Source organism: Nocardiopsis sp. NPDC006938 (assembly GCF_042869555.1).
Taxonomy (GTDB): domain Bacteria; phylum Actinomycetota; class Actinomycetes; order Streptosporangiales; family Streptosporangiaceae; genus Nocardiopsis.
The window spans coordinates 228,309-440,020 of record NZ_JBIAGA010000003.1 but is presented as its reverse complement, the minus strand read 5'-3'; the positions used below and the strand labels follow the sequence as shown (position 1 = coordinate 440,020).

Here is a 211,712-nt window from a genome sequence, read left to right as displayed (position 1 = left end):
CCTCGACCGTGCACCGGATCCTGACCCGCTACAAGTGTGCCCGCCTGACCCACACCGACCGGGCCACAAGGCGCGCGGTGCGCCGCTACGAACGTTGCCGCCCTGGTGAGCTGGTGCACGTGGACATCAAAAAGCTCGGCAACGTCCCCGACGGCGGTGGCCACAAGACCCTGGGACGTTCCCAGGGCCGCAAGAACCGCTCCAGGGCCGGGTACGCCTACCTGCACAACGCCGTGGACGATCACTCACGCCTGGCCTACACCGAGATCCTCGCCGACGAGAGGAAAGACACCGCGACCGGGTTCTGGCAGCGTGCCCAGGCGTTCTTCGCCTCGGCGGGGATCATCGTGGAGCGGGTGATGACTGACAACGGGTCCTGCTACAAGTCCCACCTGTGGCGTGATCTGCTCGCTGCGCAGGGCATCAAGCACAAGCGCATCCGCCCTTACCGGCCCCAGACCAACGGCAAGGTGGAGCGGTTCAACCGGACACTGACCGAGGAGTGGGCCTACGCCCGCCCCTACCGGTCAGAGGCTGACAAGCGGGAGGCGTTCACCGGATGGTTGCACCACTACAATCACCACCGGTTCCACACCGCCATTGGCGGCCCTCCCGCCTCCCGCGTACCTAACCTCTCAGGTCAGTACACCTAGGCCCCGCCGCCGCTCCGCCGGCCTCAGCCGACCAGCATCAGGAAGAACGCGCCCAGGGCGAGCAACACCACCGAGCCGACGATGATCGCGGTCGAGCCCACGGCGACGATCAGCACCTCCACGGTCACCGCGCCGCCCAGCGCCGCCGCGATCCACGGCCACCGGGCCCTGGGGGCCCAGTCGTGTCGGCGCTCACGTGCCGTCGCGACCAGGAACGCCAGCCCGATCAGGAGCCAGAAGCCCAGGTGGGCGGCGATGCGCACTCCCGGTTCGACGTGGTCGGCGATGCCGCCGACGATCATGACGTAGAAGACGGTGCCGACGGCCAGGTGCCAGAACCCCCGACCGCGTTCGACGGGGATGACCTTGCTCCTGGCCGGTGTGGTGCGCCGGAAGCGTTCCGCCGCGACCGGGGGTTCGCCGCTCCCCGGTGCGGGGTCCGGTCGGGGTCCGGCGCGCGGCGCCCGTCCGGGTTCGGTGGGGCGGACGTACCCGCCCTCCGGTGGTGGTTCCTCTGGCTGGTGGTATCCGCCGGGGTACTGGGGGGAGTCGGACACGGAGGTTCCGCCCCTTCACGGTCGATCCGGACCTGACTGTCCTGTTGTCGTACCGTGGTCCTACCCGCCACGGCCCGTGGTCAAATCCCGGCCTCCGGGGCGGTACGCCCCGCCGCGGGCCGTCCGTTCCGCACGGCCGCGCGCCCCGGGCACGGCGAAGGGGCCCGCCGACGAGGTCGGACGGGCCCCCGACACGTGAGTTCCCTAAAGAACGTTCAGCGTGTGCTGGTTACCACCAGCTCCAGCCGTTGCCCTTGCGAGAGGTCTTCGCGTGCATGGTCATAGCATCCACCTTTCCATCGATGTCTCCGGCCCATCCCGCAACCAAGATGTCCCATACGGGCGGGCTTCACAAGACCCGGGTTCGAATATTCGTCATTCCGTGGTCGACCCTCGACCGTGTATTGCAGCGGCGGTGCGCGAAAGCCCACCGAAGCCGCCGTTCTCGCAGTTCAGGCAAGTGCCCATTGCCCCACGTCAAACCTGCCCTCCCCGGTGACCTGCCAAGACAACACCGGCGCGGGGCAAAATCCCCGAACAAGAACATTACAGAGTGTGATGGTATCGCTATTGTGGTGGGCGCGCTGGGAAACGGCCCAATCGCCCCGGAACGATCCGCTCCGTGGTCGCGGTCGACGTGACGGCACGTACCAGCAAGTGGACGGACCAGAAGATACCCACACAGAACATCGCTTCTCGGGCTTTTCGCTACAACGGCGTGGTCACCCTTCGTAGTGGCGAAGGAACCTGCTCCCTCGCGGAAGTCGGTCCCCGATCGGGCCTCAAAGGCGGGTTTCGGGCCACACTTAAGGCGGGTTATCTTTCTCGCCAAAAACGCGGGCGGCCCTGGACCCGTTCCGGGTCCAGGGCCGCCCGCGGACAGCGTGAGGGTCGGGAGGGGGGACGGGGTCAGGGCATCGCCAGACCGCCCACGATCAGGGCGGCCCCGGCGGAGACCAGGCCGACGACCAGACTGACCGCTCCGCACTGGATCAGGACCCGGAACCGGTTCGGGCTCCGGGGTTCGCGGCCGATGACCGAGAGGAAGAACCCGGCGGGCATGAGGATCGCGGACAGGAGCACCAGGTCGCCCAGGAGTCGGCCCCAGTCCGGGACGGTGGGCTGGTCCAACAGCAGGCGCACGACCAGTCCGAGAATCACCAGGACCCCGGCGTGCGCGTGTCCCGCGCGAAAGTGGGTCCGCTGGAGTTCGTTGGCGGGGACGACGCCGTTGACCACGCGGAGGAGGAACGTGCCCCCGTAGGCGATGCCGACCACGGTGAGGAGGACGGCACCGGAGGTGATGAGCGTCGCGGCTGACATGGGTCTACTCCCGATCTGGTGTGGGGGGTGGTTCCGGCGCCGCGAAGAGCAGACCGGCGCTGCGCCGGGTGACGGTGGACAGGTCGGCGTCCCCGAGCAGGGCCCGCACCCCGGAGCTGTCGAGGTTCCCGGAGAGCGCCAGGGTGGCGATGCCGTGCACGATCGCCCAACCCGCCACGACCCCGGCCGCGGGGTCCTCGACCCGGCGACCCGCCTCGGAGACCGAGGCGACCCCGGAGCGCAGTTCGCCGAAGGCCTCGCCGCGAGCGGCGGCGAGCTCGGGGTCGTCCTCGTCGAGCAGGGTCGGCGCGAACATCACCTGGAAGTGCGCGGGGCGCTCCGTGGCGAAGCGCACGTACTCCACCCCGGACTCCAGGAAGCCGCCGTCGGCCTCGCGGTTGGCCCGCAGCCGGGCGGCCAGCTCGGTGAAACCCTCGGTGGCCAGGGCGTTGAGGACGCCCTCCCTACTGCCGAAGTGGTACCTGGGGGCCGTGTGGCTCACCCCGAGGTCGGCCGCGAGCGAGCGCAGGCTGAAGGTGTAGGGACCGTCCCGTTCGATGACCTCCGCGGCCCGGGCCAGGACGGCGGTCCGTAGGTTTCCGTGGTGGTATCCGTCTGCCATGCGCTGAACTATACACCGAAAAGTTTCCACCGTATAGATTCGGGCGTGGAAATACGGAGCCCCTGGGGCATAGGCGGTTCGGGTCCGCCAGGGTAGTGTGGGAGGACACCGGCCACCCGCCTCAGGGGATAGACGCTTCGCCGGTGACACTCGCGGCTCCGGCCCGGACGCACTCCCGCCACAGGGATCAGCGGCATCCGTCCAGCAGGGCCCGGCACACGTCGAGGGGCCCGGTTCATTGAACCGGGCCCCTCGACGTGTGTCCTGTGCGAAAACCGGCGCGGAACACCTCCCACGCCTGCCCCACGACAAAGGCCCCGCCGTTGAGGCGAGGCCCTGTGTGTCTTGATCTGTGGTGGAGCTATGGGGATTTGAACCCCAGACCCCCTCGATGCGAACGAGGTGCGCTACCGGACTGCGCCATAGCCCCTGAAGACATGTGAAACTCTATCAGGAGATACGGGGTGGTCCGAACCCGCGCCGCGACTCAGTCCCCTGCGGCCCGCAACCGGGCGTCGGCGTACTGGTCGTACACCTGGCTGCGGCGTTCGATGAAGGCGATGATCTGCGCCTCGCGCTCGGCCTCGCGGGCCTGCTCCGCCTCGGCACGACGCGCCCGCACCGCGGCCTGGCGGCGCGCTCGGGCCACGGCCACACGGCGCTCGGCGTCGGCCTTGGCGGCCTCGCGCAGCAGTGCCATGTGCCCGACCAACAGCAGGACCGGCGGGGCGACGACCCACCACGGCCCCAGACCGAAGGCGACCGCCACGACGGTGCCGACGTTCAGCAGGATCAGCACGGTGGTGCGACGGCGCCGACGGGCGATGACGCGGGCGCGCGGCTCGTGGCCCGGACGGACCCGCCCCTGGACCTCGGGGCGCTCCGCCTCCGTCGGCCGCTCGTCGGCGCCGTCGTCGACGCTGACGGCGGGACGGGGGATCACCTGGGTCTCGGTGAGGTCCGGGCTCCCCTCGTCGCCTGAGGCGTCCTCGGCGGAGTCGTCGGCCTCGGCCGTCTCGACGTCGTCGTCCTCACGGCGGGCGTCCTCCGGGACGGTGTCCACGGAGTCCTTCCGCAGCAGCATCGGAACCAGGACGATGAGCCAGACCACCACGATGGCCAGGTACAGAGGAGAGCTGCTCATCACCCCTCCTCACGATGACGGCCACTGAACGTTGGTCGACACTTCGTCGACACCGCTCCGCGTGTGGCTGGACGTACTCCCGGAAGTAGAGACGTCCTCCGGCTGGACATCGTTCCTGGCCCTCGTCGGACCGGGGTCGATTCCCGTACGGCAAATCCACGCGTAGCCCGCATCGTCAATGCGTCTATGTTCCGCACGGTACGACCCCGTGTCCATAAATGCGCCACATTCCGACCGGAGTGTCGCAAGATTGTGGACCCTCAGTTTCGGTCGTCACACCCTCCAGAACGAAAGACCAGGTCAGACGGCGACTGCGGAGAGCAGCGCCAATTCAACGCAAAGTAATGAATCATTGTGCTTAAAGAGGGGTTTAAGATCCCGACGCATCCGTGATGGTGCCATGTTCACGGTGATCCGGGGCGCGGACTCGCCGGGTCCCACGGATCACCGCCGCCGTTCGGGCCTTGTGGCCCCAATGCGGAACCAGAGCCGGAACCCCCTTCCTCCGGTGGACCGGAAGGGCCTCCGTCGTACCAGCGGCGCAGCACGCCCCGGGGCACCTCCTCCGCCGTGAGGGCGTAGCAGATGTGGTCCCGCCACGCGCCGTCGATGTGCAACTGGCGTCTGCGAACCCCCTCGTCCCGGAAGCCCAGTTTGGTGGCCACCCGTCTGCTGGCGCGGTTCTCGGGGCGGATGTTGGCCTCGATCCGGTGGAGTCCGACGGTGAAGAACGAGTGGTCGACGGCGAGGGCGACGGCGGTCGGGGTGATGCCGCGCCCCGCGTGGCCGCTGTCCACCCAGTAGCCGACCTGCGCCGACCTGGCCGACCCCCACACGATGGCTCCCACGGTGAGCTGGCCCACGAAGGCGCCCTCGTAGGTGATCGCCCACGGCATCGACAAGCCCGCCCTGGCCTCGCGCCGGATCGCCTGGAGCATGGCCACGTAGGGCGCGAGCCCGGTGGTGCGCAGCGGCATCTCCGGGTAGGTGGGCTCCCAGGGCCGCAACCACTCGGCGTTGCGCGCCCGGGTGTCCCGGAGCACGGGGGCGTCGCGAAGCCGCAGAGGGCGAAGAGCGATCGGCCCCTCCTGAAGGGTGACGGGCCACCCCTGTCTGCGGTTCACGTCCGTCCTTCCGAGCCCTCCGGACCGCCCTGCGCGGTCGCGCCTTCCAGCCCTCGGCGCTCGTGCGCGCCCGGAGCCGGTGACGCCCTCCAGTATTCCACTCCGTGGGCGTGAGGTGGCGGGCGTCACCCCCACCGCACGAGAATCGGCCGTTTCCAAACTCCATTCACTCCAGCACCGAAAACCGGCACCGGGTCAAGGAATTGCCTCGCCCCGGAATGCCCCCGATGTGATTCCGGTCATTGTCCGGTGTCATTCGGACGAAGGGTGGTCCCCGCCACACAGCTGGTCGATCGCGTGGCCCAGAACCGGCTCCAGCACGTCCATCCCGTCGCGGACTCCCCCCCTGGACCCGGGCAGGTTCACCACGATCGCGCGGTGACCGGAACGTTCGGCGACACCCGCCAGCCCCCGCGAGAGCACGGCGGCGGGCACGCCCCGGTCCCGCCCCGCAGCGCGCAAGGCCTCGGCGATCCCGGGGATCTCCAGGGTCAGGAGCGGGCGCGTCACCTCGGGAGTGAGGTCCTGCGGGGTGAGGCCGGTGCCCCCGGTGGTCAGCACGGCGTCCACGCCCTCGTCGAGCGCGCGCTCGATCGCCTCGGCGACCGCGGAGCCGTCCGGTACCACCCAGGGCCCCACGACCGCGCAGCCCATGGACCGCAGCCGCTCCGCGATCACCGGCCCGGAACGGTCCGGATACACGCCGCTGGCGGCCCGGTTGGACGCCGTCACCACCGCGACCCGGCGCACGGGATCACTCACCGCGCCTCCAGTGCCCCTTCTTGCCGCCGGTCTTCTCCTCGACCCGTACCCGGGTCACCTCGGCCTCGGGGTCGATCGCCTTCACCATGTCGACCAGACCGAGCGCGGCGGTCATCACACAGGTGAGCGCCTCCATCTCGACCCCGGTGCGGTCGGCGGTGCGCACCGTGGCGCTGACGTTCACCCCGTCGTCCACCACCGTGAGGTCCACGTCCACGCCGTGCACGGCGATGGGGTGGCACAGCGGGACGAGGTCGGGGGTGCGCTTGGCGCCCTGGATGCCCGCGATCCGCGCGACCGCGAGGGCGTCGCCCTTGGGCACGGCGCCGTCACGCAGGGCGGCGACGGTCTCCGGACTGAGCAGGACGCGCCCGGTGGCCGTGGCGGAACGGGCGCTGACATCCTTGGCGGAGACGTCCACCATGCGCGCGGAACCGGACTCGTCGAGGTGCGTGAGGCCTGAGGGGTGCGCCTCCGGCCGTGGGGTGTCGGTCATCGCTGTGGAGCCACTCATCGTCTCGTGCGGGCACGCTGCCGCCCGGATCGGTCGACCGCGGGGACACGGGGTGCCGAGTCCCACGATGACCGTACTCCCCCGCGAGGACACACGGACCGCGTCCGTCGAGTGTGGTCCGTGGTCGCCCGCACCGGCCCGGACGCCCGCCCCTGGCACGCGCCCGGCGAACCAGAGGAAGGCGGACGTACCGCCTTCCCGGCCGGACCCCCGCCCTGCGGACCGGGCCCGCCGACCTCAGTACCGGGGCAGGACGAGGACCTCCGCCAGGTCTCCGGCGGCCAGCGCGACGGCCTCCTCCGGCACCACGAGGAGCGCGTTGGCGTCGGCCAGCGCGGACAGCTGGTGCGAACCCTGCCGCACCGCCGGGGCGACGGTCGGCACCGGGTCCTGGGCGGTGGGCTCGGACAGTACGGCACGCAGGTAGGAGCGCCGTCCCTCGGGCGAATCCACCTCGGTGGCCAACCGTGCCCGCACGCTCGGCAGCGGAGTCGGGGGCAGGCCGCGCAGCCTGCGCAGCACGGGCCGGACGAACAGGTGGAACGAGACGAAGGCGCTCACCGGGTTGCCGGGCAGCGTGAGGATCGGGGTGGCGTCCGGGCCGATGGTGCCGAACCCCTGGGGCTTGCCCGGCTGCATCGCCACCTGGGTGAACTCCACGGTTCCCTTCGTGGAGAGCACCTCCTTGACCACGTCGTAGGCCCCCATGCTCACTCCGCCGGTGGTCACCACGACGTCGGCGCGCACCAGGAGGCCCTCCAGCGTGTCCCAGACGGCGGCCGGGTCGTCGCCGACGAAGCCGTGGCGGTAGACCTCGCAGCCCTCGTCCCTGGCGGCGGCGGCCAGCATGTGACTGTTGGACTCGTAGATCTGCCCGGGCCCGAGAGGGCGTCCGGGCTCCACCAGCTCCTCGCCCGTGGAGAGCACCACCACGCGCGGCCGGGGCCGCACCGGAACCGAGCGGCGCCCGACCGCGGCCAGCACCCCCATCTCCCCCGCGCCGACCCGGACCCCCGCCCCCAGTACGGTCGCGCCCTCGTGGACGTCCTCGCCCCGGCGCCGCACGAAGGAGCCCGGTCGCGCGGGGCGGTCGACGGACACCTCCACGGTGCCGCCGTCGGTCCACTCCACCGGGACCACGGCGTCGGCGCCCTCGGGCATGGGGGCCCCGGTCATGATCCGGGCGCACAGCCCGGGCCGGATCGCCGTTGGGCTCGCGTCGCCCGCCGGGATGTCGGCCACCACGGGGAGCCGGACCGGGTGCGCGGCCGAGGCGTCGGCCAGGTCGGCGGCGTGTACCGCGTAGCCGTCCATCGACGAGTTGTCGAAGCCCGGCAGGGACACCGGGGAGACGACCGGCTCGGCGAGCACCGTCCCGTGGGCCCGCAGCAGGTCGAGCTCGGTCGGTTCGGGCACGGCGACCAGGCCCAGGAGGTCGGAGATGTGCTGTTCGACGCTCTTCATGAGGTCCTTCCGGGTCGCGGACGCGCTGGAGGTGCCGCCCCGTCGCCGAGGGGCACCGGACCCATTGTGGCCACCTCCGCCCCCGGACGCCGGACCCCGCGACGGGACGGGTGCGGGCCCGCCCCGCAACGATCAGCCCCGGAGCCGCTCCTGGCGGTCCAGGAACTCCCTCAGCCAGGGCAGGAGCTCGTCCGCGAGGTCCGGGCGCCCGCAGGCGAACTCGACCACGGTGCGGATGTACTCGGCCTTGTTCCCGGTGTCGTAGCGGTTGCCGCGCAGCAGCACACCGTGCACGCCGCCGCCCCGCTCGGCCGGGATACGCGCCAGGTCCTTGAGGGCGTCGGTCAGCTGGATCTCCCCGCCCCGGCCGGGAGGGGTGTCGTGCAGGACCGGGAAGACCGCCGGGTCGCACACGTAGCGGCCGATGATCGCCCACCGGCTGGGCGCCTGGTCCGGGGAGGGCTTCTCGACCAGGTCGGTGACGGTGACGACGTCGTCTTCGTCGGTGGTCTCCACCGCCGCGCAGCCGTAGAGCGAGACCTGCTCGGGCTCCACCTCCATGAGCGCGACGACGCTGCCGCCCCTGGCCTGGCGCACCTCGATCATGCGGCGGAGCAGGTCGGCGGACTCGATGAGGTCGTCGCCGAGGAGCACCGCGAAGGGGTTGTCGCCGACGTGGGCCTCCGCGCACAGCACGGCGTGTCCCAGCCCCCGGGGCTCGCCCTGGCGGACGTAGTGCACCTGGGCGAGGTCGCTGGACTCGCGGACCGACCTGAGCTTGTCGTCCTCGCCCTTGGCCGCGAGCGCCTCCTCCAGCTCGTAGGCGCGGTCGAAGTGGTCCTCGATGGAGCGTTTGCTGCGCCCGGTGATCATGAGCACGTCGCTGAGCCCGGCTTCGACGGCCTCCTCCACGACGTACTGGATCGCGGGCTTGTCCACGATCGGCAGCATCTCCTTGGGGGTGGCCTTGGTGGCGGGAAGGAAGCGGGTGCCCAGCCCGGCCGCCGGTACGACCGCCTTGGTCACGGCGGCGTCGGTACGGGGTCGCTTCTGATCGGTGTCGGCGCTCATGAACGGCACTTTAGGACAGACAACCCCGGTTACGTGGCCTGATACCGCCCCGTGGCCGAGAAGTCCCCGCTGTTTCGGGCGAACGCGTGGAAACCGCAACCGGGTGTTCACCCCCTCGGGGAACCCGGCTCCGGGTGCCACACTGGACCCCATGGCTGCCACGAACGACCCCGAACGCACCGCCAAGCGCGCGCTGCGCACCCGTCTGCTCGCCGAGCGGCGGGAGCGGAGCCAGCGTGAGCGCGACCGCGCGGGTTCGGCGATCCGCGACGCCCTCCTGGGGCTGCCGCGGCTGGCCGCGGCCGGGACCGTCGCCTGCTACTACTCCGTGGGAGGCGAGCCCGGCACCCGGGAGCTGGTGGACGCCCTGCGCGGGCGGGGCACGCGGGTGCTCCTCCCGGTCTTCCTTCCCGACGGGTCGCTGGACTGGGCGGACTACGACGGCCCGGCCGGTCTCGCCCCCGCCGGGCACGGACTGCTGGAGCCGACCGGTCGGCGGTACGGGGTCGGGGCGCTGGACCGCGCCGAAGCGGTGGTGTGCCCGGCCGTGGCCGTGGACCGGCGCGGGACGCGGATGGGGCGCGGCGCGGGCTGCTACGACCGCGCGCTGCCGCTCCGGGGTCCGCGCACTCCGGCGATCGCCGTGGTGCACGACGAGGAGTTCGTGGACCTGCTGCCCTCGGAGGCGCACGACCGCCCGGTGGACGCGGTGGTGACCCCCGGCGGCGGGCTGCGGGTGTTCGATCCTGAATCGGCCGTCTGGACCGGCGACCACCCGGGGTGACCCGGCCCGCACGGGGATTAAGGCACCCGGGCGCGGCGTTATGGCTGGCGGTCGTGTCCCGGACGGGCCCCCGGTACGCGCGTCCCCTCCCCACCGGCCCGGAGCCGCCCCGCTCACGCGGGGGCGCCCGGGACACGGACGGCGAGGGGCTGTCGCGGCGGCGGTCGGCGAACGCGTACTATTTAGCAGTCGACGGGTGTGAGTGCCAGCAAGGAGGACCCGGAACAGTGCCTACGTACCAGTACGCGTGCACCGCGTGTGACGCCCAGATGGAGGTCGTGCAGAGCTTCAGCGACGACTCGCTGACGGTCTGCCCCGAGTGCGAGGGACGCCTGCGCAAGGTGTACTCCGCGGTCGGCATCGTCTTCAAGGGTTCGGGCTTCTACCGCACCGACAGCGGCAAGTCCACCACGAACAGCTCCGCCCTGACCGGCTCCAACTCCGCCGACGGCGGCACCGAGGCCAAGAGCGACAAGGCCGCCGAGCCCGCCAAGGCCTCCTCCGACTCCGGCGCGGCCGCCCCCGCCGCCTCGACCGCGGGTGCCGGCACCGGCGGCGACTCGTCGAGCGGCAAGAGCACCAGCGGCAGCACCGCCGCCGCCAGCAGCTGAGCCACCCACCGTTGACCGTGGCAGCGCCGCCGAGACCCCTCGGCGGCGCTTTCGTCCTTCCTGGGGGGCTTCGAGCCCTGTGAGCGCGGCGGCGGCCCGGGGGCCGAGGCTCCGACGCGTGTCGGCACGGCCCGCTGACCGCGCGGGGGAGCCACCCGCACCGGAGCGTGAACGCGCCGCAATCCCCCCTGTGGACAACCCCTCGGACCGCCCCCGGCCCGCCTAGCGTTGGAGGCATGACCCCCTCCCCGCCCCCGTACCGGCACCGGAGCGGCCCGCTCCGCCTGCTCGACCGCCACCGGCGCCTCGTCGCCTCGCTGCTGACCGCCCTGGCCGTGCTCTGCGCCGTCCTGGTGCTGCGGCCCCCTCCCGAGCCCGTCACCCGGGTCCTGGCCGCGGCCCGGGACCTCGACGCAAGCGCGCCGCTGTCCGAGGACGACCTCGTCCCCCTGGCGCTGGCCGGGCGCGCCGCGCCCGACGGGGCCCTGTCCCCCGGCGACCGGGCCGCCGGGATGTCGCTGAACGCCCCGGTACGCCGGGGCGAGGTGCTCACCGACGCGCGCCTGAGCGACCCCCCGGCGCTCCCCTACGGCGCCGACATGGTCGCGGTGCCGGTGCGTGTGGCCGACCCCGGGATGGTGGGACTGCTCTCCCCCGGCAGACGGGTGGACGTCCTGGCCGCCGCCGGAGCCGCCGGGGCCGATCCGTTCGGCGGGCCGACCGCCCGGTCCGGGCCCGCCGTCGAGGTGGTCGGCGACCGCCCGGTCCTGGCCGTTCCCGACGAGGAGGGCGGCGGCGGGGAGGGCGGCGCACTGGTCGTCATCGCCGCGACCAGGGAGGAGGCCCGGGCCCTGGCCGGGCACGCGCCCTCCTCGCGCCTGTCTGTCACCATTCGCGGTTGACCGATGACCAGGGGTGGTGAAAGCTGTCCGGGCGCCGTTCGGCGCGTTCACCACTCACGAACACGTAGGGCAGTTCCATGGAAGGCTTCAAGAAGTTCCTGCTCCAGGGAAACCTGGTGCAGCTGGCGGTCGCGGTCGTCATCGGCTCCGTCTTCGCCGGGCTCATCTCGGCCCTGACCGAAGGGTTCATCACCCCGCTCCTGGGGATCTTCGGCGGCGTCCCCACCTTCGGGGACCTCTACTTCGAGATCAACGGCAGTCGGTTCCTGTACGGGGCGTTCGTCGACGCCCTGGTGTCGTTCCTGATCACCGCAGCGGTGCTCTACTTCCTCGTGGTGCTGCCCATGGGCAAGCTGATGGAGAAGTTCATCAAGGCGGAGGAGGCCACCACCCGCGAGTGCCCGCACTGCGTCACGGAGATCAGCAAGAAGGCCAGCAAGTGCCCCCACTGCACCAGTGAGGTCACCCCGGAGACCGTCGCCTAGGGTTCCGGGACGCCCCGGCGGGCCCCGACCAGCCCCCGGACACGCGGGAGGGCGGCCCCCACGGGACCGCCCTCCGGGTCGTGCGTCGTACCGGCCAAACAAGCCCTAACCCTTGTACTCCCAGTGCCAGGGCTCGAAGGGGCTCGACTTGGCCCAGGCCGGGTGAATCCAGTTGTACTTGGCGCCGTTGGTCTCCATCCAGTTCCACCGCTCGGAACGGAAGTTCTGGATGCCGCACCCGAGGTCGATCGCCTCGCCCAGACCGTGGTTACTGGTGCCCGGGATCGCCGCGAAGCCGGGCGGCTGCTCGGCGTACACGCGGTGCTGGTTGGGCAGGTCGCGGTAGGCGCTGGTGATGCAGATGTTCTCGCCGAACTCCTCGACGTACTCCACGTTCAGCTGGAGGAACTCGACGGCCGCGTCGGCGCGCAGGAACTTGTCGTCGTAGAGCGAGCAGAGCGCCTCCTGCGGGAGCAGGCCGTTGGGGTAGCCGCCCGCGTTCGATGCCTTGCTCGGGTCGCAGTCGGCCGCCGCCATGTACGCCTCCGGGTCCAGCCCCCGGGACTCCAGTTCGTCGGTGAGCTCGTTCATGCTCGTCTCGGACTGCTCCCGCAACGAGTCCACCTCTGCCGCGAGCTCCGCCTGCTCCAGCTGCGTGAACGTCTGGAGCTCCTGCGCCTCGCCGGCGAGTTCCACCTGGTCCTCGCGCAGGTTGGTGGCGTCCTGGATGAGCGCCTGGTTGTCCTCGGACAGCTTGGCCGCGTAGGACTGCGTCTGGAGGTCCTCGTCGAGGTCTCCCGCGGCGAGGATGCCGATGACACCCGCGTCGGGCTGCTGGTACATGGTGCTGGCCAGCCGCGCGAGCGGTTCCCGCATCTCGTTGAGGTCGCCCTCGATCTGCTGGAGCTCGTGGAGCGTGGAGATCAGGTCCTCCTGCGCCGCCTCCAGCTCGTCCTGGCGCTTGACGTACTCGTCGGTGGCCTTCTCCAGGGCTTCGGCGGCGTTCTCGGCGCGCTCACGGAGGTCCTCCAGGCTCGCCTCGGCTGGCGGGGCGACGGTCACCGACCCGGGAACGACGAACAGGGACGTGACCAGCATGAGTGTCAGCGCCTGCGCGATCCGGACCCGGTGGTGTGCCCCCAGGGCGGTCAGCACCCCGCTACCCGGTACGCGGGACCTACGCCGCGCCGACTCGGAAGTGAACGGCACGAATGATCCTCCGGCTGCATTTTCCTCGAACACCTACTCGTGGCCGCAAGGCAACGTACTACATGTCCACATGCGGTCACACTGGACCGTACGGCCCCGCGGCCGTACCAGCGGACGGTCGGCCACCGTCCTCCCGGCCGTCTCACCGGGCCTTTGGAAGAAGACCTGGTCGTCGGGGTGCGGTGCTCCCTCGCACCCGCCCGCCCAGAGTGACCGAAGCACGCGGGCGACTCTGATCACGACACGCGAAATGAACAACATCACACCGCGACCAGGACAACCGATCGTAGGTCAGCGTACTGTGCCGCGCACGTAGAGTGCCTCGCCCGCACCGCCCCAACGCCAATCGGGACCCCAGGCACCCCCATCCTGGGTTAGGCTTGGCCCCGTGGTCGGGTAACGTCCGGGCCAGGCATCACCCATGGCTCCATAGCTCAGGGGATAGAGCACCGCTCTCCTAAAGCGGGTGTCGCAGGTTCGAATCCTGCTGGGGCCGCATCACGTGACCTGCGAGAACGTCGCGGAGTCACCGACTGGGGAAGCCCCGTGGTTCGCAATCCAGGTTGCGGCCCGCGGGGCTTTTCCCGTCTCCGGGGTCCGTCAAATCACCACAAGTCCCCGTACGTCTCTCCTGCTCAGTGAGAAAGTCGGCTCCCCGCCCGTGTCGGGCGGCGGGGAGCGCTCCCTCCCACGCCATCATGAAGCAGGGAAAGACCAGGTCGAGGGCGTGCGCGCGCACGGACGGGGGTGGCCGTATGGGGGACGCGAACGACGCGACCGGACCCGACGAAGGCGCCGGAGGGCGTCAGCGCGGCGGGTCTCCCTCAGCGATCTCCGGGGCCCTGAAGAAGGCGCCCCACCCCGGCCCGCAGCACTGGGGAGGCCCCCGACCGCGCAGGTCGGAGCCGGAACGGCTCTTCCCTCGAAGCTTCGCCCGGCTGTCACCCAAGGACCTGTGAGGCGGCCCCTCTGCGGAACGGCGCCTACGGGTGACCGGACTCACAGGAACCCGCGCCAGGGGGCGAGCACGATCTCGCTGAACTTGGCCGCGAACGGGCGCCCCCGCCACTCCTCCTCGGTGAGCTCGCGGGCGTTGGTGAGGTCGGTCTCGAAGACCTTCTCCAGGTGTCGGGCCACGCTCTCGTCGAAGATCTCGACGTTGATCTCGTAGTTGCCGGTGAGGCTGAGACGGTCGACGTTGGCCGTGCCGATCGTGCTCCACCTGCCGTCCACGGTGGCGGTCTTGGCGTGCACCATGGCGTCCTGGTAGAGCCACAGCCGCACCCCGCCCCGGAGCAGTTCGGAGTACCGGCCGCGCGCCATCCAGTCGGCGACGACGTGGTTGGAGTTCTCGGGCACGAGCACGTTGACGTCCACACCCCGCCCCGCCGCCTCGACGAGGACGTTGGCGAGTTCGCGGTCCGGGATGAAGTAGGCCTGGGTGAAGATCACTCTCTCCTTGGCCCGGTCGACCGCCTCCAGGAACATGGCGCGGATGGGGTAGATGATGAGTTCGGGGACGTTGCGGTGGACCCGGATGCGCGAGTCCCACTCCGCTTCTCCGAGCCCGTCCAGCGCGGGCTGGTCCGCCCGCCGGTTGGTGTTCCAGAAGTCCACGAAGGCGTTCTCCAGCTCCCACACCGCCGGGCCGACCAACCTGAGGTGGGTGTCGCGCCACTCGATGGCGTAGGTGGAGCCGACGTTGAACCCGCCGACGAACCCCGTTTCACCGTCCACCGTGAGGATCTTGCGGTGATCCCGGCCGGACTTGCGCACGTTGAGCAGGAGCACTCCCGGGCGGAACGCCGGGTAGCGCATGACGTGGACCGAGGGAGGGAAGCGGAAGAAGGAGCGCGGCACGACGAGGTTGGCGAAGCCGTCGTAGATGACGTACACCTCGACGCCGCGTTCGGCCGCCTCGATCAGCGCGGCCTTGAACTCCTGCCCCACCACGTCGGACTTGACGATGTAGGACTCGAAGAGGACCCGGTGGCGTGCGCCCCGGATGGCGGAGAGCATGTCCTCGAAGAGGTCCGCCCCGTAGGTGTAGACCGTGGCGGTGGTCTCCCCCACCGGTACCGAGGCGGGGTCGGTACGCGGGAAGTCGACGCGGTGCGGGCGCACCCTCTTGCGCCACTGGTCGATCCCGACGAGGGTCGCGACCACCGCGACCTGGGTGGCCAACAGTCCCAGCAGTCCCCGCCTGACCCAGGTCGTGATGGTCGAGCGTCTCAGCATGCGGTCGCCTCCCGAACGGCCGTCCGCCGTGCCCCCGCGACGGCGGCCACCCCGGAACCAAGGTGGAGCACCACCGTAACCCGGTGCCCGTGCGGGAACCGGGCACGAACCGCGTACCGGGAGCAACTCGGCGCCGACCCCCTCCCCGGCCTGGTCCGCGCGTACCGTGCCGGGGGCCGGGCCTCTCACCGCCCCGGTCAGGCCTCCTCGCGCCGCCGCAGCACCAGGAGTTCGGTGGTGGGGCTCTCCCTGCGACCGCGCACGAGCCTGCGGTCCAGCCGGTAGAGCAGGGCTCCGGCGAGCCACCCCGTCGCAGCGGTCACGGTGGCGGCGCGGAGGACCCCGCCCCAGACCTTGCGCCACGGCAGGGAGGCGTCGACCTGCGCGTTCATCAGCATGAGCATGGGCACGCGGCGCACGATGTCGAATCCGGCCTTGTCGGCCAGAGCCGCGATCGTCTCCAGGGTGCGATTGACCTGGTGTTCGCCGCGCTGCTCGGGGCGCTGGAGACAGTTCTCGGAGATCACGAGGGTGCCTCCGGGGCGCACGACCCGGCCGAGGGCGCCGAAGGCGGCCGCGTAGCGGTCGTCGTCGGTGATGTGGAAGAGCACGTCCATGCAGGAGGCGGCGTCGAAGCTGGCGTCCTCGAAGGCGTCCAGCTCCGAGACGTCCTGGCGGAGGAACCGGTGCTGGGGGAACCGGCCGCGGAGGCGGTCGACGGCGGCGTCGGTCATGTCGCAGCCGGTGACGTCCCCGGCCCCCAGGCGCTCCCACTGGCTCACGTAGAAGCCCGTGCCGCTGCCCGCGTCGAGAACGCTGGCGCCCCGGAGTCCCAGTTGGCCGACCTCGCGGAGGAAGACCTCCTCGCGGACCCGGTACATCCAGGTGTTGAAGGGTCGGCCGAGGGCCCGGTAGCCGACGCCGCTCTCGGTCCAGTCACCTTCGAGGCGGTGTTCCCAGAAGTCACGGAGTTCACTGTGCGTAGCCATGACGCCACTCTCACACTGGCGACCCCCGTTGTCCTGCCGCAGCGCCGACCCGGACCCGATCCCCGTGGGCCGCCCCGCCCCGTACGGCTCCGGACGGGGTCGCGGACGCGGGGACACGCCCACATCGCCCGTGTGAGCCGCCATGAAAGAGGAATGATCCCCTTCCGTGGCATGTGCGGACTTCGTCCGGCCCGAGCGCCCGCCGTCCACGGCATCTGACGGGCCGGTGTGAGATGCGCCGAAACGCCTACGAATCCGTCGGACTTCGACGGCATAATGCGCCCATGGCCCTTCCTCGCGTGATCGCCACCGACCTTGACGGAACCCTCCTCGGCCGCACCGGCCAGGTCTCCCCCCGCAACCACCGCGCCCTGACCGCCGCCGTGGAGGCGGGCGTGCGGGTCGTCCTCGTCACCGCCCGCCCGCCGCGCGCCACCGAAGCCTTCGCCGCCCTGTTCGACTGCGCCGCCGTGGTCTGCGGCAACGGCGCCCACGCCCAGCTCCCCGGGGGCGCCGAACCGATGGTCCGGGCGATCGACCGGGAGACCTCCGGCACGATCGTGGAGAAGCTGCGGGCCTCCCTACCGGGGCTGGGGTTCGGGGTGGAGACCGGCCTGGACTTCTACCACGACGCCGACTACCAGCTGGAGCCGTGGATCGAACCGGGCTCGGTGACGGTGCTCGACGACACCGACGCGCTGCTGGACGCCGCGACCCCCGTCACCAAGCTCGTCGCCCGGTCCCAGGACTACCCCGTGCACGTGATGTACGAGGCGGCGGTGGCCTCCGTGGGCACGCTCGCCGAACCCACCTACTCGGGCGGGGCGGGGCTGGTGGAGATCAGCGCGACCGGCGTCAACAAGGGCAGCACCCTCGCGATGCTGTGCGAGGGCTGGGGCGTGACCCGCGAGGAGGTCGTGTTCTTCGGGGACATGCCCAACGACCGTTCGGCGCTGACCTGGGCGGGGGCCGGGTACGCGATGAGCAGTGGCCACCCGGACCTGCTCGACCCCGCGCTCGGCCTCCGGGTGGCGCCCTCCAGCTTCGAGGACGGGGTGGGCCGCGTGGTGGAGGAGATCCTGGAACGGGCCTGACCGCCGCCGGGGCCCGCGCCCCGATATTCGGTGGCCGGGAACGCGGCGCGGCTCCTACGGTGACGGGGACCTTGGCCCCGACTCCGTAGAGAAACCCCCGTGCCGCACCCCACCCAGCTCGTGTCGTCGCTCGCCTCCCCCGATCGGCTGTCGCTGTTCGCCCGGATCGTCTCCGCGGGCCCCGAGGGGTGGGAGCCGAGCGGTCCGGGCGGTGCGGCGGGCAAGCACCTGGACCGGCTACTCAAGGACGGTCTGGTTTGCGAGGAGGACGGGCGGATCGTCGCCGTGCCCGAGGTCTTCGCCGAGGCCATGCGCGAGCACAAGGCGCAGACCCGGGTGACCGACCCCGTGGACGCGCTGTTCCACGAGGGTCGGCTCACCTCGATGCCCGCCAGGCGGGATCTGCGCCTGGCGGTGCTGGAACGCCTCTGCGGGCGGTTGTTCGCCCCGGAACTGGAGTACACGGAGAAGCAGGTGAACACGGCGCTGCTGACCTGTTTCGACGACCCCTCCGCGCTGCGCCGCTACCTGGTCGAAGAGGGGTTCCTGGAGCGGGAGGACGACGGCAGCCGGTACCGCCGCTCCCGGAGCTAGGGGTACTCAACCTCCATGGTCAGTACACCCAGCCGCCCCGGGCCCCCTGACCACGGCTCCGTGAGCGCGCCCGGCGCTCCGGGCAGGGCCGGTGATGCGCGAACGGTCGCGCCCCCGGCCCGGGCCGGGCCACGGGTTCCCGGGCGGCTTCGCCGCCGCGTCCGTGCCCGGGCCCGGACGCGGCTCAGACCGGGGCCGGAGCGCCCTCGGCCGTGCGTCTGAGGGCGCTCGCGTGTGCGTCGAAGGCCTCCCGACCAGAGGCGGTGAGGGCCACGTGGGGCCCGGACCGGGTTCCGCGCTCCCGCGTGACGACGGTGAGGTACCCCTCCTCCCGGAGGGCGCGGATCGGCTCGGACAGTGCGGACGCGTCCGTCCCCAGCGTGTTGGCCAGCGCGCCGGTGCCCGCGCGGTCCACCCCGGACAGGGCGGCGGCGAGGGCGAACCGGTCGGTGGGGAGCAGCGCCTCGTCCAGCGCGCCGCCGGGGTGGGCGGTGTGCCGGAGCGCCCGGCCGCGCACCCCGATCCGGTTGAGCGCCACCGACGCGAGCAGGGGCAGAGCGCTCAGGAGCGCCCCGCCGACCCACCACGGTGTGGACGCGGGGAAGAGGGCGAGCCCGAACACGACGGTGCCGGTGAGCATCGCCACGCCGGTGCCGGTGAGCGCGTAGTGCGCCGCCAGGCGCCCCGGGAGCCGCACCGGCTGGTGGTACGCGTAGAGGTTGAGGACGATCGGGACGGTCGTGACGAGCACGAGGAACGGCAGGGGGATACGGCCGCCGCCCGCCGCGATGGCCACGGCCGGGAGGACGACGGCGAGGACGAGCCCCGCGACGCCGCTCGCGGGCCATCGGGCGTGCGCCCGCATGTCCCTCCTGAGGGGTTCGGCGTCGTTCAGGGTCTGGAGTGCTGCTTCGCGGTTCACTGGACCACCCTGGGTCGGACTGGACATCCGTTCCAGGGTGACACTCACTTTCCTTATTGGCAAGTATGTGCACAGGGGCACAGTCGGCCGCGGCCCCCCTGTGTCGTCAGTGCGCGGGCTTGACCACGCAGAACGCGTTGCCCTCGGGATCGCGCAGCACCTGGAACGCCCCGTGTTCGTCGGTGACGGGCTCCCCCACGGCGACGGCCCCGAGCGCCACGGCCGCGCGGGAGGCGTCCGCCAGGTCGCCGACGAGCAGGTCCGGGTGGACGCGGTCGCGCCCGCCCCCTGGTTCGGAGGTCGGCTGGAACGAGATCCGGGGCTGCCCCGAGGCGCCGTGGAGAACGGCCCAACCGTCCGGCCGCACCTCGACCTCCCCTCCGAGCAGCGAGGACCAGAAACGGGCGAGGGCAGGCGGGTCGACGGCGTTGACCACCCACTGGACAAGGCTTCCCACAGTCATGCGGACACACTAACGGCCGCCGGGGCATCCCCCCGGCGGCCGCGCGGACGACGAGTCAGTGGAGGACCTTCAGCCCCACCACACCGGCGACGATGGCGATCAGACACAGGGCCTTGGGCACACTGAAGCCCTCACCGAGGACGAACATGCCGATCAGCGCCGTGCCGACCACACCGATGGAGACCCAGACGGCGTACCCGGTACCGAGGGGGATCGTGCGCAGGGCGTAGGCCAGGCCGGCCATGCTCAGGGCCAGGGTGACGCCGAAGGTCACCGTGGGCCACAGGCGGGTGAAGCCCTGCGACGCGTTGAGCGCGGCGGCCCACGCGGTTTCGAGAAGACCGGAGATCACCAGAACGATCCAGGCCATGACCTTTACCTCCAAGACGTGCGAACTGTGGTTCGCGCCGTCTTGTCTTGACCGGGTACGGCGCACCTCGTCCGGAGTCTTCAGGTACTCGCACAGTACAACGGCCCCGGCGGTGCCGCCCTTCCGGGGTGACCGGAGAGTCCGGTCACCCCGGCGGACCGGTCCGGCGGGGCTGAGACCCTGGTCGGGGACCGCGCGCCGCCCACGGCGTGGCGCTCCGCGCGACCGCCCCTCGACACCCGGTGCCGGGAGGCGTAGACACAGTAGACGAACGAGAGCCCGGAAGGCGGTGACGAGGCATGGGACGGGTGACCGCCCGCGAGAGAATCCTCCGAATCAGGGAGGGGGTCGCGAGCGAACGCGTCGACACCCTCGTGGTGGAGGAACCCCTGGAGATCAGGCTGGACGGCTCCCCGCTGAGCATCACCATGCGCACCCCGGGGAGCGACTTCGACCTGGCCGCCGGGTTCCTGGTGAGCGAGGGGGTGGTGTCCGAGGGCCCGCACGTCGCGGCCATCCGCTACTGCGCCGGGGCCACCGAGGACGGCTCCAACACCTACAACGTGCTGGACGTGTCCCTGGCGCCCGAGGTACCGCGCCCCGACACCTCCCTGGAGCGCAACTTCTACACCTCCTCCTCGTGCGGACTGTGCGGGAAGGCCAGCCTGGACGCCGTGCGCACCAAGGCGCGGTGGCCGGTGGACGACGACCCCCTGCGCGTCGACGTGCCCACCGTGACCGTGCTGCCCGATCGTCTGCGCGAGGCCCAGCGGGTGTTCGACCGCACCGGCGGCCTGCACGCCGCCGGACTGTTCACCGCCACGGGCGAGCTGCTCGCCCTGCGCGAGGACGTGGGACGGCACAACGCGGTGGACAAGCTGGTCGGCTGGGCGCTGCGCTCCGGTCGGCTCCCCCTGCGCGAGACCGTGCTCATGGTGTCGGGACGCGCCTCGTTCGAGCTGGTCCAGAAGGCGTGGATGGCGGGCATCCCCATGATGACGGCCGTCTCCGCTCCCTCGTCGCTCGCCGTCGACCTCGCGACGGAGGCGGGCATCACCCTCGTCGGCTTCCTGCGCGGCGACTCCATGAACGTCTACAGCGGCACGCACCGCGTCCTGGTGTAGGGCGCGACCTCCGGGCTCCAGGACTCCCGGGCTCCGAGCGGGCAAGCGGCCCCGGAACGGCAGGTGAGCGCGGACGGGGGCCGTGCGCCGGGGCGCGTGCGCCCGGGCCCGCACCGCCCGCCGACCGTTCGGCGCGCCAGTCGACCGTTCGTCGCACGGTGGGCGACCGCTCGACGCTCCTCGTCCGCGTTCGGCGCGCGCCCCGGCACGCCCCCCTGCTCAGACGTGGTGTCGCTCCTTACAGTGCCGGGTAACCCACGTCACACGAACTGGTCATACCAGGCGTCACCGCACCAACAGCGCGAACGCGACCAGACGCGGCACCGTCCCCGCCATCCCCCCGGAGGTAACGAACAGCATGACAAGCCAACCCTCGGCCAAGGACCCCACGTCCCAGCCGGCCACGGACGAGGCCCACGAGTCGGAACCCATCCCGACCGAGACCTTCGTCGCCATGCACGGCGACCCCAGGTTCCTCCAGCTCAGGCGGACCCTGTACGTCTTCGTCTTCCCGATGACGGTGCTGTTCCTCATCTGGTACGCCATCTACGTCGCCATGTCCGGGTTCGCCCGCGACATCATGGCGATCGAGGTCGCCGCCGGGTTCAACGTGGCGCTGCTCCTGGGGCTGCTCCAGTTCGTCTCGACCTTCGGGATCGCGATCCTCTACTCCTGGTACGCCCGCAAGAAGTTCGACCCGCTCTCGTACGAACTGCGTGACGAGCTCCTGGGCGCCAACGGCTCCAAGGAGGAGGCCAAGTGATCCTCTCGACCGGACTCCTCCTCGCGCAGGAGGGCACCGTCAGCGGTGCCAGCCGGACCATCACCATGGTCCTGTTCCTGCTCACCATCGCGGGCACGCTGGCCATCACCGCGTGGGCCAACAAACGCACGCACACGGCCACCGACTTCCACTCCGGCGGACGCGGCTTCACCGCCACCCAGAACGGGTTCGCCATCGCGGGCGACTACATGTCGGCCGCGTCCTTCCTCGGCATCGCGGGCATGATCGCGCTGTCCGGCTATGACGGCTTCCTGTACTCCATCGGGTTCCTCGTCGCCTGGCTGATCGCGCTCCTACTGGTCGCCGAGATGCTGCGCAACTCCGGCCGCTTCACCATGGGCGACGTGCTGTCGTACCGGATGCAGCAGCGCCCGGTCCGCACGGCCGCGGCCGTGTCCACCCTGACCGTGTCGATCTTCTACCTGATCGCGCAGATGGTCGGCGCGGGCGCCCTCATCGCCCTGCTGCTGGGCATCCAGGGCGACCAGACCTACCTCGGCATGTCCGGTGACGTCGCCAAGATCCTCGGCATCGTCGTGGTCGGCCTGCTGATGGTCATCTACGTGACCTTCGGCGGGATGAAGGGCACCACCTGGGTCCAGATCGTCCAGGCCGCCTTCCTCATGATCAGCGTCGCCTTCCTGGTGCTGCTGACCCTGTCCATCTACGGTTTCAGCCTGCCCGAGCTGATGACCCAGGCGGCCAACTCCAGCCGGGTCGGCGACGAGACCTTCCTCCAGCCCGGCCTGCTGTACGGCCAGGAGGTCGACAGCGCCGTCCAGACCATGTGGAACAAGCTCGACCTGATCAGCCTCGGCATGGCCCTGGTGCTCGGCACCGCCGGGCTGCCCCACGTCCTGATCCGCTTCTACACGGTCCCGGACTCCACCACCGCCCGCAAGTCCGTCAACTGGGGCATCGGCCTCATCGGCGTCTTCTACCTGATGACCCTGGTGCTGGGCTTCGGCGCCGCCGCTCTGGTCGGCTACGAGACCATCCAGGACCAGAACCCGGCGGGCAACACCGCCGCGCCGATGCTCGCGGAGGCGGTCGGCGCCCACATCGGCGGGCCGGTCTTCGCGTCGATCATGCTGGCGGTCATCGCCTCGGTGGCCTTCGCGACCATCCTCACCACGGTCGCCGGCCTCACCATCGCCTCGTCCTCGTCCCTGGCCCACGACTTCTACAACTCCGTGATCCGCAAGGGGAAGGCGACCGGTGCCGAGGAGGTGAAGGTCGCCCGGGTCGTCACCTGGTTCGTCGGCTTGGTCGCCATCGTCCTCGCGGTGTTCGCGCAGAACCTCAACGTGGCCTTCCTGGTCTCGTTGGCGTTCGCCATCGCGGCCTCCGCGAACCTGCCGACGCTCCTGCTCAGCCTGTTCTGGAAGCGCTTCAACACCGCCGGCGCCCTCGCGGGCATCTACGGCGGTCTGATCAGCGCGGTCGGCCTGGTGTTCTTCTCGCCGGTGGTCTCGGGTTCGGAGACCGCGCTCATCCCCGGCGCGGACTTCGCGTGGTTCCCGATGCCCAACCCGGCGCTGGTCTCGGTTCCGCTGGGCCTGCTCTGCGCGGTCGTCGGAACGCTGATGTCCAAGGAGAGCGACTACGAGAAGTTCGCGATGCTCCAGGTCCGCGCCCTGACCGGCGCGGGCGCGGAGAAGGCCAGCAGCCACTAGCCCGCCGGTCTCCCTGACGGGCCCGCCGCCCCACCGGGCGGCGGGCCCGTCCCGTGTGCCGACTCTGAGGACCCGCGTCACCACCCGCCCCACCAGCGGCCCGGCCGTATCGCACCGGCGACGACGGGGAGAACGGGACATCACGACACGAACAGGAAAGCGGAGGCCAACACGTGAGCGCCGACACATTTCGCGGGGATAGGATCGGTCTGTGTCCTCTCGGTGGCTGTCGCGGCTTTCCCCCTCCCGGCGCCCCACGTCCTCGGAACGCCAGGCGAGTGTCGAGTTGATGCGCCAGATCCACGCCCTGGGGGCCGACCTCCGGGACGGCCTGCACGGGCGCGGCGCGCACTCCGCGGCCCGTCGCCTGCGCCAGGTCCTGGCCGTGGACGGGGTGCTCCTCGCCGATCTCGACGGAACGGTCGCCTCCCACGGGAGCCAACCGGCCCCCGCCGAGGTCGAAGCCGTGCTGTGCCAGGTGTTCGAGTACGGCGGCACCGTCCGCGCCCGGCTGCCCGACGCCACCTCGGTGTGCGCCGTCCCACTGACCGTCGCCGACGAGCTCTCGGGCGCCCTCGTGGCCTCGGGGCACCCGGTGGAGGCCGACGTGGAGGCCGCCGCCGCACTGGTCTCCGACTCCCTGGACCACGCCGCCCTGCGGCGTGCCCGTGCCCGGATCGCCGCCGCCGACCTGCGGACCCTGCGCGCACAGATCTCCCCGCACTTCGTGCACAACGCGCTCGCGGTGATCGCCGCCCTGGTGCGCACCGACCCCGACCGCGCCCGCCACCTGCTGTCGGACTTCGCCGACTACCTCCGGTACGGGTTCTCGGAGAAGGGCGACTACGCCACGGTCTCCGACGAGCTGGAGGCCACCCAGACCTACCTCGAACTCCAGCGGGCCCGTTTCCACGACCGCCTCGACATCACCGTGCGGATGGCCCCCGAGGTGCTTCCCGTGGCCATCCCCTTCCTGGTGGTGCAGCCGATCGTGGAGAACGCGATCCGGCACGGCCTGGAGCGCAAGGAGGGGACGGGGCACATCAGCGTCTCCGGGTTCGGCGAGGGGCCCCTGTGCGTGATCGAGATCGAGGACGACGGCGTGGGCATGCACCCCGAACTGGCCCGAGCACTGCTCGCCGGGACCGGCCCCGAGTCCCGGGGCGTCGGCCTGGCCAACGTCGACCAGAGGCTGCGCGCGGTCTACGGGCCCGAGTACGGTCTGGTGATCGAGACCGCGCTGGGAGAAGGGACGAAGGTGACCGTGCGCGTACCCAGGTTCGCCCCCGGGGTGGTGGTCCTGTGAAGCCCGAACTCCGTGTGCTGGTGGTGGAGGACGAGTCGTCCACCCGGCAGGAGATGGCCGCGCTGCTGGGCGACATGCCCGAGGTGGCGGAGGTCCTGGTGGCCTCCAACGGCGCCACCGCCGTGCGTCTGCTGGGCACGACCAGTATCGACGCCGCCTTCCTCGACATCCTCATGCCGGGACTGGACGGCATGGACGTGGCCCGGGTGCTGAGCGTGATGTCCGAACCGCCGTCCATCGTGTTCGTGACCGCCTCCGAGGCGCACGCCGTGGAGGCCTTCGGGATCGGCGCCGTCGACTACCTGCTCAAACCCATCCGCCCGGAGCGGCTGGCCGAGGCCGTGGGGCGGATCGCCCAGCTGCGCGGCTCCGGTGGCGGCACCTCACCGGCCGAGGACCTGCACGTGGTGCAGATCGACACCGGCCGCCGCACCGTCTTCGTCAAACGCGACGACGTGCAGTTCGTGGAGGCCCAGGGCGACTACGTGCGGCTGCACACGGCCGAGGGCACGCACCTGATCCGGCTGTCGCTGTCGTACCTGGAGGAGGTGTGGGCGCCGGCGGGGTTCGTGCGCGTGCACCGGGGGTTCCTCATCGCCATTCCGTGGGTGCGGGACCTGCGGGTGACCTCCTCCTCCGGGCTGGTGGCCGGGACACCCGCCGGGGACGTCCCGGTGAGCCGACGCCACAGCCGCCACCTGCGCGCCCAGCTCATGGAGGCGGCCCGGCGCGACCAGTTGGGCCGTTCGGCCCGCCCGCCGGGAACGGTCAAGGAGCAGCAGTGACCTCCGGTCGGGGGCGGGGATGAGCCCGCGCCGGGAGAAGCTCACCAGCCCGCAGACCCGTATCGCGCTGACGCGCGGCAACCGGCCCGCGCACCATCTCATCCCGGTGCCGGAGCCCGTGGACGCCGAGGCCGCGCGGCGGCTCTTCCGGGCGCAGCGGCGCACCGCGGTGCGCACCGTGGTGCTGCTGGCGGTGGTGCTCTTCGGGTTGAGCGGGGCCTTCGCCCTGTTCCCCGAACTGGGCCGGGTGCGTCTGGCCGAGGTGCCCGTCTCGTGGCTGCTGCTGACGGTGGCGGTGTACCCGCTGCTGTTCGGGCTGGCCCTGTGGCACGTGCGCGGGGCGGAGCGCCTGGAGGAGCGGGCCGAGGCGCGCGCGGCCGACCGGGCCCGGGGCACCGGCCGGGGCGGGGAGGACGTCGCGGGCGGGACCGGAACCGGCGGGGCGGGCGGGTTCGTGGGAGCGGGCGGGTCGGTCCAGGCCGGAGGGAGCGGCCGGGCGGGCGGGGAGCGCCCGCCCGACACCGCCGCGGACCACGGGAGGACACCGTGACCACGGCGGTGCTGGCGATCGGTCTGGTCCTGGTCACCAGCCTGGTCATCGGGGTGTACGGGGTGCGGGCGGCCCGGTCGACCTCGGACTTCCTGGTGGCCTCGCGACGGGTGTCACCGAACTGGAACGCCCTCGCCATCGCGGGCGAGTACCTGTCGGCCGCGTCGGTGCTGGGCCTGGCCGGGCTCCTACTCAAGAACGGGCTGGGCACCATGTGGTACGCGGTGGGGTTCACCGCGGGCTACGTGGCGGTGGTGGCGCTGGTCGCCGGTCCCATGCGCCGCTCGGGGGCGTTCACCGTGCCCGACTTCGCCGAGTACCGGCTGGGCGCGCCCCGGCTGCGCAAGCTCTGCGGGTGCGTGGTGCTGGTGATCATGCTGCTGTACCTGGTGCCGCAGTTCAAGGGCGCCGGGGTGGTGCTGAGCCTGGTCAGCGGCACGCCGTACTGGGTGGGTGTGCTGCTCGCGGGACTGGTGGTGAGCGGTTCCATCGCGGCGGGCGGGATGCGCTCGGCCACCTACGTGCAGGCCTTCCACTACGTCGTGAAACTGGCGTTCCTCGCCGTGCCCGCGATCTTCCTCGTCGTGCACGCGGGCGCCGACACCCGTGCCGAGGCTCTGCACCCCGAGTGGGGCACCCACTTCCCCCGGGACACTCCGGTGGAGTTCACCGTGGCCACCGAGTTCGCTCTGGACCGGGCCGTCACCGTCACCACCCCCGACGGCGGGGAGCGGGTGCTGGCCGCGGGTACGCACGCGGTCGACGCGGGCACGGAGTTCGTGTTCCCGGAGGGGGCCGTCATCCCGCACCCGGAGGGTCTGCCGGAGCTGGGGAGCGAGCGGTGGAGCGCCCCGTTGCTGGACGTGGGCGGGTACCCGCTCTTCGAGACGTGGTCGACCCTGCTCGCGATCACCCTCGGATGCATGGGTCTGCCGCACGTCATCATGCGCTTCCACACCAGCCCGACCGCACGGACGGCCCGCCGGGTGGCGGTCGGCGTGATCGCCCTGCTCGGACTCTTCTACCTGTTCCCCACGGTCTACGGCCTGCTGGGGCGCGTGCTCACGCCGCAGCTGGTGCTGCTCCAGGGAACGGACACGGTGGCGGTGGTGCTGCCCGCGGAGGCGGTCCCCGGCTCGGCGGGCACGATGCTCACGGCGCTGGTGGCGGCGGGGGCGTTCGGCGCGTTCCTGTCGACCTCGTCCGGGCTGTTGCTGGCGCTGGCCGGGGGGCTGTCCCACGACCTGTTCCGGGGAAGCGTGCCCCGGTTGCGGTTGGCGGTGGCGGTGGGCGCGTGCGTGGCGGTGCTGTTGGCGCTGCCCGCGCAGGCGATCGACATCAACGTGTTGGTGGTGTGGGCGTTCACGGTGGCGGCGTCGACGTTCTGTCCCTTGCTGGTGCTGGGGATCTGGTGGCGTCGGCTCACGCTGCCGGGGGCGGTGGCCGGGCTGGTCGTGGGCGGGGTCACCGCGACCGGCGCCGTCGGCTGGTCCATCCTGTTCGCCACCCCCGGGGGCTGGGTCACCGTTCTCCTGGCCCAACCGGCGGCCTGGACGATCCCGCTGGCGTTCCTCACGATGGTGGTGGTCTCCCTGCGCACCCGCCCTCCGGAGTGGGCCGAGCACGCGGTACTGCGCCTGCACTCCCCGTAGGCGGTTTCCGGGCGTGGGCGCCGGTGTGGAAGGGGCGGGGTCGTGCCTGGCGCGGGTGGGAGCGGGTCGACGGGACGAAGGGCCTTGGTTCGCCGGAAGGACGGTTGGTAGGTTCACAGCACCCCCGCGCGAACCCACCACCGGAGGACGAAGTGCCCTTATCTTCCCCCCACCCGAAGCTCCCGGCCCGCCTCACGGCGCTGACCGCCCTGGTCACGGCCACTGTCCTCCTGGTTCCCGGTACCGCCAGCGCCGAGATGGGCGAGGTCCGGACCGAGAGCCAGGAGATCATCGTCACCGACGAGGGCGTCTACGAGGTCGGCGAGGACGTGGAGAGCCTGGAGGCGTTCCTGGAGGAGAACCCCGAGTACGCTCCGGCCGACGAGGACTCCGACCCGATCGGCGCCCGCGCCACCACCGGCCTCCCCATCACCCACGGCACCTTGACCACGAGCACCACCGGGTGCAAGAGCGCGACGGTCACCTACCGCAAGACCACCGGAACCCCGGTGACCATCAGGTTCTCCGTCGCCCAACTGGGCAGCCTCACCCGCAACGGGCCCACGCACACCATCAGGGCGGGCCAGACCCGCAGTTTCACGTCCAACCTCTCCCCCATCGGCAACGTCCAGGGCCGTATGCGGGTGGACGAGCAGAACAAGACGTTCGTCAACGGGTTCATCAGCTGCCGGTGACCCCGGTGCGCGGGCAGGTCGGGACCCGGGCCCGGTGACGCGGAGGGGCGGGCGCCGTGGCGACCGCCCCTCCACCGGGACACCGATTCCGACCTGTGGCGGGACCCCCACCCCGTAGCATCACGGTGTGAACAGACCTCAGTACGCGGGGTCACGAACCCGCTCCTCTCCCACACCCCGACTCCCGTCCGGGGCCCACCTCGCGCGCAGGCGCGCCCCCGTGGGCCGCGAACGGACCGCCGCCCTCCTCGCCCTGGCGGCGGCGGGGGCGCTCGCGTTCGCATGGGGGTCCGCCCCGGCCCTCGCACGAGCGGCCTCCGTCCCCGAATCCCCGGCGGCGGCCGGGCAGGCACGGACCGGAGACGGCTCCTCCCAGGTGGACGCGGGACCCGGCGGCGCCCACACGCAGAGCACCGAGGGGTACGTCAACGTCGTCCCCGGATCGCACGTCCTGGTGTGCACCAACGGCGCCCACGTGGTCATCCACGCGGGGCAGGCGCCCACGTGCCCCCAGCCCCCGCCGCTCCCGGAGCCGGAGGAACCCCCCGCATCCCAGCCGCCCGCGCCGGAACAACCCGTTCCACCCGAACGGCAGGAGCCCCAGGCTCCCCCCGGCCCACCCGAGCCCGGCACGCCCGGAGACGACGCACCCGAGCCGGAAGCCTCCCCGACACCCTCCGAGTCGGCCCCCGCCTCGGACCCGGCTCCGCCCGACCCCGTACCGGCACCGGAGGCGGACCCGGCCGTCGAGCCGCCGAACGCCCCGCCCCCGGCGGCCGTGCGGGCGGAGATCCTGGCCGACCCCGGGGTGGCGTCCCCGGAACAGGCGGCGTCGGCGTTCACCCCGATGCGCACGATGATGGTCATCGCGATCGTCGCCGCCGGAGCCGCCGTCGGCGCGGGCCGCGCGGTGGCGGCCTCGTCCGCCGACTGACGCCGGGGCCCGTCCCGCCGGGCACGGCGGGACGGGCCCCGGGGAGCGGTGGCGCCGGACGCCGCTACTACGGCCGGTCCAGGGTGAGGTCGGCGCGGTCGAACGCGGCCACGGCGTCCTCCATCGCGCCCGCGTCGTTGGCCAGAATCCCGTTGTAGGGGTTGCCCATGAACAACAGCAGCACGATCGTGCCGAAGACGAACACCAGGTTCACCGCGGCCCAGAAGTAGGCGGGCCCGGACCCCTTCCGGATCATCGCGAACGGCAGCACCGCGATCACCACGGCCGTCAGCGCCGAGATGGCCAACAGGGCGCTCGGGATCTGGTCCTCGGCCGCGTCGGCGCGCTGACTCCGCGCGTCGCTGAGCTTGGTGACCTCCTGCCGGGCGGTCAGCCGGTCCAGGCCGTCGCCGGTGTCCGACACCGACAGGCCCCGCACCGACCCGGCGAGCAGTGCCAGGTCGTCGTCGCCGCCGGGGCTGAGTTCGCCCTGCGACTCCATCAGGGGCCAGTCGTCCTCGATCACCGTCTCCATGTAGGTGCGCAGCTGGACGCGCACCTGTTCGCCCTCGGCCCCCGGGATCGCGGTGCTGCTCCAGTACAGGGCCTGGGCCGCGCCGGCCTCGGCGATCATGTCGTCCTCGGCCGACTTGTAGTCCTCCCACCCGATGACCACCGCCATTGCCGCGGCGACCAGGTACAGCGACAGCACGCACGGCGCGATGACGACGCCCACCGCGCCACCGGCCGTGTCACCGGTGAGTTGGTAGCGCCGGGCGGCCAGGACGGCGCCGCCGACCATGACGGCCAGAACGGCCACGAGGGAGAGGATGACGGACAACGTGAGCATGTGGTTTTCCCGGATTCTCGGCAGAGGACGGACCATCCTTAGCACGCGGCACCGCGCCCCTTTCGGGGAAATCCGAAAGCGTCACCGGGCCGTGGCCGCCTCCACCGGAGACCTTTCGCCCATGTCCTGACCTGCCCGGACACATCCCCCGCACCGAACCCGCCGTGCCGGGTCGGGCGGCGGGACACGCGAAGAGGGTGCGGACACCGCGGTGTCCGCACCCTCTCGGGAGGTGACCGGCCGAGTGGAGGGGTCGGCCGGTCGGGGGGAGCGCTACTTCTCCAGGCGGTTCAGCAGCGCGTGGTACTCGTCCCAGAGCTCGCTGGGCAGCTGGTCACCGAAGGTCGCGAAGAACTCGGGGACCAGGGCGGCCTCCTTCTTCCAGACCTCCGTGTCGACGTCGAGGACGAACTCCATGTCCTCGGCGGAGACGTCCAGGCCCTCGGTGTCGATGCCGTCCGCCGTCGGCAGGTAGCCGATGGGGGTCTCGACCGCGGCGGCCTCGCCCTCCAGGCGGTCGACGATCCACTTGATGACCCGGCTGTTCTCGCCGAAGCCCGGCCACACGATCTTGCCGTCGGCGTTCTTCTTGAACCAGTTGACGTAGAAGATCTTCGGCAGCTTGGAGGCGTCGGCCTGCTTGCCGACCCGCACCCAGTGGGCGAAGTAGTCGCCCATGTTGTAACCGCAGAAGGGCAGCATCGCGAACGGGTCGCGGCGCAGCTCGCCGACCGAGCCCTCCTGGGCGGCGGTCTTCTCCGAGGAGACGTTGGCGCCCAGGTACACGCCGTGCTGCCAGCTGAAGGACTCGGACACCAGCGGCACCGCGGTGGCGCGACGGCCGCCGAAGAGGATCGCGGAGATCGGGACGCCGGCCGGGTCCTCCCACTCGTCGGCGATGGTCGGGGCCTGCCCCGCCGGGGTCGTGAAACGGGAGTTCGGGTGGGCGGCGGGCTCCGGGGACTCGGGGGTCCACGGCCGGCCCTTCCAGTCGGTGAGGCGCGCCGGGGGCTCCTCGGTCAGGCCCTCCCACCACACGTCGCCGTCCTCGGTGAGCGCGACGTTGGTGAAGATGCTGTTGCCGTGGAGGGTCTCCACCGCGTTGGCGTTGGTCTTGGCGCCGGTGCCGGGCGCGACGCCGAAGAAGCCCGCCTCGGGGTTGATGGCGCGCAGCTGTCCGTCGGCGCCGAAGCGCATCCAGGCGATGTCGTCGCCGACGGTCTCGACCTTCCAGCCGGGGATGGTCGGCTGGAGCATGGCCAGGTTGGTCTTGCCGCAGGCGCTCGGGAACGCGGCGGCGACGTAGTGGGACTTCCCCGCGGGGGAGGTCACCTTGAGGATGAGCATGTGCTCGGCGAGCCAGCCCTCGTCGCGGGCCATCACCGAGGCGATGCGCAGCGCGTAGCACTTCTTGCCGAGCAGGGCGTTGCCGCCGTAGCCGGAGCCGTAGGACCAGATCTCACGGGTCTCGGGGAAGTGCGAGATGTACTTGGTGGAGTTGCAGGGCCAGGCGACGTCCTGCTGGCCGGGCTCCAGAGGGGCGCCGACGGAGTGGACGGCCTTGACGAACTCGCCGCGCTCCTCGATGAGGCGCAGGGCGGCGGCGCCCATGCGGGCCATGATGCGCATGGAGACGACGACGTACGCGGAGTCGGTGATCTCGACACCGAGCTGGGAGATGTCGCCGCCGAGCGGGCCCATGCAGAAGGGCACGACGTACATGGTGCGGCCGCGCATGGAGCCCTTGAAGACCTCGCCGAAGGTGGCGCGCATCTCGTCGGGGGCGATCCAGTTGTTGGTGGGACCGGCGTCCTCCTCGCGCTCGGAGCAGATGAAGGTGCGGTCCTCGACGCGGGCGACGTCGGTCGGGTCCGACGTGCAGTAGAAGCTGTTGGGGCGCTTCTCGGAGTTGAGGCGGGTGAAGGTGCCCTGCTCGACCAGCTGGTCGGTCAGGCGGGTCCACTCCTCCTCGGAGCCGTCGCACCAGACGACCTCGTCCGGCTGGGTGAGCTCAGCGACCTCACGGACCCAGGAGACGAGTTCCTCGTTCTTGGTCGGGGCGGCGCCCACATCGGTACCCACGTCAGCAGTCACAACGGCTCCTCATCGAATTACGAGATCCCTCGCATCATGAACGACGACCGCCGAAGCTGACCAATTGGACTAGGCCAATGGTCTATACGGCCCCCATGGAGGGAACCGATTCCGCTGCACAGCAAGGGATTCGAGGAGTTCGGGTACGTGCCGGAACACCTCCGCGTGGACCGCGCTCCGGCACTGTTCGAAGCCGGTTTCGCCCGTACCGGGGGCGGAATCGGCGCCCGCACCGACACACGGTGCTGTTCGTCACACAACGGACGGGATGCGCCGAACCCCAGGAATAGACCTCTGTCGCGCGGCGGGGCGCTCAGCGGAGGATGGCGACCGGCCCCCGGGCCCCGTGCAGGACCGAGTGGCTGACCGAACCGAGCAGCAGCCCCCGGAAGCCTCCTCGCCCCCGCGATCCCACCACGATGAGGTCGGCGGGGGTGGCCTCCTCCAGTAGGGCGACGACCGGGTGCGCGCGCACCACGCGGGTGTGGACGCGCACCTCGGGGTGGAGCAGCCGCAGGTCGGCGAGTTCCTCCTCCAGCGCGTGCCGGGCCGCCTCGGCCGCGGTGGCGTCGTCGAACAGTTCCGGCGGGATCGGGCCGGTGGCCGCCGCGAAGGCGACCAGGGGCTGCCAGGCGCTCACCGCGACCAGGTCGGCGTCGGCGAATGCCGCCTGGGAGAAGGCGAACTCCATGGCGTGGCGGCTGGGCCCGGAACCGTCCACCCCCACGATGACGCGGCTGCGGACCCCGTGCGCGGAGGCGTGGTCGCGCGGCAGCACGACCACCGGAACCGGGGAACGGGCGGCCAGCTCGATGCCAACCGACCCCACGAACGCGGCGGCGATCCCGCTCAGCCCGCGCGAGCCCACCACCACGGCCACCGCGTCGGGGGCGGAGGCTTCGGCGACCAGGGCGTCGGCCGGGCGGGCGTGGGAGAGGCGGGTCTGGACGGACAGTTCGGGGAACAGCCGGGACGTCCAGTCGCCCGCGCGGTCGAGCAGGAGTCGGGCGCCCGCCCCGGCGCCGCCCCCGGTGTGTTCCCCAGCGCCGTCCCAGACTCCGAAGTCGTCGGCGGAGACCGGGCCCGCCGCGGCGACGATCCGTACCCCGAGACCACGGAGCGCGGCCTGGTGAGCGGACCACTCCAGGGCGTGCCTGCTGGAGTCGGTGCCGTCCACCCCCACGATCACCCATCGCGCCGTGGCTGCGCCGTTCATCACGTGCGCCCTTCCGTAGGTCGTCGATACCCGTGCGGTTGCCGGACCTACCGGCCGGTGTCCCGCGGTGTTCCACGATGATGCCGCTCGAACACACACCCGTGGATAACAGTGCCGCCGCGAGTTGACCGACACGGGGTGCCGGAACGAACCGTGTTCCGTCGGCGACGGAACGTATGGGCGCGTCGGCGCGTCATAGGAAACGACACGAGTTCCGCCGTGGAGACTGGGGGCGCGATGCCTGACTCGAACAGCGCGACACTGCACTGGGACCACCGGGACGGCCGGGTCGCCGCCGTGGCCGCCGCCGTCGTCTACAGCCTGTGGACCGTGGAGGTCCTGCTCCCCGCCGGTTCCGGGGTGCCCTCAGGGGCCCTCGCCGACCCCCACTCCGCCCTCGGTCAGTTCCTCGACAGCGCGTACCGGACCGCCGCGATCCTGGTGGCCCTCGCCGCCGGGCTGGGCCTGGCGCTGGGGGCCCGGCGTCCGCGCCGCTGGCTCACGCTGTCCTGGTGGTCGATGGCCGTCTTCGGCGCCGCGTCGTTGGCCGCCTCCCTGCTGCCCGGCCGGTGCGTGGTGTCCACCGACGCCGCCTGCACCGTGGAGTCCCTGGTGGAGGGGGTGGAGGGGGCGACGGCGGCGCAGCCGGTGCTGGCCGTGGTCGCCACCCTGGCCGCCTTGGTGGCCTCCGCCGCGCTGACGCTGGACCGCAGGGACGCCGGGGACCGCGCCTGGGCGGTCCTGGCGGTGATCACCGTCGCGCAGGCTGCGGCCGCCGCGGCGGTCCTGGTGCTGGCCGCGCTGGTGTTCGCGGCCTCCGGGGACGGTGCGCCCGGGGTCGCCCTCGGCCTGGCCGAACGCGCCCATCTGGTGACGGTGGCGCTGTGGCTGCTGGCCGCGGGGGTCGTACCGGGGCAGTGGAAGCGCGATCGCCGTCTCCGGACCACGGGCCACCCGACCCGCTGACCGGTGCTCCTTCCGGCGCTCGGCCGGGCGCGGGCCCTGGGCGGGACCGCCCCGCAGCGCTGCGCGGGCGCGGGGCCCACGAGGCTGGGGCACCCCCGGCCCGGGCCGACCCGGCCCGGGGGGACGGGGTTCGGGCCCGCGCGGGTCCCGGGGCCGCGGTACCCGCCATCTCGTGACTCTCACGCGGACCGCTCCGCCTCCCCGAGCACGTGGCCCCGCCACTCCGTGTAGGCCTCCAGCGCGGCCCGGGTCCCGGCGGCCTCCGGCCCCAGGACGGTGGCACACCCCCGGTAGAGGTCGCCGAGCTCGGCCAGGGCGGTGGCCGCGTCCGAGCGCAGGGTGATCACGAACGCCCGGAACATCACGGTCAGCCCGTGGTCGGGCCCCATCACCAGGCCGAACTCGTCGAACAGCTCGGTGAGCCGCCGCTGTCCCTCCTCCCCCGTGAGATCGCCCTGGGCGGCCAGGCGCAGACGGACCAGCAGCACGTTGGGGTGCGACGGCCCCAGTTCCGGCTCCCAGAGCTCGCGCAGACGCTCGTGGACGGCACCCACCCGGCAGTCGCCCCGGGCCTCCATGACCTGCGCGCGGGCGAACAGGGTCGCGGGGTGGTCGTCCCCGTGCAACCGCCTCAGATCGGGCAGCAGCGCCCCCGCCTCGGCGAGCGCCCCGTCCGGGTCCCCCGCGGTCACACGGGCCACAGTGGTCAGGAACCGGGCCTCCACGGTGGACTCGTGACCGGTTCCCAGCACGCGCGCGAGGGCTCCGGTCGCCCCCGCGACCACCGCCCCCGCCGCCTCCGGGTCGCCCAACAGGAACAGCAGGCGCGCCCGACCGACCCGCGCCAGCAGGGTCAGGCGGTGGTCAGGAGCCAGGTGGCGCTCCAGGTCGGGCAGGAGGTCCGCGTAGTCGCGGTCGGCGCCGAGCAGGTCACCGGCGTCCGTACGGTGCTCGGCGAGCAGGCGGCGGGTGTTGAGGACCTCCCGGTGGTGCTCGGGCTGGACCGCCCGCCGGGCCGCGAGCAGGTCCTCCCCGGCCCGGACCGCCCCGACGTGGTCCCCCGCCCGGGACCGCCAGCGCACCAGGAGTACCCGGGCCGCCAGGGTGTCGGGGTGTCCCGGCCCGTGGACGCGTTCGCGGGCGGCGACCTGGTCCGCGCAGGCCCGGGCCGCGCTGGTGGCGTCGCCCGCCCGGGCGTGCCAGCGGATCAGCTCCGCTCGGGCCTCCAGGACGTCCTCGTGGTTGGGACCGAGCGCCCGGCGCTGGCGGACGAGGAGGCGCGCGTAGGCCGCCACGGTCGCGTCGACCCGGTCGGTCTTCCCCGTCCACCAGGCGAACCGCTCGAAGGCGGCCAGCGCCCCCGGGTCGTCGGCGCCCCGGGCCAGCTCGACCGCCTCCGCCAACCGCCGGTAGCTGTCGGCGGCCAGGTCGGTGAGGTCGGACTCGCCCCACAGGCGGGCGATCTCCGCTTGGAGCGCCAGCATGCGCGGGTGTAGCGGTCCGGCGGTGTCCGACAGCCGTCCCGCCGCGCCGCTCAGCGCGATGGCCGCCCCGGCCGGGTCCCCCTGTCCCTCCCGGCACAGGGCCAGGTGCACCCGCAGGCTGAGGGTGTCGGGGTGGTCGGCGCCGAACCGCTCCTCCGCCTCCGCGCACAGCGCCTCCAGTTCGTCGGCCGCGCCGCGTCCGACCGCCCCCCGCACCCGCCGGTCGAAACCCGGGTCGCCGGTGCCGACCGGTTCCCGCAGGTCGTCCAGGACCACACCCCTCATGCCGTTCCCCCTTCCGCGCGTGTGTCCGCACCAGGTCCGACGGCGGGGGCGGGCGCGGGGTTGCACCCGTCTTCGCGTTCCGCCCGTCCCGGGGCGGGACGGCGGGACGGGTCAGCCGAGCGCGTCGGGCAGGGGGCGGGCGTGCACGACGTACAAGGAGCTCACCGCGCGGGTGAGGACCACGTACAGCCGGTTCACGCCGCGCTCCTCGGCCTCCGCGATCGCGGCGGGCTCGGCGACCACCACCGCGTCGAACTCCAGTCCCTTGGCCAGGCTGGCGGGGACCGCCACCAGCCGGGCACCGTCCATGCCGGCCTCTCCCAGGAGCGGGGCGTCCACCCCCGCCGCTTCCAGGGCCTCGCGCAGTCCGGTCAGCTGGTGGTCGGCGGCGATCAGCCCCACCGAGCCCTCTCCCGTGAGCGCGTCCCGGCAGGCCTCGGCGACACCCGCGACGACGTCCCCCTCGGCCGGGAGCAGCCGGAGGGCGCCCGGCGAACGCCGCACCGCCACCGGAGCCCCCAGACCGGGGGCGATGGACGGCAGGAGGCGTGCGGCGAAGTCGATGATCTGCGCCGGAACCCGGTAGCCCCGGTTCAGGGCGTGCAGGTGGCCGGTGGGCTTTCCCAGGTGTTCCAACAGCGTGCTCCAGCTCCGGGCCGCCGAGGGGCTGGTGCCCTGGGCCACGTCGCCCAGCACGGTGAGCGAACCGGAACCGGCGCGGCGGCCGATCGCACGGCACTGCATGGGGCTCAGGTCCTGGGCCTCGTCCACGACCACGTGGCCCAGCCCCGGGACCCGTTCGATCAGCGCCGCCGCCTCGTCCACCAGGGCCAGGTCCTCTTCGGACCACCGCGCCGACTTGGGGCCGCGCGGGTTCCCGGGCAGCAGCAGGGTCCGCTGTTCCTCGGGGCTGAGCAGGCCGTCGGCGGCGCGGGCCAGGCGTTCGGGGTCGGTGAGCAGGCCCAGGACCAGCCGGAGCGGGTCCGCCTTGGGCCACAGGGCCGTGACGGCCGCCCGCACCGCCGGGTCGCGGCGCACCCGCGTGTGGGTGCGGTCGTCACAGACCTGCCCCTCGGCCTCCATGAGGCTCAGGACGGCGTGCGCCATGCGGTGGGACAGCAGCTCGCGCCCCGAGCCGTAGGCCACACCGCGCTCGGACAGCTCGTCGAGGAGGGGGCGCAGGTCCTCCGGATAGAGCCGATAGCGGCGTGCGCCCTGGCGCACCACCACGGCCTCCTGCGGGGTGCGCAGGTGCCACCACAGGTCACGGCGGAGCACCTCGGCCATGACGGCCGATCCCTTGGTGCGGGCCGCCTCGGGGGTCTCCGTACGGCGCACCCACCCCTGGGCGGGACGCGACCGCTCCGGCAGGTCCCGGGTGAGGAGCTCGTTGACGGTGGTCTGGTGCACGTCCACCTCTCCGAGCGCGGGGAGCACGTCCTGGATGTAGGAGAGGAACGACCGGTTGGGGCCGACGATCGCCACACCGTAGCGGGAGAGGCGTTCGCGCTCGCTGTACAGCAGGAAGGCGATGCGGTGCAGGCCCACGGCGGTCTTGCCGGTGCCGGGCGCGCCCTGCACGCACAGGGTGGTCTCCAGGGGAGCGCGGACCAGCACGTCCTGTTCGGGCTGGATCGTGGCGACGATGTCCCGCATGGGGCCGGTGCGCGGGCGCTCGATCTCGGAGTCGAGGAGCTGGCTGCCCGAAGAGGCCTCGGGGGCCCGGGCCCCGGCCATGAGGTCCTCGTCCTCGAAGGCGGTGAGGACCGACTCCGGCTCGCCGTCCTCGCCGACGACGGTGCCGAACCCGTAGCGGCGGCGGACCCGCACGGCCATGCGATCGGCGGGGGAGGCCTGGTAGTAGGCGACGCTGATCGGGGCCCGCCAGTCGAGGACGACGGGGCGGCCGTGGCCGTCGTGCACATGGCGGCGGCCGATGTGGATGCGGTCGGGTTCGTCGGCGGGGCCGTGCGGGGACCGGTCGTCGGGGACGTCGTCGAGGAAGACCGTTCCGGGCTCGAAGTCCATGCGCCCGAAGTACAGCGGGGCACCGGGGATGTCGGCCAGCGCGGCCAGCCGCCGTTCGCGGCCGCGGCGCAGGGCGGCGTCGGTGACCTTGTCCTTGGCGGCGTCGCCGAAGAGGAGCTCGGTGGTGTCGACCGTCTCGCGCATGCGGCGCAGTGCGGTGCGGGCGTCGGCGAGCGCGCGCCTCTCGGCGGCGATCTCCGGGTCCGCGGGTACGGCTGAGGAATCGATGATGGTCATGGCGGACCTCGTGGTTCGGTGGGACGGGACGCGGCCTCACGCGTGCGCGCGGTCCCGCCCCGGTCGCCGCGAGGGCCCGGTTCGTTCCGATCCATGAGCGCGCACCACGCCCGGACGGGGCGGTGATGCCGAACCCGTGAGCCTACCCGAGGAGAGCACTCCGGGGGCCCGGTTCCCCGGCCCGGGGGAACCGGGCTCACGGCTACCAGACGTCGGCGCGGTCCGGCACGAGCATCGCCTCCCGGACCGAGTCCCAGCGGACCCGGCCCAGTCCCCCGCCGGTCTCGACGTCCTCGACGACGGCGTCGATGGTGCGGCGGTCGTACTCGTCGGTGAGTTCGACGCCGCCGTCCCGGTAGTCGGAGACCAGCCCGACGACGTACTGGCGCAGGTCGGAGACGCCCCTGCGGGCGGCGGCGCGGGCCTGCTTGTCCCATCGGGCGTCATGCGGAATCCATGACGCGACGACCTCGGTGGGGGTGGGGACGTACTCGTTAGGAGTGGCCATAGGGTCACGGTAACCATGAGGCGGGGAGCACGGGGCCGTTCACCGGATTGTCGGGCCCCCGCCCCGGCCGACGGGGCGGGGGTGCCGGGTCAGGTCTTGCGCAGCCGCACCCGGCTGACCCGGTGGTCGTCGCCCTTGAACAGGACGAGGGTGGCCCGGCCGCGCGTGGGGCGGATGTTCTCCACGAGGTTGACCTCGTTGATGGTCTGCCACGTGTTGGCCGCGAACCCCATCGCCTCGTTCTCGTCGATGGTCGTGGCCATGTGGTGGAAGTAGGAGCGCGGGTCGGAGAAGGCGGTGCGTCGCAGCTCCCGGAACCGGTCCAGGTACCAGCTGCGGACGCTCTCCACCTTGGCGTCCACGTAGATGGAGTAGTCGAAGAAGTCGGCGACGGCCAGGCGTCCGGCGGTCGCGGGCTGGAGCACGTTGATGCCCTCGACGATGAGGATGTCGGGGCGGTGCACGGTCTGCCGCTCACCGGGCACGACGTCGTAGTGCAGATGGGAGTAGACGGGGATGTCGAGGCGGTCCGCGCCGGCCTTCATCTCCGACACGAACCGCACCAGGGCGCGCCGGTCGTAGCTCTCCGGAAATCCCTTGCGGCGCATGAGCCCGCGCGACTGGAGGACCGCGTTCGGGTGGAGGAAGTTGTCCGTACTGACGAGCTCGACGTCCGGGTGGTTGGGCCACTGGGCGAGCAGGGAGCGCAGCAGGCGGGCGGTGGTGGACTTGCCCACGGCGACGCTGCCCGCCACGCCGATGATGAACGGCGACGGCCGGTCGGACTCCCCGAGGAAGGCGCGCACCGCCGCGTGCCGCTGCTGGGTGGCGCCCACGTAGAGGTTCAGCAGCCGCGACAGGGGCAGGTAGATGTCGCGGACCTCGTCGAGGGAGGTGGGGTCGTTGGTACCCCGTAGGTCGCTGAGGTCGGCCTCGGTCAGGGACAGGGGTGTGGAGGCCCGGAGGGCGGCCCAGGCCGCGCGGTCCAGTTCCACGTACGGCGAGGAGATGCCGTTCTTCGTCGCGTGAGACACGGTTGACCACCTTAGACGAGGCGCTCCCCCACTCCGGGCAGCCGGTCCCCCGATTGTCCGGTGGCGGAGGGCGCGGGTGCCCGACACCACACGTTCACGCGGACGACACGCAAGGTTTTTCGCACGGGTTCGCGGCGGTCCGTCCCGACCCCACTCGACGCTCTCCCCCACCCTCCCACCTGCGTGGTATACCCCGCATACACCAAATGGTCTATACCGCCACCTGGGAAAACAATCAGTGGTATGAACCACTGGTTGGTCGATTCCGGACATCTTTTGGCCTACGCTGGCGGCCATGTGCGGAATCGTTGGCTACGTCGGGCCGCAACCGGCGCTAGAGGTCGTCGTGGACGGCCTCGCGAGGTTGGAGTACCGCGGATATGACTCCGCGGGTGTCGCTGTGCTGGGCGAGGGGGCCCTGCGCTCCGAGAAACGGGCGGGCAAACTCGCCAACCTGCGCCAGGCCCTGGAGGACCACCCGGTCTCCGGCGACGGCGCCGGGATCGGTCACACCCGTTGGGCCACGCACGGCGCGCCCAACGACGTGAACGCCCACCCCCACGTCGACAACGGCCAAAGGGTGGCGGTCGTCCACAACGGCATCATCGAGAACTTCGCCGCGCTCCGCGTGGAGCTGGAGGAGCAGGGCTGCAAGTTCCTGTCCGAGACCGACACCGAGGTCTCCTCCCACCTGCTCAGCAAGGAGCTGGAGCGGCGCGGCGACGGCGACCTGGCCGGGGCCATGCGCTCCGTGTGCCGGCGCCTGGAGGGCGCCTTCACCCTGGTGGCCGTCTCCACCGACGACCCGGGCCTGGTCGTCGCGGCCCGCCGCAACTCGCCGCTGGTCGTCGGCCGGGGCGAGGGGGAGAACTTCCTCGCCAGCGACGTGGCGGCGTTCATCGCCCACACGCGTGAGGCGGTCGAGCTCGGTCAGGACCAGGTCGTGGAGCTGCGCGCCGACTCCGTGGTCGTCACCGACTACGACGGCAACCCGGTGGACGTGCGCGAGTACCACGTGGACTGGGACGCGTCGGCCGCCGAGAAGGACGGCTTCGACTACTTCATGCTCAAGGAGATCGTCGAGCAGCCCAAGGCGGTCGCCGACACCCTCCTGGGCCGGGTCTCCGTCGACGGACAGCTCACCCTGGACGAGATGCGGCTGACCCCCGCCGAGCTGCGGTCGGTCGAGAAGATCGTCATCATCGCGTGCGGCACGTCGTACCACGCGGGCCTGATCGCCAAGTACGCGATCGAGCACTGGTGCCGGGTCCCCTGCGAGGTGGAGGTCGCGAGCGAGTTCCGCTACCGCGACCCGATCCTGGACCAGCAGACCCTGGTCATCGCCATCTCGCAGTCCGGCGAGAGCATGGACACCCTGATGGCGGTCCGCTACGCCCGCGAGCAGCGCGCCCGTGTGCTGGCGATCTGCAACGTCAACGGCTCCACGATCCCGCGCGAGTCCGACGGCGTGCTGTACACGCACGCCGGGCCGGAGGTCGGGGTGGCCGCCACCAAGACGTTCCTCACCCAGCTGGCCGCCTGCTACCTGGTCGGGCTCTACCTGGCCCAGGTGCGCGGGATGAAGTTCGGCGACGAGATCAACGCCGTGATCGCGCAGCTGGCCACCATGCCGGAGCAGATCGAACGGGTCCTGGAGACGGTGGAGCCCGTCCGCGAGCTGGCCCGTTCGCTGGCCGACGCCGACACCGTGCTGTTCCTCGGCCGCCACGTGGGCTTCCCGGTGGCGATGGAGGGCGCGCTCAAGCTCAAGGAGCTGGCGTACATGCACGCCGAGGCGTTCGCCGCCGGTGAGCTCAAGCACGGCCCGATCGCGCTGATCGAGGACGACCTGCCCGTGGTCGTCGTGGTGCCCTCGCCCAAGGGGCGCAGCGTGCTGCACGACAAGATCGTCTCGAACATCCAGGAGGTGCGCGCCCGCGGCGCCCGCACCATCGTGATCGCCGAGGAGGGCGACGAGTCGGTGCGTCCGTACTCGGACGTGCTCATCGAGATCCCGGCGGTGCCGACCCTGCTCCAGCCGATCGTCTCGACGATCCCGATGCAGGTGTTCGCGTGCGAGCTCGCCCTGGCCAAGGGCAATGACGTGGACCAGCCCCGCAACCTCGCCAAGAGCGTGACCGTGGAGTAGGCCGGGACGTCTCCGGGTTCGGGGGCGCGTCGCACGGGCAACCCCCGGCGGCGCGCCCCGTTCGCGTACGGGCCCGGGCGGTCAGCGCAGGGCGTGCGCCTCGTGGCTGGCCAGGGCCAGCTCCGCGTTGGCGTGGGTGGGCAGGGTGCCGTACAGGTCCAGGACGTCCAGGATGCGCCTCAGCTGCCGTGGCGGGCTCGCCACCAGCAGGTGGCGCTGGGCGCCGGAGGCGACCCGTACGGCGCCGACCAGCGCGTTCACTCCGGAGGCGTCGATGAACCCCACCCCGGACAGATCGACGACCGTGCAGTGCTCGACCACCGAGGAGGCCAACCGGGCGAACACGCCCTCGGCCGTGGCGATGTCGATCTCGCCCTTCAGGTGGACGACGACCACGCCGTCGCAGCGGAAGCGCTCCTGGTCCGGGTCGGTAACGGCCACGCCTTACTCCCGTGTTCGGGGTCGGTGGGGTCTGCCTGGGGCTGCCGGACAAATACCGACATGCACTGACAGCCTACTTGGCGCGCCCGCTCCCGGAGTCGTGCCGGGCGAGGGCGCCGTCCGTTCGACGCGGTCATCGCGCGGGCTCAGAACGGATCGGAACCGCAGATCGCCCACACGACCTTGCCGTGGTCGTCGAGGGGGCTCCATCCCCATTCGCGGCTGAAGGCCGCGACCAGGCCCAGGCCGCGCCCCGACTCGGCGAAGTGGTGGGCCTCGGAGTTGACCGGACCGTGCGGGCTGGGGTCGGCCACCATGCACACCACCGCGTTCTCCCAGGGCAGCGGCCGCAGTTGGAGCGTGACCCGCGTGCGCTCGGGGCGACCGCCGGCCACAGCGTGCCTACAGGCGTTGCCGACCAGCTCGGAGATGATGAGCCGGACGTCCTCGGAGAGCCAGGGAACACCCCAGGTGGTCAGGTTCGCGGCCCCGAACTCGCGCGCGGAGCGGACCGACTCGGGCACCGCTCCGTAGGCGGCGGCCGCACCACCGGGGACGCATCTGCTCTCCCCGATACCGAGCCCGCCGAGCGAGGGGTCCCACCATCCGGGCCGCGCCGCCTCGGGCGGGCGTGTCCGGGAGGGGCGGCTCCGGGGTATCCGGGAGAGCGGTTCCGAGGGCACCAGCTCTGTGTTCATCACGGTCCTCACGGGTGATGTCGGGTCGCGCGTTCGGGCCTGTGCCACACTCTGCCCCGGCGTGCGAGTTCCTTACAGACGCAAACCACGGATGCACGTGCAGCTCATCGCCCGGCAAGACTATAGGAACACTTGACCCTTTCGGTAGACCCGTTCGCGAAGAATTCGTCCGCGACCCTTCCGGGATTCTCGCCGGTACCCTTCACTGGGGCCCGAAACGGCACACGATCCCCCCTGTTCCGGAAGAACGTCGTCGGTATACTGAGCGGTCGCTCCCGCCAATACCACTCCATAGGGAGGCGAAGTGGTAGCAGACCCAACACCGAACCACCAGGTCACACAGGATTTCCTGGCCAATTCCAGTGGCGGCCCCACGGTGCTGCGCATTCTGCTCGGCACCCAGCTGCGGCGCCTGCGCCAGGAGAAGGGAATTTCCCGGGAGGACGCCGGATACGCCATCCGGGCGTCGCACGCCAAGATCAGCCGAATGGAGCTCGGTCAGGTCAGTTTCAAACACCGGGACGTCGACGACCTGCTGAAACTCTACGGAGTGAAGGAGCCCGAGCAGCGCGAGGCGCTCGTCGGGATGATCTCCAGCGCCAACGCGCAGGGCTGGTGGCACAAGTACGGCGACGTGCTGCCGCAGTGGTTCGGCGTCTACGTCGGCCTGGAGGAGGCCGCGTCGGTCATCCGCACCTTCGAGGTCCAGTTCGTGCCCGGCCTGCTCCAGACGGAGGGGTACGCCCGCTCGGTCATCCAGCTCTCCCGCACGGCCACCTCCGAGGAGGACGTGACCAGTCGCGTGAACATGCGCATGCACCGGCAACGGCGCTTCACCTCCGGTGAGGGTGATCCGCCGCGCCTGTGGGCGGTCATCGACGAGGCGGTCCTGCACCGACCCTTCGGTGGACCCGAGGTCATGCGCGAGCAGGTCGAGCACCTGCTGGAGATGGCCAGCCGGCCCAACATCACCATCCAGATCGCGACGTTCGCCATGGGCGGCCACCCGGCGGCCGGCGGCCCGTTCAGCATCCTGCGGTTCCCCACGCCCCAGCTGCCCGACGTGGTCTACCTGGAGCAGTTGAGCAGCGCCCTGTACTTCGACAAGTTCGACGACACCAGCCGCTACGCCCAGACCATGGACCACCTGGCCACCCAGGCTCCCCTCCCGGGCCAGACCCCGGAGATCCTCCAGGACTTCCTCAAGCGCTACGGGGGCTGATACCGGCCACCCGCCCGGCAGCCACCCGAGGCGCTTCGTCCGGTGCCTGACGCTGCGTGACCCGCCTCCCGCGCGCACCCCGGTACCGCCGTCCGGACCCCCACCGCCCGCGACCCCGTGAACGCCCTGCGTACGCACGGGGTCGCGGGCGTGTCCGCCTTCGGCCACGACTGGGAAACAATCCCGGAACACCGAACCATCGGCGGCTCCGGAGCGTTAGGTCTGACATGCGGTTCCATCGGCGTGCCCACCGCGCGCCACCGGGGGGTTGATTACCGATGCAATCACTGATGCACGTGCATGCACTACGCTGTGGCCTCACAAGGGGACAAAGGGATCACCCGCCAACAAACCGTCTGTCCCTGGACAAGACGGATGGGAGCCGCGTGGGCGGGTCCGGCGTGGACGGCGTTCCGGAGCCGTTCGCGGACACCCCGCCAATCCCCGAACTTCCAGGAGGATGAGGATGCAACCGATCTACAACGGTGTCCCCGCGGACCGGTTGGAGGTCGCATGGACCAAGAGCAGCTGGAGCAACCCGGACGGCAACTGCGTGGAGGTCGCGACCCTGCCCGACGGCGACATCGCCGTCCGTAACTCCCGCGACCCGCGCGGCCCGGCGCTCGTCTACACGCCCGCCGAGATCCGGGCCTTCGTCCGGGGCGCCAAGACCGGCGACTTCGACGCCCTCCTCGACTGAACCGCGCGGCGCCCGGCCGCCGCGCGTCCCGCACCACCGACCCCGGACCCACTCCTCCGCGGACAGACCATTCCGGGACCCGTGTCCGCGCCGTCGGCCCCGTGGTCGACCCCCGTCCCACGGCGGCCTGTTACCGTCCACGACGCGGACACGGACGGAGCCCGGCACCCACCAGGGTGCCGGGCTCCGCTGTTCCCCGCCCTCTCGGAGACGGGCGGGACCACCGTCACAGACGGGTGGGGTCGACCAGACCGTTGGCGCCGACCGGAGCCGACTCCCACGGGAAGTGGGTGGCGCCGAGCGCGGGCTTGAGGTCGAACAGCCAGGCCGCCTTCTCGTCGTACTTGGCGAAGAACGGCTTGCCGACCAGCTCCGGGTCACGGGCCTGGATGAAGTGCAGGACGAAGACCTTCTCTCCCAAGATCTCCGTCACGCCGTCCACACAGACCTTGCCCGGGGTGGCCGACATCGAGGGGCCCCGCACGGTCCGGGCCAGGCCCGAGACCTTCTGGTAGGCGTCCCTGAAGATGTCGTGGGCCTCGGCCAGCGGCACCGCGAAGTAGTCCTGCGGGCCGGTGTCGCGCTCGACGAACATGTAGTAGGGCACCATGCCGTGGCGCAGGTGCGTCCGCCACATGTCCTCCCACGTGGCCGCGTCGTCGTTGATCGTGCGGATCAGCGGCGCCTGGGTACGGATGACCGCCCCGGTCGCGCGGATGCGGCGCACGGCCTCCTGCACGAGCTCGGGCTTCATCTCGTTCGGGTGCGAGAAGTGGGCCATGAACGCGAGGTTCTTGCCCGAGGCCACGACCTTCTCGAACAGGCGGAGCGTGTCGTCCGCGTCCGGGTCGGTGGTGAAGCGCTGCGGCCAGTAGGCCAGCGCCTTCGTCCCGATGCGGATGGCCTCCAGGTGCTCGATCTCCAGCAGCGGCTCGATGTAGCGGGAGATGACCCCCTCGCCCATGATCATCGGGTCGCCGCCGGTGAACAGCACGCTGGTCACCTCGGGGTGCGAGCGCACGTACTCGACCATCTGGTCGATCTCGCCCGACGCGAACTTGAGGTCGGCGTCCCCGACGAACTGCGCCCAGCGGAAGCAGTAGGTGCAGTACGCGTGACAGGTCTGGCCCTGCTTCGGGAAGAAGAGGACCGTCTCCCGGTACTTGTGCTGGATGCCCGGGATGGGCTCCTCGTTGCCCGTGGTGGGCACGTTGAGGTCCATCTGGCCCGCCGGGTGCGGGTTCAGCTTGGCGCGGACCCGGTTGGCGGCCTCGTTGAGCTCCTTGCGACCGGCCCCGGAGCTGATGAGGTCGGCGATCCTGGAGACGTCGTCCGCGGGAAGCATGTCGGCCTGCGGGAAGACCAGGCGGTAGATCGGATCGTCGGGAGCGGCGTCCCAGTCGATCAGCTCGTCGACGACGTAGCTGTTGACTCGGAACGGCAGCACGTTGGCGACCGCCTTGACCGCGAGCTGCTCGTCAGCCGCGAGACCGGCTCGCGCCGTGAGCTCGTCAAGATGTTTCGTCGTGTAGGCACGAAACCGACGTCCAGCGGACGGGGACTGTGCCACGTCTGGCGTTACGCTCACGCCTCTCCTCTCCTGCTGTTGGACAGGGGCCCTCCCCGGAAGGAGGGCAGCCCTGAACGGTGGCTCCGGCTTACGGGTACCGGGCGACCACCTGGGGATGAAAAACCAGTTATCGGCTGTGACCAGAGTGTTGTCTGCGACCCAGCCAGCGAGCGGATATACCCCGTCTAGGGGATTTGTACCCACTCCGCGTCATGTCCAGCCCTGACCTGGACATACAGGAAGTATCCTCGCATGAGTACACGAACCCGCCGTCCGCAGGCAGTGCGGGACCGACCCGATAGCGTGTCACCACACCACCCAGTGCCGCCCCGTGAGGGCTCCCCCGACCCTGCCGTGCGCCCGCGCCGAACCGGGCGAACGGCGGGCCGTCCCGCGCCCCGGCACCAACCGACCGTGTGAGGAAGCTGTGACTGGGACATCCGACGCGGAGGCACCGGCACCGCGTACGTCACCGCCGATCATCGCGGTGGACGCCATGGGCGGCGACAACGCCCCCAGGGAGGTCGTGCGCGGCGCCGTCATGGCCGTCCGCGAACTGGGACTGCGGGTCCTGCTCGTGGGCCGCCGGACCGAGATCGCCGCCCAGCTCGCCGAGGAGGGCGCCCTGCGCGACATCCCGGTGGTGCACGCCGAGGACAACATCGCCATGCACGAGGGGGCCCTGGCCAGCTGGCGCAGGCCCCGCTCCAGCGCGGCGGTGGCCTGTCGGCTCATCCGCCGGGGCGACGCGGACGCCCTGGTCTCGGCGGGGTCGACCGGCGGCATCGTGGCCACGTCCACGGTGCGGCTGCGCACCCAGCCGGGCGTGCTCCGCCCGGCCCTCGCGGTGACGCTGCCGACCGGCCCGGTGCCGACGATCATGCTGGACGCCGGTGCCAACGCGGACGCCAAACCCGAGATGCTGGTGCAGTTCGCGCACCTGGGGTGCGCCTACGCGCAGACCGCGTTCGGAGTGGAACGGCCCCGCGTGGGCGTCCTGACCATCGGCTCCGAGCCGGGCAAGGGCAACAAGCTGATCCGCCGGGCCAGCGAGCTGCTCGCCACCGCCGCCGAGGGGTCGCAGACCCTGGACTTCCGCGGCAACGTCGAGGGCCACGACCTCCTCCTCGGAAAGGTGGACGTGGTGGTCACCGACGGACACAGCGGGAACGTGGCCCTCAAGACCATCGAGGGCACCGCCGCCTTCACGATGAACGCGCTCAAGGAGGCGCTCACGTCGTCCACGATGGCCAGGGCCGGGGCCGTGCTCCAACGCGGCGCCCTGCGCAGGCTCCGTGAGCGCTTCGACAGCGAGACCTACGGCGGTGCCGCCCTGCTCGGTCTCAACGGCACGGTCGTCGTGGCGCACGGGGACAGCGGCCCCGAGGGGATCGCGCACGCCTGCCGGCTCGCCCACGATCTGGCGGGTGGCCGGATAGGAGACCAGATCCGCCGCCGGGTGCCCCACCGCTCGCCGCACTGGCTGCACCGGCGCGCCGAGGAGCGCTGAGCGCCGGGCCTCCTCCGCCACCGGTGTCTCCGGGGCGACCGTCCGGTGGTCCGGACGCCCCTGGCGTCGGCGGCTCGGAGCCCGTGAGCCCGCCGCTCGGAGGTCCGAACCCGGGCCGCCCGGGCGCCCCCGGGTCGGGCAGGCTCGCCCGGGCTCAGACCGGGTCCGGGCCGAAGGCCCGCACGTAGGCCTCCTGCTCCGGGGTCTCCACCGCGTGCGGCGAGTAGTGCGCCCGCACGTAGGCCACCGCCCCCGACGCGGGCACACCGTCCAGCACCGCCATACAGGACAGCGCCGTCCCCGTCCGGCCGCGACCGCCCAGACACGCCACCTCCACCCGCTCCCGGTCCGCGCGCTCCAGGGCCTCCCGGAACCCGGCCAGGGCGTCCGCGTCGTCCCCGGGCAGCCCGAAGTCGGGCCAGCGGACCCACCGCCGGGGCCACGCGATGTCCGAGGGCTCCCGGTCCAGGACGTACAACCCGAAACCGGGCAGCGGCCCCTCCGGCATCGGGTGGCCCACGCCGCGGCCCCGCACCAGACGTCCGGACGGCAGCCTCAGCACACCGGGGTCTCCGGGATTCCACAGCTCGCTCATGCGGGCGAGGCTACCGGCCGGGCCCACCCTCCGTCCCCCGCCGGAAGGACCGTTTGAAACCTGGCGGGAGGGGGATAGGCGGTCGGTAGTCTTAGGGGTATGGCCGACCCGCAGGAAGTACTCTCGCGACGGGTCCAGTCCGCTCTCGGCGCCGCCTTCGGCCCCGAGTTCGCCGACACCGACCCCGTCATCCGCCCGTCCCAGTTCGCTGACTACCAGGCGAACGCCGCACTCGCGCTCGCCAAGCGCCTGGGCCGCAAGCCCCGCGAGGTCTCCGCGGCGATCATGGAGCACCTGGACGTCGCCGACGTCTGCAGAGACGTCGAGGTCAGCGGGCCGGGCTTCATCAACCTCACGCTCCGAGAGGACTGGATCGCCGACCAGACGCGCCAGCTCCTCGACGACCCGCGCGTGGGCGTCCCCGTCCAGGAGCGCCTGAACATCCCCATCGACTACTCCGCGCCCAACGTGGCGAAGGAGATGCACGTGGGGCACCTGCGCACGACGGTGGTCGGCGACTCCCTCGCCCGCACCCTGGAGTTCCTGGGCCACCACGTCATCCGGCAGAACCACATCGGTGACTGGGGCACGCCCTTCGGCATGCTCATCGAGCACCTGTTGGAGGCGGGGGAGGACTCCGACGAGGCCGGGCTCCTCACCACGGACCCCAACGCCTTCTACCAGGCCGCGCGGAACAAGTTCGACGCCTCGGGCGAGGGGCCGGACGACTTCGCCGCCCGCGCCCGCCGCCGGGTGGTCGCCCTCCAGAGCGGCGACGAGGAGACGCTGCGCCTGTGGCGCGAGCTGGTGGGCCTGTCCCGGGTCTACTTCAACAAGGTCTACGCCAAGCTGGGCGTCACCCTCACCGACGAGCACCTCGCCGGTGAGAGCAGCTACAACGCCATGCTCGCCGACGTGTGCGACGAGCTGGAGGCCAAGGGCATCGCGGAGGTCAGCGACGGCGCCCTGTGCGTGTTCCTCGACGGCTTCACCGGCCGCGAGGACAAGCCGGTCCCGCTGATCGTGCGCAAGAGCGACGGCGGCTACGGCTACGCCACCACGGACCTGGCGACCGTCCGGTACCGGGTCGACGACCTCAAGGCCGACCGCATCCTGTACGTGGTGGGCGCCCCGCAGGCCATGCACTTCAAGATGGTGTGGGCCACCGCGCGCGAGGCGGGCTGGCTGCCGGAGAGCGTGGAGACCACGCACGTACAGATCGGCAACGTGCTGGGCCCGGACGGCAAGATCCTGCGGACCCGCAGCGGCGCCCCGGTGCGGCTCGTGCAGCTCCTGGACGAGGCGGTGGAGCGCGCCGCGGCCGTGGTCGCGCAGAACCGCCCCGACCTGGACCCCGAGAGCCAGGCGGAGATCGCCCGCAAGGTCGGCATCGGCGCGGTGAAGTACGCGGACCTGTCGGTCTCGCACGACACCGAGTACGTGTTCGACTTCGACCGCATGCTGGCGCTGACCGGCAACACCGGCCCGTACCTCCAGTACGCGCAGGCCCGTATCCGCTCCATCTTCCGCAAGGGCGGGGTGGACCCCCGGGCGGTCGACGGCACGATCACGGTCTCCGAGGGCGCCGAGCGCGACCTCGCGCTCAAACTGCTGGGCTTCGGCGCGGTGGTGGAGCAGGTCGGCGAGCACCTCCAGCCGCACCGCCTGTCCACGTACCTGTTCGAGCTGGCGCAGTCGCTCACGGCCTTCTACGAGCACTGCCCGGTGCTGACGGCCCCGACCGACGCCGAGCGCGAGTCGCGGCTGGCGCTGGTCTCGGTGGCGCTGCGGGTGCTGGTCCAGGGTCTGGAACTGCTCGGCGTGGAGTCGCCCGAGTACATGTAGCGCGAGCGCGTCTTCGCCGGGAGGGTCGGGGCCGTGGGCCCCGGCCCTCCCTTGTGTGCGCGGGTCCCGGGGCGGGCGAGTCGAAAGTCTCTCCGCAGGTCAGGCGGGAACAAAGGGTTCTGGTCGAGCGTCGGACCTACAGTAAACGGACCAATGACTTATACCGGACACAAAGGGAGATAACGCCCATGACATCCACCCCTGTCGAGTTCGGTCCGGGCCCCGGTACCTGGCACCTCGACCCGCTGCACTCCAGCCTGATCTTCGTCGCCCACTACCTGCGCTTCGGCCGGGTCCAGGGCACCTTCGGCAGCGCCGACGGGCGGATCAACGTGGCGGACGACCCCGCGCGGTCCTCGGTGGAGGTCGTCATCGACTCGGACAGCGTCAACACCGGCGTCAACGCCCGCGACGCCCACCTGCGCTCCGCCGACTTCCTGGACGTCGAACGACACCCGCGTATCCGGTTCACCTCCACCGGCCTGGAACCCGGGCGGAAGCAGAACACCTTCCGCCTCCACGGCGACCTGGAGATCCACGGCACCGCGCTGCCCGTCGCCCTCAACGCCGAGTGGGTGGGCGAGGCCCCCGACTACGCCTCCCCCGACGACACCTACGGACACTTCTTCTCCGCCACGACCCAGATCAGCCTGTCCGACTTCGGCGTCGGCGACGGCGGAGCCACCCCCTGGGGAGGCCGCCTCGTGGGCGACACCGTGGACATCGTGCTGGAGGTCCGCCTCCAGAACCAGGACCCGGCGCCGTTCCTCAAGCAGATCGGGCACACCCCCTGACCCACGGGCCGGGGAGCGTGCCCGATCCGGGCGGTCAGCCCCCGAGCAGGGCCTCGACCTCGACCCGCGAGGCCATCGACGAGCTGGCTCCGTGCCGTCCCACGGAGATCGCGGCGGCGGCAGCGGCGAACTCCATCGCCTCACGCGGTGACCGGCCCTCGGCCCTGGCCACCGCGAACGAGCCGCAGAACGTGTCACCGGCCGCCGTGGTGTCGACGGCCTCCACCCGCCGCGCCGGAACGTGCACCGGCTCCGCGCCCCGGCGACCGTACAGCGAGCCGCCCTCGCCCAGCGTCAGCAGCACCTCGGGCACCCTCTCCAGCAGCGCCGCCAGCGCGGCGCGCGGTTCGGTGTGCCCAGTGATGGCGGCGGCCTCGTGCTGGTTGGGCACGAGCACGTCGACGTCGGCCAGGAGCCCGTCCGGGAGCTCCCGCGCGGGCGCGGGGGTCAGGTAGACCGGCACCCCCACGCTCCGGCCGAGCCGGGCACCGGCCTCCACCGCCTCCATGGGCAGTTCCAGCTGGAGCAGCAGGGCCGCGGCACCGGCCACCCGTTCACGGTCCCCCTCCACCGCTCCGGCTTCGGCGTTGGCGCCCGGCACGACGACGATCCGGTTGCCGCCCCGACCGTCCACGACGATGTGCGCCACCCCGGACACCCCCGGCACCGTGCGCAGACCGGACACGTCGATCCCGGCCGCCACCAGGTTGGCGCGCAGCTCCTCCCCGAAGGAGTCGTCCCCGACCGCCCCGAGAAAGGCCACCTCCGCCCCGGCCCTCGCGGCGGCGACCGCCTGGTTGGCGCCCTTGCCCCCGGGCACCTGACGGAAGTCCGTGCCGGTGACGGTCTCGCCGCCGTTGGGCACGGTGTCCACGTAGGCCACCAGGTCCATGTTGACGCTGCCGAGGACGGCCACGCGCGGCACGGCGCTCACTTCGCTACCCACTTCACTGTCGGTTGTCCGTTCACTTCTTGGGCCGGTCCACCGGCTGGCTGTCCGCGCCGTCGAGGGCGACGATGACGGGCGCGTGGTCCGAGGCGCCCTTGCCCTTGCGCTCCTCGCGGTCGATGCTCGCCCCGGTCACCCGCGCCCTGAGGGCGGGCGAGGCCAGCACGAAGTCGATCCGCATGCCCCGGCGCTTGGGGAAGGCCAAACCCTTGTAGTCCCAGTAGGTGTAGACACCGGGGCCGGGCGTGTACCCGCGCACGACCTCGGCGAACCCGGCGTCGACCAGACCGGTGAAGGCCGAGCGCTCGGGCTCGGTGACGTGGGTGAGGCCCTCGAAGGCGGCCATGTCCCACACGTCGTCGTCCTGCGGGGCGATGTTGAAGTCGCCGACGTAGGCGATCTGCGCTTCGGGGTCCTCGGCCAGACGCGCGGCGCCCGCCCGGCGCAGCGCCTCCAGCCAGCGCAGCTTGTACGCGTAGTGGGGGTGGTCGATCTCGCGACCGTTGGGCACGTACAGGCTCCACACCTGGACGCCGCCGCAGGTGGCGCCGATGGCGCGGGCCTCGGGCTCCTCCGGGTCCCCGTATCCGGGCTGGCCGGGGAAGCCCACCTGGACGTCGGCCAGGCCCACGCGCGAGGCGATCGCGACCCCGTTCCACTGGGAGAGCCCGTGGTGGGCCACCTCGTACCCGCGGTCGGTGAGGACCGACGCGGGGAACTGGTCGTCGCGGGCCTTGGTCTCCTGGATGGCGAGGACGTCGACGTCGCTCCGGTCCAGCCAGTCGCCGATCCGTTCGGCCCTGGCGCGGGCACTGTTCACATTCCATGTCGCGATACGCACAGCCAAAGGCTAGAGGATCGCGCCGACGGCCCGCTCCGACCTGGCCGGACACGTGCGTCTGGCGGGGTACCGACATGATGAACCCCGGTGCGGCCGTCCTCCGCACCGGGGTTCGGCGACTACCGGCACAGGCTCGGTTGGTTTCCGTCGCGCTTCGTTGGACGGCCCGACCCCCCGAACGGTTCGCATTGTGCGCGAGGTTTTTGTGATGGAGCGGGGGCTCCGTCCACTCGGCGCGCTCCGGGACTGTCACCGGCGACGGATACGGTGATCGGATGGCCATGCCCCACCCTCGCCGCGACGCCGAGATCTCCCTGCCCCAGGCCCGTCGGATCGCCCTGGCCGCCCAGGGCTTCCACGATCCCCGACCGGGTTCCGCCCCCACGCTCGCCCACCTGGCGCGCGTGGTCCGCCGCGTGGGCCTGCTCCAGATCGACAGCGTGAACGTGCTCGCCCGCAGCCAGTACCTGCCGGTGTTCGCGCGGCTCGGCGCCTACCCGCCCGAGCTCCTGGACCGCGCCACCACCACGAGCGTGGGCGACAGCCCGGCCCGGCTGGTCGAGTGCTGGGCGCACGAGGCCAGCCTGGTACCGCCCTCCACCCACCGCCTCATGCGGTACCGGATGGAGCACAACCGCGCCCAGGCGAACGTGGGGTGGATGAACGGCGTCCGCGACGAACGGCCCGAACTGCTGAGGGCCGTGCGCGAGGAGGTCGCGCGGATCGGTCCGGCCACCGCCCGCGAGGTCGAGGCGGCCCTGGCCCACGACGCCCCCCGCGCCAAGGACCACTGGGGGTGGAACTGGTCCGAGGTCAAGAAGTGCCTGGAGTACCTGTTCTGGATCGGCGACCTCACCTCCAACGGTCGCAACTCCCAGTTCGAGCGCCGCTACGACCTGCCCGAACGCGTGCTCCCCGCCCAGGTGTACGCGCTCCCGCACCCCACCCCGGACGAGGCGCACCGCGCGCTGGTCTCCATCGCCGCCCGGGCGCACGGGATCGCCACCGAGCCCGACCTGCGCGACTACTTCCGGCTCAAGGCGGCCGGGTCGCGGGCGGCCGTCGCCGACCTCGTGGACGCGGGCGAGCTGGTGCCGGTGAGCGTGCGCGGCTGGGACCGCCCGGCCTACCTGCACCGTGACGCGCGGGTGCCCCGGCGGGTGGACGCCCGCGCGCTGCTCAGCCCCTTCGACTCCCTGGTGTGGACCCGCGACCGCGCCGAGGAGCTGTTCGGCTTCCGCTACCGCCTGGAGATCTACGTGCCCGCCGCCAAGCGGGTGCACGGCTACTACGTGCTGCCGTTCCTGCTCGGCGACGACCTGGTGGCCCGCGTGGACCTCAAGGCGGACCGCGCCTCGGGCACCCTGCTGGCCCGGCGGGTCACCCTGGAGGCGGACGCTCCGGCCGACACCATGCCCGAGCTGGTCGAGCAGTTGGAGGAGATGGCCGCCTGGCTCGGGCTGGAGAACGGCGTCGGCGGCGAGGGCCTGACCCACCCCGTCCGCTGACGACGGGCCGCGCGCTCCTCGTGAACGCGCGGCCCGTGCGGAAGCGACACGCGACGAGGACGCGTCAGCTTTCGGGCAGCGGCGAGAACCCCTCCATCGCGGCGGCCGCGCGCAGGCCCTTGTCGAACACCGCACACGACGTGCATCCCGGGTCGGCCGACCGGACCGCCTTGGCGGTCGCGAGCTGCATCGCGTCATAGGCCCTGAGCCCGTGTACGGCTGTTAGCCGGACCGCCTCCTCCAGGATCTCGGCGGTGACCCTGACCGCCGCGAAACGCCGCTCCTCCCCCGGGGCCCCGAAGTAGTCGGCTTCGAACTCCGCCACCAGAATCCGGGTGTCCTCGGCTCCCAGCTCTCCCACGCGATGCTTGCGCCACAGCGCCGCCGGAACCTCGACTCTGGTCAGCTGGGACACCACCAGAGGTGCCTCGATGGCGCGGATCTCGTCGCTTCCGTGCTCGTCCGCGTAGAGCTTGACCACGGCGGACGTGTCGGCGAAGACGCTCACTCACGTCCTTCTTCCACGAAGTCCTCCAACGGGGTCCCCCCGCCGGCCGCGCGGCGGGCCCTCTCGACCGCGGCACGGCTGGGCCGGGTGCGCGGCGCCCCGGACACGTCCAGGAATCCAGCCTGCGCGAGCTTGGCCCGCACCGCCTTGGCCTCGTCACTCTCCAGATCCGGATCGGTGACCGCGCGCATCACGCGGGTGACGTACTCGTTCAGGCTGACACCTCGCCGCTCAGCGGAGCACTTGACTCTGCGCATCAGCTCTTCATCGGCTCTCCACGTCATCTGACTCATGACGCCATCATAGATGCATGCATGCCTGCATCCAAGGTCGGCGAGGATGACGACGGGCCGCGCGCTCCTCGTGAACGCGCGGCCCGTGCGGAAGCTCCCGGACTCAGACCCGTTCGACGATGGTGACGTTGGCCTGGCCGCCGCCTTCACACATGGTCTGGAGGCCGTAGCGGCCGCCCGTGCGGTGCAGCTCGTTGACCAGCTTGGTCATCAGGATCGCTCCGGTGGCGCCCAGCGGGTGGCCCAGGGCGATGGCGCCACCGTTGGGGTTGACCTTCGCCGGGTCCGCGCCCAGCTCCTCGATCCACGACATCGGCACCGGGGCGAACGCCTCGTTGATCTCCGTGACGTCGATGTCGTCGATGCCCAGCCCGGCCTTCTCCAGGGCGATCCGGGTCGCCGGAATCGGCGCGGTGAGCATGTAGACCGGGTCGTCGCCGACCAGCGACAGCTGCACCACGCGGGCGAGCGGGGTGAGCCCGTGGCGCTCCACGGCGCGCTCGGAGGCGATGAGCAGTGCGCCCGCGCCCACGGAGATCTGGCTGGCGATCGCGGCGGTGAGCTCCCAGCCCTCACGCAGCGGCTTGAGCCCGGCCATCTTCTCCAGGGTGGTGTCCGGGCGCACGCCCTCGTCCCTGGCCACCCCGGCCAGGGGGGCGATCTGCGCGTCGAAGTACCCGGCCTCCTGCGCGGCGGCGGCCCGGCGGTGGCTCTCCAGCGCGAACTCCTCAAGCTGCTCGCGCTTGTAGCCCCACTTCTCGCACATCAGCTGGGCGCCGCGGAACTGGGAGATCTCCTGGAACCCGTACCGCTCGATCCAGCCCTGCCCGTAGAGCGGAAGGTCGTTGTCGAGGGCGAACTGGACGTTGGCTCCCATGGGGACCATGCCCATGTTCTCCACGCCCGCCGCCACGACGAGGTCCTGGGTGCCGGACATGACGCCCTGGGCGGCGAAGTGGAGGGACTGCTGCGAGGAACCGCACTGGCGGTCGATGGTGACGGCGGGGACCGACTCGGGCAGCCCGGCCGACAGCCACGCGGTGCGGGCCAGGTCCAGGGCCTGGGGGCCCGCCTGGCTGACCACGCCCATGATCACGTCCTCGACCGCGGCGGGGTCGACCCCGGTGCGCTCGACGAGCTCCTTGAGGACGTGCGCGCCCAGGTCCGCCGGGTGCACGGCGGCCAGGGCACCCTTCTTCGTGCCGACGGGGGTGCGCACCGCACCGACGATGTAGGCCTCAGCCACTGGGTCCTCCAAGGGGCGTGGGATGTGACGTCCTATAGAACCGAACTGTATTCGGTTATGGCCTCCTGGCAACCCCCCGGCCCCGCCTTGCGCCGCGCCCGCCCGGATCGCGGCCGGTCAGTCCGTACCGTGCTCGCGACCGCCCCCGCGCCCCGCGCCTCCCTGGTCCCCGAGCGTGGTCCCGGTGACCCGCTCCAGGACGTCGAACACGTCCGGGTGCTCGTCCGGGCCGAAGTCGGAGAGCAGCGACCGCAGCGCCGTCCGCTGCGCCTCGTACAGGTGCCGCACGGCGTCCTCGCCGCGCCAGTTGAGTTCCCACGGCTCGGTGTCGTCGGCGAGGTAGCCCGCCTCCAGCAGTTCCCGGTGGGTGTCGGCCCACCGGGAGGCGTCCAGCCCCGACATCCGGACCAGCTCGTCCACGGTGAGGGCGCCCCGCACCCCGATGTGGCTCAGCGCCCAGCAGGCCTCGGTCGAGACCTCCAGACCGGCCGCTTCGCGGAGCCGTGCGTACATGGTCTCCGTGCCCTCGGCCCCGCAGGCCGCGTAGATCTCCCGCTCCACCTGGTCCATCGCGCTGCGGCCGGGGGCGGCCACCGGGGCCACGGTCTCGTCGAGGTCCGGGGTCCTGATGGTCGTCCGCAGCACGTCCTGCCGCAGGAAGAGGGCGAGCACGAGGCCGACCAGGGCCACCGGCACCGCGCACAGGAACACGGTGTCGATGGCGTCGGCGTAGACCTCCAGGAAGCCCGCCTGCGCCTGGGGCGGCAGGCGGTCGATGGCCCCGGGGTCGCTCTCCAACGAGGCCGCGTCCACGCCCGGCGGGAGGTCGAGACCGCCCGCCCGCGCGGCCAGGTCCGAGGCGAGCTGCCCGGCGAAGACCGCCCCGAACACCGCCGTGCCGAAGGAGCCTCCCACGGACCGGAAGAAGGTCGCCGAGGAGGTCGAGACGCCCAGGTCGTCGTAGGAGGAGGCGTTCTGCACCACCAGCACGACCACCTGCATCACCAGGCCCAGCCCCGAGCCGAGGACGAAGAAGTAGACGCCCATCTCCCACAGCGAGCTGTGCGGTCCCATACCGGACATCAGGTACAGCCCGAGCGCGGTCAGCGCCATCCCCGCGATGGGGAAGACCTTGTAGCGGCCGGTCCGGGTGACCAGACGGCCGCTGGAGATCGACGTGATGAGCATCCCGGTGACCATCGGAAGCAGGTGCAGTCCCGACGCGGTGGGCGAGAGTCCGTGCACGACCTGGAGGAAGAGCGGGAGGAACGCCATCGAGCCCATCATCGCGAAGCCCACGCAGAAGCCGATCGCCATGGCGACCACGATGGTCGGGTTGCGGAACAGGCTGAGCGGCATCACCGGGTCCTGGGCCCTGCGGGCGGTGGACCACCAGCCCACGCCGAGGACCACGGAGGCGGCTGACAGGGACAGGATCTGCCAGGACGTCCAGCCGTAGACGCCACCGCCCCAGGAGGCCACCAGCGTGAGGCAGACGGCCGTGGCGGCCAGCAGCACGATGCCCGCGTAGTCGATGTCGCGGCGGCCGACCGGGCTCTGTCTCGGCAGCACGGCCAGCACCGTCAGGAAGGCGACCAGCCCCAGCGGAAGGTTCACGTAGAACACCCACCGCCAGGAGAGGTGGTCCACGAACACCCCGCCCAGCAGGGGCCCGGCCACGCTGGAGACCCCGAAGACCGCCCCGAACAGGCCCTGGTACTTGCCGCGTTCCCGGGGTGAGACGACGTCGCCGATGATCGCGGAGGCCAGCACCATGAGCCCGCCACCGCCCACGCCCTGGAGCCCGCGTGCCAGCACCAGCTGGAGCATGTCCTGGGCCAGCCCGCACAGCGCGGAGCCCACCAGGAAGATCGCGATGCACAGGAGGAAGAGGTGCTTGCGCCCGAACTGGTCGCCGAGCTTGCCCCAGAGGGGGGTGCTGGCGGTGACGGCGAGGAGGTAGGCGGTGATCACCCATGACAGGTGGTTGAGGCCGCCCAGGTCGGAGACGATCGTGGGCAGCGCCGTGGACACGATGGTCTGGTCCAGCGCCGAGAGCAGGACGGCCAGCATGAGGGCGGTCATGATCAGCGCGATCCGCCCCCCGGGTGACGCGCTCTGGTCGGCGGGGCTGTGGGTCATCGGATCGCCTCCCGGGGTCGGCCGCCCGACTCCTCGCGGCCCGGCTGCTGGTCCACCCTAGGAACCCCGGCCCGCGCCTTTCCGGGGGAACCGCCCGAGGGCCCCGGAACTTTGCCCCGGCTTGCCCCCGTACTTCAAAACCGAACGCGGTTCGGTTACCGTGTGGGAACACAGTGATCCCCGACACCTCCGGAGCTGAGCATGAAGCGGGAACTCTTCGACGCCGACCACGACCTCTTCCGCGCATCGGTGGCCGAGTTCCTCAGGCGGGACGTGGTCCCCTTCCACGACCAGTGGGAGAAGGACGGCATCGTGCCGCGCGAGGTGTGGGTGCGGGCGGGCGCCGTGGGCCTGCTCGGCCACGGGGTCCCCGAGGAGTACGGCGGCACCGGCCTCGACGACTACCGCTACAACCAGATCGTCAACGAGGAGATCTGCCGCGCACACGCCAGCGGTCTCGGGATCACCCTCCAGAACGACGTCATGGCCCCCTACATGGTCGGCCTGACCACCGACGAGCAGAAGCGGCGCTGGCTCCCCGGCTTCGCCAGCGGCGAGCTGATCACCGCCATCGCCATGACCGAGCCCGGCACCGGCAGCGACCTCCAGGGCATCCGCACCTCCGCCGTGCGCGACGGCGACCACTTCGTCGTCAACGGCAGCAAGACCTTCATCACCAACGGCGTCAACGCCGACCTCGTCATCGTGGTCTGCCAGACCGATCCCGACGCCGGGGCGCAGGGATTCTCGCTCATCGCCGTGGAACGCGGTGCCGCCGGGTTCGAGCGCGGCCGCAACCTCGACAAGGTCGGCATGAAGGCCCAGGACACCGCGGAGCTCTTCTTCGACGACGTCCGTGTCCCTGCGGCCAACCTCATCGGCACCGAGGGGCAGGGGTTCATCCACCTGCTCCAGAACCTGCCGCAGGAGCGGCTGTCCATCGCCACCTGCGCGGCCGCCTCGGCCGACCACGTCCTCCAGCACACGATCGAGTACTGCCGTGAGCGGACCGCCTTCGGACGACCGATCGGACGGTTCCAGAACACCCGTTTCGTCCTGGCCGAGTTGGCCACCGAGGTGGACCTGGCCCGCACCTACGTGGACCGCGGGGTCGAGCTGCTCAACAAGGGCGAACTCACCGTCGAGGACGCCGCCAAGGCCAAGTGGTGGACCACCGAGATGTGCAACCGGGTCATGGACCGTTGCCTCCAGCTTCACGGCGGGTACGGGTACATGATGGAATACCCCGTGGCACGGGCCTGGCAGGACTCCCGAGTCCAGACGATCTACGGTGGCACCACCGAGATCATGAAGGAGATCGTGGGCAGGGGCCTGGGCCTGTAGCACCCCCGAACCCCGAAGGGACCCCGTCGTGAGCGGATCGTGGGACGGCCTCATCGTGATGGGCCTGCTGGTGGTGCTGTTGGTCATCGCCGTGCGCAAGCTCCGGCCCAGAATCCACATCCCCTGGGCGACCAGCGGCATCGTCGTGTTCTTCGTCTTCGTGTGCCTGCTGCTGTGGGCCAACTCCTACCGCTGAACGCGGTCGCGCGGAACGCACCGAGGGCCCGCCTCCCCGTGTCGCCGGGGAGGCGGGCCCTCCGGCGTCCGGGGGGATGGACGGGCCCGGCGCACGGTCCAAAGGCGGGTGAGGACCGTGCGGGTGGACCCGACCGTGATGGTCTCGGGGCGGGTGCGGCTCAGGGGGCGTACGGGTCGAAGTCGATCCCGTCGGGCAGGGCCCGGGCCAGCGCGTCGGAGAACCGCTCGTCCTTGAGGTCGAGCTGCGCGGCCCCGTAGTCGGCGGCCACGAAGATCTCCCGGATGCCCTCCGGGTAGCCGTCCCAGCCGACCAGGTCCGGGTACTGCCACTCGCCGTAGTGGTTCTCGGGCGGGTCGTCGTGGCCCGCCGCGAACCGGAACGCGTGGGTCGAGGGGCCGTCCTTGTGGTAGACGATCTTGGGGTGCGTGCCCTCCCACAGCACGTCCTCGGCGGGGCGGGTGTCGTAGCCGCCGTGGGCGGAGGCGGACACGTACCGGGCCTCGTCCTCCAGCACCCACACGACGACGTGTTCCAGGTCGTGTCGGTGCCCGCAGCAGCCGTGCATGATCTGGTCCTTCTCGAAGTAGAGCGCGTACATGTACGCGCACCACCCGCCGTCGCAGCTGGCCCGTGAATACGAATTGGTGTTGTCGAGGTCCGACTGGTCCCGGCAGTTTCCGTTCAGGGCACCGGTGGTCTTGAGACCTTCGGCGACGGTTCCGTCCGGCCCGATGGCGGGCGTGGAATAGCAACCGTCCGTGTCGTAGTCGAAGGCGGGCTGCCATTTCGCCTCGGCCTCGGTGGAATGGGCCGGAAGGGCGGGTGGAGGTGCCGCGAAGGCGGGCGCCGCCGCCGCGACCACCAGGGCAAGGGCACCGAGGAGGGCGGCTCCACCGCGCAGACCGGAACGCACCGGCGGGCGAGGCGACCCCGGGAACCTCCTGGGACTTTGTCCCACATTTCCCCACGGGGAACCCGGAACCACTTCCACACCGCGTTCACGCAATGCGCGCACCACCATTCCCCGAACCGGTCATATCCTTTACCACTGGATAAAGTAACCAACCGACTACAGACAAACAAGGTGGGTTCGCGGCCTTTTTTTGCCGGCCGGAAACAGGTTTGCCGCGACACTGTCCCCGACCAGCGAAAAAGGGCTCCGAACGTGTTCAGAGGCGACCGGCGTCGATGATGCGTTGGAGGAACCGGCGCGTGCGCGGCTCCGTCGGGTCGCCCAGGACCCGTTCCGGCGGCCCCTGTTCGAGGACGCGCCCGCCGTCGAGGAAGCACACGGTGTCGGCCACCTGACGGGCGAAGCCCATCTCGTGCGTGGCCAGGAGCATGGTCATGCCGTCCTCCCTCAGCCCACGCACCAGGTCCAGCACCTCGCCGACCAGCTCCGGGTCCAGCGCGCTGGTCACCTCGTCCAGCAGGAGCAGGCGCGGGGAGTTGACCAGGGCCCGCACGATCGCCACGCGCTGCTGCTGCCCGCCGGAGAGCCGGTCGGGGTACTCCCCCGCCTTGTCCAGCAGACCGACCCGGTCCAGCAGGGAGCGCGCCCGCTCCTCGGCCTCCGCGCGCGCCCTGCGGTGGACGCGGCGCGGGGCGAGGGTAACGTTGTCCAGCACGGACATGTGCGGGAACAGGTTGAACGCCTGGAACACCATGCCGATCCGGCGGCGCACGCGGTCGGGGTCCACACGCGGATCGGTGACGTGCTCGCCGTCCAGGTGGATGGCGCCGTCACTGATCGGCTCCAACAGGTTGGCGCAGCGCAGCAGGGTCGACTTGCCGGAGCCCGAGGCGCCGATCAGCACCACCACACCGTGTTCGGGCACGTCGAGGTCGAGCCCGTCGAGCACCACGTTGCCCCGGAACTCCTTGCGGACCCCGCGCACCCGCAGCACCGGGGTGTCGCCCTCCAGCCGGGCGATCCGTTCGAGCTCTCTCACCTCGCCCCCTCCGATGACTGTCTGCGGGCGGCCCGGACGGTCACCCAGTCGGTCACGGCCACCAAGGGGATCGCCATGAGCACGAACAGCACCCCGGCCACCACGTAGGGCGTGAAGTTGTAGGTCTGTGCGGTGGCGATCTGCGCCGCCCTGATGGCGTCGATCGGCCCGGCCAGGGAGATCAGCCCCACATCCTTCTGGAGCGCCACCATGTCGTTGAGCAGCGGGGGCGAGACCCGGCGCACCGCCTGCGGGAGCACCACCCAGCGCATGGCCTGCGTGTAGGTGAGGCCGAGCGAGCGGGCGGCCGCGATCTGGCTGGGGTGGATCGACTCGATCCCCGCCCGGAACACCTCGGCGATGTAGGCGCCGTAGGTGATGACCAGGGCGATACCGCCGAGCACCAGCACGCTCGGAGTGCCCTCCAGCCGCAGCCCGGGCACGCCGAAGGTCATCAGGTACAGCACGATGATCAGCGGCGCGCCCCGGAACCCGTAGGTGTACGAGGCGGCCAGGGCGCGCAGCGGGAAGAACACGGGCCCGCGCAGGGTGCGCATGATCGCCACGAGGAGGCCCAGGGCCAGGGCGCCCAACGCGCAGAACAGCAGGACGCGCAGGTTGAGCCAGAGCCCGGTGAGCACCGCGGGCAGGGCCTCACGGGCGACGCCGAGGTCGAAGAAGGTCTCCCGGACCCGCTCCCACCCCGGCGAGCCGACCACCACGGTCACCAGGACGGCCCCCAGCAGCGCTGTGGAGAGCGCGCCCACCAGGACCGAGCGCACGCCCTGGCGGCGGCGGAACGTGGCGCGCTCGGTCTCCAGGAGGCTGGGGACCCGCGTTCCCTCCGTCCCGGTCACGACAGTTCGGGGGCGTCGGCGGCCTCGGCGAGCCACTCCCGTTCGAGCTCGGCGAGGGTGCCGTTCTCCCGTAGGGTGTCCACGGCCTCGGTGACGCAGTCCGTCAGGGGCGAGCCGAGGTCGAGGACCAGCCCGAACGACTCCTCCTCGGACTCCGACGCGGCCTTCGGCAGCTGCCCGACGATCTCGGCGCCCTCCAGCTCGGCGGAGGTGACGTAGAAGGCGGTGGGCAGGTCGAACACCACCGCGTCCACCTGCCCGTTCTCCAGGGCCTGCTTGGCGTCGTCGTTGTTGTTGAAGACCAGCGGCTCGGGCTCGGGGTCGATACTCGTGACCAGCGCGTCGTAGCTGGTCGTGCCGACCTGGGCGCCGATCACCAGCCCCCGCAGGTCGTCCAGGCCCTCGGCTCCGGCGGCCTCCCCGTCGGAGAGCGCCACGACCGCCTGGCGGACGTCGTAGTACGGGGAGGAGAAGTCGACGGCGGCGCGCCGCTCGTCGGTGACGGAGAACTGGTTGACGTCGAAGTCGTAGGCCTTGGGACCGGGGGCGATGGCGTTGTTGAACGTCACCACCGTCCACTCGACGCGGTCGGCGGGGTAGCCCAGCTCCTCGGCGACGGCGTAGGCCACGGCGGACTCGAACCCCTCGCCGTTGGACGGATCGTCGCCGACGAACCACGGCGGGTAGGCCGGGCTGTCCGTACCGACGGTGAGCGTGCCCTCGGTCAGCGTGGGCAGGGCTCCGGGCTCGCAGGCGGCGCCGGGCCCGGACGCGGCCGACTCCTCCTCGGGGGAGCAGGCGGTGGCCAGCAGGACGGCGGCGGCCGCGACGGCACCCAGGCGGACGAGGGGCGGGGCGAGGGGGCCACGGGCACGGGATCGCAGGGGCACGGGTTACTCCGGAAGGCTCAGGCGGGGGACGATGATTTCCCCACATTAGCGACCAAAGCAGTTGACAACCAGGTCGTCTCCGTCACGCTCACCCGTCGGGCCGCTCGCACGAATCACGGAACGGGCGGCGGACCGGTGCCACGGCGCGGACCACCTCTGACCCGTGTGCCCGGGCCGCCTACTCCCCGTCGTCCTTCTCGGCCTCGCGGACCTCCGCGTGCATCGGCATCTCGAACCACACCGCCTTGCCGTCCGGTGTGGGACGCGAACCCCACCGGCTGGCGAGCTGTTCCACCAGGTAGAGGCCGCGCCCGCCCTCGTCGTCGGCGGCCGCGCTGCGGATGCGCGGCAGCCGGAGGTCGTGGTCGAAGACCTCCACCCAGACCGCGTTCGCGCCACGGCGCAACCGGAGCAGAAACTCCTTCTCCTCCGGGTCGTCGGTGGACTCGTCCTCCTCCGCCACCGCCTCCAGCAGGTCGCTCCAGTCCTCGTCGAACTCGTCCGCTGCGCCCCCGGCGCCGAGCGGGGTCTCGGAGTCCAGCACCCCGTTGCCGGTGAACTCGCGGTGCACCGGGTGCGGGGTGGCGTGGATGACCACGTTGGTGACGATCTCGGAGACCAGCAGGCAGGCCAGTTCGGCCTGGTCGCGGTCGACCCCCCACTCCTTGAAGGTGTCGGCCGCCAGGTGCCGGGCCGCGCCCACCGTGGAGGCCTCCGAGGGGAACCAGCCCTCGCGCAGCGCCAGCTCCTCGGAGTGGGTGCGCACCACCATCAGGGCGGTGTCGTCGTCCAGGACGCCGGGCACGCTGTGCACGGCCGCCTCGGCGATCTGGTCCACGTCCTTGTCGGCCACCTCGGCGACCCGCTCGGTCATCCTGGCCAGGGCGCGCTCGGGGTCGGCGCGGCCGCCGACCGGCCGCCGGTCCACCAGGCCGTCGGTGTACATGACCAGCGTCGCCCCCAGGGGCAGCCGCAGGTCGGCCTGGTGGTAGACGATGTCCTCGCCCGAACCGCCCCGGGCACGTACCCCCAGCATGCGGTCGTTGACCTCCAGGTCGAGCGTCTCGACCGACTCGGAGGTGATGAGCAGGGGCGGGGCGTGCCCGGCGTTGGCGTAGGACAGCTCGCGGGACCAGGCGTCGTAGACCATGTACAGGCAGCTGACGCTGGGAATCCACACGTCGCCGCCGCTGTCGGGGATACCGAGCTGGCGGACCCACTCGTCGAGCTCGCGCAGGATGTCGGCGGGCTCCCGGTCGGCCTGCGCGAAGGCGCGCAGCGCGGCGCGCAGCTGCCCCATGACGGCGGCGGCGTGCGGTCCCCGGCCCTCGACGTCGCCGATGACCAGGCCGACCCGCCCGGCCGAAAGCGGGATGGCATCGTAGAAGTCGCCGCCGACCTGGGTCTGGATACCGTGTCCGTGGCCCTGGAGGGGGCCAGCCGGGAGGTAGCGGTGCGCGACCGTCAACCCGTCCAGGGGCGGGAAGTCGCTGGGCAGCAGGCTGCGTTGGAAGGCCACCGCCGTGCTGCGCTGCTCCTCGAAGAGCCGGGCGTTGTCGATGGCCAGCGCCACCCGGGAGGCGATCGCGCCGACCAGGTCGCGGTCGAAACCGCCGTAACTGCTCTTCTGCCGGGGGGAGAGCCCGGACAGGGCCATGGTGAGCACGCCCAGCACCTCGCCCCGGGCCCGGAGCGGGGCGGCGATCGCGGAGGTGACCCCGACCTGCCGGGAGACCCGGTCGGACCGGTCGTTGGGAGAGTTCTCGTAGAGGTGGTCGCTGGTCACCACCGTCTCCAGGCGGCGCATCGCCTGGGTGACGAAGTGTCGTTCGGGGTAACGGACCTCGTCGCCCACCGCGAACCACGTGTCGGGCGGGGGCGTCCAGCCCTCGGCGTGTACGGACACCTGTCTGACCAGGCGGTCGCGGTCGAAGAGGTCGATGAAGCAGTGGTCGGCGAACTGCGGCACCAGGATGCCGGCCACGCCCCTGACCGTGGAGTCGAACTCCAGGGAGCTGGCCAGTCGGCTGCCGATGCGTTCGAGCAGGCCGTACTGCTCCTCGACCCGGCCGCTGCGCAGCGCCTCGTGGGCGATGAGGGTGATCCCGTCGATCTCCCCCGAGTCGTCGCGCATGGGCACCGCCTGGGCCCGCACGTGAATCCACGTGGAGTCGCCCTTGAGCACCGCGAAAGTGCCCTCCCACGGCTCGCCGCGCAGCACGCGCCGCGCCAACTGGGAGGCGTGTTCGCGGTCGGACTCGTGGATGCCGATGTCCAGCAGGGACAGGCCCACGTAGTCGCGCCCGCCGACGAACCCGAACAGCTCGCGGGCGTACGGGTTCCAGTAGCGAAGAAGGCTGAACCGGTCGATGACGACGATGGCGATCTGGGCCTGGTCGACGACCTCGGCCGTGGCGAGCGCGTCGCTCTCCCGGAAGGGCTCACCCCACCGTGTCATCTAGCCGCCACCTCGCCGTCATGAGCTGCACACATGCCTGCTCCGGGTACCCCGAACGACCACACCTTGGGGCGAGCGTAGCAACACCGTCAACGTTCCCGCAGCGCAATGAGACAATCCCGATGAGCAACCAATCAACGTGGACGAACGCTTCACGGCTTGGCGACGAAGATGTGCCCGGCGACATCCGCCGGGAGCTCGGTGTTCTCGCTCGCGCCGATGACGCGCACGCCGTCGTCCGTTGCCTGAAGCACGACTTCCTGTCCGGGTTGTACCCCGGATTCGCGCAAGGTCAGCATGATGTCCGCGTCGGGCTGGAGCTGTTCGCTGATACGGCGCACCGTGACGGTGGTCTCGGTGTGGGAGACCGCGTCGATCATCGGCACGATGGAGTCGTCGGTGAACGGCTCGGGGGCGTACCCCTCCAGCCCCAGCTCCTCCAGGCCCGGGATCGGGTTGCCGTGCGGACACACCGAGGGCGCGTTGAGCAGCGTGACCAGGCGCTCCTCCACGGCTTCGGAGATGACGTGCTCCCAGCGGCAGGCCTCGATGTGGACGTCCTCCCACGGCAGCCCGATGACGTCGACGAGCAGGCGCTCGGCGAGACGGTGCTTGCGCATGACGTGGGTGGCGAGCCTGCGTCCCTCGGCGGTCATCACCAGGTGGCGGTCGTTCTCGACCCTCAGCAGGCCGTCGCGCTCCATACGGGCGACGGTCTGACTCACCGTGGGGCCGCTCTGGTGCAGGCGCTCGGCGATCCGGGCCCGAAGCGGGACGATGCCCTCCTCTTCGAGCTCGAAGACCGTACGGAGGTACATCTCCGTGGTGTCGATCAGCCCGTGTGCGGTCAAGACTCCCCTCCCAAGGCTCTGCGCCCGACGCGCGGTCACGTGCGGGCACGGCAGGTCTCTCACAACACAGGCCGGGACCACGTGATTCCCTGGGGCCAGGTGGGGACCGGGGCGTCCGCACGACCGCGGGAGCGACCTCCGATGCGTCCAGCATATCGTGGCGCGGCGTGCGTGGATTTCGACACCGTCTCACGATCCGGACACTCCTCCACCGCGACCCTCCGTCGGCGCAAGGGTCCAAGGTCACAGGCCTGCAGGTGATCCCGTCGGTGTGTGAAGTATCCGAAGGTCCCCCGCACAGGGGCCGGTCGGCCCCTGTCGACTCGAACCCCCGTTCGACGCGACCAACGTCACTCCGGGGAACGCGGCGTGGGAACCGGCGTCGGCGGCGCCCCCGCCCGGGAGGAGCCGGGGCTCACAGGGGGCTCACGGCGCGAGGCGCTCGACCACCCAACCCCCGTCGGTCCACAGGTAGCGGAACCGGTCGTGCATGCGGTCCTCGCCGCCCTGCCAGAACTCCACCTCGCTGGGCACCAGGCGGAAGCCGCCCCAGTAGGATGGCCTCGGGACGGGCTCGTCCGCCCGCCACACGGTGTCGAACCCCCGGTAGAGGCGGTCCAGCTCGGCGCGGTCGGCCACCGGCCGCGACTGGCGCTCGCTCGCCCACGCGCCCAGCTGCGACCCCCGGGGACGGGACGCGAAGTAGAGGTCGTTCTCCTCGTCCCCGAGCCGCTCCACGCGCCCGGCGACCAGGACCTGGCGCCGGATCGCGTGCCAGGGGAACACGACGCTGGCGCGGGGGTCGGCCGCCAGGGCGCGCCCCTTGCGCGAGGTGTAGTTGGTGAAGAAGCGCAGGCCGGTCGCGTCGTAGCCCTTCATCAGGACGGTCCTCGACCGGGGCATCCCGGAGGGCTCGACCGACGACAACACCATCGCGTTGGGCTCGGCGAGACCCGACTCGTGCGCCTCGCCGAACCACACGTGGAACTGGGCCATCGGACGGTCGGCGAGGTCGCGGCGGCGCAGCGGTGCACCCAGGTACGGTTTCCGCAGTTCCGCGGGGTTCTGGTGGTCCACACGACGCATACTCTCACGGCGCGCCAGCCCCGTTCCCGGTGCCCAGGGGCAGACACCGGGCGCCGAGTTCGACCGTGTTCGCGTTGCGCATGCCACACCTTTGGACCACGTGCTGGCGTTGGCGTTCACCGGTTTCGGGATTGACCACCTCCGGCCCCACCAGCACCAACTGCACCATGCGGCCGTCGAACCAGTTCCCCTCGTTGCCGGTGTCGAACTCGATGTAGCCCGAGACCCCGGTGAGGTTGCGGGTCCGCTTCACCGCGCCGTGCAGCTCCTCCCGCTGCTCCTCGTACTGCTCCTGGGTGCGCAGGTAGGGGTGCCGGTCCAGGCCGATCCACCGCAGCGGACCGCGGGCCCGGAGCTCCTCCGGGGTGAGGCCGACGGTGGGCAGCGCCTCGGAGACCACCAGGAGGGCGTCGCTGGCCACCGCCGCGTGCGCGACGGACGGCAGCTCTGCCTTCCCCGGCGGCCGGTCCCGCCGCCGCTCCGCCGCCCCGTCCTCGTCACCCCCGCCGTCGCCGTCGCCGTACAGCTCCCCGAGCAGCTTGCCGATGTCGTCGTAGAAGCCCTGGTCACTGCCGCCGGGACTCCCGCCCGGCCCGCCCCAGGGGCCGCTGGGCGCCAACGGCGTGTAGAACACCGAGTGGTGGTCGGCGTTGTTGCCGATCAACTCCTCCTCGTCGGAGACGAACTTGGAGACGTCGTCGCCGCCGAGGATCGTCATGCGGCCGTCGACGCAGTCCTCCCCGCCGGTGCGGATGAACCGGCGGTAGAACTCGGTGAAGTCGTCGGACCGGCCCGCGTAGTAGAGCAGGTCGGGCGGATCGTCGTCGGTGCACAGGCGCTCCAGCTGCCGCTCGTAGGTGGTGTCGGCGTCCTCGTCGCCGTCCCGGTAGAGCAGCACGCCCCGGCCGTCGTACTCCTCCGGTCCCAGGTCGCGGGCGCCCTCCCACACCCGGCCGCCGCGGTCCTCGAAGGCGGCCATGAACTCCCGCGCCAGGTGCGGGCCGTACTGCTCGTGCCGCCCGCCGTCGGCGTCCGTCTCGGCACCGGCGATGGCCACGGCGGTGTCGTGCCGCTTCAACCCGCGTTCCACCCCGTCGGCCCCCCGCCAGGACACGCCCTCCCGCGCCCAGTGCGCGGACTGCTCGGCGATCCGCGAGTTGGCCGGGGAGACCGGGAAGTAGAACTCACTGTGCTCGCGCTGGCCGTACTGGGCGACGTCGTCGAAGGTCGCGGTGGTCCCCACCATCGTGAGCGACGCGTCCCCGACCTCCTTGATCGCGTTGCTGTTGGGCACGACGCTGTGTCCGAATCCGACCGCCGCGATGGGGCGGTCCATCCCGAGGCGCTCGTCCTCCGCGCGGTCGACGATCTCCTTCGCGGCCACCAGTGAGTGCTCCCACCCCCGGCCCGCGTTGGCGATCAGCAGTCGGACGCGCGGGTACCGGGAGTCCTTGATCCGGTTGTGCTCGCGCTGCTGGTAGGCCAGGCCCAGAAGCTCCCCCTGGCTACCGGAGAGCGACGGGTCCTCGGGATCGGCCACGTCGAACTCGGCGAGGTGGGCGATGGTCACGTAGGGGTGGCCGCTCGCCTCCACCTCCTGGTTCTGCTCGTGGATGAGCTCGGTGACCTCGGTCAGCCGCTCGTGGAAGACGAACGCGCCGTCGGTGACCCCGACGCACTGGTCCCCCTTGCGGACGATGCCGCGCGGCTGCCACACGCCCTGCTGGACGCACGGGTTGCCGGCCTGCACCAGCGAGGGCACGAACACCATGCCGAGCAGGGTCAGGACGGCGGTGGCGCCCGCGACACCGGAGGTCCACATCCCCGCCAGGTACGGCCCGGACAGGACCCACTCGGGCGTGCCGCGTCGGCCGAGGACCTCCGAGGCCCCGGTCAGGGCGGGAACCCTCGCGGTGATGACGCGCTCCGTGCCGAGCACACCGGCCAGGTACCGGCGCCGCCGCCACGAGCGGACCTCCTCGGGGTCGCTCCGCACCTCGCCCTCACCCACCCTGTACTCGGGCAGGTCACCGTACAGGGCGGCGTCGACCGCACCGCCGAGCAGCGGGGCGAGCCCGGCGTCACGGACCTGCACCAACAACAGAGGGTCGGGAAAGGCCCGGCGCAACCGCTCCTGCTCGACCAACCAGACGAGGTAACGGCCGACCCGGTCCAGGCGGTGCTGGTCGTAGACGAGCACCGGCCGGGCGCCCGTTCCCCTCCTCCGGCGGCCCCGGCCCGCGCCGTAGACGCGTTGGAGGTCGTCCAGGAACGCGTTGACCGCGATCCGGTGGGTCACCGGGGGCGGGACCGACCCGATCCGACCCGCGTTCATCCTGGGGTTGTTCAGCTTGTTGAGCAGGCGCACCCCGTGGGCCCGGTGGCGACCCCGGCCCTGGTCGCCGGTCCGCGCGCCCTCGTCGTCCGCCTCCTCGTCGGCCTCCTGCCCGGCCGCCCGGTCCGCTCCCTGCGGGGAGGACCGCCTCGGGTGCGGGTCCATCACGTAGCGGTGGTGTCGCAGCCACCGGTAGGGGCGCCACGGCAGCAGGAAGAAGAACACGGTCAGCACGTAGACGGACGCCAGGAGCGCACCGACCAGCAGGGACACGAGTTCGTTGGCCTGCTGCGCGGCCAGCCCCACGTACGCGAACGTGAAGGGCGCGGCCGCCACGAAGAGGGAGAGGACGAAGGAGACCGGGGTGAGCACCTTCTCGTCCGCGTTGCCGAAGGTGATCCACTTCGACGCCACGGTGACCATGCGGGAGAAGCGGGCGGCGCCGCTCGCGAGCGAGCGCACACAGACGGTCCAGCGACCGCGCAGGAGCTCCCACCGGGTGGGGGCGGTCTCGTCGGAGCCGTCCTCGGCGGCGCGTTCCGCGCGCTCCAGCAGCTCCCTCCTCCGGTCGCGGGCGCTGTCCAGGCGCACCCCGGCGCAGGGCCTTGATCACCTCCGCCTGGGTGGCGCTGGTGTTGGGCAGGACGTCGCGGGCCCTGGGGCTCTCACCCTCGGCGTCGGAGGCACGGAAGGCCCCGGGGTGGCAGCGCTGGAGCCACAGGAGGGAGCGGACCTGCGAGAAGCGGGGCGGAGGCGGTGGTTTGCGTCCGCGCGGGGCCTCGGGCTGATCGTCCCTCCAGGCGAAACCGCCGTCGACCAGCCGCTCCAGGAGGGCGTAGAGCTCCTGGGTGGTGACGTCGGGTTCCGGTCCCGTGTCGGAGGGCGGCCCGGGTTCCGGTTCGGGGGACGGTGCGCCGTGGTCCCCGGAGACGCTCCGCCACAGCCGGGCGCGGGTCAGGCCGCCACGACGGGGTTCCCGGTGCGGCCTCGTGGCGTCGGGGCGGGTGCCGGGCGCGTGGAGGTCCGGTGCGGCGGCGTCGGCCCCGGCGGCGCCCGGTTCTCGGGCGTCAGCCGTACCCCGCCCCGCGGCTTCCCCGGGCTCCCGGTCCCGGGGCTCCCCCTCCGGTTCCTCACCGCGCGGAACACCCTCGGGCAGCAGCCACACCGGGCCGACCGCACCGGCCCGCACCAGCTCCCGGAGGACGACGGCGCGGTCGTCGCGGCGGTCGGTCACCACGTCCAGCACGGGAGGGGGCTCGGCGGCGTCGCCGCGCTGGAGGCGTCCCCTGCGGGCGGGACGGCGCCGGGCCACCGCGAGCGCCATGCCTCGGAGCGTCAGGTACTCGGAGCGCGTCGGGCGGCGGCGCAGGCTGTCGAAGACCCCGACGAAGGCGGTCCGGTCCGTCCGTTCTTCTTCGCCAGGTGTCTGATCGGACACTCGAAGCTTCCCTCCGCGATCGTGTTGTCTGGTCCGCCCCCCGGCAAGTGCCTCATTAGACAGCAAAGGGCACCGGGCCGACATCCCCTTTGTCGCGATTGGGGCTGGCCCATACCGGCCAGCACCCGCCCACCTGTGATGATTCGATGTGACGGTCACGTGATTTCACGCCACCAATCGCCGACCTGACCGGCGCTCCGGCGACCTCCACCACTACGCTGGTCCGCGTGACCGAGATTCAGATTCCCGCGAACCTGCTGCCCGCCGACGGTCGTTTCGGGAGCGGCCCCTCCAAAGTCCGTGCCGCCCAGCTCGACGCCCTCGCCTCCTCCGGCTCCCGCTACCTGGGGACCTCCCACCGGCAGAAGCCGGTCAAGTCCCTGGTCGGCCGGGTCCGTGAAGGCGTGCGCGACCTCCTCTCCCTCCCCGAGGGCTACGAGGTGGTCCTCGGCAACGGCGGCACCACCGCCTTCTGGGACATCGCCGCCCACGGCCTGGTGCGCTCCAAGTCGCAGCACCTGGCGTTCGGCGAGTTCTCCAGCAAGTTCGCGAAGGTCGTCAAGGGCGCCCCCTGGCTGGACGACCCGACGGTCATCACCACCGACCCGGGCACCCACGGCGAGAGCGTCGCCGAGGCCGGGGTGGACGTGTACGCGCTCACCCACAACGAGACCTCCACCGGTGTGGCCGCGCCGATCCGCCGCGTCGCCGGCGCGGACGAGGACGCCCTCGTCCTGGTCGACGCCACCAGCGGCGCGGGCGGCCTGCACGTCGACATCACCGAGACCGACGTCTACTACTTCGCCCCGCAGAAGAGCTTCGCCGCCGACGGCGGCCTGTGGATCGCGGTCATGTCGCCCAGGGCCCTGGCCCGGGTGGACGAGATCGCGGCCAGCGGACGCTACGTCCCCGAGTTCTTCTCGCTGCCGACGGCGGTCGCCAACTCCGCCAAGGACCAGACGTACAACACCCCGGCCGTGGCCACCCTCCTGCTCCTCGCCGAGCAGTTGGAGTGGATGAACGGCCAGGGCGGGCTGAAGTGGGCCGTGGCCCGCACCCACGAGTCCAGCTCGATCCTCTACAACTGGGCGGACCGCTCCCCCGTCGCGTCGCCGTTCGTCGCCGACCCGGCCCAGCGCTCCCAGGTGGTCGGCACCATCGACTTCTCCGATGAGGTCGACGCCGCCCGGATCGCCCAGGTGCTGCGCGCCCACGGCGTCGTGGACACCGAGCCCTACCGCAAGCTGGGCCGCAACCAGCTGCGCGTGGCGATGTTCCCCGCCGTGGAGCCCAGCGACGTGAACGCGCTCACCGAGTGCGTCGACCACGTCCTCGCCCAGCTCTCCTGACGCGGATCACCCGGAGACCGTCCTGAATCGGTCCACCGACGCTGGAGAATGGAGGCCGACCCGCCGCGCGTGGGTCGGCCTCCTCCTCCTTCTTCCGATCATCGTTTCCCAGGACGGTCCCACTGTGCGCAGGAACAAGAAGACTGAACTCCCCATCAAGATCATCAGCCACCGCGGGGCCTCCGGTCACCGGCCCGAGCACACGCTGGCCTCGTACGAACTGGGCGCCCGGCACGGCGGCGACTTCATCGAGATGGACCTGGTCTCCACCAAGGACGGGCACCTGATCTGCCGCCACGAGCAGGAGATCGGCGAGACCACCGACGTGGCCGACCGCCCCGAGTTCGCCGACCGGCGCACGGAGCGGACCATCGACGGGCGCACCGTCGAGGGGTTCTACGCGCAGGACTTCACCCTCGCCGAGATCAAGACGCTGCGCGCCCGCGAGCGCATGGCCGGGGTCCGACCGGACAACGCGGTGATGGACGGCACCTACGAGATCCCGACCCTCCAGGAGGTCGTCGAGCTGGCCCTGTCCCTGACCAAGGAGCTGGGCCGCCCCATCGGGATCTACCCGGAGACCAAGCACCCGGCCCACCACGTGGAGCAGGGCCTGGACCTCGAACCGCCGCTCATCGCCGCGCTGCGCGGGGCCGAGCTGGTCGGCGAGGAGCCCCGGGTGCCCGTGTTCCTCCAGTCCTTCGAGGCCGAGAGCCTGCGCAAGCTCGCCGAGACGGGGCTGCCGCTCGTCTACCTGATGGGGACCGAGGAGCACTGGCTGCACCACACGACCCCGGGCGGCCTGGCCGAGGTGGCGTCGTTCGCGCACGGCATCGGCCCGCACAAGAGCCTGGTCATCCCCACCAACGAGGACGGCTCGCTGGGAGAGCCCACCGACCTGGTCCGGGACGCCCACGAGGCGGGTCTGGTCGTGCACCCCTACACGTTCCGCAGCGAGAACCACTTCCTCCCCGAGGACCTGCGCTCGGACGGAGAGCCCAAGGACTACGGAGGTTTCGCCGCCGAGTACGAGGCCTTCTTCGACGCGGGGGTGGACGGCGTGTTCACCGACTTCTCACGGCACGCGTTCCTGTGCCGCGAGCACTACCTGGACCCCCAGCCCGCCAAGTAGGCCCCCGTCCCTGGGCCCTTCGGCGCGGGCTCAGGGACCGGTCCCGGCGAGGAGTGCGCGACAGGTCCCGGGGAACGCGGACTCAGCGCCCCGACCACATGGCGGCGTTGACGATCGCGCTCATCTTGTCGGACAGCTCCGCGAGGGCTTCGGCCTCCCCGTCGAGGTCTCCCTCCCGCACCTGGAGGCGGATGCGGGCCGAGAACTCGTCCAGGAGGAAAACAATGGTCAGGGCCTCGGAGGACAGGAGCTCCGCCGTCCCGCCGCGCTCCTCCACCCTGGTCGCCAGCTCCCGCTCCAGGGCCGCGCGCAGGCTGTTCACCTCTTCGGCGAAGGTGAGCGGCCGCGAGATGGACTCACCTTCCACCCCGGTATCCGCGTGATCCTGCCTTGAGAGGACATGCGTGCGCTGGTCAGGATTAGCGCCATCACCCATCAGGGACCTCCACGTAGGTTGCCGGACAGTGTAGCCCCGGGGGTCGGGACCGGCGGCCCTGAGGGCCGGACCGGCGGAGCGGGCTCAGGTACGGCGCACCAGCAGGACGATGGCGCCGATCAGGACCACCGCCACCGCCGCCCCGCCGAGGATGAGCGGCAGCGCGCCGCCCGCGTCGGCCTCCTCCGGTTCCTCGGCGGCCGACTCGTCGACGACCGGGGAGGCCTCGGCCGCTTCCTCCGCCTCCTCCGTGTCCGCGGCCATCTCCGGGAGCTGCTCGCCCGACAGCGGTACCCGCCAGACCGGGGAGTTCGCCCCCTCGGTCCCGGCCATCAGCGCGGACCCGTCCGGGGTGAAGGCCACCGACTCGCCCTGGTCCATCTCCGGCAGGTCGAAGGAACCCACCGGGCGGCCCGGCACCCCGTTCGTCCCGTCGTACACGCTCACACCCCAGTAGGTGCGGATGGCGTAGCGGGTGCCGTCCGGGCTGAACGCGGCGTCGGTGGCGAAGAGCGGCGCGGAGTCCACCCTGGTCAGGACGTTCTCACCGACCGGGTCCAGGTTCTCCGGCGCGACGTACACGCTGCCCGCGAACTCCTTGGACACCACGTACAGCCGACCGTCGCGGGGGTCGATCATCATCCCCTCCGCGTCGCGCCCACCGTCCTCGTACGTGAAGGTGAACACCGACGGGTCCAGCGCGGAGTCGCCGAGGACCTCGGGTTCGGTGAAGTGGTAGACGCGGACGCTCGGCCACCCGCCGCCGAAGTTGTCGCCGATGTCGCCCACGAAGACGGCCGGAACCCCGTCCGGACCCTGGGCGACGCTGATCGCCTCCCAGTCGCGCCGCTCCACGTTGAGGGTGACGGTGGCGACGGTCTCGCCGTCCTCGTTCACCGCGTACACCTCGGAGGGGTGGTCGCCGCTGTCGTTGTGCGTCCACCACACCCCCTCGTGCAGGAGGGAGGGTGCCAGGCCGCTGGACTCGGAGATGCGGTCGTCCTGGAACTCGAAGGCGATCTCCGAACCCTCGGGGCCCTCGCTGCCGCGCGGGTAGTCGAAGCCGCCGGTGCCGTCCTCGGGGTCCGCGGTGGCCGCCACGGCGGGAACCGCCGGAGCCAGCGCGAGGAGGGCGGCGGCGACGAGGGTCAGAGAGCTTCTCATGCCCGCCATCCTGCCAGGGCCGCCCGCCGGGGGCTTGCACCCGGGTGTGAACGGGCACATTCGGCAGTGAGAGCGCCGCAAGGAGAGACCTCATGAGGATCGTCGCCTGTCTCAACGGTGACCGCCGTCCGGGTGCGCACCCGGCGCTGCCCGTCTCCGTCGACCAACTCGTCACCGACGCGCACGCCGTGGTGGCGGCGGGCGCCACCGGCCTCCACGTCCACCCGCGCGACGCGCGCGGGGCGGAGTCCCTGGAGCCCGGGGTGGTGGCCGAGCTGATGGAGCGCCTGCGCGCGGACGGGCCCGACGTCCCGGTGTCCCTGACCACCGCCCTGTCCGCTGAGCCCGACCCCTGGCGGCGCTACGACCTGGTGAGCCGGTGGGCGTCGCCGTCGTTGCCCGACTCGGTGTCGGTGAACCTGCACGAGGCGGGTTCGGTGGACCTGGTCAACCTGTTGGGCGACCGCCGGGTGGCGGTGGAGGCGGGGGTGTGGTCGGTGGACGCCGCGCGCATCCTGGTCGCCACCCGGGTGGAGGTGGCGGCGGTGCTGGTGGAGCCGACCCAGGTGGCGGTGGAGGACGCCCGGCGCAACACGGAGGCCATCACCCGGGTGCTGGACCGGGGCCGGGTGCGGGTCCCCCGGATGCTGCACGGGGTGGACGCGACCGCGTGGCCGATGCTCGAACAGGCGCTGGAGGAGGGGCTGGACCTCCGGATCGGCCTGGAGGACACGATGCGGCTGCCCGAGGGGGTGGAGGCGCACGACAACGCCGCCCTGGTGGAGCGTGCGGTCTCCCTCGCCGGGGCGGCCGCTTAGGGGCCGGTGCCCTCGGCGAGCTGGCGTTCGATCCGGTGCTGGGTGGCGGTGAGCGCCTCGATCCGCTCCCGGACCGCCCGGAGCCTGTGCTCATAGAGCGCCACGGCCTCGGCGCAGGCGGGCTCGCGGACCAGGTCGAGTTCGAGGCAGTCCTGGAGTTCCTGCACGTCCTCCGAGGTCAGCCCGGATTCGAGGAGCAGGCGGATGTTGCGCACGCGGTCCACGGCCTCGGGTCCGTACTCGCGGTACCCGTTGGCCGTCCGCTCCGAGGCGAGCAGTCCCCTCTGTTCGTAGTACCTCAGGGAGCGCGGGCTGGCGCCCGTCCGTTCGGCGAGTTCCCCGATGCGCATGTTCGGTCTCCGACCTCGTGGGGCGGACGCGCCGGTGCGCGGCCGCCCCGCCAGCCTACGAAACGCTCTCACGCCGTGGCGGGCGCGCTCTCCGAGGGAGACCGTGCGGGGAAGCGCCGGACGGACCACGCCATGAGGGCCAGGGCGGCGAGCCCCACGGCGGTGGCGGCGACGGGCACGCCCGTTCCCCCGTACCCGGCGACGACGGCGCCGCCGAGGGCTCCGGCCACCGCCGTCCCCACGTACAGTCCGCCGGTGTTGAGGGCCAGGGCCTCGGTGCCAGCGTCCCCCGCGAGGTGGAGCAGCCGGGCGCTCATCGGTGCCGCGAACCCCCAGGCGGCGAACCCCCACAGGGCGAACACACAGCCCAGGAGCCACACCGGGACGGTGTCGGGGAGGGCGAGCGCGGCCAGGAGCGCGCTGGCCCCGACCATCCCCGCGAAGGTGGTGAGCAGGACCCGGTCGGCGCCCCAGAGGTCGGTGGCCCGACCGCACAGGAAGGTGCCGACCGCCCCGGCCGCGCCGACCACGGCGATGAGCGGGGCCAGGGCCACCGGCCCCGCCCCGGTGAGGTCGCGGGTGAGCGGGGCGACGTAGGTGTAGGTCATGAAGCCGCAGGAGGCCCCGGCGACGGTCCCGGCGACGCTGGTCAGGAGGGCGGGTCGGCCGAGGTGGCTCAGCTGTTCGCGGAGCCCGGCCTCGGGCGCCCCCGGGAGCGGCGGCAGGAACCGGAGGGAGGCGAGCAGGACCGCCCCGGTGAGCAGGGCCACGGCGGCGAAGGCCGAGCGCCAGCCGAACGCGGAGCCCAGGAGCGCGCCGATGGGCACCCCGAGGAAGAGGGCGACGGTCAGCCCGGCGGCGACCGCGCCGACCGCACGCCCGGTGTGCCCGGCCGGTGCGAGCCGGGCCGCCATGGAGAAGGCGGCGGGGGTGAGGGCGGCCGCGATCAGCGCCGCCAGCACCCGCAGGCCCATGAGGACGGCGTACGCGGACGCGAGGGCGGTGGCCAGGTTGACGAGGGCGAACAACGCGAGCCCCGCGACGAGCAGGGTGCGGCGGGGCAGCCTCGCTGTGGCGACGGCCAGGGGCGGCGCGGCCACGGCGTAAGTGAGGGAGAAGACGGTGACGAGCTGTCCGGCGGCGGCGACGCTGACGTCGAGGTCCTCGGCGATGACCGGGAGGAGCCCCGCGATGACGAGGTCGTCGGTGCCGACCGCGAAGGCCGTGAGGGCCAGGCAGGCCAGCCAGCCGGATCTGGGCGTGTGCGTGGACATGGCCGCACGTTAGGACCCTGCCACCGGTGTCAGGGTCAAGCCGGGGCTCAGCCGAAGATCGCTCCCAGCACCACGATGAGCATGATGGAACCCAGCACCACGGGCAGCAGCCAGCGCTGCTTCCTGTTGTTGGTGAGCATGCTCATGACGTGCCCCGCTCCGGTGCTCGTTGGGATTCGCTACCCCAGGGTAGTCCCCAGCTCCGAACGGTCCGGTAGCGGTCCGGCCCCGACGGGCGGCTCTCGACGAGGTCGACCCGGTCCGCCCGCCAGCCGGTGGGGATCGCCGGGCCCAGGGCACGCAGGGTCCGGGTGACGTCGTGTGGGCGCCGGGAGCGGGCGAGGGTGACGTGCGGCACGAAGGGGCGTGACGAGACGGGCACGCCCGCGCGCCGCGCGGAGTCGGCCAGGTCGGTGGCCAGCCCGGTCAGCCCGTCGCCCCGTACTCCGGCCCACACCACGGAGGCGCCCCGTCCGGCGTCCGGTTCGTCGGGGCGGGGGAAGACGCCCCAGCCGTCGAGGGTCAGGTCCAGGGGCGGGCGGCCCTCCAGGGCGCGTTCCAGGGCCTCGGCCACCCGGGGCGTGCGATCGCCGGGGTCCCCCAGGAAGACCAGGGTGAGGTGCCACCCTTGCGGCGGGCTCCAGCGCAGGTCCGGTGCCGTGGGCCGGGCCTCGCGCACCGCGCGGCGCAGGTGGTCGCGGACCCGGCCGGGCGGCCACAGCGCGACGAACAGGGGCATGGGATCATCATCCCTTCGACCCGGTCCGCCCGCCACCCTCCGACGCGGTGCGTCCCGCACGTCCGCCCCGCCCGCCACCGTCCTGTGAGCCGCCCGTGTACGTCCTCGCCTGTGTGTTCGTGGTCCTGACCGTCGCGGCCCTGGTCCGCATCACCGCCGGGTTCGGGTTCTCCCTGGCCGCCGTCCCGCCGCTGGCCCTGCTGCTGGACCCGGTGACGGCGGTGGTGGTCGCCGCGACCCTGGCCGTTCCGCTGAACCTGTGGGTCGCCCTGCGGGACCGTACGCACGTGGACCGGCGGGCGGCCTCGCTGCTGCTCGTGTGCGCGCTGGCGGGGGTGCCGTTCGGGCTGTGGGCGATCAACGTGCTCTCGGAGAGGGTGCTGCTCGTGCTGATCGCGACCACCGTGGTGCTCGGCACGGTCCTCGTGTGGCGGCGGGTGCGCGTGCCCGGCGGTCTGGGGGCGGTCGCCGGGATGAGCGCGCTCTCGGGGGCGGCGTTCGCCTCCACCGCGATCGACGGCCCGTTGATGGTGGCGGGGCTCCAGGGGTCGCGGCTGTCCGAGCTGGAACCCCGCGTCCAGCGGGCCACGCTCGCCGTCACGTTCTCCGCGACGAGCGTGGCGACACTGGTGGGTTTCGGGTTCGGCGGGCAGCTAACCTCGCAGGTCGGCGGCCTTCTGGTGGTCGGGGCCCCGGCCCTGGTGCTCGGCACCCTCGTGGGTGAGCGGCTCTTCCGCAGGCTGGACGCCGAGCTGTTCCGCCGCACCGTGCTGGTGTTGCTCGCGGTCAGTTCGGTCTCCATGGTCACCCGGGTGGTCACCGCCTGATCCCCCGGCTGGTGCCGGGGTGGCCGGAGCGCTCTCGGTCCCGCCGGGGCCTCGGACCGTCTCGGCACCGGCGGCCGCCCGGCCCCGGCGACGGCGCAGCAGGGCACCGGCGGACAGCCCGCGCGCACGCATCAGCAGCACGGTGAGGACACCGACCACCACGACCGTCACCGCGCCGCCCGTGAGGAGGCTGGCCTGCGGCCCGAAGGCGTCGGCGATCAGGCCCACCACGGGTGCGCCGATGGGGGCCACACCCATGAACACGAGCAGGAACATGCTCATGACCCGGCCGCGCATCTGGGGGTCGACGCTCAGCTGGAAGGTGGCGTTGAGCGTGGTCACGAAGGTCATGAAGAGCACGCCCATGGGCACCAGGACCACGACGAACGAGACGTAGCCGGGCATGAGGCCCGCCAGGAGCTGGGTCGCTCCGAAGCCCATCGCACCGACCAGTACCAGCTTCAGCCTCGGGTGGTCGCGGCGCGCCGCCAACAGCGCTCCGGCCAGCGCGCCCACCGCGAGCGAGGCGGCGGCCACCCCGAAGGCGGTGGCACCGGCCTCGTACACGTTGTTGACCATGAGGGCGATCTGGTTCTGCGCGTTGGCGCCGAAGAACTGCACGGAACCGGCCAGGACCAGCAGCAGGACCAGGTCGCGTCTACCGCCGATGTAGCGCAGGCCCTCACGGATCTGCCCCTTGCCGCGCGGCACGGGTTCGGTGGGGTTGAGTTCGGCGGTGCGGATCAGCAGGAGCGCCACGATGGTGAAGGCGAACGAGAGGCCGTTGACCATGAACACCGGGCCGCTGCCGACCAGACCGATGAGCACACCGGCGACGGCGGGTCCGGTGACGCGGCCGAGCTGGAAGCTGGCGCTGTTCAGGGCGATCGCGTTGGGCAGCATCTCGCGGTCGACCATCTCGGGGACGAACGCCTGGCGCCCCGGGTTGTCGAGCACGGTGATCATGCCGAGGCCGAGGGCGAACAGGTAGACGTGCCAGACCTGGGCGGCGCCGAGGGTGGCCAGGACGCCCAGGCCGACGGCGAGGACGCCCATGGTGGCCTGGGTGCCGATCAGGAGCTTGCGCTTGTCGAAGCGGTCGACCATGGCGCCGCCCCAGAGCCCGAGGAAGAGCATGGGCAGGAACTGGAGCGCGGTGGTCAGGCCGAGCGCGATTCCGCTGCCTCCGCTGAGCTGGAGGACCAGCCAGTCCTGGGCGATGCGCTGCATCCAGGTGCCGGGGTTGGAGACCAGCTGGCCGAGGGCGTAGACGCGGTAGTTGCGGACGGCCAGGGACCGGAACATCGCGGCACGGCGCATCAGTCCCTCCCCGTCCGACGGTGGAACGGGGCGGGGGCGTCCACCCGGGCGTGGTTTCGGGGGCAGAGAAGTAAACGGCGTTGACTCATCACCTGTCGCAACGCGGACCACCCCCGCCCGCATTCCCGTCGGGTCCCGCGTGGACCCCTCCCCCGCGCCCCGCGCCCGGGTTCGGCCCCTTCCTCCCGGTTGCGCCGTGCCGGGCGCGACCACCGGGGCGCTCCACGACGAGGGCCGACACCCCGATCGGGGTGTCGGCCCTCGTCCGACGCGGCTCACCGGGCCGCGAGGCACCGGTGAGGGGAGCGCGAGTCAGCCGATCAGGGCGTAGATCGGCGCCTCCGCGAAGTGGATCAGGAAGACCACCGAGATCAGCCACAGCAGCGGGTGCACCCGGCGGCCGCGGCCCGTGACCAGCATGACGAAGGCGTAGGCGAGCAGACCGAACCCGATGCCGTTCGCGATCGAGTAGGTGAACGGCATCATGATGATCGCCAGGAAGGAGCCGATGCCGATGGCCGGGTCCTTGAAGTCGATGTTGGTCACCTGGGTCATCATCATGAAGCCCACGATCACCAGGACCGGGGTGGCCGCCTCGAACGGCACCAGGGTGACCAGCGGCGTGAAGAGGGTCGCGACCAGGAACATCGCGCCGGTGACGATCGGGGCGATACCCGTGCGGGCGCCCTCGCCGACGCCCGCCGCGGACTCCGCGTAGAGCGTGGCGACCGAGGCGGAGCCGATGCCGCCGAGGACGGTGCCGAGGGAGTCGGCCACCAGCACCTCGCGGGTGCCCTCGATGTTGCCGTCCTCGTCGGCCATGCCGCCCTGGTGGGCGACGCCGACCATGGTGCCCATGGTGTCGAAGAAGTCGGCGAGCAGCAGGGTGAAGACCAGCATGACGACCGTGGCGACGCCGATGTCGGAGAAGCGTCCGGCCAGCCCGCCGTCGAGGAACAGGCCCAGCAGGGAGATGTCGGGGAGGGCGATCAGCGCACCGGGATCGCTGGGCAGGCTCGGGACGGTCAGACCCCATCCGAGGCCGTCGCCCCCGTCACCGAGGAGCGTCTCCACCGCGATGGCGAGGAACGTGGTGGCGACGATGCCGATGAGCAGGGCGCCGCGCACCTTGCGCACGTAGAGGCCGACGCTCAGGAGCAGGCCGACGACGAAGACGAGGATCGGCCAGCCGTTGAGGCCGCCGTCGCCGAGCTGGACCGGGGTTCCCTCACCGGCCTGCACGAACCCGGCGTTGACCAGGCCGATGAGGGCTAGGAACAGGCCCACGCCCACGGCGATCGCGACCTTGAGGCCGGGCGGGATCGCGGCGAAGACGGCGGTGCGGAAGCCGGTCAGCACGAGGACGAGCAGGACGACGCCCTCGATGATGATCAGCAGGAAGACGTCCGCCCACGGCATGAGCGGGGCGATGCCGTAGGCGACCACCGCGTTCAGGCCCATGCCCGCCGCGATAGCGAAGGGGTAGCGGCTGACCACGCCCATGAGCACGCAGGAGAGCGCGGCGACCAGGGCGGTCATGGCGGCGACGCCGGGGATGCCCAGGGTGTCGCCGTTGACGTCCTCGGCGGTGCCGATGATCAGCGGGTTGAGGACGACGATGTAGGCCATGGCGAAGAAGGTCGCCATCCCGCCGCGGATCTCGGTCCCGAGGCTGGAACCGCGCTCGGAGACGCGGAAGTAGTGGTCGAGGAAGCCCTTGGGCCTCCTCTGTTCGTCGGTGGGGGATGGTGTCGGTGCGTTCACGTCGTCAGCCTGACCTCGTCGGATTACCGGACAACAAGGATTCTGCGCCAGATTAGTTGCATCTTCGTACAACAGCCGACACCTGTTTCACATCATTTTCAGAGAAACCGCCATATCACCGGAGGATCGGATCATCGGGTGTGACCAAGGCATCTCTCCGCCGACCTCGACCTCCGGCGCCTCTCCCCCTCCCTCCGCACCCAGCGGATAGCCTGGGACCGTGCCCAAACCTCGCCAGCCCGACCCCGAAGTCCACGAGAGCGACTACCGCGTCCCGGCCGCCATCGGCACGGCCGCGTGGGCGATCGCGCTCGTGGTCCTCGTGGCCATGGGAGACGGCCTTCCGGCCTCCGAGACGTGGTGGATCGGCGTGTGTGTGACCGGGATCGCCCTCGGCGTCTTCGGGTTCCTCTACATCCCCCGCCTGTTCCGCAAACGCGACGAGGCGGCGGATCGGGCGGCCGAGCGGAGCACCGGAGGGGACACCCCCGCGCCCGGTGCCTCCTGAACCGCGACCGCCCCACCGGGGCACATCGTCACCTGACCGATAATGGGCGGGTGTCTGAGACAGAATTCCCGCGAGGACTCGCCGACCGCCTCCGCGGCATCCTGATCGACGCCGACTACACGGTGTCCGGGGTCCGCGATCGCCTCGGCGACGCCGCCGCCAAGGCCCTGGCCCGCGAGCAGCTCGTGCCCGCACTCCGCGCCACGGGCGGGGAGGAACGCCTCGGACTGCTCCTGCGCCTGTGGTGGCTCCAGTCCCCCATCCCGGCGCGCGCGGCCCGTTCCATCCTGCCCGTCGACGAACTGGCCGACGCCGGACTGGTCTCCGTCGAGGAGGGACCGGGCGGCACGGTCGTGCGCGCCCTGGTCCACCTCGGCCCCTGGGAACTGGAGGACGGCCGCCCCGGCTTCGTGGTGTCCGACCCCAAGGTCCGCCCGGGCAGCGGGGACGTCCCGCGCGCCGACCACGTCGTCGGCGCGGGCGGCGCCTCGGCCAACCTCTCCCGGCTGATGGTCGACGGCCCCTACGAGCGCGCCCTGGACCTGGGCACCGGCTGCGGCGTGCAGGCCCTGCACCTGGCCTCCCGGGCCCGCGAGGTGGTCGCCACCGACCTCAACCCGCGCGCGGTGCGCCTGGCCGGGATCAGCCTGGCGCTGTCGGGGATCTCCGGCGCGCGGCTGGCCCAGGGGTCGCTGTTCGAGCCGGTCCGGGACGAGCGCTTCGACCTCATCGTCTCCAACCCGCCGTTCGTGATCACCCCCGAGGCGGCCCGCTACACCTACCGCGAGTCGGACCTTCCCGGCGACACCGTCTGCGCCGAGCTGGTCCGGCAGGCCCCGGCCCACCTCACCGAGGGCGGGTGGGCGCAGTTCCTCGCGAACTGGACGCACACCGACTCCGATGACTGGCAGGACCGCGTGGGCGGCTGGATCACCGGCACGGGCTGTTCCGGGTGGGTGGTGCAGCGCGACGTACAGGACCCCGCCGAGTACGTGGAGCTGTGGCTGCGCGACTCCTGCGAGCACGGCACCCCCGAGTACACGCGCCGGTACGACGCCTGGCTGGACTACTTCGACCGCGAGGGCATCAAGGGCATCGGGTTCGGCTGGATCAGCCTGCGCAACGACGTCGCCCAGGACGCCACCGTGCGGGTGGAGGAGCTGCGGCACGACGTGCAGCAGCCGGTCGGCCCCTACCTGCCGGACGTGGTGGACGGGGCGATGACCGCCCACCGCCTCACCGACGCGGCCCTGCTGGCCGCGCACGTGGCCCTGGCGCCGAACGTGGTCGAGGAGCGCGTGGCCGTGCCGGGGGCGCCCGACCCGGAGAAGATCCTGCTGCGCCAGCGCGACGGGCTGCGCCGCGTGGCCCGCATCGGCACCGTGGAGGCGGCCCTGGCGAGCGTCTGCGACGGCACGATGCCGGTCGGTCCGCTACTGGACGCCATCGCCGACCTCATGGGCGAGGACCCGGTGCTGATCCGCGAACGCACCCCGGAGGCACTGCGCACGCTGATCTCCGAGGGGTTCTTCCGCGTCGCCCGCTGACGAACCGTCGGAGGGTGCCCCGGCGATAGTCAGGGGGAACGGCCCCGGAGGTTGACCCCGGGGCCGAGTCCCGGCAGTCGTACCCCGAGGAGCACCACCACCGTGACCACGAACAGCGGCGACCGGCCGTCCGCGTCCCCGACCGCACCGCCGGTGGAGGACACCGTCCGACCCGCACCGGAGACCTCTCCCTGGCCCCGTCTGGTCCTGGCCGTGGCGGCGGGGTTCCTGGTGGGCGTCCTCACCTCGTTCGGGCAGGGCCTCCTCCCCGAGGTGCTGTCGCCCCTGGCCAACTCGTCGGGTTCCTGGAGCCTGGCCGCCCTCCTCCTCGCGTCCCTGTCACCCCGGCGCGGGTTCGCCGTCGCGGTCGGAGTGCTCGCGCTGTTCGCCATGGTGGGCGGATACGACGTGGCCTCGCTCCTGAGGGGGTTCTCCCCGTCTCCGAGCGGATCGCTCTTCTGGTGCACGGCCGCGGTCGTGGTCGGACCGTTCCTGGGGTGGGGAGGGCACGCCCTCAGGAACGGCGACCGGGTCGCCCCGCTCGCGGCGGGCGCGATGAGCGGCGTCCTGGTCGGTGAGGGCGTGTACGGACTCACCGTCATCGCCGACACCACGCCAGCCCCCTACTGGTGGGGGTCGATCACCTTCGGCGCGGCACTCCTCGTGTGGGCCGTGGTCCGACGGTTCCCCCGACCGTCGTCCGCACTACTCGCGGCGGCAGTCTGCGCCGTGGTCGCCACGGCCTTCCTCGCGGTCTACTCGCAGAACCTCATCTCGTTGTTCACCTGGCCCTCCTGACCCAGGGCGGCGGCCGGCGCCCCGTCCCGCCGACCGCGCCCGTGGAGGAGGGCGAACACGGCCGAGACGAGCAGGACACCCGCGGCGATGACCAGGGTGGCCAGGTAACCGTTGTCGAACGCGCGGGCGGCGGCGTCCAGTAGCTCGGCGGAGCCCCCGGAGTCCAGCTCCCCGGCGGCCGCGCGGGCCTCGTCCATGCCCTCGGCCGCCCAGGGGGGCGCACCGGCGGGCAGGACGACCGTCCGGGTGTAGACGGCGGCCATCAGGCTGCCCAGCACCGCGACCCCGGACAGGCTGCCCAGCTCGTAGGAGACCTCCTCCACCGAGGCGGCCATCCCGGCCCGGTGCGCGGGGGCGTTGCCCACGATCGCAGCGGAGGCGGCCGTCATCGCCGCCGCGGTGCCCGCTCCGATCACCAGGAGCCCCGCGACGGTCCACGTCAGCGGCGCGGCCGAGGCCACGGCCACCACCACGGTGCCGAGGGCGGAGGTCGCCAATCCGGCGACGATCATCGGCCGGGTGCCCACCCGGTGCAGCAGCGCCCCGACGACCACCCCCACCGGCAGGGAGCCCAGGGCCATGGCGGCCACGGTGGTCCCCGCCTGCAAGGGGGTGAAGCCGAGGACGAGTTGCAGGCGCTGGGTGAGGACCAGCTGCACACCCGCCAGGGCGAACATCGCCATCCCGGCGGCGAGCACGCCCACGAGGATGCGGGGGTCGCGGAAGAGCGAGAAGTCGATCAGCGGGTGCGCCTGACCGCGTTGGCGCCGCACGAAGCTCCAGAGGCCCCCGACCGCGGCGAACACGGCGACCACGACCGCGACGGCCGAGGGCTCCGGGCCGGTCAGCTCCTTGATCGCGTAGACCACACCCACCAGGCCGACCATCACCTGCGCGGAGGCGACGACGTCCCAGGGGCGGTCGGAGCCGCCCGAGCCGCCGGGGGCCACCACGGCGGCCAGGAGCAGCGCCGCCAGCACGATCGGCACGTTCACCAGGAAGACCGAGCCCCACCAGAAGAACTCCAACAGGGCGCCGCCGACGATGGGGCCGATCGCCGCTCCGACCATCGCCATGGTGCCCCAGACACCGATCGCGATCCCTCGTTCGCGCTCGTCCTCGAAGGTGACGCGGATCAGCGACAGCGTGGCGGGCATCATCGCGGCGGCGCCCACCGCGAGGAAGGCGCGCGCGGCGACGAGCACGGCCGGGCTGGCGGCGTAGGCGGCGGCCAGCGAGGCGGCGCCGAACAGCACGAGCCCCACCAGGTACATGCGCTTGTGGCCGACCCGGTCGCCGAGGGTCCCGGCACCGAGCAGCAGGCCCGCCATCACCAGCGGGTAGGCGTTGATGATCCAGAGCCGTTCCGAGGCGCTGGCCCCGAGGTCGGAGCTGAGGGTGGGCAGGGCCGTGTACAGCACGGTCATGTCCACCGAGATGAGGAGCAGCCCGGCGGAGACGGCGGCCAACACCAGCCAGCGCCTGGCTCCGGAGACCGGGCTGGCACCGGGCTCGGGGGCTCCGGGGTCGCGGACGTCGCTCACGGCCGCTCCCCCCGCTCCCCCGGGTTGGCCGGTTCGCCGGCGACCAGGTCGGCGACGCGGGCCCGCAGCGCCCGTGCCACCTCGTCGGGGAGGGCGTTGCCGGGGGTGGCGTTGAACAGCAGCAGCCCGTCCGCGGCCAGACGCGCCAGGAAGAGGTCCAGCCCGCGGGGGTCGAGCGTGTGCGGGGTGGGGACCCACCGCTCCATGAGTTCGTCCCAGATCCGGGCCAGTTCGGGGTTGGACTCGGCCTCGACCATGAAGGCGAGGTCGGCGTGGCGGACCTCGTCCCGCATCATGACGCGCACGTAGGCGGCGCCGCGTTCCAGGCTGGTGGCCTGGGACCAGGGCTTGCCGAGTTCGGCGACGAGCCGTTCCTCCCAGTGCCGGGTGAGGTGGTGCTGGATCGCCAGGACCAAATCGTCCCTGGTCCGGAAGTGGTAGAGGAGCCCGCCCTTGGTGAGCCCGGCCTCCTCGGCGGTGGCCTCCAGGGTCAGCGCGGTGATGCCCCGCCGATCCGTCAGCCGGACGGCGGCATCGAGGATGAGTGTTCTCGAACTGGGTCGCATGGCAGTAACTGTACCTTCCGGAAGGTACAGTTACGCGGTGTGGCGTACGCCACACCTCCAGCGCCACAGGGTTCCCGTCAGGGGCCGTCCACCGCTCACGAGCCGGGCCGGTAGCGTCGTCGGCATGAGCCCCACTCCGACCGCCCGCGTGGCAGCCCTCGCCGTCCACCCCGTCAAGGGGTGCGCCGGGCAGTCCCTCACCACCGCCGAGTTCACCCCCGCCGGGATCACCCACGACCGTTCGTTCATGGTGGTCGACGACGACGGCGACTTCCGCAGCCAGCGCAGGGACCCGCACATGGCGCGGATCGTCCCGGACCTGGCCGCGGACGGCTCCCGGCTGGTGCTGACCGTGGAGGGCCGCTCCCCCCTGAAGGTGGACGTGGACCCCGAGGGCCCCCGCCTGGACGTGACCGTGCACCACAACCCGCTGGTGGGCGTGGACCAGGGGGACGAGGCCGCCGGGTGGCTCACCGACCTGTTCGGCCGCCCCAGCCGCCTGGTGCGGGTCCCCGACGACAACCGGCGCGTGACCACGGGGGTCACCCCGGGCACCGCCGGGTTCGCGGACGGCCACGCCGTCGTCATCGGGTCGGTGACCTCGTTGGACCTGCTCAACGAGCGCATCGTGGCCAACGGCGCCGACCCCGTGCCCATGGAGCGCTTCCGACCCAACATCGTCGTCACGGGCTGGGCCGAGCCGCACACCGAGGACCTGGTCCGCCGCGTGCGCGTGGGCACCACCGAACTGGGCTACGCGAAGATGTGCACCCGCTGCGCGGTCACCACCGTCGACCAGGAGACCGGGGTCAGGCGCGGCCCCGAACCGCTGCGCGCCCTGGCCGCCTACCGCCGGGTGGCCGACGGAGGCGTGGCCTTCTGCACGAAGTTCGCGGTGACCGCACCCGGCACCGTGTCCGTGGGTGACGCCCTCGACGTCACCGAGTGGGCCGACGCTCCCGAAGCCTAGGAAAAACGCCCCAGACAGAACGACCGCGGACCCGCCTACTCCAGGTCGGCCTCGTCCCGCATGCGGGCGGCGGACGACGGGTCCCGCAGCACGGCGGCGAGCAGGTGGCGGCGAGACCACTGGCCGGTCCGCCAGCACAGGGCCCGCGCCAGCCCCTCCGTCCCGGAAGCGTGCACCGCGCCGTCGCCGGTGTACCAGTCCACCTCCACACCGTCCACGGTGAGGGTCTGGTGGTGCAGGTAGGTGCGATCCGGTTCCCGGTCGCCCGAGAGGAACAGCGCCGCCTCGTCGGGGACCGCGCGGACGCGCCCGGCCGAGTTCACCTTGCCCGTGACGCTCTCCGAAGCCAGGTCCAGGTCGAGGACGTCGGCCAACCGTTCGGCCGCCTCCGCCTCGGCCAGCACCAGCGGCCGGTCGGCCACCAGGGGCAACAGGTCCGGGGAGTCCACCACCACGGCGTCCTCGGCGTCGGCGACGACGATCGCGCCCTCACTGACGGCGCGCACCAGAGAGGGCGGCGTGACGAGGTCGGCGTCCACCCCGGCCAGCGCCGTCCACAGACGGCGCAGGTCGGCGCGGCTCACGTGCCGGGACGGGTCGGCCAGCCGTCGGAGCAGGTCGTCCGGGCCGTCCGGGTCGGCGAGCAGGTCGGCGACCGTGCTCCGCACGCCGAGCGCGCGGGCGAACTCCGGGTCCACGTCGGCGGGCACCTCGTCGTAGAGCCCCGCCAGCGCGGGCTCGGCGTCGACGGTACGCAGACCCACCGGGGCACGGCCGTCCAGCAGGGCCCGGGTGCGCAACCACCAGGCTGTGTAGGAGGGGACGTCGACCACCCGTCCGTCCGGCATGAGCAGACGGGCGGGTTCGACCACCGCCGAGCGCAGCGGTTCCCGGGAGAGCATCTCCAGCGCCCCGGGCCAGGCGTCGTCGGCCACGTAGTCGAGGTCGGCGACGCACACCAGTTCGGGGACCACGGGCGGGAGTTCGGGGTCGCCCACGCGTTCCAGGACGTCGTCCGCCCAGTCGTCCAGACCGTCCGGGCCCTCGTCGCCGTCGTCGTCGAAGAGCGGCGACTCCTCCCCCAGTGCCGCGTCCTCGGCGCGCAGCACGGTGAGCTCCCACAGGGCGCCCACGGCCCGCAGGGCGTCGGTGCCGTGCCTGCGCACCAGGTCCTCGTGCACGGTTCCGAAGGGGGCGTCGTCCACCAGCAGGTCGGCCAGGGGCGCGCCGGGAACGAGGAGTTCGGCGGCGACCGAGTAGCCGTCCTCGTCGTCGCGCAGGGCCAGTTCGGACAGCCAGGGGGCGTCCCGGACCGTCGTCCCGGAGGCCGCCACCAGGTCGAGGACGGCCTCGGCCACGGGTTCGGGGTCGTCGGCGTCCAGTGACGCGCGGACCGCCGCCTCGGTGCGGGGGTCGGCCAGGACGGCGGCGGCCCCGGCCTCCACCGCTCCCAGGCGCAGCAGCAACGGGTGGGCGGCCTCGGGGTGCACCACGCGCACGCCCAGGGTGGCCAGGACGGACGGGTCGAGCCGGTTGCCGTCCGCGTCGGCCACCCGCGCCCAGTCCCCGGTGGGAACCAGCAGCGAGCGCGGCCCCCGCACCAGGCGGTCGTCGGCCAAGGGGACCGGCAGGGAACCGAGTTCGTCGAGTTCGGCCCCGCCGGACCCGGCGGCGGCCAGGGCGGCGTAGAGCCCGCGCCACCACTCCGGCGGACGCCGGGTGTCGCCGAGCAGGTCCGCGAGGTCGGCCAACCCCAGCCGACGCACCCGCAGGGCCGTCAGCGCCGGGTGCCGGGGGCTCCACGAACCGGGCAGCAGCGGCGGGGCGAGCTCGGCCAGCAGATCGACCAGGTCGGGGGCGCCGCTGGCGCCACCGGTGTCCAACAGGACGGCGTCGCGCGGGGCGACGGGGAGACCGGCGGCGGTGACCAGGAACGGGGTGTCCTGGAGCGGTTCGGCGACACGGGTACGGAACACGGCGTCGACGGCCCCGCCGCCCACCCGGGTGGTCGGGACGAGGTCGAGGGCGGCGGCGGGGGCGAACCGGCGCAGCAGCGCACAGTAGGCCTCGGCCGCCTCCATGAGCAGCAGGTCGGTGGCGGCTCCCGGTTGCACCGCCCGGCGGTCCGCGCCCAGCGGGAACGTGCCGATGAGCACGGCGGGGAGGTCCAGTTCGGTGTCCGTGGGGGTGGGCGCGTGCACGACGCGCTCGACGTCGGCGGGCAGCTCCGCCACTCCCCCGTCGGCGGCCACCGGTGCCGCCCACGTCAACGACCAGGACGCGCGGGCGCGGTCCTCGGTGGGGCGGTCCTCCAGCAGGTGGGGGGCGAACTCCCCGGAGCGGCCGAGCACCCGCCAGGACGTGATCCGGCTGCCCCCGGCGTCGCTGTGGGTGGTGACCAGGTCGGTCCCGGCGTCCTCGTCACCGGGCGCCCGGGTGAGCGTGCGCTCCTCGCCGTCGACCACGACGCGCACCTCGGAGAGTCCGTCCAGGGCCAGGAGGAGCGCCTCACCGGTGCGGTCCAGCAGCTCCAGGACCCGGTCGCGGGCGCGCTCCTCGCGCAGGACCAGCGTGACGTAGGTGTCGTAGCCGCGCGCGGGGCGCTCCGGCACGACGTCGGCGGCGAACGGCAGGCGCAGCATCGGCACGTGTCCGGCGCGTCGGCCCACCTCGTCCGCGAGGTCGGCGTGGGTACCGTCGGCGTCGAGCAGGTCGGTGACCACCGCGCGGGCGCGTTCGGCGGAGAAGTGCACCGCGGTGCCGGCGGAGTCCACGGTGACGTCGTCGCTGAGCGCCGCCACGGCGGCGAACCCGACCCCGAACCGGCCCGCCGACCCGTGGTCGTCGCGCTTGCTGGAGGCCCGGAGCGTGGCCAGGGACTCCACGCCCGCCGGGGTCAGCGGCGCACCGGTGTTGGCGGCGGTGAGGCGGTCGCCGTCCAGGCACAGGAGGAGGCGGCCCGGGACGCCCGCGCGGCGGGCGGCGTCGGCGGCGTTCTGCGCGAGCTCCACCACCACCCGGTCGCGGTAGCCGCCGAGCGCGAAGTCCTCCTCCGCGTTGGCGTCCTCGCGGAACCGGGCGGGGGCGTCGGCCCACGCCGCCAGGACGCGCCGACGCAGTTCGGCCGTGTCGAAGGTGTCGGGCACCGAAGCGGTCACCGGCTCGGCCATGGTGGTCTCCTCCTGCGCTGGGCGCGCGGTCCGATCAGCCCCACACGCGCGCGCGGTCACGGACGGGAGCGCCAGGCGAGCTAGTCAGTAGGTCGACCCTAGCCCACGACCGCGGCCGTTCGGGTCCGGACGGGGCGCGTGGCGCGGGCGCCGGGCCGCGCACGGAAGCGGGCCCCGCCGCTGGTGCGACGGGGCCCGTTGCTCAGGTGGATCGGCCCGTGTGGCCGACTCCGTGACGGGTGTCGTCAGGAGTCGCTGGAGACCAGTTCCAGTTCGGTGGTGTCGTCGAAGACGATGTGGTCGTACCCCATCTCGTCGACGACCGGGGCCAGCGGCTCGTTCTGCGGGCCGGGGCGGCGAACCTCGGAGTGGGCTCCGCAGCCGTGGTCGAGTGACACGACGCGGCCGTCGTCGGGCGCGTACTCGTTGGTGCACACGCCGAACATCTGGCGCAGCTCACCCGCGAGCGGTGTCAGGAACCCGCAGGTGGCGCAGGCCGCCGGGGCGGCCGTGGCGATGGGGCTGCGAGGTCCGGCCTCGCCGCCGTACCAGCGCTCCGCGGCCTGCTCGCGGCCGACCTCGGAGAGGACCTGGCGTCGGCCGAGTCCCAGCTCCCACACCATCTGCTTGTCCATGCCCTCGGCGTCGAGTTCGCTGTCGGGCACCTGCGCGTAGCCGGGGACGAGTCGCTCGTCGTCCTCGTCGGTGGGAAGCAGGTCCCCCACACCGACGTCGCCCGGGCGCAGCCGCTCCTTCCAGGGCACCCAGTTGGGGGCGACCAGGGCGCCCTCGCCGGGCAGCAGGACCACCTCGTTGACCGTGACGTCCTTGGCGCGCGAGGCGCGGACGACGGTGACCGAGTAGGTCCATCCGGGGTAGGAGGGGTCCAGGCACTGGAAGTAGTGGGTGACCAGGCGTGTGTCCTCGACCTGGACGGTGAGGTGCTCACCGACCCATTCGGGTCGCCCGACCTCCGCCGCCACCGAGCGGGCCAGATCCACCGCGTCGACACATGCCTTGTCCGGTACAGGAGAACGTCGAGAAGGGCTCACGTTCACCATTCTCACTGATCGCGGGCACCGATTTGACCATAACGCGGGTCAAGGATCGCCCGATACGACCTCTTGACGGAGTCTTGTGCCACCGAAGACGGCGGATACCGGGGATTCGGGCGGTCACCCGCCGTGTTTCCGTGGGTTCAGGACACGAAGTCACACGTTTTTTCGGTCGGCTCAGCGCTGGCGCGATCGAAGGACCCCCGCGACAGCTCGGGGGCGGCGCGGGGCGCCTCCCGGCGCCCTCCACCGCCCCCGACCAGGTCTCACGCGTGGGCCGCGCCTCGCGTCGTCAGGCCTCCAGGTCGTCCGCGACCACGCGCAGCACGGCGGCGACCCGTGCCGCCTCGCGCTTGTCGGGGTGGTGGCCGCGCCGGTAGCCGTTGGACACGTTCTCCAGGAGCTTGATGAGGTCCTCGGTGATGAGCACCATCTCGTCGGGCTTCTTACGCCGGGCCCTGGCGACCGAGTGCTGGGTGTCCAGGAGCCGGACCTGGAGCGCCTGGGCACCCTTGCGGCCCTCGGCCACACCGAACTCGACCCGCTGGCCGGGTGTGAGCCCGGCCGTCCCGGGCGGCAGCGAGGTGGAGTGGACGAACACCTCGCCTCCGTCGTCCCGGGTGAGAAAGCCGAAACCCTTGCCGTCGTCGTACCACTTGACCTTGCCGGTGGGCACGTGGAGACCTCATGCTTTCACTGACGGGCGCGCGCGGCGTCGGAAACGGTGCCGTCCACCTGATTCCCCCGCCCCGGGCGGCCCCTGGTTCCATGGATGCCCCCAGGCTAGTGCCGGGGCCCGCCCCTGGCGAGGGGTTATGCGGGTGCGGCGGCGGGACCGCCGGGCGCACGGAACGAGGCCCGGATGCGGCTCACCCGGGCCTCGTGCGTCGACGCCGCCCCCGTCACCGCTGGGTGCGGAGTGTGGGACGGGACTCGGCGGAGTCAGGGACGCCGTCGACGGGCCGGTGCCCGAGCTGGAGGCCGGACCACCTGTCGTGCACCGCCTCGAAGCGACAGCGGCGGTGTACCACCCATGATGGCCCGCCGGTCCCCGCGGGCGGGGGCGGCAACGGGCCGACCGGAAAAGGCCTTTCCCAGGGTTTGCCAACCAATGACCGAACGGACCGATTCGGGGTCCCGGCCCGAGGGCTGCCGTCGCCGCCCCGCTGCCGACCGCGCGCCGTCAGCTCCGTGCCGTCAGCTCCGTGCCGCCCGGTCCGCGACCCGCGCCGATCGCGCGGCCTTCGGAAAGAGGTACAGCACGCACGCCAACGAGGTGAGGCCCAGGGCGGGGACCCCGGTGGCGGGCAGGGCCTGCTGGATGTACTGGTCGACGAACTTCGCCTCGCCCGTCCACAGGGCCGTGCCGACCACGCAGGCCACCAGGGGGAGCCCCACGCCGATCCACTTGTCCCAGGCGCCCCACACCTGGCTGAGCACGACGAGGGCGGCGCCGAGTACCCAGAGGAAGGCCACGTCCCACCAGACCCCGGCGAGGACGAGCATGACCAGGGCCACGGCCTCGGGCGGGTGGTACCGGACCAGCATGAGGCTGTTGCGGGTCACGCCGGGCTTACGGGAGACCCGGCCGTCCATCCGCAGGTCGGTCTGGCTGGGCCCCTCCAACAGGGACATGATCCCCTGGCTGGGTCCGCCCCGCCACGGCGGCGGCGGGCGGTCCGCGTGGCGCGGTTTGGGCGGGATCATCTCGTCGTCCTCCAGGTCGACGGCCCGGCCGGTCAGCTCCTCCTGAACGATGTGTTCGGGGGAGCCGAAGCCCCGCAGGATGCGCCGCACCGTGTCGGCGTCGTCGGAGTCGGCCGCGGCGCGGCGCTCGTCGATGCGCGCCCGCAGGCCGGTGAGGTAGGCGGTCCTCTCCCTGGCCGACACCCGACCGTGCAGCGCGAGACCGACCTCGGAGAGATAGTCGAGTACCAATTGTTCCGAGCGCTGGGTCATGGCCCCATATTGGCCCACATTGACCTGCCTTTTAACCCCGCCCCCCGAATTTCGGGCAGAGAATTCTCCGCCGATACGGTTCGATTCAGCGTGAAGGGGGAGGCGGCGGGAGCGGGTGTGCTCCGCACCGTCCGATCACCTAGCGTTGATCCGATGACCGACTACGCGCCACCCGGGTCCGACCGGGACACGGACGACCCCGGGGGCCCGCCGGGGCGGCCCCCCACGTTCACCTCCTGGCTGCGCTCGCGCTCCGACGACGAGCTGACCGCCCTGCTGGACGCGCGCCCGGACCTGGCCCAACCGGTCCCCGCCGACATCGGCGCCCTGGCCCACCGCGCGACCTCGCGCAACGCCGCGCTGCGCGCCCTGGAACGGCTCGACCGGTTCACCCTCCAGGTCCTGGAGACCGTGGTGGCGCTCGGCGACGACCGGCTCTCCGAACCGGTGGGGGCCCCACCCGACGCGCTCGCGCACGGGCTCGGGCTGACCCCTTCCCACGGGCGCGGCGTCGAGCCGCTGGACTCCGCTCTGGAGACCCTGCTCTCCCTCGCCCTGGTCTGGCCGGACCGAGGCCGTCTGCGACCCGTCCAGGTCCTGCGCGAACTCCTGCCTCACCCCGCCCAACTGGGCCCGCCCGCGCGCGCCCTCCTCGCGGCGCTCCCGCACGACGCCGTCCGGCGGCTGGCCCGCGACCTCGTCCCGCACAGCACCGCCGACTCACCCGTGGAGACGGTCGCGACCGCGCTGTCCGACCCCGACCGTGTCCGCGCCCTGGTGGGGCAGGTCGGGGAGCCCGCCCGACGCCTCCTGGACAACCTCGCCTGGGGACCGCCCAACGGCACCGTCACCGACGCGCGCCGGGAGGTCGCCCTGGCCTCCGCCGCCTCACCCGTCGAGGAACTCATCGCCCGGGGACTCCTCGTGCCCACCGGCGACGACACCCTGACCCTGCCCCGCGAGGTGGGCCTGCTCCTGCGCTCCGGAGTGCTGTTCCGCGAGGTCGAGACCGCCCCGCCCGGCTTCGAGGGGCGCCAGGTCCCGCCCGAGACCGTCGTCCGCGCCGCCGCAGGACAGGCCTTCACCGTGCTGCGCGCCGTCGACGAGCTACTGGAGCGCTGGTCCCGGGAGCCCGCCGCCGTCCTGCGCAACGGAGGGCTGGGCGTACGCGACCTGCGCCGGGCCGCGCAGGCGATGGACACCGACGAGGACACCGCCGCCCTGTACCTGGAGGTGGTCCGCGCCGCCGGGCTGATCGGCACCGACCACCGCCTCGCGGGCGAGTGGCTGCCGACCCGCGAGTACGACCTGTGGCGCGAGCGCGCCCCGGAGCGGCGGTGGCTGGTGCTGGCCCGGGCCTGGCTCGGCACGGACCGGGTGGCGGCCCTGACCGGTTCCCGTGACGCGGGCGGCCGCGTGCGCAACGTGCTCGGCCCCGGCATGGTGAGACCCGCCGCGCCGCAGGCCCGCCGCGACGTGCTCACGGAACTCGGCGCGGCCGAGCCCGGTCTGGCTCCCGACGACGACTCGCTCCGGGCCCGGCTGGCCTGGCGCCGCCCACGCCGCCAGGGCCCCGTCTACTCGGAGCTGGTCGGCTCCGCGCTCACCGAGGCCGCGGCCCTCGGCCTCACCGGCATGGGCGCGCTGGCCGAGCACACCCGGCCCCTGCTCACGCTCGACGAGGACGCCGACGACACCGCCGCGCGACTCCTCGCCGCCGAGCTGCCCCAGCCGTTGGACTACGTCCTCGTACAGGGCGACCTCACCGCCGTCGCGCCGGGGCCGCTCGTCGCCGACCTCGCCCGGGAGCTGGCCCTGGTCGCCGACGTCGAGTCCACGGGGGGCGCCACCGTGTACCGCTTCACCGAGGACTCCGTGCGGCGCGCCCTGGACGCCGGACGCGGGGTCTCCGACATCACCGGACTGTTGGAGCGCCACTCGCGCACCCCGCTGCCGCAGGCGCTGCGCTACCTGGTGGCGGACGCGGGCCGCAGGCACGGCAGGCTGCGCACCGGGGCGGCCTCCAGCTACCTGCGCTGTGACGAGCCCGCGCTGCTCGCCGAACTGCTCGCGGACCGCCGGGCCGCCGACCTCGAACTGCTGGCGCTCGCGCCGACCGTGGTGGTCAGCGGCCTGAACCGCGCGGCACTGACCGAACGCCTGCGCCAGCTCGGCTACCACCCGGTGGCCGAGACCGGCGACGGCACGATGCGGCTGGGCCGCCCCGAGGTTCGCCGCGCCGAACCGGAGCCCGTCTCCGCCGTCGAGGGCGCGCCGACCCCCGGGCTCACCCGCGCCGCCGTACGCGCGCTGCGGGCCGGGGACGAGGCCGCCACCGTCGCCCGCGTCCCGGTGTCGCTACCGGAGGGCGGCACCGCCGGTTCGCGTGCCTCCGCCGTCATGGAGGTCCTGGCGGGGGCGGCGGCCGACCGGCGCCGGGTGTGGATCGGCTACACGGACACCGACGGCCGCCAGGTCAGCCGGATCGTGGAGCCGTCCAGCGTGGACGGCGGCTTCCTCACCGCCTACGACACGACCCGGGACGCCGTCCACCGGTTCGCGGTCCACCGGATCACCGGGGTGGCCGAGCTCGCCGACTCCGACTGACCCGGCGCGCCCGCGGCCGCCGCGCGTCCGGGTATGGCCGACCGGCGCGCACCGCCGGGGACCACTTTCCGGCCGTCCGGAGTCCGGGCCCGGGTGGACCGAATGGCCGCCATCGGCCACGGACGACGGTCGACGCCGGGCGCGAAGCGGAGAAGATGGGAGGGTTGTGACGGCCGGAGCCGGTGAGGGGAGGTAGGCGACGTGCGACCCGTCGGCCCGGACGATCCCCGGATGATCGGGCCCTACCGCCTCACCCACCTCCTCGGCCAGGGCGGCATGGGACAGGTCTTCCTCGGCCGGACCAGGGGCGGGTGGGACGTGGTCGTGAAGATCATCCGCCCGGACCGCCTGCACGGCAGCGACTCCAGGAGTCCCGAGTACCGCGCCCGCTTCGCCCGCGAGGCCCGGGCGGCCCGCAGCGTCGGCGGTTTCTACACCGCCCACGTGCTCGACGCCGACCCCCTGGCCGAGCAGCCGTGGATCGCGACCGCCTACATCCCCGGGCCCACCCTGTCCCGCGCGGTGCGCGACGACGGCCCGCTGCCCCCGGCGGCCGTCCGCCTCCTGGGCGCGCGCCTGGCGGAGGGGCTGTCCGCCATCCACGCCTGCGGGCTGGTCCACCGCGACCTCAAGCCGGGCAACATCATCCTGGCCGACGACGGCCCCAAGATCATCGACTTCGGCATCGCCCGACCGTTGGACAACACGGCCATCAGCAGCACCGGCCGGGTCTTCGGCACGCTGTCGTTCATGTCCCCGGAGCAGGCCAGGGGCCGGGAGCTCACCCCGGCGTCGGACGTGTTCTCGCTCGGCACGGTGCTCACCCTCGCGTCCACGGGTGTCAACCCGTACCGGACGGACAGCGCGCCCGCCACCCTCCTGCGCGTGGTGGACACGCCGCCCCTGCACGCCCTGGAGGGGCTCCCGCCCGACCTGCGGGAGGTCGTCGCCGCGTGCTGGCACCACACGCCGGAGGAACGCCCCGCGCCGGACGACATCATCGCGCTTCTCCACCATGAGGAACCCGGCGCCGAGGAGCCCGGGCCCCCGGAGCCGACACGGGTCCCACCACCGGAGGAAGCGTCTCTCACGGTGGAGCGGACGACCGAACCGGATTCCGTGCCCGTACCACTGCCGCCTCCCGCGCCCGTCCCCGCCGCCGAAACCACCACCGACACCGGAGACAGCAGCGACAGCGATGGGGACATTACCGGGGTAGGCGAGGAGCAGGGTGCCGCGCGGACCGGCGCAGTCGACACATCGGACGCGACCGGTCCAGGGCACACGACGACGACCGCGCCGCTTCCCGACACGGAACGGTCCGAGCCGGAACCCGAGCCGCAGGGAGACCCCCGTCCGGCCAGGGCCAGCCGTCCGGAGCCCCAGCTACGGCGAACAGCGCGGGTCCACACCACACGACCCGCCAAGCCCCGACCCGCACGCCGGGCCCTGGTCACCTCCTCGGTGGCGCTCCTGGCGCTCATCGGCCTCTCCCTCATCGCCCCCCTCGCCGGATTCCTGGACGGGCCCGCCCCGCACTGGCAGGAGGTACGGGAGGTGGCGTTCGCCCCCGACGCGACCACACTGGCGAGTGTCAGCCGAGACGACGTGCGGATCTGGGACGCCACGAGCGGCGCGGAGCTCCACACCGTCCCGGGGAGTACGGACACCGTCGGCTCGGCGACGTACGCGTCCGACGGCCAGACCCTCGTAACCACCGCGGGCGACACCGCCAGGATCTGGGGCCTCCCGCACGGCCGGGAGCTGGGCGTCCTCACCGGCCATGATGACGCCCTCACCTCCGCCGCGTACGCTCCCAACCGACGCACCCTGGCGACCAGCAGCAGGGACGGGACCGCGCGGATCTGGGACACCGAGAACCAGGAGTCGCGCCACGTCCTCCAAGGGCACGAGGGCGAGGTGACCTCCGTGTCCTACGCACCGGACAGCGCGACCGTGGCCACCACCGGCGCCGACGCCACCGTGCGTCTGTGGAGCGTCTCGACGGGCGAGGAACTCATGGTCCTCCGGGGGCAGGGGGCCGTGGACAGCGCGGTCTTCTCCCCCGACGGAGCGACGCTCACCGTCACCACTGCCAACGGCACCGCACGCGTTTGGGAGATCGAGAGCGGCGACCGACTCCACAACTTCCAGGGGCGCCGGGACATCGGCGTGGTCGCCTACGCACCCGACGGCGGCACCCTCGCCACCAGCGCCGTACCCGGATCGGACCAGACCGACAACGCCGTGCGCGTGTGGGACGTCGAGCGAGGCGAGGAGACCCACGTGCTCGAAGGGCACAGCGACACCGTCACGTCGGTGGTCTACTCACCGGCAGGCACCACCCTCAGCACCTCCAGCTCCGACGGCACCGTACGCGTGTGGGACACCCGCGACGGCGAGGAGCTCCACGTCTTCGGCCAGCACCGGGCCGCTGTCCTCGCGGCTGCCTACTCATCGGACGGCAGGTCCCTGGCGTCCGTCGGCCGCGACGGCGCCGTACTGGTCCGCCGGATCGACTGACCCGCGAGGCACGGAGCTCCGGAGGGCGGGAAGGTTAGAGTGGCGTAGGTCGATCACCGACAGCGAGAGACACCCCATGAGCAACGCACCGCTGCCCCCCGGAGCCTCCTCCCCCCGCGACCGGGCGCGCGAGGACCGCCTGCCCGAGGGCCGGGACCGGGCACCCGAGCGGGAGCGCGACGACGAACGGCGGGGCCCGGCCGGTTCGACCGGCGGCGCCAACAGCTCCACGATGGCGCTCATCCTGCACGCGGTGACCGCCCTGTGCTGCATGAACTGGATCTTCGGGATCGCCGGGATCACCTTCGCGGTGCGCGCAGCGCACGCCCGTGACCGGGGCCGCCCGGACCAGGCCGAGGTGCTCACCCGGTACTCGTGGTACTGCCTGGGCGCGGCGGGCGTGATGTTCTTCGTGATGCTGGTGCTGACCTTCGTAATGTTCACCCAGGCGGGGAACTGGATTCAGCAGATCGTCCCCGTGGTCAACTTCTGACCCCGGATTGGGGCAACGCGTACGGGTTCGTCCGCGTCCCACCCGAGTGGTGCGGGTATGCGACCCACAGGACCGGTGCGCGACGCGAGGGGGACCGAACCAGCGGTGAACGGCGACGGTAGTGATCCGAGGGCGTTCTGGGAGCGGGGGCGGGCCTCCGTCCCCGGTTCGGGGTTGCCCGCCCGTGTGCCCGCACCGCAGGGTCCGGGGGCGCCCACGCGGCCCGGACCGTCGCAGGGACCGGCCCCGGCCGCTCCTTCCGGCGGGCGCCCGCGGCCCGTGTACCCGGCGCCCCGGCGCGGCCTCCCGGCGGGGCCCGCGCGCCCCTGCGGCCCGCCGCCGCGTGTGGGCGGGGCCGTCGCGGCCCTGCTCGTGGCGGTGGGCACCCTCGTGGTCCCGGTGCTCGGCCTCGCCCTGGGCCTGTGGTTCTTCGTCCTGTTCTCCAACGTCCCCGGCATCGTCCTGGGCGTCCTGGCGCTGACCAAGATCCCCGACACGGACGAGGTGGAGCGGTTCATCCGCTACACGTGGGCGAGCACCTTCGCCTACACGGCGTTCTCGGTGGTGATCCTGTTGCCGGTCATGGTGATCACGGTCCTCTTCCTCTATCTGGGCGTCTGACCGGACCGCCCCGGGCGGCGGTCCGGGCGTCCGACCGCGCGAACCCCGGCCCCCGTTCCGCGTCCGACCCGAGACGAGCCCCGTTCCCGGGCATGATCGGAGGGGTTCCCGTGTTGCACATGGGGCCACCCCGTCCCCCGTGCTAGTGCCCGTACCCGCCGGAAGGCTCCGCGTGTCCTGCCTGATCGTCCAGTCCGACAAGACCCTCCTCCTCGAGATCGACCACGAGCTCGCCCCGGAGTGCCGCCGTTCCATCGCCCCGTTCGCCGAGCTCGAACGGGCTCCCGAGCACGTGCACACCTACCGGATCACGCCCCTGGCGCTGTGGAACGCGCGCGCCGCCGGACACGACGCCGAGCAGGTCGTGGACTCCCTCCTGCGCTTCTCCAAGTTCCCGGTGCCGCACTCGCTGCTGGTGGACATCGCCGAGACCATGGACCGGTACGGGCGTCTGCGGCTGGTGGGCGACCCCGTGCACGGCCTGGTGCTGGAGTCCTCGGACCGCGCCGTCCTGGAGGAGGTCGTGCGCGCGAAGAAGGTCAAGGGCATGTTGGGCGAGCGGATCGGCGACGACTCGGTCTCCGTCCACCCCAGCGAACGGGGCAACCTCAAGCAGGCCCTGCTGAAGATCGGCTGGCCCGCCGAGGACCTGGCCGGATACGTGGACGGCGAGGCCCACCGCATCGACCTCGCCGACGGCGACTGGGAGCTGCGGGGGTACCAGCGGGAGGCGGCGGAGAGCTTCCACGCGGGCGGTTCCGGCGTCGTGGTGCTCCCGTGCGGCGCGGGCAAGACCATCGTCGGCGCCGCCGCGATGGCGATGACCGGGGCGACGACCCTGATCCTGGTGACCAACACCGTGTCGGTGCACCAGTGGAAGTCCGAGCTGCTCAGGCGCACCTCGCTGACAGAGGACGAGATCGGGGAGTACTCCGGTACCCGCAAGGAGATCCGGCCGGTCACCATCGCCACCTACCAGGTGATGGCGGCGCGGCGGAAGGGCGTGTACACGCACCTGGAGCTGTTCGACGCCAAGGACTGGGGCCTGGTCGTCTACGACGAGGTGCACCTGCTGCCCGCGCCGATCTTCCGGATGACCGCCGACCTCCAGGCCCGTCGCCGCCTCGGGCTGACGGCCACCCTGGTGCGCGAGGACGGCCGCGAGGGCGACGTGTTCTCGCTGATCGGGCCGAAGCGCTACGACGCGCCGTGGAAGGACATGGAGAACCAGGGGTGGATCGCCCCGGCGGACTGCGTGGAGGTGCGCGTGGACCTCACCGAGTCCGAGCGGCTGGCGTACGCGACCGCCGAGCCGGAGGACCGGTACCGGTTCTGCGCGTCCACGGAGACCAAGACGGACGTGGTGCGGCGGATCGTGGAGGGCCACCCCGAGGAGCAGGTCCTGGTGATCGGTTCCTACATCGACCAGCTCGACGAACTGGGCGAGCGGCTGGGTGCGCCCGTGATCAAGGGCGAGACCCGCAACAAGGAGCGGGAGCGGCTCTTCGACGCGTTCCGAGCGGGTGAGCTGCGCACGCTGGTGGTCTCCAAGGTGGCCAACTTCTCGATCGACCTGCCCGAGGCCGGGGTCGCGGTACAGGTGTCGGGGTCGTTCGGGTCACGGCAGGAGGAGGCCCAGCGACTGGGCCGGGTGCTGCGCCCGAAGGCGGACGGCCGCACGGCCCGGTTCTACGCGGTGGTCGCCCGGGACACCCTGGACCAGGACTACGCCGCGCACCGTCAGCGGTTCCTGGCGGAGCAGGGGTACGCGTACCGGATCGCGGACGCGGGCGACCTGCTCGCGGGCGAGGAGTCCTGACCGGGGAGGCGGGTCCCCGTTCCGACTGGTCGGGACGGGGTCACAGGGACGGCAGCACGCCGATCACGTAGGTTCCGGCGGCGATGCCCCAGGCGATCAGGGAGTAGCTGAGGGTGCGGGTGCGCAACAGCCGGTCGCCCCGTACCGAGGGCGCGGTGAAGGCGGCCACCAGCAGGGCGAGGCCGAGCAGCGCGGGGATCACCGAGGCCAGCGCGAACAGCTGGGACTGGGCGGCGCACGCGGCGTAGCCGGGACTGCCGGGATCACCACAGAACACGTCGTCCCCCGATCGGATCGTTCATGCGGTCGTACTCCCCCGACCGTACCGTTTCGGCGGGGCCGGATCGCCTGTGCCCGGGGCCGGATACCGGTGGTGACCGGCCGACCGGGAACGACCGAACCGCGTTCCACACCGGGGTGACCCAGGACACCATCAGACCTTTACACGGGACGTCGCCGTGTCCAATCATGAGGGCAGGACACCCTACGGAGGTACCCCCATGACCGAGGCACCGGCCGTCCGGCCCCGCGACGGCTTCCACTCCCTGCGCGGCGGCGGGCTCAACTGGGACTCGCTTCCCCTGAAGCTGTTCGCCAAGGGCAACGCGCGGTTCTGGAACCCCGCCGACATCGACCTCTCACAGGACGCCGAGGACTGGGCGGGGCTCGACGAGCGGTCCCGCACCCGCGTCCTGCGGCTGTGCGCCCTCTTCGTGGCGGGTGAGGAGGCGGTCACCGAGGACCTCCAGCCCTTCCTGCGCGCCATGGCCGCCGAGGGCCGCCTGGGCGACGAGATGTACCTGACGCAGTTCGCCTTCGAGGAGGCCAAGCACGTCCAGGCCTTCCGCCTCTGGCTGGACGCGATCGGCGTCCGCGAGGACCTGCACGGCCACGTGGACGCCAACCCCGCCTACCGCACCCTGTTCCACGAGGAGCTTCCCCGTTCCCTGGAGGCGCTGCTGGCCGACCCCGGGCCCCGCAACCAGGTACGGGCCTCCGTGACCTACAACCACATCATCGAGGGGTCCCTCGCCCTCACCGGCTACTACGCGTGGAACCACGTGTGCACCGTCCGTGACATCTTCCCCGGCATGCGTCGGATCATCCGGCTGATCGGGGCCGACGAACGCCGCCACATGGCGTGGGGCACCTTCACCTGTCGGCGTCACGTGGCCGCCGACGACCGCAACTGGGACGTGGTGCGCGAGCGCCTCGACGAGCTGCTCCCCCACGTCATGGGCACCGTCAGGGACGGTGACCTGCCCTCGGACGACCCGGCCGTCCAGCGCTTCGAGCTCCCGCCCGGGAAGCTCCTGGAGTACGCGGGCGACCGCGCGTTGCGGCGGTTGGGCGCCATCGAGTCCGCGCGCGGGGTGCCGCTGGCGCGGATCGACCTGGACGCCTCGCCGGAGGAGCTGGAGGAACGGTTCGGCGAGGAGGACCGGGCCGCCATGGCCCGGCTGGAGGGCTGAGCGCCCCCGTCGGCGCGGTCGGCCCCTCGCCACGGGCACGGCGGCGGACCGGGGCCGCGTGGACGAGGACGGGACCGCGCCGGGGTCACTTGCCCTCGCGCAGCACCAGGTCGATGGCGATCGCGGACGCCACCACCAGGGTGCGCAGCGGTTCCGGAAGCGAGGGGTAGCGGTGGTGCAGCGCGTAGCTGTCCGCGGCCGTGAAGAGCTCCCCGAGGTCGGGCAGCCTGCGGTCGACCCGGGCGACCTCGTGCCCGTTGTGGTCGTTGATCCGGAAGTCACGGCCGACGAGGTCGCCCTCGATCACCCCGACCTTGCGCTTCCACCCGTCCAACAGGGTGAACTGGGAACCGAAGAACTTCAGGTCCTGTTCGATGGTGCCCACCGGCCGGCCGTCGGGCAGGCTCACGCTGGTGGTCGCCGTCATCCACGACCAGTGCTTGCGGATCACCAGCCGGACGGCGCCGTTCAGGTCGGTGACGTGCACGAGCCGCTCGAAGCCCCCGGTGCTGCGGGACAGCTGCCGCAGCACCTGTACGCCCCCGCTCGCGCCCTGTTCCCGCGCCCACCCGACCTGCCGGCCGAAGGCGTCGAAGACCTCGTAGTCGGAGAGGTCGACCATGAAGCGCTTGGGCTGGCGGACCAGGAGGGGATTGGCGGTGAAGATGTCCATGGTGAGCGATCCTAGGACGCGTCCTCCACGCGCCAGAGCTCGCGTCTGCCCCTCTCGGCCTCCAGCGCGATCCGGCCGAAGGGCTCGGACCTCCAGGCTCCCCCGCTCCGGTGGTTGGCGTACAGGACCTCGCCCTCCCGGGAGAGCACGTACACCGAGTCCGCGAGGTGGTGGGTCTCCAGGAACTCGACGGTGTTGGGCACCCCCAGGTAGAAGCGGTCGTGGTGGATCTCCGGCAGCCAGCGGCCGAACCCCTGGTCGCGGGTGGCGCGCCGGTGGCGGTCGGCGATCGCGAACCGGCTGTTGGAGGTGTGCGTGGCCACGAAGGCGACCTCGACCCGGTACCCGGCCTCCCGGAAGCCGAGGACCCAGGCGGCCGCCCAGTCCGCCCGGCCCAGGGGGTGGCTGCACACGACGTCGTAGCGGCCGCCGCGCACGTGCTCCATGGCCCGCTGGTGCAGTCCGCCGACCTGCCCGGACACCGCCGTGGACGCGGCCCGGTCGTCGGCGGTCATGGCCCACTCGTAGTCGGGGGAGAGCCGCAGCAGGTCGTCGCCGTCGTAGCTGACCGTCCCCCGGGGAAGGACCGGCAGCACGAGGCGTTGGAGGGTGGACTTGCCGGAGCCGGGCTGACCGCCGAGGAGCAGCAGGCGGGGCCGCTCGCGCGGGGTCCCGGTGAGCCGTTCGCGCAGGGCGAGGTCGAAGAGGGCGTCCAGGTCGGCGTCGCCGAGTTCGCGGCCCAGCGCGCCGGGGTCCGCCCCGTCCGGAGGTCGTACGGGGGCCTCCCGGAGCCCGGCGACGAGGTCGGGCAGGTCCGCGTTGACACGGGCGACCTCGTCGGGGCCGAGGAAGGGGAGCAGTGCCTCCTCCGCCAGCAGGCGCCCGGCGCGTTCGACCAGTTCGGGGTCCGCGTCGCCTCGGGCGAGGCAGGCGCCGATGGCGGCGCTGTAGAGGTTGTAGGCGCGTTCGCGCTCCTCGCGCTGGTGTGCGGTCTGGGGCGGCACACCGCCGCAGGCGCTCTCCGCGAGGAGGGGGAGGACCTCGTCCTCCGGGTGCTCGGCGGAGGGTTCGGGGCCCGCGCCGGGCCCGGTTCCGGAGGGGGAGGGTGTCATGTTCGTCCGCTCTCGCCGTGGCCCGGTGGGGGGGTGGGGCCGGGGGTGTACGCAACCGACTACCCGTCGAGGTTAGTGGCTCAGGTCACCTGTGGACGGCGGTTCCCGGCCGGAGGCTCCGGCCTAAAGTGGCCACATGTCCACGAACTCCGTTTCCCCCTCCTCCTCCGTCATCGAGGCCCTGGCCTGGGTCCACGTGCGCGACGGCCGCCTGCTGTGCGTGCGTTCGGAGGGCAAGGACCTCCTGTACATCCCGGGCGGCAAGCGCGAACCGGGCGAGACCGACGAGGAGGCGGTGGCCCGCGAGACCCTGGAGGAGGTCAGCGTGGTGCTGCGCCCCGGAACCCTCTACCGGGTGGCCGAGATCGACCAGGAGGCGCACGGCCAGGCTCCGGGTACCCGGGTCCGGCTGATCTGCTACGGCGGCGAGCACGATGGCGAGATCACCCCCGCGAACGAGATCGACGAGGCCGTGTGGATCTCCTACGAGGAGCGCCACCGGTGCGCCCCGGCCGTGCGGGACCTGGTCGAGCTGCTGCACACCCGGGGCGAGCTGCCCTAGCCGCCGCCTCGGGGCCCGCGTCCGCCGGTGTCCCTCGATTTCCGGTGTCCCCTCGATCGCCGGGGAGAGGCACCACGGTTGCGGGAGCACCCGTCCGGTCGCCGTTCGGTGCACGTCGGCCACCGCCCCCGTGCGCCCGGTCGGAGCCGTCCGGCCCCCGACCGGGCTTGGAGTTCAGGACGCCGTCCGCCCCGCCGCGCCCGGGTCGGGCACCTGACCGGCCCAGGTACCGGTGTCGCGCAGGAACAGCATCGCGACGGTGACACCGAGCGCGAACGGCAGCAGGAAGACGGTGCCCATGACCGTCTCCATGCCCCGGACCTCGAACAGGTCCCAGCTGAGGAGCCCCTGGGCCGCGACCTGGAAGGCCAGGTGGAACCCCACGCAGGCCCAGACGTTGCCGGTGATCACGCGCAGGCAGCCCAGCACCACACCCATGCCGAGGAAGAGCGGCAGCCGCTCGGCGAGGACGTCCCACCCACCGGTGAGGACCCACAGACCGGTCCCCCACAGCGTGAACAACGCCGCCTGCGCGAGCAACGCCACCCAGGCGGACACCACGGTGTTGAGGTTGCGGAAGAGGTACCCGCGAAAGATCAGCTCCTCCGGCAGCGCCTCGTAGAGCAGCACCAGGACGGTGAGGACCGCGAGGGACAGCACGATCTCCGTCAGGGGCGCTACCGGGGTGATCGAGACCCCCAGAGCGAGGGCGACCCCCAGGCCCACCACCGCGGGCAGCAGCCAGGACAGCGCTCCGACGAGCAGCGGCCACCAGGCCTCACGCGGACCGGTCAGGCGCAACCCCGACCACGGACGGCGGTCGAGGAAGCGGCGGGCAGCCCACACCAGCGCCGTTCCGAGGACGGCCACGACGACGGCGTTCGCCCAGTGTCCGGCGTTGCCCCCGCCCGCCGGTTCGGGGAACAGGCCGTTGGCCAGGAGCAGCGCGGACCACAGCAGGACGGCTCCGGCGGTGACCGCCACCACGCGGACGGGAAGGCTCGGACGGGCGGACCCGACCTCACGGGAGGAGGTGTCGTTCATGGGTCCAGGCTCTCGCTCCGCCCCCGACGGACGCCATCGGGGAACACCCGGAGAGCCCCCTGAAACGGGCGGCACCCGCCCCTGAACGCCTCGTGGTCGAACGCGAGAAAACCAGTGGCCCGCTCCGACTCCGCTGGATAGGTTCGGTAACCGTGCGCGCACTACCCCAGCCTCCGGGTGACCCGGACCACCGCTCCGCCGACCGCTTCCTGATCTGGATCGCCCGCAAGGAGTGGCGTTCCCTCCTGTGGGCGTCGGCGACGGTCTCCGTCACCCTGCTGAGCGCCGTCCTGGTCTCCCACCTGCTCGGCGCGGCCCTGGACTCCGGGCTGGACGAGGGAGGCACGTCCGCCCTCCTGTACTGGTTCGCGCTGATCGCCGCGTGCGGCCTCGCCTCGGCGGCCACGATCCCCCTGCACGAACGCTCCGCCTCCTTCAACTGGTACGCCACCGCGTACCGGACGATCCAGCTCGTCACCCGTCGCGCGTCCCGGCTGGGCCCCACGCTGACCCGGCGGCTGCCGAGCGGTGAGGTGGTGGCGGTCGGCACCGACGACATCGAGCAGATCGGCGAGTTCTACGAGCGCTCCAACATGCTGGTGGCGTCGCTGGTCTCCATCGTGGTCGTCGCCTTCCTGATGCTCTCCTCGCACGTCGTCTTCGGAATCATCGTGCTGGTGGCGGTACCGCTCATCATCGCGGGCATGGTCCCCCTGCTGCGTCCGCTCAACCGGCGCACACACGCGCACCGCGACCGGCAGGCCGAGCTCACGACGCGCGCCACCGACCTGGTCTCCGGCCTGCGGGTGCTGCGCGGGGTGGGCGGTGAGCGCACCACCGGCGAGCGCTACCGCGCCGAGTCCCAGCGGGTGCGCGCAGCGGGAGTCCGGGTGGGGTGGATGGACGCCGCCCTGGAGGCGGTCCGCACCCTGTATCCGGGCCTGCTGCTGGTGGGGATCGTCTGGTACGGCGCCCGACTGGCGCTGGTCGGTGAGATCACCGTGGGTGAGCTCGTCGCCTTCTACGGCTACACCGGCGCGCTGGCGGCCTCGGTCCGCTTCGTCATGCTGGTGAGTTCCTCCCTGGTCTCCGCGCGGGTCGCCGCCGCCCGCGTGGTGCGGGTGCTGGGTATGGAGCACGACCTCACCGACCCCGAGGTCCCCGCCCCGGCCCCCACCGGCCCGTACGACCTGCGCGACCCGGCCAGCGGTGTGCTCCTGGCGCACGGGCGGGTCACCGGCGTGGTCTGCGCCGACCGGGCCGACGTGGGTCCCCTGGTGGAGCGGCTGGGCCGTTACCGAGACGGCGGCGCCGAGCTGTCGTCCGTCCCCCTGGACCGGCTCCCTCTGAGGGAGGTGCGCCGCCGCGTGCTGGTCGCGGGCAACGACGCCCACCTGTTCTCCGGGCGGCTGCGCGACGAACTCGACCCCCGCGCCGACCACACGGACGGGGGCGTGACCGCCGTGCTGCGCGCCGCGTCGGCGGAGGACGTGCTCGCCCAGTCCCCGCTGGGTCTGGACGTCGAGCTCACCGAACGCGGCCGCGAGTACTCCGGCGGTCAGCAGCAGCGCCTCCGGTTGGCCCGCGCCCTGCTGAGCGACCCCGACGTGCTGATCCTCGTCGAACCCACCTCGGCTGTGGACGCCCACTCGGAGGCGGCCGTCGCCGAACGCCTCCGGGGGGTTCGCGCCGACCGCACCACCGGTGTGGTCACCACCAGCCCCCTGCTGTTGGACCGGGCCGACCACGTGCAGTTCCTCGTGGAGGGCCGTGTGGTGGCCGAGGGCGCCCACCGGGACCTGCTCCGCACCCACGACGGCTACGCCGCCACCGTCCTGCGCACGACGCTGGAGGAGGAGAAGGTATGACCCAGACCAGCGACCCCCGCACCCGCGCCCCGGGGCGGTCCCCCGCACCGCCGACCGGTCACGGCACCGGCACCACGCGTCCGGGCGGTCCGCCCACCGCCCCGGTCGACCCGTCCGCCCTTCCCGTGGCCTCCACCTCGGCGGTGTGGCGCAGGCTCCGTCTCGCGGGCCGCGAGCACGGAGTGCTCCTGTCCCAGGTGGTGGCGTTGTACGCCCTGGCCACGGGTGCGGCTCTGGTGGCCCCGTGGGTGCTCGGGCTGATCGTCGACGCCGTCCGCGAGGGCACCACCCCGGGACGCGTGGACGCCATGGCCGTGGTCATCGTGGTCTCGCTGCTGGCGAACGCCGCCCTGCTCCTGGGCGCGGTGGCCCAGTCGATCCGGCTCGGTGAGGGGCTGCTGGCCGAGCTGCGCGAGGAGTTCGTCCGGGCGGTCCTGCGGCTGCCCCTGGGAACCGTGGAGCGCGCGGGTACCGGCGACCTGGTCGCTCGGACCGGCCGCGACATCAACGCGCTCAACTACATGGTGCGCGACTCGGTGCCGCAGATCGCGACCGGCGTGGCGACCGTCCTGGTCATCCTGGTCGCCCAGGCGTTCCTGCACCCGGCGCTCCTGCTCGCGTGGGTGCCGTCCGTCCTGGTGATCTGGGTGAGTACCCGCTGGTACGCGCGGCGGGCCCCGGACGGGTACCTCGCCGAGATGGGCACCTACTCCCGACTGACGCAGGGCGTGAGCGACACCGTGGAGGGGGCGCACACCCTGGAGGCCCTGGGCCGACAGGAGTGGCAGGACCTGCGCACCGACGCCGACGTGCACCGCGCCTACCTGGCGGAGCGGTACACGCTCTGGTTGCGGACGGTGTGGTATCCGCCGCTGGAGTTCTCGTACATGTTCGCCTCGGCGACGACCTTCCTGGTCGCGGGTCTTCTGCACACCCAGGGAGAGATGTCCCTGGGACAGATCGCCACGGCGGTGTTCCTGACCGTGCAGATGGCCCGCCCCCTGGAGCACATGATCGACCAGATCGACAACGTGATGGTGGGATTCACGGCGCTGCGCCGCCTACTTGGGGTCCAGGACACCGAGGAGCCCGTGCGTCCGGCGGCCGGTTCCGGGGGCGCCCCCGGAACCGGCGGAGCCGACACCGGCGAACCGGGTGCCGTGGAGATCCGCGGCGTCCGGTTCGGCTACGTCCCCGGCAAGGAGGTGCTGCGCGGGGTGGACCTCGACCTGCGCCCCGGCGAGCGGCTCGCCATGGTGGGCCCCAGCGGTGCCGGGAAGTCCACTCTCGGCAAGCTGCTGGCCGGGGTGTACCTGCCGGGGTCCGGGACCGTGCGCGTGGGTGGCGAGGACCTCGCGGCGTCGACCCCCGAGGAGCGTCGTGAACGCGTGATCCTGCTCAGCCAGGAGAGCCACGTGTTCCGGGGCACGGTCGCCGAGAACCTCGCCCTGGCGCTGGAGGACGAGCACGTGGACCGCGACCGGTTGTGGCGAGCCCTGGAGGCGGTGGACGCCGACTCCTGGGTGCGGGCGCTGCCGGAGGGGCTGGACACCCGGGTGGGCTCGGGCCAGGAGGCCCTCGACCCGGCCCACGTGCAGCAGCTGGCCCTGGCCCGCGTGGTGCTGGCCGACCCGCAGGTCCTGGTTCTGGACGAGGCCACCTCGATGATCGATCCGCGTTCGGCCCGCAGGTTGGAGGGCTCGCTCGCCGGGGTCCTGGCGGGGCGCACCGTGGTGGCCATCGCCCACCGCCTGTACACCGCGCACGACGCGGACCGCGTCGCGGTGGTGGACGGTGGGGAGATCGTCGAGCTCGGCACCCACGACGAGCTCCTGGCCCGGGGCGGTTCCTACGCCGCGCTGTGGCACGCCTGGCACGGCGAGGGCTGAGTCCGCGGGGCCCGGGGGCCGGGGACCGCACCGGCACCGACCCGCCGAAAACCGGTGGACACGGCGTCCCCGTCCGGGTGACACTGCGCGGATGACCACCCCGGATATTCCCCCCCTGTACCGCGACGTCGACTTCAACGGCCCGCTCAACGACGAGCGGGCCGTCCGGCTGATCCGCTCCCTCGGCCCGCTGGAGGGCCGCCACCTGGTGGACATCGGCTGCGGCTGGGCCGAGCTCCTGCTGCGTGCGCTGGCCACCGCGCCCACCGCGACCGGCTTCGGCATCGACCTCAGCGAGGACTACGTGCGGTTCGGCCGCGCCAACGCCGAGGAGCGCGGTCTCGCCGACCGGGTCGAGCTGGTGGCCGGGGACGCGGGCGCGTGGCGGGGCGGGCGCGCGGACGTGGTGCTCAACATCGGTGCTAGCCACGTCTGGGGCGGCGACCCGGTGACGCACACGGCCAACGCCCTGGAGGCCCTGGCCGACCTGACCCGCCCGGGCGGCCGGGCGGTGTTCGGAGAGTGCTTCTGGAAGCGGCCGCCGACCGACGCGGAGATGGCCGCCATGCCGTCCGTCCCGCGCGCGCAGCACCGCCCGCTTCCGGAGTTGGTGGACTTCGCGCTCTCCCACGGCTTCCGGCTGATCGCGCTGGCGGAGACCACCGTGGACGAGTGGGACGAGTTCGAGAACCTGCACGCGTTGGGCTGGGAGGACTGGCTGGCGGAGAACCCCGGTTCCCCCGACTTCGACGAGGTCCGCGACCGGGCCGACCGACACCGTCACGCCCGTGTGCACGGCCAGCGGGAGACCCTCGGCTTCGCCTACCTCACCCTCCTGCGGGTCTGAGGAGGCGTCCGTGCGGGCTCCGGCGGTGTTCCCGGAGCCCGCTCCCGACCGCGTGCGTTGGTGTGTGGGCACTCGGCGCCCAGGGTCGGGAGGTCACGGGAGGAGGGGCGGGCGGCACGACGGCGGCGGAGCGTCAGAAGAAGCGCAGGCGCTCGCGCTCCTGGCGCTCGGCGTTCTCCACGTACACGTGGCCGCCCTCGGCCATGACCGACTCCAGGTACGCGTACACCTGGAGCGCCCGGTTGATGACGTCGGTCTGGGTGTCACCCGTGGCGGCGACGGCCTCCTCCAGCGCCTTGGTGGAGCGCGCGGTGAGGTTGACGGTGACCCGCGCCGACGAACCGGCGGGCCTTCTCCCGGCCGGACGTCCCCGCCCCTGGGAGGAGTCGGTCAGTTCCGTTTCCGTGCTGTGGGACGACATGGCGCGACCTCGCTCTGTGACGTGACGACGGTGGGCTCGAACAGCGGGAAGACGCGTGGAACGCGGCCTCGCGCGAGGGCACGGAGCCGGAACCCACCGCTCGCCGGCTCCGGCCATTCCCGCCCCCGATCCCGATCGCATCTTTGGTAAGGCTAAGAAGACCCTAACAGATGCCTGTCGTGAAGGGAAAATACATCTTCTCGCATCATGTTTGATGCATGAAAACAGCCTCCATGCTACGATCCCGGCGTGGACACTCGGCGCTCCGGCGTCATCGGCGCCTGCCCCGGACCCACCGGCCCGGGCGCGGCACCGCCCCCGTACGCCAACGTCTGGAGGTTCGTTCATGGGAGATCCCCGAGGCCGGCTCCCGCAGGAGCGGCAGGCTCGGGAAGACCGCGTGAGGGAGATTCGTCTGGACGACGAACCCCCGCGCGCGAGAGCGGACGTCGACATCGACCGGACCCCCTTCACCTACCGGATGGAGGCGGGCATCGGCTCGGGAGGGCTCTGGGCCCGGTTCAGGGCGAGGACCCGCGCGGGCTCAGCGGCGGAACGGGCCTCGGCCGCCCTCCTCGTCCTGGGCGGCACCGTCCTCCCCCCTCTCACACTCGGAGGCCTGGCCCACGTCGCCGGAGCTCCCGCCGCCGCCACTCTGGCGGTGGCCGGGGCGGCCTGGCTGGTCGCCACCCTGGTGGCCCTGCGCGTCACCGGGCCGCGGTGACGCCCCGGGAGCCCGCGCCCCGGGCCCGGGCCGCCCGTGCCCCCGGCGTCCGTCCGGATACGGTCGGCCCATGAGCTCCATGGGACCCGTGACCTTCGCCGACCTGGACGAGGCCGCGCGCCGAGCGGGGATCACGCGGTTCTCGGCGGGCGCGATCGTGCACCGGAACGCGCGGAGTGAGATCCTCCTGCTCCGCCGCCGCGACGACGACACGTCCTTCCCCGGCGCGGAGAGCCTGCCCTCGGGCGGGGTCGACCCCGGGGAGACGGTCCTGGACGGCTTGGCCCGGGAGCTACGCGAGGAGATCGGTCGGCCCGGCGGGCCGCTCCCCCTGGACCCCTTCGTGACCTGGTTCGACTACGTGTCCCGGCACGGGTTCCCCAAGCGCCAGTTCACCTTCGCCCTCCCCCACGACGGCGCGGAGGTGGTGCTCTCCGACGAGCACACGGCGTACCGGTGGCTTCCCGCCGAGGAGTACGCGGCCAGCGACCTCACCCCGCAGGTGGGGGCGGCGGTCCGGGCCTGGCTCGACGCCACGGGCGCGGATCGCCCTCCCCGCCCCTAGACCCCCCGACCGGGCCCGCTCCGACCGGCGGATCGGGGTCGAGGTGGCCCTGGACCCCGAGCACCTCGTGAACTCTGGGACCTCGGCGGCCCGGTCACCCTTTCTTGGCCCGCCCTTGGGCGCGTCACCGGTGCGAACCGGGTACCGCCACCGTGCGCGGACCGCGCACCGGCAGCCGACGGGGGGACAGCATGACCACGGGACCCAACGCCGACACCCTGGTGATCTTCGGGGTGACCGGGGACCTCGCCCGGAAGTACCTCATGCCCGCCCTCTACCACCTGGCCACCCGGGAGGAGCCCCGCACCCGGATCGTGGGGGTGGCCCGCTGCGACTGGGACACCGAGACCCTGCGGCGCCGCACCCGCGAGGCCGTCACCGAGCACCTCGCCGAGACGGACTCCGAGCGCGGCACCACCGTCGACGAGGCGGCCCTGCGCTCCCTCACGGACCGGATGACCCTGGTCGCCGGTGACCTCAACGACCCCGGCACCTACGCGGACCTGGCCGCCCTCCTCCCCGAGGGTTCGCACACCGCCCACTACCTCGCGGTACCACCCGCCCTGTTCACGACGGTCGCCCGCTCGCTCGCGGAGGCGGGGCTGCACCGCGACAGCCGTCTGGTCGTGGAGAAGCCCTTCGGGCACGACCTCGCCTCGGCCCGCGAACTCCACCGGGCGCTCCTGGACTGCTTTCCCTCGGAGAGCCTGTACCTGGTCGACCACTTCCTCGGAGAGGAACCGATCCGCGGACTTCCGGTGACCCGGTTCGGCAACACCCTGTTGGAGCCCGTGTGGAACCGGACGTACGTGGACAACGTGCAGATCACCATGGCCGAGGACTTCGGGGTGGACGACCGGGGCTCCTTCTACGACGCCGCCGGGGCGGTCCGGGACGTGTTCCAGAACCACCTCCTCCAACTGTTCGCCCTGCTCACCATGGACGCCCCGGTGACCACGGGCGCCGTCGCGCTCAAGGACGAGAAGCTGCGTCTGCTGCGGGCCGTGCGCACCCTCGAACCGGCCGACGCCGTCCGGGGCCGCTACGACGGCTACCTGGACACGGAGGGGGTGCGGCCCGACTCCACCTCGGAGACCTTCTTCGCGCTGCGCATGTGGGTGGACAACCGCCGCTGGTCGGGGGTGCCGTTCTACGTGCGCTCGGGCAAGAACATGCCGCTCACCGCGTGGGAGGTGGTGGCCGAGCTCCGGCGCCCCGCACCCGTCCTCTACCCGGGCCCTGCCAACCTGGTCCGGTTCCAGCTGGAGCCGTGGTCCGGGGTGACCTTCGAGATGCTGCTCAACGAACCCGGGGCCGAGGGCGACTCGGCGGCCCGACTGGTGCTCGGCGCCGACGTGGAGCGCCAGTTGGGGCGGGGTCACGAGGCCTACGACCACGTGCTGCGCGACGCCGTGGCGGGCGACCCCGAGCGGTTCGTGAGCTTCGACGTGGTCGAGGAGTCGTGGCGGATCGTGGACCCGCTCCTGCGCGACACGGCGCGGCCCGAGCCCTATCCCCGGGGCTCCTACGGGCCGGAGTCGGCGCGGGTCCTTCCCGGTGACCGGGGCTGGCATCCTCTGGCCGACGCGATCCGGCCCCAGGGCGCGGCCGGGGAGTGACCCGGGACGAGCGAAACCGGGCGGCCCTGGTGGGGCCGCCCGGTCGTCGCGGGCGAGGTCGCGTATCGACCTCAGGCGCCTACGGGCTCGCGCCCGGTGTCACGGACCTGCTAGAAGTCCATGCCGCCCATGCCACCGGTCGGGTCGCCGGCGGGAGCCGCGGCCTTCTCCGGCTTGTCGGCGATGACGGCCTCGGTGGTCAGGAACAGACCAGCGATGGACGACGCGTTCTGCAGGGCGGAACGGGTGACCTTGGTCGGGTCGATGACGCCGTCCTTGAACAGGTCGGTGTACTCGCCGCTGGCGGCGTTCAGGCCGAACCCGGGCTCCAGGTTCTTGACCTTGTCCGCCACGACGCCGCCTTCGAGACCGGCGTTGACCGCGATCTGCTTGAGCGGCTCGGCGATGGCGCGACGCACGATGTCGGCGCCGATGGCCTCGTCACCGTCGAGGTCCAGCTTCTCGAACGCGGGGACGCTGGCCTGGAGCAGCGCGACGCCGCCACCGGGCAGGATGCCCTCCTCGACCGCGGCCTTGGCGTTGCGAACGGCGTCCTCGATGCGGTGCTTGCGCTCCTTGAGCTCCACCTCGGTGGCGGCACCGGCCTTGATGACGGCCACGCCGCCGGCCAGGCGCGCGAGACGCTCCTGGAGCTTCTCGCGGTCGTAGTCGGAGTCGGTGCGCTCGATCTCGTTGCGGATCTCGTTCACGCGACCGGCGATGGCGGTGGCGTCACCGGCACCGTCGACGATGGTGGTCTCGTCCTTGGTGACGACGATCTTGCGGGCGCGGCCGAGCAGGTCGAGCTCGGTGTTCTCGAGCTTGAGGCCGACCTCCTCGGTGATGACCTGACCGCCGGTCAGCACGGCGATGTCGCCGAGCTGGGCCTTGCGGCGGTCACCGAAGCCCGGGGCCTTGACGGCGACGGACTTGAAGGTGCCGCGGATCTTGTTGACCACGAGGGTCTGGAGGGCGCCGTCGGCGACGTCCTCGGCGATGACCATCAGCGGACGGCCGGACTGGAGGACCTTCTCGACAACGGGCAGGAACTCGTTGTTGTTGGAGATCTTCGAGTTGACGATGAGGATGTAGGGGTCCTCGAGGACCGTCTCCATGCGCTCGAGGTCGGTGGCGAAGTAGGGCGAGATGTAGCCCTTGTCGAAGCGCATGCCCTCGGCGAGCTCCAGCTCGAGCCCGAAGGTCTGCCCCTCCTCGACGGTGATGACGCCTTCCTTGCCGACCTTGTCCATCGCCTCGGCGATGGTCTCGCCGATCTGGGTGTCACCAGCGGAGATGGAGGCGGTGGAGGCGATCTGCTCCTTGGTCTCGACGTCCTTCGAGAGGTTGCCGAGCTCCTCGTTGATGCGGGCCACGGCGGCCTCGATGCCGCGCTTGAGGCCGATCGGGTTGGCGCCGGCGGCGACGTTGCGCAGACCCTCGCGCACGAGCGCCTGGGCCAGGACGGTGGCGGTGGTCGTACCGTCACCGGCGACGTCGTCCGTCTTCTTGGCGACCTCCTTGACCAGCTCGGCCCCGATCTTCTCCCACGGGTCCTCGAGCTCGATCTCCTTGGCGATGGAGACACCGTCGTTGGTGATCGTGGGGGCGCCCCACTTCTTCTCCAGGACGACGTTGCGACCCTTCGGGCCGAGCGTGACCTTGACGGCGTCCGCGAGCTGGTTCATGCCGCGCTCGAGGCCGCGACGGGCCTCCTCGTCGAACGCGATCAGTTTGGCTGCCATTGAGTTCTGTCCTCCCGTAACCGGGCTGATACGCGATGGGACGAGGCGTGCGCCCGCGACGGACGACCGCTTCCGCTCCGGCAACCCTGCTGCCGGAGGTCCGCGATCTCGCAGCCTCGATCCGGTTAGCACTCGGTGAAGGTGAGTGCTAACCACTCCCTTTTTTAGCACTCGACCCTGGAGAGTGCAAACGATGTGGTCACGATTTCGACGATCGGAGAAACCACACTGACCAGGCGAAACATCCCCCGACGTGCGGGTTTGAGCGCTCGGCGAACAGAGGACGGACCCCCGGAGGAACCGGTGGCCGGGCGGTCACCGGCCCGATGACCAGGGGTCCGCCCGTTCAGCCGTTGAGGCGGCGCATCGAGCGTGCGCCCACAGCCATCGCTACGCACGCCAGTCCGAGCGCCATCGCCCAACCGAGCAGGACCGTGCCGTCCCACGGACCGCCGTCGAAGAGCACCCGGGCGGCGTCCACCACATGCGCCACCGGGTTGAACCGCGACAGCGTGTACAGCCACCCCGGGGCCAGCTCCATCGGCAGGAGCAGACCCGAGAGGAGCATGAGGGGCACCATCACGGTCTGGACGATCGGGGCGAACACGTAGGTGTGCTTGGCGACCATCGCGGCCAGGTACGACAGTGTGGCCAGCCCGATCCCCAGCACGGCGAGCAGGGCGAATCCCGCGAGTGCGCCGGGCACGGTGGTTCGGAATCCGAACGGCAGCACCAGCACGAGGATGAGCGCCATCTGGACCAGCATGGTCGCGAGATCGCCCAGGACCCGGCCGAGCAGGAGCGCCACCCGGCTGACCGGGGTGACCAGCATCCGCTCGAATTCGCCCGAGGACAGCTCCGGCAACAGGCCGAACCCGGCGAACCCGGCGGTGAAGAGGGCCAGCATCACCAACAGGCCGGGCACGAACCACTGCCACGGGTTCTCGCCCTCGGCCCCCGCCAGCCCGGTGAGCAGTGGCGCGAACAGCACCAGGTACAGCAGTGGCTGGAGCATTCCGAAGACGATCATGAACGGCCGCCCCAGGACGGGTCGCGCCTGGCGCGCGAGGACGGTCCCGGTGTCGCGCAGCACCCCCGCGAATCCTCCGGCCGCCCGTGTGGGCGCATCGGGCACGGTCGCGGTCCGGTCGACGGCGGTCACTGGTCCTCCTCGCGCAGACTGCGGCCGGTCAGGGTCAGGAACACGTCGTCCAGGGTGGGCCGCTGCACCTGGACGGCACGCACGTCGAGGCCCGCGGCGTCGAGGGCGCGCAGAAGTTCGGGGAGCACCGCGTCTCCGTGTTCCACCCTGAACCGCACCTCGTGTTGGGCCCCGGGTCCGTCATGGACCCCGGCGTCGCCGTTCGGGGCGATCCGCTCGGCCACGCCCACGGCCGCGCGGGCCTGGTCCTCGTCGGCGAGGGCGAGCCCGACCAGGTCGCCGGAGACGCGCCCCTTGAGTTCCTCCGGCGTGCCGTCGGCGATCACGCGGCCGTGGTCGATGACCAGGACCCGTTCTGCCGCGGAGTCGGCCTCGTCCAGGTAGTGGGTGGTGAGCACGATCGTCGTGCCGAACTCCGCGCGCAGCCGTGCGACGTGTTCCCACAGGTTGGCCCGGCTGTGGGGGTCCAGACCCGCGGAGGGTTCGTCCAGGAAGAGCAGATCTGGGTGGTGGACCAGGCCCATGGCGATGTCGAGTCGGCGCCGTTGACCGCCGGAGAGGTTGGCGACCTCGCGCCCGGCGGCGGGGGTGAGGTCGAGCATCTCCAGCAGGGCGTCCGAGCGACGTCCCGCGGCGCGGCGGTCCAGGCCGTACAGGAGGCCCTGGGTGCGGAGGTCGTCGCGGACCCGCTGGTCCTCCCCGGCGCCGTGGCCCTGCCCGACGAACCCGATCCGGCGGCGCACCTCGGCGGGTTCGGCGCGCACGTCGCGCCCGGCGACGGTGGCGCTCCCGGACGTGGGTTCGAGAAGCGTGGTGAGCATGCGCAGGGTGGTGGATTTACCCGCGCCGTTGGGTCCGAGGAGCGCGACGGCCTCCCCCTCGGCCACCTCGATGTCGACGCCGCGCACGGCTTCGACGGTCTCCTTGCCGATCCGGAAGTGCCGGGTCAGCTCCTGTGTGCGGATCATCGAGCCCTCCGTATTAAAACTTGAATACGGGGACATGATGCACCACACCGAAGGGATGTTCAAGTTTGAATACGTGGGCGTGGGTCCCAGAAGGGGACCCGGTGCGGGGCAGCGCCGCGGCGGGCGAGGGTCTCGGGCAGCTCAGACCGGGAGCGGTCCCGGCTGCCGGGGACCGTCGTCAGGTCCGTCGTCGGCCATGACGTACCTCCCCGTCTCAAGGGAGGAGATCAGCTGCCGGGTCCATGCCGTGCCCGAGTCGAGCGAGTACGACCAGAACCGGAACAGCTCGCGCACGTGTGGGGGCTTGCCCCACTCGGAGTCGGGCAGGTCCATCGACGCGCGCAGCTCGGCCTCGTCCTCCTCCAACCGTGCCAACCTCTGCCGCAACAGGCCGATCGCCTCAGCGCGGGTCAGCGCGATCATCAGGGTGACACCGGCGCACAGCAGGGCCTCGTCCTCGGTCGAACTCAGCGCCTTGCGCAGGAGCCGGTGGAACTCGGCCTCACCGTCCTCGGTGACCTCGTAGGAGGTCCGGCCGGACGCCTCCCCCTCGGCCACGAACTCACGGAGCTTGCCCTGTTCGGAGAGTTTGCGCAGAGCGTGGTAGAGGGACCCCCACTTCACGTTGGCCCACTCCTCGACACCCCACCCCATGAGTTCACGGCCCACCCGGTACCCGTGCGCCCGCCCGTGAATGCGCACCACACCGAGCACCAACAACCGCGTCGCCGACATCGCCACCCTCATCCCCGGAAGAGTCCTCCTCCCAGGTTACGAGGGGACGGGCACACGGACGGGGCGGGCGCCCTCCGGCGCCCGCCCCGTCCGTGTGGTGCCTCGGGGTCAGCAGCCCCCGGCGACGGCCGGGATGATCGAGATCTGCTGGCCGTCCCGGACCTCGGTCTGGAGGCCCTGGTCGAAGCGGACGTCCTCGTCACCGACGTAGACGTTGACGAAGCGGCGGACCTTGCCGTTGTCGTCGAGCACGCGGGCGCGGATGCCCGGGTGGTTGGCCTCCAGGTCGTCGAGGACCTCGGCCAGGGTGCCGCCCTCGGCGGTCACCTCCGACACGTCGTTGGTGTAGGTGCGCAGGATGGTGGGCACGCGGACGCTGACGCTCATGGTGTTCGTACTCCTGGGACGTGGGTGCTGCGCGGGGTGGTGGGTGCGGGCGCGGGCCCGGGGATCAGGCCAGGCCCTCGGCCTTGAAGGCCTCCAGGGACGGCTTGATCGTGGCGGTGACGCCCGAGTCGACGGCGTTGAGGGTCTTGAGCCCGTCACCCGTGTTGACGATGACCGTCTCCGCCTCGGGGTCGAGCGTGCCCTCGCGCACCAGCTTGCGCAGGACTCCGGTGGTCACGCCGCCTGCGGTCTCCGCGAAGATGCCCTCCGTGCGGGCCAGCAGCTTGATGGCGTCGACGATCTCGTCGTCGCCGACGTGCTCGATCGAACCGCCGGTGCGGGTGGCGATGTCCAGCACGTACGGGCCGTCGGCGGGGTTGCCGATCGCCAGCGACTTGGCGATCGTGTCCGGCTTGACCGGCTGGATGACGTCGTGCCCCTCGGCCCACGCGCGGGCGACCGGCGAGCAACCGGTGGCCTGCGCCCCGAACACCTTGTACGGGCGGTCCTCGACCAGGCCGACCCGGATCAGCTCCTGGAAGCCCTTGTCGATCTTGGTGAGCTGGGAGCCGGACGCGATCGGGATGACGATCTGCTCGGGCAGGCGCCAGCCGAGCTGCTCGGCGATCTCGTAGGCCAGCGTCTTGGAGCCCTCGGCGTAGTAGGGCCGCAGGTTGACGTTGGTGAAGCCCCAGCTCTCCCCGGCCTCGTCGCCGATGAGCTCGGAGCAGAAGCGGTTGACGTCGTCGTAGTTGCCGTCGATGGCCACGACCTTCCCGCCGTACACGGCGGCCATCACGACCTTGCCCTCCTCCAGACCGGCGGGGATGAACACGCACGAGTCGAACCCGGCGCGCGCGGCGGCGGCGCCCACCGCACCGGCGAGGTTGCCGGTGGAGGAGCACGAGAGCGTGGTGAAGCCGAAGGTGCGGGCGGCCTCGACGGCGATCGCGACGACCCGGTCCTTGAAGGAGTGCGTGGGGTTGGCCGAGTCGTCCTTGACGTACAGGGAGCGCAGGCCGAGTTCGGCGGCGAGGCGGTCGGCCCTGACGAGGGGGGTGAGGCCGGGGTTCATGTTGGGCAGGTCGGCCACGTTGTCGGGGACCGGGAGGAGGGAGCGGTAGCGCCAGATGTTCTTGGGGCCGCTCTCGATCTGCTCGCGGGTGACGGTCCCGAAGTCGTAGGCGATCTCCAGGGGGCCGAAGCAGAACTGGCAGGCGAAGATCGGCGAGAGTTCGTAGCGCTCCCCGCACTCCCGACAGGACAGCGCGGTTCCCGGGCCGAAGGCGCGGACGGAGGTGGGTTCGGCGGCGGCAATCGCCATGGCGAGGCGTCTCCCCTCATCTTTCCTGGTGGCCACCTTGACCCCAGGCCGGAGTTGGCACCTGTCTCGACGGGACGCGGTGATCGCGGTTCCACATGTCGAGATGGTTGCCGGGGCTTCGCAGGGCCGGTCCCTCCACCCCTCTGGATGAGCAATATGAAGTTGTGGCGGTTCTCCTTCGAGAACGCACCGTCACTGTAACCGAGGATGCGACCCGTTTTCCACGCCGGGTGATCCGGATTACACAACTCCTCCCACATGGTGAGACGGAAGTGTCCGCCAGGGGCGGGAAGCCGGTGCGTTCCGGGGGTGCGAACGGCGGCTCCTCCACGGGTGTGACGGTGTCCACCGTTGCCCCCGAGGGGGTTTGGGGTCACCGGCTCCAGGCGAGACCTAGGGGGAGCGTGAACCACGACCCATCCTTCGTCGAGAGGACGACCAGTGGACAAGGCCGAGATCCTCATCGCCTCCAACAGGGGGCCGGTCTCCTTCTCCACCGCCGACGACGGCTCCCTGGAGCACCGTCGGGGCGGGGGCGGCCTGGTCTCGGGAATGATCTCCGTGGCCTCCGAGATCGACGGGCTCTGGGTGTGCGCCGCCCTGTCCGACGCCGACCGCCGGGCGGCCGCCGAGGCACCCGGGGCCCGACTGGACCGCGCGCACGACCTCGACGGCATGCGCGTCCACATGCTGGAACTCCCTGAGACGACCTTCTCCGGCGCCTACACCGGGGTGGCCAACTCGACCCTGTGGTTCGTGCAGCACCTGCTCTACGACACCCCGAACTCGCCCTCCTTCGGCTCGGAGTTCCGACGCCTGTGGGAGGACTACACCGCCTACAACAACGCCTTCGCCGAGGCCCTCGTGGGCGGCGCCGCCGAGAACGCGCGCGTGGCCGTGCAGGACTACCACCTGGCGCTGGTGCCGCGCATCCTGCGGGCACGCCGCCCCGACCTGCGCATCGCGCACTTCTCGCACACGCCCTGGGCCCCGCCGGAGTACTTCCGCATGCTGCCCGACCAGGTGGCCCGGGAACTGCTGGAGGGGATGCTCGGCGCCGACCGGCTGGGGTTCCACAGCCCGCGGTGGGCGAACGCGTTCCTGCGCTGCTGCGCCGAGGTCCTGCGCGCCGACGTCGACCTCGAACGGGGCACCGTGGAGCACGGCGGCCGGGTCGTCCAGGTGGGCGTGCACGCGCTGGGCGCCGACGAGACCGGCCTGCGGGAGAGCGCGTCCGATCCCGCCGTGGCCGACCGCAGGCGGACTCTGGGCGAGGCGGTGGGCGACACCCGGCTCATCGTCCGGGTCGACCGCACCGAGCTCTCCAAGAACATCGTGCGCGGGTTGGAGGCGTACCGCGAGCTGCTCACGGCGCACCCGGAGTGGCGCGGCCGCGTCACCCACCTGGCCTTCGCCTACCCCAGCCGGGGCGACGTACCCGAGTACCGGGAGTACACCGACGCGGTGCTGCGGACCGCGAGGGAGATCAACGAGGAGTTCGCGACGCCGGAGTGGACCCCGCTGGTGCTGGAGGTCAACGACGACTACCCGCGATCGCTGGCGTCGTTCCAGATCGCGGACGTGCTCCTGGTGAACCCGATCCGGGACGGCATGAACCTGGTCGCCAAGGAGGGCCCGGTCCTGTCCGAGCGGGACTCGGTCCTGGTGCTCTCACGTGAGGCGGGCGCGGCGGACGAGCTGGGTGCGGACGCCCTGCTGGTCAACCCCTACGACACGGTGGAGACCGCGGAGGCGCTGCACCGGGCGCTGTCGATGCCCGCTCCGGAACGCAAGGAGCGCCGGGAGCGGCTGGCCGAGGCGGCCGTGGCGCTGCCTCCGCGCCGGTGGTTCCAGGAGCAGCTGCGGTCCCTGCGCGTGGGCGGCGCCTGAGCAGGCGGGGACGCCGGGGGCACCCGTGCCCGGGACGGGACGACGCGCCCTGACGGAACCGGGCCGGGCCCCGAAGCGGATCGGTGCCCGGCACCGCCCCGGTGGGTTCAGGACCGGTCGGGCGGTGGTCATCGGTCAGGACGTGGTCGCGGGGGACGGGCCGCCGGTCGGCGCGCCGTGTCCACGCCGTCCGGCGGTGTCGGGTCGGCACCGCCGGGGCTCACGCGGGCGCGCCCGGGGCGGGTCTCAGCCCTGGCCCGGGGTTCGCGCGCGCCATGCCTCGGCCTCGGCCAGGAGCTCCGTGACGATGTCGGACTTGGCGTCGGCGTAGTCCTGGATGCGCTTCCAGGTGAGCTCGGACAGCTCGCGTTTGACGGCGGTGTAGCGTTCGCGCGCCCCGGCGTCCGCCGCGAGGTAGTCGCGGAAGAGCCGCATCCGGTCGACCTCCTCGCACCCCGCGCCGAACACGTGGAGGTTGAGGTTGACGTTGGGCCCCTTGAGCACCCGGTGCTCGAACCAGTCGGGTTCCGCGATGACCAGCGCGTACCCGACCCTCTCCAGGTCGGGGAGGTAGGCGGACTCGTCGGCGGAGTCGGCGACCGTCATGACCAGGTCCACGCACGGTTTGGCGGCCAGGCCGGGCACCGAGGTGGAGCCGACGTGTTCCAGGGTCAGTACGCGGTCGCCGAGGGCTCCCCGGATGCGGGACTCCTCCTGGCGGAACAGGTAGGGCCACTTCGGGTCGGGGTCGGAGAGGCGCACGCGACCGTTGACCAGATTGCGTGCCATCGGGTCGGACACGACCCGCTTATCTCCTCGGGAGGGCAGAGAGGGCGTTTCGAGGGGCGACATTCCACAAAGCCTTGTCTCCCGTCGCACCCGCGTCAAGGCTTTCCGCGTGCCTTACATATGCACGCGCATTCGTGCGTCACCGAACGTCGGAACGCCCTGACCGAACGCGACGGTCACACCGCGCTGGGCCCGTCCGGAGTGGAGACCACCAGGACGAGTGAGCCCTCCCATTCGGGGAGTTCGCGGAGGTGTCCGTGGCGCGCGTCCCACGTGCCGTCGCGCAGGTCGCGGGTGAGGTGCTCGTGGAAGCGGGCGTGCGCGTCCTCGTCGACGAAGCTCCAGGCGGAGCAGGCCTGGCGGGCACCGGGGTCGAGCAACAGCTCGGGGCGTCCGTAGTAGGCCTCGTTGAACCCGTCCGAGCAGTCGAGCGGGATCGGCACGCGGGTGACCGTGGTCGTCCCGCCCAGCCCCTCCGCGAGGGCCGACGGCGCCGGGTAGCGCCGGGCCTCGGTGTCCAGGACCTCGGGGCAGTAGTCGTACAGCCAGAAGTCGCGCACCAGGGCCGGATCGCAGGTCAGCACCGCCACGGGCCCGGTGGTGACCCGGCGGACCTCGGCGAGTCCGCGGGCCGTGTCGGACCACTGGTGGACGCTGAAGGTGGTCATGGCGGCGTCGAAGGAGCCGTCGGGGAAGGGAAGCGACTCCGCGGTGCCGTCGACCGCCGGGGCCAGGTGCGCGGGGCGTCTGGCGCGCATGCTGGACGAGGGCTCCACCGGCGTGACGTCGAGGGCGGAGGGTTCGTAGGACCCGGCCCCGGCACCGACGTTGAGCACCGTCCGGGCACCGCCCAGGGCCGCGTGCACCAGCGCGGCGATCCTCGGTTCCGGTTGACGGTGGTCCGTGTACGTGCGGGAGATGACCCCGTAGTCCGCGTCGCCCGCGCTACCGTCGTGTGTTCGGACCATGGTGGCTCCCGCCGTCGAGGTGTGTGCCGAGTCAGGGTGTGTACCGGAACGAGGCGCCCGCCGACCCGGGGACTCGACTCGAGTCCCCCGGGGGGCGGGGTGGTTCCGCACGCACCCTAACCAACGAGAAGCCGTGGCGTCACGGGACTTTCGCCCGGTCTGCCACGGCCCTCCCCCACGGGTCCGGCGCCTCACCACGGGGCCGCGACGGCCCGGCGGAGGTCTCGACGGCTACGTCTTGCGGCGGCGCCCGCCCTTCTTCCTCCGGGAGGGGCGCTCCTCCGCCTTGGCCTGTTCGGCCCGCTCGGCCGCGAGGCGCTGGTCCTCCTCGCGCCGTTCGGCCTCCACCCCGTAGGGGTCCTTGGTGCTCCGGCGCACCCACAGCACCAGCAGGATGACGATCAGCGCCAGTACCACGCCGACGAGCGCGAACCACATCCACACCGGGACGGTCGGTGAGTCGTCCTGCACCAGGTCGTCGTCGACGAGCGGAATGTCCTGGGCCTCGCCGGAGGCCTGTTCGACGGCGGCGGGCAGGTAGAGGGAGGACAGTCCCTCGGTCCCCTGCTGCGCCCCCTCCACCAGCGCGGCGCGGAGCTGCTCGGAGCCGAGCTGCGGGTACTCGGAGTTGAGCAGGGCCGCCGCGCCCGCGGCCACCGCCGCCGCGTAGGGCGTTCCGGTCACGTCGACCTGGCCCATGTCGGGCCCGGCGGTGGACAGCTCCGCGCCGGGCGCGAGGAGCCCGATCGCCGAGGCGGGCGGGGAGTCGGGCAGGAGCGTCCCCTCCTCGGTCACACCGCCCACCGCGAGGACGTTGGGGTCGTCCTCGCCGCCCGCCGGGGCGACGACCAGGGTGCCGCTGCGGGTGGCCGACGCGGTGGCGGCCTGGAGGTCCTCGTCCTGGTCGACCTCGGTGGGCAGCAGGACGACCTGTGCCCCCTGCTCGACGGCGTAGCCGATGACGTCGGCGAGGTCGGCGGAGTCGGCGGCCGCCGCGGTGGCGTCGGCGCCGGGTGACTCCGTTCCCGCCGTGGCGTCGGCGTCCCCGGTGTCGGCCGAGCCGGAACCCGAGGAGTCGGTGCCGGTGGGCAGGACCAGCAGACGCGCCGCCGGGGCCACGCCCAGTACACCGCCGTCCGCGTCCATGCCGTGCCCGTGCCCGACGGCCAGGGCCCCCATGGCCGTGCCCAGGTCGGTGTCGCCGCCGTTGCCCCCGAACTCGGTGTCGACCACCAGGTTGTCCCTGAGGTCGGGGTGTTCCTCGTCGACGGAGACCCCCGGGAGGGCCACGGTGACGCCCTGCCCCTGGCTGGTCTCCCAGGCTTCCTGGGCCCCGATGGAGGCCAGGCTCCACTGGTCCGGTCGGAAGTCGGGGACGTCGTCGGCGGCGGCTGGAACCGCCGTCAGTCCCAGTACGGCGAGCGCCGCGCAGGCCCCCGCCGTGGCGCTCACAACGTGGCGCTGGTGTGTCCTGCTACGGCTGTTGCCCCCGAGCACGTCTGGCTCCCTCGAACGTTGCGGTCGGTGCTGCGCCGGGCCCTCCCCGGACCCTCGCGATTCTGTCATGTGCACAGGATTCAGGCTTGGACAAGTGGCCTGGGGGGTAGGAGACGTAACTGTATCCCTGGTGCCAGTCCTGGGTCTTCCGCTCCTCATCCGGCATGTCGAGTCGCTAGCATGAGTCGCGCCGATCCGGACAAACCAATTACCCGTCCAGGGGGTGTCCCATGCCGAATATCGGTCCGTCCGACGACGGTCAGTCGGCCCTCGCCGAGCGCGAACAGCGCATCCTCGCCTTCGAACGCCAGTGGTGGAAGTTCGAGGGCTCCAAGGAACAGGCGATCCGAGACGAGTTCGGGTTCTCCGCGACCCGTTACTACCAGCTCCTCAACGGTCTGGTGGAGCGCCCCGAGGCGCTCGCCTTCGACCCGATGACCGTCAAACGCCTGCGCCGCCTGCGCGCCGACCGCAGACGCCAACGCAACGCCCGGCAGTTGGGCATCCATCTCTAGTGCGCACCGCCGGGCCGCGCGCGAGGGTCGCGGAGCCGCCCCCTCGGGTGGGACACGCCCGGAACGGGTAGACGAGGAGTCGACGTCACCGGGAGCGCACGCGCCCGGTGCCACCACGGAGCACCGCACCCGACAGTGACAAGGTCCCCGCATGCCCTCGTCCCCAGCAGACGGTCCGACCGCGCCGACCACCGAGTCGGGGCGCGCCGCGCTCGACGCCCTGGTCCGCGCCCCCTCCCGGGCGCTGGCCGCCTTCGACTTCGACGGAACCCTGGCGCCCATCGTCGCCGACCCCCGTGACTCCGCCCCGCAACCCGGGATCGTGGCCGCCCTGACGGCCCTGGCCTCCCGGTTGGGCACCGTCGCGGTGATCACCGGTCGTCCCGCCGCCACCGCCGTACGGCTCGGCGGGTTGGACGAGGTGCCCGGGATCGTCGTGCTCGGCCACTACGGCGCGGAGCGCTGGTCGGACGGCCGGGTGCTGGCCGCCGATCCTCCGCCCGGTGTCGCCCTGGTCAGGGCCGAGCTCCCCTCCCTGGTGGAGTCCTCCGGCGCCCCGGAGGGCACCTGGATCGAGGACAAGGGGCGGTCGCTGGCCGTGCACACGCGGCGCGCGGCCGACCCCGACGCGGCCCTGGACCTGTTGGCCGCTCCGCTCGCGGCGCTGGCCGAGCGCGCGGGTCTCAGGGTGGAGCCCGGGCGCAGGGTGATCGAGCTCCGTCCACAGGGTGTGGACAAGGGTGGGGCCCTCACCTCCCTGGTGGAGGAGAGGGCGGCCCGGAGCGTCCTCTACGCCGGCGACGACCTCGGCGACCTGCCCGCCTTCGCCGCCGTGGCCGACCTTCGCGCGCGCGGGGTCCCCGGACTCACCGTGTGCTCCTCCTCCGACGAGGTGACCGAGGTCGCCGACCGCGCCGACCTCGTCGTCGAAGGGCCCGAAGGCCTGGTCGCGCTGCTCGACCACCTCACGGAGACGATTCGTGGGCTTGGGGCGTGAGCGCCGAGCGCGCGGCCGAACGCAGGTCCACCAGACCGGTCCGGTCGCGCCCGTAGTGCACCGCGTTGGTCAGCACACCCACGTAGCGCCCGCTCTGCGGGTGCAGGAACAGGCTCGTCCCGGTGAACCCGTTGTGGTAGACCACGCCCTCCGGGGTGACCAACCAAGCCAGCCCCCGCGACAACCGCGCCCCCGCGTCGACCTGAGGTGACCAGCTCTCCCGTACGAACGACGCGGGGATCGCCCCGGACTCGCCGTCGTGCAACCGCAGCATCTCCCGGGCGAAGGCGCCCAGGTCGATCGCGGTGCTGAACACCCCCGCGTGCCCGGCGACACCGCCCATCAGGGCCGCGGCCTCGTCGTGCACCACACCCCACGCGGGGGCCGCCCCGACGAGCCTGCGCTCGGTCGGCGCCACCTCCGGGGACCTCCCCAGCGGACCGTAGGCCGTGGAGCGCAGGCCGAGATCGGCCCACAGGTCGTCGGCGAGCCGGTCCAGGCTGGCGCCGTACAGGCGTTCCAGGAGCAGGCCGAGCAGGATGAAACCCCGGTCGATGTACTCGTACCCGGGCTCCTCCAGCGGGTCCGAGAGGATCGCCTCGGCCAGGTCCTGGCCGGTGCCGACGTACCGCTCCATCCACGCGACGGGGTTGAGCCGGCTCGTGTGCGTGAGGATCTGCCTGGTCGTCACCCAGGCCCCGGGAAGGTCCTCCCCGGGAAAGTATTCGGACATGGGGGCGTTGATGTCCAAAACCCCCTCGGCGATCGCCCTGCCGACGAGCGGCCAAGTCGCCATCACCTTCGTCAGGCTCGCGACGTCGTAGGAGACGTCGGGCGCGGTGTCGTGATCTCCGCTGGTCCTGCCCACCGCCACGAACTCCCACATACCGCCGGTGCCGACCACGGCGGCCCCGCCCGGCAACCAGTCCGCGTCCACCATCACCTTCAGGACGCCACGGATTCGCGCCCCAGTCTCCGTGAGCCAGTCACCATCACGCACAACACGCCTCCCCCCGAGCGGTCTCCCCCACTTCTCGGCGGATACCCCGTTCACTCCGGCTTGTCACACCCGTGCCGTCTCCGAACAGTACGAAACCCCCGCAGGTCATGGCCGTAACCGCGCCGTTCTGGCGTGGCGCGGCCCGGGTGCCGCTCCGGCCCGGCTCCGGCCTCCTGTGGCGCGGGTCCGGCGAAGTAGGCTGGCGCACACGCAGTTCCGAGGAGGACGATGAGCAGCAAGACCCCCGTTCCCGCCGGTTTCGTCGGCGTGGCCGGAAACATCGGGATCAAGGACCCCGACGACGACTTCTTCACGGTCGTCTCCGAGGTCCCCGCGGCGGTCTCCGCCGTGTTCACCCAGTCGCGGTTCGCCGGGCCGAGCGTCCGCATCAGCCGCGAGGCCGCCGCCGACGGCCGGGCCAGGGGCGTCACCGTGATCGCGCGCAACGCCAACGTGGCCACCGGCCAGATCGGCACGGCCGACGCGCGCGAGGTGCGGGACGGGGTGGCCCGCGCCGCCGGGGTCGACCCCGACCAGATCCTCATCGCCTCCACGGGGGTCATCGGACGCCCCTACCCCATGGACCGGGTGCGCTCCTACCTCGCCGACCTCCCCGCCGAGTTCCCCCCGGCCGACCTGGACCGCTCGGCGGCGGCCATGATGACCACCGACACCCACCCCAAGGTCGCCACCGCGAAGGTCGGCGACGCCACCCTGACCGGCATCGCCAAGGGTGTCGGCATGATCGAACCCAACATGGCCACCATGCTGACCTGGTTCTTCACCGACGCGGAGGTGGACCAGCCGGTCCTGGACGCGGTGTTCCGGCGGGTGGTGGACCGAACCTTCAACGCCCTGAGCATCGACACCGACACCTCCACCAGCGACTCCGCCGCGATCTTCGCGAACGGGCTCGCCGGTCCGGTGGACGTCGACGCGTTCGAGTCCGCCCTGTACGAGGTGGCCCTGGACCTGGTCCGGATGATCGCCTCCGACGGTGAGGGCGCGGGCAAGCTGATCGAGGTCCGGGTCACCGGGGCGCGCGACGACGCCCAGGCGAAACGGATCGGCAAGGCCGTGGTGAACTCGCCGCTGGTGAAGACCGCGGTGCACGGCGCCGACCCGAACTGGGGCCGGGTCGCGATGGCCGTGGGCAAGTGCTCGGACGAGACCGACGTGCACCCGGAGAACGTGCGGATCGTCTTCGGGGACGTGGAGACCTTCCCCCGCCGGGCCACGGAGGAGACCCTGGAGCGGGCCGCCCTGCACATGAAGGGTGACGAGGTGGTGATCAGCGTCGACCTGGGGATCGCCGAGGGCGCGTTCACGGTGTACGGCTGCGACCTGACCGAGGGCTACATCAGGATCAACGCCGACTACACGACCTGAGCCGCGACGGCCGGTGAACACGGGAGGGCCCTGGTGGGCGCACCACCAGGGCCCTCGTTCGTGACGTCGCGCGGGTCAGATGTGCACCACGGGGCCGTCCGTCATCCTCCCCGCGCGCATGAACAGGGACAGCCCCGCCGCCACCAGCATCACGACGGCGGCGATCCCGAAGGCCAGGTGCAGACCGTCGAGGAAGGCGAGGTTGCTCGCCTCCGTGATCGCTGCGGTCACGCCCGCGTCCGCGCCCTCCGGAACGACCGCGCCGCCCTGGGCGACGGTGCTCTGCATGGCGGACAGCTCGTCTGCGGAGGGCTCGGCCACTCCGGCGGCCGCGTAGTGTCCGGGCAGCGTGGAGACGATGGTCGCGGACATGACCGCGCCCAGCACGGCCGTCCCCAGCGAGCCGCCCAGCTGCATGGCGGCCTGCTGGAGCGCCGAGGCCACCCCCGCGTAGCGCACCGGGGCGTTCCCGATGATCGCGGCGGTGGCGCCCGTCATGACCAGGCTCAGACCCACGCCCAGCAGCACGAACGCGAGCGAGACGTAGGGGACGCCGGTGTCGCTCTCCAGCCGGGAGAGCAGGAACATCCCCGCCGAGGACGACAGCAGGCCGGCGGTGGTGGGAAGGCGTGCGCCCACCCGGTCCAGGAGCCGCCCGGCGATGGGCGAGGTGATCGCCATCATCGCGGTCATGGAGATGAGCTGGAGCCCGGTCTGGGCGGGGCTCAGGCCGCGCACGCCCTGGAGGTAGAAGGTGATGAAGAACAGCGAGCCCATCAGGCCCAGCGCCATCGCCACGGTCAGCACCACGCCGATCGAGAGCGAGGGGTGGGCGAAGAGCGCGAGAGGGACGAGCGGCTGTTCCGGGCGCCGCTCCCAGATGAGGAAGGCCGCGCCGAAGAGGACCGCGGCCGCCAGCGAGACCAGGGTGACCGGGTGCGCCCAGCCGATGCTCGGGGCCTCGACCAGGGTCCAGACGAGGGCGAAGATCGCGACGCTCACCAGGACGATGCCGGGCACGTCCATGCGGCTGCCCGCGTCGGTGGGCCGGTTGGCGGACAGGAGCCACAGGCCCAGCCCGATCGCGACCGCCCCGACGGGCACGTTGATGTAGAACACGGCCTCCCAGCTGAACGCGCCGACCAGGACACCGCCGAGGATCGGGCCTCCGGCGGTGGCCGCGCCGATCAGGCTGCCGAAGACCCCGAAGGCCCGGCCGAGCTTGGAGGGAGGGAAGCCGGCCCGCAGGAGCCCCATCGCGGAGGGGAGCAGGAGGGCGCCGAAAACTCCCTGGACGATCCGGAATCCGATGAGCATGATGACACCGGACGACAGGGCGATCGCCACCGAGGAGAGCACGAAGCCGACGACGCCGACGAGGTAGGTGTTCCGGTAGCCGAAGCGGTCACCGATCTTGCCCGCCGTGATGAGGAAGACCGCGAGTCCGAGCAGGTAGCCGTGGGTGACCCACTGGAGCTCGGCCAGGGAGGCCCCCAGACTGGCGCCGATCGCGGGGTTGGCCACGGCCACGATGGTGCCGTCGAGGGCGACCATCATGACGCCGAAGGCGATCGCGACGAGGGTGGCCCAGGGGCTCTCGGTGAAGCGGGGCCGGGCGGTCGGTGTCTGCCCGCTCGGCGGGTGCTGCGGGTCTCTCGGGCTCTGTTCGGCCTGCGTGGTCATGTACCCCGTGTCCTCGTCCTCGGTCGTGCGTCCCCGTACCAGGGAAGATTATGGCAGTCGCTGACATTTGACGATCGCTGACATTTGTCAGTGACTGACATCACTTCGGCGCGCGTGTATCCTCCAGGGACAGGAAGCAGGCGTCTCACCCGGGAGTGGAGGCACGTCCATGAGTACGACGAGCCCCGAGAACGTCGGACTGCGCGAGCGCAAGAAGGCCGAGCTGCGCGACACCCTCATCGAGTCCGGGCTGCGCCTCTTCCACGAGAAGGGGTACGAGGCGACCACCACGGAGGAGATCGCCACCAGCGCGGGGGTCTCCCAGCGGACGTTCTTCCGGTACTTCGCCTCCAAGGAGAACGTGGTCCTGGAGGCGATCGAGGAGGTCGACGAGCTTCTCTGCGCCTTCGTGCGCGAGCGTCCCGCCGACGAGCCGCCCTTCCGCGCGCTGCGCAACGCCATGCGCGATCACTGGGAGGTGCTGGAGCGCGAGGAGCTGCACCTCCAGGGGAGCGCGGCCAACTTCATCTCGCGGAGCCCCGAGCTCATCGAGGTGAACATGCGCTACTGCGCCCGCCGCCAGTCCCGTCTCGCGCGCGTCATCGCCGAACGCGCCGGGGTGGACCCGGCCGACCACCGGCCCGCCCTGGTGGCGGCGGTCTTCTACGCCACGCTCAACAACGGTTTCCAGGTCTGGGCGGACTCCGGGTGCGGGGACAACACCGACGGCCTGCTCCGGTGCTTCCTCGAACAGCTCGACCTGGTCCCGGACGCCGTCTGCGGAAGCTGGAGCCAGGGATGAGCGCCGGGGCCGAGGCGGTCATCCCGATCCTTCGCGTGACCGACGCCGCCGCGGCCGTCCGCTGGTACGAGCGACTGGGCTTCACACTGGAGTGGGAGCACCGCTTCGAACCCGGTTTCCCCGCCTTCGTCGAGGTCGGCCGCGGTTCGGTGCGCCTCTTCCTGTCCGAGCACACCGGCGATGCCGGGCCGGACACCCTGGTGTACCTGCGGGTGCGGGACGTGGACGCGATCGCCGCCGAGTTCGGGGCGAAGGTGGAGGAGGCTCCCTGGGCGTGCGAGATCGAGCTCCGCGACCCGGACGGCAATCGTCTGAGGATCGGCACGCCGACGACCTGAGTCCGCTCGTACGCCCTCCGACGCGCGAGCGGTGGGGATCAGGTGGCGGGCGGACGCACGGCCGACCCCGAACGCTCCACCCCCAGCATCCAGTGATCGAGATCAGGCCGGATGTCCCCCTGCGACCACGGCTCGTCATCTTGCGCCCATGGATGATTATCCACCCTGGACCGATGCTGCGATGGCGCGTTCCACCGGCCTACTGATTCACGCAGATCCAGAGTCTCCCGTCCCCAGCAAGTATTCTCGATGCTCCGGATACACCATCAGACCGAATCGAGCCGAGATCTCGGCCAGAGAAGTCTCGGGAATGTCGTAGACGAGCCCGATCCGCACCTCATCCACACCCAGTAGAGACCCCGCGTCCGCGTCCGATAACCCGGAAATCCGGTAGCTCCCAATGAAACGACCCGAATCGCGATCGAATTCATCCAGCATCCACTCGACCATCAACACCCTCCCAGCGTGCGATATTGAATCGAATTGCTTGTTTGCCCAGGAATCCGACGTCCCGAATCCGGCCTGAACTCACCCATGCGCTTGGCGTTCCTCTGACCACTGACCCACCTTCCCATCGTGCCATGCGTGGAGTCCCACCCAAGGACCCGACCGTCCGGCAAGGTCCAACGGGACCGATGACCACCACCCTATTTCGGGGAACCCTGACCGGCGCAGAGGCTGCCCGTGCGCTTGGAAGGTGACGCCTGGTGGGAGTTCTTCGACGCCTTCAGCGACTACGCCCAACTAATGCTGGAACCAGAGAACATCGAAGGTGCCGAGCGGAGCCACCCGAGGTGCTTCGTCGCGTGCGCAAAAAGACCGACCCCACCGGAGAGCGGCTCGCCTCCATCTTCGGGATGAGTCAGGGTAAGGTCTCGAAGATAGAGACAGGTAAACTGGTTCCCTCTTCCATCGATGTTGAACGGATTCTTCGTGCGCTCAAGGCGACTCCAGAAGAAATAGAGAGTGAGGTCGGCGACCACCACGCAGTTCTGCGCCTGATTGCTGTAGCTGCTCTTGCGGAAGGCGAGTTCGTTGGCATGGGGGTGCATGAGTACAGCCCCTGCCGGGGTGGGGCACAGGCTGACGCGCTCGGTCCTTCCCACACCTGGGACTCATACTCAGAGGAACACGTCCCCAGGAGCCGAGGCTGGCGCATCCCGAGGAGCGCTTGGCGCGTACGACGACGGACGCCCTGTAACAGGGCATTCAGGTGCAACAGGCCCCCCACCCGTCAGGGCGGAGGGCCTGTTTGCTCCCCGGGGCGTTACGCCTCCAGACGGGCCGTGTCGATCAGCGCCTGCCACTCCGAGGAGGGGAACGCCAACGCTCCCAGATCGCGGTGCTGGGTGTCCCGGACAGCCGACACACCGCGCACGTCAGCGACCTCGACACACTCCTGAGCAGTAGAACTGTACGACGACTTACGGAACTCCAGGTCTTGGGTCAGGTGCACGTGCGGTGTCCTAGTCGATGAGTCGGGTTAGGTGTTGCACGGACTCAGCTGGAGACAGAGCCGCGCCCTGGAGAAGGTCGAGAACATCGCGGTAGTCAATGACCTGCTCCGGGTCCTCAAGGTAGAGACCATCGCGCCGGGCCTCCAGGTACACGATCGCATCCGACAGGACTCGGAGCAGGCCGAACGCGGAGGGAGTGTGCTCATGGTCGGCCACCTCTCGTCCCGCTGGGGCCCCGGCCGGTGCTGGACTTCCCCTTCTGCCAGGGGCTGGGCACGGTCATCTGGGCCGAGTTCACCCTCCCAACCCCGGCCACCACTGGCGGCACCCGATGACGGCGCAGGTCAGCGCCCAGAAGGCTCCTCGCCGGGGACCGCACCGGGAGCTGGAACGCGACGAGGCCCCAGACATCGAACTGGGGCCTCGTCGGTGGCTCAGGGGTCCGGGCACCGTCCTCTCCGGCCCCCGACCCGTCCGCGGTCAGAGGTCGGTGACCTCCGGGTGGGCGGCCCTTCTGACGGCCTCGCGGGCGGGGCCGGGAGCGTCGAGCGCCACGCTGGCCAGGGCCCGGCACTCCTCCTCGGTGTGGCGGGCCAGGGCGTAGCGCACCGCGGGCAGGGCGGGGGGAGCCGTCGACAGGCTGGTGACCCCGAGACCGACGAGCACCAGGGCGAGCAGGGGGTCCGCCGCGGCCTCGCCGCACACGCCGACCGAGCGGCCCCGGCCCGCGTCGCCCACCCGCTGGATCAGGGCGAGCAGCGCTGGCTGCCAGGGGTCGAGCAGGTCGGGGAGCGCGCCCAGGGTGCGGTCGGCCGCCATCGTGTACTGCGCGAGGTCGTTGGTGCCGATGGACACGAAGTCCACGTGGGACAGGAGGCGGTCCGCGAGCAGGGCCGCGGCGGGCACCTCGATCATGACGCCGACCTCGGTGATTCCGGCGGCGCGGGCGAGGGCCGCGAACTCCCCCGCTTCGGCGGCTGTCGACACCATGGGCGCCATGACCCGCACCCGGGTGTCCTCGCAGGCGCGTGTGGCGGCGGCGATGGCGGTGAGCTGGTCGGCCAGCAGGTCCGGGTGGACCCGCGAGGTGCGAAAGCCCCGAACACCGAGGGCGGGGTTGTCCTCCTCGCCGGTCGCGGCGAAGGCCAGCGGCTTGTCCGAGCCCGCGTCCAGGGTGCGCACGGTGACGGTGCGGTCCTTGAAGGCCCGGAACAGCCGGGTGTAGGCCTCGGTCTGCTCGGCGACGGTGGGCGGGTCGGCCCGGTCGAGGAAGAGGAACTCGGTGCGCAGCAGGCCGATGCCCTCGCTGTCGTGCGCGGCGGCCTCCTCCGGGTCCCCCTCGCCCGCGTTGAGCAGGAGGGACACGGGAACGCCGTCCCGGGTCCGGCCCGGTCCGGAGCTCTCGGCCAGCACGGCGCGGCGACGTTCGGCCCGGGCGCGGACCCGCTCGGCCACCTCGGGGGCCGGGTCGACCTCGACGGTCCCCGCGTCGCCGTCGACCGCGACGGTGGTGCCGTCGGTCAGTTCGTCGGCCCCGGAGCAGCCCACGACGGCGGGCAGGCCCAGGGAGCGGGCGAGGATGACGGTGTGGCTGGTGGGACCGCCCAGCCGGGTGACGATGGCCTTCACCCGGCTGGTGTCGAGGCGGACGGTGTCCGCCGGGGCCAGGTCCTCGGCCACCAGCACGTGCGCGTGGCCGGGGTCGGGCAGCCCGGGCATGGGCAGGCCCAGGAGCGCGGCGATGGCGCGGTCCCGGATGTCGGCCAGGTCGGCGGCCCGTTCGGCCAGGTACCCCCCGGCCGCCAGGAGCAGGTCCTGGTAGCGGCCGCAGGCCTCCCACACCGCCCAGGCCGCCGCCCGGTCCGCGGAGATGGCCTCCTCGATCTGGCGCGACAGCTCCGGGTCGCGGGCCATCAGCGCCTGGGCGTTGAGCACCGCGGCGGCCTCGCCGTCGAGCGAGGCGGCCCGGGCCTCGAGGTCGGCGGCCACGCCCTCCAGAGCGCTCCGCGCCGTCTCCTTCTCGGCCTCGGTGTCGGCGACCCCGGGTTCGCGGTCGGGCAGGGACGGCGGCGCCGCCATCCTGGCCACCGGAGCGACGGCCCCACCCGGGCCCGCCGCGATGCCTTCCAGTACCCGGGCGGGGTTCGTCTGCTCCATGCGTGCTCTCCTGTGGGGGGTGGTCTGTTGGGTACTAGGGAACCCGGAAACGCGCTGTCGCGCCAGGGCGATTCCGGGATCTGTGGACAACCGTCAGGGCTCGATGGTCACCTTGACGGCGGTGCCCGAGGCCACGGTCTCGATCGCCTTGTGCACGTCGGACAGCGGCATCCGCTCGGTGATGAGGTCCGCGACCGGGACGGCCCCGGACGAGATCAGTTCGAGGGCGCGCTTGTTGTGCTCGGGGCTGGAGCCGTTGGCACCGAAGATCGAGATCTCCTTGTAGTGCACGACGTTCGCGTCCAGCTGGATCACCGGGGCGTCCTTGGGCAGCCCACCGAAGAAGCTGATCCGTCCGCTGCGCGCCGCCATCTGGAGGGCGTCCTCCTGGGCCCTGCCGGAGGCGGCGGCGGTGATGATCAGGTCGGCGCCGCGACCGTCGGTCAGGCGGAGCACCTCGGCGACCGCGTCGGTCTCCTCGCCGCAGATCGCGGCGTCCGGCTCCACGAGCGCGGCGGACATGTCCAGGCGGCCCCGGTTGAGGTCCACCAGGAACACCTTGGCGGCGCCCTTGGCCCGGGCGAGCCGCACGTGCAGGCAGCCGATGGGGCCGGCACCCATGACCACGACCGTGTCGCCCTCGCCGACCCCGGCGATCTCCTGGCCGTTGAGGACGCAGGCCAGCGGCTCGGCCACGGAGGCCTCGGCGAGGTCGACGTTGTCGGGCACGCGGTTGACGCCGTCGACCGCGAGGACGGCCTCGGGGATGATCATGTACTCGGCGAAGCCGCCGTCGTAGTGGTAGCCCATGGACTCCTGGTTGGAGCAGACCGTGAACCGGCCGTCGGAGCACTCCGCGCAGGTGCCGCAGGGGATGGCAGCGATGACCTGGACCCGGTCGCCCTCGGACCAGCCGTCGACGCCCTCGCCGACCTCGACGATCCGGCCCGCGATCTCGTGGCCGATCACCCGGGGCGGGCGGATGTGGTGGTGGCCGTGCTTGGAGATCTTCACGTCGGTGCCGCAGGTGGAGCAGTTGACGACGGCGATCTTGAGCTGTCCCGGTCCGGGGGTGGGCTCGGGAGCCTGCTCCAGACGGATGTCACCGGGGGCGTAGAAGCGGGCGACGAGCATGTTCGGGCCTTTCTGGTGGGGCTGGGCCGGGGCGGGGTTCTCCGCCCCGGCCGGTGGTGCGTGGGTCGGGTGCCGCGGGGTCAGTCCGCGGCGAGGAGCTCCAGGACGTCGTCGACGCCGGTGGCCGCGCGCAGGCGCGCCGCGCGGTCGGGGTCGGTGAGGACCCCGGCGAGCGAGGACAGGACCTGGAGGTGTTCGCTGCCGGAGGCCGCGATGCCGATGGCGACATGCACGGTGGGCCCGCCCCAGTCGACCCCCTCGGGGAACTGGATCACCGCGAGGGCGGTCCGCTTCACCATGCTGCGGGAGGCGTCGGTGCCGTGCGGGATGGCCACGCCCTCACCCACGAAGGTCGGGATGGAGGCCTCCCGCTCGTGCATGGCGGGCACGTAGCCGGGTTCGACGGCGCCGAGTTCCACGAGGAGCGCCCCGCACTGGTCGATGGCGTCGGCCCGGTCCCGGGCGGTGGCGCCCAGGCGCACGGCGTCGGCGCTGAGGGAGAGGTCAGTCGCCAAGGGTGCCACCGTCCCGGATGGCCGCCTCGACGCGGGCGAAGGCGGGGTCGCCCAGGAACATCTGGAAGCCGACGACCACGGTGTCGGTGGCGCGGTGGCGGGCCCGGTCGACCAGGCCGGTGTGACACAGGACCAGGTCGGCGTCCTCGGGGATGCGGTCGACCGGCGAGTGCTCGACGTTGACGCCGTAGGGGGACAGGCTCTTCTTGAGCTGCGAGGTGAGCAGGACGCTGCTGCCCATCCCGGCGTCGCAGGCGACGACGACCTTCTTGATGTCCGAACCTTCGATGGTGGCCATGAACGGTGCTCCGGTTCTGTTGGTGGGGTGTGGGGGCCGTTCCACGGATCGTCGCGCGCTGGCGTCGCCCGTGTGCGACGATCCGGGAACCGCGCCCTAGCTGACCTGTTCGGCCTGGGCCGCCTCGCGTTCGGCCCTGCGCTCGGCCCGGCCGAAGCCGAGGAGCAGGGAGGCGACGACGAACGACACGAGGGTGCCGACCACGACCCCGGCCAGCACTCCGAGGTGGTCACCGCGCGGGGTGACCGCGAGGAGGGCGAAGATGCTGCCGGGCGCCGGGGTGGCGACCAGACCGACGTCGAAGAGGAGGAACACGGTGATGCCGGACATGCCGCCGGCGATCGCCGCGAGGATGAGCTTCGGCTGGGCGAGGATGTACGGGAAGTAGATCTCGTGGATGCCGCCGAAGAAGTGGATGATGATCGCGCCGGGGGCGGTGGCCCTGCTCAGCTTGGGGCCGAACAGCAGGCAGGCCAGGAGGATGCCCAGGCCGGGGCCGGGGCTGGTCTCGATGAGGAACTCGATGGCCTTGCCGTGTTCCTCGGAGCGGATGACCCCGAGGGGTCCGAGGACGCCGTGGTTGATGGCGTTGTTGAGGAACAGGACCTTGGCGGGCTCGATGATGATCGAGACCAGCGGCAGGAGCGACAGGTCGATGAGGAACTGCACGCCCCGACCGAGCCACGCGGCGATGAAGGTGACGACCGGTCCGATGGCGAACAGCCCGGCGATGGCCATGAGACCGCCGAGGATGCCCGCGCTGAAGTTGTTGACCAGCATCTCGAAGCCGCTGGGGGTGCGGGGCTGGACGACCTTGTCGAACTGCTTCATCAGGTACGCGGCGAGCGGACCGGCCACCATCGCGCCGAGGAACATCGGGATGTCGGCGGAGACGATCACACCGACGGTGGCGATGGCGCCGACCACGCCGCCGCGCTTGTCGTAGATGAGGTGCCCGCCGGTGTAGCCGATCAGCAGCGGCAGCAGGAAGCCGATCATCGGGTCGACGAGCTGGGCCATGTGCTCGTTGGGCCACCAGCCGTCGGGGATGAACAGCGCGGTGATGAGGCCCCAGGCGATGAACGCGCCGATGTTGGGCATCACCATGCTCGCCAGGAAGCCGCCGAAGCGCTGGACTCCCGAGCGCACGGAGACGAGTCTGCCTTGCTGGGTGGACATGGGGGGAACCTCCTGGGAGGTCCGGCGGGCGTTCAGCCTCGGCCGGGAAGGATGGCTGTGGGGTGGGTGGTCAGACGGCGCGGACGGTGGGGCCGGCCGTCTCCATTTCGTCCGCGAGTCCGTCGGCGAGGCCGTTGTCGGTGATGACCAGGTCGAGGTCCTCGACTGCGGCGAAGCGGGCGAAGTGGTCGTTGCCGACCTTGGTGTGGTCGGCGAGGAGCACGGCGCGCCGTGAGGAGGCGATCATGGCCCGCTTGACCTCGGCCTCGGCCGGGTCGGGGGTGGTCAGACCGCGTTCGACGGACACACCGTTGGTGGCCATGAACGCCACGTCCACGTAGCACTCGGCGAGGGCCCGCAGGGCCCAGGACTCGACACTGGCCTGGGTCCTGGTGCGCAGGCGGCCGCCGAGGAGCATGAGGTTGACGTTGGTTCGCGGGGTGAGGGTGAGGGCTATTGAGAGGGAGTTGGTGACGACGGTGAGCTCGCGGTCCGTGGGCAGCTGTTCGGCCAGGCGCCCGGTGGTCGATCCCGCGTCCAGGAGGATGGCGCCCTCGTCGGGGAGTTCGGCGAGGGCTGCCTTGGCGATCCGCTCCTTCTCCTGGGTCATGACGGAGTCGCGCACAGTGAGCGCGGGCTCGAAGCCCAGCCGCTCGACGGGGATCGCGCCGCCGTGGACCCTGCGCAGGACCCCGTGCCGTTCGAGGGCGGTGAGGTCGCGGCGCACGGTCTCGTAGGTGACGTCGAACTCCGAGGCGAGCCCCGTGACGTCGACCCGGCCGTCGTGGCGGGCGCGTTCGAGGATCACCTTCTGGCGTTCTTCCGCGTACATGTTGGATCACCTGTGTTTCGGTGTGGTTTTCGGTGAGTTTAATGGTGTTGCTTGGGACACACAAGGGGGAACCACTCCCAATATCCCAGCAACGATGACAGGCGGCCCACGGCGGGATCATCCGACCCCTCACCGCCGTGACCAGGACGCCACGACCCCCGGAGGGGCCCGGAGACGGTCGGACACCGCCATCCGATCCGCGTCACACCATTGACACACACAGACAAACACACATAATCAAAGACAGAACCACACCAGCGATGGAGTCACACCACAGCGGGACCCACCTCCTCGGGCGCGCCCTCCACCCCGGAGGCCCCCGGACCGGGCGCGTCACACCCCTCGAAGAGAGCACCCATGATCCTGACCCTCACCCCGAACCCGAGCGTCGACCACACCCTTGAGGTCGACCGCCTCGTCCGAGGCGAGGTCTTGCGCGTGCGCGCCACCCGCTCCCAGGCGGGCGGGAAGGGCGTCAACGTCTCACGGGCCCTGGCCGGGGCCGGGATCGACACCCGGGCCGTCCTCCCGATCGGCGGCGGCGGCGGGGCCGAACTCGTCGCCCTGCTAGGTGACCTGCCCCGCGTCACCGTGCCCATCGGCGGGGAGACCCGGGCGAACGTCACCGTCACCGAGGCGGACGGCACCACCACCAAGCTCAACGCCGCGGGCCCCGCCCTCTCCCCCGAGGAGATCGAGGCCCTGCTCGGCGCCCTGGACGAGGAGCTGGGCCGCTCCCCCGACTGGGTGGTGGCCAGCGGCAGCCTGCCCGCCGGAGTCCCCGACGACCTGTACGTCAGGGTCGCCGGACTCGCCGCCGCCCACGGGGTGCCCCTGGCCCTGGACACCTCCGGTCCGTCCCTGGCCACGGCCGCCAAGGCCGGGTCGGTCTCCCTGCTCAAACCCAACCACGAGGAGCTCGCCGCCCTGGTGGGCCGCGACCTGCCGACCCTCGGGGACGTCACCGAGGCGGCACGCGAGGTCCTCGCCTGGGGAAACGAGTCCGTTCTGGTCACCCTCGGGGGCCACGGCGCGCTGCTCGTCACCGAACGGGACGCGCGTTGGGCGCGCGGCCCCCGGGTACGGACCCGGAGTACCGTGGGCGCGGGTGACAGCGCGCTCGCGGGGTTCCTCGCCGGAGAGGGCCCCCCGCCCGAGCGCCTCCGTCAGGCCGTGGCCTGGGGGACGGCGGCCGTCGCGCTCCCCGGAACGACGGTGCCCCAGCCCGACGACGTCGCCACCGACGGTGTGAGTGCGGCGACCGAGCCCGACCCCGGATGGCGGATCGCACCGTCGTGACCGCACGTTCCACAGCCACCGCCCGCCGTGACCGGGACCGGACACCCCGGCCCCGCCCGACACCCTCCAAGGACTGACATGCCCGAGCGCACCGTAGTCATCGGCTCCCTCCTCGGCCTGCACGCCCGGCCCGCGACCCTCTTCGTCCAGGCGGTCAACGAGACCGGCCTGCCCGTCACCGTGTCCCGCGCGGACCACAAACCGGTGGACGCCCGCAGCGTGCTCGCGGTGATGGCGATGGGGGCCTCACACGGCGAGACCGTCACGCTGACCTGCGAGGACGAGAACTCTGACGAGGCTCTGGACACGCTGGCCCAGATGCTCGGCAAGGAACTCGACCCGAGGTAGCCGGGGCGGGGCGGGTGGCGCGACCGCCCGCCCCGCGCCTCAGACCGGCCCGTATCAACCAGCCCGTAGCAGACCGGCCCGTAGCAGACCGGCCCGCCTCAAAGCAGCCCGTCGCCCATCAGGCGGACGGCCTCCTCGCGCATACGCACCTTGCGGACCTTGCCGGTGACCGTCATCGGGAACTCGTCCACCACGTGGACGTAGCGCGGGATCTTGTAGTGCGCGATGCGGCCCTCACAGAACGAGCGCAGCGCCTCGGCGGTGAGCGGCACGGCACCCTCGCGCATGCGCACCCACACCATGAGCTCCTCGCCGTACCTCTGGTCGGGCACCCCGATCACCTGCGCGTCCAACAGGTCGGGGTGGGTGTACAGCAGCTCCTCGATCTCGCGCGGGTAGATGTTCTCACCGCCTCGGATCACCATGTCCTTGATCCGACCGGTGATGCTCACGTAGCCGTCCTCGTCCATCACCGCGAGGTCACCGGTGTGCATCCAGCGGGCGGCGTCGATCACCTCGGCCGTCCTGTCCGGCTGATCCCAGTAGCCGAGCATCACCGAGTAGCCCCGGGTGCACAGTTCGCCGGGCGTCCCGCGTGCGACGGTGATGCCGGAGTCGGGGTCGACGACCTTGACCTCCAGGTGCGGCCCGACCCTGCCGACCGTGGACACCCGGCGCTCCACCGAGTCGTCGACACGGGTCTGGGTGCTGACCGGAGAGGTCTCCGTCATGCCGTAGCAGATGGACACCTCGCGCATCCCCATCCGGTCGATGACCTGGCGCATCACCTCGACCGGGCAGGGCGACCCGGCCATGATTCCGGTGCGGAGCGAGGACAGGTCGTAGGAGTCGAAGTCGGGCAGGGCGAGTTCGGCGATGAACATGGCGGGCACACCGTACAGCGAGGTGCAGCGCTCGGCCTGGACGGCTTCCAAAGCGGCGGCCGGGTCGAATCCGGGGCCGGGGATGACCATGCACGCGCCGTGGCTGGTGGCGGCCAGGTTTCCCATCACCATGCCGAAACAGTGATAAAAGGGAACTGGCAGGACAATTCGGTCGGCCTCTGTGTATCCCAGAAGCTCCCCGACGGAGAACCCGTTGTTGAGGATGTTGTGGTGCGAGAGGGTCGCGCCCTTGGGAAACCCCGTCGTGCCGGACGTGTACTGGATGTTGACCGGGTCGTCCGGGGAGAGCGCGGCCTCCACCCGGGCCAGCCGTTCCGGGTCGCCTCCGTCACCCGCGGCGAGCAGGGCCTCCCAGGCGGGGCCGTCGAAGAGCACCACCTCGCGCAGCCCGGGACACCTCCCGCGCACCTCCTCGATCATCGCCGCGTAGTCGGAGGTCTTGAAGGAGGGCGCGGCGACGAGCAGGCGGACGCCCGCCTGGTTGAGCACGTACTCCAGTTCGTGCGTGCGGTAGGCGGGATTGATGTTCACCAACACGGCACCGATCCGCGCCGTCGCGTACTGCACGAGGACCCATTCGGACCGGTTGGGCGCCCAGATGCCGACCCGGTCCCCCTTGGCCACGCCCAGGCCGAGCAGCCCCAGCGCCACCCGCTCGACCTCCTCTCCGAACCGGCGGTAGGTGAGCCGGAGCCCGGAGGTCCGGTCCACCAGGGCGTCCCGGTCGGGGTGGGCGGCGACCGTGCGGGCCAGGTCGGCGCCGATGGTGTCACCCAGCAGGGGCGTGGTCGAGGTACCGGAGGCGTAGCTGGGAAGGGCGGCGTTCACACTCAAGACCAGGCTCCTAGCCGTGCGGGACAGGGGACCACACGCCCGGGGAGACGCCGTCACGCGCCCCCGGGCATGTAAGACAGATCACACCTATCACGCGGCCGAACCCACGGGAAGGGGCGCCGCGACACCCCGGGCCCGCTACGAGCGCCCCACCCCCACGGCGTTCACTCCCGGACGCGGTGCACCTTGTGCTGCGCGGCCTGGGCGCGCGGACGCACCACCAGGAGGTCGACGTTGACGTGCGGCGGCCGGGTGATCGCCCACACGATGGTGTCGGCGACGTCCTCGGCGCTCAACGGGTCCGGCACCCCCGCGTACACGGCCTCCGCCCCGGCGCTGTCCCCGCGCAGCCGGTTGAGGGAGAACTCCTCGGTCTTGACCATGCCGGGTGCCACCTCCAGCACCCGCACCGGCTCCCCGCACAGCTCCAGGCGCAGGGTGGCGGCGAGCGTGTGCGCGCCGTGCTTGGCGGCCACGTAACCGCCACCGCCCTCGTACACCCCGTGCCCGGCCACCGAGGAGACGACCAGGACGGTGCCGTCCCCGCTCGCGATGAGCGCGGGCAGCAGCGCCTGGGTCATGTTGAGCACGCCCAGCACGTTGACCTCGTACATGCTCCGCCAGTCGGCCGGGTCACCGGTGGCGATGGTCTCGGTGCCGATCGCGCCGCCCGCGTTGTTGACCAGGACGTCGCAGGCGCCCAGGTCCCCGGCGAACGCGTCGACCGCGGCGCGGTCGGTGACGTCCAGGACGTGGGCCCGCGCGGAGTGCCCCCTCGCGGTGATCTCCTCGGCGAGCCGCTCGATCCGGTCGGCGCGACGAGCGACCAGGACCACGTCGTAGCCCTCGGCGGCGAGCCCGCGCGCGGTGGCGGCACCGATCCCGCTGCTGGCTCCGGTGACGACCGCGGTCGCTGTCATGTGGTTCCTCCCAAGGTCAGGTGTCGCGCCGAGCGTATCCGGGAGGGGCCGCCGGGCGTCCCGGCGGGGCCGGGCGACGCCCCGGAGGCGGAGATCGCGGGCGCGGCCCCTCCCCCACCCCCCGCGGCAAGCACACCCCGCCCCAAGCACACCCTTCCGCGAGGCCCCCGGCACCGGCACCCGCCTGAACGCCGGGGTCTCCGAACACGCCCCGGAAGCGGCGTCACACCGACCGGGACCGCGAAAACACGTGGAGTGACGGGACGCTCCCCTGTTACCGTCGGCGAAATCCTCACCGGCCCGGCGGACGGGTCCTGACGGAAGCGGGCCGCCCATGTCCCCTGTCCCCTCCGAACACGCCCCCGAGACCGGGTCACGCCCACCCCCCGCCACGGGCCCCGCGGCCCCTCCTCCCGCGCCGCCCCCGCGCGAGCGGTTCCCGCTCCTCGCCCGAATGAGCGTGTTCACGCTGGTGGGCACCGCCGCCGACTTCGCCTTCGGGGCGGTCTTCGTCACCGTGATCATCGCGCGCGGCGCCGAACCATGGGCCGTGGGGCTCATCCTGGCCGGGGGCCACGTCATCGGCATGCTCATGGAGGCCCCCAGCGGCGCCCTCGGCGACCGCTACGGGCACCGCCGCCTCCTCACCCTGGGCCTCCTGGTGTGGGGAGCGGGCCTCGTGGCCCTCGGTCTGGCGAACGGGCTCGTGTTCACCGTGGTGGGCGTGTGCCTGGGCAACGTCGGGGCTTCGCTGAAGTCCGGCACCCTCCACGCGATCCTGATCAACCGGGTCGGCTCGCATGACAGGAACGCGCGCGTCACGAGGATCGTCCGGGTCCACGCCGTCTCCACGCGCACGGGCTCCGTACTCGGCGCCGCCTCCGTGATGGTGGCCGGAACGTGGCTGTCGGCGGGAGCCCTGATCGCCGTCGGCGGCGCGCTCGTCCTCCTCCTGGGCGTGCTGGCCCCCACGTGCTTCCCGACCACTCCGGGCCAGCCGGAACGGCGGATCGGCGCCATCGTCCTGGAGTCCGTCGTGCTGGTCGCCTCCCGGCGCTTCCTCCCGCCCGTCGTACTGGCGCTCTCGCTGATGGTCGCCACCATGCTGCTCGTGGTGTCCTGGCAACCGATGCTGCTGGCCGAGTACGGCGGCGGGGACGTCCGGCTGAACGGCCTGGTGCTCCTGCTCATGAGTGTGTCCCTGACCGCCGGGGCGGCCTGCGCGCGCTGGGTCCACCACGACCGCCCCCACGTGTGGGGCGGGCTCCTCTCCATGGGGATCGGACTCCCGCTGGTCCTGGCCGCCCACGGGGTCGTGCCGCTCGTGGCGGGGCTGGTCGCCGCCGAGTTCCTCATCGGGCTCGGCGGGGTGCTGTCCGGCGCCTGGTGCCAGCTGATGTTCACGGACGCCAACCGCAACACCATGTTCTCGGCCGTTACGGTGGTGACGCTGCTCGGCAGCGCGCTCACCGCCGGGTCGTTCGGGTGGTTGTGGGACCTGTGGGGCGTCCCCGCGGCCGTGTCCGTCCTGGCGGTGTTCGCCTTCGCGCTGGCGGCGACGGCGCTGCTCCTCTCCCGGCTCCTTCCCGAGTCCACGGACTTCGCCTGGGCGGTACGGCACGGCGAGGGCGCGGACCGCCCCTGAACCTGCCTCCTGTTAGCCTGCGCGCAGGTCACGCGGGGAGTCGGCCCCGCGCCGGGCCACCTCCGCTCTGGGAAGGCGAGAAGCATGAACCTGCCCGAACTCCTCGGCGCGCGCCCGATCCTCCAGGCACCGATGGCCGGGGGCGCGACCACCCCGTCCCTGGTCCACGCGGTGGACGGTGCGGGCGGCCTGGGTTCCCTGGCCGCCGGGTACCTGTCCACGGCCGCGCTCTCCGAGCGGATCGACGAGGTCCGGGCCCTGGGGACCGAGGTGTTCGGGGTGAACGTGTTCGTCCCCTCCGGGTCGCGCCCGCCGGACGCCGACCTCGACGACTACCGCGCGGAGCTGGCGGAGGAGGCCCTCCGGCACGGTGCCGAGATCGGCCCGGCCACCCACGACGACGATGACTGGGACGCCAAGATCGACCTCCTGGCCGAGTCCGCGGTCTCCGTCGTGAGCTTCACGTTCGGCTGCCCTTCCGCCCGGGTCCTCCACCGGCTGCGGGACGCGGGTGCGCTGACCGTCGTCACCGTCACCACCGTCGAGGAGGCCCGGACCGCCGTGGCGCGGGGCGCCGACGGGGTGTGCGCGCAGGGCCTGGAGGCGGGCGGACACCGCGCCACCTTCGACCCCTCCCGCTCCGATGACCGGCCCCTGCTCGCGCTCGTGCCCGAGGTCGTCCGTGCCGTGGACGTGCCGGTGGTCGCCGCCGGTGGTGTCATGTCCGCCCAGGACGTGCTCGCCGCCCTGGCGGCCGGCGCCTCCGCCGTCCAGTTGGGCACGGCCTTCCTCCGCTGCCCCGAGAGCGGCGCGCAACCCCCGCACAAGTCCGCGCTGGCCGACCCCGGCTTCGCCGCGACCTCGCTGACCCGCGCGTTCACCGGACGCCCCGCGCGGGGGCTCACCAACCGGTTCGTGCTGGAGCACCCGGACGCGCCCGCCGCCTACCCCGAGGTGCACCACATGACCAGGCCGCTACGCGCGGCCGCGGCCCGAGCGGCCGACACCGGGGGCATGGCCCTCTGGGCGGGGACCGGGTTCCGTCAGGCTTGTGAGGTACCCGCGGCCGACCTGGTCGCCGAACTCCGGGAGGCCGCCGTCCGCTCGGGCTCCCTCTAGGGCCGCGGCGACGCGGACCGGGGCGCCCCTTGAGGGTTCCCGCGCGGTCGGAGGGCCCGGATTGTCGGCACCGGCTCCTAGGGTGGCGATCCCCCCGTGCCTACCCCCGGAGCACCATGACCGACACCCGACAGCGCACCTCCCCCTGGCGGTTCAACCGCGACCAACGAGCACTGGTCCTGGGGTCGCTGCTCAACTCCATGGCGTTCTTCGCCGCCCTCCCCTTCGCCGCGCTCTACCTCGCGGACCGCACGGAGCTGCCCGCCGCGGGGATCGGCGGTGTCGTGGGCGGCATCCCCCTGATCGCGGCGTGCGGCGGCCTCCTCAGCGGCATGGTCGCCGACCGGCTCGGCGCGGTCCAGCTCATGCGCTGGGGCCTGCTGCTGAACGTGGCGGTGTACTCCGCCCTGGCCCTCGCCGACGCACCGGCCGCGATCGTCGCGCTCTTCCTGGCACTGGGCGTGGCACGCACGTTGGTCGAGCCGAGCATGAAGAAACTGCTGTCCCTGTCCGACACCGGTGACGGGCGGCTCTTCCGGGTCCGGTACATCACCCTGTGCATGGGCGCCATCGTCGGCCCCGCCGTGGGCGGCGTGCTGTTCCACACGGGTCCCACCGCGTTCTTCCTGGCTCCAGCGGCGTTCTTCGCCCTCTACCTCGCGGTGATGGTGGTGAGGGGCGGCGAGCTGGCCCGGCTGGAGACCTCGACCGGTGGCGGCGGCCGGGTCCCCTGGACCAGCGCCCTACGGGACCGCCGCCTGATGGCCGCGATCGGCGCGGGGGCCGTGGTCTTCCTGATCATGGCCCAGATGGACACGTCCATCCCGCTGCACATGAAGGGCTACTACGGAGGCGGCACGGAGTACCTGTTCGCCTCGTTGCTGGTGGTGAACGCCGCGCTGGCCCTGCTGGTACAACCTCCGGTGATCTGGCTGTCGGAGCGCCTCCCCCGCGGCCCGCTGGTGGCCCTGGGGTGCGTGTTCTTCGCGGTCGCCTTCGGCTGCGTGTGGCTGGGCACGACCCACGTCGCCCTGCTGTACGTGGCCATCGTGTTCTGGACCCTGGGCGAGGCGATCCTGCTGCCCCTGCCGGACATCGCCGTGCACTCCCTGGCCTCGGACGACCGCAAGGGGACCTACTTCGGCCTCTCCGAGCTGCGCTACCTGGGGTTCTTCGTCGGCCCGATCCTGGGCGGCGCCCTCCTGGACTCCTCGGCGCCCGTCTACTTCGCCTTCATGGCCGCCGCGGTCTTCCTCTGCCTGCCCCTGCTCCGAGGAGCGTCGCGGTGAGACCTACCAGTTGGTCACAATTGGATACGACCAGGCTGGCGCCCCTAGAGCACGTGACGCACGACACCTTAAGGTTCCGCCATGGGTGTATTGCGCAAGCGTGTCCTTCTACGTGTCCTTCTGGGGTTTTTGGCGGTTGTCGCGTCCCTCGCTCTGGTCGCGTCCCTGCTCGGGGTGTGGGCGGTCCGACGGTCGTTCCCGACGGTCTCCGGTGAGCTGACCCTCTCCGAACTCGGCTCCCCGGTCACCGTGTTGCGGGACGCGTACGGCGTGGCGCACGTCTACGCGGACGACGCCGAGGACCTGTTCGTCGCCCAGGGGTTCACCCACGCCCAGGACCGGTTCTGGGAGATGGACTTCCGCAGGCACGTCACGGCGGGCCGCACCGCCGAGCTGTTCGGGCCCGGCCAGGTGGAGACCGACGTCTACCTGCGCACGATGGGCTGGCGAAGGGTCGCCGAGCAGGAGTACGACCTCCTGGAGGAGGACACCCGGCGCTACCTGGACGCCTACGCGGCCGGGGTGAACGCCTGGATCGACGACAACCAGGGGCTTTCCGCCAGTCTGGAGTACGGGCTGCTCGGGATCACCGCCGACGACTACACCGTCGAGCCCTGGACCCCCACGGACAGCCTCGCCTGGCTCAAGGCCATGGCCTGGGACCTGGGCGGCAACCTCCAGGCGGAGTCCGAGCGGGCCCAGCTGCTCGCCCAGGGCCTCGACGAGGACATGGTCGAGGAGCTCTACCCCGCCTACCCGACGGACCGGCACGCGCCCATCACCGACACCGGCGAACTCGCCGGCGCGGACACCGAGGCCGACCTCGGTCGCGCCCCCGACCTGCCGGAGGAGGCCCTGGCCGCTCTGGAGAGGATGTCCGACGTCCGAGAGGCCATCCCCGACCTGCTCGGCCCTTCCACCAGCCCCGACCTGGGCTCCAACTCCTGGGTGGTGTCCGGTGAGCACACCGAGACGGGTGCTCCGCTGCTCACCAACGACCCCCACCTGGGCGCGTCCATGCCGTCCACCTGGTACCAGATGGGGCTGCACTGCACCGAGCTCTCCGAGGCCTGCCCGTTCGACGTGAGCGGGTTCAGCTTCTCCGGCCTACCGGGCGTGGTGATCGGCCAGAACGAGTCCATCGCCTGGGGCTTCACCAACCTCAACCCGGACGTCATGGACCTCTACCTGGAGCAGGTGGAGGGCGACGAGTACGTGGTGGACGGCGAGCGGCGCCCGCTCGACGTCATCGAGGAGACCATCGCGGTCTCCGGCGGCGACGACCTCGAACTCACCATCCGCTCCACGCACCGCGGCCCGATCCTGTCGACGACCGCCGCCGGTTCCCACCTGCGGGAGGTCGGCGAGAACCCCCGCGAGGGCGACGACGCGCCGTACCAGGTGTCCCTGCGCTGGACCGCGCTCCAGCCCGGCACCACCGCCGACGCCGTGTTCTCCCTCAACCGGGCCCGCGACTGGGACGGCTTCCGCGAGGCCGCCAGCAAGTTCGACGTCCCCTCGCAGAACCTCGTCTACGCGGACGGGGACGGCAACATCGGCTACCAGGCGCCCGGTCTGGTCCCCGTCCGCGGCAAGGGCGACGGCCGCTGGCCCGCGCCCGGGTGGGACTCCGACTACGACTGGGAGGACTACGTCCCCTTCGACGAGCTCCCCAGCGTTTTCAACCCCTCCTCGGGGGTGATCGTGACCGCCAACCAGGCCGTGGTGGACGAGGACTACGAGCACTTCCTCACCGCTGACTGGGACTACGGGTACCGGAGCCAGCGCATCAACGACCTGCTCGACGAGGCCATCGCCGAAGGCCCGGTGGGGGTGGACGACATGGAGCGGGTGCTGATGGACTCCCAGCACGGCGCCGCCCTGGAGACCACCCCGTACCTGCTGGACGTGGAGGTCGGCGGGGTGACCGCCGAGGCGCAGGGCCTGCTCGCGGACTGGGACCACCGCAACGAACCCGACTCCGCCGGTGCGGCGTTCTACAACGCCACCTGGCGCCACCTGCTGCCGCTGCTCTTCGACGAGCTCGGCCCGGTCGACATGAACAGCAACTCGCGCGGGATGTACGTGGTCACCCGGCTCCTGGAGGACCCCGACTCCGTGTGGTGGGAGGGTACGCGGGTCAACGGCCGCGACGAGGTGCTGGCCGCCGCGATGGAGGCCGCCGCGATGGAGCTCACCGAGCTGCTCGGAGACACCCCGGCCGACTGGCGCTGGGGCGACCTGCACACCCTGACGGCCACGCACGACTCGTTCGGCACCTCCGGCATCGGGCCGGTGGAGTGGCTGTTCAACCGGGGACCGGTGGAGAGCTCGGGCGGGTCGAGCATCGTGAACGCGACCGGGTGGAACGCGGCCGAGGGCTACGGGATCACGGCGGTTCCGTCGATGCGGATGGTCGTGGACCTGGCCGACCGCGACGCCTCGACCTGGATTCACCTGACCGGCAACTCCGGCCACGCCTTCCACCCGAACTACGACGACCAGCTGGAACTGTGGGCCGAGGGCGCCACCCTTCCCTGGGCGGTCTCGGAGGAGGCGGTCCGGGAGGCCAGCACGGAAGAGCTCACCCTCGTTCCGTAGGCACCGGCCGTCACGGCCCCGAGGACTCCGCGTCCCCGGGGCCGTTCGCGTCGGTCAGAGCGGGAAGGACGTCGCGGTCATCTCCTCGGACAGGTCCCACAGGCGCCGGGCGGCGTCGGCGTCGCGCGCGGCGGCGCTGCGGCCGGAGGGCCCGGGCGCCCCGTTCACGAGCAGTCCGGTGGGCCCGGCGAAGAACGCTCCGGGGACGTCCTGCGTGGCGGCGTAGACCGTGGGCAGGGCGCCCGCGGACGCGCTCTGGGCGAGGATTCTGTTGCCGATCCGCAGCAACCCGTCGTGCAGGCGGTTCCCGCTGCGGCTCTGGAGGTTGGTGGCGGCGTAGCCGGGGTGCGCGGCGGTGGCCAGCACCGGGGAGCCGACCTCGTCGAGTCGCCGCTGGAGCTCCAGGGTGAACAGGAGGTTGGCCAGCTTGGACTGCCCGTAGGCCCGGTAGGGCGTGTAGCGGCCCTCCAGGTTCGGGTTGTCGAAGTCGATGCCGCTGACCGCTCGGTGCAGCCCGGAGGAGACGGTCACCACGCGCCCGGTGACGTGTTCCAGGAGGAGGTTGGTGAGGGCGAAGTGCCCCAGGTGGTTGACGCCGAACTGGGTCTCGAAGCCGTCCGCTGTCCTGGATTCGGGGACGGCCATGAGCCCGGCGTTGTTGACCAGCAGGGCGAGGTCGCCCTTCCAGGCGTCGGCGAACCCGCGCACCGACGCCAGGTCGGCCAGGTCGAGCGGACGGACCTCGGTCTCGCCGGGGATGTGGGCCGCGGCCCGCTCTCCCTTGTCGGTGTCGCGCACGGCCAGCACCACACGGGCCCCGCGACCGGCCAGGACCTTGGCGGTCTCCAGGCCGAGTCCGCTGTTGGCTCCGGTGACGACGGCGGTGCTTCCGGTCAGGTCGGGCAGGTGCACGCTGGTTCCACTCATGCTCACAACGTAGGCACCCCACTCGAAGTTGTCAATGACAACAATGATGTCGGTGCAAACATCGGACTATGCTGGTGACATGTCCGACCGCCCCTACCACCACGGCGACCTCCGCTCCACCCTGTTGGCCAGCGCCGAACGCACCCTCGCCGAACGCGGCCCGCAGGCCCTGTCACTGCGCGAACTCGCACGTGAGGCGGGTGTCAGCCACGCGGCGCCCGGCCGCCACTTCAAGGACAAGCGGGCCCTGCTCGACGCCCTCGCCCTCCACGGGTTCCAGCGGCTCCAGGCCGCCCTGGAAGAGGCCAGACGCCAGCAGGACCAGGCCGGTGCCGACACCGGCGTCTACCTCCTGGGCCTGGCCCGCGCCTATGTCGGCTTCGCCCTGGCCAGCCCCGCCCTGTTGGACCTGATGTACGCGCGCAAACACGACGACGACGCCCCCGAGCAGCTCGCCGAGGCGGTCGGCGCCATGCTCGCCACCGTCCTGGACACCATCGCCGAGGGGCAGCGGGCCGGGGAGATCGCCGAGGGGGACCCCACGGCGATCGCCTTCACCGTGGCGTCCACCCTGCACGGCTTCGCCTCGTTCTCGGCGGGTGCCAGCATCGAGGACGTCGACGAGGGGCTGGGCGACGTCGTCCGCCTGCTGCTGACGGGTCTGGGCCCCCGCTGAACCGGGGCCCCGTTCAGTCCCCGTACTCGTCGCGCAGGCGCCACCAGGCGTACGGCGACTCCTGCGGAACGCCCTCGGGGCTGTCCTCCCAGGTCTCCTGACGGCCCAGCGGGGTGAGGTCGAGCAGGCTCCAGTTCGTCCCGAGCTTCTCCACGCCCCGGCCCCGGGTGAAGTAGGTGCGGTACACGGAGGTGTCGTCACGGATGAACACGCTCAGCCCGAAGCTGTCGTTGTCGTCGACGGTCACCCCCATCTCCTCGTTGAAGCCGTCGCCGAAGGACGAGTACCACGGCACCGTCCATCCCCGCTGCTCGCGAACGGCCGCGATCTCCGGGTAGGGCGCCCTGGACACGACGGCGAGCGTGGTGTCCCTGGCGTTCAGGTGCGCCGGGTCTCCGAGGTTGTCCACGAACATGGAGCACCCGGAGCACGGGCGCTTGGAGCCGGGCGCGAACATGAAGTGGTAGACGATGAGCTGGCGGCGCCCCTCGAAGAGGTCCACCAGAGAGAACCTGCCGCCCTCGCCCGTGAAGCCGTGCTCCGCGTCGATCCGGACCCCGGGCTGCCTCCTGCGTTCGGCGGCCAACCGGTCCTGGGCCCGGGTCAGCTCCTTCTCCTTGGCCATCAGTTCTTCGTGCGCCTTGTTCCACTCGGCCGGCGTGACGGCTTCGGGCATCCGCATGTTTCCTCCGTCGGGGGGTGGTGCGGCGGGCCACCGGTGTGGGACCCGCCCGTTCCACCCTCGCACCCGCCCACGACATTCCGGCTCCACCGCGTCGCCGAAACCTCGCGTGGCGTGACGCGGAAGGACGTGGACATGGCGCGGGGCGCGGAGGGCGCGGGGCGCGGGGCGCGGGGACGCGCGAAGGCCCGCCGGGATCTCCCGGCGGGCCTTCGGTAGGTGTGAGGGGTCGGTGCGGCGGTCGCCTCACGGCGGGTGGCACAACAGGGCTCCCGACCACCACTGGGGTGCGGTATTCCCTGAAGGCTGTTTTTGAGCCCGGGGGACACTTAGACCGCACCGACCCGAACCGTGTAACGAGCTCACCCCTGGGGCTATTCCGCGAGGAGGGACACGAGTCCGGGAAATCTCCGGCCACACCCGGCCGGGCGCCCGACACGTCCGGAGAACACCCGTTTCCGCACCGGCGCGTGTGCGGTCACGCGTCGGATGCCCCACCGGACCGGTCGCCCGCGAGAGGGGGCCGGACGAAGGGGTCCGCGGGCGGGTCGTGGGGGATCTCCTCGTCGAGCAGCCACACCCAACCCGGCCGCCACTCGGGGGCCCTCAGGGCCATCTCCCTCTGGAGGGGCCCGATCCCCGGCCTGGACAGGAACCCGGTGCCGCGCCACCAGTCCGGGTGGTGGTCGTAGGCTCGCTCCACAGTGACCCCCTCGGGATCGGCGTGGGCCCTCAGGAAGAACCAGGAACCGCGCTCCGGGTGGTGGTCGTGCTGGTGCATCCCGAAGATGTCCAGACCGGTCATCCCCGGATCGTCCACCCGTCTCCCCGCTCCGTCGTACAGGTAGCTGCTGCTCACCTGGCCCGCGCACAGGGCGGTGTAGGTCAGCGTCCCGCCGAACCTGGCGGCGGTGTCGCGGAGCCAGGACCTGAGGTCGCGCTCCGATTCGCTCTCGGGGGGCTCGGGCCGCGCGAACTCGGGCGCGGTGCGGGCCACCGCGGTGACCATGTCCTCCCAGGCGTCGTAACTGATGGTCCAGGGGCCACGACGTGTGTCCGGACGCCCCGTTCCGGCGGGCACCTCGGGTGGGACCCGGTCCCCGGTGAGGAGTCCGGCACGCCCCAGGACCTCAAGGAGGGCCGTGCTGTCGAGCGCGCCGTTCAGGGGGGCGAGTGCCTCCCGGACACTCTCCGGACGGACCCGGCCAGCGATCACCGCCCCGGCCAGTGTCCGGATCACCGAACCGATCGTCTCCAGCTCCGGGAGCCCGTCCGGGTAGTCCGGGTCGTGTAGGGCGGTGTCCACCAGATCGCCGAGTCGGTACACCAGCTCGTCCACTGACGAGCACCGGGCCAGCTGCTCGTCGAGGCCGTCCTCGTCGACCCAGCTCGGGTAGGCGATCCTGCCCCACGTCTGGTCCCACCAGTACGCGAACCCTGGAGCGTGCACCTCCTCGGTCCGCTCCACCCACTCCCACGGCAGCCATCCCGGGGCGTCGGCGAACAGGTCGACGGGAAGCTCGTCGGACCTGAAGGTGGAGCCGTCGCGGTCCCAACCGAGTAGCAGGAAGCGGCCGCCCGCGACCCTGGTCATGCGCCACCAGCTACCACCGCCGTCCTCCAGGTGCAGTCCGTCGTCGTCGAGGCGGTGGTTCTCCGGCCAGAAGGAACCGAGACCGGAGCAGACGGCACAGGTCAGGGCGGCCAGTGCCCAGATCCGCGCGGGGTCGGGCAGGTCTTCGGGGCGGCCCGGGTGGTGGAAGGGCACGAGTCTCCTGAATGCTGGGGGGTGGACCGGCGGGAGGGGGAGCCCCCTCAGACGCCGCTGACGGACAGTTTTACCGCGAAGCCGAGGAACAGCGCGCCCGCCGCCGACGTGGCGCCCGCGGTGAGGCGCCTGCGGCGCCCGAAGGCCGCCGCCAGCCGGGTCCCGCTGAAGATGAGCACCGAGAGGTAGAGCAGGCTGACGGCCTGGAGCAGCAACCCCAGGACCAGGAAGGACAGCGCCGGGTAGGCGTAGGCGGGGTCGACGAACTGCACGAAGAAGGAGATCAGGAAGAGGATCACCTTGGGGTTGAACAGCGACACCACGAGGGCGCGGCGGAAGGGCCGCTCCCCCGGCATCGTCTTGTCTCCCACGGCTCCGGCGTCGGCGTCCGCCGCCCGCTGGTCCTCGGCGCGCTGGTGCCGGGAGGTCCACAGGGCGTGCGCGGAGCGCAGCATCCCGATCGCCATCCAGATCAGGTAGGCGGCGCCCGCGTACTTGACCACGGAGAACAGCAGCGGGTTGGCCCGCAACAGGGAGGCCGCCCCCGCCGCGGCCAGCAGCATCAGCAGGGCGTCGCCGGTGAACACCCCCGCGGCGGCCCGGTACCCGGTGCGGGTGCCGCTGCGGGCGGCGACGGAGAGGACGTAGAGGGAGTTGGGCCCCGGCAGGAGCACGATCAGGACGAGTCCCGCCAGGTAGGTCGGCAGGTCGGTGATACCGAGCATGGCCGTAGTGTGTCACCCCGTGCCCGGGCGGCGACGCCTCGGGCGCCGTTTGCGGACACGTCCGGGCCAGGCGTCCCAGCGGCCCGGGCGGGGCCGTGACCGTCCCGGTCGGCGCGGGGGCGGGCCCGGCGCTCCGGGACGGGCTCAGTGCTCGGGGACCGGCGGTTCGTCGAGGGTGACCAGGTCCAGGAACTGTCGCGCTTCGGAGAGGGCGTCGGCCAGTTCCGTCTGCCCGGTTTCGGACACCTCGAAGAACGCCTGCTCCATCCATCCCCGGGTGGTGGCCAACCAGGCCACGACCCGGGGGTCGCGGCGCTCGGGCCTGGTGTGCGTGACCTCGCCCACCAGCGCGACCAACCCCCACAGTGCCTGCGGGGTGTCCCGCCCCCACCACGCCTCCAGGTACGGGCCGAGGTCGTCCCCGGCCTCCGCGAGGGTGCCCCAAGGCGTGTGGCCGAGATCCCCCTCGGTGAGGCCGTGCTCCCACCAGACGGACAGGCACGCCCGCAGTGAGGCGGCCTCGTCCTCGGGCCAGTCGGTCCACCCGGCCCGGCGCAGTGTGGCGAAGAGTCCGTGGAGGTCGCCGTCCCCTCGGAGGGAGAGTTCCAGGAGCCGGGGCAGGAAGTGGCGCAGGTCGTCCACGTCGCCCCAGGTGTTGAGGACCTTGTGGGAGAACCGGCGCAGTCGGTCGGCGTCCAGCTCGCGCAGCGGGACTCCGAGCAGGTCATGGTGGTCGTTCTCGGTGACGCAGTGCTGACACCCCTCGACCCGCGCGGGTCGTGGGTAGCGCGCGAACACCCGGTACACGTCCTCGATCTCGCTCTGCACGTCCCCAGGATGGACCAAGGGCGCCGCGTGCCGCTACGGGTGCGCGGGGTCGTGTCGCGCCCGCCTCGGCGGCCCCCGCGAGGGCGCGTGTCCGCGCCGAGGGCCCGCCGCGTTCGTCCGCTTCCCGGGACGCCCTGGTCAGCCGACGCACTCGCAGTGCGGGAGGACCACGTTCAGGACGGTCGCCACGGCGGTGAGCGCCAACGGCAGGAGCACCGCCAGCGCGGCGACCGCGTAGGCGCCCCGCCCGGCGGTGGGCGGCGGGGCGGGGCGGACCTGACGGCGCACCCGGCGCACCGGGCAGGCCCCGGTCACCGCCAACGCCGCGTCCGGGCCCCGCTCGCCCGCCCCGGCCATGATCCCCAGGGCGTGTGCGAGGGCGCCGGGCCCCTCCTGACGCGCCGCGTGGTCGTCGGCCACCCATTCCACGAGCTCGGGAACCTCCCGTGCGGCCGCTCTGAGCAGGGGGACTCCGGGGAAGGCCGTGTCGAGCAGCCGCGTCCAGGTGACCAGGAGGTGGTGGCGTCCGCGCAGGTGGGCCCGTTCGTGGGCGAGTACGGCGCGGAGTTCGGGGCCGGTCAGCCGGTCCAGCGCGCCCCGGGTGACCACGATCCCGAACCGGCGGCCGGGCACGCAGTAGGCGGCCGGCGCGGGGCGCTCCACCAGCCAGACCCGGTCGAGGTGCAGGGTTCGGCGGTGCGCCTGGACGGCGAGCGCCCGCCCGTGCTCACGGGTCCACGTACGGCGCCGCCGTGCGCGGCGCGCCGCCGTCCACGAGAGCCGGGCCAGTCCGAGGACCCCGAGGAGTCCGGCGACCGCCACCCCTCCCTGGGCCCCGTTCTGCTGGACCGCCTGGAACAGGTCGACGCAGGCGGCGACGACGGCCTTCACTCCGGGCCCCATGACCCGTGTCGCCAGGGTCGCGAGCAGGAGCGCGCAGGCCAGCGGCCACACGACCGTGGTGAGGGTCCACAACGCGAGCGCCGCCCGGGCACTGGCGCCCGTCCCCTCCTGGAACGCGCGCAGCGCCCTGGGCCCCGCCGTGCTCCACAGCACGACGGCGGCCAGGGCGCCCACCGACCAGGTCACGGGCGCTCGTGTCGGGGGATGTCGGCGAGCAGGTCGCGGAGCAGGTCGAGGTCGCTCGGGGCCATCCGGTCGACGAAGCGCAGCAGGGCCCCCTGGGAGTCGCCGCTGTCGTCGAGGGCGCCGTGCATCCGGTCGGCCGCGTACGTGGCCCGGTCGCGCAGCGCGCGGTAGAACCACAGGCGACCGGTGCGTTCCCGGTCGACCCAGTCCTTGCGTCGCAGGTTCTCCAGGACGGTGGAGATGGTGGTGTAGGCGGGTTCGCGGTCGGCCAGCCCCTCGACGACCTCGCGCACGCTCAGCGGGCGTCCGGCGGCCCACAGGACCCCCATCACCGCGGACTCCAGTGACCCGAGCCCCGGAACCGTGTTACTCATGGCCCGCCGTTCCTCATGCGCTTCTCCGTCCCAGGATAGGCAGCCCCGCGCGTCGGAGGCCGGATCGGTGGCGGGCCCCCGCTCGGGAGACCGAGCGCAGCGGTCTTCGGAGACCGTGCGGTGCCGTCCTCGGGGGCCGCGCCCGCCCGGGGGTGTCACTGCGCACGCCCCGCCGCCCCTCCGCTGGCCGGGGAGTCCCCCTCCGGTTCGGGCTCCGCGTGTTCGGACCCCTCGCGTTCGGACCCCACCGGTTCGGGCCCCTCGCGTTCGGACCCCTCCGATTCGGGGGCCTCTCCTGCGGGACCCTCGTCCTCGGCACGGTTCCGGCGGCGTGAGAGCACGGCGGCGCCCACCGCGAGCGCGGCCACCACGGCCAGCGCCACCAGGGCGACCAGGTCGGTACCGGTGCCCAACCGGACGAACACGTCCTGCGCGCGGTCGGCGGTCTCGGCCATCCAGGACGATCCGGGCAGCCCGGTCATCGAGGCCGTGCCGTCGAAGGCCACGAACAGCGCGCCGATGGCTACGAACAACCCGCCGGACAGCAGGGCCGTGGTGTGCGTGCGCAGCGGCCCCAGGGTCACGGTCCGCCCCCGCAACCAACGGCGCCCGCCCAGGTCGAAGTGGTCCCAGAGCAGGGCCAGGAAGAACATCGGCAGCACCATGCCCAGCGCGTAGGCCGCCATCAGGAGCGTCCCGCGCCCGGGTGTGCCGGTCGCCGCCACCGTGAGCACCGCGCCGAGGATGGGCCCGGAGCAGAACCCGGCGAGGCCGTAGACGGCGCCCAGACCCAGGACCGACAGGTTGCCCTGGCCCCCGGCGAACCTGCTCTGCGCGCGGGCCATGACCCCCCAGGTGAAACCGAGGCCGAGGATCTGCGCGATCCCGAAGGCGATGATCACTCCGCCCGCCACCGTGATGAGCAGGTCGCGGTGCCCGTAGAAGAGCACGCTGACCATCGCCGATCCGGCTCCGAGGGGGACCAGGGTGAGGCAGAGCCCGGCGTAGAACACCACGGTGCGCAGGAGCAGCTGGCCGGTGTCGCGGAACGCGTAGGCGAAGAACGACGGCAGGAGCAGGGCGCTGCACGGGCTGAGCAGGGCCAGCAGGCCGCCGAGGACCGCGGCGACGTACCCGATGTCCACGGCGGTCACTCCCCGGCCGCGGCGAGCGCGGTGTCCACGCTCCGGACGAACACGTCGAGGGGCTGCGCGCCCATGACCGGGTCTCCGTTGATGACGAACGCGGGCGTGGCGCTCACCCCGATCTGCTGCCCCTCCACGAAGTCGTGGCTGACGGCGAGACCGGCCTGTTCGGCGTCGGCGTCCTCCCGGAACCGGTCGGCGTCGAGGCCGAGTTCCTCGACGATGTCGTCGAGGAGCGCGTCCGGGTCGTCGCTGGACTTGAGTTCCTCCTGCTGGGCGAACACGGCCTCCTGGTACTCCCAGAAGGCACCCTGCTCACCCGCGGCGACCGCGCCGAGGGAGAGGGTGCGGGACAGGTCGCCCAGGTAGGGGAACTCGCGCCACTCGATCCGCAGGTCACCGGACTCCACGTAGCGCTCGACGAGTTCGGGCTGGGTCTCCTGGGCCCAGGAGGCGCAGTAGGGGCAGGCGAAGTCGGAGTAGGCGACCAGGACCACGGGCGCGTCCTCGCTGCCGAGGGACATGGGGTCGTCGGCCTGTCGGCGGGCCAGTGTCTGTCCCCACGCGCGCTGGTCTGCGTCGATGTGGTCGACCACCGAGGCCTCGTCGGGGGCTGCCGCCTCCTGTTCGCCTCCTTCGAGGCGCAGGCCCACGACCACGGCGACGACCAGGGCGGCCACGACCGCGCCGCCGATCAGGAGCGGTGACAGCCCGCCGCGCCCGCGCGCGCCGACGCCCTTGGCCCCGGCCCCCTTGCGGCCCCCGTCCCGTGGCTTCACAGCGTCCTTCGGCATACCGACCCCCATTTTCTATGCTGGATAGAGACTACTCTATGCTCCATAGAAACAAGGTGGGACGCACCGGCGCGGACGAGCCCGGGGCCCACTCTCCCGGAAGGACGGAACATGCGCGACTGGGGCCCGCGCCAGTGGGCGACCGCGGCGGCGGGGACCGCGCTGACACTGGTGATCCTCGGACTGCCCGCGGTACTGATCCCCAACGGGATCTTCGCCCGGGAGATCGAACCCGCGTGGTGGTCGCACCCCGTCTGGGTGGCCGCGGCCGTGCTGTCCGGACTGCTCATGGGCGCCTACACCCGGCCCGCGACCGGGGGATCGGAGGGCCAGGGCGGCAAGCGGGGCCTCGGCGGCGGACTCCTCGCCTGGTTCGCGATCGGGTGCCCGGTGTGCAACAAGCTCGTCCTGCTGGCGCTGGGCACCAGCGGCGCCATGGCCTGGTTCGCCCCGATCCAACCCCTGCTCGCCGCCGCCGGACTCGCGCTGCTGGCCGTCGCCCTGCGGGCCCGGCTCCGGGCGAACGCCTCCTGCCCCCTCCCGGGCACCGCCACGTCGTCACGCCCGGATTCGGTTAGCCGGGGCCGCTAGCGGAAAGAGTGGGAGGACACCCCCACGCAACCGGAGCGAGGCCGCCCAGGCGGAGAGGTAGGAAGGACCATGACCGGTAACAGAGGAGTCGTGTACCAGGGCCCCGGCAGGGTCGAGGTCGAGGACATCGCGTATCCGGACTTCGTGCTGCGCGACGGCCCCGGAGTCAACCCGGCGAACGTGGGACGCGAGGTCCCGCACGGGGTGATCGTGAAGGTCGTCGCCACCAACATCTGCGGCAGCGACCAGCACATGGTCCGGGGTCGCACCACCGCGCCCCAAGGGCTGGTCCTGGGCCACGAGATCACCGGTGAGGTGGTCGAACGGGGCCCCGACGTCGAGTTCGTCCAGGTGGGCGACCTCGTCTCGGTCCCGTTCAACATCGCCTGCGGGCGCTGTGTGAACTGCAAGTCCCGGCACACGGAGATCTGCCTCAACGTCAACCCGGACCGGCCGGGCTCGGCCTACGGGTACGTGGACATGGGCGGCTGGGTCGGCGGGCAGGCACAGTACGCGCTGGTGCCCTACGCCGACTGGAACCTGCTGAGGTTCCCCGACCGCGACCAGGCCCTGGAGAAGATCCTGGACCTCACGATGCTCTCGGACATCTTCCCGACGGGCTACCACGGGTGCGTCAGCGCCGGAGTGGGCGTGGGGTCGTCGGTCTACGTGGCCGGTGCCGGACCCGTGGGGCTCGCGGCGGCCGCCTCGGCCCAGCTGCTCGGCGCCGCGGTGGTGATCGTCGGCGACCTCAACGAGGAACGGCTCGCCCAGGCGCGCGGGTTCGGCTGCGAGACGGTCAACGTCGCCGCGGGCGACCCCGGCGACCAGATCGAACAGCTGCTCGGCGCGCCCGTCGTCGACTGCGCGGTCGACGCCGTCGGGTTCGAGGCGCACGGGACCGGCGACGACGCCGTCAAGGAGGCGCCCGCGAGCGTCCTGAACACGGCGATGGACGTCACCAAGGCGGGCGGGGCCATCGGTATCCCCGGCCTGTACGTGACCGGCGACCCCGGCGCCTCGGACGAGGCGGCCAAGGTGGGTTCCCTGTCGATCCGCTTCGGGCTGGGCTGGTCGAAGTCGCACGCCTTCTTCACCGGCCAGTGCCCGGTGATGAAGTACCACCGCGAGCTGATGGCGGCGATCCTGAACGACCGCGTGCGGATCGCCGACGCGGTCAACGCCGTGGCCATCCCGCTGGAGGACGCTCCCGAGGGCTACCAGTCCTTCGACCAGGGTGCGGCGAGCAAGTACGTGCTCGACCCGAACGGCTACCTGGGCACCTGAGCGCGTGCCTCGGGGCGGCGGTCGGCGGCTCCGCCGCCCCGGGGCCGCCGCCTCCGCGCGCCTGCTCCGGGTCCCGGGCCACCAGGCCCCGAGACACGAGCCGAGGAGGGCGGAGGGCGGGCTACCCCCCGGAGATGCGCCGGGACACGTAGAGCACCGCCCCGGCGGCGAGGGCCGCGATGCCCATGGAGGCCACGAGGGAGGCCAGACCGAGGATCACCCCCTCCAGGGCGACCCAGGACTCCAGGAAGTCCCGGGTGGCGGTCCGCGAAAGCACGAACACACCCATGAAGACGACGAACGCGATGATCGGGGAGAACTTTTCCACTCGTTCATTATGCGAGGTGCGGGCCGGTCCGCACATCCGGGAGGCACGAGCCCCGAACGTTCGCGTTCGACCGAATGGTGAACGTATCCGCAGGTCGACCGGGTTCGTCCGTCCTTGCGAGCGGGTACCACCCGACTGTGACCGGCCTGGGGGAGGCCGGTCCCGGAGCACGGAGGAGAGCGGATGCGCGCCACCATCGGAGACCAGTTGCACACGCACGGCGTCACCAGTTCCAAGGGCGAGCACGAGGCCGAGATCATCGACGTCCTCGGGGCCGATGACGGCCCGCCCTACCTGGTCCGCTTCGCGGACGGTGAGGAGCGGGTGGTCTACCCGGGCCCACGGACGGTCGTGCGCCCCCGCACGCCGAGCGACTGACCGGCGGGGCCCCGGCCCGGTTCCGACCGCACGGGCCGGGGCCCCGGGGCGCCCACACCGTCGATCGGGGCTCCGAGTCGTGCCGTCACGCCACGGGGGTGCGGATCAGGAAAGGCGTGGAGACTGTCGCACCCGGCCCCACAGACGAGACGGAGGATGACTTGACCCATCCGAAAGATACTCCTGATCCAGGTCGAGAACGCCACCCCGCGCCAAGTGGAGTCGTATCGCGTTTCCGATCGTTGAATCACCCTCCTCGACAAGAGAAGCCAGAGCCATCTCGGTTCTCATCAGACCCTCACCGTAAGCCCGATTAGAGACCATCGACTGGAGCCCACCGAGGGGATCGGAGAAGAAGTGCGGTGAGATTCTTGAAACCTGTCGGATAAGCTCATCCGCGGCAGATTTGCCACAGGCAGCCCGCGTACCGGCGACAGCTAGCGGGATGAGTCGCTTGATTTGCATCCACAACGCTGCTTCATTGAGGTCATCTGACAGAGTTCCCACCAGAGCTTCTGAGAATACCGCCCAACCTTCACTGCTGTATCGATCCCGAAGAAACGCGTACTTTCGGAGTACACCGGTCTTGGATGCCTGATGATTCGCCGAGTGACCAGGTATTCCCTCATGCGCGAGCGCGAGCAGAAACGCAGCGACATCCCGTCTGGACGCAGAACGCCAGTGAAGAGATTCCGGATTCACGTACACATGGCCAGTGGTTCCAGAGGGGAGGAACATGGCTTGAGGCACTATGCGACGCATCGCCGGCCCGGGCTCAGACAAGGAAGGGGACGAGAGAGCGAGATCATCAAAAAATGCTTCCGCAGATCTTGACCAGAATTCAGTGATGGCCGACTGAGAATCGCCAACGGCACGGAGGGAGGGCTTCACGGATACCTCCGAGTCGATATTCGACCATGCCCCACGATGTTGCTCCGCAGCGTGAAGAAGTCTTTCTGTGACATCAGAATGGTCTATATTGATCGGTCCCATGGAAGGACACAGTGGCTGCCCCAGGACTTCACGGACTGAAGTATCAATTTCCTGCCTCGGACCGAAAGCACGACCAAGGGTACTACCGCCGACGATCACATCGAACTCTGCGAATCGTGATGAAGTGTTTGGACCTCCATGCGCATGGACTGAATCCACAATCCATCGCAGATGATTACCAGAGGCTTGAAAACTCGAACGATGATCAGTCAGATGTTCTTCTTCCAGCCATGCGTCTCGAGCGATGAACGTGCTGCGAAGCAGCGAAGGCGAATCCAGGATTCTTACAAGCCACAGGCGCTGACACTCAGCCCATCGCGACAGGCATCCCAGTATCATCGCGTGATCTTGACAGTAACGACACTGTTTGCGTGCGTTACTAATTCTCTCCATTTCGACCCGGCTACATATCTGGATGAGGTCATCTGCGGCAGATACAAAGTAGTCAACCCCTTCCTCCCCATGCGGTTGGATACTCATTCCATCAAGCCAGGCGGCGAAGGGGCGGTATTTGGTGAACCAATCCCTGGCCAGATCGCAAGCATCTTCCACCGTGCATGACGGATTCATGAGTGGCCTTCTCTCCGCAACGCCCACCGTTCAAAAATGACAGAGAAGATAAGCCTGAACAGCCACCCCAGGGGATAGCTTACAAAGAAGGCTCCGATACCAAATTCATAAAGCAGAAAGATTCCAGCAGGCAGCTGCACCAGCCAGGTGCTCACAACGTTTGCCCACATGTCTTCTTGCATTCTCTTCCGGGCTCTCATTCTCGCGACATAGGACATTGAAGCCGCCATCGGAACTGCCGCTATCGCCACAATGAGGAAGAGATTCGAACTCTCGTCAACCACAGATTGGTCACTGCTCATCAGAACACCGACAAACGGGGAGGAAATCGCCAGCATCACCCCAGCAAGAATTCCAACACAGAGAATCGCTAGGTTGGTATTTCGATCCGCCCGTGCAGAATCTTGCTCTCCCCCCATGAGTCTTGCCAAAGTGATGATTCGGGCCGCAGCAAAGCCGGAGATCACCAGAAAGACAATTTCATGGAGTCGCCAGGCCAACATGGCCGCCGCGAGTTCCTCTGAACCCTGGCGGCCGACGAAGGCAACGAGAACTACAGTTGAAGCGTAATCCGCAAGCGCAGACACTACCGCAGGCCAGGTGACTTTGAGGAAGTCTCTGATCGGAAATTGAGTGACAGCAGCTTCGCTATCTTCCTCGATACCATCCTTATTGAGGAAGTAGGACGACCTGAAATAGGCGACACAGGTGGCAATGACCGTGGCCAGGAATGTAGCCACACCGTCACCCGTGGCTCCGAGCTCCGGAAAGGGCCCCACACCGAAAACCAAAAGCCAATCCAAAAACAGATTGGTCACCACTAGTGTGCTGGCAGCCTCTAGACTGACTCTGGTTCTGCGATGGGCAGAGGCAACAGCCAGTCTAATGGTCAGGACCATGAAAACCGGTAGGGCGAGGGCTCGGAAAATCAGATACCCTTCCCCCTCCTCTGCCAGCACGGTGCTCTGGGAGAGGGCAAAAATGATCTCTCTACTGAAGAAGCACATCACGATGGCGATCGTTCCTGCCGCCAACAGAGAGAACAGCAGCGCTCCTCTTGTAAGGAGCCTGGACTCCGGGCCGTTGCCGTTACCAACAGACCGACTCAGGAGTACCCGATATCCCATCAACGCACCCAGGAGTACGTTCGTGCAGAGGTCAGCAACCGAAGCACCAAGCGCGACCGAAGCGAGTCCGGTCGTGCTGTAATGACCCATGATCGCCGTATCCACGGTGCTTGAGAGGATAGTCAGACTACTTGCCGCAATCAGGGGAAGCGCCAGGAGCATGAATGCACGAATACTATCCTCAGAATCCGAGGACTTACGAGCGCGCTTTACTGCAATCATAATATCTTTCCGCAAGCACAGATTAATACCCAGGGAAAAGTAGCCTCATCGGCTCTCTTTTCCCTAGGCATTCATTTGCGTTCTCTGCTCAAAGTCAGGCCAGGGCCATCCAGGCTTGATCTCTAGGCGAAACTGAGATTGTACAGCAGCTGATGCCTTTCCGGCGAGCTCTGAAATAGGGAGAGTGCCTCACTGTCACGCGCAGCCGGGGTGATGTGTACTTGCTTCTGAAAAGACGTGACTGCGAGCAGGAGTTGACCTGCAACGATACCTGTATCCACATAAAGGTTTCTGAGCGCACGTTCGTGCCTGTATCGCCACTGGTATCTTTCGAAGTCGGCGATCATAGTCACGGTTGCAGCTGCCGTAGTAGGTGCCGACTGCCCCGCCAAGGCCTTCTGCATGCTTGCTCGGAGTACCTTCTCCTCCATTTCCTGGACTTTTCCGAGCTCATGTGGATAGACAGAGTAGTAGTAGATTCCAGGAGAGATCCCGTCCACATTGTAGATGCTGACGTAGATATCCAATGCACTTCCGAGGCTACGCAGAAGGTCCACCGGATCATCGGAGATCTCGGCACGTTTGCGAAGTTCCCTGACTCGATGAAAACCGAGCGTCAGAATATTCGAGAACTCTTCCAGTGAAAGCCTTCTTGGCTGAGGTCTCGGAAGGGACCTTCTGACACGTAGAACTTCACCGAGCGACGTACTCGGAGCGTTCGTGAGTGGTGGTAGTGAGATTCTATCTTCAAAGCTCGGGACGGGTGGAAGATGCCCGTTGCGCTGATAGTCTCTCAGAGTCTCGTGGCGGACCTGACCCGTGTCGTCAGCGCTGTCCGAGAACTCTTCCACTCGGGAAAAGAGATAGTAGGGCAGTGACCACGTCCAATTTCTCTTATCCCAATGCTCCACATCTGACGGTGCCACTCTTTCGCGAGTGTCCTCTCCCAGGACCATATTCCGATTCCGATCGGAGTAGATCAAATCAAGGGCGGATCGGGATGACAGCAGATACTTCTTCTTCGCAAATGGCAGAATGAGCTCTACATCGTGCTTGGAGTCCGCTTCGGTGCCATTGAGCGGAACCGGGCGGAGGTAGAATTTGTCGCCCATCTTCACTTCTGCTCTCCATTCCGAATTCCGTCACCGATGCCAACTGCGAACAAAACTCCTTCCTTTAGAGGTTCCAGATTGAGGATCTCTTCGACTTTCGAGTCGCTGACCCCGTGTTGTGCGAAGGCCCTTAGGCCAATAGCATGGCTTGATGCTTCGATTGTGGCGGTGATGTGGCCGACATCCATGAAAATCGAGCGAAAAGTTCTGGGCTCCCTGTACCTGTACATATTCCGTTCGAACTGGCTTGTCATGACAATCACTGCCTTGACCGGAAAATCTGCCCGAAATATTCCAGGCATGATTCTCTTCACAGGGATGTCGCCTTCGTCAGACACTTTGATGAGTTCATTCTTCTCCATGGAGAAGTGATACCATCCTGGTTCCATTCCTGGAACATCTATGATGCGTACATAGCCTTCCGTAGGATGCCGAGAACCACCCGAAGGGCTTGTTCTGCGGATCAGCGGCCGATATTTCCCAGGCACATCTCGGCCGTAGCTTCCGATTTGACCGAAGGCGATAGCCATAATGCTCTGAATCGAATCTCGATCACACGCAGCACCTTCAGGACTTCGGCATAGAGACTCATGTAACGTCGGCTGGAGCTTCTGAATGGAATCCAGAGCGGTCGGAGCCTGGTATGTGACGCCATTACCGGACGTGGTCTTGTAGCGAAGATGATCTTCCTGCTCATCAATATATCCAAGCATCGCCTCTCGGTCTTGATCCCGACCCTTGCTGCTGTAGTCGTGGAACTCGTAGTCGTAGCTCGCCAAGTGATAGTCAGCAGCTTCTGACCACCCGTATGATCGCCATGTGGCAAGAAGGGAATCTATCCAGTTTGGGATCTCGGAATCGATGATCAGATCTTCAGCAGCAAGCCGATCGAAGAGCTGATTCAGTCTTTCTGGAGGGACTCCTGCGTAGCTACTCACCAGATCCAGAGTAGACTCTTTGCCCCCTGGCTCAGAAAGGGCAATGCACATAGCCGCCGCATGTCGTCCGATCCGATAACTCTTCTTCCGATGGAGATCGAAGGCCACCCATTCCTTACCCTCGATCCCAGCTTTCGGGGAAATTCTGACCCCAGGGGCCAGTCTCCATGATCGAACCGTGGTTTCCATGTCTTGAATGTCTTTCCTAGTGCGCCATATCAGAGAGTTCGATTTCGATATCGCCCTCCGCTGTGCTTTGCATCAAGCAAGGGCCCGACTGGCCGACACCCGGGCCCTTTCCGTCTTTTCCAAGCACGAAGGGGCGCGAGAATCCGATGGAGCTTTCTCGCGCCCCCATTCACTACTTATGAAGTAATGACTAGATGGGGTCCATCCGCATCTGCAGAAGAGCCGCAGGCGCTTCCTCGGCCTCGACGATCATGAACTCGTCGGAGCTGGGAACCTCGACGTTGATTTCCTTTTCCTGATCCATACTGCGACCTCCACGGTTGTTCTCATATCGAATGTCGGGCTGACATCCCGCATGATGCTAGCCGCTGCGCTTTTTTCTCTGCAAGGTTCTTGTCGGAGTGAACGACGCATCTGACACGCCGTCAAAGCTCTGGTGTGATCGCTGGCCACCAGCATCGCAACTACCGATAGCCACCCTTCAACCACCAAAAGTCACGTCACGGGACTTGTTCACATTGCGCATTGATGCTGGTCATAGATTTGTAACAATAGAACAACGCCCACCTGTTGTTGTTCGTGGCCGCTGGTGTTGATCCTGCTCTTCTGCGCACTGTTCTAATCGGACTTATCGGGCAGTTATTGATTTCTGCCCCACGGTTAACAGGATCAGTTGAGGACCCTCGGCCAGAGCAGCCGTCTGACGAACGAGGGCTTCGGTCACTGCTGTGCCCCACCTTTCGGGTGCCCGGGCAGATGTTGGACCAGCTAGGACCATCACGACAGGTACTCGCGGTACGAGTTGCCATGCGAGCCGAAGAGCCCATCGCGGTCTGGCGCGCCCAGGTACGGCCGCAGGAGACGGAGGGAGTTGAAAAATCTACGGGGAAAATCGCCTTTGCCGAGACCAGTGCCAGTGGCCTTCCTTCGGTTCGGCACTCCCCAGGGGACGCGTGGCCATACCTGGCTCATGCCGGTGCCGGATGAGCCGCGCCCACGTCCCACCAACAGGTGATCCGTATGTCCTGCCTGGTGGTGCGCGGTGAATGGGAGGACGCGTTTGTTCGGCATTATGTGTCATCGAGCCTGACCCAATACGCAGTGCTTGAGTCCATTTCAGAGTGCACTTCACGGCGCTGGTGACTGTGGTGACGGAGCATCAATCCTCGTATACCACCCACTGAGAGAACCGGGAATGGCGTCCATGCGTTGAAGCAATTCCCTCGCGCCGGACCTCCATTGGCTGTTGATGGCACAACGGAAACCATTTCGTGCTGTGTGTAGAACCGTGAGCACACTCTTGAACGTTTGCGGAGCTTCTCAGCGATCTTGGTCAGGCACCACTGATGATCGACGGTCCCTGGTCTGGGTGGCGGACCAGGACGCGCGCACCTTCTCCTCTTGTTCGGCGAAAGTCGGCAACCGTCGCACTCGTGTCCGTTGTGGCGTCGTGTACTCCGGCAGTGGCAAGGCGGCAGCGGTACCGTGGCATCTCGCGCGCTCGCCCGGCCCTCTCGGGGGTGGGGCATCTGGTCATCCCCCGACGGGGATCAGCGCCTTCCCCTTCTGCGACAGCCACAGGAACGGCAGGTGCGTTTCCGGGTCCTTGGTGTGCTGGCGCAGGCAACGGTCCAGGGCATCGTCAGCGAGTGCGTCACTTCACATACCGGCTCTCGTCGCCCTTGCCGGTCACGAGGGCCCTGCGCTTGTCCAGGCTGACGTCACCGGCATTGAGGCCCGCGATCTCGACCAGGCGCACACGGGTGTCTCCCAGGAGATCGATGACGGCTCTGTCGCGCGGTTCGCAAACGTCACCGCGCTCGGTCTCGCCCCGGTCACGCGGGGTCGGAGGACTCGATGGCTCTCCAGGCGTCGAAGCCACGTAGAAGTGACTTCGCCCGGGGAGTCATCCCAGGTCAGGCATGAAAAGAGCCGACGAGGGGACTTGAACCCCTAACCTATCGCTTACAAGGCGATTGCTCTGCCAATTGAGCTACGTCGGCCGACCGCCGGGGCCTGGGCCCCGGTACGTCCAAGCTGAATGGTACCGGGTCCGGTGCCGGGTGTCCTACTCGGCACCGGGACCGGGCTAGCCCGCGTCGGCTCCCCGGCGGCGGGCCACCTCGTACAGGGACACCCCGGCCGCCACGGAGGCGTTCAGGGACTCCGCGCCGCTGATCGGAATGCTGGCGACCACGTCGCACACCTCGCGCACCAGACGGGACAGGCCCTTGCCCTCCGAACCCACGACGACCACCAGCGGGCCGGTGGCGAGTTCGAGGTCCGGCAGCTGGGTGTCGCCGCCCGCGTCCAGACCGGCGACGAACAGACCCGCCTTCTTGTAGGTCTCGAGCGCCCGGGTCAGGTTGGTGGCCTGGGCCACCGGCAGCTTGGCCAGGGTTCCGGCGGAGGTCTTCCACGCGGACATGGTGACGCTGGCGGTACGCCGCTCCGGGATGAGCAACCCGTGCGCGCCGAAGGCCGCGGCCGAACGCGCGATGGCGCCCAGGTTGTGCGGGTCGGTGACCCCGTCGAGGGCGACGATCAGCGGCGGGGTGTCGGAGGCCAGGGCCTTGTCGAGCAGGCCCTCGGCCGCCCAGTACTGGTACGGGCGCACCTGGAGGACGATGCCCTGGTGGGTGGCGCCGGGCAGACCGTTGCTCTCGCAGCGGCGGTCCAGGTCGGTGCGGTTGACCTCGACGACGTCCACGCCCTGGGCGCCCGCCAGTTTGGCCGCCTCGTTGACACGGTCGTCCGGGTCCAGGCTGTTGGCCAGGAACAGGCGGGTCGCGGGCATGCCCGCGCGCAGCGCCTCGACCACCGGGTTGCGGCCGATCAGGAGGTCGGAGTTGTCCGGCCGGTTGGGCGAACGCTCCTTGCGGGGGCTGTCCGAGGCTCCGGCCGGGCCGCCCGTCTGCGCCGCGCGCTTGTTGGCCTTGTGCCGCTGCTTGCCGTCGTACCAGTGCCGCTGTTCGGCGGGCAGGGTGCCGCTCTTGGCCTCCAGGGAACGCCGACCCTTGCCGCCGCTGCCCTTCGTGGGGCCCTTCTTGCTCTTCTTCGCCGGCATGGTCGCCGCCTCCCGTTACGTGTCGCGGGCATGCCGGAAGAGCTCTTCCGGCCGATGGGGTAGCCGCGGCGCCGAGGGGCGGCGGCAAACTCCCAGCCTAGTGCCGCCCCGGCACCACACGCGTCGGTGCCGGTGCCGGGTCCACCGCCCCCGGCACCGGCCTCCACGGACGCTCAGCTCCGGCGCAGGTCCCAGCGCGGCCCCTGCGGGGTGTCCTCCACCACGACTCCCGCCTTGGCCAGCTGGTCGCGGATGGCGTCGGCGGCCGCGTAGTCCTTGCGCCCCCGCGCGGCCTGGCGCTGTTCGAGGGCGACCGCCACCAGGGCGTCGACGACCTCGGTCAACCCGTGGTCGGAGCCGCCGGACCACTGCTCGCTCAGCGGGTCGAGCCCGAGCACCGCCAGCATGGTGCGCAGTTCGGCCGCGAGGTCGCGGACCCGCTCCTTGTCCCCGGAGGCCAGCGCCGTGTTGCCCTCGCGCACGTGGCCGTGCACGATCGCCAGCCCCTGGGAGACCCCCAGGTCGTCGTTGAGCGCCTCGGCGAACCCGGACGGCACGTCCGCGGCCGGCTCCACCGTGCCCGTCACCTCCACGGCGCGGGTGAGGAAACCCTCGATGCGCTGGTAGGCGGCGGCGGCCTCCTGGAGCGCGGCGTCGGAGTACTCGATAGTGGAGCGGTAGTGGGCCTGGCCGAGGTAGTAGCGCAGCTCGACCGGGCGCACCTTGCGCACGACCTGCGGGATGAGCAGTGAGTTCCCGATGGACTTGCTCATCTTCTCGCCGCCGATGGCCAGCATGCCGTTGTGCAGCCAGTACTGCGCGAACCCGTCACCGGCGGCGCGCGACTGCGCCTGCTCGTTCTCGTGGTGCGGGAAGATCAGGTCGATCCCGCCGCCGTGGATGTCGAAGCTGGGGCCCATGTACTTGGTGGCCATCGCGGAGCACTCCAGGTGCCACCCGGGGCGGCCGCGCCCCCAGGGGGTGTCCCAGCTGGGCTCGCCCGGCTTGGCGCCCTTCCACAGGGCGAAGTCGCGGGGGTCGCGCTTGTCCCGGTCCGGGTCGGAGTCGGCGGACTCCACGACCTGGTCGAGGCGCTGGTTGGAGAGCTCCCCGTAGGCGGGGTGCGAACGCACGTCGAAGTAGACGTCGCCCGAACCGTCGTCGGCGGCGTAGGCGTGCCCGGCGTCGATCAGGCGGCGCATGAGCTCGATCATCTCCGGCACGTGACCGGTGGCGCGCGGCTCGACGGTGGGCGGCAGGCAGCCGAGGGTGTCGTAGGCCCAGGTGAAGGCGCGCTGGTTGCGCTCGCTCACCTGCCACCACGGGACGCCCTCCTCGGCCGCGACCCGGATGATCTTGTCGTCGATGTCCGTGACGTTGCGGCAGAAGGTCACCTCGTAGCCGAGGTGGGTCAGCCAACGGCGCAGGATGTCGAAGTTGACTCCGGACCGGATGTGGCCGATGTGCGGGGGTGCCTGCACGGTGGCACCACACAGGTACAGCGAGGCACACCCCTCACGGATCGGGGTGAAGTCTCGGACCTGTCGGGCACTGGTGTCATAGAAGCGCAGACTCACGTTGTCAAGACTATCCGTTCTCCCTTCGCCGGAGCATCACAAACCCGTAAGCACCACCGGGTTCGGTACGGGGTCCGTCGCGGGACGCGGTCTGCTCGGCTCCGGACAGCCCGGAGGACTCATATGGGGCGAGCCGTATCGGGCCCGCCCAGGTGTGAGATCCGGCGGCCCCGTGACCCCGCCCCCGCAGGGGATCGCCCGGCACACTCCGCCCACCACGGCCGACCCCCGCGCCGCCCGCGGTGACCAGGCGCCGGGAAGCAGCCGGAATCGGCCGGAATCTCGTGTTAGCGGCACCTCCTCGACTACGCTTCGGTGACGATGGCCCCTTTCAACAACGCCCCCGAGACAGGGACACGGAGCGGTCGGACCGCGGGTCGCGGCGCGGGAGCCGGCGCTCTCGTCGGCGGCGCCGCGTTCGTCAGTGTCATCGCCCTGTGCGCCCTCGTCATCGCCTACAACGGCATCTACCAGTTCGCCCGGATCGTGCACGACGAGGGCGGATACCTCGCACACGTCTTCCCGGTGACGTTCACCCTGCTGGTCCTCATGGCCTTCTGGGTGAGCTACGTGCTGCGCGCGGCACCGCCGGGTGAGCGCCTGTGGGTGGACGTCGTCCTCATCCCTCTGCTCATCCTCGCCGCCGCCGTGCCGATGGTGCTGCACAGCAGCGACATGGTGGACCGGATCGCCGACAGACACGAGGGGATCGTCCAGGTGGTGGTGGCGGTCGCGCCGCTGGCCGCCCTCCTGGTCGCCTTCCTGCTGTGGATGACGGTGCGCGCGCACGTACGCAGACGCAACAGCGGCGGTCGCCCCCGGGCCAACCCCTCCGACGACCGCGCCACCGTGCTGCGCGGTCGGCCTCGGCAGCGGACCGCGCCCGCCGAGGAGGAGGAGACGGAGGCGCTCAAGAACCGGCTGCTGCGGCTGGGCGCCGACGAACCCGACGAGGCGGAGGGTTCCGCCGGTTCCGCGACCCGGGCCGCGCCGCTGCCCTCCCGAACCTCCACCCTGCGCCGTGACGGCGGTCAGGACCGGGAGCGCGCCGAACGCGAGGACGCCGAACGAGCCGAGCGTGAGGACGCCGAGCGCGCCGAGCGTGAGGAGACCGAACGAGCCGAACGCGAGCGGGCGGAACGGGAGAGGGCCGACGCGGCCGTCTCCGAGAGCGGCACCGCGCGCGGGGCATCCGACGTCGCGGACCGCGCGGACGCACCGACCGTGCCGATCCCCCTGGAGGAGTCAGGCTCCGCACACGCCACGGGTACCTCGGACGACGGGGAGGACACGACCGACCCCTCCGTGCCGCCGCTGCCCCTGCCGCGACGGGCCCGCGACAGCGACAACCCGATCAAGCGGGCTGCCGAGGAGCCGCCCGTGGTGCCGGTCCAGCCCGCGCCGTCGGAGCTCGCGGACGCCGACGAGGACACGGACGCGATCGGCGCGACCCCGGTGCCCGGGGAGGCCCGGGCTGCGGAGGCCACCGACATCGAGGGCGACGGCGTCCCCGACCACCTGGCGGACGAGGGTTTCGAGCACGACCCCCCGGTGGCCGATCCCAGCAGCGACGAGGCGGAGGCGCCCGTCCCCGCCCCGGTCGACCGGGAGCCGCACCCGGTCTCGGCGGTGGGGACCACCGCCGAGAGCTCCGAGGGCGGTGCCTCCCCCACCTCCCTCGGCGGAGACACCCTGGAGCTGTGGCCGGAGGGGAACGCGTCCGGTGCCCTCACCGAAGCCGAGGAGCCGCCGGGCGAGGACGCCCGGACCGGGGTCGAGCCCGGGGAGCCGTCGCTGTGGGAGCCGCCGGGCGAGGACGCGGTGCCCTCCCGCGTGGCCGAGTACGTGCCACCGGTGTGGACCCCGCCCGAGGACGACTCCACCGTGGAGCCCGACGCCGCCCCCCTCGTCGGACGATCGACCACCGCCGACGACCGGACCCCGGTACTGGACCACGACACCGGCCCCTCCGTCCGGGCCGCGTTCCGGATGGGTTCGGTGCCGCCCGGCGCCGCCCGCCCCGAGCCCGAGCCCCTTCCCGAACCGGTGCCGCTGCCCGAACCGGAGCCGTTGCCCGACGACGAACCGGAGCCCGAGCCGCAGCCCGAGGGGGTTCCCGGCCCCGAGGTCGGGGCGGAGCCCGAGCCCGAGCGGGCGACGGTGCGGACGTCCCGCCCCGTGCCGTGGTCACGCGGACCCGTGGAGAAGCGTCCGATGGTGCTGAAGCCGAAGCGCCCGCCCATGCCGGACTTCGCCTCTGGCCCGCCGTCCCGCCGGGTGCGCAGCGAACCGCTTCCCCCGGAGGAGCCCTCGATCTGAGGCCACCGGTCGGTCCACCACGGCCCAGACGTGCCCCAGAGGGGTCGTCGGCCCCGAAGCCCCAGGGTTCCGGGGCCGACGCGTGTCCCGGTCCGCCCGTGTGAGGGAGTGGCCCGGCACCGACGCCACGCCGGTGGGCGCGGGTCCGCCAGGGCGGACCTCCGCGACCGTGGACACCCCGCCGCCGCGCGGGCGCGCGTGAGAGTCGATGGCGTTCTTGGTAACCCCTGCGGGCCCAACCCGCCCGCGCGGGTGAGGGTGAGTACGCCGCCCTGGACACGCACCACCCCGCCGCGCGGGTGCGGGCGCGGGTGAGGCGACCACCGGTTTCGGCCACCGGACCACGCGCAAGGCCTCGGTCCGGATAGCGGCACGTCGCGCGGCCTGTCGCACACGTCCACGTGACGAGGGCCGGACCATGCCCCCGTGTCCTCCCCGCTCTGCTCCCTGCCCCTGCTCAGCGAGCACCAGGGCACCGGGCGCGTGCGCGGCGCCCGTGAGGGAGCGAGACCGCGCGGCCGTGGTGCGCCGACTCCGCCGCGCGGGCCGTGTCCCCGGACATCGGCTCGGTCCCGGAGCGGGCGGACACGACGAGGGCGGCCCCGGAGTCGTCCGGAGCCGCCCTCGTGCGTGTGTCAGTCCCTGGCCGCGCAGACGGCCGTGGCGACGGCGGCGATGCCCTCGCCCCGGCCGGTGAGGCCCAGGCCGTCGGTGGTGGTGGCCGACAGGCTCACCGGCGCTCCCACGACCTCGGAGAGGGTCTTCTCCGCCTCGTCGCGCCGGGGAGAGAACTTGGGTCGGTTGCTGATGATCTGGACGGCCACGTTCCCGATCTCGAAACCGGCCGCGTGCACGCGTGCGACGGTCTCGGCGAGCAGGGCCGCGCCGGAGGCGCCCTTCCACCGGGGGTCGGAGGTGCCGAAGTTCGATCCGAGGTCGCCGAGCCCGCACGCGGACAGCAGCGCGTCGCACGCCGCGTGGGCGGCGACATCACCGTCGGAATGGCCGCTGACACCGTCTTCGCCCGGCCATTCCAAGCCTGCGAGGAAAAGTGTTCGTCCAGGAGAAAACGGGTGGACGTCGGTCCCGACGCCCACCCGAGGCATTTTCGTCATGAATTACGTGATTCCGCGACTATCAGTTCGTCAGAACCTCGTCGAGGAGGGCTTCGGCCTTGTCCTCGTTGGTCTTTTCCGCGAGTGCGAGTTCGCTCACGAGAATCTGCCGGGCCTTGGCCAGCATCCTCTTCTCGCCCGCGGACAGCCCGCGCTCCTTGTCCCGGCGCCACAGGTCCCGAACCACCTCGGCGACCTTGTTGACGTCGCCGGACGCCAACTTCTCCAGGTTCGCCTTGTAGCGCCTGGACCAGTTGGTGGGCTCTTCGGTGTGAGGTGCGCGCAGCACCTCGAAGACCTTGTCCAGGCCCTCCTGCCCCACCACGTCACGAACGCCGACATCCTCGGCGTTCGCGGCCGGCACACGCACCGTCAGATCGCCTTTGTCAACCCTCAGGACGAGGTAGGATCTCTCCTCGCCCTTAATGGTGCGAGTCTCGATCGCTTCAATACGAGCAGCCCCATGATGGGGGTAGACAACAGTGTCGCCGACCTTGAAAGCCATGTGACAGGTACCCCTTCCGCTACCACAAGGATACCACGAATCTGTGACTTAACGTACCTATTAGGTTTGCGAACACGCAGGTCAGGCCACACATTTTAGGTCTTGACAAAGTGTACCCGAGGAGTCTCGGGCGGCCCCTCGGAGCGCTCCCAGAGGCCTTCCACCCCCACTGGCCAGCCGAAGCGCGACTTGACGACCGCGCCGATCGGGGTAGGGTTCGCCCCCGCTCGACCACCCTCCGCGAGCGCTCGAAGCGATACACGTCACGATTTCGGCTCGGGTCGGCCGGTCCGATCCCCGTCCGGATCTCCCGTCCCGGCCAACCCGATCCCAACGGCGCGTCACACGCCGGTCATCAGCCCTCGGGCTCGTAGTCCTCACGCTTCTCGCCCGTCACCATGTAGACCAGGTTGTCCGCCACGTGCACCGCGTGGTCACCGAAGCGTTCGTAGAACCGGCCGACCAGGGTGACGTCCATGGTGGCCTCCACCCCGTACTCCCAGCCCGGGGCGAGGATGCGCTGCAACAGCTTGCGCCGCAGCCGGTCCATCTTGTCGTCGTCCTTGTCCAGCTCCAGGGCGGTGTCGGGGTCCCGCTCCAGGATCACCTCTCCGGCCTTCGTGACCAAAAGCTCGGCCTGGTGACCCATCTCCAGGACGATGGAGCGGACCGGCTTGGGGATGGCCGAGTCCGGGTGGCGGCGCCGGGCGATCTTGGCCAGGTGAACGGCGTGGTCACCCATCCGTTCGAGGTCTCCGCGCATCGCCAGGGCCGTGATGATCGTCCGCAGGTCGGAGGCGACCGGCTGCTGCCGTGCCATCAGGCTGAAGGCGGTGTCCTCGATCTCCTGGTCGAGGCGATTGAGTGCCTCGTCACCGGAGATCACCTCCTGGGCCGCGTTCAGGTCACTGTCCAGCAGGGCGGTGGTGGCCCGCGCGACCGCGTGCCTGGCGAGCCTCGTCATCTCGACAAGGCGTTCGCTCAGGCTGTCTAGGTCCTCATGGTAGGTATCGCGCATGGCGTCAATGTTCCCAGTCCGTGTTTGAAGAATCGGTCAAGGGTTGGTGAACGATGGAAGAACCTCGGTTGTGTCACATGGCCTGACCGGGTAAAGCCCCAGTCCGCACGTTTACGATCGAATCGTGCAAGGGGAACTTCTCGCCGCGGTCGTCGGCATCATCGGGCTCGTCGTGGGCGTCGCCATCGGCGTCGTCGCCGCGAGCCCTCTCTTCCGTACCCGCGTCGCGGACACGCCGCCGTCCGCGCACCACGACGGCAGCACCCTCCCGCAGGGGGTTGCCGAGGTGCTGTCCGCGCTCCCCTCCTCGGCGGTGGTCCTCGACTCCGGGGACCGCGTACTGCGCGCCTCCTCCGCCGCCCGCGCCTTCGGCATCGTGCGCGGGGAGGAGCTGGTCATCGCCGAACTCCTCACGCTGGCCCGCAAGGTCCGGCGCGACGGGGTGATCCGGGAGACCGACATCGAGGTGGCCGTCCGCAAGTTCGGCCCGGACGCGACCTCCTTCGCGGTGCGGGTCGCCCCGCTGGGCGGCACCGGCCTGGTGCTGGTCCTGGCGGAGGACCAGACCGAGCACCGCAGGGTGGAGGCGGTCCGGCGCGACTTCGTGGCCAACATCTCGCACGAGTTGAAGACCCCCGTTGGCGCGCTGTCCCTCCTGGCGGAGACCGTACAGGACGCCAGTGACGACCCGGAGGCGGTGCGCCGCTTCACCGGGCGCATGCAGACCGAGGCGTCCCGGCTCACGGCCGTCATCCAGGACCTCATCACCCTGTCCCGTATCCAGGGCGCGGAGCCCATCGCCGAACCCGCGCCGGTGGATCTCGGCTCGGTCGTGGAGGAGGCGATCGACACGGTGCGCATGCCCGCGGACGCCAAGGGGATCGAGCTGGTCGGCAGCGGCGCCGAGGGGCTGACCGTCCTGGGCGACGAGGCGATGCTGGGGACCGCCCTGCGCAACCTCATCGCCAACGCCGTGGCCTACAGTCCCAAGGACACGCGGGTCGCGGTGTCCGTCGGGACCTCGCGGAGCAGCGTGGACATCAGCGTCGCCGACCAGGGGATCGGTATCCCCCAGCAGGACCTGGAGCGCATCTTCGAGCGGTTCTACCGTGTGGACGCCGCTCGGAGCCGGGCCACCGGTGGTACCGGTCTCGGCCTGGCCATCGTCAAGCACATCATGACCCACCACCGTGGAGAAGTGACCGTGTGGAGCAAGGAGGGGTCGGGGTCGACGTTCACACTACGTCTGCCCAGGCCCGAGAGCCGGGAGCTCGACGCGACCCGGAACGACAACCACCAGGAGACGGCACAGTGACGCGCGTACTCGTAGTAGAGGACGAGGAGTCCTACAGCGACGCCCTGTCGTACATGCTGCGCAAGGAGGGCTTCGAGGTCGCGGTGGCGCCCACCGGGACCGTCGCTCTGGAGACCTTCGACCGGACCGGCGCCGACCTGGTGCTGCTGGACCTCATGCTGCCGGGTCTGTCGGGCACCGAGGTGTGCCGGACCCTGCGCCAGAAGTCCAACGTCCCCGTGATCATGCTCACGGCCAAGGACTCCGAGATCGACAAGGTCGTCGGTCTGGAGCTGGGTGCCGACGACTACGTGACCAAGCCGTTCTCCTCGCGGGAACTGGTGGCGCGCATCCGCGCGGTGCTGCGCCGCCGGGGTGAGGACGAGATCGTGCTGCCCGCCGCGCTGGAGGCCGGTCCCGTCCGGATGGACGTGGAGCGGCACGTGGTGACGGTGCGCGGCGACCACGTGCAGCTCCCGCTGAAGGAGTTCGAGCTGCTGGAGGTACTGCTGCGCAACGCCGGGCGGGTGCTCACCCGGATGCAGCTCATCGACCGCGTGTGGGGCGCCGACTACGTCGGTGACACCAAGACCCTCGACGTGCACGTCAAGCGTCTGCGCGCGAAGATCGAGGAGGACCCGAGCAGCCCCCGGTACATCGTGACCGTGCGCGGCCTGGGGTACAAGTTCGAGCCCGTGACCGTCGAGACCGAGTAGGGCGGCGCCGGGCACGGACCCCTCCCCGGGTTCCCCTCCCTTCGTCCCCTCCTCTCGCCCGTCCCGGGTCGCGGTGTGCCGCGACCCGGGACTTTCCGTGTGTCCGGGTCCGTCAGCTCCGGGTGTGGCGCGCGACGGCGCGGGCCAGTACCTCGCAGGCGCGCCGGAGCTCGGCGCGGCTCACCGATCCGTAGCCGATGACCAGGCCGTGCACCCTGGGCGCGCCGTGGCTGGTGCGGCTGGTGTCCTCGACCAGGACCCCCTCCTCGGCGGCGTCCGCGATCACCGGGGCGACCGCGTCCTCCGGGAGGGGGAGCAGGACGTGCAGCCCCGCGGTGTCTCCGCCGATCCTGGGTCCGAGGTGTTCCACGACCATGGCACGGCGGCGGGCGTACTCCAGGCGCATGCGCCGCAGGTGGCGGTCGAGGTCCCCGCGTTCGAGCAGCAGGGCCGTGGCGGCCTGGACGGGGCCGCTGGTGCGGTCGGACAGGTCGGCCCGGACCCGGGCGAGCCGGGAGAGCAGGTCGGGTTCGGCGACGATCCAGCCGATGCCGAGGTCGGGGTCGAGGGTCTTGGAGAGCGTGCCGAGCAGGACGACCCGTTCGGGGTCGAGTCCGTGGAGGGCGGGCAGGGGCGCCACGTCGTAGCGGAACTCGGCGTCGTAGTCGTCCTCGACCACGACGGCGCCGGTCCTGCGGGCCCAGGCGATCAGGCGTTCCCGGCGCGGCAGCGGCAGTCGGCCGCCCAGCGGGTACTGGTGGGCGGGGGTCGTGTAGACGAGGGCGAGGTCGTCGGGCAGGTCGGCGGGGCGGATGCCGTCGTCGTCGACCGGGCAGGGCACGATCTCGGCGCCGCGTGCGGCCAGGATGGTGCGGGCCTTGCCGTAGCCGGGTTCCTCCACCCCGGCGCGGAAGCGGGCGGCGGACCGTTCGGACGCCGTCCCCTGGAACGGTCCCTGACCGGTGGCGAACATCGCGCCGACGAGGTCGAGTCCGTTGCCGGTTCCCCGGGTGACCAGGACGTTCTCGGGCCCCACCCGCACGCCGCGCGTGCGGCGCAGGTGCTCGGCGAGCAGGGCGCGCAGCCGGGGCTCGCCCCGGGGGTCGGGGTCGTCGGAGGGCAGGAGTTCGGCGGCGTGCCGCCAGGCCCGGCGCAGGGCGGCGCGGTCGTGGTCGCGGACCCAGGGGGCGCCCGCCCGCAGGTCGGCTACGCCTGCCCCGCGTACCTCCTGCCGTGAGGGGCGGCCCAGCACCGGGTCGGCGGCGCGCGGGGGTTCCGGCTCGGGTGGTTCGGGGGGCCGGGGCAGGGGTTCGTGTTCGGCGACGTAGGTGCCCGAACCGTGGCGGCCGTCGAGCCATCCCTCGGCGTAGAGCTGTTGGAAGGCGTCGGTCACCACCGTGCGGCTCACCCCGAGCTGGACGGCCAGGGTGCGGCTGGAGGGCAGGCGTTCACCCGCCCGGAGCGCGCCCGAGGCCATGGCCGCGCGCAGCGCCTCGACGAGCTGGGCGGTCAGCGGTACCGGGGCGGACCGGTCGATGCGGACCGGTGGTTCGGTGAGGCGTCTCGACAAAAAAGTGGTCCTCTGGTTTCTGCCATAAGTGGACATGGTTCAGGTATCCACTTCTTCCTACGGTGGACCCATGCTCTCCACCACCGAACGTACGCGGCTCAACCGCGCCAAGCACAAGACCCGGACCGACCGGGCCGAACTGTACTCCCTCCTCGACGAAGGGCTGGTCTGCCACATGGGCCTGGTCGTGGACGGCTCTCCCCGGGTCATCCCGACCGGGTACGGGCGGATCGACGACACCCTGTACCTGCACGGCTCGACCGGCGCCCGCTCGCTGCGGACGGAGGGAGAGGTGTGCGTGACCGTCACGCTGCTGGACGGGATCGTGCTGGCCCGTTCGAGCTTCCACCATTCCATGAACCACCGCTCGGCGATGATCTTCGGTACGCCGCGCGTGGTCACCGACGAGCGGGAGCGCTGGGACGCGCTGCGCGCGATCACCGAACACCTCGCTCCGGGACGGTGGGACGCCGCCCGCCGACCCGACGCCAAGGAGATGGCGGCCACACGCGTGCTGGCCCTGCCGTTGGCGGAGGCGTCGGTGAAGGTGCGCACGGGCCCGCCCGGTGACGACGAGGAGGACTACGCCCTCCCGATCTGGGCGGGCGTGCAGCCGGTGCGCACGGTGTTCGACCCTCCGGTCGAGGACCCCGCGCTCAGGCACGACCTTCCCGTACCGGAGCACGTCCTGGCCCGCGTGACCCGCTGACACAGCGGAGGCGCCGCCGACCGGCGGGCCCGCTCCCGGACCGCGCCCGCGTCGCCTGGCCTCGGGCCGACGCCGGACGGCCGCCGAGGCGGCCCCCTCAGACCTCCAGCAGGACGGTGAAGGGTCCCTCGTTGGTCAGGGCCACGGACATCGTCGCCCCGAACACCCCGGTGGCCACCTCCGCTCCCTGCTCGCGCAGTTCCTTGACGACCGCGTCCACCAGCGGTTCGGCGACCGCCCCGGGCGCGGCCGCCTGCCAGGTGGGGCGGCGGCCCTTGCGGGCGTCGCCGTAGAGGGTGAACTGGCTGACCACCAGGATCGGGGCACCCATGTCCGAGCAGGACTTCTCGTCCGGCAGGACCCGCAGCGTCCACAGCTTGCGCGCGACCTTGCGGGCCTCCTCCTCGGTGTCGGTGTGCGTGGCCCCCACCAGGGCCATCAGACCCGGTCGGGTGATCTCGCCGACCACCTCTCCGTCGACCGTCACCGACGCGTGCGACACCCGCTGTACGACAGCGCGCATGGTCCCCCCGTTCTCGTCCGTGCGCTCCCCGCTCCCCGGCGGGGCCGCTACCTCGATCGTTGCAGCTGGTTGAGCAGGCGTACGCGCCGGGTGTTGGTGATCAGGCCGGTGAGGGTGACGACGAAGGTGCTGATCGAGTCCGAGAAGTCCTCGATCCGCCACTCGCGGGGGCCCGTGTACCAGTGCAGTCCGTCGCCGTCGAGCTCCGCAGGGCTGAGGTCGGCGATCGCGGCGGCGGCGAGGATGTTGGCCCAGCGGTCCACGTCGTCGAAGATGACCGCGTACGGGAGGTAGCGCGAGTACAGCTCCACCCGCTCTCCGGGCGGCGCGCTCTGGGCCCGCTGGCTGAGGAGGTAGTCGCGAAAGCCCATGGTGTGGGCGTACACGGAGCTACCGAGCCGGGTCTTGGCGGGCATGTACTGCGCTCCCGCGGTGACGGCCGCACCGGCGATGATCACGGCCAGGCCGGTGAAGGCCGCGCTGGTGAACACCGCGAGCAGGCCGGTCAGCACCACCCCGGCGGCGGTCAGCGCCATGCCCGCCGTCGTCCAGGTGCCGCGGACCCGGCTGGGCGACCGGGAGAACCACTTGAGCCGCACCATGTCGCGGTACAGCTCCTCGCGGACCCGGTCCACGCGCTCCGGGAAGTCGTCGGAGTGGCGTGCGGAACCCAGCTCGGACAGGCGCACGGACCGGCGTTCGCCGAACAGGGCGTCCAGCAGGAGCCACTCGGAGGACAGCAGGGTCTCGTCAGCGGGGCCGTCCAGGCGGACCAGCCGCCAGTCGACCGAGGTGAAGTGTTCGTGCGGCAGCTCCTCGACCCGGATGTGGCCGCGTACGGCCAGGTCGAGGACGGTACCGGTGAGGTCGGCGATGTCCACGCGCTCGTCCACCAGCGTGCCGATCTGGCCGGGGTGGACGTCGTCCGGCGGGGCGAAGCGCATCCGGCCGTGCTCGCCGCGGGCCACGGGTGCGTGGTCGCCCTCGGCGGCCTCGCTGCGCAGGGCCCGTTCGTCGCGGCCCCTCAGGCGGATCAGGCCGACCAGCCCGCCGACCAGGACCAGCAGGAGGAGCCCGAACACGCTGGCGGTCCCCGGGGTGACCTGGAACGCCGACGCCAACGACCACCGGCGGCTCAGGAGGGGTTCGCCCTCGGCGGTACCGGGCGGGTAGTTCACGACGATGTCCAGCCGGTCGCTGGGGGTCATGTCGGCTTGGAGGAAGTGCGCGACGACGGCGTCTCCGCCCATGTCCGAGGCGGTGCAGTACATGGCGCTGCGGGGCTCCCCGGCCAGGCACGACAGCGCCTCGGGGGGCTCGGGGGCGACGACCGTGACGTCGGTGGAGCGGACGGGGTGGCTGTAGGCGCCCACGGCCCGCCACTCCAGCTGCACCCCCTGGGCGACCTCGCCGACAGTGCCGCTCACGCGGTAGCTGAGCTCGACCCCGCGCGTGCCCTCGGTGGGGATGCGCACGAGCAGGGCGCCGTCGGTCTCCTCGGTCTCCACCTGGAGGCTGGCGCCGCCGGAGTCGACCGCCGTGACCCCGTTGATCTCGAACCGGCGGTCGTGGTCGGTGTCATAGAGCATCGTGGCGGTGAGGGCGCGGGTGAAGGTCTCCGGTGCGGGTCCCTCGAATCGCAGGGACTCCTCGCCGTGGAGGATGCCCCGTTGATCCAGTTCCAGGCGGATGTCGTTGGTGATGACCGTGTCCGTGGCGGAACGTCGGGCGATGACCGCCGGTCCCTGCCCCGGTACTGTGGTTGCCGGTGCGGTCGCCGTCACCGCGTGCGCCGTTCCTCCCGGCCAGCCCACGGCGACCACCACGACCAGCGAGGAGTACACGAGCAGGGCCGTCGCCACCGCGACGGCCGGGCGCCAGGAGCCGACCCACCACATGACGCGAGAGCCTATCCGGTCCGTGAGCGGACCGTGCCCACGGGGCGCCCGGCGCGGTGCCCCGTACCGGTCCCCCGCCGGCAGCTCCGCCGACCGCCTCTCCGGCGCGCTCGGACCGGTCGCCCCGGGCGGAGGCGCGGTGCCGTGCTGACCCGCCGACGGAACCGACCCGAGTCCGACCCGTGGGCGGAACGCCCCGGGTTCCTCCAGCGCATGGGGCTGGGTGTCTCCCTGTCCCTGGGGACGGGGCTGGCCGCCGTGGGGTTCACGGGGTTCCTGGCGTTCTCCGCACTGCTGCCCACCGCGCAACCGGCCTGGGGGGAGCCGATCGGACCGGACGCCACCCAGGTGCTCGCCGCCGAGGCGGAGGAGACCGCCGAGGCCGCCCCGGCCGCGGTCGAGGACCCGCTGGGACAGAACCCGCTGTACGCCAGGGGCGAGCTGGGTGAGGTCACGTGTCGGCCGCCGAAGATGGACTCCGACGACCCCAAGTCGGTGGAGGCCTTCGTGCACTCGATCGCGGACTGTCTGGACGCGGCCTGGGGCGCGTACTTCAGCGACGCGGGGCTCCCCTTCTCCTCCCCGAACCGGGTGTACTGGTACGCGGCGGGCAACAGCCCGTGCGGGCCCTTCCCCAAGGAGGGGACGGCGGCCTTCTACTGCCAGGCCAACCAGGGCCTCTACCTGGGGGTGGAGGACATCGTGGCGGCGTCGGCCGGCAGCGAGGAGGCCGAGGCGTACACGTTCCTGCTCAGCCACGAGTACGGCCACCACGTCCAGGGCCAGTCGATGATCCTGGCCGAGTTCCGCTCGCTGCGCGCCAACGCCGACGAGGAGACCGCCGACGAACTCACCCGGCGCAACGAGCTCCAGGCCAACTGCCTGGGCGGGGTGTTCGTCGGCTCCGCCGGGGAGTCCCTCGGTTACGGACGCTCCGAGCGAGCCAATATCCTCGACTCCGTTGGGCTGCGCTCCGACCACGCGGGCACGAGCACGCACGGTTCGGTGGAGAACGGTCGTCTGTGGACCGCGCACGGTCTGGACCGCCGTGACCCGGCGGCCTGCAACACCTGGGAAGCCCGCGAGGAGCTGGTGCGGTGAGCGGTGACCACGAATCGGGGGATTCCTCCGATCCCTCCGGCGGCGGCCCCGGACCCGGCCCCGGGCGTGGGCGTTCCCCTGTTCCCAGGGGGCCGTACTCGGACCCGAACTCCGAAGGCGCGTACTCCGCGGGTGCCCTCACCCCCGTCCGCGCCCCGTCGGCGACACCGACCCGGCTGGAGCACTCCCGCAGGGCCCACCGGACCAACCGCAGGGTCTTCAGCGCGGTGTGCGGGCTCGTGGTGGCCCTGTTGGCGCTGTCGCTCCTCTCCTGGACCACCGTCGACGGGGACGGCGCCGCCACGGACACCGTCTCCGAGAGGGCGGAGCCGGTCGGCGGCGACGACAAGCCCGGCCAGCCTCCCGGCCCGACGGCCCAGGCCCCCACCGGCCAGCTGGCCCTGCCCGGGCGTGAGGTGCCCGACCGGCCCACCGGGCGCCTGGCCCTGGTCGACAACCCGGTCTACGACACCGGACGGCTGAGCCCGCTGCCGTGCCCCGTTCCCGAGCTGGACGTCGACGACCCCGGCTCCATGGCCGACTTCCTGCACCTGGTCGCCGACTGCCTGGACGACGTGTGGAAGACCCAGTTCGACCGCGCGGGCCTGCCGTTCTCCCCGCCGGACCGGGTGTTCTGGGAGGAGCCCGGGGTGAGCCCCTGCCGCGCCTACCCGTCCCCGGCCGGGGCGTTCTACTGCCGGGCCAGCGGGGCGATCTACATCGGTACGACCGACGTGGTGGAGAAGTGGAACGGCTCGGAGGACAGCGTCGTGTACGCCTCACTGCTGGCCCACGAGTACGCGCACCACGTGCAGGGCGAGTCGGGCCTGCTGGAGTACTACCACCAGCAGCGGCAGCTGGAGGACGACGACGAGGGCCGCAACTCCTGGACGCGGCGGGGCGAACTCCAGGCCAACTGCCTGTCGGCGGCCTTCCTCGGGTCGGTCCGGGTGAGCTATCCGCTGTCGGACTCCGACCTGTCCACGCTCCTGGACGACGCCTCGGCCACCGCCGACCGTCCGGACGGGCCGGAGGAGGACCGCACGCACGGGTCCGCGGACAACAGCGTTCGGTGGACCAGGACGGGCTGGGACGAGCAGTCGGCGGGTGCCTGCAACACGTGGGCCGTGGAGGACGAGGCACTGGTGGAGTAGGACCGGGGCCCGGCGTTGTCCACAGGTTCCGGTTCCGCGTGTTTCATCGCCACCCTGCGTGGCAGGATGCTGACATGCCGGACACCCCCGCTCCTTCCGGCTCGTACGAGCCGGAGCACCCGTCCCCAGCCTCCCGAACCCCCTCCGCCACGAGGGCCCCGAGCGCCCGACTCCCGGTGGACACCACGGTGACCGCCGTCGTCCCCCCGGTGTCCCCGACCGAGGAACCCCCGACCGCCCCCACCCGTAACTGCGTGGAACTGCGCGTGCACGGGGTGAGCGGGGGCCAGGCCGAGGAACTCCTGGACGTGGAGCCCGCCATGCGGGTGGGCGGCGACCGCCTCGCCGGGTTCTTCCGCTGGCGGCGCGAGCCGGACACCCAGAGCGTTCCGGGGGTACGGCGCGAGATCTTCGCCTGGGGCAACCTCACCTCGGGCAGCGCCTCGCGGGCGTTCTGGCTCCTGCTCCTCCCGTTCATGATGCTCAACGTGGCGTACTGGATGCGGCCGGGGCACATGGTCCGGGGCCGTACCGGGGTCCGCAGGGCGGCCAGCACCGCCTACGGCGCGGGGGTGCGCCTGCTGGCGCTGTCGTTGACGGTGCTCATCACCCTGGCCGCGGCCGGGGTGGGCATGGACCTGGTGGGGTGGCAGTGCGCCGGGCTGGGCGAGGCCTGTGTCCAGGCGCGCCCGTGGCTGGGGTTCCTGGCGTCGCCGTCCTCACCGCTGTCGACGCCGGGGTGGGGGCTGCTGGTGGGCGCGGTGCTGCCCGCGGCGGTGGTCCTGGTGCTGTGGCGGCTCTCCCGCAGGACGGCGGCCGACTACGAGGTCGTGACCGGTCCGGTGCCACCGGACCACTCCGAGGACGCCCCGCTGAGCCACCCGGACTTTTGGCGCAACAGCGAGATCATGGCCCGTTTGAGGTCGGCGCACATCGCCGTGGCGGTGGCCACGGTAGCGGCCCTGCTGTTGGTGCCCGCTCTGGCGTTCGACCTGGCGGAGCGCGGCACGGGGGCGCCGACCGATCCGGCGCCATGGTGGATCGGGGCCGTGCTGGCGGTGCTGTTGGGGTCCGTGGCGGCGGCGAGTTCCGCGAGCGTGCTGGTCCCCGGGATGGACCCCCGGTGGAACGCGCGCGCCGACCGGTTCTGCCGGGTGCTGCGCGACACCACCCTGCTCCTCGTGGCGGCCGTGGCGGTGTACACGGTGTGGCCGCGCCCGGGTTGGGCCGCGCAGGGGCGCCTGCCCGGGAGCGGCACCATGCTCAACACCCTCTTCGCCGTCCAGGGCGTGCTGGTGGCGCTGCTCCTGGTGGCGGCCCTGGTGCTGTTCGCGGTGGACCGACCGCACGAGCGGACCGCCATGCGCGGGCTCGCGGGACCGTCGACGGCCGCGCTCGGCACCCTGCTGGGCGGGGGGTTCTCGGCGGCCGTGGTGTACCAGGGGTCGCGCTGGCTGAGCGGTTGCGGCTCCGTGAACGCCCCGGAGGCCGACTGCCTGCCGTTGTCGCCGCCGACCGCCTACTCGTGGTTGCAGTTGGCGTTCGCGTTCGAAGCGGTGATCGTGCTCGCCCTGGTGGCGGTGCTCGCGCTGCGTCTGCGCGGCGCGGTGCGGGCCGAGCTGCCCGAGGTCACCTCGCTGTACTCGCGGAGTGTGCGGGACCGCCGCACCTGGGACATCGCCCGCGCACGGGCCTCGGGTCGGATGACCGAGGTACTGCCCACCGTGCTGGCCGCGCTGCTGCTGCCAGCGGTTCCCCTGGTGGGGTTGGCTCTGTACTCGATCATCACCGGCAACCTGGTGGCCGGGCCCGTGGACGCCCCCATGGCGGTGGCCGGGGAGCTCCAGGGCGTGGCCCAGGGGGCACTGGACGCTCTGGTGGGTGTGGGTTCGATCATCGGTGCGGCGAGCCTGGTGGCCCTGGTGTGGATCGGTCGGAGCGCCTACCGGGACCGCCCGACCCGGCAGGCGGTGGGCGCGGTCTGGGACGTGGGCACCTTCTGGCCCCGGGTGGCGCACCCGCTGGCCCCGCCGTCCTACGCGGAACGCGCGGTGCCGCAGCTGACGGCACGCGTGGCGAGGATGGCCGACGAGGGCACCGAGGTGGTGCTCTCCGGCCACTCGCAGGGGTCCGTGCTGGCGGCCGCCACCGTGTGGCAGCTGCCCCGGAGCTGCCGGGGGCGGGTCTCGCTGCTCACCCACGGATCACCGCTGGACCGGCTGTACGCGCGGTACTTCCCCGCCTACTTCGGCCCGGCGTCCTTCGCGGATCTGACCGGCCGGGTGTCGGCCTGGCGCAACCTGTGGCGGGTGACCGACCCGATCGGCGGACCGGTCAGATGCCGGGGTGCCGAAGGTGGCGGGGAGGTCCCGGACGTGGTCGCCCACGCGGAGCCGCTACCCGACCCGCGCTCCTACGACGCCCCGCCCGGCGAGGCCAGACGCCCGGAGATCCTGGGGCACTCCCACTACACGAGCGACCCGGCCTACGCCGGGGCCCTGTCCGAGATGCTGCCGAGGGAGCCCGTGGCACCGAGGCGGGAGCCGCCGGGCGGACAGCGACGGGGCGGGTGAGGCCCCGGCACGGCGAGCCCCCGCACCGTGAGCGGGGGCCGTGAGCCAGGGCCGTGAGCCAGGGGCCGAGCGAAGCGCGGACCGCCACCGGCTGCCACGGGAGTGGACCCGGTGGGGGCTCGGCACCGGTCGGCGGAGCCCGCCGGGTCGTGGGCCGGGGTGACCGGGGTTACCAGGGGCCGTAGGGGCCGTTGTTCTGGTTGCCACCCACGCCCTTCACGGCGGGGCGGACGTCCAGCAGGAAGATGAGGGTGGCGACCAGGCCCAGGATGACGAACATGCCGGTCCCGGTGAGGACCGCGAGCAGGGAGACACCGGAAGCCACGCCGGTGAGGATCACCCACAGCTTCTTGGTCTGCTTGTCCATCACCACGAAGGCCTGCTCGGGTGTGCGCAGGGCCTCGATGAACGCGTAGAGGCTGGCCACGAAGGTCACGAGGTAGATCAGCTGCAAGATCCAGAAGAACAAGACTCACTCCAGTCGCCACACGCGTCCGAACGGGGTTCCGCCCGCTCTCCACGTTAAACGGACCGGGTGCGGGGATCGTGCCCGAGCGAGGGGAGGATCACGAACGGGCCGATCTCACGGGGAGTCGGCTCCGGGCGGGCGCGTCGTGGCCGCCGGTCAGATCGGGATGTGCCAGAGACAGGTCACGGTGGCCAGCAGGAAGGCCGAGGCGCCCATGATCACCGCGCCCGCGTGGTAGGGAAGCTCGGTGTCGGGGCGCAGGAGCCGGTTGACCCTGCGCATCACGCCCGGTTCCGCGGCGTGCACGGCGGCCATGGCTCCGGCGGGAACCGGGGCGGGGCCGGCGGCACCGAACCGGAGCAGCGCCATGGCGAGTTCGCGGGAGGAGCTCCTGCGGCGGGCCTGGTCGTCGGCGCACATCTCGATGAGCAGCGCGACGCTCTCGTAGTAGGTGCGCACCAGGTGCACGCGCGGGAAGGCCCGCTTGAGGGAGGAGAACGGGAGCAGCACCAGGTCGTGGCGCTCGCGCAGGTGGGCGTGCTCGTGGGCGAGCACGGCGGCGAGTTCGCGGGTGTCGAGCACCTCCAGCGCTCCGGCGCTGATCACCACCTGGGAGCGCAGCACGCCGGGCAGGCAGTACGCGGCGGCCGCGGGGTGGTCGACCACGCGCGCGCCGGGAACGTCGGGGTGCTCGCTGGCCACCAGTTCGAGGAGGTCGTGGTGGCGTCTTCGCACCCGCACCACCTGGACGAACGAGGCGACCAGACCGGAGAAGAGCACGAGGGTCAGGACCACCGCCAGGGCGACGGCCACGAGGTGGCTCACGCCCTCCACTCCCTGCGAGAACTCGGAGATGATGAACTCGCCGGTGTAGAGGTCGGTGGCGGCGGCCAGCAGGCCGCCCGCGGCGCCGAGCTCGTAGGAGGACAGGCCGTAGGCCAGCAGGGCGCCGATGGTGGACACGCCCCAGGCCAGGCCGAGCGCCTGCCAGGCGATGACCGCCGTGTAGGGACCGCGGGAGGGCCACTTCGCCCGGTGGAGAGCCTCCATGGCGACGAGGCAGCTGACCGCGACAAGGGTGAGGAGGGCGGCACTGACCATACGGACTAGTTCCTTGGCTGCTCGATTTCCGCGAGTGCGCGACGGAGCGCTTCAGCCTCCTGGCCGTCCATGGACTGGACGAAGGCGGCCAGGGCCGCGTCGCGGTCGACCGTCTGACCGAGCGCGTCGAACATCAGCTCCGACACGTAGTTCTCGCGGCTGGCTGCCGGACGGTAACGCCACGCACGTCCCTCACGTGCCCGGTCGACGACCTTCTTCTTGGCCAGTCGGTCGAGCACCGTCATGACGGTCGTGTGGGCCAGGTCCCGCTCGGCGAGAGCCTTGCCGACCTCGCGAACCGTCATTGGTTCGTTGCGTGCCCACAGTACATCCATCACCGCGCGTTCAAGTTCGCCAAGCCGATTCATGTTCACAAGTCTACGACTGTTAGTACTACTTGCCGTAGCACCCCCACGTTAGATCGGAATGCCTGTGGGGGAAGGGGTGCGGGACCCCGGCGTCGGGCGGGGCGCCCGGCCGTTCGGGGGGCCGGGTCCAGCACCCGTCTACCGTGCCGCCTCCGTCCGACGTACGCTCCGTTCCATGGGACACCGGCATCCGAGCAAGCTCAAGAACCCCGAAGTGAGTCACGCGCGGGCCCGATGGCTGCTGCGGGCGGAACTCGCCGGGTGTGGCGCGTGCCGGGCCGAGGGCGACGAGGACGCCCTGTCCGATCTCGTGTCGGGCGGCGTCTTCGACTCCCTGATCACGGGGTTCGTCCTGTCCCGCGTCCAACAGTGGCACTCGCCGAGCCGCCCCGCGCGGTATCCCGCCACGGTGTACCGCATCGCCCCCATCGACGAACGCGACTTCTGGCGGCCCCCGACCCAGCACTGCATGCGCGTGTGCACGGTGACGGGCCCCGACGGGGACCGTGTGGACACCCTCCCCGCTCTCCGGGAACTGCGCCTGATGTCGGCCTCGGACCGCTCGCTGGTCCTGGACGACGTCGTCGACGGGCTGGCCGAAACGGAAGGTTGACCTTGAACCCCCTGCTCCGGCTCCCCCTCGTGCCCCTCCCCGGACCCCGGATGTCCCCCAAGCACGACAAGCCGATCGTCGGCCTGTGCGAGAGGTGCGGGGAGTACCTCAACGCCGGGGTGCGCACCTGCCCCAACTGCGGTCACTACAACGGGTGAGCCGCCCGGCGGGTCCGTGTTCGCGCCCGCTCGCTACCTGCCGGGGTCGGCGATCGGGGACGGATACCCCTCGACCCCGTCCCCGTCCGCCTCCAGCCAGGGGGTGTGCGCCCGGGCCCCGGGCAGGTCCGCCAGTTCGGGCACGTACCGCCGCACGTAGACGCCCTCGGGGTCGAAGCGGCGCGCCTGCCGCGACGGGTTGAAGGCGCGGTTGGGCCGGGTGTCGTTGCCGGTGCCCGCCGTCCACTGCCAGTTGCCGTACTCGTTGGCCACGTCGCCGTCGGTCAGGTGCGCGTCGAAGTGCGCGGCGCCCTCCCGCCAGTGCACCCGCAGCGTCCTGGTGAGGAAGGCGGCGGTGATCATGCGGGTGCGGTTGTGCATGAACCCCTCCCGGAGGAGTTGCCGCATACCGGCGTCCACGATCGGCACCCCCGTCCGTCCCTCGCGCCACGCCGCGAGCGCGTCGGGGTCGCGGCGCCACGCGCTGTCGCGCGGCCGGTAGTCGTCGGTGGTGATCCTCGGGAACGCCGCCGTGACCTGGTGGTGGAAGTCGCGCCAGGCGAGTTGGCGCACGAACTCGGAACCGCCGGGGCGGTCCCGGGCGGCGACGGCGACCTCCAACGGGGAGAGGCAGCCGAACCGGAGGTCGGCGGACAGGCCCGAGGTGGCCGCGCCGGGGAGGTCGTCGTGGCGGTCGCCGTAGTCGGCCAGCCCGTCGTCGAGCCACGCGCGCAGGCGGTCGCGGGCGCGGGTCCATCCCCCGGCGGCGCGGTCCGGGGCCAGGTTCCCCGTTCCCTCACCGTCGTGTGCCAGGTCGGGGAGCGCGCCCGGTTCGAGCCCCGGGGGCAGGTCGAGGGAGTCGGGCGCGGGCAGGGGCTCCCGCCACCGCGTACCCTCCCACGCGCGCCAGTAGGGGGTGAACACCTTGTAGTGGTCGCCGCCTGCCGGGGCGACCCCGCCGGGCGGGACCACGGTGAGACCCGGGTGGGTGCTCACCTCCAGCCCGGTGGCGCGCAGGGCCTCCAGTCGGCGGGCCGCGAACCCGGTCACCCCCGCGCTCAGGTGCACGGCTCCGGCCCCGGTCTCCTCCGCGAGCCGTCGCACCTCGGTGGCGGTGTCGCCCCTGCGCAGCAGGAGGTCGCCGCCGCGCTCGCGCAGGCCCGAGCGCAGGTCCGCGAGCGCCTCGCCCAGGTGGGCGCGGCGGTTGCGTGCGGCCCTCCCGAGGATCGCCGGGTCGAGGACGAAGACCGGCACGACGGGCCCGGTGGCACGGACGGCGGCCGTCAGGGCGGGGTGGTCGTGCGGGCGCAGGTCCTGGGTGAACAGGACGAGTACGGGGGTGCCCAACGGGACTCCTTCACTTTTCGAGATCATCACACTACTGGGCGTGTTCACTGGTGGTTACCTGACGCCCCAGGGGGTAGAGCCCCTCACATGAACCCGCCCAACCGTCCGGTCGTCGGTGTCTCCAGCTGCCTCATCGGGGCGCCCGTGCGCTACAACGGCGGACACTCGCGCTTCAGGTTCCTCACCGACGAACTGGACCGGCACGTCTCGTGGCTTCCGATCTGCCCGGAGGCGGAGATCGGGCTCGGGATACCCCGCCCCACGCTGCGCCTCCAGGAGGGGCCGGACGCCGCCCCCGGCGGGGAACGGGTGATCTCCAGCAAGGACGGCGCAGACCACACGGACGACCTCGCCCGGGTCGCGGACCGGCACCTGCGCGAGCTGCGCCGCCTGGACGGCTACGTCCTCAAGAACAAGTCGCCGAGCTGCGGCCTGTACGCGATGCCGGTCTTCGACGGGAACGGCGACCGCCAGCGCGGCACGGGCCGGGGCGCCTTCGCCGCGCGTCTGACCGAGCTGCTCCCCCACCTGCCGGTCGAGGAGCAGGGCCGCCTGTCCGACCCCGTCCTGCGGGAGCACTTCGTGGAGCGGGTGTTCGCGCACGCCCGGTTGCGCGCCCTGCTGGAGGAGGGATGGCGCCCGCGCGACCTGGTGGCCTTCCACACCCGGCACAAGCTCCAGCTGATGGCGCACTCCCCGGACGGCTACCGGGAGACCGGCCGGATCGTGGCGCGCGCGGGCGACGGCGACCCCGAGGAGGTCGCGGCCTCCTACACCGACGCCTTCCACCGCGCGCTGGCCGTCAAGGGCAGTCGCGGCAGGCACGCCAACGTGCTCCAGCACGTCTTCGGGATGATCAGCCCCCTGCTGGACGACGCCCGCAGGCACGACCTGCTGGCCGCGATCGAGGACTACCGGGAGACGCAGGCCCCGCTCAGCCTGCCGGTGGCGCTGTTGCGGCACCACTGCTCGGCCGAGGGCGTGACCTGGGCGACCGAGCAGACCTACCTGCGCCCCTACCCCGAGGCACTGCGGCTCCGGCACCCCGTCGCGGTCTGATCCGGGGCGGCCCGGCGGCGTCCCGACGTGGGGCCCGACTCGGGGCCCGCCGACCCGGCACGTTCCATGCGAATCGAACACATTCGACTACAGTGGGTGACAGTTCTCGGCCGCGGCGTGCGCGGTTCCCGGTTGCCCCCGACCCCGACCCCGAGGTCATCGACGTGTTCGTCTCACTACCCCGACGCGCCGCAGTGCTCGTCTCCTCCTGTGCCGTCGTCCTGCTCGCCACGTCCCTGGCCACGACACCGCCGGAACGCCTGGTCGAACGGATCGGAGAGCACCTCGCCGCGCCCGAACCGGAACTGACCCACGGCCACGCGCTGTTCCCCCCGCAACCGCTTCCCACTCCCACGCCCATCCCGCACCCGGGGCAGGTCGCGGTGTGCCAGGAGCCCGGGCGCGACCAGGTCGTCACCCTCCCGGACACCGGGGCCACCGACGACGGAGGGCGCCCGGTGTGGATACGGCGGCCGCCCGGCCCCGACAGCACCGACCTGCCCGTCCTCTACCTGCTGCACGGTTCCGCCTCCACCCACCGCACCCTGATGGAAGCGGGCCTGGGTGCCCGGCTGGATCGGCAGATGTGCCGTACCGGCGTGGAGTTCGTCGTCGCCGCCCCGTACGGGCAGGAGAGCGGGGGCGCCACCACCGAGTGGGGCGACGCCCACGACGGCCGCTTCGCCCTGGAGAGCTTCGTCACCGAGGACGTCGTCTCCGCCGTCGAGGGGGAACACCCGCGACCCCGGTCGCTGCGCTCGATCGGCGGCTTCTCCATGGGCGGCTACGGCGCGGCCGCCCTGGCGCTGCGCCACCCCGACCTCTACTCCCAGGTGGTCGGATGGGCCGGGTACTACCGCGTGGACGATCCGCACGGGACCTTCGGAGAGGACACCGCGCCGCACTCCCCCGACCTCCTGCTGGGCTCCGACGACGTACGCGACCTCAGGTTCCTGCTCGTGGAGGGGCGCTCCGACCACACCCCGCTCCAGCGGGGCAGCATCCAGGGGGAGGCCGAGCGCTTCTCGGCGCTGCTCACCGACCACGGTATGACGGTGGACACCCTCCGGCCCAGGGGCGGCCACGACATGGGGACCTGGACATCCACCTTCCCCGACACCGTGGACTTCCTCGTCTCGGGATGGACCGCTACAGGGTGATCCCGGCCGGGTCAACCCCGGCCCCCTCGGACGGTCCGGTGGGGAACAGTGTGTACCTTCGTCGCTGTTGACGACTACGGCTCGCACGCTCGTTTCCTACACGACTCGGAGGAACCCCCGGTGTCCGGACCCCTGCCGCTGGGAGAGAAGTCGGCGGTTCCCTCAAGGATCGCGACCGTCAGTCTCCACACCTCCCCGCTGGACCAGCCCGGGACCGGCGACGCCGGAGGGCTCAACGTGTACGTGGTCGAGGTGGCCCGACGCATGGCCGAGCGCGACGTGGCCGTGGACGTGTTCACCCGCGCGACCAGCGCCGACCTGCCCCCAGTCGTCGAGCTGGCTCCGGGAGTCAACGTGCGGCACGTGCCCGCCGGACCCTACGGCCACCTCGACAAGAACACCCTCGCCGACCACCTGTGTCCGTTCGTGTTCGGGATGCTGCGCGCCGAGGCCCAGGGCGACCCCGGCCACTACGACCTCGTCCACGGCCACTACTGGCTCTCCGGCAGGGCCGGGGTGATGGCGGCCCGCCGCTGGGGCGTGCCGATGGTGCAGTCGATGCACACCATGGCCCGTGTCAAGAACGCCGCCCTGGCCGAGGGCGACACCCCCGAACCCGAGGCCCGGGTGCGGGGCGAGGACCAGCTGGTCCGGCAGGCCGACCGGCTCATCGCCAACACCGACGACGAGGCCCGCCAGCTCACCGGCTTCTACAACGCCCGCCAGGAGCAGATCAGCACGATCCCCCCCGGCGTCGACCTGGACACCTTCACTCCGGGCTCGCGCGGGCGGGCGCTGGAGCGGATCGGCCTTCCCCGGGACACCGAACTCCTGTTGTTCGTGGGGCGCGTGCAAAGACTCAAGGCCCCGGACGTCCTCATCCGCGCCGCCGCCGACCTGCTCGAACACGACCCCTCACTGCGTTCCCGCCTGGTGGTCGGGATCGTCGGCGGGCTCTCCGGCGGGGGCAGGCACGAGCCGCGGCTGCTCACCGACCTCGCGCGTTCGCTGGGCGTCGCCGACGCGGTGCGGATCGAGCCGCCGCAGGACCGACAGCGTCTGGCCGACTACTACCGGGCCGCCACCGTGACCGTGGTCCCCTCCTACTCCGAGTCGTTCGGCCTGGTGGCCGTCGAGTCGCAGGCCTGCGGCACCCCGGTGCTGGCCGCCCGGGTCGGCGGGCTGACCACGGCGGTCGCCGACGGTGTCTCCGGGGTGCTCGTGGACGGGCACGACCCCCGGCACTACGCGGCGGAACTGCACCGGATGATCACCGAACCGGCCTGGCGTGCCAAGCTGGCCGAGGCGGGCCCCCGACACGCCGCCACCCTGGGGTGGTCGCGGACGGTGGACGAACTCCTGGACGCGTACCGGGACACCCTCGCCCCGCGCGGGCTGCGGCTGGCCCAGGCCCGCTGACACGGGAGCGAGGAGGAGCGCAGTGACGAGAGGCGAAGGCGTGGCAGCGGAGACCGAGCGCGAAGGCGCCATCAGGGCGATCGACGAGGCCGTCGCGGAGGCCGGCCTGGAGGTCGAACGCCCGCGTGAGGGGTCGTTCCTGGTGACGCTCCCCGGCACGGCCAAGCTGAGGACCATGGTGTGGCTGGAGGCCGGACCGCACAGCCTCACCCTCACCTCGTTCTTCTGCCGCCAGCCCGACGAGAACCACGCCGCGTTCTACCGGTGGCTGACCCGGCGGAGCTCGGACATGTACGGGATGGCGTTCGTCTCCGACGACGTCGGCGACGTGTACGTCCGGGGACGGCTGCCGCTGGGCGGCGTCACTCCCGCCGAGGTGGACCGGCTGCTGGGCTGCGCGCTCACCTACTCGGACGAGAACTTCAACACCGCGCTGGAGCTGGGCTTCGCCACGGCGATCCGCAAGGAGTGGAAGTGGCGGACCTCGCGCGGCCACGACACCCGCAATCTGCGGGCCTTCGCGCACCTGGCGGAACCGCCCGCCGAACAGTAGGCCCCGCCGTGGGCGGCCCCCGGGGCGGAATCGCTAGGCTTGCCCCCATGGGAACTCTGGTACTGCTTCGACACGGCGAGAGTGTCTGGAACGCGAAGGGCCTGTTCACCGGTTGGGTGGACGTGGACCTGTCCGCGCAGGGCGAGGAGGAGGCGCGCCGGGGCGGCGAGCTCCTCAAGGCCGCCGGGGTGACCCCGGACGTGCTGCACACGTCTTTGCTCAAGCGCGCGATCCGCACCGCGAACCTCGCGCTGGAGACCGCCGACCTGCACTGGCTGCCGGTCGAGCGCTCCTGGCGCCTCAACGAGCGCCACTACGGCGCCCTCCAGGGCAAGGACAAGGCACAGACCCGCGAGGAGTACGGCGACGACCAGTTCATGGTCTGGCGCCGCTCCTACGACACGCCCCCGCCGCCCATCGCCGACGACGACCCCTACTCCCAGGCCGGGGACGCCCGCTACGGCCTGCTCCCGCCGGAGCTGCTGCCGCGCACCGAGTGCCTCAAGGACGTGCTGGACCGCGCCCTTCCGTACTGGTACGACAGCATCGTCCCGGACCTGGCCGCGGGCCGGACCGTCATGGTCACCGCGCACGGCAACTCGCTGCGCGCCCTGGTCAAGCACCTGGACGGGATCAGCGACGCCGACATCGCGGGGCTGAACATCCCCACCGGCATCCCGCTGGTGTACGAGCTGGACGACGCGTTCCAGCCGACCAACCCGGGCGGCACCTACCTCGACCCGGAGGCCGCCAAGGCCGCCATCGAGGCCGTCGCCAACCAGGGCAAGAAGTAGCCGTCACCCGATCCGTTCCGTGCCCGTGCCGCCTTCAGGCGGTGCGGGCACCGTCGTGTCCGGGGCCGGGCTCGGGCTCGGGGCCGGACCCGGGGCGAGGGGGTCAGTAGACCAGCGCCTGGGCGCCCTCGCGGAGGGTCTCCTCCACGAAGGTCGCCGCGCCCGCGATCCGCACGCCCTCGATCAGGTCCTCCTGCGAAAGCTCCCTGCGGGCGGCGCACTGGGTGCACACCGTGACGCTCCCGGCGGCGAGCACACCCGCGAGGAGGTCCTGGAGCGGTGCGGCGTGCGGAAGCTCGAACCGCTCGGCCCGGCCGGGGAGGGCGAACCAGGAGGCCTCCCCGGTCAGCCAGAGCGAGACGTCCGCGCCGCTCGCGACGGCGGTCGCCGCGACCGTGAGGGCCTGGTTGCAGCGTTCCGGGGAGTCCTCACCGGCCGTGACCTTGATCACCAGGGAACGAGTCATGCGGCCAGCCTACTCAGAAGGCGGTGGCGGTGAGGACGGTGCCCGCGATCGCGCACAGGGCGAAGGCCGTCAGGAGCAGGACCGCCTCGCGGCGGCGGGGGGAGACCCGGGCCGGGCCCTCCTCCACGCCGTGCTCGACGGTGAGCGGGGAACCCTCGGAGGCGACCAGCACCACGCGCCCGTCACGGAGCTCGACGTTGCCGGTGACGCGCACGCGCGCGCCCTGGCGGATGATCCACTCGCGGTACTCGAACTCGATGGTCTCGCCGCGGAAGACACCGGAGATACGGCCCCGCACCCTCGGCAGCAGGTCGTCGGCGGCGGCGGGGACCCCGGGCTGGGGACGCCCGACCAGGCGCTTGAGGCACAGCTCCGGGTCGCGCGGCTCAGCGCCGGAGGGGTCGACGTAGACGCGTTCGGAATCACCGGTACGCCCCTCGGCGACCAGCCCGAACAGCTCCTCCGAGCCGTAGTCGGCGATGGAGTCGCAGGCGCGCTCGGTCACCGCGCCCTCGGCCCGGTCGCGGACGAGCGGGCGGTAGTGCCGGAGCACCTCGTGACCGTGCCAGACGCACTCCGAGCCCGCGAGCCCGGACTCGATGGGGCCGGAGGGGCCGGGGGCGGCCACGCCGGTGAGCGTCACCCTCTGGCCCTTCAGCGGCACGAGGGCGCTCGGGAGGAGCTGGGCCAGCCCGCGCTGGCGCAACCAGCGGCGCAGCCCCACGACGGTCAGCGGCAGCAGGACCACCGCGACGGCGAGCAGCGCCACACCGATCACCATGAACACAGGCAGCCCCTTAGTAAGCGCGTCGGAGGTCAAGGACGACTGCGGGCGCCGAGCCCCAAGGACACACCGCGTCTGTTGACAATCTTTACCAGTTCTCCAGGAAAGCGGGGCCAATTGGGCATGTCCAGTCCAAGGCTCCCCGATGGCACGGAACGCACCCGCGGCGGGGCGTCACGGAGAGGTTCGGGGCGCCGCTAGGCTCGTTGGTTATGGACGCTGAGGTACACCCCGATCTGGAGAAACTGTCGTTCCTGTTCGGACGCTGGGAGGGCGTCGGCGTCGCCGGATACGCCGACGAGGAAGAGCTCCAGTTCGGGCAGGAGGTCGAGTTCGTCGTCAGGGACGGAGCCCCGTACCTGGACTACCGGAGCCGTGCCTGGCGGATGAAGGCCGACGGCACGCTCGGTGAGCTCATCACGGAGGAGTCCGGCTACTGGCGCGCCCTGTCCGAGGAGGACACCGCCCAGTACGCCAAGGACGACGAGAAGAACATCATCCACCTGGAGATCCTGGTCGCCCACAACGAGGGCTTCATCGAGTCCTACCTGGGCAACGTGTTCGCGAACCGGGTGGAGATGGCCACCAACGCGGTGATGCACACCATCACCGGCCTGGAGGTCCAGGCCTCGCACCGCCTCTACGGGCTGTTCGGCGAGGACCGGGACACCCTCGGCTACGCCTGGGACCTGGCCGCGCGCGGGCACGACCTGCGCTCGTACATGTCGGCGCAGCTCAAGAAGGCGGGCGGCAAGTAGCCGCACACGGGCGCGGTTCGCCGTACTCCGACCGGGAGGGTCGGAGGAGGGAAGGGGCGAACCCCGGGCTCTGTCCCGCGTGTGCGGGGCCGGTCGGACCAGGTCCGGCAGCCCGGGGTTCGGGTGTCCGTCAGGGATTCGCACGAACGACGTCGAGCGAATGCTCGGCGTCGCCCTAGCGGACGGCCACCTCGCCAGTCCTCGAGTGAATCATTTCTCGGACCACCTCCTTTCCTGCGTGCCTCGAAGGTACGTCCCCCGGCCACGGTGGGGCAAATGTTTTTCCGGGCGGCGTCGCGCCTGCTCACGGGCGGTCCTCACGGGCGTTCGGCGGGCCGGATAACCTCGGTTCCATGACTTCGCCGCTGCTGACCACACCGGGTGCCGTGAGCGCCGACAGCCCCGACTCCGACGTCGCCGCGCACTACGGCGACCCCTCCCACGAGGCCCGCGCGATGGAGCGCTCCAGCGCCTGGGTCGACCGGAGCAACCGGGGCGTGGTGCGCGTGACCGGACCCGACCGCCTGGGCTGGCTCAACGACATCACCAGTCAGCTGACCCGGGACCTGGCCCCCGGAACCGCCACCGAGGCCCTGGTCCTGGACACCCGGGGGCACCTTCGCCACCACCTGTCCCTCGTGGACGACGGCGAGACCACCTGGGTGCACACCGAGCCCGGCGGCGGCGCGGGCCTCGCCGGGTTCCTGGACTCCATGGTGTTCATGCTGCGCGTGGAGGTCGAGGACCTCTCCGAGGCGATCTCCGTGCTGACCGTGCTGGGCCCGGAGCGCGCCCGGGTCGCCGACGCGGCCGAGGGCGTGGCACGGCGCGAGACCGAGGACGAGACCGACCTGTTCGTGCCCTCCGGTGACCTCGTCGCGGTCGCGGAGAAGCTCACCGCCGCCGGGGCCCGACCCGCGGGGATGTGGCCCTACGAGGCCCACCGGATCGCCGCGCACCGGGCGCGCCCCGGTCTGGACTCGGACGAGCGCTCCATTCCGCACGAGATGGACTGGATCGGCTCCGCCGTGCACCTGGAGAAGGGGTGCTACCCCGGTCAGGAGACCGTGGCGCGGGTGCACAACCTTGGCCGTCCGCCCCGCCGACTGGTGATGCTGCACCTGGACGGGACCGTCGAGAGGCTCCCCAAGCTCGGCAGCGACATCGAGTTGGACGGGCGCAAGGTGGGCCGGGTGGGGACCTCGTCCCGCCACCACGAGCTGGGCCCGATCGCCCTCGGCCTGGTCAAGCGCACCGTCCCCGTCGACGCCGACCTGGTCGTGGACGGGATCGCCGCCGGGCAGGAGGTCATCGTGGACCCGGACACCGGCGCCAACGCCGACCTCGACGACTTCCGCCGCAGGCCCAGGTAGGCGGGCGCGGCTGACCCGACGGGTCCGACGCGGGCGGGGGCGGACCGGATCACCGGCCCGCCCCCGCCCGTTCCGTGTGAGGTCAGGGGACGAGGACGATCTTGCCCCGGGTCCGGCCGGTCTGGTTGAGGCGCCAGGCCTCGGCCGCCTCCGCCAACGGGAACTCCCGGTCGACGTGCACGCTCAGAGCGCCCCGGTCGGCCAGACCGGCGAGTTCGACCAGGTCGTCGTGGTCGGGCCGTACCCACACGTACTGGCCGCCGAGGGCGAGCACCCCCGGGTCGGCGATCGACACGACCCGGTCGGGCCGGTCGGTGACCGGCAGCTCGGCCACCCCGCCGCCCACGAAGTCGAGGACCGCGTCCACGCCCCCTGGCGCCAGTTCCCGCACCCGCTCGGCGAGCCCGTCCCCGTAGGTGACCGGTTCCGCGCCCAGTTCCCGCAGGTACTCGTGGTTGCGCTCACTGGCGGTGCCGATGACTCGTGCGCCCCGGTCGACGGCGATCTGCACGCCGAACGCGCCCACGCCTCCGGCCGCCGCGTGCACCAGCACCGTGTCACCGGCGCCCACGGCGACGCGCTGGAGGGACTGGAACGCCGTCAGGCCCGCGAGGGGTACCCCGGCGGCCTCCTGCCAGCTCAGCGAGGCGGGCTTGGGGGCGATCAGTCGGACGCTCGCGGAGACCAGCTCGGCGTAGGAGCCGTTGCGCGCCCAGTCCTTGCGGACGTAGCCGTAGACCTCGTCGCCGACCGCGTACTCCCCCGCGTCGAAGCCGACCGCCTCGACCACGCCCGCGACGTCCCAGCCCGGGATCAGCGGGAACGCCGCCTCCATCACCGGGTCGAGCCCGCCTGCCGCGAGCTTCCAGTCCACGGGGTTCACCCCGGCCGCGCGGACGCGGATCAGGACCTCCCCGGGTGCCACCTTGGGATCGGGCAGGTCTACGAGGGACAGGTCGTCGGCGGAACCGTACTGCTGTAGTGCTATGGCCTTCATGTCCGTTGACAAGGAGCCGTACCGGGGATTCATTCCGTCCGGACGCGGCGGGTCACGGTGGGATATCCCTGTCCCCCGGACTCGGCCCCGCCCCCGTGCTCGACGGGGCGTCTAGCCGGGACCGCGCGGCCGCTGGTGAGGTCCATCCCCGCCTGGTCTTGGGCACATGTGGTCCCCTGGGGGCGTCCAGGGGGTCACATGGCTTCTCGGGGTTACGCCTCGGCGCGAGCGGTGAAGAGCAGGGCCACCCACTCACGGCCGGGGAACAGGATGTGCCCCTGGTCTCGGTGCTGGGTGTCGCGGACAGCCGAGGCGCCGGGGAGGTCGGCGACCTCGACGCAGTTCTGCCCATGGGAGCTGCTGTAGCTCGACTTGCGGAAGGTGAGTTCGGTGGTGTTGTGGTGCATGGGAGGGACCTCCGATGAGGGTGGGTGACATCTACTTCGGCGGTTTCGAGTCCCTGGCCTCGTGCATCCATGCCAGGGGCGACCGGTCCAGCGCGAGCTTCGCGAGGCGTTGCGCGGAGTCGGTCCGCAACGACGCCAACGAAGTATCGATCCACGCCTGGGTGTCCGTGCCCTGCTCCCGGTACTCCAGCGCCTGGAGAAGGCATTCGAGTTTGTCGGCGTCCTTCGCGCACCGGGCCTCGGCGGACTCCTTGGCCTCGTACTCCGCCTCCGCACCGACGATGAGCCGTGCCAGACCCTGCGACATTCCGGCCGTCTGATCGGCGGTCACCTCGCTGTTCGGGGACGCTTTCAGGTACCGCTTGCCGATGTAGGGGATGTCCGTCAGTCGTGTCTCCTGGGTGTCGTGGAACAGGGCGAGGAACGCGGCACGCTCCGGGTTCGCGCCCTCCAGCTCCGCGACCACGGCCGCGACGAGTGCCGCGCGGTGCGAATGGTCGGCGATCGACTCAGGAGCGGGAACACCAGCGATCACCCACCCTGTGCGCTTGTACCGCTTGAGCAACCCCGCCTCGTACAGATAGTCGAGTGCCCGCAAGTCCGTCTGCTCTTCCATGGAAGCCCTTCTAGCGCCGTTGAACCGTTCGAAGAGCGTAGGACACCTCTTCGAGTTCGCGCCTTGACTGGGGTGAAACGACGGCCTCCGACAACATTTGAGACACCGACACGATCAAGTCGGTAGCGATCTTCTTTGTCAGCAAACCCGGCTTGCGGATGATAAGCGCCCACAAGGTGTGGCAGACGACGTCTACGTAAGGATTGTCTGGGTTCAATCTCCGCATGAGATGTTTCAGCAAGCGGTCTCCGTGCCAGGAGTCCAAGTCGAGCTCCACCATGAACGTGTCCGCCAACTGAGGGTCCGCCACTTCCCCGAGCCAGTAGGCCCAGTAGTTCAAGTTCGCGATCTCGCAGGCGTCCGTGGATATGTGCACATCGATGAAGCTGGGCAGTGCTCCGTCATCACCCGCCCGCGCCAACGTGTGCGCTCCGGAGCGGACCACGGCCCACGAAGGTGTCCACTCCACGGTGTTCCCAAGGCGGCGCTGCTCTGCGCGTTGCATCACCGCCAACCACTCGACTGTCTCCGACGACTTATCGAACCCCGCCACGTAGTGCGCCTGACGGCGCAGGAGCGCACCTTCCACCGAGTTCTTCGCGGCCTGCTCCGCAGCAGACTGAAGGTGGGAAACCATATGGCGACGCTCGTCCGCGCCCAAGTTTGGACCGGTTCCCGATGGCCCCCGCCGCCGAAGCGGCGTAGCTTCTTTGAGCTGGTTAGGGACATCCCCCGTGAAGGGCCACGCTACGAGTTCGGTGAATGGGCGGGTGATCACCCATGTCGCCAGCGGGTGGTTTTCCAAGTCAATCGGCCCATCCACAGCGAGCACGTAGCCAATGAACCTGTCCGCCTCCAACCCCGTGTCCAGCTGAATCAGGAGCCGTGGCGAAGCGCCCAACCGGTGGAGCTGGTGACGCAGCTTCAAGTACGCACCCGCTGAGATGGACATGAGCGGACGCCGCCCCGATTCCCAGCCCTGAAGCGTTGACACGTCCACTCGGACCTTGTCTGCGAGTTGTTCCTGAGTGAGGCCTACCGTCTGTCGGATTGTCTTCAGCACGTACCCCGACACCCGCCCCTCACGTTCTGCGTCAGCGCGCCGAGTCGAACTGTGACCAGCAGTCAGAGTTGAGGGTGCAATGCGCTTGGCCATGGGGGCTCCGAGGGGATAACTCGTACTCCCAGTCCGTGGCCCGGAAGTGCTGCGGTCCGTAGCGTCATAGCCACACTACAGATACAGCTCCAACCGCAAGGCGATGAGCGTAACCACAGCAGACGCGAAGTCCCCATCCGAGCGGGTCACAGCGGACTACCCACACTGGCCCGCTACGCATGCGGGTGAACCTGGTCTGTGGGTGGCGTCTCACAAAGACATCATCGAACTGGATCGTCGCCGAGACGATCGATCGATTGTTGGACTATTTGGAGGACGGTACGAGTCGAGGCAGCGCGTTCAACCGTGGAGCAGGCCTCACCTGACGACGACCGCTACCCCCGAATGAAACGGGCTCAGGGAAGCGCGGCAACGCTTTCCTGAGCCCTTGATCCCAGAATTCCCAACCTAGTCAAGCCAGAAAGCAGGATCTGTGACGCACCCTACCCCTGCCCCCTCACCGCCCATCCACGCGGGACCACTGCCCTGCGCGAGATGCGGCGAGACCGTCGACAGCCGCGACCCGGCCTGCTGGAACTGCGGACTCGTGTTCGGAGGAGGAGCCCACCACTACCCTGCCCGCCGTCACAGGACCCACCGGCTGTGGATACCCCTCCGGACCCCTGCCGATCACGGACCCCGAGCTCGGGCCGCCCAACTCCTGGAAATGCTCCTGAGCTACCAACTGATCTGCGACGCCTACCTCGACGGCGACGAGTTCGTAGTGACGGAAAAGGACACCCGCCGGGATCTCACCGCGGATCAGGTCCTGAACGAGTACGGCGACCGCCTCGCCGAAATGGTCACGACCGTGATGAAGCACAGCACCGCCACCACCACGGACGTGTCCGTGGACGTGGCTGGAGGCGCCGTCCCCTACATCGAGCACGTGAACGAACGCGCCACCGAGTACGCCAAGTACTGGCCGGGAAAGCAGATCGACCATGCCTAGGACACCCGCGTGGTGTGGAGTGCCTGGCTCGCAGAACCACGCATCATCGTGTTCGGTGGTGACCTGGTGAGGCCCGCTCCGCCGTTCTCCCCCGAACTGGCCCACCGTGAGGTGGTAGCCCCCGTGGCGAGCTTCATCAAGCCGTTCCACTCCCACTACTTCTCCCGCACCGTCGGCCCGCCCTACCGCAAGCGCCAGTACTCCTTCGCCGGACTCCCCGGCCTGATGCCCCTGGTCCGCGCGTTCCTGGACACCAGCGCCGCCGAGCGGTGTGAGGAGTTCCAGTTCCTGTTCACCCTGCTGGGTTGCGAGTTGGCGAACAATGCCATCGCCCACTCACGGTCGAGCGAGCGAGGAAGCACCTACACCTTGACGGTGGATCGGGGTGCTAAGGGGATGACGTTGATCTGCCGTGACCAGGGCAGCCGTCTGCCGCAGGAGAAGGGCAACTTCACCGCCGCCACGTTCGAGGAGATCGAGGCGGGCACCGCGAAGGGTCGGGGGTTGGCGCTGATCGACGCTCTGGCGGACCGGTGGGGCGACAACGGCGATCCGAAGTTCCGGCAGGTGTGGTTCTTCCTGGCCTACGACCTCACCGACAACCCATGGATGCAGATCGACACCGAAGACACCGACGACGCCGAGGACATCGGCAAGAACGAGGTGGAGTGCTGATGTTGGACATCGACACCAGGGACCTGCTCGAAAGCGCCGAAAACGCGCTCACCGCTCCCGAGTATCTGACTCCCGCGCAGGAGGACGTGTGGCACAACCACACCCTGCGCAACCGCATGCCTCTGGTGCTGGAGGCGCTGCGTATCGCCCGGGAGGAAGGCGACGCGGAACGGGCCATGGCGCTCATCGACCAGGCCGTACACGACTACCCCGCCCCCACCCGGGTCCCTGGAAACAGGCCGGTCCCGGGATCGGTGCCGAGGCAGAACACCCCCACGCAGACGTTTCCGGTTCTCGAACGCGAGTTGTCGGAGCTGCTGCACACCCACTGGGTCATGACCATCGAGGGAACTCCCCCGAACGAGGTGTTCGTGGGCCGACGCCCCCTGGGCTGGGTGGGTGAGGGTGACCCGTTCGAGAGGATCACCGCCCCCACCCGCACCGAACTCTTCCGCCTGCTGGCCCAGCGCCACCGCGCCGACCACCAGCACGACCCGGAACCCCCAACCGCCGCCTAAAGGCGTTCATGAAAAAGGCTCTGGCGGGTGCGACAACACCCCCAGAGCAGGCCGACAACCAAGCATCCTTGAAGAGAAGAGATTGCCGACATGGCCATTGTGCCGCACACCCCTGCCCGCAAGCACACGAACAGCCCTCCCGGTGATGGGCTCCGGTGGGAGTGCCAGGTCTACCCCGGACAGCTCTCCCACACCAGCCAGGTCCGCTCCGACCTGGACACCGACCTCACCCGCCTGACCGGGGTACCGGGCGAGGTGCGCGAAGAGATGGTGCTTGTGCGTCAGCGAGATGTTCGCCAACGCCTGCGAGCACTCCCGCTCCGGACAGGACCCGGACGGCAGGGTGGTCCGCACCCTGGAGACACCTGCCCCGGGGCTGGTGAGGGTGTCGATCATCGACGACGGCACCCGCACCGACACCACCGGCTCCCTCCCGAGGGTTCCGCGCAGGCGCACCCGCAAGGACTGGGAGCAGGCCGAACGCGGCCGTGGCCTGCTCATGGTCGGTGAGCTGGCATCGAAGTGGGGGTTCCGGCCCGTGCTGGACTTCCCCTTCTGCGAGGGGCTGGGCACGGTCATCTGGGCCGAGTTCACCCTCCCGGCCTTGGCCACCGCTGGGGGCACCCGATGACGGAGCACATCAGCGCTCAGGTTCGTGCCGAAGTGCGGTCGGTCCTGACCGCCCCGCGAGGCCACCGCTTCACCCGACCGGCCGGGCGTCCGCTCCGGGCCGTCTCGATTCCGCCGAAGGAACCCCAGACGGAAGCTTCCCGATCGGAGATGCCCTGGGAGGAGACCCACCAGGCCCGACAGGAACGACTGCTCCGCCAGATGGACGGCAACCCCCGGGTCGCGTACATGCTCCAACACGGACCGGTGCCGCACTGGGTCAAGGTCGCCCGTCAACACCGCGAACAGAAAGCCCGCGAAGCCCGACAGGCCGCCGCCGACACCCGAACCGAGCCCGAGGCAGAACCGGTCCGCACCCGGGGCCGCCACCGGGCGCCCCGCCGCTGGTGGGGCTGGCCCGCCACCGCCATCGGAGCCACCCTCCTCCTGGGACAGACCGCCATGGAAACCCTGGGAGCGAGCCTGGCACCCGACATCGGCATCCCGATCTAACCGAACAACGAACCGGGGCCCGGCACACACGCCGGGCCCCGGGGCGGTCAGTCCTCGCGCCCGTGCCACCGCCTCGTAGGGGGTCCGCCTAGCGCAGGGCGGCCGCCAGACGCTCGTCGTGCAGACGCTCGCCCCAGGCCGGGGGAAGCGGGTTGAGCTGGCCGACGCGCCAGCGCAGCAGCAGGTCGGCCAGCTGCGGGTTGCGCGGCAGGGCCGGACCGTGCAGGTAGGTGCCGAGGATCTGCCCCTGGTAGGCGCCCTCGGTGTGGTCGTCGTTACCGATCCCCTTCACCGTGGTGGACAGCGGCCGAGCCTGCGGGCCGATCTGCGTGCGCCCCTGGTGGTTCTCGAAACCGGTGATCCGGCCGACACCCAAAGCCGGGTCGACGTCGGCGACGATCTCACCCACGGCGCGGGTCTGCCCCCGGTTGCTGCGGATGTCGAGGATGCCCACGCCCGGGAGCGGGTTGGCCTCGTCGTCGCCGTAGCTCTCACCGATGATCTGGTATCCGGCGCAGACCGCGAAAACGCACGCCCCGCGCGCGGCGGCCCGGGCCAGCCCGCCGTCCGAGCGCAGGCGCTCGGCGGCCAGGATCTGCGGACGGTCCTCGCCGCCGCCGAGCAGGTAGATGTCGCCCTGCTCGGGCACCGGGTCGCTGGAGTGCACGTGCACGATCTCGGTGGGGATGCCGCGCAGTTCGGCGCGGCGCTTGAGGATGAGGACGTTGCCCTGGTCCCCGTACGTGCTGAGCAGGTCGGGGTAGATCCACACGATCCGCAGGGCGCTGCTGGTGTTCGACATGGGTGTGTCTCCTACTGGACGCGGCCGTACGCCGTGCGGATCTGCTGGAAGGCTGTGTAGTTGGCGATGACGTCGACCTTGGTGATGTCGGGGCGCTCGGCCTTGAGCTTGGCCAGCACCTCGTCCACGCGGTCGGCGGTCTCGAAGGGCACCTCGTCGGTCTCCAGGCGCAGCGCGAGGTCGGTACGGCGCTCGCCCATGACGAACACCCTGCGGTCGCGCAGCACCGTGTAGTCGACGTCCCAGAGCCAGGAGGTGTCCTTGCCATCGGGGATCTGGGCGTTCACCGCGAGGATCACGGGGACGCGGGGCGGGTCCAGGACCGCGAACGACTCCAGCCACCCGGCCGGGTTCTTGGCGAGCAGCAGACGGACCTCGACCCCCATGGTGACCACCGAGGTGTAGCGCCCGGCCACCGAGGTGACCTCGCGCAGCCGCTCGATGGTGCGTTCGGGGTGCATGCCGTACCCGGCGGCGGTGGCGGCGGCGATCGCCGCGTTGGCCCGGTTGGCGTCACCGGGCAGGTTCATCCGGAGCTTGATCTGCTGTCCGTCGGGGGCGATCAGCAGGTCGTTGTCGTTGTCCACCGCCCAGGTGGCCCGGGGCCGCGCCAGACCGCACTCGGGGCACTCCCAGTGCGGGTCGGTGTCGCGCTTGAGGTGGCCGCCGCACTCGGGGCAGCACCAGGAGTCCTCCTTCCAGCGCTGACCGGCCGACACCCAGGTGGCGTTCGGGGCGCCGAGCCCCGCCCAGGCCACCAGCGGGTCGTCGG

The 211,712-nt window shown here is 71.4% G+C and carries 197 protein-coding genes, 3 tRNA genes, 4 pseudogenes and 2 riboswitches (1 of these 206 only partly in view); of the genes and pseudogenes, 88 read left to right on the top strand and 116 right to left on the bottom strand.

Translation table 11 applies throughout. The features are described from left to right. Positions 1-653: IS481 family transposase (locus ACFYL4_RS07475; protein ID WP_387517164.1), on the top strand; the 653-nt coding region annotated here is incomplete at its 5' end. Between the two features lie 23 nt (positions 654-676). Here ACFYL4_RS07475 and ACFYL4_RS07470 read toward each other — a convergent pair. The 10 genes from ACFYL4_RS07470 to galU all read right to left on the bottom strand — a co-directional run bounded on the left by ACFYL4_RS07470 (position 677) and on the right by galU (position 9,234). After that, positions 677-1,210: a hypothetical protein gene (locus tag ACFYL4_RS07470; protein ID WP_387517162.1), complete on the bottom strand. Its 534-nt coding sequence runs from the start codon at positions 1,208-1,210 to the stop codon at positions 677-679. A gap of 909 nt (positions 1,211-2,119) precedes the next feature. Further along, positions 2,120-2,533: a hypothetical protein gene (locus tag ACFYL4_RS07465; protein ID WP_387517160.1), complete on the bottom strand. Its 414-nt coding sequence runs from the start codon at positions 2,531-2,533 to the stop codon at positions 2,120-2,122. A 4-nt stretch (positions 2,534-2,537) separates the two neighbouring features. After that, entirely contained in the window at positions 2,538-3,155 is a 618-nt protein-coding gene (locus tag ACFYL4_RS07460) for a TetR/AcrR family transcriptional regulator (RefSeq protein ID WP_357769850.1), read from the bottom strand. A 353-nt stretch (positions 3,156-3,508) separates the two neighbouring features. Continuing rightward, a tRNA-Ala gene (locus tag ACFYL4_RS07455) sits at positions 3,509-3,585 on the bottom strand. Between the two features lie 57 nt (positions 3,586-3,642). Next, entirely contained in the window at positions 3,643-4,299 is a 657-nt protein-coding gene (locus ACFYL4_RS07450; RefSeq protein ID WP_387517158.1) for a hypothetical protein, read from the bottom strand. Positions 4,300-4,703: 404 nt separating this feature from the next. After that, positions 4,704-5,423 carry a GNAT family protein gene (locus ACFYL4_RS07445; RefSeq protein ID WP_357769956.1) on the bottom strand — a complete coding sequence of 240 codons (720 nt, stop codon included), beginning with the start codon at positions 5,421-5,423 and terminating at the stop codon, positions 4,704-4,706. 252 nt (positions 5,424-5,675) lie between these two features. Further along, on the bottom strand, positions 5,676-6,185 hold the full coding sequence (locus tag ACFYL4_RS07440; protein WP_357769957.1) for a MogA/MoaB family molybdenum cofactor biosynthesis protein: 510 nt from the start codon (positions 6,183-6,185) through the stop codon (positions 5,676-5,678). Further along, positions 6,178-6,681, bottom strand: coding sequence for a cyclic pyranopterin monophosphate synthase MoaC (moaC, locus tag ACFYL4_RS07435; protein ID WP_387517155.1), 504 nt, complete (start codon positions 6,679-6,681; stop codon positions 6,178-6,180). Before moaC ends, ACFYL4_RS07440 begins: the two co-directional genes overlap by 8 nt. A 255-nt stretch (positions 6,682-6,936) precedes the next feature. Then, a complete protein-coding gene (gene glp / locus ACFYL4_RS07430; protein WP_387517153.1) occupies positions 6,937-8,163 on the bottom strand; it encodes a gephyrin-like molybdotransferase Glp in 1,227 nt (408 codons plus the stop codon). A 132-nt stretch (positions 8,164-8,295) separates the two neighbouring features. Further along, positions 8,296-9,234, bottom strand: coding sequence for a UTP--glucose-1-phosphate uridylyltransferase GalU (galU, locus tag ACFYL4_RS07425; RefSeq protein WP_357769961.1), 939 nt, complete (start codon positions 9,232-9,234; stop codon positions 8,296-8,298). A 151-nt stretch (positions 9,235-9,385) separates the two neighbouring features. Between galU and ACFYL4_RS07420 the strand changes: the two genes are divergently transcribed. The 4 genes from ACFYL4_RS07420 to ACFYL4_RS07405 all read left to right on the top strand — a co-directional run bounded on the left by ACFYL4_RS07420 (position 9,386) and on the right by ACFYL4_RS07405 (position 12,016). After that, a complete protein-coding gene (locus ACFYL4_RS07420) occupies positions 9,386-10,018 on the top strand; it encodes a 5-formyltetrahydrofolate cyclo-ligase (RefSeq protein ID WP_387517150.1) in 633 nt (210 codons plus the stop codon). 227 nt (positions 10,019-10,245) lie between these two features. Then, complete coding sequence (locus ACFYL4_RS07415) at positions 10,246-10,629, top strand: FmdB family zinc ribbon protein (RefSeq protein ID WP_357769964.1); 384 nt, start codon at positions 10,246-10,248, stop codon at positions 10,627-10,629. A 236-nt stretch (positions 10,630-10,865) separates the two neighbouring features. Beyond that, positions 10,866-11,531: a Flp pilus assembly protein CpaB gene (locus ACFYL4_RS07410; RefSeq protein ID WP_387517148.1), complete on the top strand. Its 666-nt coding sequence runs from the start codon at positions 10,866-10,868 to the stop codon at positions 11,529-11,531. Positions 11,532-11,608: 77 nt separating this feature from the next. Further along, on the top strand, positions 11,609-12,016 hold the full coding sequence (locus ACFYL4_RS07405; protein ID WP_357769968.1) for an MscL family protein: 408 nt from the start codon (positions 11,609-11,611) through the stop codon (positions 12,014-12,016). Between the two features lie 105 nt (positions 12,017-12,121). Here the strand turns inward: ACFYL4_RS07405 and ACFYL4_RS07400 are convergent, their stop codons facing one another. Then, a complete protein-coding gene (locus ACFYL4_RS07400; RefSeq protein WP_357769969.1) occupies positions 12,122-13,225 on the bottom strand; it encodes a D-alanyl-D-alanine carboxypeptidase family protein in 1,104 nt (367 codons plus the stop codon). Between the two features lie 423 nt (positions 13,226-13,648). On the opposite strand from ACFYL4_RS07400, the gene ACFYL4_RS07395 reads away from it, so the two are divergent. Together ACFYL4_RS07395 and ACFYL4_RS07390 are read left to right on the top strand one after the other, a co-directional pair. Then, a tRNA-Arg gene (locus ACFYL4_RS07395) sits at positions 13,649-13,721 on the top strand. A gap of 259 nt (positions 13,722-13,980) precedes the next feature. Continuing rightward, positions 13,981-14,184, top strand: a complete 204-nt coding sequence (locus ACFYL4_RS07390) for a hypothetical protein (protein WP_357769659.1) — start codon at positions 13,981-13,983, stop codon at positions 14,182-14,184. A 40-nt stretch (positions 14,185-14,224) separates the two neighbouring features. On the opposite strand, the gene ACFYL4_RS07385 is transcribed toward ACFYL4_RS07390, so the two are convergent. Further along, complete coding sequence (locus tag ACFYL4_RS07385; RefSeq protein WP_357769661.1) at positions 14,225-15,463, bottom strand: phospholipase D-like domain-containing protein; 1,239 nt, start codon at positions 15,461-15,463, stop codon at positions 14,225-14,227. Positions 15,464-15,660: 197 nt separating this feature from the next. Beyond that, entirely contained in the window at positions 15,661-16,452 is a 792-nt protein-coding gene (locus ACFYL4_RS07380) for a class I SAM-dependent methyltransferase (RefSeq protein ID WP_357769664.1), read from the bottom strand. Between the two features lie 284 nt (positions 16,453-16,736). Here ACFYL4_RS07380 and ACFYL4_RS07375 point away from each other — a divergent pair, with 284 nt between their 5' ends. Together ACFYL4_RS07375 and ACFYL4_RS07370 are read left to right on the top strand one after the other, a co-directional pair. Then, complete coding sequence (locus tag ACFYL4_RS07375; protein ID WP_357769666.1) at positions 16,737-17,546, top strand: HAD family hydrolase; 810 nt, start codon at positions 16,737-16,739, stop codon at positions 17,544-17,546. A 99-nt stretch (positions 17,547-17,645) separates the two neighbouring features. Beyond that, a complete protein-coding gene (locus tag ACFYL4_RS07370; RefSeq protein ID WP_387517144.1) occupies positions 17,646-18,140 on the top strand; it encodes a DUF2087 domain-containing protein in 495 nt (164 codons plus the stop codon). Positions 18,141-18,324: 184 nt separating this feature from the next. On the opposite strand, the gene ACFYL4_RS07365 is transcribed toward ACFYL4_RS07370, so the two are convergent. From ACFYL4_RS07365 to ACFYL4_RS07355, 3 genes are all read right to left on the bottom strand, one after another. Next, complete coding sequence (locus ACFYL4_RS07365) at positions 18,325-19,062, bottom strand: transcriptional regulator (protein ID WP_357769670.1); 738 nt, start codon at positions 19,060-19,062, stop codon at positions 18,325-18,327. A 106-nt stretch (positions 19,063-19,168) separates the two neighbouring features. After that, on the bottom strand, positions 19,169-19,525 hold the full coding sequence (locus ACFYL4_RS07360; RefSeq protein ID WP_357769672.1) for a VOC family protein: 357 nt from the start codon (positions 19,523-19,525) through the stop codon (positions 19,169-19,171). A gap of 55 nt (positions 19,526-19,580) precedes the next feature. Continuing rightward, on the bottom strand, positions 19,581-19,895 hold the full coding sequence (locus ACFYL4_RS07355) for a multidrug efflux SMR transporter (RefSeq protein WP_357769674.1): 315 nt from the start codon (positions 19,893-19,895) through the stop codon (positions 19,581-19,583). 31 nt (positions 19,896-19,926) lie between these two features. Beyond that, positions 19,927-19,999: riboswitch (guanidine-III (ykkC-III) riboswitch) on the bottom strand. 195 nt (positions 20,000-20,194) lie between these two features. On the opposite strand from ACFYL4_RS07355, the gene fdhD reads away from it, so the two are divergent. The 9 genes and pseudogenes from fdhD to ACFYL4_RS07310 all read left to right on the top strand — a co-directional run bounded on the left by fdhD (position 20,195) and on the right by ACFYL4_RS07310 (position 29,401). Beyond that, the gene (fdhD, locus tag ACFYL4_RS07350) at positions 20,195-21,019 is read left to right on the top strand and encodes a formate dehydrogenase accessory sulfurtransferase FdhD (protein ID WP_387517141.1); all 825 of its coding nucleotides are present in this window, start codon (positions 20,195-20,197) and stop codon (positions 21,017-21,019) included. 358 nt (positions 21,020-21,377) lie between these two features. After that, positions 21,378-21,782 carry a DUF485 domain-containing protein gene (locus ACFYL4_RS07345; protein WP_357769678.1) on the top strand — a complete coding sequence of 135 codons (405 nt, stop codon included), beginning with the start codon at positions 21,378-21,380 and terminating at the stop codon, positions 21,780-21,782. After that, positions 21,779-23,479, top strand: coding sequence for a cation acetate symporter (locus tag ACFYL4_RS07340; protein ID WP_357769680.1), 1,701 nt, complete (start codon positions 21,779-21,781; stop codon positions 23,477-23,479). Before ACFYL4_RS07345 ends, ACFYL4_RS07340 begins: the two co-directional genes overlap by 4 nt. Positions 23,480-23,768: 289 nt before the next feature. Beyond that, a complete protein-coding gene (locus ACFYL4_RS07335; protein WP_387517139.1) occupies positions 23,769-24,785 on the top strand; it encodes a sensor histidine kinase in 1,017 nt (338 codons plus the stop codon). Continuing rightward, entirely contained in the window at positions 24,782-25,570 is a 789-nt protein-coding gene (locus ACFYL4_RS07330; RefSeq protein WP_387517137.1) for a LytR/AlgR family response regulator transcription factor, read from the top strand. The genes ACFYL4_RS07335 and ACFYL4_RS07330 overlap by 4 nt, the downstream gene beginning before the upstream one ends. 19 nt (positions 25,571-25,589) lie before the next feature. Then, positions 25,590-26,000: pseudogene (locus tag ACFYL4_RS07325) on the top strand (hypothetical protein); the annotation flags it as partial. A 116-nt stretch (positions 26,001-26,116) separates the two neighbouring features. Then, entirely contained in the window at positions 26,117-27,772 is a 1,656-nt protein-coding gene (locus ACFYL4_RS07320) for a cation acetate symporter (protein WP_387517135.1), read from the top strand. Positions 27,773-27,924: 152 nt separating this feature from the next. Continuing rightward, complete coding sequence (locus ACFYL4_RS07315) at positions 27,925-28,467, top strand: hypothetical protein (RefSeq protein ID WP_357769688.1); 543 nt, start codon at positions 27,925-27,927, stop codon at positions 28,465-28,467. A 127-nt stretch (positions 28,468-28,594) separates the two neighbouring features. Beyond that, positions 28,595-29,401, top strand: coding sequence for a hypothetical protein (locus tag ACFYL4_RS07310; protein WP_387517133.1), 807 nt, complete (start codon positions 28,595-28,597; stop codon positions 29,399-29,401). A 67-nt stretch (positions 29,402-29,468) separates the two neighbouring features. Here the strand turns inward: ACFYL4_RS07310 and ACFYL4_RS07305 are convergent, their stop codons facing one another. The 3 genes from ACFYL4_RS07305 to ACFYL4_RS07295 form a co-directional block, all read right to left on the bottom strand. Continuing rightward, a complete protein-coding gene (locus ACFYL4_RS07305; RefSeq protein WP_357768521.1) occupies positions 29,469-30,251 on the bottom strand; it encodes a hypothetical protein in 783 nt (260 codons plus the stop codon). A gap of 273 nt (positions 30,252-30,524) precedes the next feature. Then, positions 30,525-32,333, bottom strand: a complete 1,809-nt coding sequence (locus ACFYL4_RS07300) for a phosphoenolpyruvate carboxykinase (GTP) (protein WP_357768527.1) — start codon at positions 32,331-32,333, stop codon at positions 30,525-30,527. 325 nt (positions 32,334-32,658) lie between these two features. Continuing rightward, a complete protein-coding gene (locus ACFYL4_RS07295) occupies positions 32,659-33,561 on the bottom strand; it encodes a universal stress protein (RefSeq protein WP_357768519.1) in 903 nt (300 codons plus the stop codon). Between the two features lie 237 nt (positions 33,562-33,798). On the opposite strand from ACFYL4_RS07295, the gene ACFYL4_RS07290 reads away from it, so the two are divergent. After that, positions 33,799-34,527, top strand: a complete 729-nt coding sequence (locus ACFYL4_RS07290; protein WP_357768517.1) for a DUF998 domain-containing protein — start codon at positions 33,799-33,801, stop codon at positions 34,525-34,527. A 179-nt stretch (positions 34,528-34,706) separates the two neighbouring features. On the opposite strand, the gene ACFYL4_RS07285 is transcribed toward ACFYL4_RS07290, so the two are convergent. The 4 genes from ACFYL4_RS07285 to coaA form a co-directional block, all read right to left on the bottom strand. Continuing rightward, positions 34,707-36,296 carry a tetratricopeptide repeat protein gene (locus ACFYL4_RS07285; RefSeq protein ID WP_357768516.1) on the bottom strand — a complete coding sequence of 530 codons (1,590 nt, stop codon included), beginning with the start codon at positions 36,294-36,296 and terminating at the stop codon, positions 34,707-34,709. A 111-nt stretch (positions 36,297-36,407) separates the two neighbouring features. After that, a complete protein-coding gene (locus ACFYL4_RS07280) occupies positions 36,408-38,561 on the bottom strand; it encodes a HelD family protein (protein ID WP_387517130.1) in 2,154 nt (717 codons plus the stop codon). A 202-nt stretch (positions 38,562-38,763) separates the two neighbouring features. Further along, complete coding sequence (locus ACFYL4_RS07275; RefSeq protein WP_357768512.1) at positions 38,764-39,069, bottom strand: hypothetical protein; 306 nt, start codon at positions 39,067-39,069, stop codon at positions 38,764-38,766. 89 nt (positions 39,070-39,158) lie between these two features. After that, positions 39,159-40,064: a type I pantothenate kinase gene (coaA, locus tag ACFYL4_RS07270; protein ID WP_357768525.1), complete on the bottom strand. Its 906-nt coding sequence runs from the start codon at positions 40,062-40,064 to the stop codon at positions 39,159-39,161. Between the two features lie 334 nt (positions 40,065-40,398). On the opposite strand from coaA, the gene glmS reads away from it, so the two are divergent. Beyond that, positions 40,399-42,252: a glutamine--fructose-6-phosphate transaminase (isomerizing) gene (gene glmS, locus ACFYL4_RS07265; protein ID WP_387517128.1), complete on the top strand. Its 1,854-nt coding sequence runs from the start codon at positions 40,399-40,401 to the stop codon at positions 42,250-42,252. Positions 42,253-42,333: 81 nt separating this feature from the next. Here the strand turns inward: glmS and ACFYL4_RS07260 are convergent, their stop codons facing one another. Both ACFYL4_RS07260 and ACFYL4_RS07255 read right to left on the bottom strand, forming a co-directional pair. Next, positions 42,334-42,693, bottom strand: coding sequence for an STAS domain-containing protein (locus ACFYL4_RS07260; RefSeq protein WP_357768508.1), 360 nt, complete (start codon positions 42,691-42,693; stop codon positions 42,334-42,336). A 146-nt stretch (positions 42,694-42,839) separates the two neighbouring features. After that, on the bottom strand, positions 42,840-43,391 hold the full coding sequence (locus tag ACFYL4_RS07255; RefSeq protein ID WP_357768506.1) for an ATP-binding protein: 552 nt from the start codon (positions 43,389-43,391) through the stop codon (positions 42,840-42,842). A 304-nt stretch (positions 43,392-43,695) separates the two neighbouring features. Here ACFYL4_RS07255 and ACFYL4_RS07250 point away from each other — a divergent pair, with 304 nt between their 5' ends. Together ACFYL4_RS07250 and ACFYL4_RS07245 are read left to right on the top strand one after the other, a co-directional pair. Continuing rightward, a complete protein-coding gene (locus ACFYL4_RS07250; RefSeq protein ID WP_387517126.1) occupies positions 43,696-44,613 on the top strand; it encodes a helix-turn-helix domain-containing protein in 918 nt (305 codons plus the stop codon). A gap of 466 nt (positions 44,614-45,079) precedes the next feature. Continuing rightward, a complete protein-coding gene (locus ACFYL4_RS07245; RefSeq protein WP_357768502.1) occupies positions 45,080-45,313 on the top strand; it encodes a DUF397 domain-containing protein in 234 nt (77 codons plus the stop codon). A 226-nt stretch (positions 45,314-45,539) separates the two neighbouring features. Here the strand turns inward: ACFYL4_RS07245 and ACFYL4_RS07240 are convergent, their stop codons facing one another. Continuing rightward, positions 45,540-46,883 carry a lysine 2,3-aminomutase gene (locus tag ACFYL4_RS07240; protein WP_357768523.1) on the bottom strand — a complete coding sequence of 448 codons (1,344 nt, stop codon included), beginning with the start codon at positions 46,881-46,883 and terminating at the stop codon, positions 45,540-45,542. A 427-nt stretch (positions 46,884-47,310) separates the two neighbouring features. Here ACFYL4_RS07240 and plsX point away from each other — a divergent pair, with 427 nt between their 5' ends. Then, positions 47,311-48,393 carry a phosphate acyltransferase PlsX gene (plsX, locus tag ACFYL4_RS07235; RefSeq protein WP_387517123.1) on the top strand — a complete coding sequence of 361 codons (1,083 nt, stop codon included), beginning with the start codon at positions 47,311-47,313 and terminating at the stop codon, positions 48,391-48,393. Between the two features lie 154 nt (positions 48,394-48,547). Here plsX and ACFYL4_RS07230 read toward each other — a convergent pair whose 3' ends face one another. After that, positions 48,548-48,988: a protein-tyrosine phosphatase family protein gene (locus tag ACFYL4_RS07230; RefSeq protein ID WP_387517121.1), complete on the bottom strand. Its 441-nt coding sequence runs from the start codon at positions 48,986-48,988 to the stop codon at positions 48,548-48,550. Positions 48,989-49,087: 99 nt separating this feature from the next. Here ACFYL4_RS07230 and argS point away from each other — a divergent pair, with 99 nt between their 5' ends. Together argS and ACFYL4_RS07220 are read left to right on the top strand one after the other, a co-directional pair. Beyond that, the gene (argS, locus tag ACFYL4_RS07225; protein WP_387517119.1) at positions 49,088-50,833 is read left to right on the top strand and encodes an arginine--tRNA ligase; all 1,746 of its coding nucleotides are present in this window, start codon (positions 49,088-49,090) and stop codon (positions 50,831-50,833) included. 188 nt (positions 50,834-51,021) lie between these two features. After that, positions 51,022-51,627, top strand: coding sequence for a YceI family protein (locus ACFYL4_RS07220; protein ID WP_387517117.1), 606 nt, complete (start codon positions 51,022-51,024; stop codon positions 51,625-51,627). 34 nt (positions 51,628-51,661) lie between these two features. On the opposite strand, the gene ACFYL4_RS07215 is transcribed toward ACFYL4_RS07220, so the two are convergent. Together ACFYL4_RS07215 and ACFYL4_RS07210 are read right to left on the bottom strand one after the other, a co-directional pair. Next, positions 51,662-52,573, bottom strand: coding sequence for a ribokinase (locus tag ACFYL4_RS07215; protein WP_387517115.1), 912 nt, complete (start codon positions 52,571-52,573; stop codon positions 51,662-51,664). A gap of 19 nt (positions 52,574-52,592) precedes the next feature. After that, complete coding sequence (locus ACFYL4_RS07210) at positions 52,593-53,417, bottom strand: exodeoxyribonuclease III (protein WP_357768490.1); 825 nt, start codon at positions 53,415-53,417, stop codon at positions 52,593-52,595. Between the two features lie 275 nt (positions 53,418-53,692). On the opposite strand from ACFYL4_RS07210, the gene ACFYL4_RS07205 reads away from it, so the two are divergent. Next, positions 53,693-54,925: a winged helix-turn-helix domain-containing protein gene (locus tag ACFYL4_RS07205; RefSeq protein ID WP_387517113.1), complete on the top strand. Its 1,233-nt coding sequence runs from the start codon at positions 53,693-53,695 to the stop codon at positions 54,923-54,925. A gap of 64 nt (positions 54,926-54,989) precedes the next feature. On the opposite strand, the gene ACFYL4_RS07200 is transcribed toward ACFYL4_RS07205, so the two are convergent. The 4 genes from ACFYL4_RS07200 to ACFYL4_RS07185 form a co-directional block, all read right to left on the bottom strand. Beyond that, positions 54,990-55,433 (bottom strand): type II toxin-antitoxin system VapC family toxin, encoded by a 444-nt coding sequence (locus ACFYL4_RS07200; protein WP_387517111.1) that lies wholly within the window; start codon positions 55,431-55,433, stop codon positions 54,990-54,992. After that, a complete protein-coding gene (locus tag ACFYL4_RS07195; protein ID WP_357768485.1) occupies positions 55,430-55,726 on the bottom strand; it encodes a toxin-antitoxin system HicB family antitoxin in 297 nt (98 codons plus the stop codon). The genes ACFYL4_RS07200 and ACFYL4_RS07195 overlap by 4 nt, the downstream gene beginning before the upstream one ends. Positions 55,727-55,829: 103 nt before the next feature. Continuing rightward, positions 55,830-56,972, bottom strand: a complete 1,143-nt coding sequence (locus tag ACFYL4_RS07190) for an acetyl-CoA C-acetyltransferase (RefSeq protein ID WP_357768483.1) — start codon at positions 56,970-56,972, stop codon at positions 55,830-55,832. Positions 56,973-57,089: 117 nt separating this feature from the next. Continuing rightward, entirely contained in the window at positions 57,090-59,114 is a 2,025-nt protein-coding gene (locus ACFYL4_RS07185; protein ID WP_357768481.1) for an MDR family MFS transporter, read from the bottom strand. Between the two features lie 201 nt (positions 59,115-59,315). On the opposite strand from ACFYL4_RS07185, the gene ACFYL4_RS07180 reads away from it, so the two are divergent. Together ACFYL4_RS07180 and ACFYL4_RS07175 are read left to right on the top strand one after the other, a co-directional pair. Continuing rightward, a complete protein-coding gene (locus tag ACFYL4_RS07180; RefSeq protein WP_357768479.1) occupies positions 59,316-60,458 on the top strand; it encodes an acyl-CoA dehydrogenase family protein in 1,143 nt (380 codons plus the stop codon). 28 nt (positions 60,459-60,486) lie between these two features. Next, positions 60,487-60,654 carry a hypothetical protein gene (locus ACFYL4_RS07175; RefSeq protein ID WP_184366419.1) on the top strand — a complete coding sequence of 56 codons (168 nt, stop codon included), beginning with the start codon at positions 60,487-60,489 and terminating at the stop codon, positions 60,652-60,654. A 160-nt stretch (positions 60,655-60,814) separates the two neighbouring features. On the opposite strand, the gene ACFYL4_RS07170 is transcribed toward ACFYL4_RS07175, so the two are convergent. From ACFYL4_RS07170 to ACFYL4_RS07135, 8 genes are all read right to left on the bottom strand, one after another. Then, on the bottom strand, positions 60,815-61,570 hold the full coding sequence (locus tag ACFYL4_RS07170) for an NPP1 family protein (RefSeq protein WP_387517107.1): 756 nt from the start codon (positions 61,568-61,570) through the stop codon (positions 60,815-60,817). Between the two features lie 256 nt (positions 61,571-61,826). Continuing rightward, complete coding sequence (locus ACFYL4_RS07165; RefSeq protein ID WP_387517105.1) at positions 61,827-62,609, bottom strand: amino acid ABC transporter ATP-binding protein; 783 nt, start codon at positions 62,607-62,609, stop codon at positions 61,827-61,829. Beyond that, positions 62,606-63,466 (bottom strand): amino acid ABC transporter permease, encoded by an 861-nt coding sequence (locus ACFYL4_RS07160; RefSeq protein WP_387517103.1) that lies wholly within the window; start codon positions 63,464-63,466, stop codon positions 62,606-62,608. The genes ACFYL4_RS07165 and ACFYL4_RS07160 overlap by 4 nt, the downstream gene beginning before the upstream one ends. Next, positions 63,463-64,356, bottom strand: a complete 894-nt coding sequence (locus ACFYL4_RS07155) for an ABC transporter substrate-binding protein (protein ID WP_357768471.1) — start codon at positions 64,354-64,356, stop codon at positions 63,463-63,465. The genes ACFYL4_RS07160 and ACFYL4_RS07155 overlap by 4 nt, the downstream gene beginning before the upstream one ends. Before the next feature lie 178 nt (positions 64,357-64,534). Next, on the bottom strand, positions 64,535-66,814 hold the full coding sequence (locus ACFYL4_RS07150; RefSeq protein ID WP_387517100.1) for a SpoIIE family protein phosphatase: 2,280 nt from the start codon (positions 66,812-66,814) through the stop codon (positions 64,535-64,537). Between the two features lie 152 nt (positions 66,815-66,966). Further along, positions 66,967-67,665, bottom strand: a complete 699-nt coding sequence (locus ACFYL4_RS07145) for an iron dependent repressor, metal binding and dimerization domain protein (protein ID WP_387517098.1) — start codon at positions 67,663-67,665, stop codon at positions 66,967-66,969. A 426-nt stretch (positions 67,666-68,091) separates the two neighbouring features. Continuing rightward, entirely contained in the window at positions 68,092-68,742 is a 651-nt protein-coding gene (gene pdxH, locus ACFYL4_RS07140) for a pyridoxamine 5'-phosphate oxidase (RefSeq protein ID WP_387517096.1), read from the bottom strand. A 13-nt stretch (positions 68,743-68,755) separates the two neighbouring features. Continuing rightward, positions 68,756-71,677 carry an ABC transporter substrate-binding protein gene (locus ACFYL4_RS07135; protein WP_387517094.1) on the bottom strand — a complete coding sequence of 974 codons (2,922 nt, stop codon included), beginning with the start codon at positions 71,675-71,677 and terminating at the stop codon, positions 68,756-68,758. A 1,074-nt stretch (positions 71,678-72,751) separates the two neighbouring features. Here ACFYL4_RS07135 and serC point away from each other — a divergent pair. Beyond that, positions 72,752-73,873 (top strand): phosphoserine transaminase, encoded by a 1,122-nt coding sequence (gene serC, locus ACFYL4_RS07130; RefSeq protein WP_387517092.1) that lies wholly within the window; start codon positions 72,752-72,754, stop codon positions 73,871-73,873. Between the two features lie 124 nt (positions 73,874-73,997). After that, entirely contained in the window at positions 73,998-75,005 is a 1,008-nt protein-coding gene (locus ACFYL4_RS07125) for a glycerophosphodiester phosphodiesterase family protein (protein WP_387517090.1), read from the top strand. 82 nt (positions 75,006-75,087) lie between these two features. Here ACFYL4_RS07125 and ACFYL4_RS07120 read toward each other — a convergent pair whose 3' ends face one another. Together ACFYL4_RS07120 and ACFYL4_RS07115 are read right to left on the bottom strand one after the other, a co-directional pair. Next, entirely contained in the window at positions 75,088-75,372 is a 285-nt protein-coding gene (locus tag ACFYL4_RS07120) for a hypothetical protein (protein ID WP_387517088.1), read from the bottom strand. A gap of 153 nt (positions 75,373-75,525) precedes the next feature. After that, positions 75,526-76,605, bottom strand: a complete 1,080-nt coding sequence (locus ACFYL4_RS07115) for a YncE family protein (RefSeq protein WP_387517086.1) — start codon at positions 76,603-76,605, stop codon at positions 75,526-75,528. Positions 76,606-76,697: 92 nt separating this feature from the next. Here ACFYL4_RS07115 and ACFYL4_RS07110 point away from each other — a divergent pair, with 92 nt between their 5' ends. Further along, positions 76,698-77,423, top strand: a complete 726-nt coding sequence (locus ACFYL4_RS07110; RefSeq protein ID WP_387517084.1) for a 3-keto-5-aminohexanoate cleavage protein — start codon at positions 76,698-76,700, stop codon at positions 77,421-77,423. On the opposite strand, the gene ACFYL4_RS07105 is transcribed toward ACFYL4_RS07110, so the two are convergent. The 3 genes from ACFYL4_RS07105 to thpR all read right to left on the bottom strand — a co-directional run bounded on the left by ACFYL4_RS07105 (position 77,420) and on the right by thpR (position 79,786). Continuing rightward, positions 77,420-77,773, bottom strand: coding sequence for a MerR family transcriptional regulator (locus ACFYL4_RS07105; RefSeq protein WP_387517082.1), 354 nt, complete (start codon positions 77,771-77,773; stop codon positions 77,420-77,422). The two genes, ACFYL4_RS07110 and ACFYL4_RS07105, sit on opposite strands and share 4 nt — an antisense overlap. Before the next feature lie 68 nt (positions 77,774-77,841). Then, complete coding sequence (locus ACFYL4_RS07100; protein ID WP_387517080.1) at positions 77,842-79,047, bottom strand: MFS transporter; 1,206 nt, start codon at positions 79,045-79,047, stop codon at positions 77,842-77,844. Between the two features lie 142 nt (positions 79,048-79,189). After that, positions 79,190-79,786, bottom strand: a complete 597-nt coding sequence (gene thpR, locus ACFYL4_RS07095) for an RNA 2',3'-cyclic phosphodiesterase (RefSeq protein WP_387517078.1) — start codon at positions 79,784-79,786, stop codon at positions 79,190-79,192. On the opposite strand from thpR, the pseudogene ACFYL4_RS07090 reads away from it, so the two are divergent. Then, a pseudogene (locus tag ACFYL4_RS07090) lies at positions 79,702-80,529 on the top strand (sulfite exporter TauE/SafE family protein); the annotation flags it as partial. The gene thpR and the pseudogene ACFYL4_RS07090 overlap by 85 nt on opposite strands. Here the strand turns inward: ACFYL4_RS07090 and ACFYL4_RS07085 are convergent. Beyond that, the gene (locus tag ACFYL4_RS07085; RefSeq protein WP_387517076.1) at positions 80,440-81,933 is read right to left on the bottom strand and encodes an MFS transporter; all 1,494 of its coding nucleotides are present in this window, start codon (positions 81,931-81,933) and stop codon (positions 80,440-80,442) included. The pseudogene ACFYL4_RS07090 and the gene ACFYL4_RS07085 overlap by 90 nt on opposite strands. Positions 81,934-82,245: 312 nt before the next feature. Further along, the gene (locus ACFYL4_RS07080; protein WP_387517074.1) at positions 82,246-83,697 is read right to left on the bottom strand and encodes an NCS2 family permease; all 1,452 of its coding nucleotides are present in this window, start codon (positions 83,695-83,697) and stop codon (positions 82,246-82,248) included. Positions 83,698-83,917: 220 nt separating this feature from the next. On the opposite strand from ACFYL4_RS07080, the gene ACFYL4_RS07075 reads away from it, so the two are divergent. The 3 genes from ACFYL4_RS07075 to ACFYL4_RS07065 all read left to right on the top strand — a co-directional run bounded on the left by ACFYL4_RS07075 (position 83,918) and on the right by ACFYL4_RS07065 (position 86,550). Beyond that, positions 83,918-84,205 (top strand): DUF2530 domain-containing protein, encoded by a 288-nt coding sequence (locus ACFYL4_RS07075; protein WP_387517072.1) that lies wholly within the window; start codon positions 83,918-83,920, stop codon positions 84,203-84,205. 50 nt (positions 84,206-84,255) lie between these two features. Beyond that, positions 84,256-85,752 (top strand): methyltransferase, encoded by a 1,497-nt coding sequence (locus ACFYL4_RS07070; RefSeq protein WP_357767527.1) that lies wholly within the window; start codon positions 84,256-84,258, stop codon positions 85,750-85,752. A 102-nt stretch (positions 85,753-85,854) separates the two neighbouring features. Next, a complete protein-coding gene (locus ACFYL4_RS07065) occupies positions 85,855-86,550 on the top strand; it encodes a DUF6518 family protein (protein WP_387517070.1) in 696 nt (231 codons plus the stop codon). On the opposite strand, the gene ACFYL4_RS07060 is transcribed toward ACFYL4_RS07065, so the two are convergent. Beyond that, positions 86,508-88,094: an MFS transporter gene (locus ACFYL4_RS07060; protein ID WP_387517068.1), complete on the bottom strand. Its 1,587-nt coding sequence runs from the start codon at positions 88,092-88,094 to the stop codon at positions 86,508-86,510. The genes ACFYL4_RS07065 and ACFYL4_RS07060 overlap by 43 nt on opposite strands. Further along, positions 88,091-88,660 carry a TetR/AcrR family transcriptional regulator gene (locus ACFYL4_RS07055; protein WP_357767518.1) on the bottom strand — a complete coding sequence of 190 codons (570 nt, stop codon included), beginning with the start codon at positions 88,658-88,660 and terminating at the stop codon, positions 88,091-88,093. The genes ACFYL4_RS07060 and ACFYL4_RS07055 overlap by 4 nt, the downstream gene beginning before the upstream one ends. Positions 88,661-88,784: 124 nt before the next feature. On the opposite strand from ACFYL4_RS07055, the gene ACFYL4_RS07050 reads away from it, so the two are divergent. Next, positions 88,785-89,630: an MOSC domain-containing protein gene (locus ACFYL4_RS07050; protein ID WP_387517066.1), complete on the top strand. Its 846-nt coding sequence runs from the start codon at positions 88,785-88,787 to the stop codon at positions 89,628-89,630. Positions 89,631-89,665: 35 nt separating this feature from the next. Here the strand turns inward: ACFYL4_RS07050 and ACFYL4_RS07045 are convergent, their stop codons facing one another. The 4 genes from ACFYL4_RS07045 to ACFYL4_RS07030 form a co-directional block, all read right to left on the bottom strand. Then, positions 89,666-92,800 carry a sacsin N-terminal ATP-binding-like domain-containing protein gene (locus ACFYL4_RS07045; protein WP_387517064.1) on the bottom strand — a complete coding sequence of 1,045 codons (3,135 nt, stop codon included), beginning with the start codon at positions 92,798-92,800 and terminating at the stop codon, positions 89,666-89,668. A 245-nt stretch (positions 92,801-93,045) separates the two neighbouring features. After that, complete coding sequence (locus ACFYL4_RS07040; RefSeq protein ID WP_387517186.1) at positions 93,046-93,801, bottom strand: DUF3027 domain-containing protein; 756 nt, start codon at positions 93,799-93,801, stop codon at positions 93,046-93,048. A 346-nt stretch (positions 93,802-94,147) separates the two neighbouring features. After that, positions 94,148-94,531 (bottom strand): cold-shock protein, encoded by a 384-nt coding sequence (locus tag ACFYL4_RS07035; protein ID WP_357767509.1) that lies wholly within the window; start codon positions 94,529-94,531, stop codon positions 94,148-94,150. A gap of 521 nt (positions 94,532-95,052) precedes the next feature. Then, complete coding sequence (locus ACFYL4_RS07030) at positions 95,053-95,814, bottom strand: HAAS signaling domain-containing protein (RefSeq protein WP_357767506.1); 762 nt, start codon at positions 95,812-95,814, stop codon at positions 95,053-95,055. A gap of 153 nt (positions 95,815-95,967) precedes the next feature. Here ACFYL4_RS07030 and ACFYL4_RS07025 point away from each other — a divergent pair, with 153 nt between their 5' ends. From ACFYL4_RS07025 to ACFYL4_RS07005, 5 genes are all read left to right on the top strand, one after another. Beyond that, on the top strand, positions 95,968-98,421 hold the full coding sequence (locus ACFYL4_RS07025; RefSeq protein WP_387517060.1) for a helicase-associated domain-containing protein: 2,454 nt from the start codon (positions 95,968-95,970) through the stop codon (positions 98,419-98,421). A gap of 201 nt (positions 98,422-98,622) precedes the next feature. Further along, positions 98,623-100,944, top strand: a complete 2,322-nt coding sequence (locus tag ACFYL4_RS07020; protein WP_387517058.1) for a WD40 repeat domain-containing serine/threonine protein kinase — start codon at positions 98,623-98,625, stop codon at positions 100,942-100,944. Between the two features lie 76 nt (positions 100,945-101,020). Continuing rightward, a complete protein-coding gene (locus ACFYL4_RS07015; RefSeq protein ID WP_357767497.1) occupies positions 101,021-101,437 on the top strand; it encodes a hypothetical protein in 417 nt (138 codons plus the stop codon). A gap of 345 nt (positions 101,438-101,782) precedes the next feature. After that, positions 101,783-102,058, top strand: a complete 276-nt coding sequence (locus tag ACFYL4_RS07010) for a hypothetical protein (protein ID WP_357767494.1) — start codon at positions 101,783-101,785, stop codon at positions 102,056-102,058. Between the two features lie 172 nt (positions 102,059-102,230). Beyond that, positions 102,231-103,877, top strand: coding sequence for a DNA repair helicase XPB (locus ACFYL4_RS07005; RefSeq protein WP_357767581.1), 1,647 nt, complete (start codon positions 102,231-102,233; stop codon positions 103,875-103,877). A 40-nt stretch (positions 103,878-103,917) separates the two neighbouring features. Here the strand turns inward: ACFYL4_RS07005 and ACFYL4_RS07000 are convergent, their stop codons facing one another. Then, entirely contained in the window at positions 103,918-104,154 is a 237-nt protein-coding gene (locus tag ACFYL4_RS07000; protein WP_357767491.1) for a hypothetical protein, read from the bottom strand. A 223-nt stretch (positions 104,155-104,377) separates the two neighbouring features. Here ACFYL4_RS07000 and ACFYL4_RS06995 point away from each other — a divergent pair, with 223 nt between their 5' ends. Next, positions 104,378-105,349, top strand: coding sequence for a R2-like ligand-binding oxidase (locus tag ACFYL4_RS06995; RefSeq protein WP_357767488.1), 972 nt, complete (start codon positions 104,378-104,380; stop codon positions 105,347-105,349). 85 nt (positions 105,350-105,434) lie between these two features. Here the strand turns inward: ACFYL4_RS06995 and ACFYL4_RS06990 are convergent, their stop codons facing one another. Both ACFYL4_RS06990 and ACFYL4_RS06985 read right to left on the bottom strand, forming a co-directional pair. Continuing rightward, complete coding sequence (locus ACFYL4_RS06990; RefSeq protein ID WP_357767485.1) at positions 105,435-106,022, bottom strand: phospholipid scramblase-related protein; 588 nt, start codon at positions 106,020-106,022, stop codon at positions 105,435-105,437. 11 nt (positions 106,023-106,033) lie between these two features. Then, a complete protein-coding gene (locus ACFYL4_RS06985) occupies positions 106,034-107,134 on the bottom strand; it encodes a zeta toxin family protein (protein WP_387517056.1) in 1,101 nt (366 codons plus the stop codon). Between the two features lie 136 nt (positions 107,135-107,270). Here ACFYL4_RS06985 and ACFYL4_RS06980 point away from each other — a divergent pair, with 136 nt between their 5' ends. Next, entirely contained in the window at positions 107,271-107,696 is a 426-nt protein-coding gene (locus tag ACFYL4_RS06980) for an NUDIX domain-containing protein (RefSeq protein ID WP_357767480.1), read from the top strand. A 174-nt stretch (positions 107,697-107,870) separates the two neighbouring features. On the opposite strand, the gene ACFYL4_RS06975 is transcribed toward ACFYL4_RS06980, so the two are convergent. Then, positions 107,871-108,740, bottom strand: coding sequence for a type II CAAX endopeptidase family protein (locus tag ACFYL4_RS06975; RefSeq protein ID WP_357767477.1), 870 nt, complete (start codon positions 108,738-108,740; stop codon positions 107,871-107,873). Between the two features lie 152 nt (positions 108,741-108,892). Here ACFYL4_RS06975 and ACFYL4_RS06970 point away from each other — a divergent pair, with 152 nt between their 5' ends. The 3 genes from ACFYL4_RS06970 (at position 108,893) to ACFYL4_RS06960 (ending at position 113,344) form a co-directional block, all read left to right on the top strand. Beyond that, on the top strand, positions 108,893-110,608 hold the full coding sequence (locus ACFYL4_RS06970) for an ABC transporter ATP-binding protein (protein ID WP_357767474.1): 1,716 nt from the start codon (positions 108,893-108,895) through the stop codon (positions 110,606-110,608). Then, the gene (locus tag ACFYL4_RS06965) at positions 110,605-112,497 is read left to right on the top strand and encodes an ABC transporter ATP-binding protein (protein ID WP_387517053.1); all 1,893 of its coding nucleotides are present in this window, start codon (positions 110,605-110,607) and stop codon (positions 112,495-112,497) included. The genes ACFYL4_RS06970 and ACFYL4_RS06965 overlap by 4 nt, the downstream gene beginning before the upstream one ends. Positions 112,498-112,588: 91 nt before the next feature. Then, a complete protein-coding gene (locus tag ACFYL4_RS06960) occupies positions 112,589-113,344 on the top strand; it encodes a class I SAM-dependent methyltransferase (RefSeq protein WP_357767468.1) in 756 nt (251 codons plus the stop codon). A gap of 133 nt (positions 113,345-113,477) precedes the next feature. On the opposite strand, the gene ACFYL4_RS06955 is transcribed toward ACFYL4_RS06960, so the two are convergent. After that, positions 113,478-113,765 (bottom strand): hypothetical protein, encoded by a 288-nt coding sequence (locus tag ACFYL4_RS06955; protein ID WP_357767465.1) that lies wholly within the window; start codon positions 113,763-113,765, stop codon positions 113,478-113,480. A gap of 400 nt (positions 113,766-114,165) precedes the next feature. On the opposite strand from ACFYL4_RS06955, the gene ACFYL4_RS06950 reads away from it, so the two are divergent. The 3 genes from ACFYL4_RS06950 to zwf all read left to right on the top strand — a co-directional run bounded on the left by ACFYL4_RS06950 (position 114,166) and on the right by zwf (position 116,673). Further along, the gene (locus ACFYL4_RS06950) at positions 114,166-114,489 is read left to right on the top strand and encodes a hypothetical protein (RefSeq protein ID WP_357767462.1); all 324 of its coding nucleotides are present in this window, start codon (positions 114,166-114,168) and stop codon (positions 114,487-114,489) included. A 70-nt stretch (positions 114,490-114,559) separates the two neighbouring features. Then, complete coding sequence (locus ACFYL4_RS06945; protein WP_387517050.1) at positions 114,560-115,054, top strand: NUDIX hydrolase; 495 nt, start codon at positions 114,560-114,562, stop codon at positions 115,052-115,054. 191 nt (positions 115,055-115,245) lie between these two features. Continuing rightward, the gene (zwf, locus tag ACFYL4_RS06940) at positions 115,246-116,673 is read left to right on the top strand and encodes a glucose-6-phosphate dehydrogenase (protein WP_387517048.1); all 1,428 of its coding nucleotides are present in this window, start codon (positions 115,246-115,248) and stop codon (positions 116,671-116,673) included. A 110-nt stretch (positions 116,674-116,783) separates the two neighbouring features. Here zwf and groL read toward each other — a convergent pair whose 3' ends face one another. The 6 genes from groL to thrC form a co-directional block, all read right to left on the bottom strand. Beyond that, entirely contained in the window at positions 116,784-118,415 is a 1,632-nt protein-coding gene (gene groL / locus ACFYL4_RS06935) for a chaperonin GroEL (protein ID WP_357756906.1), read from the bottom strand. A 346-nt stretch (positions 118,416-118,761) separates the two neighbouring features. Further along, positions 118,762-119,577 (bottom strand): ABC transporter permease, encoded by an 816-nt coding sequence (locus ACFYL4_RS06930; RefSeq protein WP_387517046.1) that lies wholly within the window; start codon positions 119,575-119,577, stop codon positions 118,762-118,764. Beyond that, on the bottom strand, positions 119,574-120,545 hold the full coding sequence (locus ACFYL4_RS06925) for an ATP-binding cassette domain-containing protein (RefSeq protein WP_387517044.1): 972 nt from the start codon (positions 120,543-120,545) through the stop codon (positions 119,574-119,576). The genes ACFYL4_RS06930 and ACFYL4_RS06925 overlap by 4 nt, the downstream gene beginning before the upstream one ends. A gap of 141 nt (positions 120,546-120,686) precedes the next feature. Continuing rightward, positions 120,687-121,292 carry a PadR family transcriptional regulator gene (locus tag ACFYL4_RS06920; RefSeq protein WP_387517042.1) on the bottom strand — a complete coding sequence of 202 codons (606 nt, stop codon included), beginning with the start codon at positions 121,290-121,292 and terminating at the stop codon, positions 120,687-120,689. Positions 121,293-121,388: 96 nt separating this feature from the next. Next, entirely contained in the window at positions 121,389-121,667 is a 279-nt protein-coding gene (locus ACFYL4_RS06915; protein WP_357756897.1) for a ubiquitin-like small modifier protein 1, read from the bottom strand. A gap of 64 nt (positions 121,668-121,731) precedes the next feature. Continuing rightward, positions 121,732-122,991, bottom strand: coding sequence for a threonine synthase (gene thrC / locus ACFYL4_RS06910; RefSeq protein ID WP_357756894.1), 1,260 nt, complete (start codon positions 122,989-122,991; stop codon positions 121,732-121,734). Between the two features lie 13 nt (positions 122,992-123,004). Continuing rightward, positions 123,005-123,145, bottom strand: a riboswitch (SAM riboswitch). A 287-nt stretch (positions 123,146-123,432) separates the two neighbouring features. On the opposite strand from thrC, the gene ACFYL4_RS06905 reads away from it, so the two are divergent. Continuing rightward, entirely contained in the window at positions 123,433-124,881 is a 1,449-nt protein-coding gene (locus ACFYL4_RS06905) for a trehalose-6-phosphate synthase (protein WP_357756891.1), read from the top strand. A 246-nt stretch (positions 124,882-125,127) separates the two neighbouring features. On the opposite strand, the gene ACFYL4_RS06900 is transcribed toward ACFYL4_RS06905, so the two are convergent. The 3 genes from ACFYL4_RS06900 to ACFYL4_RS06890 all read right to left on the bottom strand — a co-directional run bounded on the left by ACFYL4_RS06900 (position 125,128) and on the right by ACFYL4_RS06890 (position 128,135). Further along, positions 125,128-125,733, bottom strand: coding sequence for a GrpB family protein (locus tag ACFYL4_RS06900; RefSeq protein ID WP_387517039.1), 606 nt, complete (start codon positions 125,731-125,733; stop codon positions 125,128-125,130). Positions 125,734-125,846: 113 nt separating this feature from the next. Next, on the bottom strand, positions 125,847-126,638 hold the full coding sequence (locus tag ACFYL4_RS06895; protein ID WP_357756886.1) for a class I SAM-dependent methyltransferase: 792 nt from the start codon (positions 126,636-126,638) through the stop codon (positions 125,847-125,849). A gap of 231 nt (positions 126,639-126,869) precedes the next feature. Next, positions 126,870-128,135 (bottom strand): S8 family serine peptidase, encoded by a 1,266-nt coding sequence (locus tag ACFYL4_RS06890; protein ID WP_387517037.1) that lies wholly within the window; start codon positions 128,133-128,135, stop codon positions 126,870-126,872. A gap of 230 nt (positions 128,136-128,365) precedes the next feature. Here ACFYL4_RS06890 and ACFYL4_RS06885 point away from each other — a divergent pair, with 230 nt between their 5' ends. Together ACFYL4_RS06885 and otsB are read left to right on the top strand one after the other, a co-directional pair. Next, complete coding sequence (locus ACFYL4_RS06885) at positions 128,366-128,650, top strand: DUF3263 domain-containing protein (protein ID WP_017544090.1); 285 nt, start codon at positions 128,366-128,368, stop codon at positions 128,648-128,650. A 151-nt stretch (positions 128,651-128,801) separates the two neighbouring features. Next, positions 128,802-129,647 (top strand): trehalose-phosphatase, encoded by an 846-nt coding sequence (otsB, locus tag ACFYL4_RS06880; protein ID WP_387517034.1) that lies wholly within the window; start codon positions 128,802-128,804, stop codon positions 129,645-129,647. Here otsB and ACFYL4_RS06875 read toward each other — a convergent pair. Then, complete coding sequence (locus ACFYL4_RS06875; protein WP_387517031.1) at positions 129,616-130,647, bottom strand: serine hydrolase domain-containing protein; 1,032 nt, start codon at positions 130,645-130,647, stop codon at positions 129,616-129,618. The two genes, otsB and ACFYL4_RS06875, sit on opposite strands and share 32 nt — an antisense overlap. A gap of 228 nt (positions 130,648-130,875) precedes the next feature. On the opposite strand from ACFYL4_RS06875, the gene argJ reads away from it, so the two are divergent. Next, positions 130,876-132,036, top strand: a complete 1,161-nt coding sequence (gene argJ, locus ACFYL4_RS06870; RefSeq protein ID WP_357756873.1) for a bifunctional glutamate N-acetyltransferase/amino-acid acetyltransferase ArgJ — start codon at positions 130,876-130,878, stop codon at positions 132,034-132,036. A gap of 75 nt (positions 132,037-132,111) precedes the next feature. Here argJ and ACFYL4_RS06865 read toward each other — a convergent pair whose 3' ends face one another. Further along, a complete protein-coding gene (locus ACFYL4_RS06865; RefSeq protein ID WP_387517028.1) occupies positions 132,112-133,719 on the bottom strand; it encodes an MFS transporter in 1,608 nt (535 codons plus the stop codon). A 169-nt stretch (positions 133,720-133,888) separates the two neighbouring features. Here ACFYL4_RS06865 and ACFYL4_RS06860 point away from each other — a divergent pair, with 169 nt between their 5' ends. Together ACFYL4_RS06860 and ACFYL4_RS06855 are read left to right on the top strand one after the other, a co-directional pair. Continuing rightward, a complete protein-coding gene (locus ACFYL4_RS06860; protein WP_387517026.1) occupies positions 133,889-134,521 on the top strand; it encodes a TetR/AcrR family transcriptional regulator in 633 nt (210 codons plus the stop codon). Beyond that, positions 134,518-134,859, top strand: coding sequence for a glyoxalase superfamily protein (locus ACFYL4_RS06855; protein WP_387517024.1), 342 nt, complete (start codon positions 134,518-134,520; stop codon positions 134,857-134,859). Before ACFYL4_RS06860 ends, ACFYL4_RS06855 begins: the two co-directional genes overlap by 4 nt. A 207-nt stretch (positions 134,860-135,066) precedes the next feature. Here the strand turns inward: ACFYL4_RS06855 and ACFYL4_RS06850 are convergent, their stop codons facing one another. Both ACFYL4_RS06850 and ACFYL4_RS06845 read right to left on the bottom strand, forming a co-directional pair. Further along, the gene (locus ACFYL4_RS06850; RefSeq protein ID WP_387517022.1) at positions 135,067-135,309 is read right to left on the bottom strand and encodes a hypothetical protein; all 243 of its coding nucleotides are present in this window, start codon (positions 135,307-135,309) and stop codon (positions 135,067-135,069) included. Next, positions 135,309-135,494 (bottom strand): annotated as a pseudogene (locus tag ACFYL4_RS06845) (colicin E3/pyocin S6 family cytotoxin); the annotation flags it as partial. The gene ACFYL4_RS06850 and the pseudogene ACFYL4_RS06845, both read right to left, overlap by 1 nt. Positions 135,495-135,566: 72 nt before the next feature. On the opposite strand from ACFYL4_RS06845, the pseudogene ACFYL4_RS06840 reads away from it, so the two are divergent. Beyond that, positions 135,567-135,764: pseudogene (locus tag ACFYL4_RS06840) on the top strand (helix-turn-helix domain-containing protein); the annotation flags it as partial. 362 nt (positions 135,765-136,126) lie between these two features. Here the strand turns inward: ACFYL4_RS06840 and ACFYL4_RS06835 are convergent. From ACFYL4_RS06835 to ACFYL4_RS06800, 8 genes are all read right to left on the bottom strand, one after another. Further along, complete coding sequence (locus tag ACFYL4_RS06835; protein ID WP_387517020.1) at positions 136,127-136,315, bottom strand: DUF397 domain-containing protein; 189 nt, start codon at positions 136,313-136,315, stop codon at positions 136,127-136,129. Between the two features lie 10 nt (positions 136,316-136,325). Further along, positions 136,326-136,532: a Scr1 family TA system antitoxin-like transcriptional regulator gene (locus ACFYL4_RS06830; protein WP_357756857.1), complete on the bottom strand. Its 207-nt coding sequence runs from the start codon at positions 136,530-136,532 to the stop codon at positions 136,326-136,328. 264 nt (positions 136,533-136,796) lie between these two features. Next, positions 136,797-138,473 carry a phosphoenolpyruvate--protein phosphotransferase gene (gene ptsP / locus ACFYL4_RS06825; protein WP_387517018.1) on the bottom strand — a complete coding sequence of 559 codons (1,677 nt, stop codon included), beginning with the start codon at positions 138,471-138,473 and terminating at the stop codon, positions 136,797-136,799. 93 nt (positions 138,474-138,566) lie between these two features. Continuing rightward, a complete protein-coding gene (locus ACFYL4_RS06820) occupies positions 138,567-139,607 on the bottom strand; it encodes a zinc-dependent dehydrogenase (protein ID WP_357756851.1) in 1,041 nt (346 codons plus the stop codon). An 80-nt stretch (positions 139,608-139,687) separates the two neighbouring features. After that, positions 139,688-140,122 (bottom strand): PTS sugar transporter subunit IIA, encoded by a 435-nt coding sequence (locus ACFYL4_RS06815; protein ID WP_357756849.1) that lies wholly within the window; start codon positions 140,120-140,122, stop codon positions 139,688-139,690. Beyond that, positions 140,112-140,420, bottom strand: a complete 309-nt coding sequence (locus ACFYL4_RS06810; protein ID WP_357756846.1) for a PTS lactose transporter subunit IIB — start codon at positions 140,418-140,420, stop codon at positions 140,112-140,114. Before ACFYL4_RS06810 ends, ACFYL4_RS06815 begins: the two co-directional genes overlap by 11 nt. 96 nt (positions 140,421-140,516) lie before the next feature. Continuing rightward, positions 140,517-141,599, bottom strand: coding sequence for a PTS mannitol transporter subunit IICB (locus tag ACFYL4_RS06805; RefSeq protein WP_357756843.1), 1,083 nt, complete (start codon positions 141,597-141,599; stop codon positions 140,517-140,519). Positions 141,600-141,669: 70 nt separating this feature from the next. After that, complete coding sequence (locus ACFYL4_RS06800; protein WP_387517015.1) at positions 141,670-142,431, bottom strand: DeoR/GlpR family DNA-binding transcription regulator; 762 nt, start codon at positions 142,429-142,431, stop codon at positions 141,670-141,672. A 357-nt stretch (positions 142,432-142,788) separates the two neighbouring features. On the opposite strand from ACFYL4_RS06800, the gene pfkB reads away from it, so the two are divergent. Beyond that, positions 142,789-143,730: a 1-phosphofructokinase gene (gene pfkB, locus ACFYL4_RS06795; protein ID WP_387517013.1), complete on the top strand. Its 942-nt coding sequence runs from the start codon at positions 142,789-142,791 to the stop codon at positions 143,728-143,730. A 78-nt stretch (positions 143,731-143,808) separates the two neighbouring features. Then, positions 143,809-144,078 carry an HPr family phosphocarrier protein gene (locus ACFYL4_RS06790; RefSeq protein ID WP_357756835.1) on the top strand — a complete coding sequence of 90 codons (270 nt, stop codon included), beginning with the start codon at positions 143,809-143,811 and terminating at the stop codon, positions 144,076-144,078. Between the two features lie 98 nt (positions 144,079-144,176). Here the strand turns inward: ACFYL4_RS06790 and ACFYL4_RS06785 are convergent, their stop codons facing one another. Both ACFYL4_RS06785 and ACFYL4_RS06780 read right to left on the bottom strand, forming a co-directional pair. Next, positions 144,177-145,811 carry an AMP-binding protein gene (locus ACFYL4_RS06785; RefSeq protein WP_387517184.1) on the bottom strand — a complete coding sequence of 545 codons (1,635 nt, stop codon included), beginning with the start codon at positions 145,809-145,811 and terminating at the stop codon, positions 144,177-144,179. Between the two features lie 170 nt (positions 145,812-145,981). Further along, entirely contained in the window at positions 145,982-146,737 is a 756-nt protein-coding gene (locus tag ACFYL4_RS06780) for an SDR family oxidoreductase (RefSeq protein ID WP_357756830.1), read from the bottom strand. A gap of 454 nt (positions 146,738-147,191) precedes the next feature. On the opposite strand from ACFYL4_RS06780, the gene ACFYL4_RS06775 reads away from it, so the two are divergent. The 4 genes from ACFYL4_RS06775 (at position 147,192) to ACFYL4_RS06760 (ending at position 153,391) form a co-directional block, all read left to right on the top strand. Beyond that, positions 147,192-148,382: an MFS transporter gene (locus tag ACFYL4_RS06775; protein ID WP_387517009.1), complete on the top strand. Its 1,191-nt coding sequence runs from the start codon at positions 147,192-147,194 to the stop codon at positions 148,380-148,382. 84 nt (positions 148,383-148,466) lie between these two features. Next, the gene (locus tag ACFYL4_RS06770; RefSeq protein WP_387517007.1) at positions 148,467-149,501 is read left to right on the top strand and encodes a nitronate monooxygenase; all 1,035 of its coding nucleotides are present in this window, start codon (positions 148,467-148,469) and stop codon (positions 149,499-149,501) included. A gap of 116 nt (positions 149,502-149,617) precedes the next feature. Further along, positions 149,618-150,790: an MFS transporter gene (locus ACFYL4_RS06765; RefSeq protein ID WP_387517005.1), complete on the top strand. Its 1,173-nt coding sequence runs from the start codon at positions 149,618-149,620 to the stop codon at positions 150,788-150,790. 81 nt (positions 150,791-150,871) lie between these two features. After that, complete coding sequence (locus tag ACFYL4_RS06760) at positions 150,872-153,391, top strand: penicillin acylase family protein (RefSeq protein ID WP_387517002.1); 2,520 nt, start codon at positions 150,872-150,874, stop codon at positions 153,389-153,391. Between the two features lie 54 nt (positions 153,392-153,445). On the opposite strand, the gene ACFYL4_RS06755 is transcribed toward ACFYL4_RS06760, so the two are convergent. Then, a complete protein-coding gene (locus ACFYL4_RS06755) occupies positions 153,446-154,318 on the bottom strand; it encodes an oxidoreductase (RefSeq protein WP_387517000.1) in 873 nt (290 codons plus the stop codon). Positions 154,319-154,397: 79 nt separating this feature from the next. Between ACFYL4_RS06755 and ACFYL4_RS06750 the strand changes: the two genes are divergently transcribed. After that, entirely contained in the window at positions 154,398-154,994 is a 597-nt protein-coding gene (locus ACFYL4_RS06750) for a TetR/AcrR family transcriptional regulator (RefSeq protein WP_387516998.1), read from the top strand. Between the two features lie 13 nt (positions 154,995-155,007). Here the strand turns inward: ACFYL4_RS06750 and ACFYL4_RS06745 are convergent, their stop codons facing one another. The 8 genes from ACFYL4_RS06745 to ACFYL4_RS06710 form a co-directional block, all read right to left on the bottom strand. Beyond that, positions 155,008-155,676 (bottom strand): DUF899 domain-containing protein, encoded by a 669-nt coding sequence (locus ACFYL4_RS06745; RefSeq protein ID WP_387516996.1) that lies wholly within the window; start codon positions 155,674-155,676, stop codon positions 155,008-155,010. A 478-nt stretch (positions 155,677-156,154) separates the two neighbouring features. Further along, on the bottom strand, positions 156,155-157,444 hold the full coding sequence (locus ACFYL4_RS06740; RefSeq protein WP_387516994.1) for a hypothetical protein: 1,290 nt from the start codon (positions 157,442-157,444) through the stop codon (positions 156,155-156,157). Between the two features lie 47 nt (positions 157,445-157,491). Next, positions 157,492-158,169, bottom strand: coding sequence for a leucine efflux protein LeuE (leuE, locus tag ACFYL4_RS06735; RefSeq protein WP_387516992.1), 678 nt, complete (start codon positions 158,167-158,169; stop codon positions 157,492-157,494). Between the two features lie 144 nt (positions 158,170-158,313). Next, complete coding sequence (locus tag ACFYL4_RS06730; RefSeq protein WP_387516990.1) at positions 158,314-158,997, bottom strand: hypothetical protein; 684 nt, start codon at positions 158,995-158,997, stop codon at positions 158,314-158,316. Positions 158,998-159,135: 138 nt separating this feature from the next. Further along, a complete protein-coding gene (locus ACFYL4_RS06725; RefSeq protein ID WP_387516988.1) occupies positions 159,136-160,086 on the bottom strand; it encodes a M56 family metallopeptidase in 951 nt (316 codons plus the stop codon). Next, positions 160,083-160,460, bottom strand: a complete 378-nt coding sequence (locus ACFYL4_RS06720) for a BlaI/MecI/CopY family transcriptional regulator (protein WP_387516986.1) — start codon at positions 160,458-160,460, stop codon at positions 160,083-160,085. Before ACFYL4_RS06720 ends, ACFYL4_RS06725 begins: the two co-directional genes overlap by 4 nt. A 155-nt stretch (positions 160,461-160,615) precedes the next feature. After that, complete coding sequence (locus tag ACFYL4_RS06715; protein ID WP_357756795.1) at positions 160,616-161,605, bottom strand: cytochrome c biogenesis CcdA family protein; 990 nt, start codon at positions 161,603-161,605, stop codon at positions 160,616-160,618. Positions 161,606-161,610: 5 nt separating this feature from the next. Continuing rightward, positions 161,611-162,399, bottom strand: a complete 789-nt coding sequence (locus tag ACFYL4_RS06710) for a thioredoxin domain-containing protein (RefSeq protein ID WP_357756792.1) — start codon at positions 162,397-162,399, stop codon at positions 161,611-161,613. 111 nt (positions 162,400-162,510) lie between these two features. On the opposite strand from ACFYL4_RS06710, the gene ACFYL4_RS06705 reads away from it, so the two are divergent. Together ACFYL4_RS06705 and fdhA are read left to right on the top strand one after the other, a co-directional pair. Further along, the gene (locus tag ACFYL4_RS06705) at positions 162,511-162,990 is read left to right on the top strand and encodes a hypothetical protein (protein WP_357756789.1); all 480 of its coding nucleotides are present in this window, start codon (positions 162,511-162,513) and stop codon (positions 162,988-162,990) included. 69 nt (positions 162,991-163,059) lie between these two features. Further along, on the top strand, positions 163,060-164,277 hold the full coding sequence (gene fdhA / locus ACFYL4_RS06700) for a formaldehyde dehydrogenase, glutathione-independent (protein WP_357756786.1): 1,218 nt from the start codon (positions 163,060-163,062) through the stop codon (positions 164,275-164,277). A gap of 121 nt (positions 164,278-164,398) precedes the next feature. Here the strand turns inward: fdhA and ACFYL4_RS06695 are convergent, their stop codons facing one another. After that, on the bottom strand, positions 164,399-164,605 hold the full coding sequence (locus ACFYL4_RS06695) for a hypothetical protein (RefSeq protein ID WP_357756783.1): 207 nt from the start codon (positions 164,603-164,605) through the stop codon (positions 164,399-164,401). 183 nt (positions 164,606-164,788) lie between these two features. Here ACFYL4_RS06695 and ACFYL4_RS06690 point away from each other — a divergent pair, with 183 nt between their 5' ends. Both ACFYL4_RS06690 and ACFYL4_RS06685 read left to right on the top strand, forming a co-directional pair. Continuing rightward, the gene (locus ACFYL4_RS06690; RefSeq protein WP_357756780.1) at positions 164,789-164,983 is read left to right on the top strand and encodes a DUF1918 domain-containing protein; all 195 of its coding nucleotides are present in this window, start codon (positions 164,789-164,791) and stop codon (positions 164,981-164,983) included. A gap of 1,194 nt (positions 164,984-166,177) precedes the next feature. Then, entirely contained in the window at positions 166,178-166,537 is a 360-nt protein-coding gene (locus ACFYL4_RS06685) for a hypothetical protein (RefSeq protein WP_387516982.1), read from the top strand. Positions 166,538-166,542: 5 nt separating this feature from the next. Here the strand turns inward: ACFYL4_RS06685 and ACFYL4_RS06680 are convergent, their stop codons facing one another. The 6 genes from ACFYL4_RS06680 to cysS form a co-directional block, all read right to left on the bottom strand. Next, positions 166,543-167,895: an MATE family efflux transporter gene (locus ACFYL4_RS06680; protein ID WP_387516980.1), complete on the bottom strand. Its 1,353-nt coding sequence runs from the start codon at positions 167,893-167,895 to the stop codon at positions 166,543-166,545. Positions 167,896-168,017: 122 nt separating this feature from the next. Next, a complete protein-coding gene (locus tag ACFYL4_RS06675; RefSeq protein ID WP_387516978.1) occupies positions 168,018-169,007 on the bottom strand; it encodes a hypothetical protein in 990 nt (329 codons plus the stop codon). A 2-nt stretch (positions 169,008-169,009) separates the two neighbouring features. Then, on the bottom strand, positions 169,010-169,945 hold the full coding sequence (locus ACFYL4_RS06670) for a SagB/ThcOx family dehydrogenase (protein ID WP_387516976.1): 936 nt from the start codon (positions 169,943-169,945) through the stop codon (positions 169,010-169,012). A gap of 2,119 nt (positions 169,946-172,064) precedes the next feature. Next, positions 172,065-172,137, bottom strand: a tRNA-Thr gene (locus ACFYL4_RS06665). Positions 172,138-172,223: 86 nt separating this feature from the next. Continuing rightward, positions 172,224-173,201 (bottom strand): 23S rRNA (guanosine(2251)-2'-O)-methyltransferase RlmB, encoded by a 978-nt coding sequence (gene rlmB, locus ACFYL4_RS06660; protein ID WP_357756757.1) that lies wholly within the window; start codon positions 173,199-173,201, stop codon positions 172,224-172,226. A 173-nt stretch (positions 173,202-173,374) separates the two neighbouring features. Continuing rightward, entirely contained in the window at positions 173,375-174,778 is a 1,404-nt protein-coding gene (gene cysS / locus ACFYL4_RS06655; protein WP_387516973.1) for a cysteine--tRNA ligase, read from the bottom strand. 321 nt (positions 174,779-175,099) lie between these two features. On the opposite strand from cysS, the gene ACFYL4_RS06650 reads away from it, so the two are divergent. After that, a complete protein-coding gene (locus ACFYL4_RS06650) occupies positions 175,100-177,097 on the top strand; it encodes a DUF2637 domain-containing protein (protein ID WP_387516971.1) in 1,998 nt (665 codons plus the stop codon). Between the two features lie 635 nt (positions 177,098-177,732). Here ACFYL4_RS06650 and ispF read toward each other — a convergent pair. From ispF to phoU, 3 genes are all read right to left on the bottom strand, one after another. Next, a complete protein-coding gene (gene ispF, locus ACFYL4_RS06645; protein WP_387517182.1) occupies positions 177,733-178,203 on the bottom strand; it encodes a 2-C-methyl-D-erythritol 2,4-cyclodiphosphate synthase in 471 nt (156 codons plus the stop codon). 31 nt (positions 178,204-178,234) lie between these two features. Continuing rightward, positions 178,235-178,717, bottom strand: coding sequence for a CarD family transcriptional regulator (locus ACFYL4_RS06640; RefSeq protein WP_357756751.1), 483 nt, complete (start codon positions 178,715-178,717; stop codon positions 178,235-178,237). A gap of 355 nt (positions 178,718-179,072) precedes the next feature. Continuing rightward, positions 179,073-179,735, bottom strand: coding sequence for a phosphate signaling complex protein PhoU (gene phoU / locus ACFYL4_RS06635; RefSeq protein WP_357756748.1), 663 nt, complete (start codon positions 179,733-179,735; stop codon positions 179,073-179,075). A gap of 124 nt (positions 179,736-179,859) precedes the next feature. Between phoU and ACFYL4_RS06630 the strand changes: the two genes are divergently transcribed. Both ACFYL4_RS06630 and ACFYL4_RS06625 read left to right on the top strand, forming a co-directional pair. Further along, complete coding sequence (locus tag ACFYL4_RS06630) at positions 179,860-181,050, top strand: ATP-binding protein (protein WP_357756745.1); 1,191 nt, start codon at positions 179,860-179,862, stop codon at positions 181,048-181,050. Continuing rightward, positions 181,047-181,745 carry a response regulator transcription factor gene (locus ACFYL4_RS06625; protein ID WP_357756742.1) on the top strand — a complete coding sequence of 233 codons (699 nt, stop codon included), beginning with the start codon at positions 181,047-181,049 and terminating at the stop codon, positions 181,743-181,745. Before ACFYL4_RS06630 ends, ACFYL4_RS06625 begins: the two co-directional genes overlap by 4 nt. Positions 181,746-181,857: 112 nt before the next feature. Here the strand turns inward: ACFYL4_RS06625 and ACFYL4_RS06620 are convergent, their stop codons facing one another. Further along, the gene (locus ACFYL4_RS06620) at positions 181,858-183,315 is read right to left on the bottom strand and encodes a PLP-dependent aminotransferase family protein (protein ID WP_387516968.1); all 1,458 of its coding nucleotides are present in this window, start codon (positions 183,313-183,315) and stop codon (positions 181,858-181,860) included. A gap of 70 nt (positions 183,316-183,385) precedes the next feature. On the opposite strand from ACFYL4_RS06620, the gene ACFYL4_RS06615 reads away from it, so the two are divergent. After that, positions 183,386-184,024: a pyridoxamine 5'-phosphate oxidase family protein gene (locus tag ACFYL4_RS06615; RefSeq protein ID WP_387516966.1), complete on the top strand. Its 639-nt coding sequence runs from the start codon at positions 183,386-183,388 to the stop codon at positions 184,022-184,024. Between the two features lie 97 nt (positions 184,025-184,121). Here ACFYL4_RS06615 and dtd read toward each other — a convergent pair whose 3' ends face one another. Both dtd and ACFYL4_RS06605 read right to left on the bottom strand, forming a co-directional pair. Next, positions 184,122-184,547, bottom strand: a complete 426-nt coding sequence (gene dtd, locus ACFYL4_RS06610) for a D-aminoacyl-tRNA deacylase (protein WP_387516963.1) — start codon at positions 184,545-184,547, stop codon at positions 184,122-184,124. A 47-nt stretch (positions 184,548-184,594) separates the two neighbouring features. After that, entirely contained in the window at positions 184,595-186,445 is a 1,851-nt protein-coding gene (locus ACFYL4_RS06605; protein ID WP_387516961.1) for a DUF2207 domain-containing protein, read from the bottom strand. A 213-nt stretch (positions 186,446-186,658) separates the two neighbouring features. Between ACFYL4_RS06605 and ACFYL4_RS06600 the strand changes: the two genes are divergently transcribed. The 3 genes from ACFYL4_RS06600 to ACFYL4_RS06590 all read left to right on the top strand — a co-directional run bounded on the left by ACFYL4_RS06600 (position 186,659) and on the right by ACFYL4_RS06590 (position 191,273). Further along, on the top strand, positions 186,659-187,546 hold the full coding sequence (locus tag ACFYL4_RS06600) for a neutral zinc metallopeptidase (RefSeq protein ID WP_357756922.1): 888 nt from the start codon (positions 186,659-186,661) through the stop codon (positions 187,544-187,546). Then, positions 187,543-188,700, top strand: coding sequence for a neutral zinc metallopeptidase (locus tag ACFYL4_RS06595; RefSeq protein WP_387516959.1), 1,158 nt, complete (start codon positions 187,543-187,545; stop codon positions 188,698-188,700). The genes ACFYL4_RS06600 and ACFYL4_RS06595 overlap by 4 nt, the downstream gene beginning before the upstream one ends. A gap of 74 nt (positions 188,701-188,774) precedes the next feature. Beyond that, positions 188,775-191,273 carry a hypothetical protein gene (locus ACFYL4_RS06590; protein WP_387516957.1) on the top strand — a complete coding sequence of 833 codons (2,499 nt, stop codon included), beginning with the start codon at positions 188,775-188,777 and terminating at the stop codon, positions 191,271-191,273. Between the two features lie 169 nt (positions 191,274-191,442). Here ACFYL4_RS06590 and ACFYL4_RS06585 read toward each other — a convergent pair whose 3' ends face one another. From ACFYL4_RS06585 to ACFYL4_RS06575, 3 genes are all read right to left on the bottom strand, one after another. Continuing rightward, complete coding sequence (locus tag ACFYL4_RS06585) at positions 191,443-191,742, bottom strand: DUF2516 family protein (RefSeq protein WP_387516955.1); 300 nt, start codon at positions 191,740-191,742, stop codon at positions 191,443-191,445. A 156-nt stretch (positions 191,743-191,898) separates the two neighbouring features. Beyond that, on the bottom strand, positions 191,899-192,843 hold the full coding sequence (locus ACFYL4_RS06580) for a M56 family metallopeptidase (RefSeq protein ID WP_387516953.1): 945 nt from the start codon (positions 192,841-192,843) through the stop codon (positions 191,899-191,901). Positions 192,844-192,848: 5 nt separating this feature from the next. Continuing rightward, a complete protein-coding gene (locus ACFYL4_RS06575) occupies positions 192,849-193,211 on the bottom strand; it encodes a BlaI/MecI/CopY family transcriptional regulator (RefSeq protein WP_083926756.1) in 363 nt (120 codons plus the stop codon). 175 nt (positions 193,212-193,386) lie between these two features. On the opposite strand from ACFYL4_RS06575, the gene ACFYL4_RS06570 reads away from it, so the two are divergent. Then, the gene (locus ACFYL4_RS06570) at positions 193,387-193,824 is read left to right on the top strand and encodes a hypothetical protein (RefSeq protein ID WP_387516951.1); all 438 of its coding nucleotides are present in this window, start codon (positions 193,387-193,389) and stop codon (positions 193,822-193,824) included. 2 nt (positions 193,825-193,826) lie between these two features. Then, positions 193,827-193,982, top strand: a complete 156-nt coding sequence (locus ACFYL4_RS06565; protein WP_387516949.1) for a hypothetical protein — start codon at positions 193,827-193,829, stop codon at positions 193,980-193,982. Positions 193,983-194,015: 33 nt separating this feature from the next. On the opposite strand, the gene ACFYL4_RS06560 is transcribed toward ACFYL4_RS06565, so the two are convergent. Beyond that, entirely contained in the window at positions 194,016-195,329 is a 1,314-nt protein-coding gene (locus ACFYL4_RS06560) for a cryptochrome/photolyase family protein (protein ID WP_387516947.1), read from the bottom strand. Positions 195,330-195,416: 87 nt separating this feature from the next. Here ACFYL4_RS06560 and ACFYL4_RS06555 point away from each other — a divergent pair, with 87 nt between their 5' ends. From ACFYL4_RS06555 to ACFYL4_RS06535, 5 genes are all read left to right on the top strand, one after another. After that, positions 195,417-196,388: a YbgA family protein gene (locus tag ACFYL4_RS06555; RefSeq protein WP_387516945.1), complete on the top strand. Its 972-nt coding sequence runs from the start codon at positions 195,417-195,419 to the stop codon at positions 196,386-196,388. Between the two features lie 164 nt (positions 196,389-196,552). Beyond that, positions 196,553-197,548, top strand: a complete 996-nt coding sequence (locus ACFYL4_RS06550) for an alpha/beta hydrolase (protein WP_387517179.1) — start codon at positions 196,553-196,555, stop codon at positions 197,546-197,548. Between the two features lie 120 nt (positions 197,549-197,668). Further along, positions 197,669-198,967: a D-inositol-3-phosphate glycosyltransferase gene (gene mshA / locus ACFYL4_RS06545; RefSeq protein WP_357756715.1), complete on the top strand. Its 1,299-nt coding sequence runs from the start codon at positions 197,669-197,671 to the stop codon at positions 198,965-198,967. A 40-nt stretch (positions 198,968-199,007) separates the two neighbouring features. Further along, positions 199,008-199,520 carry a YbjN domain-containing protein gene (locus ACFYL4_RS06540; protein WP_387516943.1) on the top strand — a complete coding sequence of 171 codons (513 nt, stop codon included), beginning with the start codon at positions 199,008-199,010 and terminating at the stop codon, positions 199,518-199,520. A gap of 47 nt (positions 199,521-199,567) precedes the next feature. Then, positions 199,568-200,314 (top strand): phosphoglyceromutase, encoded by a 747-nt coding sequence (locus ACFYL4_RS06535; protein ID WP_357756710.1) that lies wholly within the window; start codon positions 199,568-199,570, stop codon positions 200,312-200,314. Between the two features lie 103 nt (positions 200,315-200,417). Here ACFYL4_RS06535 and ACFYL4_RS06530 read toward each other — a convergent pair whose 3' ends face one another. Both ACFYL4_RS06530 and ACFYL4_RS06525 read right to left on the bottom strand, forming a co-directional pair. Then, entirely contained in the window at positions 200,418-200,780 is a 363-nt protein-coding gene (locus ACFYL4_RS06530) for a DsrE family protein (protein WP_357756707.1), read from the bottom strand. Between the two features lie 13 nt (positions 200,781-200,793). Beyond that, positions 200,794-201,561 carry a hypothetical protein gene (locus ACFYL4_RS06525; protein WP_357756914.1) on the bottom strand — a complete coding sequence of 256 codons (768 nt, stop codon included), beginning with the start codon at positions 201,559-201,561 and terminating at the stop codon, positions 200,794-200,796. Positions 201,562-201,776: 215 nt separating this feature from the next. Between ACFYL4_RS06525 and ACFYL4_RS06520 the strand changes: the two genes are divergently transcribed. Both ACFYL4_RS06520 and ACFYL4_RS06515 read left to right on the top strand, forming a co-directional pair. Further along, a complete protein-coding gene (locus tag ACFYL4_RS06520; protein ID WP_387516940.1) occupies positions 201,777-202,322 on the top strand; it encodes an FABP family protein in 546 nt (181 codons plus the stop codon). Between the two features lie 353 nt (positions 202,323-202,675). Continuing rightward, positions 202,676-203,695, top strand: coding sequence for a YgfZ/GcvT domain-containing protein (locus tag ACFYL4_RS06515; protein WP_387516938.1), 1,020 nt, complete (start codon positions 202,676-202,678; stop codon positions 203,693-203,695). 82 nt (positions 203,696-203,777) lie between these two features. Here ACFYL4_RS06515 and ACFYL4_RS06510 read toward each other — a convergent pair whose 3' ends face one another. From ACFYL4_RS06510 to ACFYL4_RS06495, 4 genes are all read right to left on the bottom strand, one after another. Next, complete coding sequence (locus ACFYL4_RS06510; protein ID WP_387516936.1) at positions 203,778-204,692, bottom strand: NADP-dependent oxidoreductase; 915 nt, start codon at positions 204,690-204,692, stop codon at positions 203,778-203,780. A gap of 212 nt (positions 204,693-204,904) precedes the next feature. Beyond that, a complete protein-coding gene (locus tag ACFYL4_RS06505) occupies positions 204,905-205,099 on the bottom strand; it encodes a DUF397 domain-containing protein (RefSeq protein ID WP_387516934.1) in 195 nt (64 codons plus the stop codon). 31 nt (positions 205,100-205,130) lie between these two features. Continuing rightward, positions 205,131-205,715 carry an HD family hydrolase gene (locus tag ACFYL4_RS06500; RefSeq protein ID WP_387516932.1) on the bottom strand — a complete coding sequence of 195 codons (585 nt, stop codon included), beginning with the start codon at positions 205,713-205,715 and terminating at the stop codon, positions 205,131-205,133. 10 nt (positions 205,716-205,725) lie between these two features. After that, the gene (locus ACFYL4_RS06495) at positions 205,726-206,778 is read right to left on the bottom strand and encodes a helix-turn-helix domain-containing protein (protein ID WP_387516930.1); all 1,053 of its coding nucleotides are present in this window, start codon (positions 206,776-206,778) and stop codon (positions 205,726-205,728) included. A 760-nt stretch (positions 206,779-207,538) separates the two neighbouring features. Between ACFYL4_RS06495 and ACFYL4_RS06490 the strand changes: the two genes are divergently transcribed. From ACFYL4_RS06490 to ACFYL4_RS06470, 5 genes are all read left to right on the top strand, one after another. Continuing rightward, positions 207,539-207,823, top strand: a complete 285-nt coding sequence (locus ACFYL4_RS06490) for a hypothetical protein (RefSeq protein ID WP_387516928.1) — start codon at positions 207,539-207,541, stop codon at positions 207,821-207,823. A gap of 66 nt (positions 207,824-207,889) precedes the next feature. Then, positions 207,890-208,498 (top strand): ATP-binding protein, encoded by a 609-nt coding sequence (locus ACFYL4_RS06485; RefSeq protein ID WP_387516926.1) that lies wholly within the window; start codon positions 207,890-207,892, stop codon positions 208,496-208,498. Further along, positions 208,498-209,016, top strand: coding sequence for a hypothetical protein (locus ACFYL4_RS06480; protein WP_387516924.1), 519 nt, complete (start codon positions 208,498-208,500; stop codon positions 209,014-209,016). The genes ACFYL4_RS06485 and ACFYL4_RS06480 overlap by 1 nt, the downstream gene beginning before the upstream one ends. A gap of 274 nt (positions 209,017-209,290) precedes the next feature. Beyond that, positions 209,291-209,647, top strand: a complete 357-nt coding sequence (locus ACFYL4_RS06475) for an ATP-binding protein (protein WP_387516922.1) — start codon at positions 209,291-209,293, stop codon at positions 209,645-209,647. Between the two features lie 149 nt (positions 209,648-209,796). Continuing rightward, entirely contained in the window at positions 209,797-210,138 is a 342-nt protein-coding gene (locus tag ACFYL4_RS06470) for a hypothetical protein (protein WP_387516920.1), read from the top strand. A gap of 88 nt (positions 210,139-210,226) precedes the next feature. Here ACFYL4_RS06470 and ACFYL4_RS06465 read toward each other — a convergent pair whose 3' ends face one another. Together ACFYL4_RS06465 and ACFYL4_RS06460 are read right to left on the bottom strand one after the other, a co-directional pair. Next, positions 210,227-210,940, bottom strand: coding sequence for a glutamine amidotransferase (locus ACFYL4_RS06465; RefSeq protein ID WP_357756654.1), 714 nt, complete (start codon positions 210,938-210,940; stop codon positions 210,227-210,229). Between the two features lie 11 nt (positions 210,941-210,951). After that, positions 210,952-211,712 carry the 3' portion of a MurT ligase domain-containing protein gene (locus tag ACFYL4_RS06460; protein ID WP_387516918.1) on the bottom strand. It continues 496 nt past the right edge of the window, so the window shows 761 of its 1,257 coding nt (coding positions 497-1,257); its start codon lies off the right edge, out of view; it ends in the stop codon at positions 210,952-210,954.

Coding starts and splice junctions, on each gene's coding strand:
- ACFYL4_RS07115 (WP_387517086.1), bottom strand. CDS start 76,605: ATGAGAAGCTCTCTGACCCTCGTCGCCGCCGCCCTCCTCGCGCTGGCT.
- dtd (WP_387516963.1), bottom strand. CDS start 184,547: ATGCGCGCTGTCGTACAGCGGGTGTCGCACGCGTCGGTGACGGTCGAC.
- ACFYL4_RS07335 (WP_387517139.1), top strand. CDS start 23,769: ATGCGCCAGATCCACGCCCTGGGGGCCGACCTCCGGGACGGCCTGCAC.
- ACFYL4_RS06775 (WP_387517009.1), top strand. CDS start 147,192: ATGAGCGTGTTCACGCTGGTGGGCACCGCCGCCGACTTCGCCTTCGGG.
- moaC (WP_387517155.1), bottom strand. CDS start 6,681: ATGACCGACACCCCACGGCCGGAGGCGCACCCCTCAGGCCTCACGCAC.
- ACFYL4_RS06470 (WP_387516920.1), top strand. CDS start 209,797: ATGCCCTGGGAGGAGACCCACCAGGCCCGACAGGAACGACTGCTCCGC.
- ACFYL4_RS07450 (WP_387517158.1), bottom strand. CDS start 4,299: ATGAGCAGCTCTCCTCTGTACCTGGCCATCGTGGTGGTCTGGCTCATC.
- ACFYL4_RS07150 (WP_387517100.1), bottom strand. CDS start 66,814: ATGACACGGTGGGGTGAGCCCTTCCGGGAGAGCGACGCGCTCGCCACG.
- galU (WP_357769961.1), bottom strand. CDS start 9,234: ATGAGCGCCGACACCGATCAGAAGCGACCCCGTACCGACGCCGCCGTG.
- ACFYL4_RS06810 (WP_357756846.1), bottom strand. CDS start 140,420: ATGGCCACCATCGAAGGTTCGGACATCAAGAAGGTCGTCGTCGCCTGC.
- ACFYL4_RS07045 (WP_387517064.1), bottom strand. CDS start 92,800: ATGGCCGAGCCGGTGACCGCTTCGGTGCCCGACACCTTCGACACGGCC.
- ACFYL4_RS06590 (WP_387516957.1), top strand. CDS start 188,775: ATGCCGGACACCCCCGCTCCTTCCGGCTCGTACGAGCCGGAGCACCCG.
- ACFYL4_RS06960 (WP_357767468.1), top strand. CDS start 112,589: ATGACCACCCCGGATATTCCCCCCCTGTACCGCGACGTCGACTTCAAC.
- ACFYL4_RS06570 (WP_387516951.1), top strand. CDS start 193,387: ATGGGACACCGGCATCCGAGCAAGCTCAAGAACCCCGAAGTGAGTCAC.
- ACFYL4_RS07410 (WP_387517148.1), top strand. CDS start 10,866: ATGACCCCCTCCCCGCCCCCGTACCGGCACCGGAGCGGCCCGCTCCGC.
- ACFYL4_RS06955 (WP_357767465.1), bottom strand. CDS start 113,765: ATGTCGTCCCACAGCACGGAAACGGAACTGACCGACTCCTCCCAGGGG.
- ACFYL4_RS07380 (WP_357769664.1), bottom strand. CDS start 16,452: ATGGCTACGCACAGTGAACTCCGTGACTTCTGGGAACACCGCCTCGAA.
- ACFYL4_RS06710 (WP_357756792.1), bottom strand. CDS start 162,399: ATGCCGAAGGACGCTGTGAAGCCACGGGACGGGGGCCGCAAGGGGGCC.
- ACFYL4_RS06770 (WP_387517007.1), top strand. CDS start 148,467: ATGAACCTGCCCGAACTCCTCGGCGCGCGCCCGATCCTCCAGGCACCG.
- ACFYL4_RS06865 (WP_387517028.1), bottom strand. CDS start 133,719: ATGACCACGCAGGCCGAACAGAGCCCGAGAGACCCGCAGCACCCGCCG.
- pfkB (WP_387517013.1), top strand. CDS start 142,789: ATGATCCTGACCCTCACCCCGAACCCGAGCGTCGACCACACCCTTGAG.
- ACFYL4_RS06690 (WP_357756780.1), top strand. CDS start 164,789: ATGCGCGCCACCATCGGAGACCAGTTGCACACGCACGGCGTCACCAGT.
- ACFYL4_RS07460 (WP_357769850.1), bottom strand. CDS start 3,155: ATGGCAGACGGATACCACCACGGAAACCTACGGACCGCCGTCCTGGCC.
- ptsP (WP_387517018.1), bottom strand. CDS start 138,473: ATGGAGCAGACGAACCCCGCCCGGGTACTGGAAGGCATCGCGGCGGGC.
- ACFYL4_RS06985 (WP_387517056.1), bottom strand. CDS start 107,134: ATGACACCCTCCCCCTCCGGAACCGGGCCCGGCGCGGGCCCCGAACCC.
- ACFYL4_RS06965 (WP_387517053.1), top strand. CDS start 110,605: ATGACCCAGACCAGCGACCCCCGCACCCGCGCCCCGGGGCGGTCCCCC.
- ACFYL4_RS07405 (WP_357769968.1), top strand. CDS start 11,609: ATGGAAGGCTTCAAGAAGTTCCTGCTCCAGGGAAACCTGGTGCAGCTG.
- ACFYL4_RS07305 (WP_357768521.1), bottom strand. CDS start 30,251: ATGCTCACGTTGTCCGTCATCCTCTCCCTCGTGGCCGTTCTGGCCGTC.
- ACFYL4_RS07280 (WP_387517130.1), bottom strand. CDS start 38,561: ATGACCATCATCGATTCCTCAGCCGTACCCGCGGACCCGGAGATCGCC.
- ACFYL4_RS06915 (WP_357756897.1), bottom strand. CDS start 121,667: ATGAGCGTCAGCGTCCGCGTGCCCACCATCCTGCGCACCTACACCAAC.
- ACFYL4_RS06555 (WP_387516945.1), top strand. CDS start 195,417: ATGAACCCGCCCAACCGTCCGGTCGTCGGTGTCTCCAGCTGCCTCATC.
- ACFYL4_RS06680 (WP_387516980.1), bottom strand. CDS start 167,895: ATGATTGCAGTAAAGCGCGCTCGTAAGTCCTCGGATTCTGAGGATAGT.
- ACFYL4_RS06900 (WP_387517039.1), bottom strand. CDS start 125,733: ATGTCGCCCCTCGAAACGCCCTCTCTGCCCTCCCGAGGAGATAAGCGG.
- ACFYL4_RS07230 (WP_387517121.1), bottom strand. CDS start 48,988: ATGAGCGAGCTGTGGAATCCCGGAGACCCCGGTGTGCTGAGGCTGCCG.
- ACFYL4_RS07275 (WP_357768512.1), bottom strand. CDS start 39,069: ATGGCCACTCCTAACGAGTACGTCCCCACCCCCACCGAGGTCGTCGCG.
- ACFYL4_RS06490 (WP_387516928.1), top strand. CDS start 207,539: ATGCTCCTGAGCTACCAACTGATCTGCGACGCCTACCTCGACGGCGAC.
- ACFYL4_RS06760 (WP_387517002.1), top strand. CDS start 150,872: ATGGGTGTATTGCGCAAGCGTGTCCTTCTACGTGTCCTTCTGGGGTTT.
- ACFYL4_RS07105 (WP_387517082.1), bottom strand. CDS start 77,773: ATGCGCATCGGGGAACTCGCCGAACGGACGGGCGCCAGCCCGCGCTCC.
- ACFYL4_RS06510 (WP_387516936.1), bottom strand. CDS start 204,692: ATGAAGGCCATAGCACTACAGCAGTACGGTTCCGCCGACGACCTGTCC.
- ACFYL4_RS07220 (WP_387517117.1), top strand. CDS start 51,022: ATGACATCCACCCCTGTCGAGTTCGGTCCGGGCCCCGGTACCTGGCAC.
- otsB (WP_387517034.1), top strand. CDS start 128,802: ATGCCCTCGTCCCCAGCAGACGGTCCGACCGCGCCGACCACCGAGTCG.
- ACFYL4_RS07295 (WP_357768519.1), bottom strand. CDS start 33,561: ATGAACGGCGCAGCCACGGCGCGATGGGTGATCGTGGGGGTGGACGGC.
- ACFYL4_RS06990 (WP_357767485.1), bottom strand. CDS start 106,022: ATGGACATCTTCACCGCCAATCCCCTCCTGGTCCGCCAGCCCAAGCGC.
- ACFYL4_RS06505 (WP_387516934.1), bottom strand. CDS start 205,099: ATGCACCACAACACCACCGAACTCACCTTCCGCAAGTCGAGCTACAGC.
- ACFYL4_RS07285 (WP_357768516.1), bottom strand. CDS start 36,296: ATGAGGGGTGTGGTCCTGGACGACCTGCGGGAACCGGTCGGCACCGGC.
- ACFYL4_RS07050 (WP_387517066.1), top strand. CDS start 88,785: ATGAGCCCCACTCCGACCGCCCGCGTGGCAGCCCTCGCCGTCCACCCC.
- ACFYL4_RS07180 (WP_357768479.1), top strand. CDS start 59,316: ATGAAGCGGGAACTCTTCGACGCCGACCACGACCTCTTCCGCGCATCG.
- ACFYL4_RS06535 (WP_357756710.1), top strand. CDS start 199,568: ATGGGAACTCTGGTACTGCTTCGACACGGCGAGAGTGTCTGGAACGCG.
- phoU (WP_357756748.1), bottom strand. CDS start 179,735: ATGCGCGATACCTACCATGAGGACCTAGACAGCCTGAGCGAACGCCTT.
- zwf (WP_387517048.1), top strand. CDS start 115,246: ATGACCACGGGACCCAACGCCGACACCCTGGTGATCTTCGGGGTGACC.
- ACFYL4_RS07385 (WP_357769661.1), bottom strand. CDS start 15,463: ATGCTGAGACGCTCGACCATCACGACCTGGGTCAGGCGGGGACTGCTG.
- ACFYL4_RS07245 (WP_357768502.1), top strand. CDS start 45,080: ATGCAACCGATCTACAACGGTGTCCCCGCGGACCGGTTGGAGGTCGCA.
- ACFYL4_RS06640 (WP_357756751.1), bottom strand. CDS start 178,717: ATGGCTTTCAAGGTCGGCGACACTGTTGTCTACCCCCATCATGGGGCT.
- fdhA (WP_357756786.1), top strand. CDS start 163,060: ATGACCGGTAACAGAGGAGTCGTGTACCAGGGCCCCGGCAGGGTCGAG.
- ACFYL4_RS06850 (WP_387517022.1), bottom strand. CDS start 135,309: ATGGTCGAGTGGATGCTGGATGAATTCGATCGCGATTCGGGTCGTTTC.
- groL (WP_357756906.1), bottom strand. CDS start 118,415: ATGGCAGCCAAACTGATCGCGTTCGACGAGGAGGCCCGTCGCGGCCTC.
- ACFYL4_RS06530 (WP_357756707.1), bottom strand. CDS start 200,780: ATGACTCGTTCCCTGGTGATCAAGGTCACGGCCGGTGAGGACTCCCCG.
- ACFYL4_RS06885 (WP_017544090.1), top strand. CDS start 128,366: ATGCCGAATATCGGTCCGTCCGACGACGGTCAGTCGGCCCTCGCCGAG.
- ACFYL4_RS06805 (WP_357756843.1), bottom strand. CDS start 141,599: ATGTCCACCCAGCAAGGCAGACTCGTCTCCGTGCGCTCGGGAGTCCAG.
- fdhD (WP_387517141.1), top strand. CDS start 20,195: ATGGGACGGGTGACCGCCCGCGAGAGAATCCTCCGAATCAGGGAGGGG.
- ACFYL4_RS06820 (WP_357756851.1), bottom strand. CDS start 139,607: ATGCTCGTCGCCCGCTTCTACGCCCCCGGTGACATCCGTCTGGAGCAG.
- ACFYL4_RS07015 (WP_357767497.1), top strand. CDS start 101,021: ATGAGCAACGCACCGCTGCCCCCCGGAGCCTCCTCCCCCCGCGACCGG.
- ACFYL4_RS06525 (WP_357756914.1), bottom strand. CDS start 201,561: ATGGTGATCGGTGTGGCGCTGCTCGCCGTCGCGGTGGTCCTGCTGCCG.
- ACFYL4_RS07375 (WP_357769666.1), top strand. CDS start 16,737: ATGGCCCTTCCTCGCGTGATCGCCACCGACCTTGACGGAACCCTCCTC.
- ACFYL4_RS06675 (WP_387516978.1), bottom strand. CDS start 169,007: ATGGGCGACAAATTCTACCTCCGCCCGGTTCCGCTCAATGGCACCGAA.
- ACFYL4_RS06995 (WP_357767488.1), top strand. CDS start 104,378: ATGACCGAGGCACCGGCCGTCCGGCCCCGCGACGGCTTCCACTCCCTG.
- ACFYL4_RS06920 (WP_387517042.1), bottom strand. CDS start 121,292: ATGAGGGTGGCGATGTCGGCGACGCGGTTGTTGGTGCTCGGTGTGGTG.
- ACFYL4_RS07110 (WP_387517084.1), top strand. CDS start 76,698: ATGAGGATCGTCGCCTGTCTCAACGGTGACCGCCGTCCGGGTGCGCAC.
- ACFYL4_RS06600 (WP_357756922.1), top strand. CDS start 186,659: ATGGGGCTGGGTGTCTCCCTGTCCCTGGGGACGGGGCTGGCCGCCGTG.
- ACFYL4_RS06780 (WP_357756830.1), bottom strand. CDS start 146,737: ATGACAGCGACCGCGGTCGTCACCGGAGCCAGCAGCGGGATCGGTGCC.
- ACFYL4_RS06650 (WP_387516971.1), top strand. CDS start 175,100: ATGGCCCCTTTCAACAACGCCCCCGAGACAGGGACACGGAGCGGTCGG.
- ACFYL4_RS07205 (WP_387517113.1), top strand. CDS start 53,693: ATGGCCATGCCCCACCCTCGCCGCGACGCCGAGATCTCCCTGCCCCAG.
- leuE (WP_387516992.1), bottom strand. CDS start 158,169: ATGCTCGGTATCACCGACCTGCCGACCTACCTGGCGGGACTCGTCCTG.
- ispF (WP_387517182.1), bottom strand. CDS start 178,203: ATGCCTCGGGTGGGCGTCGGGACCGACGTCCACCCGTTTTCTCCTGGA.
- glp (WP_387517153.1), bottom strand. CDS start 8,163: ATGAAGAGCGTCGAACAGCACATCTCCGACCTCCTGGGCCTGGTCGCC.
- ACFYL4_RS06980 (WP_357767480.1), top strand. CDS start 107,271: ATGTCCACGAACTCCGTTTCCCCCTCCTCCTCCGTCATCGAGGCCCTG.
- ACFYL4_RS06480 (WP_387516924.1), top strand. CDS start 208,498: ATGTTGGACATCGACACCAGGGACCTGCTCGAAAGCGCCGAAAACGCG.
- ACFYL4_RS07355 (WP_357769674.1), bottom strand. CDS start 19,895: ATGGCCTGGATCGTTCTGGTGATCTCCGGTCTTCTCGAAACCGCGTGG.
- ACFYL4_RS06895 (WP_357756886.1), bottom strand. CDS start 126,638: ATGGTCCGAACACACGACGGTAGCGCGGGCGACGCGGACTACGGGGTC.
- ACFYL4_RS06615 (WP_387516966.1), top strand. CDS start 183,386: ATGCTCTCCACCACCGAACGTACGCGGCTCAACCGCGCCAAGCACAAG.
- ACFYL4_RS06580 (WP_387516953.1), bottom strand. CDS start 192,843: ATGGTCAGTGCCGCCCTCCTCACCCTTGTCGCGGTCAGCTGCCTCGTC.
- ACFYL4_RS06975 (WP_357767477.1), bottom strand. CDS start 108,740: ATGAACGACACCTCCTCCCGTGAGGTCGGGTCCGCCCGTCCGAGCCTT.
- ACFYL4_RS07390 (WP_357769659.1), top strand. CDS start 13,981: ATGGGGGACGCGAACGACGCGACCGGACCCGACGAAGGCGCCGGAGGG.
- ACFYL4_RS07055 (WP_357767518.1), bottom strand. CDS start 88,660: ATGCGACCCAGTTCGAGAACACTCATCCTCGATGCCGCCGTCCGGCTG.
- ACFYL4_RS07420 (WP_387517150.1), top strand. CDS start 9,386: ATGGCTGCCACGAACGACCCCGAACGCACCGCCAAGCGCGCGCTGCGC.
- ACFYL4_RS06605 (WP_387516961.1), bottom strand. CDS start 186,445: ATGTGGTGGGTCGGCTCCTGGCGCCCGGCCGTCGCGGTGGCGACGGCC.
- ACFYL4_RS06800 (WP_387517015.1), bottom strand. CDS start 142,431: ATGTACGCGGAAGAACGCCAGAAGGTGATCCTCGAACGCGCCCGCCAC.
- rlmB (WP_357756757.1), bottom strand. CDS start 173,201: ATGCCGGCGAAGAAGAGCAAGAAGGGCCCCACGAAGGGCAGCGGCGGC.
- ACFYL4_RS06705 (WP_357756789.1), top strand. CDS start 162,511: ATGCGCGACTGGGGCCCGCGCCAGTGGGCGACCGCGGCGGCGGGGACC.
- ACFYL4_RS06520 (WP_387516940.1), top strand. CDS start 201,777: ATGGACGCTGAGGTACACCCCGATCTGGAGAAACTGTCGTTCCTGTTC.
- ACFYL4_RS06860 (WP_387517026.1), top strand. CDS start 133,889: ATGAGTACGACGAGCCCCGAGAACGTCGGACTGCGCGAGCGCAAGAAG.
- ACFYL4_RS07100 (WP_387517080.1), bottom strand. CDS start 79,047: ATGTCCACGCACACGCCCAGATCCGGCTGGCTGGCCTGCCTGGCCCTC.
- ACFYL4_RS06925 (WP_387517044.1), bottom strand. CDS start 120,545: ATGATCCGCACACAGGAGCTGACCCGGCACTTCCGGATCGGCAAGGAG.
- ACFYL4_RS06685 (WP_387516982.1), top strand. CDS start 166,178: ATGATCAGTCAGATGTTCTTCTTCCAGCCATGCGTCTCGAGCGATGAA.
- ACFYL4_RS07085 (WP_387517076.1), bottom strand. CDS start 81,933: ATGCGCCGTGCCGCGATGTTCCGGTCCCTGGCCGTCCGCAACTACCGC.
- ACFYL4_RS06515 (WP_387516938.1), top strand. CDS start 202,676: ATGACTTCGCCGCTGCTGACCACACCGGGTGCCGTGAGCGCCGACAGC.
- ACFYL4_RS06945 (WP_387517050.1), top strand. CDS start 114,560: ATGAGCTCCATGGGACCCGTGACCTTCGCCGACCTGGACGAGGCCGCG.
- ACFYL4_RS06720 (WP_387516986.1), bottom strand. CDS start 160,460: ATGAGTAACACGGTTCCGGGGCTCGGGTCACTGGAGTCCGCGGTGATG.
- ACFYL4_RS07290 (WP_357768517.1), top strand. CDS start 33,799: ATGCCTGACTCGAACAGCGCGACACTGCACTGGGACCACCGGGACGGC.
- ACFYL4_RS07255 (WP_357768506.1), bottom strand. CDS start 43,391: ATGAACACAGAGCTGGTGCCCTCGGAACCGCTCTCCCGGATACCCCGG.
- ACFYL4_RS07185 (WP_357768481.1), bottom strand. CDS start 59,114: ATGACCCACAGCCCCGCCGACCAGAGCGCGTCACCCGGGGGGCGGATC.
- ACFYL4_RS06745 (WP_387516996.1), bottom strand. CDS start 155,676: ATGCGGATGCCCGAAGCCGTCACGCCGGCCGAGTGGAACAAGGCGCAC.
- ACFYL4_RS06765 (WP_387517005.1), top strand. CDS start 149,618: ATGACCGACACCCGACAGCGCACCTCCCCCTGGCGGTTCAACCGCGAC.
- ACFYL4_RS07030 (WP_357767506.1), bottom strand. CDS start 95,814: ATGACCCAGCGCTCGGAACAATTGGTACTCGACTATCTCTCCGAGGTC.
- ACFYL4_RS06500 (WP_387516932.1), bottom strand. CDS start 205,715: ATGGAAGAGCAGACGGACTTGCGGGCACTCGACTATCTGTACGAGGCG.
- ACFYL4_RS06855 (WP_387517024.1), top strand. CDS start 134,518: ATGAGCGCCGGGGCCGAGGCGGTCATCCCGATCCTTCGCGTGACCGAC.
- ACFYL4_RS06465 (WP_357756654.1), bottom strand. CDS start 210,940: ATGTCGAACACCAGCAGCGCCCTGCGGATCGTGTGGATCTACCCCGAC.
- ACFYL4_RS07345 (WP_357769678.1), top strand. CDS start 21,378: ATGACAAGCCAACCCTCGGCCAAGGACCCCACGTCCCAGCCGGCCACG.
- argJ (WP_357756873.1), top strand. CDS start 130,876: ATGAGCAGCAAGACCCCCGTTCCCGCCGGTTTCGTCGGCGTGGCCGGA.
- glmS (WP_387517128.1), top strand. CDS start 40,399: ATGTGCGGAATCGTTGGCTACGTCGGGCCGCAACCGGCGCTAGAGGTC.
- ACFYL4_RS06575 (WP_083926756.1), bottom strand. CDS start 193,211: ATGAATCGGCTTGGCGAACTTGAACGCGCGGTGATGGATGTACTGTGG.
- ACFYL4_RS06790 (WP_357756835.1), top strand. CDS start 143,809: ATGCCCGAGCGCACCGTAGTCATCGGCTCCCTCCTCGGCCTGCACGCC.
- thpR (WP_387517078.1), bottom strand. CDS start 79,786: ATGCCCCTGTTCGTCGCGCTGTGGCCGCCCGGCCGGGTCCGCGACCAC.
- ACFYL4_RS07360 (WP_357769672.1), bottom strand. CDS start 19,525: ATGACTGTGGGAAGCCTTGTCCAGTGGGTGGTCAACGCCGTCGACCCG.
- thrC (WP_357756894.1), bottom strand. CDS start 122,991: ATGGCGATTGCCGCCGCCGAACCCACCTCCGTCCGCGCCTTCGGCCCG.
- ACFYL4_RS07025 (WP_387517060.1), top strand. CDS start 95,968: ATGACCGACTACGCGCCACCCGGGTCCGACCGGGACACGGACGACCCC.
- ACFYL4_RS06755 (WP_387517000.1), bottom strand. CDS start 154,318: ATGAGTGGAACCAGCGTGCACCTGCCCGACCTGACCGGAAGCACCGCC.
- argS (WP_387517119.1), top strand. CDS start 49,088: ATGGCCGACCCGCAGGAAGTACTCTCGCGACGGGTCCAGTCCGCTCTC.
- ACFYL4_RS07465 (WP_387517160.1), bottom strand. CDS start 2,533: ATGTCAGCCGCGACGCTCATCACCTCCGGTGCCGTCCTCCTCACCGTG.
- ACFYL4_RS07195 (WP_357768485.1), bottom strand. CDS start 55,726: ATGAGTCAGATGACGTGGAGAGCCGATGAAGAGCTGATGCGCAGAGTC.
- ACFYL4_RS06750 (WP_387516998.1), top strand. CDS start 154,398: ATGTCCGACCGCCCCTACCACCACGGCGACCTCCGCTCCACCCTGTTG.